A 230686-nucleotide genomic window follows, 5' to 3' on the forward strand; every position below is an offset into this window, starting at 1 on the left:
CCCGAAATCGTGCCGTCTTCGAACATCTCGTCGATCTCGCGCGCCGACAGGTCGGTGACCAGGTTACCCGCCTTGTCCTGCACGCCGGCGATATTGGTCATCATGATGAGCTTTTCGGCCTTCAGGATCTCGGCGATCTTGCCGGCGACGACGTCGGCATTGATGTTGTAGGCCTGGCCGTCCTGGCCGAAGCCGATCGGCGAGATGATCGGGATGAAGGCGTCGTCCTGCAGTGCCTTGACCACGGCCGGGTTGATCGCCTCGATCTCGCCGACGAAGCCGATGTCGAGGAATTCGCCCGGCTTTTCCTTGTCTGGCATGCTCATGCGGCGTGCGCGGATCAGGCCGCCGTCCTTGCCGGTCAGGCCCACGGCCTGGCCGCCGTAGTGGTTGATCAGCATGACGATGTCCTGCTGGACCTCGCCGCCCAGCACCCACTCGACCACTTCCATGGTTTCTTCGTCGGTAATGCGCATGCCCTGCACGAAGGTGCCCTGCTTGCCGATCTTCTTCAGCGCGTTGTCGATCTGCGGACCGCCGCCATGCACCACGACCGGATTCATGCCCACCAGCTTGAGCAGGATGACGTCGCGCGCGAAGCCGTGCTTCAGGCGTTCGTCGGTCATGGCGTTGCCGCCGTATTTGATGACGATGGTCTTGCCGTGGAAATTACGGATGTAGGGAAGCGCCTCGGCCAGGATCTGCGCCTTGATCTGCGGCGATACTTTCGTCAGATCGTTGGGCTGGTCGTCGGTGTTCAGGCTGGTCAGAGTAGCGTTCATGGAGGGTCCAAAATAAATGTCGCAAGATTTTAAGGCAACAGGGTAGTACTTGTGCTGATTATATGGCGTCTTGTTGTATTTTATGGGCTGAATCGCCACCGTACAGAACCATGCAATTCATTCAACACAGGAGCGCGCCGTGAGCACATGCACCCGTTGCGGCGCCGAATTCGGCTGCGCCATGGCAGATGGCAGCCTGGAACCGTGCTGGTGCACGGCCTTGCCGCCGGCCGTGCCGGTGCCGCAGGAAGCGGCCGGCTGCTGGTGCCCGGCCTGCCTGCGCGCCCATATCGACGCCGAACTGGCGCAAGGCCCGGTGTCGTAGCTCAGCGCTGCGTGCGGAAGAAACGCATCATCTCCCGGCTCGCATCCGGCCCCTTGTCGTCGGTATAGCTGCCGCGCGCACTGCCGCCCGACCAGGCGTGGCCGGCGCCGTGGATCAGCCAGTGTTCCGCGTGGACGCTGCCGTCGTCGTGGTGGTGTACCGTGCGCGTATAGGCGTGGCCGTTCGGCACCTGGCCCGGTTCCGCCGTGCGGCGCGCATTGCGGGCGCGGCCCTGGGCCACCAGTTCGTCGCCGTTGGCCGGGTGGACGGTGGTGTCGCGGTCGCCGTGGAACACGATGATCGGCACGGTGCGTCCCGGCGCCTGGCTGCGCCGGAAGTCGCCCTTCATGGCCGCCAGCGCCGACGGCAGGTCCTTGGCCGCGGCGAAGGGCAGGCCCGAATGCACGCCGACGGCGGCGTACAGGTCCGGATACAGCGTGCCCATGATGGTGGCCATGGCGCCGCCGGCCGACAGGCCGGCCACGAACACCTGGTCCGCATCGACCGGGTGGCGCGCCATCACGTCGCGGGTGATGCCGGCAATGATCGAAGGCTCGCCGCGCTCGCGCTGCTGGTCGGTTTCGTTGAACCAGTTCCAGCAGCGCGAAGGATTGGCCGCCTGCGACTGGGCCGGATAGACCACCAGGCAGCCCAGCTCCTCGGCCAGCGCGTTCATCCCCGTGCCGTGCGCGAAATCGTCGGGATTCTGGGTGCAGCCGTGCAGCATCACCACCAGCGCGGCGGGCGCATCGGTCAGGGTGCTCGGCACATACAGCTTGTAGTCGCGGGTGCCGGCCTCGTTGGTGAAGCTGCCGCTGCTGAAGGTGCCGGGCCAGGTGGCTTCCTGGCCGGCCCCTGCGCCCAGGCCGCCCGTGCCCAGGCCGCCGAACTGTTCGCGCACCGACTCCATGGTGCGCTGCAGGTTGGCCAGCATGTCGGGCACGACATTCGCTGCCGTGGTGTGCGGCGCTGCCGGTTCGCGCGCCGATGGCGCCTCGGCCTCGTGGGCGGCGCTGCCGCCCGGCGGCGGGTTGATGTCGCGCATCGGCGGCGGCGCAGCGGGAGCGGCGGGGCGCTGGAAGGCCGTGGCGTGCTTCATCGCTTCCTGAACGATGGCCGTGGTGTCCACCGGTCCCTTCTTGATCAGGGCGCTGGTGGCCTTGCGCATCTGCGCAAGCAAGTGCATGTTCAGTTTCATGGTGTTTCCTCCGCCGGCGCGATCACTGGATGCGCCCGGCAAGTGCCGTCTTGACCGCGCTGCTGGCGTGCAGCGCGCCGAGGACGACGATGGATTCGATGGTGTCCAGCGCCAGTTCGGGCGGGACGTCGTGGGCGATGCTGGCCAGGCCGAGCACCTGGATCTGCAGGCGCTCGCCGGCGTCGCGGGCACGCTCGAGGTCGGCCCGCGTGTAATGGTGCATGCCGAGCACGAGACTGCGCCGCGCCACGGTCTGGCGCACCACGTCGGCGTGCGCCTGCAGCTGGTTGCGGATGGCGGTGCGGATCAGGTCGGAACGGTTCGCATAGAAGCCTTCGCTCACCAAGAGGTCGATCTGCCCGAGGTCGATCGGTCCCAGGTTGATCGTGATCTTTTCCGAGTCCGCCGGCCTGGCGGTGTCCCTTGCCGCTTCCCTGGCTGCTGTTTTCGCTACTTCTCTGCTCATGATGCCTTCCGCTTCCTTACGCCACGCTTGCACCATCCAGCTGGATGGTCTGGGGAGTGTACGCCTGTGGTGTGCTGCGTCAAGGCCGGACGTATGCAAATGTCCTGAGCTGCGTTAATCTGCGCACATGCGTGCAGAAATACAACTCGGCCATTGTTTCGAATGGCAATACACCATCCCCGCGCGGGCCGCCGTGCCCGCGCTCTACCACGACACGCCGTTCTGCCGCGACATGCCGGAGGTACTGGCGACCGGCTACCTGGTCGGGATGATGGAACTGGCCTGCCTGCACGGCCTGATGCCCTTCATGGACTGGCCGCACGAGCAGAGCCTGGGCACCATGGTCAGTTTCCAGCACCTGGCGCCGACCCCGCCGGGCATGCGCTTGCACATCCGCGGCGAGGTGCTGGAAGTCGAGGGCCGGCGCGTGCGTTTCCGCGTGGAAGCTTGGGATGAGCTTGAAAAAGTGTGCGAAGGAATTCACGAGCGCCACCTGATCGATCCGGTGCGCTTTCGCGAGCGGGTTGCGCGCAAGCTGGCGCACTGGCACTCCGGCCGGGCTACGCCCGATGAGGGGGGAACGGCGCCCCGCGATGAGCGATAATGCGCGATGGTGCTTATTGATAGTGAACTGAATGTTAATCAACTCGGCTGACATTTCCATGCTCGATTCCCGACAGGCACAGCGACCGTCCGCATCCATTCCGCTGGTCGTGGACCTGGACGGCACCCTGACGCCGACCGATACCCTGGTCGAGTCGGTGCTCCTGCTGGCGAAGCAATCCCCGTTCGACCTGCTCAGGCTCCCCCTGTGGCTGGCGCGCGGACGCGAAGTCATGAAGGCCGAGGTCGCCGCCCGGGTCAGCCTGGCGCCGGAACAGCTGCCCTACCGCCAGGACCTGCTCGATTACCTGCGCCAGGAGAAGGCCGGCGGGCGCCAGATCGTGCTGGCCACCGCCGCCCACCGCGCGATCGCCGACGGCGTCGCCGGACACCTGGGCCTGTTCGACCGCGTGCTGGCCAGCGACGGCAGCCGCAACCTCAAGGGCAGCAACAAGCTGGCCGCCATCCGCGCCGAGGTCGGGCCGGACTTCGCCTATGCCGGCGACAGCGCCGCCGACCTGGCGGTGTGGGAAGGCGCGCAGGCGGCCGTGCTGGTGGGCGCCTCCCGGGCAGTGAGCAGCGCCGTGCGCCGCAGGCATCCGGTCGAGAAGGAATTCTCCCGGCCCGCCGCCGGACCGGCGACCTGGCGCAAGGCCTTGCGCATGCACCAGTGGGCCAAGAACCTGCTGTTGTTCGTGCCGCTGCTGACCGCGTTCTCGTTCTACCCGGAGGACCTGGCCACCATGCTGCTGGCCTTCCTGTGCTTTTCGGGCGCGGCATCCGCCACTTATATCGCCAACGATTTGTGGGACCTCGGCAACGACCGCCGTCATCCGCGCAAGAAGCTGCGGCCCTTCGCCAGCGGCGCCCTGCCGATCACCTCGGGCGTGGCCGCGGCGACGCTGCTGCTGGCGGGCGCCTTCGGGCTTGCCTTTGCCATCAATACCGGCTTCGCCGCGATGCTGCTGGCCTACGTGGTCCTGACCACGGCCTACAGCTGGTGGCTCAAGGAGCGCGTGCTGATCGACGTGCTGGTGCTGTCGATGCTGTACACGATGCGCATCGTCACCGGCTCGGTGGCGGTGGGCATCCATACCAGCGCGTGGCTGCTGGCCTTTTCCCTGTTCGTGTTCCTCAGCCTGGCGCTGGTGAAGCGCTGCTCGGAACTGCAGCTGATGCAGCAGCGCGGCCAGGCCGGCGCGCACGGGCGCGACTACCGCGTGGTCGACCTGGCCGTGCTGTGGCCGATGGGACTGGCCTCGGCGCTGGCCGCGGTGGTAGTGCTGGGCCTGTTCATCAACGCGCCCGAAACCGAGCAGCGCTATGCCAGCCCGGTGCTGCTGTGGGGCCTGGCGGGCCTCATGATCTACTGGCTGGGCCGCCTGTGGATCAAGACCGCGCGCGGCGAGATGGACGACGATCCGGTGCTGTATGCGCTCAAGGACCGCGGCAGCCGGATGGCCGTCGGCTTGATGGCGGTGATCGCCGTCTGCGCCCGTTCCTTCGATATCACGAATTTGCTGCCATGACCCCGGAACTGCACAGCCCCGTCCCCTCGCCCTGCATCAACGTCTGCCAGATGGACCCGGCCACCGGCCTGTGCCGCGGCTGCCTGCGCACCATCGACGAGATCGTCGCCTGGGGCAGCGCCGGCGACGACTACAAGCGCGCCGTTTGGGTCGAGATCCGCCGCCGCGAAACCGACATCGACTGGGGCTGAGATGGACCTGCGCTTGCCGGGGTCGATGCAGGTCTTCGAGCGCGGCTGGCTCTCGTCCAACAATATCCTGTTCACCGGCGCCCGGACCGCGCTGGTCGACAGCGGCTACCTGAGCCATGCGCCGCAGACGCTGGCGCTGCTGCGCCATGCCTTGCAGGGACGGCCGCTCGAGCGCCTGCTGAATACCCACCTGCACTCGGACCACTGCGGCGGCAATGCGCTGCTGCAGCACGCCTATGGCTGCGCCATCGCGATTCCGGCAGCGGAGGCGGCCAAGGTCGCCGCCTGGGACGAGGAGGCGCTGAGCTACCGCGCCACCGGCCAGCAGTGCGCACGCTTCACTTTTGATGCCACGCTGGCGCCGGGCGAGCGGCTGGTGCTGGGCGACCTGGCATGGACGGTGCTGGCGGCGCCCGGCCACGACCCGCATGCGCTGCTGTTCTTCTGCGAAGCCGAAGGCGTGCTCATTTCCGGCGACGCCTTGTGGGAAAACGGCTTCGGGGTGATCTTTCCGGAGCTGGCGGGCGAACCGGGCTTCGCGGAAGTCGGCGCCACCCTCGACCTGATCGCCAGTCTGGATGCGCGGGTGGTCGTGCCCGGCCATGGCGCCGTGTTCGGCGCGGTGCCGGCGGCCTTGCAGCGGGCGCGGGCGCGCCTGGACTACCTGAGCGCCGACCCGGCGCGCAATGCCCGGAACGCGGTCAAGGTGCTGTTGAAATTCCTGCTGCTGGAGCGGCGCGCGCTGGCGCTGGATGCGCTGCCCGGGCTGCTGGCGTCGATCCCGCTGGTGGAGCGGGTGCGCACCGGGGTGCTGGCGATGGGGGCGGACGACATGGCGCGCTGGGCCGCCGCCGCGCTGGTCAAGGCCGGCGCCGCCCGCATCGAGGGGCGGGTGCTGGCAGACGTTTAGAGGTGAAAATCTAGCACGATCGTTCTTTTTTCAGGGCTATAATGCCCGGAGACTTTTGATCAACCTGAACAGCGAAAGCCTTCCATGACCTTGCCACCCGTGCTGCAAGACCTGTCCCTTCCCGTCATCGCTTCCCCGATGTTCATCGCCAGCGGTCCCGCGCTGGTGGCGGCCCAGTGCAAGGCCGGCATCGTCGGTTCCTTCCCGGCCTTGAACGCGCGCCCGGCCGAGCTGCTCGACACCTGGCTCACCGACCTGCAGCGCGAGCTGGCCGACTACCAGCAGGCCAACCCGGGCGCGAAAGTCGGCCCGATCGCGGTCAACCAGATCGTGCACCAGTCGAACGACCGCCTGGCGCACGACGTCGAGGTCTGCGTGAAGCACCAGGTGCCGATCATCATTTCCTCGTTGCGCGCGCCGCCCAAGGAAATGCTGGACGCCGTGCACGCCTACGGCGGCATCGTGCTGCACGACGTGGTCTCGATCCGCCATGCCGAAAAGGCGCTGGAAGCGGGCGTGGACGGCCTGATCCTGGTCGCGGCCGGCGCCGGCGGCCATGCGGGCGCGCTGTCGCCGTTCGCGCTGGTGGGCGAGGTGCGCAAGTTCTTCAAGGGCCCGGTGGCGCTGTCCGGTTCGATCGCCACCGGCGACGCGATCCTCGCGGCCCAGGCCATGGGCGCCGACTTCGCCTACATCGGCTCGCGCTGGCTGGCGACCAAGGAATCGAACGTCACCGACGCCTACCGCGACGCCATCGTGGAATCGAGCGCCGCCGACGTGGTGTACACCAACCTGTTTACGGGCGTGCACGGCAACTACCTCAAGAAGTCGATCGTGGCGGCCGGGCTGGATCCGGACAACCTGCCGGAATCGGACAAGAGCAAGATGAGCTTCGGCTCGGCCAGCGCCAAGGCCTGGCGCGATATCTGGGGCGCCGGCCAGGGCGTGGGCCTGATGGACGACGTGCCGACGGTGGCCGAGATGGTCGAGCGGCTGAAGGCGGAATACGCGGCGGCGCGGGCGCGCCTGGCGCTGGGCTGATGCCGTGGTGGCCGGCGCTGCCGGCCACCACGAACGATCAATCGAGGCGCTTGGCGTCCGGGGTCGGGAACGGCGGCGGCGGCTCGGCCGCGCTCAGGTCGTCCGGGTTGATCGACCACAGCCCCGGCAGGTTGCGCCAGTAGTTATAGACGTCCATGCCGAAGCCGACCACGAATTCGTTCGGCAGCGTCAGGCCGACCAGGTCGGCCTTGATCGGCTTGGCGCGCTTGATGTCCTTGTCCGCGAACACGGCGACGATGACTTCGGCCGCGCCCATGTCGAGCAGGCGCTGCTTGACGTGGGCCAGCGTTTCGCCTTCGTCGAGGATGTCGTCGACCACCACGATGGTGCGTCCGGCGACGTCCTGGCGCGGGATCACCTTCCAGACGATCTGGCCGCCGCGGTCGGCGTCGCCGTAGCGGCTGACGTGGATGTAGTCGAATTCGAGCGGGAAGTCGAGCTGCGGCAGCAGGTGGCCGGTGAACACGACGGCGCCGCCCATCACGCCCAGCACCAGCGGGAAGGCCTTGTCGTCGGGATTGCCGAAGCGCGCGTTCAACTGGTCGGCGACGCGGGCCACCGCGGCCTGGACTTCCTCGGGCGTGACGATTTGCGTGGCGTTGGCGAGGAGCGCGCGGGCGCGGTCATGGTGGTAATCTTGCATGGTCGTTCTGTCTTCTAATGGAAAGATGGCGGTCCGCTTGTGTGCCCGATTATGCGTCATTCGGGTGCACGGGCGCGTTCCTGTTGGAATCGGCGGGATGTTCGGTATCCATCGCGCAGTGACTCACGCCTTGCCTGCGCCGTCGCCGGCAATCTCGCGCTGCAGCTTGCGGGTCAGCTTGGCGAACACCAGTTCGTAGGAGCGGCGCAGCAGCGCGGCGAACTCGGCGTCGTCGAGCTGCGCCGCAGGCGTCACGAACACCCACTTGGCGCGCGCCAGGTAAGGCGCCGGCACGATGCCGGGGCGGTCGGTCAATTCCAGGAAGCGGTCGTCCTCGGCCTTCAGGCTGAAGCCGGTCGACGGGCCGTCCTTGTTGGTCACCGCGAACATCTTGGCGCCGACCGAAAACACGGTGTCGTTGTCCCACTTGGTGTCCTCGGTGCAGCCGGGGAAGCTGCGGCAGAGGGCCTTGGCCGCGTCGAGATCCATGTTGTCTCCTGTGCCGGCTGCAGCCGGTCGAGTCCTTGATGCGGGCATTGTAGCGGATGATGTCGTAGTGCAATAACCAGAAGCGCCACGGCGCAGCATTGCGGCGTATCATACGTGGCTTGGAAAACAAAGAACGAACAAGCCATGTCCACCCCAGAATTCGAACAAGTCCGCAGCAATCGCCTGGCCCAACTGCGTAGCGCGATGGCGCGCGCCGGCATCGATGCCTACGTCGTGCCGTCGAGCGACCCGCACCTGTCGGAATACCTGCCCGGCCACTGGAAGGGCAGGGAATGGCTGTCCGGCTTCACCGGCTCGGTCGGCACCTTCATCGCCACCGCCGGCTTCGCCGGCGTCTGGACCGACGGCCGCTACTGGACCCAGGCCGAGACCGAACTGGCCGGCAGCGAGATCGCGCTGATGAAGATCCCGGGCGCGGCGAGCCAAATGCACGTCGACTGGCTGGCGGCGAACCTGGCGGCCGGCCAGACGGTGGCCGTGGATGCGCGCGTGCTCGGCCTGGCCGGCGCGCGCCTGCTGTCGGATGCCCTGGCCGCCAAAGGCATCACGCTGCGTACCGACGTCGACCTGCTCGACGAGGTCTGGCAGGAACGTCCGGCGCTGCCGGCCGACCCGGTATTCGAGCACCTGCCGCCGTATGCGACCATCAGCCGCCTCGAGAAGCTGGCCGCGACCCGCGCCGCGATGGAGCAGCACGGCGCCGGTTTCCACTTCATCTCGACGCTCGACGACATCGCCTACCTGTTCAACCTGCGCGGCGCCGACGTCAGCTTCAACCCGGTGTTCCTGGCGCACGCGCTGATCGGCCGCGCCGACGCCACCCTGTTCGTCGGCGAGGGCAAGGTGCCGCCGGAGCTGCGTGCCCGTCTCGAACACGACGGCGTGCACCTGGCTCCCTACGCCAACGCCGCCACCGCCTTGAGCGCGCTGCCGGACGGCGCCACCTTGCTGCTCGATCCGCGCCGCGTGACCGCCGGCATGCGCGCCGCCGTCAACCCGGGCGCCAAGGTGGTCGAAGCGATCAACCCGACCACCTTCGCCAAGTCGCGCAAGCTGGACAGCGAGGCCGTCAACGTGCGCGCCGCGATGGAGCAGGACGGCGCCGCGCTGTGCGAATTCTTCTGCTGGCTGGAAGCCGAGCTGGCCAACCCGGGCCGTGCTCCGCTCGACGAGGTCGCGATCGACACTCACATCACGGCTGCGAGAGCCCGCCGCCCGAACTTCATCAGCCCGAGCTTCTCGACCATCGCCGGCTTCAACGCCAACGGCGCGATCATGCACTACCGCGCCGCGCAAGCCACTTGCGCGACCATCGAGGGCGACGGCCTGCTGCTGGTCGACTCGGGCGGGCAGTACCTGGGCGGCACCACCGACATCACCCGCGTGATCCCGGTCGGCACGCCCTCGGATGCGCAGCGGCGCGACTACACCCTGGTGCTGAAGGGCCTGATCAACCTGTCGGCGACGCGCTTCCCGCGCGGAACCCGCGCGCCGCTGCTGGACGCGATCGCGCGTGCGCCGATCTGGGCCGCCGGCATCGACTACGGCCACGGCACCGGCCATGGCGTCGGCTACTTCCTGAATGTGCACGAAGGCCCGCAGACGATCTCCCCGGCGGTGCCGCCGGACCCGCACACCGCGATGGAGCCGGGCATGATCACCTCGATCGAGCCGGGCATCTACCGGCCCGGCCGCTGGGGCATCCGCATCGAGAACCTGGTGCTGAACGGGGTGGTCGACAGCACCGAGTTCGGCGAATATCTCGGCTTCGAGACGCTCACCCTGTGCCCGATCGACACCCGCCCGCTGGAGCGATCGCTGCTGCGCGAGGACGAGATCGCGTGGCTGAACGCCTACCACGCCACCGTGCGCGCGCGCCTGGAGCCGGTTGTTTCCGGCGCGGCGCGCGACTGGCTGATCGCGCGCACGGAGGCATTCTAGTGGCCGGCGCCCGTTCCACCCGCGCCAGTGCGGCGGTCGAGCGCCTCAAGAAGCGCACCGGGAACACTGCGTACTCGATGGCGCGCACCGGCGACGGACTGTTTTACCTGTCCGAGGCGCCCGGCGCGCCGGCGCTCAACGCGCCGCTCGAGCTGGACGACTTCGTCGCCTACGTGAACGGCCTCGGTCCGCAGGAGGTCAAGCGGATCAGCAAGCATGACGAGGCTTTCGAAAAGCAGCTGGTGCGCAAGAAGCCGGGAGCGTAACGACCCGCCATGCCTTCGCATTCCCTGCTGGCCACTTACTGGTCCGAATCCAGCATCGTCACCAATGGCCTGATCCTGCTGCACCTGGCCGGCGCGCTGGCGCTCGGCCTGCTGGTCGGCTACGAACGCGCCTACCACGGCCGCGCCGCCGGCATGCGCACCTACGGCCTGGTGTGCATGGCCTCGGCGGCGCTGACCATCCTGGCCGGCTATCCGGACTTCTGGTACGGCGGCCATGGCGGCGTGCTGGCCCCGGTCGACCCGACCCGCATCATCCAGGGTGTGGTGACCGGCATCGGCTTCCTCGGCGCCGGCGTGATCATGCGCGAAGGCTTCAACATCAGCGGCCTGACCACGGCGGCCTCGATCTGGGCCTCGTCGGCGATCGGCATCCTGGTCGGCGTCGGCTTCTACCTGGCGGCGATGGGCCTGGCCTTCTTCTCCGGGATGATCATGATCTACCTGAACCGCCTCGAGACCATCCTGCCCTCGCGCCACGCGGTGGCGGTACGCATGCGCTTCAAGCCGCAGGTCTTGCCGCGCGAAGAGGTGCTGCGCCAAGCCGCGCTCGAGCGCGGCTACGAGATCGCGGGCAGCTCGCTCACGATCAGCAGCGACGAGGGACGCCAGGAGTGGCGCTTCGTGGCGCTGGCGCTGTCGAATCGCAGCGGCGCGCCGCTGTCGGAGCTCGCCGCCGAGCTGGCCGCGTTCGAGGGCCTGGAAGCCTTCCAGCTTTCGCACGCCCGCAATTAAGAAAAAATCTACAACAATAAGTGGTGTTATTCATTACTGGGGTTCATCAATGCAAGCACAAGACGTTCTCGATTTCTGGTTCCTGCCGGCCGACGCCGAGGGCCATGGACAGCAGCGCATCGAATGGTTCCGCAAGGACGAAGCCTTCGATACCGCCTTGCGCGAGCGCTTCGCGACCCTGATCAACCAGGCGGTGGCCGGCGGCCTGCGCGAATGGGACGAGATCGGGCCGCGCGGCACCCTGGCGCGCATCCTGGTGCTCGACCAGTTCACCCGCAACGCCTTCCGCGGCAAGCCGGAATCCTTCAGCGGCGACATCCTGGCACTGGCCAGCGCGCGCCAGCTGGTGGAGTCGGGCGCGCACCTGGGCCTGTCGCCGGTCGAGCGCCAGTTCGTCTACATGCCCTTCGAGCATGCCGAGGACGCGCGCATGCAGGAGCAGGCCGTGACCCTGTTTACCGAACTGGCCGCGCAGCACGAAGGCTTCGGCGAGGCGCTCGACTATGCGCACCGCCACCGCGGCGTGATCGCCCGCTTCGGCCGCTTCCCGCACCGTAACCCGATCCTCGGGCGCGCCTCGACCCCGGAAGAGCTGGCCTACCTGGCGCTGCCCGGCTCCGGTTTCTGAGGTGGCGACGCTGAACCTGGTCGGCGCCGGCCATGTCGGCCGTGCGCTGGGGCGCCTGTTTGCGGCGCACGGCGCCTTCGCCGTGCAGGACGTGCTGACCACCAGCGAGGCCAGCGCGCAGGCGGCGGTGGACTTCATCGGCGCCGGCCGCGCCTGCAAGGGCAGCGCCGACGACCCGCGTCCAGCCCAGGTCTGGATGCTGGCGGTGCGCGACGACCAGATCCGGCCCGCCTGCAGCATGCTGGCGGCCGTGCAGCCGCTGGCAGGGGCGGTCGTGTTCCACTGCAGCGGCGCCAAGGCCTCCGATGAACTGCGGGCCGCGCGCGAAGCGGGCGCTTACGTCGCCAGCGTGCATCCGGTGCGCAGCTTTGCCGATCCGGGCGCGGTGGCCGCCGGTTTCATGGGCACCTTCTGCGGTATCGAAGGCGATCCCGAGGCGCTGGCCGTGCTGGAACCGGCGTTCGCGGCGATCGGCGCGCGCCTGGTGCGCATCGACCCGAGCGCCAAGACCGTCTACCATGCCGCCGCCGTGTTCGCGTCGAACTACCTGGTGACCGTGGTCGACGCCGCGCTGCGCGCCTACGAGGCGGCCGGGGTGCCGGCGCAGGTCGCGCGCGAACTGGCGCAGCCGCTGGCGACCGAGGCGCTGGCCAACGTGTTCCGCCTCGGACCCGAAGCCGCGCTCAGCGGCCCGGTGGCGCGCGGCGACTTCGCCACCGTGGCGCGCCAGCAGGACGCCGTCACGCGCTGGGACGCCGCCACCGGCCGCCTGTACGAGGCGCTGGTGCCGCCGACTGCCGCGCTGGCGCGGCGCAAGCGCGGCGAGGCCTGAACTTATCCCGGGTTTATACAGCACTTACCCAGCGTTTATCCAAGGCTTGTTCCTCCCCTTATCCAGCACTTATCCCAACCCTTTTCCACGGCTTTTCAGACACTTTTCCATGCCCTTATCCCAAGCCTTATCCACAGGAGTCCCAATGTTCTTCACCGCCTGGGCCACCCTGGCCGCGCTCGGCGTGTATTTCTGGACCGGCGTGAACGCCGGCCGCGCGCGCATCCGCCATGACGTCCCGGCGCCCTCGATGGATGGTCCGGAAGCGTTCCTGCGCTGCCAGCGGGTGCAGGCCAACACGCTCGAGCAGCTGCCGCTGCTGCTGGTGCCGCTGTGGCTGTGCGCCTTTTATTTGGGCGACCTGTGGGCGGCGGCCGGCGGCCTGCTGTGGTGCCTGGGCCGCATCGCCTATGCGCTCGGCTATTACCGCGACCCGGCGCGCCGCGAATTCGGCTTTATTACCGGCATGGTGGCTTGTGCGTTGTTAATCGGCGGCACAGTCTGGGGCTTATTGCTGCGCTAAAACGAAAAATGTGCAGACAGTGATCGACAAAGTTCCCGGAGAGCAATAAGCTAGAACGCTGAGAATACAAAAATGATCGCCCGCCATGCCTGTCTTGCGGGCCACAGGAGAAGGAGTGACACCATGCTGTTCCTGAAGAGCACTAGCGTTACCAAGGCCCCGGGTATCTACGAAGTGGACGTTGCCGCCAAACCGCCTGGCAAGACCTTTGGCGTCTTCCTCGCCACCGATCCGGACAATCCGCCGCAGACCGTGCTGGCGGGCTTGGCCGAACTCGGCTTCAAGAACACCCACCAGCAGAGCTATGTGCACAAGGACAAGGGCAAGGTGCTGGACCTGCATTTCCAGAAGGACGGCACCGACCTGTTCAACGGCTGGAAGGCCGAGGAATGCAAGGCTAATCTGGCCGCGATCGAAGCCCTGTTCGGCAATGTCGGCATCGACGTGACGCCGCGCGTCATGAGCCTGGCCGAAGCCTACGCCTGAGAGCGTTTAACAATTCCCCCGATGGCTCGGGGTTTCGTTCGACGCGCTACATTTGAACCTCGATGTGGTACAGCGCCCACGGGCATGCCCCAAAGCGCTCGTTGACCGGCCGCGCCGCCATCTCCGGCACGCGGTCGGCGTCGTACACCGCCCACAAGGGTCCCAGGCCGCCGAGCGCCATCGGCCGGCCGTCGAGCTGCGTCGCCACGATGAAGCCCCAGGCGCGCAATTGCGCCATCGGGACCGCGGCGGCATAGCGGTCCACCGCCCGCAACAGCAGCTTGCCCGCAGCGCCGGGCTGCACGCCGGCCAGCGCCAGCACATCGCGCAGCAGCGGTCCGCGCAGCGTATGCGGCTTGCCGTCGTACTCCAGCGTCGGCCGGATGCTGTGCTGGGGCAAGGCCGCGATGGCGGCGAAATCCAGCGCGCATGCCTTCGTAAACGCCAGCTTCTGCTTGAACATCATCTGGTCGCGTACCGGGTCGAGGGCGCCGCGGTTGCTGCGCTGGATGTCCCCGGTGATCGTGAGCAGGATGGGGCCGCCTGTGCCGGCCGGCCTCGCCGCAGCGCTGGCGGGCAGGGCGCCGGTGGCGAGCGCCGCGCCCAGGAAGTGACGTTTGTCCATGCGAAAATGCCGTGGTGACCGAAACCCTCATCATAGCGATGAAACTTGCGCAATGGATTTATTTGCCTCAGCCCCGGCCCTGATGCCGATCCCCATCCGCGACGGCGAACTGGCTTTCCTCGCCCAGCTGCCGCTGCCGTGGCCAAACGCGCTAGTGCTGGCGCGCCTGATTGCCGAGACCGACTGGCGCGAGGAGACCGTGCTCGTGTACGGCAAGCGCCACCTGCAGCCGCGCCTCTCGGCCTGGCACGGCGACAAGGCCTATCGTTATTCCGGCCTGCGCCTGGCCCCGGCGCCGTTTACCCCGCTGCTCGACGTCATTCGCCAGGCGGCCGAGCAAGCCACCGGGCGGCGCTACAACAGCGTGCTGCTGAATTACTACCGCGATGGCCGCGACAGCATGGGCATGCACAGCGACGACGAGCCCGAACTCGGCCCCGAGCCGGCCATCGCCTCGGTCAGCTTCGGCGCCACACGGCCCTTCATCCTGCGCCACAAGGCTAGCAAGGAGACCCTGAAGCTGCCGTTGACGGATGGCAGTCTGCTGTTCATGGCAGGAAAGCTACAGGCCAACTGGATGCACGGAATCAACAAAACCACCAGGCCGCTCGGTGCGCGAATCAATCTAACTTTCCGTAACATCGACTAAACAGCAGGCTTTTTTCAATATCTTCTGTGGTAAATATCTAACTGATCGGTCAGTTATTTACATTTCCTTACAGTTTTTACGGCCTTGGGACTTTAATTAAGCAACTTCGCTGCTATCTTGGCTACATCGCGATTCACTGGGAATCGCGAACCAGACGAGTCAACAAGGATTCACAATGAAAAAGCTCATCGTTGCACTGATCGCATCCGCAGCCGCCATGTCGGCGGCCCAGGCCCAGACCACCACCGCGCCGCGCGCCTATCTCGGCGCCGGTATCGCCAGCGCCGACCATGATTTCAAGATGTCGGGTGCCACCAACGTCGACACCGAAGGCTACAAGGCTTCCGGCAAGATCTTCGGCGGGTACGAGTTCGACCAGACCTGGGGTGTCGAGGCGGGCTACACCGACTTCCGCAAGTCGGACGTCAACTATTCGATCGGCGGCGTGAACAACCGTGGCGAAACCAAGGGCCACGCGTACTACCTGGCCGCCAAGGCAACGCTCCCGGTCAACGAGCAGTTCTCGGTCTACGGCAAGCTGGGCGCGACGCGCGTGAAAAGTGAGCTGGAAACCCTGAATGCCGCGCAAAACATGAGCCGCAGCAAGACCGGAGCCTACGGCGCGCTCGGCGCGGAGTACAAGCTGAACCAAAACGTCTCGCTGATCGGCGAGTACGAGCGCTATGGCAAGAGCAAGGATTTCGGCGCCAAGGCCGACGTCTTCACCATCGGCGCGAAGTACGCTTTCTAAGCCTTCGCTTCACCCACGCAAAAAGGCCCTGCGGGGCCTTTTTGCGTTTCTGTTTGCGTTGCTGGCCAGTCTTCATGCCCGGGTGAGCGGAACCGCGTCGGCGACAGGGACCGCGGGCCCACGCAGGGGCGCGATCGCGCGGCGCAGGACCTGGGCCATCATGTTCGACAGCCGTTGCTCCAGGTAATGATGGACCATGGCCGCCACGCTCACCGCGAGGGCCGTGCTCAGGAGCACATGGCTCCAGCCGTGGACATCGCCGCCAATGGATTGTACGCCGCGCGTGACCAGCAACTGGAGCGTGGTGTGGGTGAGATAGAGCGAGAAAGAAATCGTCCCCAGCCATACGAGGACCGGCGGCGGCGCCAGTTCGATGGTCTTGCCGGCCAAGGCTAGTGCCAGCACCATCAGCGCAGCGGCCGCTCCCCATTGGGTGGGACCGTGGAAAGTGCCCAGCCCGCTCCAGCCATACCAGACCGTGCCGCACAGGGCCAGCAACACCAGGTGCCGCGCCACGCCACGCGAGCGCAGCCTGAACCAGTCCTGCAGGTAGAGCCAGCCGATGGCGACGCCGGCCAGGAACTCGAGAATGATCGGATTGGTCACCAGGTTCAGGTAGGCGAACGAGAAGCGGAAGTTGGTCAGTACGTCCAGTGTCAGGTCGCGCTTGTAGGCAGGCAGCAGCAGCACCGTGATGGCGATCCAGCCGACCAGGGCCAACCAGCGCCAGCGCCGCAGCAGCAGGCACAGGCCGAACAGCAGGTAGAAATACATCTCGAAATTCAGCGTCCAGCCCAGCGGCAGGGACAGGCTGAAGTACAGTGGGTTGTCCGGATCGACCGGCTGGAAACTCAAGCTCAGCAGCAGGGCGCGAAACTGAGGCCAGTGCGTCAGCCAGCCGAATCCCTGATGGTTGACCGTCAGCCAGGCGCATGTGGCCAATGCGTACAGCGGCCAGATGCGGGCGCAGCGGCGCACCAGGAAATCGGCGGCCTCATACGGGCTACCAATGGTGTTGCGGGTCGTATAGACCATGATGAAACCGCTGATGACGAAGAACAGGTCGACGCCCATCGCGCCCGGGCGCAGCAGCTCGTCGGCAAGTTTCCAGCCCGGGGTGTCCAGGAAGGCATAGCGCGCATGGGTCAGGACGACGAGCAGCACGGCAATGCCGCGCAGTGCCTGGATCCAGGCCAGTTTAGGGCGGGAATCGGTCGGTAAGGCCATGGTGGGAGCCCGCTGGTGAAGGAGTCAGCATCATAGGCAGCGGATGGGCGCGAATACACGCGAATTCTCACCAAAGCCATGCAAGCCGCATGAACTGTGCAGCGGACCGCATCGATCCATTCACAGCCGGGCAAAGCCGTTGGGCTGCGGTCGGTGCACCCAGGGCGGCACGATCAGTGCCGGTTGCGGTGTCGGCGCCGGATGGCCGGCAAGCAGGAAGCGGTGCAGCGAGGACCAGGGCCATTCGCGCGGGTGGCTGCAGAAGCCGTGCCGTACCGCTTCGAGGTGGGTATAGTCGACCAGCGCCGCGTACTCATGGTCGTCGCCGACCCGGTAGTGCTGGTAATGGCGTTCCCAGATGGCGCCGTCGCCCACCCCCGGCATCGACTTGCGCAGCGCCTTGGAAAAGGCGATCTTGACCGCGCGCCAGCGGCTCGAACAGTCGTGGTCGCCCGGCGGCAGGGTCCACATCGCGTGTGCATGGTCCGGCAAGACCACCCAGGCGTCGACGTGGAAGGGCTTGCGCACGCGCGCCAGGCGCATCGCTTCGCCAAAGGCGGAAATATGGTCTGTCAGCAGGGTGCTGCCGCGTTCGAGCAGGCGCACCGTGAAAAAAAACGTCCCACCCGGGACGCGGTTGTCGCGGTAATCACTCATAGGCTCCGTCAGTCCGTTCCTTGCAAAGGCAGCGGACAGTCATGGCCAAAGGCCTCATCGACGAAGATTCTACACACCGCCTTGGGTACGCCGCGTTCGTTTCCGGGAATAAAAAGCCCCGCGCAATGCGGGGCTTTCATTACGAAACAAACACTTACCGATGCGCGCAAGTGGACAGCGACTGGTTCTGTGCTCCAGAAAAGGCGTCAGCGCAGCACGCGCAGGTCGCGGTGCGCGCCGAGCGTGCCGAGGTAGCGCCCTGTCCGGCTAGCCACCAGCCAGCCGGCACGCTGCCAGCCCAGGCTCAGGAAGGTGTTTACGGAACGCAAGTTGGTCGCCTGCACGTGCGACAGGCAGACCTGCAGCCCTTCCTGCGCCATGCTGGATGCGGTGGCGACCAGCAGCTTCTTGGCCCAGCCGCCGCGCCGGCTTGCGGGGTGCGTGTACAGGAAGCTCAGGAACGCATTATGCGGCCCCACTTCGAAGGTGAGGGGGCATGGTGTATCGGTGCGAGCGGCGCCGATGTCGATGCGGGTCTGCGAGCGCACGGCGCCATCTTCGACCAACGCGTAGATTCGACCTCCTTGTGCGAGCACGTTGCGTACTCCTGCTCCGGTATGGGGGCCGATTTGCTCGAGTAGGCTGCCGGGACAACGCACCAGGTCGTCCTCGGAGGCCAGCCGCAGCAGTGTACAGCCTGGCGGGCACGACGCGCCCATGTCTCGCAGCGGCAGCGCAAACAGCGTGTATATATCGAGTGCCAAGGTCTTGCGTAGCAGCCAGAAGCCGAGGCTGCGCGGACCGCCGCGTTCCCGCAGCAGCACCATCCGCTCGTGGTTCCACAGTGCGCGCACTACAGGGGCTCCCAACCGGACAAGGCCATTTTCAACATCCGGTACCCAAGCGCGCCGACCAGTCCCGGCCGGAAGAGGATCAGGTCCAGCATCCGCGCGCCAGGCTGCGCACCCCAGCGCTGTTTGTACCCGGAATCGCCCTGGCCCCAGTCGACCAGGCGCACGCCGCGCCCGATCGCATCGCGGAAAATGTCGACCGAGAGCACCGAGCCTGGACTGGACGCCTTCCACGCCTCGTCATAGCCGTTCGCCACGATGCACATCGTCTGCCCATGTTCGAGGTGGAGCGAAAATGCGATGTCGCGGTCGCCGCACGACAGCAGCCACAGCACGACCGCCGGACCGTCGCGTTGCTGCGCGAGCCGCGACCAGTAGTCCTGATTCTGCGCACCCACCAGCTTGACTTCCCCGCCTTGCTGGGCCACCCAGGAGGCCTGCTCGACCAAGGCTGCGCGCTGCAGCAGCGGCAGGGCCTGCTCCGCGGTGAGCTGGTGCCGTTCGGCGCTCACCGCGGCCTGTTTGTCGAGGCGGCGGCGCTGGTACGCGATGTTCTTCCAGAGCGACCCGCTGACCTGGGCCTGCATTGCCTCCATCGAGGCGGGCAGGGACAGTTCGAACACCTGTCCGGTTTCCTGTTTCAGGCCGCGCCAGCCGTGCGTGCGCAGCAGGCTGACGAAGCGCTGGGTATCGGTGTCGCCGTCGATGATCGGTCCCATGCGCAGCAGGGGGCCACACGGCCGGCGCGTCAACTCGGCGGCGAGCCCGGACAGTGCTTGTTCGCCAGCGCCTGGCTCTACGGCGACGCCGCGCCATGGCCAGTAATAGCCGCCGAGCGCCCACACATCGAGCTTGCCCGCGCGTTTGCGGGCGAATGCGATCTCGGCGCCTGCAACGCGGCTTACCGCCAGCGGTCCACGCCAGCCATTGCTAGGCAAGTAGGCCTGTTCCCAGGCAGCAGAGGTATGCGCGCGCACGAAACCGCGCCGCGCCACCGTACCGGGCGATATGTCGCGCACCTCAGCCATGTCCACGGATCAACCTCCTTACTTTTGCCTTGACGCCGTAACGGTCCAGCAATTCGCCTGCCCAGACGGAAAAACTGTCCATCAATGCATGTCCACGGATGAGGGCGGCATTGCGCAGCGTGGGACGCACCAGGAACACGTGGGCGCACTGGCGCTGGTGGGTGGCAAACAAGCGCTTGTGATCGGACTGGCCTTCGGTAAAATCGAAGTAGCGCAGGCCGCCTTCATTGAACATTTCTTCCAGCGCCAGCCACTGCAGCACGGTACCGACCGACAAATGCATGTAGGCCGGGTCGTAACCCAGGTAGGCGTAGATCGCGACCTCGCCCTCAACCGGGCAATACAGGTAGGAGACCGGCCGTTCGCCGTCGAACAAGATATAGGCGCGCAAGTGCCCTTTGGCGGCCAATGCGCGGGCATGTTCCATGAACTCGGGCGTATCGGGCAGCCCCGCGTCCAGCAGCTTTTCCTGGTAGGTCAGCTTCGACACCGAGCGCGCCAGCGCGAAGAAGGCCGGCACCTCGTCCGGGCTGCGGTACGAATGCCACTTGAGGGTGCCGCCGCAGTGCTCGGTGTACTTGCGGATCTTGCGGTTGATGGTCGAGCGCGTCTTGGAAGAGAATTTCTTCTGGTACTCCTCGAACGAGCTGTTCAGATCGATGTAGCAGTGCTGGTACTGCAAGGGAACATAGCGCAGGAACGGGCCGGATCGCGCCAGTCGCGGCAGCGCTTCGTCCACCGGCATGCGCCGCAGGGCGAAGCCTTGGCTGCCCGGGGCCAGCTGATCCTTGCCGGGCATGGCGATGGCCGCCGGATTTCCCGCCTCGGCCAGCCCAATCGAGCGAAGTTGCAGGCGCAGCGACGCCTGCAACAAGGTCCAGTCGCTCAACTGGAACTTGAACGGCACGTCACGTACTTGCCAGAGACTCATCATTGCCCTTTCTTAATGCATCAGCCTGCGCGCCGCCTGGGCAACATAACGTTGCCCGGTGGCCAGTGGTGAGACCTGCGGCAGCTCCCAGGCCGGCGGCACCGCCGGGACCACGGACGGATCGAACGACGCGGTCGGGAACTGTGCCGCGTTGCGGCCAAGCCACTCGCACAGGCCGGCGAAGCGCCGCGTAACGATCCGGTCTTCGCTGCGGCGGTCTGCGCTCAGGAGCTCGAAGTTGTGCGAGACGAGCGTCGCCGCCGGCAAGCCCTGGTCACGCGCTTGCGTCAGGCCCTGCACCAGCTCGGAGAGCGAACAGGCGGTGATCTGCATAGGGCGCACGCGTCCGAATCCGTCGCGGAACAGCGTCACCGGGTACTCGGCGATGCCCTCGATCCGCGAGGGATGCAGCAGGCGCGCGCTGCCCTTGTCAGGATAGGGGAAATCGAAACAGGCATTGAAACTGGAATCGACCTTGACGCCGATGCGTGCCAGCGCACGCAGGGTATCGGCGTTGGCCGAGTAGTTCCCACTGCGAAATGCGGTCGGGCGCAGCGCTCCTGCCTCCACCAGACGGCCGGCGGCGGCGTCCAGCATCGCTACCTGCTCGTCCAGCGAAAACCTGTGCAGCATCGCCGTCTTCTGGCGACGCGGGACGATCTCGTTCGGCAATTCATCCAGCCATTCGGGATGGATGTGCATCTGCACGTCCTGGCCCGCCTCCATGATCAGGCCCACCAGCTCTTGCAAGGCGTCGAGTCCGTAGTAATAGGAAAACAGCGGCTCGACGAAGAACACCGCCCGTAGGCCGTTGTCACGCAGGATCTGCAGGTTGATCGGCAGGGCGCCGCGCTCCTGCGGCGGCGGTCCGTACGTGAGGCGGCGGAACGCCGCCGGCAGGCGTGTCCCCATGTCGGTCCAGCCATCCGCCCAGATCTCGACATCGTACGTTAAGTGAACTTGCATGAATGCCGACAGTCGAATAATTGATAATTGGGAATTATCTTATAATTTTGCAATTACCCTCAACACTTTTCGTCTCCCGTGTGCCCTTATGCCGCGGGTGGCGCTGGCGCCCGACCCGGCTAAAGAAAAACCCACGCTGTGCGAGGGCTTTTCTTGTAAAACAAGCACTTACCGATGCGCTCAGGTCGTCAGTGGCTTGTAACGGATCCGCTTCGGCTTGGCGCCTTCTTCGCCCAGGCGCTTCTTCTTGTCGGCTTCGTATTCCTGATAGTTACCGTCGAAGAAGGTCACCTGCGAATTGCCTTCGAAGGCCAGGATGTGGGTCGCGATACGGTCCAGGAACCAGCGATCGTGCGAGATCACCATCACGCTGCCGGCGAACTCGAGCAGGGCGTCTTCCAGTGCGCGCAGGGTTTCCACGTCGAGGTCGTTCGACGGTTCGTCCAGCAGCAGCACGTTGCCGCCTTGCAGCAGGGTCTTGGCCAGGTGCAGGCGGCCGCGTTCGCCGCCCGACAGGTTGCCCACGACCTTCTGCTGGTCCGAGCCCTTGAAGTTGAAGCGGCCGAGATAGGCGCGCGACGGCATCTCGAAGCGGCCCACGCTCAGCAGGTCGGCGCCGCCGGTGACGTCTTCGAACACGGTCTTGTTGTTGGCCAGTTCGTCGCGGCTCTGGTCCACCAGCGAGACCTTGGCGGTCTTGCCGATCACGACTTCGCCGCTGTCCGGCTGTTCCTTGCCGGCGATCATCTTGAACAGGGTCGACTTACCGGCGCCGTTCGGGCCGATGATGCCGACGATCGCGCCCGGCGGCACGGTGAAGGACAGGTTGTCGATCAGGAGGCGGTCGCCGAAGGCCTTCGAGACGTTCTTGAACTCGATGACTTCGTTGCCCAGGCGCTCGGCCACGGGGATGAAGATCTCCTGGGTCTCGTTGCGCTTCTGGTATTCGAATTCGCTCAGCTCGTTGAAGCGGGCCAGGCGCGCCTTGGACTTGGCCTGGCGTGCCTTCGGGTTCTGGCGCGCCCATTCGAGTTCCTTGGCCAGCGCCTTCTGGCGCGCCGATTCGGTGGCTTCTTCCTGCTTCAGGCGGGCCTGCTTCTGGTCCAGCCAGGACGAATAGTTGCCCTTCCATGGGATGCCCGAACCGCGGTCCAGCTCCAGGATCCACTCGGCAGCGTTGTCGAGGAAGTAGCGGTCGTGGGTGATGCCGACCACGGTGCCCGGGAAGCGCAGCAGGAACTGCTCCAGCCACTCGACCGACTCGGCGTCCAGGTGGTTGGTCGGCTCGTCCAGCAGCAGCATGTCGGGCTTGGAGAGCAGCAGCTTGCACAGCGCCACGCGGCGCTTCTCGCCGCCCGACAGCACGCCGATCTTCTGGTCCCACGGCGGCAGGCGCAGCGCGTCGGCGGCCATTTCCATCTGCAGGTTCAGGTTGCCGCCGTCGGCCGCGGCGATGATCGATTCGAGGCGCTCCTGCTCCTTGGCGAGGGCGTCGAAGTCCGCGTCTTCTTCCGCATAGGCGGCGTACACGGCTTCCAGCTTGGCCTGGGCCTCGAAGGCTTCGCCCAGGCCGCTTTCCACTTCCTGGCGCACGGTCTTTTCCGGATCGAGCTGCGGTTCCTGCGGCAGGTAGCCGATGTTCAGGCCCGGCATCGGGCGCGCTTCGCCCTGGATGTCGGTGTCGATGCCGGCCATGATCTTCAGCAGGGTCGACTTGCCCGAGCCGTTCAGGCCCAGCACGCCGATCTTCGCGCCCGGGAAGAAGGACAGGGAAATATCTTTCAGGATCTGGCGTTTTGGCGGGACGATTTTGCCCACGCGATTCATGGTATAGACGTAATTGGCCATGCTTTAACTCTGGTGTTGATTAAGGTGCAGAGGATACGACAGAACCCGCGCCCGAGATAGGACTTTAGGACTTTTGTTTGCCCGGGCGCGGGACGGATCAGCTTGCCCGGGCCGGGCGGCTTGCCGCGCTCCGGCTGCGCCACAGCCCTTCGCCGGCAAACAGCGCCAGCGCGGCCCAGATCATCAGGAAGCCCACCAGGCGGTCGCTGCTGAAGGCTTCGTGGAACAGCCACACGCCCAGCAGGAACTGGATGGTCGGCGACAGGTACTGCAGCAGGCCCAGGATCGACAGCGGGATCTGGCGCGCGCCGGTGGCGAACAGCAGCAGCGGGATCGCCGTGATCGGCCCGGCCATGATCAGGAGGATGCGGGTCGAATCCAGCGGCGCATTCAGGAAGGCGTTGGCGCCGTTCAGGGTCAGCCAGCCCACGTAGGCGGCCGCGAACGGGAACAGCACCATGGTCTCGAACGACAGGCCTTCCAGCGCGCCCAGCGCCGCGGTCTTGCGCAGCAGGCCGTAGCCGCCGAAGGAGGCGGCCAGGAACAGGGCGATCCAGGGCACCGTGCCCGACTGCCAGGTGAGCCAGCCGACGCCGAGCGCGGCGAGCGCGATCGCCGCCCATTGCGCCGGGCGCATGCGTTCCTTCAGCAGCAGGTAGCCGAACATGATGTTCACCAGCGGGTTGATGAAATAACCCAGGCTGGCCTCGATCACGTGGCCGTTCTTGACGGCCCAGATGTACACCAGCCAGTTGGCCGAGAGCAGCAGCGCGGAAGCGGCGAAGCTCCAGAACACGCGCGGCTGGCGCACGATGGCCAGCCATTTCCATTGGCGCCGGAAGCCCAGCACAAGCAGAAGAAAAGCGAGCGACCACAGCACCCGGTGCGCCAGGATCTGCACCGGCGGCACGTCGCCGAGGGCGTGGAAATAAATAGGGAACAGGCCCCAGCACAGGAAGGCAAGGGCGGCGGACAGGATACCGGAACGCATGGGCGAGGGAGGGCGATTGCTGGGGTGACATTATCCCTGATGCGCAATTTCTCTGCTGGCGCAGCCGGTTTTCCGACAGGTGTAGTATGTCCTTACGAAATGTTCTTGCAATTTTCTTGTCGTTATTTTATGGTGCGCTGCACCAAGAACAGAACAATGGTGCAACCTTGAGTTCACAAAACAAGAAGAGCAGCGTCGCGGCGCTGACCCTGGCCGCCGTCGGCATCGTCTACGGCGACATCGGCACCAGCCCCCTGTATACCTTGCGGGCTATCTTCGACGCGGAGCATGGCCTGCCCCTGACCACCCCCAACATCCTCGGCATCGTGTCGCTGATCTTCTGGAGCCTGACGATCATTGTCTCGCTCAAGTACGTGACCCTGGTGCTGCGCGCCGACAACCGCGGCGAGGGCGGCATCATGGCGCTGATGGCGCTGGCCACCAATTCGGTCACCAAGACCTCGAGCTGGTATTTCCCCCTGATGGTCATCGGTGTGCTGGGCGCCACCATGTTCTATGGCGACAGCGTGATCACCCCGGCGATTTCGGTGCTGGGCGCGATCGAAGGCCTGGAAGTGGCGGCGCCCGGCATGGCGCATTACGTGGTGCCGCTGGCGGTGGTGGTGCTGGTGTTGCTGTACAGCGTGCAGCGCCACGGCACCGCCGGCATCGGCCGCTTCTTCGGTCCGGTCATGCTGGTGTGGTTCCTTACGCTGGCCGTCATGGGCGTGATCAACATCATCGAAGCGCCGGTGATCCTGAACGCGCTCAATCCCTGGCACGCCTTCCACTTCATGCTGGAAAACCGCCTGCTGGCCTTCGTTGCGCTGGGCGCGGTGGTGCTGGCGATGACCGGCGCCGAGGCCCTGTACGCCGACATGGGCCACTTCGGCCGCAAGCCGATCCGCCTGGCCTGGTTCTCGATCTGCTTCCCGGCGCTGGCCCTAAACTACCTCGGCCAGGGCGGCCTGTTGATCATGCAGCCGGACGCGGTCGAGAATCCCTTCTTCCACCAGCTCGGCACCTGGAGCGTGATCCCGCTGGTGATCCTGTCGACCATGGCGGCCGTGATCGCCTCGCAGGCCACCATTTCCGGCACCTATTCGATGACCAAGCAGGCCATCGCGCTCGGCCTGCTGCCGCGCATGCGCATCCTGCACACCTCGGAAAGCGAGATCGGCCAGATCTACATCCCGGCCGTGAACTGGCTGCAGCTGGCGGTGGTGCTCATCGCCGTGATCGGCTTCGGTTCCTCGGACAACCTGGCCGGCGCCTACGGCATCGCGGTGACCGCCACCATGATGGCGACCACCATCCTGACCTTCTTCGTCACGCGCTACCGCTGGCACCTGCCGCTGGCCGTGTGCCTGGGCGCGACCGGCTTCTTCCTGGTGATCGACATCATGCTGTTCTCGTCGACCACCCTGAAGCTGTTCCACGGCGGCTGGTTCCCGCTGCTGCTCGGCACCATCCTGCTGACCCTGATGCTGACCTGGAAGCGCGGCCGCGAGCTGGTGTTCGAGAACCTGGAAAAGCATGCGATCCCGCTGGAAGCCTTCATGGAGTCGCTGTTCGTGGCGCCGCCGGCGCGCGTGCCGGGCACCGCGCTGTTCATGCGCGGCGAAAGCGACGGCGTGCCGCACGCCCTGCTGCACAACCTGTCGCACAACAAGGTGCTGCACGAGCGCGTCGTCTTCCTCACCGTGCACATCCGCGAAGTGCCGTGGGTGCCGGCGGAAGAACAGGTCGAGGTGGTGGAGCTCGGCCACAACTGCTTCCAGCTCAACGTCGAGTACGGCTTCAAGGACGAGCCGGACATTCCCGGCATCCTGCGCCAGTGTTCCGGCCTCGGCCTGCATTTCGAGATGATGGAGACCTCGTTCTTCATCGCACGCCAGACCGTGATCTCGGCCCCGGGCGGCGGCATGGCGCCGTGGCGCGAGCACCTGTACGTGATGATGTCGCGGAATGCGCGCGCCGCCGCCGACTACTACCAGATCCCGCCGAACCGGGTCATCGAGCTCGGCACCCAGGTCGAGATCTGATTACAAAGGAACACAGAAAAATACAAAAGGCGGACAGTCGGGGGACAGACGCTCCTGCAAGGCTCGGGTAAGGTTCAGGGTTTCGCTGCATAAACTTTCCGCACCCCACCCGTACCTTAAGGAACTCCCATGAAGCTGAAGTTTCCCCTGATCGCCGCCTTTGTCGCCATCCTCAGCCTGACCGCCTGCGGCGGCGGCGGGGACGATTCCGGCGCCGCGGTCGTCAACCCGAACAACCCGACCGCCCTGGTCAAGACCGACGACGTGCTCGGCACCGGCGCCGAGGCCGTTTCCGGCAAGACCGCCACCGTCACCTATACCCTGTGGCTGTACAGCGCCTCGGCCGCCAACCACAAGGGCGCCCAGCTGGAGTCGAATTCCTTCCCGTTCAAGCTCGGCACCAATGCCGTGATCGCGGGCTTCGAACAGGGCGTGACCGGCATGAAGGTGGGCGGCAAGCGCACCATCGAGGTGCCGGCCAGCCTGGGCTACGGTGCGCGCGGCTCCAGCGGCATTCCGCCCAACAATGGCCTGGTGTTCGAAATCATCCTGACCAAGGTGGAGTAACACCGCGGTTTGCGAAAGACCGGGGCGCTGCCCCGGTTAATGAGATGGTCACCCTCCACCCTACAAGTTACTAAACTTGTAAGGTGTTGTTCTTTTTTGCGCGCACGCCTGCGCTGGCGCACAGGCCGCGGCCGCCACATGCCGGATGCTGCTGTTCCCGATGACCCTGCCTGTGCGCCCATGTCTTTCCTTCCTGACCTGCTGGCCTTCCTTGCCGTGCCCGCCGTCCCCGCAGCGGCCGCCGCTCCCGTGGCACATGCCGCCGCCTGCCTGCCGCAGCAAGCCGTGCACGCCGAGCCGGACGGTTGGTTATTGCTCGCCGCACTGGTCGTGTGCATGGCCGGCCGGCTGGCGGCGCAGCCGCGCCGATAAATACCGAACGTCCAGATGAGATTTTGGACATTGAGATTTATCAAACCCGCTGGGTCGGCTATCCGAGATGCTGCAAGTTCCCTTCACTCAAGCATCAAGGTAAGTCATGCGCCACTCTCTGCTGCCCCTCCTGCTGTCTTCCTCGCTCCTCGCCCCGCTCGCCGCACATGGCCAGCCCATCTACAAAATGACTTTCCTGCCGTCCAACACCACGCCGCATGCCATCGACGCCAGCGGGCGCATCGTCGGCGTCGGGACCGATGGACGGGGTTTCCTGTGGTCGCGCGGGACCATGACGAGCCTGGGCACGCTCGGCGGCAATTCCAGCGTCGCCGCAGCCATCAGCCCGGCCAGCCAGGTGACCGGCTTCTCGGATACGAAGGGAGGGGTGTCGCATGCGTTCATGTACAGCGGCAGCGCGCTGCGCGACCTCGGCACCCTGAACGGCCGGCCGACCTTCGGCACCGCCATCAACGCGGCCGGCCAGGTGGCCGGATACGCGCTGGACCGCAAGGGCAACGACCTTGCCTTCCTGTATTCGGGCGGCAAGATGACCGCGATCGGCAGCCTCGGCAGCGGAGTAGCGCGCGCGACCGGGATCAACAAGACCGGCGCGGTGGTGGGCGTGTCCTTCCTGCGCAATTTCACGGCCCAGCGCGCCTTCCTGTACACGCAGGGCGTGATGAAGGACCTCGGCACGCTCGGCGGCCCGTCGAGCGCGGCTGCGGCGATCAACGAGCGCGGCGAGGTGGCCGGCATGAGCTTCGTGAACGCCGACATCCAGCACGCCTTCCTGTACCGCGGCGGCGCAATGATCGACATCGGCTCGCTCGGCGGCGCCTCCACCGAAGCGCGCGCCCTGAACAATGCCGGGATGGTGGTCGGCTACTCGACCCGCGCCGGCGACGTTCCGGGCGACAGCTTCGCGCACGCCTTCCTCTACCGCGACGGCGTGATGGCCGACCTGAACGACCTGGTCGCCAAGCGCGGCATCTGGACGGTGCTCGATGCGGTCGGCATCAACGACGCCCAGCAGATCGCCGCCTACGCCTGCACCGAGTACGGCGACTGCCGTGCGGGCCTGCTGGAGCAGTAGCAGCCTGTTCTGGCCGGCAACCGGGGACTGCCATCGGCACTCCCCGGTTTTCCTTGATCAAGCGGTGAACCCTGTGCCCGCCTGAGTTATCGCAGAGCGCCCGTCGAAGCATGCAGCATCCTTGTGATTCCGATAACTCGCAGAGGCGATCATGGCATCAAGAAAAATCACGCTCGCGTCACTGCTGGCGCTGCTGTCCTGCCCGCTCGTGGCACTGGCCGAACCGATCTATACGATGTCCTTCCTGCCTGCCGGCTTCGATGCGACGGCCATGAACGGTGCCGGCCGTATCGTCGGCAATACCAGCACGGGCGTGAGCATCTGGGATGGCGCCGCGCTCATCGATCTGGGGCTCGGCGCGGACAGCTACGGCTACGCGATCAATGGCCGCGGCGACGTCGCCGGCGCGCTGAACGGGAGCTACGGCCAGCCCTTCCTGTACGCATCCGGCACGCTGCGGCACGCCGGCCCGGCGCTCGACGAATTCCAGAGCGGCCGCGCCAACGGCCTGAACGACCTGGGCCACGTGGCCGGCGAGTACGCCACCTTCGGGGGCGACCAGCACGCCTGGATGGACGCCAACGGCGCCGTCCACATGCTCGGCACCCTGCGCGACTGGACCACCTGGTCGGTCGCCACCGCGATCAACAACCGCGGCCAGGTCGTGGGCAACTCGACCTACGAGGGAGCCGATTCGCCCTGGACCGGGCACGCCTTCCTGTACCAGGACGGCAGCATGCACGACCTGGGCAGCCTCGGCGGCTGGAACAGCGCCGCCAACGACATCAACGACCTGGGCCAGGTGGTCGGGTGGTCCGACGACGAAACCGGCGACATGGTGCCCTTCATCTACGCCGGCGCTGCGATGCGCTCCCTGGGGCCGCTCGAGGGCTACGACTATGTGCCGGGCGAGGCCAGGGCCATCAACAATCTCGGGATGGTGGTAGGCTGGTCCCAGTACTGGGAAGACCAGCGTACGGCCTTCCTGTACCTGGACGGGAAGATGCGCGACCTGAACCGGTTCGTCGAGGGCGCCGACGGCTGGCAACTGGTGGAAGCCTACGACATCAACGACGCCCGGCAGATCCTCGGCAGGGCCTGCCGTGGCGACGAATGCCTGTCGGTGCGGCTCGACCTGGTCGCGGCGGTGCCCGAACCGCGCGGTTATGCGCCGCTGGCTGCCGGACTGGTCCTGCTGGTGGGGCGGCGCTGGTCGGGCAAGCAGGACCAGCTGCGCTTTTCCTAGCGCAGCATATCGACGTGCATGATGCCGTCTTCGTCGTAGGGGGCGGAGACGGTCGCGAAGCCGAAGCCCTGGTAAAACTTTTCCAGGTATTGCTGGGCGCCGATGCGGATGCGGTGGCCCGGATACAGCGCCTCCGCGCGTGCGATGCCTTCCTCCAGCAGGGCGCGGCCGGCCCCGCTGCCGCGCGCGGCCTTGGTCGTGATGACGCGGCCGAGCGACATCTCGTCATACTTCACGCCCGGGCCCAGCACCCGCAGGTAGGCCGCCAGTTGGCGTTTGCCGTCGACCTTGCGCCAGCCGAGCAAATGGTGGGCCTGCGGGTCGAGCCCGTCGATGTCGGGATACAGGCAGGTCTGCTCGAGGATGAACACGTCCTGGCGCTGGGCCAGCACTTGGTACAGGTCGGCCGGGGTGAGGTCGTTGAAATGGGTGAACTGCCAGTCGATCATGGGAATAGCCGGGGTGGTATGGGGCCGCGCAAGCATGGTTTCGAGGCGTGCTCACGCAGCGGTTTCGAAGCCTTCGAGGACGTTGATTGTAGTCGTTCCGGGGTCCGGCGTGCCACTGCCCTGGGCGCCCTCGAAGATGAAGGCGGTGGGCAGGCCGAGGTGGGCAATGCGTTCGCCGATGCGCAGGAAGTCGCCGCCCTGCAGCCCGAAGGCCGACGCCAGGCCCGCGCCCAGCGAAACCACCAGGGCCTCGGGCCGGCACATGGCCAGCTTGACGCAGGCCGTCTCCAGCGCGGCGAACCATTGCGCGCCGCCGCAATCCGGCGCCAGCGGCAGGTTCATGTTGTATCCCAGTCCCGCGCCTTGTCCCTGTTCGGCCGCGTGGCCGGCGTAGAACGGATAGGCATGGCGCGGGTCGAGGTGGATCGACACATGGAGCACGTCGCCACGCGCATAAAAGATGTCCTGGGTGCCGTGGCCATGGTGGCGCGCGATGTCGAGGATGGCCACGCGTTGCAGGCCGTCGTCCAGCAGGTGCTGGGCCGCCAGCGCCGCATTGTTCAGGAAGCAGCCGCCGCCGAAGCCCGCGGCGCGCGCATGCTGGCCGGGCGGATGGGTCAGGGCGAAGCTGCCGCGTTCGCCCAGGCGCAGCGCGTGCGCGGCGTTGATGGCGCAGTCGGCGCCGGTCCGGGCCGCGCTCCAGCTGCCCGCCACGATGGGCGTGCGCAGGTCGGCGGCGAACAGGCCGAGGCGCGCCAGCAAATCGTCCGGATCCGCTTCGGTCGGGACGCCGTGCGGCGGCCAGAAAACGGGCAGCAGATCCTTGCCGGCGTTGGCCGGATCGCGCGCAGCCCAGGCGCTCCAGGCCGTGCGCAGGAAGTGCAGGTAGCGCGGCGTGTGCACGCGCTCGAGCGAGACCAGCGGCACGCCCTGCGGGGTGACGATGCGCCCCAGGCCGCGCCGCTCGCACTCGGCCAGGGTCAGGGCCAGCGCGCCGGGCTGCCCCTCCCACGGCGCATCGAGGCAGGCGGCCTGCTGGGCGTGGTGTTCGTTGTAGAACGTGAGCATGCGCAGGCCGGCAGCGGGCTTACTGGTTCTCGCACAGCTTGCTGCAGTTGTAGGCGGCGACGAAGTCGTCGAAGCTGACGGTGTCGGCCTGCTCGATCGCCACCTGTTCGGCCAGCGATTTTTCGGCCATCTCTTCGAACAGCGCCTGCTCGGCCGGCATCAGCGGGCTGTCGCGGAAGCTGGCCGCGTGCAGCGCGCTCTGGCGCAGGCCGAAGGCGGCGGCCGAACCGAGGCCGCGGATTTCTTCCAGCACCCGCGCCGACGGGGTCAGCGCCGGGTTGATGATCTTGGCCTTCTGCAGGTTGAGCGAGGATTCGTGTACGTTCCCTTCGTTGTGCTGGTCGTCCAGCAGCTGCGCCACCGTGCGGATGCGCTCGACCAGTTCCAGCGCCCAGTCCTTCAGCGGCACTTCGAGGCCGTCGCGCGTCAGGGTGAGGGCCGGGTCGCGCCCTTCCTTCACGGTGCGGGCGAAGTTGCGCGCGTGGACCTGGCTTTCGTGGGCGCTGATCAGCGGGCTTTCCTCGAAGGCGCAGAACAGCAGGAAGGCGTCCAGGAAGCGGCCGGTCTCGAGGCTGATGCCGACCGGCTCGAACGGATCGACGTCGAGGCAGCGCACCTCGATGTACTGCACGCCGCGGTTGCACAGGGCCTGCACCGGACGCTCGCCGGTGCGGATCACGCGCTTCGGCCGGATCGTCGAGTAGTACTCGTTCTCGATCTGCAGCACGTTGGTCGACAGCTGGATCCACTCGCCGTCGCGCTTGGTGCCGAGCGCCGCATACGGCTCATACGGCGTGTTCACCGCCGCCATCAGGCTGGTGACGTAGCTTTCCAGGCTGTTCTCGTGCGGGCGCAGGCCGGACTGGGCGTCGTTCTGGTAACCCAGGTCGCTCATGCGCAGGCTGGTGGCGTAGGGCAGGTAGAGGGTGTCGTTCGATAAGGTCTCGAGCTTGTGCGGACGGCCGCGCAGGAAGCTGGTGGTCAGGGCCGGGGTGGCGCCGAACAGGTACATCAGCAGCCAGCTGTAGCGGCGGAAATTGCGGATCATCGCAATGTAGCTCTCGGACTGGAAGTCGCGCAGCGCATGGCGGCGTTCTTCCACGATGCCCTCGCTGGCGGCCACCAGCTGCCACAGCTTTTCGGGCAGCGAGTAGTTGTAGTGGATGCCGGCGATGCACTGCATCGCCTTCCCGTAGCGCAGCGCCAGGCCGCGGCGGTAGACGTGCTTGAGCATGCCGAGGTTGGAGCTGCCGTACCAGGCGATCTCGATGTCTTCCTCGGGCGGCAGTTCGCCCGGCATCGATACGCTCCACAGCATCTCGCCGTCCAGGCGGGCGTGGGCGAAGCGGTGGATCGCGTCGAGGTGGTTCAGGACGGTCGAGATGTCGTGCTCGGCCGGGGTGATGAATTCCAGCAGGGCTTCGGCGTAATCGGTGGTGATCTGCGGATGGGTCAATGCCGAACCGAGCGTGATCGGGTGCGGCGTGCGCGCCAGCTGGCCGTGCCGGTCCACGCGCAGGGTTTCGCGTTCGATGCCGCGCAGGCCCTGGCCGAGCAGGGCGCGATGCTCGTCGTCGTCGAGCAGGGCCAGGCGGCGCTGCAGTTGGTTCGACACTGGTTGCTTGGACACGGATGTTTCCTTTCTTGTACTGCCAAATTCGATTGGAGCAGAGAGTACCCGAAAAATGCCAAGCGCGCCGGGAGGCCCCTCATTCCCAACCGGTGGCAGCGGCAGCTCCCTCGGGAGCAGGGGGCGCGGCGCTGGAAGCAGGGGGTGGGGCAGGCGTTTTGGCTGCCTCTTTTTCGGCCAGCACCCAGCGCTCCACCTGGCGCTGGAGCAGGTCCAGCGGCAGCGCGCCGTTCTTCAGCACCGCATCGTGGAAGCGGGGCAGGTCGAAGCGTGCGCCCAGCGCGCTGCGCGCGCCGTCGCGCAGTGCGGCAATGCGCATCTGGCCGACCTTGTAGGCGAGCGCCTGGGCCGGCCGCGCGATGTAGCGGTCCACTTCCAGCTCGTTGTCCTGCGGCGGATTGGCGGTGTGCGTGTTCAGGTAGTCGAGCGCCTGCTTGCGCGACCACCCCATCGTGTGGATGCCGGTGTCCACCACCAGCCGCGCGGCGCGCAGCATCTCTTCGTTGAGCTGGCCGAAGCGCGAGAACGGGTCGTCGAAGAAGCCCAGCAGGGGGCCGAGGCCCTCGGCATAGGTGGCCCAGCCTTCGCCGAAGGCCTCGTACCAGCCGTGGCGCCGGAACGCGGGCAGGTCGAGCGCCTGGGCGCGCGCCACCTGCAGGTGGTGGCCGGGCATGCCTTCGTGCAGCGCCACGCTGTCCACCTGCCAGATCGGGCGCAGGTCCAGTTGCGCGACGTCGACCACCAGCGCCGCGCTGCGGCCTTCGCTGCCGGCCTCGTAGTAGGCCACCGGCTGGCCGTTTGGTCCCGGAAGATCCTGCATCGGCTTGACCGCAAGGCCGGCGTTCGGCACCGTGGCCACGACCTTCGGCAGCTTGGCCTGGGCCCGCGCCAGCGCCTTGCGGTAGCGCCCCAGCAGGGCCTCGGGCTGCGTGAAGAACAGGCGGCGGTCGGTGCGTGCGAAGACCAGGAAACGCTCGAGGCTGCCACGGAAACCGGTGCGCGGGACCAGCGCCGCCATCTCGGCGCGGATGCGCGCGACTTCCTTCAGGCCGATCGCATGCGCCTCGGCCGGCGTGAGGCTGGTGGTGGTGGCGCTGCGCACCAGGAAGGCGTACCAGGCCGCGCCGCCGGGCAGGCTGGCGGCGCCGATGGTCTCGCGCGCGGCCGGCAGGTATTCGCTGCGCAGGAAGTCTTCCAGCCGATACAGGGCCACGGCGGCATTCGCCAGCGCCGCGATGCCGTCGTCGACCAGGTCCTCGCGCAGCTCGGGCTCGATGGTGGCGGGAATGCGCTGCAGCGGCGCATACAGCGGGCCGGCGGCCATGTCTTCGCGCAGGCGGCGCAGCGCTTCCGGCACCAGCGCGATCGCCACCTTCGGCACGGTCCAGCCGGCGCGCATGCCCGCGCGCATCTGCTCGATCAGGCCGTCGACATGGGCCGGCAGGGCATCCAGGCGGGAGGCATAGTTGCGGTAGTCCTGCTCGGTGAGGAAAGGCATCTGCGCGACCAGGCGCGGCAGGCGCAGGTGCAGGCCGTCCCAGTTGCTGAGCGGCTGCGGGTCGAAGCTGGTGAAAGCGGCCGCCGCCAGACTGCGCTCGCGCGCGGCCACGAACAGGTCCCAGGACAGGCGGTCCTGGCCCGCCAGTCCGCTGCGGTCGATCTGGCGCGCCTCGTCGAGCACCTGGCGCGTGTGCTCGACGGCGGCGGCGCGCGCCTCCAGCGAGGTATCGCTCAGCAGGGCGTCGTAACGGTGCTCGCCGATGCCGGTGGCGTATTCGGGCTGCTGGCGCAGCTGCCATTGCCATTCGCGTTCGAACAGCTGGCGCGCACGCTCGGCGCCGGCGCCCGCTGCCGTATCCGCGGCGGCGCAGACGAATGGAAGGAGCAGGATGATCGAGGCGAACAGTTTGCGCATGCGGTGCCCATCCAGGGCCGGTATCCAGGAACTGGCCATTGTAGCAACGGCGGTGGGGGCGCCGCGCAAGCTAGGGCAGGCGCCCGCCGCTGACGCGCTCGATGCCGGCCAGGTCGCGCCAGCTTTGCACCTCGACGAAGCCGCGTGCCGCCAGCAGGGCGCGCACGGCCTCGGCCTGGTCGTAGCCATGCTCGAGCAGCAGCCAGCCGCCAGGTTCCAGGTGGGCGGGCGCGCCGTCGACGATGATGCGCAGGGCCGACAGGCCATCGGCATGGTCGGTCAGGGCGCCGCTTGGCTCGAAGCGCAGGTCGCCCTGCGTCAGGTGCGGGTCGCCCGCCGCGATGTAGGGCGGGTTCGAGGCGATGATCTCGAAGCGCTGCGCGCCGAGTGCCGCGAACCAGTCGCTGCGCATGAAAGCTACCCGCGCGCCGTTGGCCGCGGCGTTGGCGCGCGCGATCGCCAGGGCATTCTCGCTCACGTCCAGCGCGGTCACGGCGGCGTCCTCGCGGCTGTGGGCGCAGGCCACGGCGATGGCGCCGCTGCCGGTGCCCATGTCGAGCAGGCGGCCGCGCGGCGGCAGGCGCTCCAGGGCCAGTTCGACGATCAGTTCGGTGTCGGGACGGGGGATCAGCACGCCGGGGCCGACCTTGAACGGCAGGCCGAAGAATTCGCGTTCGCCGACGATGTAGGCGATCGGCTCGCCCTGCAGGCGGCGCTGCACCAGGGCGTCGAGGCGCGCGGCTTCGTCCGCGCTGAGCGCGCGCTCGGATTGCGTGATCAGGGCGACCCGCGCCAGGCCCAGTGCGTGGCACAGCAGGATGCGGTTTTCCAGCGGGTCGAGCGGCAGCGCCGCCTGTAGCCGGCCGATCGTCGCGCCGGCTTGTACCGTAGGGGTCATACGCGCTTCTTGCGCAGCAGGACGAAGGCCAGCAGCACGGTGAGCACCGCGAACCAGATCGCCGACCACTGCGGGATCGCCAGGCCCATCAGCGAATCGGTGGCGCCTTCGCACAGGCCGTCGGCGCGGAACACCCAGGGCAGGTATTCGGCGGTAGGGATCTTGTTGAGGAAGGTTTCCATCGGATCGATGCCGCAGCTGAAGCCGGGGTGAGCGATCACGTACAGGTGCTTGCCGACCGCGACCAGGCCGCCCAGGGCCGCCAGCAGGGCCAGCGCCGTGCCTTCGCGGACCTTGCCGCTGATGGCCGACACCAGGCTCGCAATGCCGATCGCCAGGAACATGTAGCGCTGGATCACGCACAAGGGGCAGGGCAGCATCTCCAGGATGTGCTGCAGGTAGAGGGCGACCGCGATCAGCGCGAAGCAGATCGACGAGATGGCGAACAGGATCTGGCGGTTGGAGGGCAGCATCGGTGGTGTTGTATCAGGTGTTGTTCGGACGGGGGCCATTCTCGCATGAAGCCCCTCGCTCTACTTAATCTTTGCTTAACGTAGGGTGGGCGGGTCTCCTGCCCACGCGTTCAAATCCCGGTTGAGCAGACGCGACGACTATTCATCGGCTGGTTGAACGCGTGGGCGGCAAAGCCGCCCACCCTACAAAACCCGTTCGCCAGATCAATCCCCGAGCGCCGCCAGCAGTTCCGCCTGGTGTTCGGCCGCCAGCGCATTGGTCAGCTCCGCCAGGTCGCCGTCCATGATGAAGTCCAGCTTGTACAGTGTCAGGTTGATGCGGTGGTCGGTCAGGCGGCCCTGCGGGAAGTTGTAGGTGCGGATCCGTTCGCTGCGGTCGCCCGAGCCGATCAGGCTCTTGCGGGTAGCCGCTTCCTTCGACTGCTGCTCGCGCAGCTGCACATCCTTGATGCGCGCCGCCAGCACCTTCAGTGCCTGGGCCTTGTTCTTGTGCTGGCTGCGGTCGTCCTGGCATTCCACCACGATGCCGGTCGGCAGGTGGGTAATGCGCACCGCCGAATCGGTCTTGTTGATGTGCTGGCCGCCGGCGCCGGAGGCGCGGTAGGTATCGATGCGCAGGTCGGCCGGGTTGATGTTCACGTCCTCGACCTCGTCGGCTTCCGGCATCACGGCGACGGTACAGGCCGAGGTGTGGATGCGGCCCTGGGTCTCGGTGGCGGGCACCCGCTGCACGCGGTGGCCGCCGGATTCGAACTTGAGTTTCGAATATACGCCGTTGCCGATGATGCGCACGATGATTTCGCGGTAGCCGCCCAGGTCGGACGGCGACTCGGACACCACTTCCACCTGCCAGCGGTTGCGTTCGGCGAAGCGGGTGTACATGCGCAGCAGGTCGCCGGCGAACAGCGCCGATTCGTCGCCGCCGGTGCCGGCGCGGATCTCGAGGAAGATGTTGCGCTCGTCGTTTTCATCCTTCGGCAGCAGCATTTTTTGAAGATCGAGCTCCAGGGCGGCCAGGCGGGCTTTCGCGGCCTCGATTTCTTCCTGCGCAAAATCCTTCATCTCGGGATCCTGCGCCATCTCCTGGGCCGCGGCGATGTCGTCCTGGGCCGCGCCGTACTGGCGGTACAGGGCCACCAGCGGCGACAGCTCGGCGTGCTCGCGGGTCATCTTGCGGTAGCTGTCCATGTTGGCGGTGGCGCCTTCGGACATGAGCAGTTCGTCCAGTTCGACGAGTCGGTTGGCCAGTTGGTCCAGCTTGGCCAGCATGGATGGTTTCATAGGCGTGTTCGGTAAGGTTCGGGAAGCCGCACGGGGACGGCCGGATGCGTCCCTGGAGGACGCGGACAGGCGGGGAAGGGCCGCTAACGGCGGCCGCGGAACAGCTGGGGCAGCAGGCTGGCGAGGCGGGCGCGCTCGTCGCCCTGGGCGTGGTGCAGCGCCTGCTGCGGGCCGTGCAGGAACTTGGCGGCCAGGCCTTTCGACAGCGCTTCGAGCACGGCTTCGGGATCGTCGCCGCGCGCCAGCAGCTTGCGCGCGCGTTCGAGTTCGGCCAGGCGCAGCGCCTCGCTCGACTCGTGCAGGTCGCGGATGACCGGCACCATGGCGCGGTCGCCGACCCAGTGCATGAAGGACTGCACGCGCGTCTCGATGATGGCTTCGGCCTGGGCCACCGCGGCCTGGCGGCTCTCGATGCCGGTTTGTACCACCTGCGCGAGGTCGTCCACGGTGTACAGGAACACGTCGTCGAGGCGCGCCACTTCGGGTTCGATATCGCGCGGCACCGCCAGGTCGACCATGAACACCGGGCGGTGGCGGCGCGCCTTGACCGCGCGCTCGACCATGCCGAGGCCGATCAGGGGCAGCGTCGAGGCGGTGCACGAGATCACGATGTCGAAATGATGCAGGCGCTCGGGCAGGTCGGCCAGGCGCACCGCCTCGCCGTTGTAGCGCGTGGCGAGCAGCTGGCCGCGTTCCATGCTGCGGTTGGCGATGGTGACGGACTTCGGGTTCTGGGCCCCGAAGTGGGCGGCGCACAGTTCGATCATTTCGCCGGCGCCGATGAACAGCACGTGCTGGTCGGCGATGCTGTCGAAGATGCGCTGCGACAGGCGCACCGCGGCTGCGGCCATCGAGACGCTGTGGGCGCCGATCTCGGTGGTGCTGCGCACCTCCTTGGCCACCGCGAAGCTGCGCTGGAACAGCTGGTGCAGGTAGGTGCCCAGGCCGCCGGCTTCCTCGGCGGTGCGCACCGCGTCCTTCATCTGGCCCAGGATCTGCGGCTCGCCCAGTACCATCGAATCGAGCCCGGAGGCGACGCGGAAGGCGTGGCGCACCGCGCTGTCATGCGGCAGCATGTACAGGTGGGGGCGCAGCTCGGCGAAATTCAGCGCGTGGTAGTGGGCCAGGAACTGGGCCGAGGCGTCGAGCGGATTGGCGATGTCGCTGGCCGCATACATCTCGGTGCGGTTGCAGGTCGAGAGGATGGCCGCTTCATTGCCGAGGCCAGTGTTACCCGAGGCCCCGCCATGCGAGCCCTGGCGCGCGAACCAGCTGCGCGCCGCCTGCACCGCCTTGCCGAGCTGGTCGGGCGCGAGCGCCAGCTGCTCGCGCAGCGAGACCGGAGCGGTGGTGTGGTTCAGGCCAACGGCAAGCAGTTGCATGGTGGGACGGGGTCGACGGGTATGCACCCATTATACCCTTGTGCGAGAAGGGTTTCAGCGGTCGGCCGGGGCCGGCCGCCGGCTTGGCGCAATGCCAATGCTCGATCAGGCGCCCAGCTTTTCCAGGCGGTAGCCGTAGCTGTAGACCGGCACCAGGCGGAAGCCGTTCTCCGGGCGCAGGCTGAGCTTGTTGCGCACGCGCGAGACGTGGGTGTCCATGGTGCGCGAAGGCACGTCGGTATCGCGCACCCAGACCGATTCGTGGATGTAGGCGCGCGACAGCGGACGACCGATGTTACGGAAGAACAGCAGCGCCAGCGAGAATTCCTTCTGGGTGACGTCGATGATCGAGCCATCCTTGAGCAGGCGTCCCGGACGCGTTTCGAAGGTGAAGGGGCCGAACTGCAGCTGCTCGGCGCTGTTCTGCGACGGATAGGCGCGGCGCAGCAGGGCCGAGACGCGCGCCACCAGCTCGCCGCGGCGCAGCGGCTTGACCAGGTAGTCGTCGGCGCCCGCGGTGACGCCGGCGATGATGTCGTCCTCGGCGTTGTTACCCACCAGGAAGATCATCGGCGCATTCGACGCCATCTTTTCCTTGGCACGGCGCAGGATTTCCGCGCCTTCCATGTCAGGAACGTTCCAATCCATGACCAGCATGTCGGCATTTTCCTTACGCAATTGCGCAAGGCATTCCTTGGCGCTGTCAAACGGCTGGCACGTGTGCCCCGCCGCGGTCAGCACCTGGCAAATGAGTTCAGCCTGGCTGCGGTCTTGTTCAAGAACGGCGATCTTCATATCACATCTACTGGTAGGGTTAGCCTTGTAGGAAGGCTCCTACAAGGGTTAAACCGAATATATCAGACTTTTACAAAATAGCGCTACAGCAAAATAACGAATTTGCGTTCCGGAATTTAGATCTGTTGTGTTAACGAGAAATGCCAGAGAGCGTTACACTTGTTCCTACACGTGCACGGGAGGCGATATGTTGTTTAGACGCAAAAAAAAGGAGGTGGTCGCAGCCGAGCCGACCCTGGAGCCGGTGAGCGGCGCCGAAATCGACGTCGTGCGCGAGCGCTGCCGCGACATGGTGCGCAAGCGGGCGCTGGTATCGGCCGGGGTGGCGGCGGTGCCGCTGCCGGGCGTGGACATCCTGTCCGACCTGACCACGTTTACGGTGCTGGTCGAGGAGGTCAACAAGGAGTTCGGCCTGAGCCAGCAGCAGATCGAGCGCCTGCATCCGCGCCTGCGGGTGCTGGCCTACCAGGCGGCGGCCTCGGTGGGCGGCATGCTGGTCGGGAAATTGGTGACGCAGCGGCTGGTGCTGCAGCTGTTCAAGCGCGCCGGCCTGAAGATCGCGGCCAAGACGGTGACCAAAGTGGTGCCGGTGGCCGGACAGATCGCCTCGGCGGCGATCGGCTTCGCGCTGTTCCGCAAGATGGGCTACCAGCACGTGGAAGCCTGCGCGCAGGTAGCGCGCGAGCTGCAGAAGGCGCGGGTGATCGATATGGGGACGGCGCCGGTGTAGCGCACGCCACCTAAACAAATGCCCGCATCAAGCGGGCATTTGTTTATAACATCGCCGGAATCAAGTGTCCGGCAGCACCACGTTCACGTCGAGCACTTCCAGGTTGCCCTGGCGGTCGAGCGAGATCTTGATGTCGTCGGCACTGACCTTGGTGTATTTCGAGATGACCTCGATCAGCTCGCGGTGCAGGGCCGGCAGGAAGTCCGGACCGGTGACGCTGCTGCGCTCGCGCGCGATGATGATCTGCAGGCGTTCCTTGGCGGCTGACGCGCTCTTCTTTTTCTCCGGGAACAGGAAGTTGAGAAGTGCCATATCACTTGGCTCCAAAGATGCGCTGGAACAGGCCCGGCTTTTCGTAGGTGGTGAAACGCAGCGGACGGTCTTCGCCCAGGAAGCGGGCGATCACGTCCTCGTAGGCCTCGGCCACGTCGGTGCCCTTGAAATGGATCGCCGGGTTGCCCTGGTTCGAGGCGTGCAGCACCGATTCCGATTCCGGGATGATGCCGATCAGTGGAATGCGCAGGATTTCCTGCACGTCCTGGTAGGACAGCATTTCGTCGGCTTCGACGCGTTTCGGCGAGTAGCGGGTGATCAGGAGGTGTTCCTTGACCGGCTCCGAACCGCTCTGGGCGCGGCGCGACTTGGCCTGCAGGATGCCGAGGATGCGGTCCGAGTCGCGCACCGAGGACACTTCCGGGTTGGTGACGATGATCGCCTCGTCGGCGAAGGTCAGGGCCATCAGCGCGCCGTGCTCGATGCCGGCCGGCGAATCGCAGATGATGAACTCGAAGCCCATCTGGACCAGGTCGTTCAGCACGCGCTCGACGCCTTCTTCGCTCAGCGCTTCCTTGTCGCGCGTCTGCGAGGCCGGCAGGATGAACAGGTTCTCGGTGTGCTTGTCCTTGATCAGCGCCTGGTTCAGGGTCGCTTCGCCGTTGATCACGTTGATCAGGTCATATACCACGCGGCGTTCGCAGCCCATGATCAGGTCGAGGTTGCGCAGGCCGACGTCGAAGTCGATGACCGCGGTCTTGTGGCCGCGCAGGGCCAGGCCGCTGGAGAAGCTTGCGCTCGAAGTGGTTTTGCCCACACCGCCCTTGCCGGACGTCACAACAATAATTCGTGCCACAAAAAGGTCCTTTACAGTTCTAGCAGTATCTGCGGGTCAAATGCTTATGTACGCAGGCTCAGGTGCGAGACGCCGGCGCCAGCGATGAAATATCGAGCCGGTCGCCGACCAGCCGGATCTGGGCCGGCTGACGGCTCAGGTCGTTCGGGAAACCGTCGTCGAAGGTGCGGTACACGCCGGCGATCGACACCAGCTCCGGCTCCATCGACAGGGCGAAAATGCGCGCCTCCGGATTGCCGGAGGCACCCGCCAGGGCCCGGCCGTTCAGCTGCGCATACACGTGGATGCTGCCGTCGGCGATGATTTCCGCGCCATTGTTCACCACGGCGGTAACGATCAGGTCGCTGCCGCGCGCGTACACGCGCTGGCCGGCGCGCACCGGGGTGTCGATGATCATGGCCGCCACCGGCGCCGGCTGTACCGGGGCCGGGGCCGCAACCGGAGCCGCTTCCGGCGCCGGCGTCGGGGCGGGCTCGGCGGCCGCTTCCTTGCTGTCGGGCGCACGCACGCCGCTGCTGCCGTCGTCCAGCGACAGGCCGTGGGCGCGGATCGCATCGCCCATCTCCGGGCCGGCGCCGCGCACGGCCACGGCATTGAGCCGGTATTTCTTCAGCAGCGCCACCAGGGCCGGCCAGTCGATCGCCGGGGACTCGTGGGCGATGGCGGCGATGTCGATCACCGCGAACTCGTCCTCGAAAAAGTCCGAGACCCCGCCGGTCATCTGGTGTAGTGCCGCATCGATCGTGGCCGGGTCGGCCGAGTGCAGGATCGTCGAAATGGCGACGACCGTGGAAATCTTGATTTCGATGGGCAGCGAGCTTGGGGTTTTGGGCATAAAACAGTCTGGTTGGCGTTGCGCTCGTGCATTCTACTGTGAAATTTGACCGAAAGGACAGTTGCGCACGCATGATTCCTAGTAGAAATGACTGTTGTCGCGGACCGTCGATGCCTGTTCAAATAGTGCGCAACATCCTGAGCGGCAGGGCATATCGCGGTTGTAATTGGTGAATAAGCTGATAAGATTGATTTCGCTTAAATATGGGCTTTGTGCTAACCGTAAGATGCATGGTTTTACGGCCCTGCCGTCTTAACAATCCCCGGCCAGACCGGGACTAGGGAGAGCAACATGGAAGATGTCGTCATCGTGGCCGCCGGCCGCACTCCAGTGGGTAAATTCGGCGGCACGCTGGCCAAGATACCTGCCGCCGAGCTCGGCGCGCACGTGATCCGCCAGCTGCTGGCCAAAACCGGCATCGATCCCGCCTCCGTGAGCGAGGTCATCATGGGCCAGGTCCTCACCGCCGGCGCCGGCCAGAACCCGGCCCGCCAGGCCGTCATCAAGGGCGGACTGCCCGACATGGTGCCGGCGCAAACCATCAACATGGTCTGCGGCAGCGGCCTCAAGGCCACCCACCTGGCGGCCCAGGCCATCAAGTGCGGCGACGCCCAGATCGTCATCGCCGGCGGCCAGGAAAACATGAGCGCCTCGCCGCACGTCCTGAACGGCTCGCGCGACGGTTTCCGCATGGGCGACGCCAAGCTGGTCGACACCATGATCGTCGACGGCCTGTGGGACGTCTACAACCAGTACCACATGGGTGTCACCGCCGAGAACGTCGCACGCAAATACGAGGTCTCGCGCGCCGAGCAGGATGAATTCGCGCTGCAGTCGCAGCTCAAGGCCGAGGCTGCCCAAAAAGCAGGCAAGTTCAAGGACGAGATCATCCCGGTCGAGATTCCATCGAAGAAGGGCCCGACCGTCTTCGACACCGACGAATACCCGAAGCACGGCTCGACCCTGGAGGCTTTATCGAGCCTGCGTCCTGCCTTCAACAAGGAAGGCACGGTTACCGCCGGTAACGCCTCCGGCATCAACGACGGCGCCGCCGCCGTCATCATGATGAGCGCCTCGAAAGCGAAAGAGCTGGGCCTGACCCCGCTGGCACGCATCAAGGCCTACGCTTCGGCCGGCCTGGACCCGTCGATCATGGGCATGGGCCCGGTCTCGGCGACCAAGCTGTGCCTGCAGAAGGCCGGCTGGACCCACGAAGACATCGACCTCATGGAAATCAACGAGGCGTTTGCCGCCCAGGCCATTGCAGTCAACAAGGAAATGGGCTGGGACACCTCGAAGATCAACGTGAACGGCGGCGCGATCGCCCTGGGCCACCCGATCGGCGCCTCCGGCTGCCGCGTGCTGGTCTCCCTGCTGCATGAGATGGTGCGCCGCGACGCCAAGCGCGGACTGGCCAGCCTGTGCATCGGCGGCGGCATGGGCGTGGCGCTGGCGGTCGAGCGCGACTGAGCGCATGAACTGACGCAACGCGGGGGCGGCCTGGCGGCTGCCCTTGCCCGTAGAAGTGATTGACACGATAAAACTGGAGAAGACGATGGCTAGAGTAGCATTAGTGACGGGCGGCATGGGCGGTCTGGGCGAAGCGGTGTGCATCAAGCTGGCCGCCTTGGGTTATAAGGTCGTCACTACTTATTCGCCGGGCAACAAGAAAGCGGATGCCTGGCTGGCGCAGATGAAGGAGCAGGGCTACGACTTCCGGGCCTACCCGTGCGACGTGTCCGACTACGACTCGGCCCAGGCCTGCGTGCGCCAGGTCGAGCAGGAAGTCGGTCCGGTTGACGTGCTGGTGAACAACGCCGGCATCACCCGCGACATGACCTTCAAGAAGATGGACAAGCCGAACTGGGACGCGGTCATGAAGACCAACCTGGATTCCGTGTTCAACATGACCAAGCCGGTCTGCGACGGCATGGTCGAACGCGGCTGGGGCCGCATCATCAACATCTCGTCGGTCAACGGCCAGAAGGGCGCCTTCGGCCAGACCAACTATTCGGCCGCCAAGGCCGGCATGCACGGCTTTACCAAAGCCCTGGCCCTGGAAGTGGCGCGCAAGGGCGTGACCGTCAACACCATCTCGCCGGGCTACATCGGCACCAAGATGGTCATGGACATCCCGAGCGAAGTGCTGGAATCGAAAATCATCCCGCAAATCCCGATGGGCCGCCTGGGCAAGCCGGAAGAAGTCGCCGGCCTGGTCGCCTACCTGTCGTCGGAAGAAGCGGCCTTCGTCACCGGCGCCAACATCGCGATCAACGGCGGCCAGCACATGCAGTGATTGTTGGCAGAGGGTGCTAACTAGGCGCTTGAGCTGAAAAGAACAACCCGGACGAGCAATTGTCCGGGCTGTTCTTTAGGAGACTACCGTCGTCACGCGGCCTGCTTGTCTTCAGGAACCGGCTTCATGACATCCTGGGCGACTTGGCCATTATGCAGAACGATTACGCGCTCTGCCATCTGGATGGTTTCCGGACGGTGGGCGACGATGATGCGGGTGAGCGGAATCTGCTGGATGGCCTGGTTGACGGCCTGCTCATTCCACACGTCTAGGTGGCTGGTTGCTTCGTCCAGAACCAGGATTTTCGGGTTCTTGTACAGTGCCCGTGCCAGCAGGATGCGCTGCTTCTGGCCGCCCGACAAGCCAGTGCCGATATCGCCGATCAGCGTATTAAAGGCCATCGGCATGGCGGCGATTTCGGCTGCGATGGCGGCGAGCTCAGCGCATTGATAGACTCGCTGCATGTCGACCATAGGATCGAAGAAACTGATGTTGTCCGAGATCGACCCTGCAAACAGGGTATCGTCCTGCATGACTGTGCCCAACATATGGCGGTAGTTCGACAGGCCGAGCGTGATTAGGGGTATCCCACCAACACGGATTTCGCCTCCGGTCGGCGTTAGCAGACCAAGTAGCAGCTTCATTAGGGTCGTCTTGCCGCAACCCGACGGTCCTGTGATCGCTACGCATTGGCCGGCGGGGATACTCAGGTTGAGCTCACGGATGACTTCGGGTTCGCTGTCCGAATAACGGAAACTCAGGTTTTTGATTTCAATCGAGGGAATGATATCGCTTGCGTCGATCTCGGCTGCATCATCATCCCGTTCCGCTTCCGCCAACACGATGTCGGCCACGCGCTCGCCATGTAAGCGCATCATTCGCAGTTCGAACAGCTTGTCGATCAGACTGGCCATGCGCTGGCTGAACTGGTCCTTATAACTGATGAAGGCGAACACCATCCCGACCGAGAATTCATTGCTGAGCACGGCGAGGGCTGCAAGCCAGATCACGATCACGCGCTCCCCGCTAAATAGTAGAGTATTCGCCGTCTGATATGAGACGCTCAGCCTGGCAATACGCAACTCAGCGTTGAACTCGTCGGCCAGCGAGTTCATCCAACTCGAACGGCGCTCTTCGCTACGTCCAAATATGCGGATGCTCTGCATGCCGCGCACTGTTTCTATGAAATGACTCTGTTGCTTCGCGGCGTGGATGATTTGTTCGGAATTGGCATCGCGCATTGGGCGGAATATTGCCCAGCGTAATAGCGCATAGAGCAGCACGGCAACGCAGGCGACGGCGGCTAGCTTAGTGTTATATAACAGCATCATGGCTAAGGTACCTAGCACCAGCATACCATCGATGATCCCTTCAACGAACTGGGTCGTGAGACTAGTCTGGATCTGCCGGATCGAACCGAAACGCGAGACAACGTCGCCGGTGTGGCGCTTCTCGAAGTAGGGGAGAGGCAGTTTCAGAAGGTGACCGAAGGCGTTGCCCAGCCATTGCAGGTTTAGGCTGGTAGACAGCACGGTAGTGACCCATGAGCGTACGCCGCCGATTGCAGTCTGTAGCAGCACAAGTACCAAGAAGCCGCAACCCAGCACCGTAATTAGGTCGCGATCTGATGCCAGCAGGGCTTCGTCTACGATCCATTGCATGTAAAAGGGCGCGATGAGGGCACAGACTTGCAGCGCCAGACCGAGTGCGAGGACTTGGGTAAGGCTGCGGCGTAGGCCGACCACGCGTCCCATCAGCGAGAACAAGGAAAATTGTTGGCGCTCTTCCTTGGCCGCGAAATTTGCGGTCGGCGTCAGTTCCAGTGAGATGCCTGTGAAGTGCTTGGCGAACTCGTCCATTGGCATGCATCGTTCGCCGACGGCCGGATCATGCACAACGGCATGCTTAGCCGATATTGACTTCAGCACGACAAAGTGGTTCAGGTCCCAATGCAGAATGCAGGGTAACTTCAGTTCAGGCAAATGCTGGAGGTCTAGCTTGAGCGGACGCGTCTGCAAGGACAAGCCGTCCGCCATCGCCATCAGACCCTTTAAATTCACCCCTTTCATAGATACCGAAAAGCGATGACGCATGCTCGGAATATCGATCCGGTGGCCCCAGTAGCTAGTAACCATCGCTACGCATGCAAGTCCACATTCGGATCCTTCCGTCTGCAACAGAACGGGTAGCCGGCGGCTGTTCCAGAAAGCTAATTGGGGAAGAATAGAAAGTTGCATATCAGGTGCAATCACAAGGTAGGAGCGCTCACATGAACGAAAACTGCACGCAGAAAAATGTGGGAAGCCTCACCCGCTCACATGCGGCCCGAAATGCTGAACACCGGTTCCAGGACCCATTCATAGAGCTTGCGTCTATCGAGCATAACGCTGGCTTCCACCAACATTCCCGAGCGTAGCGGCATCGCTGCGCCGTATGTACGAACACTTTGTTGGTCGAGCTCAAGCCGGATGCGGTAAACCGGTTCCGACTGGGCCGCTCCAGGCATTGCTGCTGCGGAGGTGGGCAGTTCCTCGGGGCGCACTGAGGTAGTGGCAACCTCGCGCACGCGGGCAGGGTGTTGGCCAAACTTCTGGTATGGAAATGCCTGGTAGCGCACCAAGGCCATCATGCCGGGCTTAATAAAACCGACCGTTCGGGACGGCACATACATTTCAGCCTCGAGCTTGTTCCCTTCCGGCAGGATCGATGCCAAGGAGGTTCCGGTACTGACGGTCTGGCCAATGTTCGCGGCAATCACTGTAATCGTGCCCCTCTTGCGCGCCCGTACAAGAACTTCGCGTCGCGCCTCGTTCTCGGTTAAGTCCTGTTCGATGGTCGAGGCATTGCGACGCAAGGCGTTTTCGTCGCGCTGGGCTTGCACTGCAATATTCTGTTCCTCCGCTCGGGTGCTGGTTAAGTCCCGGTTGGTCACGGACCGGATACGTTCAATTTCGAGCAGGCGCTGCTGTTGGTCGAGCAGCTCGGCTTCACGTTCCTGCAGTTGCGCCGTCGAGATGTAATTGGTTGCCTCCAACTGCGCGAAACGTGCCACGGTCTGTTCTGACAAGGCAATACGCTGTTTCTGCATGAGCGCTTGATAATTTAGTCGCTCAATTTCCCAAAGCAGACCCTGTGCACGCTGCTGCAGCGCTGCGCGGTGCTGTATGGCCTGCGTCCTAGCTTGGTGCAATTCATTATGAAAGCTGGCGCGCCGCTGTTCCAATAATTCGGAAATCACGGCCTCTGTGGAACGCGGGTCGGAGGTACTTCGCTCACTCGAAACAACAAACAAAATATCTCCTTCGCGTACAAACTGGCCTTCCTTAATACTGACTTCTTTAATCACACCGACTTGATTGGAAAAAACTCGGATCACGCCAGAAGTGGGAACCAACATGCCTTGGATGGTGGCCTTTCGAGTCGTCTCGAAAAAAGCGAAAAACGCAATGAGCAGCAATGCCAACGCTGCGAAAACGCAGGTGAGAACCACATGACTAACAGGACGAGTCAGCATGACGGTGCCATACTGATGAACAGTTGCATACTCGACAGCTTGATGACGAAATAACTTGCTAAGCGGAGGTGCGGGAAAACGTTCAGAAGGCATGTTTTCTGAATCCTTGTCTGAAGTAGTAACGGCGTCGCGCAAGATAGTTTTCCTAAAAATGCATTATAATATCTGGCTTTATTCAATCATCAACGCGAAATTCGGTTATTCGTCGACAACGTATTAATAGGCGTGATTTATATAACAGGAGAATATAGTGTGCACAAGCATTAATGTGGTTTATGATAATTATCAGTAACTTATAGTTGTTTGCTCTCAGTTGTTACATCTGATATGAATACGCTTTCCTATCGATAAAATTATGAAAACGGTTTGTGAAAGATAAATTTATGAAGCCTACTGATTGTTTATTTTAAGGGGCTGATAATTCGAACTGGCGTCAATCATTGTTAATGAGCATGAACTTGAATACGGTATTATTGTGAAAATTAAAGAAATCACTACTTCATATCGCTATGTCGAGCGTGCAATAACATTAAGCGCGAGAGCAAACAATATCCGAATTTTCTCTGAGCCATAAGCAATAGGAGCGATTTGTTTCATATTTTTTGATTGAAATAGCAAGGCAAATGGTGTCCCTTCAGCATTTACGTTTAAAATTAAATTTTTGTTAGGATCGTGTAAAACGAGCGATTTGCCTAAATCTGAAACGTTGGGTTCTTCTTCGAAGACCACAACTGTAGTTAAGCGCTCGCCAAAGCATTGTGAGAATCTCGTGATGTCAGGAAGTAGCTGTTTGCAGTGAGAGCACTGTGTTGATACAACTATCACTAACGCCAAAGGTGAATATTGCTTTAAGTCTGACAAAAGAAATTGCTGATTATTTGAATCTAATCCTATAAGCTGCGCAGGAGGCCATACGCTTCCTACTTTGCTCAAAGAGTCATGTATGTTTTGTGGGGAATCTATACTTTGAGTTTTAGATTTAACGTGTCTGTAAAAAAAGACGATTGCACAAAGGGCTGCGAAGACATTAATCCACCAGTATTGACGAGTATCAGATACTTTTTCATTCGCAATTGCTGCAGTTATTATTAGGGCAGAGGCAATGCTAAACAATTTTAAAATTAGATTGACCGTTTTTCCATTTACAGCGGAGCCGAAGCAATTGCATGCTTGTTGAGGATTTTTATACTCGATATAAAGCCCGGCGATAACTATTGTCCCGGTGAATACGGATATGCTAACAAGCAAAGTATTGTTTGATGAAGCTAGTAATATAACGCCAAAGGTTACATTAACTAACGAAAAAGAAGGGTTTTTCGCTAATTTCACGAGCAAATCACTATTGAAAATTATTTTTCCAGTCGGCAATTCTAAATTTCGTAAGCCGCTTAAAAATAAAATAATTGCTAAATAAGACAGGGAAATTGTGCAGATCAATGTTAACATTTTCAGGATTCCCCGTTTTTGTTGAACTCTGCATCAAACGAGCTGTCTAATTTTTTCCATAATTGTTTCAGATAGTAAATTCCAAAACCAAATAGCCACGTAATGGCCGCAGATATAGCTATCAAGTGTGGCAAGGGGGTAATAGCATCCTCAGCAAAGAAGGTAAATGTCTTTTCTGGGAATATATATAACGCTACAATTGTAAAGTTAGTGGTGGCATGGGCAAGAACGCAATAAGCTAAACGCCCGGTATAAAGGTAGATACTACCAAACACAATGCCTCCCAGGAAGGCCGCAAAAGAATTCCCATGGGGGATAGCAAATATTGCTGAGGTCAAAACAAGTGCGACTAATGCTTTCTGACGCCTCAGAAAATAGTTAAATAGAATCCCACGATAAATTATTTCTTCAACGAGTGGCACAATAGTTATCTGTGCTAGTACTTTACCTTCGACTAGCAGTCGGAACAGCTTAGCGATACCTTCGTCGTTGGAAGACATACGTATATCATCAATTGCTTGCGGATCCAAAACTGACGTAATGCCAATAGTTATTATTTCGATAAAATATCGAGAAATTGCAGAAAACACGAAGATGAGAAAGATTGTTTTCCACATATCGTGCTTTTCGCCATTGCATCTATTGCGAACTAATATAGGACTTAGCCAAACTTGGATAGGCTTGTAAAATTCCGATATTAACCATAAAAAGATGATTAGCTCTATTAATCTCGAAGTAAATGTTGAAATTCCTACATTCAAGGTAGTATTATTTTTTAAATAGAGAAGCGCGAACAATGCAAACATTTTTGCGAGCAGCACCGCGACCAAAATATTCCAAATTGAAATATTCTTTTCAATTATTTCTTTTTTCATAATTTGAAGGTATCTTGGTTTTTTGGTATTTGAAGACGCGGTTGCCCGCGTCTTCATTAACTAGATTAGCACTTGCCAGTAAAGCGGCACATCATATTAGTAGTCGTCTTAATTGCCTTATCATATAGCCGATCAGCACGCTCAACGACATATTCGAGGTCGTCGAAGACTTCTGCGATCTTGCCCGCGCCAGAAATGATTTCCAGTTCCTCATTAGTAAGTTCGTTCATTTTTCTCTCCTAGTTGCGACAACCAACATTAGTTGCCTAAAGACATCTTCTCATGTGGAAATATATTTTATATTGATTGGCATCTAACTTTAACGTATATGGAAAAGAAAATTAGGAACAGAGTTCGAAATATTTTTGCAGAGTATTAACTGAACGAAATGTCGGTAGTTAATCAACGCCAGTTGCACTCGATGTAGAAGCCTTGAGATTTTTTCTTTGAGGAACTAGCCGAATATTTCTGCGAAAGTTCTGACGTAGTTTTGGGTTAGTTTGAATTAGCGCTGATCTAGCTTAATTACGCGCTATCTTTCTTTGTTGGTGAGCCACACACCTTGATATACTAAGCTTAATTTTTTACCGCGTAGATGCAACATCTCATTGCATCACTGTCCTGTCAGACGTTTCCGGCTAAAGTTCTAGACCCTATACTGGCTAGTCTCATGTACTTGATAACGCTCAAAGGTTTATGCACACCTTGCCCCGCGACGGCCTCGCCCTGTCCAGCCTCGACGAACAAACCCTGCTGCCCGGTACCAAGGGCCTGCCCCTGACGGAGCCGCTGCGCCAGGGCGCCATCGGCGTGCAGGGTTGGAACGTGCTGCGCGGCGACACCTCCTTCCCGGTCGCCGTGCTCAAGGCCTCGGCGCTTGCCCACAACCTGGCCTGGATGAAGGCCTTCTGCGCGCGCCACGGCGCCACCCTGGCCCCGCACGGCAAGACCACCATGAGCCCGCAGCTCTTTGCCGCCCAGCTGGCCAACGGCGCCTGGGGCATCACCCTCGCCAGCGCCACGCAAGTGCAGGTGGCGCACCGCTTCAACGTGCGCCGCGTGCTGCTGGCCAACCAGCTGGTGGCGCGCGCCGACATCGAAGCGGTGCTGGCGCTGCTGCATGAGGATCCGGATTTCGAATGTTTTGTCCTGGCCGATTCGCTCGATGGCGTGGCGTGCCTATCGCAGGCGGTCACCGCGCGCAGCCTGGCGCGTCCGCTGCCGGTGCTGGTCGAACTCGGCCTGGCCGGCAAGCGCGCCGGCTGCCGGAGCGGCGAAGAAGCGATGACGGTGGCGCGCGCCATTGCCGCTGCCGACGGCCTGCGCCTTGCAGGTTTCGAAGGCTACGAAGGCCTGTTGGTGACGCACGACCGCGAGGCCGACATCCGCGCCGTCAACGCCTTCCTGGCCCAGCTGGTGGAGCTGGTCAAACAGGCCGACCAGGACGGCCTGTTCGGCGGCGCCGAGATCCTGTTGTCGGCCGGCGGCTCGTCCTATTTCGACCTGGTCGCGCGCGGTTTCCATGGCGTGGCCGGCCTGTCGCGTCCCGTGCGCGCCGTGCTGCGCAGCGGCTGTTATCTCACCAGCGACCACGGTTCCTACAAGCGTCTGCTGGCCCAGCTCGACGCGCGCGAAGCGCACGGCGAAGGCCTGCGGCCGGCGCTGGAAGTCTGGAGCATGGTGCAGTCGCGCCCGGAGCCCGGTCTTGCCATCCTCACGATGGGCAAGCGCGACGCTTCCTATGACGAGGCGCTGCCGACGCCGCTGGTCACGCACCGCCCCGGCAGCGCAGCAGCGGCGCCGGCCGCACTGCCGCCCGGCTGCGAGATCGTCAAGATGAACGACCAGCACGCCTACCTGTCGCTGCCGGAGGGCGAGATCCGCGACAGCCTGCGCGTGGGCGACCTGGTCGGCTGCGGCATTTCGCACCCCTGCACGACCTTCGACAAGTGGCAAGTCTTGCTGACGGTGGACGACGCCTACGACGTGCTCGAAGCGCTGAACACCTTCTTCTGACGCAGACCGGTAGGCTACAATCGGCCATCCCCTGCCGAGAGAGTAGCGCCATGCCTGCCACACCGCCGTCCCTGTTCCCGCCGATCCAGCCGATCCGCCACGGCATGCTCGCCGTCGACGAGCTGCACACGATCTACTGGGAAGAAGTCGGCAACCCCAATGGCATCCCGGTGCTGTTCCTGCATGGCGGGCCGGGCGCCGGGCTGTCGCCGCAGCACCGGCGCTTCTTCGACCCGAACGCCTACCGCGTGATCCTGTTCGACCAGCGTGGGGCCGGCAAGTCGACCCCGCTGGGCGAATGGCGCAACAACACGACCCAGCTCCTGATCGACGACATCGAGCGCCTGCGCGCCATGTTCGGCATTTCGCAATGGCTGGTGTTCGGCGGCTCCTGGGGCTCGACGCTGGCGCTGGCCTACGGCCAGGCGCATCCCGAGCGCTGCCTCGGTTTCGTGCTGCGCGGGATCTTCCTGTGCACGAAGGCAGAGGTCGACTGGTTCATCAACGGCGTCAAGTGGTTCTATCCGGAGCTGTACGAGGAATTCGTGGCGCCCATCCCGGCGGCCGAGCGCGGCGACCTGCTCAAGGCCTATGCCGAGCGCCTGCTGTGCGACGATCCCGCCGTATACTGGCCGGCCGCGCGCGCCTGGAGCCGCTTCGAGGGCCGCCGCGTGTTCCTGCTGCCGCAGCCCGAGGAAGCCTCGTCCGACGCGCTCGACCTCGGCGTGGGCCGCCTCGAGTCGCACTACATGCTGCACGGCGCCTTCCTCGACGAAGACCAGCTGGTGCGCGACATCGGCCGCATCGCCCACCTGCCGGCCACCATCGTGCAGGGCCGCTACGACGTGATCTGCCCGCCGCTGTCGGCCTGGCGCTTGCACCAGGCCTGGCCGGGCGCGAAGCTGCACATGATTCCGGACGGCGGCCACGGCGCCCTCGAGACCGGCATCGCCCGCGCACTGGTGAGTGCAACCGAGCAGTTCAAGCGCCACGGCCGCTTTGATTGAAGCCCCCGGGGTGCCGGGACCGGGTTCCGGCTGCTACACTACAAACAAACCTACAACAACATTTCTGTTTTCATGAACATCCAGATCAGCGACATCGGCCACGTCATCCAGCTGGCGATCGCCCCGGTATTCCTGCTGACTGGCGTGGCGACCAAGCTGAGCGTGCTGACCAACCGGCTGGCGCGCATCATCGACCGTACCCGCGTGCTCGAAGACCGGCTCAAGGACGGCCCGAATGCCGAATACTCGTCCGAACTCGAGACGCTCTACGTCCGCTCGCACCTGATCAACACCGCGATCGCCTCCAGCACCGGCTGCGGCCTGATGGTCTGCCTGGTGATCGGACTGCTGTTCCTGGGCGATACCACCAACCTGCCGCTGGACCAGTACATCGCCGGACTGTTCGTGGTCGCGATGGTCGGACTGATCAGCAGCTTCGTCTACTTCCTGCGCGAGATCTTCATTGCCTCGCGCTTCATGCGCATGCAGCACATGCTGTCGCTCCAGCATCCCCGTCCGCCCGCGCCCAACGAATGATCGAGTAAAGAATGCACGACTACCAACGCCCCCCCACCCTGTACCGCTACGGTCCGCAAGACGAACTCGAAGCCGCGCTGCGCGGCCAGTTCCGCCTCCTGCCCGACGGCGGCTTCCTGGCCCTGTCCTTTTCCACCGCCTGGGACAAGAGCCTGTTCGACGTGTTCAGCCGCGCCGAGCGCTGCCTGGTCATCCACAACACCGAAGAATTCGGCGAGCGCCTGCACCGCGCGGTACAGCGCACCTTGCCCAACTGGGCCGGCATCGACGGCCAGGTCGAATACGGCGTCCGCTCGCCGCTGGGCGCCGCGTTCTCCAAGAGCCTGGGGCTGTCCAGGGAAAAGGAATGGCAGTTTGCCTGGCGCTCGATGTCGCCGAACGCGAGCCTGAATCCGGTTGTCATCAATATCGGCAGCATCGAAGCATTCGCCGAGCTGCGCGAGCGCGAATTCCACGTTTCCTGAAGGCGCGGCAGCAGTGGCGTCGTAAAAACTTTAGTAACAACGCTCCACGAAATCCCGGTGTAATGCCGGGATGACGCATTCCACCTATCCTCATCTCCTCGCGCCGCTCGATCTCGGTTTCACGACCCTGAAGAACCGCGTGATCATGGGCTCGATGCACACCGGGCTCGAAGACCGTTTTTATAACTACGGCAAGCTGGCCGCGTTCTACCGCGAACGCGCGCGCGGCGGCGCCGGCCTGATCGTCACCGGCGGCATCTCGCCGAACCGCCAGGGCTGGCTGCTGCCCTTTGGCGGCACCCTGAATTTCATCGGTGACGTGCCGAATCACCGGCGCGTCACGCGCGCCGTGCACGAGGAGGGCGGCAAGATCGTGCTGCAGATCCTGCACGCGGGCCGCTACGGCTACCAGCCCTTCGTGGTGTCGGCGTCCAGCGTCAAGTCGCCGATCTCGAAGTTCAAGCCGAAGGCGCTCGACGCCGGCGGCATCGAGGCCACTATCGCCGCCTACGCGCGCTGCGCCAGGCTGGCGCAGATGGCCGGCTACGACGGCGTCGAGGTGATGGGCAGCGAGGGTTACCTGCTGAACCAGTTCCTGTGCGCGCGCACCAACAAGCGTACGGACGAATGGGGTGGCAGCATCGAGAACCGCATGCGCCTCGCCGTCGAGGTGGTGCGCCGCATCCGCGCCACGGTCGGTCCCGACTTCATCCTGATGTACCGCCACTCGGTGCTCGACCTGGTCGAAGGCGGCAATACCTGGGACGAAGTAGTGGCGGTGGCGCAGGCCCTGGAAGCGGCCGGCGTCACGATCCTGAACACCGGCTACGGCTGGCACGAGGCGCGCGTTCCCACCATCGTGACCTCGGTGCCGCGCGCCGTTTTCGCCGAGGTGGCGGGACGCTTGCGAAGCGAGGTCAGGATTCCGGTGGTGGCGTCGAACCGCATCAACATGCCGATCGATGCCGAAGCCCTGCTGGCGCAGGGCAGTGCCGACATGGTGTCGATGGCGCGGCCCTTCCTGGCCGACCCGGATTGGGTCGCCAAGGCGGCTAGCGGGCGCAGCGACGAGATCAACACCTGCATCGCCTGTAACCAGGCCTGCCTGGATCACACCTTCTCGAACAAGCGCGCCAGCTGCCTGGTAAATCCGCGCGCCTGCCACGAGACCGAGCTGGTGTTTCGCAAGACTGCGCGCCCGCGCCGCATCGCCGTGGTCGGCGCCGGCCCGGCCGGCCTGTCGGCGGCCACCGTGGCGGCCGAGCGCGGGCACCAGGTCACCCTGTTCGATGCGCTGGACCGCATCGGCGGCCAGTTCAACGTCGCCATGCGCGTGCCGGGCAAGGAGGAATTCGCCGAGACCATCCGCTACTTCGGGCGCAAGCTGGAACTCACGGGCGTGGACGTGCAGCTGAACCGGCGCGTCAGCCGCGACGAGCTGCTGGCGGCAGGCTATGACGACGTGATCGTTGCCACCGGCATCACCACCCGCAAGCCGGCGATTCCCGGCATCGAGCACCCGAAGGTGCTGAGCTACCTCGACGTGCTGCGCGAAGGGAAGCCGGTGGGCCGGCGCGTGGCCATCGTCGGCGCGGGCGGCATCGGTTTCGACATGGGCGAGTTCCTGGTGCACGATCCCGACGTGCCGCTGCCGGTGCCGAAGGCGCACTGGATGGGCGAGTGGGGCGTCGATCCCTTCTCCGCCACGGCGGGCGGCTTGACCCGGCCTGTGAAACCGCAGCCGCCGCGCCAGGTCTGGCTCCTGCAGCGCAAGAGCACCCGTCCCGGCGCAGGCCTGGGCAAGACCTCGGGCTGGGTGCACCGCGCCACCCTGGTGCGTAACGGCGTGCAGATGCTGGCGGGAGTGCAGTACGAACGCATCGACGACGCCGGCCTGCACATCACGGTCGGGGGCGAATCGCGCCTGCTGGACGTGGACAACGTGGTGATCTGCGCCGGGCAGGAGAGCCTGGCGGAGCTGATGCCGGCCGACGGGGACAAGGGCGGGCCGCGCTTTTACAAGATCGGCGGAGCCGCGCTGGCGGCGGAGCTGGATGCGAAGCGGGCGATCCGGGAGGGGGCTGAACTGGCCGCACGGTTGTGAACGGGGCAAGTGTAGGGTGGGCGGGTCTCCCGCCCACGCGTTCAAATCACGCTGGATCAGCCTGCGCGGCAATTTGAACGTTGACTATCACCGCGTGGGCGGCAAAGCCGCCCACGCGGTGATAGGCGATTACTTCTTGCGAACGACCACGCAGCCGATCGAGTAACCGGCGCCGAACGAGCAGATGACGCCGTTCGCGCCGCTCGGCAGGTCGTCCTGGTACTTGTGGAACGCAATGATCGACCCGGCCGACGAGGTGTTGGCATAGGTGTCGAGGATCACCGGCGCTTCGTTCGGCTCCGCATCGCGGCCCAGCAGGGTGCGGGTGATCAGCAGGTTCATGTTCAGGTTGGCCTGGTGCAGCCAGTAGCGCGACACGTCCTCGATCTTCAGGCCCGCATTCCTGACCGTGTCGGCGATCGTTTCGGCGGCCATCGGGCAGACTTCCTTGAACACCTTGCGGCCCTGCTGGCGGAACAGCTTGTCCGGCGCGCCGATGCCGGCTTCGTCGAAGCGGTTCATGAAGCCGAAGTTGTTGCGGATGTTGTTCGAGAACTTGGTCTTCAGCTTGCTGTCCAGGATCTCCCACTGGTGCGTGCTGGTCGCAGTATCCGCCGCTTCCAGGATCACTGCCGTGCAGGCATCGCCGAAGATGAAGTGGCTGTCGCGGTCGCGGAAGTTCAGGTGGCCGCTGGTGATTTCCGGGTTCAGCATCAGGACGGCGCGCGCACGGCCGCTGCGCACCGCGTCGACCGCGGTCTGGATGCCGAAGGTGGCCGAGGAGCAGGCCACGTTCATGTCGAAGCCGAAGCCCTCGATGCCGAGCGCGTCCTGCACCTCGACCGCCATGGCCGGGTAGGGGCGCTGCATGTTCGAGCAGGCCACCAGCACCATGTCGATGTCGGACGCCTGCTTGCCGGCCCGGTCCAGGGCTTCGCGCGCGGCGGCCACGCACATCTCGGCCTGCAGCGACACCTGCTCGTCGGCGCGCTCCGGGATGCGGGCGGTCATGTGGGCCGGGTCGAGGATGCCTTCCTTTTCCATCACGTAGCGCGACTTGATGCCGGAGGCTTTCTCGATGAAGGCGCTGCTCGACGGTTCCAGCGCGGCGGTCTCGCCGGCCGCGATCGCGGCGGCGTGTTCCTGGTTGTACAGCTCGACGTAGGCGTTGTACGCCGTTACCAGCTCGTCGTTGGAGATGGAATACGGCGGCGTAAACAGGCCGGTGCCGCTGATCACGACAGGTTTCATGTTAAGACTTTCAAAGGAAATAACGGGAGTTGCCCGCAAGATGCGCCGATTCTACACCCTCGGACCGGACCTGGGAATTGTCGGAACCGGCACTTTAGAGCGGAAAACCTAGGCTTCAGCGTGCGTGCTGCGCCAGCGTGGTACCGGTCGAACCGGCACGCTTGGACAGCTGCACCTTTTCTCCCTTGAGGTGGCGCAGCGCCTGGGCCAGCTGGAAGTCGTCGGCGCTGCCGTAGTCGACCGGCTTGCGCGCGCGCGCATCGGCCCACAGGCGCATCTGCTCTTCGATGTCCTGCTGGCGGGTGGCGGCTTCTTTCTCGCGGTCGTTCGACAGGTGCCGTTCAAGGTCGGCCTCGCGCATGCGCAGGGCGTTCAGGCCGTCGCCATCGAGCGTTTCGTCGACCGGCACGTCGGGCACGATGCCGCGCGCCTGGATCGAGCGCCCGGCCGGGGTGTAGTAGCGCGCCGTCGTCAGCTTGACGGCGGCGTCGTGGCCGATCGGGCGGATGGTCTGCACCGAGCCCTTGCCGAAGGTCTGGCTGCCCAGGATGGTGGCGCGTTTGTAGTCCTGCAGCGCGCCGGCCACGATCTCGGAGGCCGAGGCCGAGCCGGTGTTCACCAGCACCACCATCGGCAGTTTCTTGATGGCCGGCGGCAGGCTGGCCAGCGGATCGGCGCCGCTGCGCAGCATGTAGAACTCGGGGCGGCCGTAGAAGCGCTGGCGCGAATCGGCCAATTGGCCATTGGTGGAGACGATTTCGGCGTCCTTGGGCAGGAAGGCCGCAGCGACGCCGATCGCGCCCTGCAGCAGACCGCCCGGATCGTTGCGCAGGTCGAGCACCAGGCCCTTCATGTCGGGATTGTCGCGGTACAGGGCCTGCAGCTTTGCCGCCATGTCGTCCACGGTCGGTTCCTGGAACTGCGCGATGCGCAGCCAGGCATAGCCCGGCGCCACCATCTTCGCCTTGACGCTCTTCTGGACGATTTCACCGCGCGCGATGGTGAAGCGCAGCGGGGCGGGACTGTCCTTGCGCGCGATCGTCAGCGTGACCCTGGTGCCCGGCTCGCCGCGCATGCGCTTGATCGCCTCGTCGATCGGCAGGCCCTGCACCGGATGGCCGTCGATCTGGGTGATCAGGTCGCCCTCCTTGATGCCGGCATGCCAGGCGGGCGAATCCTCGATGGGGGCGACGATTTCCACGTAACCGTCCTCGCTCTCGGAAATCTCGATCCCCAGGCCGACGAAGCGCCCTTCGGTGCCTTCACGCAGCTCGCGGTAGGCGCGCGGGTCGAGGTAGGCAGAGTGCGGGTCGAGCGAGGCCACCATGCCGGAAATCGCCTGCGACAGCAGCGCCTTGTCTTCGACCGGCTCGACGTAGGTGGACTTGATGACGCCGTAGACGTCCGCCAGCTGGCGCAGCTCGGCCATCGGCATGCCGGCCTCGACCGGTTTCTGGGCCAGCGCCGAAAACTGCATGGTGACCGCGACCCCGGCAATGGCGCCCAGGCCGACGAGACAGGAATTCTTGAAAGTGGAGCCCATGGTTCACCCAATGTGAGCGCTGACTTCGCTGCTTGCGTCGCTAAGAAGCATGAGTTAGCGCAAGTCCAGTATAAACCCGAACGCCGGGCACTGCTCCGAAGCAGGCCAAACCCAGGCGCGGCCCCGATAAATCGTGGGAACAATGCGCACAGCTGTTACGGATTGTCCAGCTTGGTAAGCAATTGTAAGAGTCGAAGCGAACGCGGGGGCAGGGACCTATATTCAATCTCAGTTTTTCTCTCTCTCCACTTTTGAAGTGGTCTTTGCCCGCGGCCCCCTCCGCGGGCTTTTTTATGCCCGCGCGTGCTCCGGATTCTACATTCCGTGCAGCAACGCACTGGTGCGTATGACCCGTTGTTGTGACGTACCAACACATGCATATGCGAGATGGCCCCGATTGCATGTATCGAAAAGTAAAAAAGCCCGCCGGGCCGTTGCCGCCCCTTGCGCACCCGCTAGAATGGCCGGAGCCCCTGCCGTCGAGGACGGTGGGCGGGATGTCAAAAAATATTATAAGAATGAAGAAAATCGTATCGATCGCCTGCGTGGCGATGCTCGGCTCGGGGCTGGCCCAGGCCGCAGGCCAGTCGACGGAAGCTGGCCAGATCACGCCGGCACAGCAGGGGAAGGTCGCCGGGACCGTCCCGGGGCAGGGCCAGGCGGCACGACAGCCGGCCGCCGAAGAAAAAATGCAGCAGGTAACCGTCAGCGGCAGCCGTGCCAACGACACCGACCAGCGCCGCCTGTCCACGGCCGGCAAGATGGTGTTCGGCCGTGAAGAACTGGACCGCAACGGCGACAGCAACGTCGGCGACATCCTCAAGCGCCTGCCGGGCGTGACCATGGGTGGCGCACCGGGCGGCCGCGGCGGCGGCGGCGTGCGCATGCGCGGCATGGGCAACGGTTATACCCAGATGCTGGTCAACGGCGAGCGTCCGCCGCCGGGCTTCTCGCTCGAGTCGCTGCCGCCCGACCAGGTCGAGCGCATCGAAGTGATGCGCGGCCCGGTCGCGGAGCACAGCACCCAAGCCATCGCCGGCACCATCAACATCATCCTGCGCGAAGGCTACCAGCAGAAGGACCGGCAGGTGCGCCTGAGCGACAGCGTGACGCGCGGCCAGCATTCGCCTAACGTGTCGGTGGCCGTCCCCGGCAAGTCGGGCAAGCTGTCCTGGCTGACCAATGTGATGGTGAGCCAGAACCGCAGCGAGAACGAGAGCGAGACCTACGACCGGATCGAGCGCCGCGACGGCACGCTGGACAGCGAGCAGCAGCTAGCAGGCCGCAGCGACGCCCACTCGACCGGCCTGCATGCGACCCCGCGCTTCACCTACACCTTCGACAACAAGGATACGCTGACGGTCCAGCCTTTCATCGGCGTCAACCGCAGCAACAGCCGCCTGAACAACGAGGTCGACCGCCTGGGCGGCACGCCGGTGTATGCGCGCCTGGCGCAGGAATCCGAGTCGGATGCCGCCTTCGTGCGCGTGATGACGAACTGGCTGCACCGGATGGAAGGCGGCGCCAAGCTGGACTTCAAGCTCAGCGGCGGCGGCATGAACAACGACAGCAGCAGCCTGCGCCGCACCTTCGGTTTCGATGGGAAGCCGCTGCGCGTCTACAACGACCAGGGCGATACGCGCTACCGCGGCCTGCAGAACTCCGGCAAGTACACCAGGCCGGTCGGCAAGGGCCACTTGCTGGCGGTGGGCTGGGACCTGGAAGGCACGCGCCTGGAGCAGACCCAGGTCTCGGAGGACGACGGCGGCCCGCTGTACGAGGAATCCGGCGCCAACCTGACGGCGGAACAGCGCCGCGTGGCCCTGTTCGTGCAGGACGAATGGGACATCACCGAGCGCTGGTCGGCGTATCTCGGCCTGCGCTGGGAAGGCATCCGCACTACCAGTAAGGGCCGTGCGAACGACGTGAACAACACCAGCCGCGTGTGGTCGCCGGTGCTGCACACCGTCTGGCGCCTGCCCGGCACCGAGAAGGACCAGCTGCGCGCCAGCGTCACGCGCAGCTACCGCGGCGCGCCGCTGAACGACATGATCGCCGCGCCGACCGTTTCGGCCGACAATTCCTTCGTGCGCCCGGACCGCAGCGGCAATCCGGCCCTGAAGCCGGAGCTTGCGACCGGCCTCGACATCGCCTACGAACATTACATCGGCAAGACCGGCATCGTCTCGGCCAGCGGTTTCGTCCGCAACGTGGATGACCTGATCCGCCGCGTGGTGCTGGAAGTGCCGACCGCGCAGGGCGCACGCTGGATCTCGCGTCCGGTCAACGTCGGCAAGGCGAAAACCAGCGGCATCGAGCTGGAGGCCAAGCTCACGCTCGCCGACCTGATGCAGGACGCGCCGAACGTCGACCTGCGCGCCAACTACAGCCGCTTCTGGTCGGATGTCGAAGGCATCCGCGGCCCGTACAACCGCCTCGACGGCCAGGCCGGGCAGACCGGCAACCTGGGCGCCGACTGGCGCCTGAAGTCGATGCCGCTGACCCTGGGTGCGAGCCTGAACTGGACCCCGGAGGTGCTGGTGCAGCTGAGCGACGAAGAGCTGTCGCGTGCCGGCTCCAAGCGCCAGCTCGACCTGTATGGCCTCTGGCGTTTTTCCGCGAACACGCAGCTGCGCGTGTTCGGCAACAATCTGCTGGCGCAGAACTACGACACGGCGCGTTTCGTCACCGTGCCTGAGGTCTACACGGCAACCCAGGCGCGTACCTACGCGACTGTCGGCGTGCGCCTGGAGCTCAAGCTCTGATGACGCACATCCTGAAGACCGGCCACAAGCCGGCCGCTTTTTTCCACTCCAAGCAATCAAGCAACTGAGGACCCATCCGTGAAGCGAATCCTTTTGAGCACCCTGACGCTGGCCCTGGCGGCAGCTTTTGCCAACGCGGCGGACAATTCGACCAGCGCAGCAGCCGCAGCCAGCGCCAAGCCGGTTGCCGCACCGATTTCGGGCGTCGACACCCAGTACATCGATACCAGCGTGCGTCCGCAGGACGACTTCTTCACCTACCTGAACGGCAAGTGGCTGAAGGAGACCGAGATCCCGAGCGACAAGGCGAGCTGGGGCACCTTCATGAAACTGCGCGACGACACCACGCCGCAGATCAAGTCCATCATCGAGGCGGCCCAGGCCGACAAGTCGGCCAAGACCGGGTCGGAAACCCAGAAGATCGGCGACCTGTACGCCAGCTACATGGATGAAGCGCGCCGCGAAGCCCTGGGCACCAAGCCGCTCGCCGGCGAACTGCAGAAGATCCGTACCCTGAAGGACAAGAAGGGCCTGCCGAACCTGGTCGCACGCCTGTCGAAGATCGGCGTCTCGACCCCGTACGGCATCTACGTCAGCCAGGACATGCGCAACTCGACCGAGCACGTCGTGTACATCTCGCAGAGCGGCCTGGGTATGCCGGACCGCGACTACTACCTGAAGCAGGACGACGCCAAGCTGGCCGAAGTGCGCACCAAGTACCTGGCGCACGTCGAGAAGACCCTGGCGCTGGCCGGCGAGAAGGATGCCGCGGCCCAGGCCAAGGCCATCGTCGACTTCGAGACCGAACTGGCCAAGGTGCAGTGGACCCGCGTCGAGAACCGCGATCCGGTCAAGCGCTACAACAAGATGAGCGTGGCCGAGCTGGGCAAGCTGGCTCCGGGCTACGACTGGAAGGCGGCGCTGGGCGCTTCCGGCATCGGCAACAAGGTCGACACCATCATCGTCAACCAGCCGAGCTACTTCCAGGGCCTGAACGAGGTGCTGGCCAAGACCGAGCTGTCGACCCTGAAGTCCTACTTCGAATGGCAGCTGCTGCGTGAATTCTCGCCGCTGCTCTCGAAAGCCTTCGTGGAGCAGAGCTTCTCGTTCTACGGCACCGCCCTGAGCGGCGTGGCCGAGCAGGCACCGCTGTGGAAGCGCGGCGTCGGCGCGGTCGAGAGCGCGCTGGGCGAAGCGGTCGGCAAGCTGTACGTGAAGGAGCACTTCCCGGCCGAGCGCAAGGCGCGCATGGAAGAGCTGGTGAAGAACCTGATCGTCGCCTACGGCCAGTCGATCGACAACCTGGAGTGGATGAGCCCGGAGACCAAGAAGGAAGCCCGCGCCAAGCTGGCCAAGTTCACCCCGAAGATCGGCTACCCGGACAAGTGGCGCGACTACTCGAAGCTGAGCATCAAGCGTGACGACCTGATCGGCAACGCGATGCGCACCGCGACCTTCCGCTACAACTACCAGCTGAACAAGCTGGGCAAGCCGGTCGACCGCACCGAATGGGGCATGACCCCGCAGACCGTGAACGCCTACTACCGCAGCACGACCAACGAGATCGTGTTCCCGGCCGCGATCCTGCAGCCGCCGTTCTTCGACATGCGCGCCGACGACGCGGTCAACTACGGCGCGATCGGCGCCGTGATCGGCCACGAGATCGGCCACGGCTTCGACGACAAGGGCAGCCAGTCGGACGGCGACGGCAACCTGCGCAACTGGTGGACCGAGTCGGACAAGGCCGCCTTCAAGGCCCGCACCGACAAGCTGGTCAAGCAGTTCAACGGTTTCAGCCCGCTGCCGGGCTATAACGTGAACGGCGAGCTGACCCTGGGCGAGAACATCGGCGACAACGCCGGCCTGTCGATCGCGTACAAGGCCTATAAACTGTCGCTGAACGGCAAACCGGCGCCGGTGATCGACGGCCTGACCGGCGACCAGCGCTTCTTCATGGGCTTCGGCCAGGTGTGGCGTTCGAAGATGCGCGAAGCGCAGCAGATCAACCAGGTCAAGACCGACCCGCACTCGCCCGGCCAGTTCCGCGCCAACGGCACCGTGATGAACATGCCTGAGTTCTACGAGGCCTTCAACGTCAAGCCGGGCGACAAGATGTACCTGGCGCCGCAGGACCGCGTCATCATCTGGTAAGCAGGTAAGCCCGACGGGCCGGCAGCGCAAGCTTCCGGCCCGTTTCACCATGACGCGCACAAGACATCGATAGAGAGATCCGCATGAAACGACATTTGCTGAGCGCCGCGGCGCTCGTGCTGGTGGCCTCGATGGCCCAGGCAGAATCCGCGAAGACCACCACCGGCGCCAAGGCCGTGCCGAAGCTGTCGGCCGGCATCGCGCTCGAATACGTCGAGCCGAGCGTCCGCCCGCAGGACGACTTCTTCCAGCACCTGAACGGCAAGTGGCTCAAGACCGTCGAGATCCCGGCCGACAAGTCGAGCTGGGGCGCCTTCCACAAGCTGCACGACGACACCCAGCCGCAGCTGCGCGCCATCATCGAGCGCTCGGCCGCCACCAAAAACCCGCGCGCCGGCTCGGAAGAGCAGCTGATCGGCGACTTCTTCGCCAGCTACATGGACGAAGCGCGCCTCGAGAAGCTGGGCATCGCTCCGCTCAAGGGCGAACTGGCGAAAATCGCGGCCATCAAGGACAAGGCCGAACTGCCGGCCACCTTCGCGCGCCTGGGTCGCATCGGCGTCACCACCCCGTTCGGCTTCTATATCCACCAGGATGCCAAGGATTCGACCAAGTACGTGGCCGACCTGTACCAGGGCGGCCTGGGCATGCCGGACCGCGACTACTACCTGAAGCTCGATGACGCCAAGCTGGCCGACACCCGCGCCAAGTACCAGCAGCACGTGGAAAAGATGCTGGCGCTGTCGGGCGACAAGAATGCCGCCGCGAATGCCAAGGCCGTGGTCGACCTGGAAACCGAACTGGCGCGCGTCCAGTGGACCAAGGTCGAGAACCGCGACCCGATCAAGGCCTACAACAAGGTCGAGCTGAGCAAGCTGGCCGAGATGGCGCCGGGCTACGACTGGAACGCCTGGCTGCAGGAAGCGGGCATCCAGGGCAAGGCCGACTACGTGATCGTCAGCCAGCCGAGCTACCTGAAGGGGATGGCCGAGATCCTGAACCGCGTGCCGCTCGAGACCTGGAAGGTCTACCTGCAGCTGCACACCGTGAACGGCTACGCGAACTACCTGTCGAAGGCCTTCGTCGACCAGCGCTTCGCCTTCCACGGCACCACGCTGTCGGGCGCGCCGAAGCTGGAACCGCGCTGGAAGCGCGGCGTGTCGACCATCGAAGGCGCGCTGGGCGACGCGGTGGGCAAGCTGTACGTGAAGGAGCACTTCCCGGCCGAGCGCAAGGCGCGCATGGAAGTGCTGGTGAAGAACCTGCTCGAAGCCTACCGCTCGTCGATCGACACCCTGGACTGGATGAGCCCCGCCACCAAGAAGGAAGCGCAGGCCAAGCTGGCCAAGTTCACCCCGAAGATCGGCTACCCGAACAAGTGGAAGGATTACTCGTCGCTGAACGTCAAGCGTGACGACCTGGTCGGCAACGTGATGCGTTCGCGCGAAGTCGAATACCAGCGCGAGCTGAACAAGCTGGGCAAGCCGATCGACCGCGACGAGTGGGGCATGACGCCGCAGACCGTGAACGCCTACTACAACCCGGAACTGAACGAGATCGTGTTCCCGGCCGCGATCCTGCAGCCGCCGTTCTTCGACGCCAAGGCCGACGACGCGGTGAACTACGGCGGCATCGGCGCCGTGATCGGCCACGAGATCAGTCACGGCTTCGACGACCAGGGTTCGCAGTACGATGGCGACGGCAACATGCGCAACTGGTGGACCGAGGAAGACGGCAAGAAGTTTGCCGAGAAGACCAAGGTCCTGATCCAGCAGTACGCAGGCTACAGTCCGCTGCCGGGCTACAACGTGAACGGCGAACTGACCCTGGGCGAGAACATCGGCGACAACTCGGGCCTGGCGATCGCCTACAAGGCCTATAAGCTGTCGCTGAAAGGCAAGCCGGCCCCGGTGATCAACGGCCTAACCGGCGACCAGCGCTTCTACATGGGCTGGGGCCAGGTGTGGCGCTCGAAGATGCGCGAGCCGGCCCAGATCGCCCAGGTCAAGACCGACCCGCACTCGCCGGGCCAGTTCCGCGCCAACGGCACGCTGAAGAACCAGCCGGGCTTCTACGAAGCCTTCGGCGTGAAGGAAGGCGACAAGATGTACCTGGCGCCGAAGGACCGCGTGATCATCTGGTAAGCAGCAACGCTGCAGATGGAAGTAGGGCCGCGACGAGCGGCCCTTTTTCATTCGCGCCCGGCAGAAGGCGCGGGTTTGCCGTGCCAAGTTGCCTCAAAGCATGCTACGGATGGGGTCACCTCACTGTGGTGTATTTGCACGACATAGTATCGATATATGGTTAACTTGTTGTAAAAATATTTATTAAAAAGTAATCTAGCGAAATTAAAATTTGATAACCTTAGAGGGCCGGCATGGATCTTCAGCGCTCCGGAGTGCAGCAATGGGTCATCCTGTGCATACTGTTATCGCTTGTAGGCTTGCTATTCCTCGAAGGCCCCTCCAGCAATACTTTTTCGTGGAGTGACGCGCCGCGCCATGCGTTAAACGGCGTTTTCGTGAAAGACCTGTTCGCCGCTGCGCCATTTGGAGATCCTGCTGGATTCGCCTATGCGTACTATGCCAAGTATCCGGCACTAACAATTCTGTTCTACCCTCCGCTGCTGTATCTGATCAGTGCTCCGTTCTATGCCTTGTTCGGCGTGTCCGAGCAGACCGCTCTCCTGGTAATAGCGCTCCACTATGTCGCTTTTTCTTGGGGAAGTTGGAAACTGTTCAGTTTTTGGCTGGATAAATGGCAAGCACTTGCCGCAACGGTCATGCTGGTTGCCGCGCCCGAAATCGCATTCTGGGGCCGTCAGGTCATGCTCGAGATTCCGAGTCTGGCGTTCATAGTATGGAGCGCCGTGTTCTTCACCCGCTATCGGCGCGAGCAATCCCCACGTTGGCTCTACCTTTCACTCGCCCTGCTGGTGATGGCCATATACACCAAGCTGACGGCTGGTTTTCTGGCAATTGTTTATCTGCTTACCCTTCTCACAGAGCGCCGCGCCGCGTTGCTGCGGGACCGTCATATCTGGGTAGCCGCCATCCTCGGCGTGATCGCGCTCATTCCACTTGTCGTGCTGACATTAAAGTTCGGGCAGGCGAACATTCAGTCGGCTACCGGCATTGCCGATTCAGTGGTATCGCGGCGCTCGCTGTCGGGTTGGACATGGTATTTTCAGCGTTTGCCAAGCCAACTTGGATGGCCGTTGCTCGCGGTGGCTGTGCTGGGAAGCGCTACTTTGCTGTGGCGTCGACGTACCACCGGCACCTTGCATGGTGATGCGTTGTTTTGGGGCCTCTGGTTCATGGTGGGCTATGTATTCTTTTCGTCGATCGACTTGAAAGAAGCACGCCACTCGTTGTTCATTCTGCCGCCTGTCGTGTTAAGCGCAGCCGTGGCCCTGTCACGATTGTTGCCAACAAGAGTGGCTGCGCTGGCGTGTGCTGCGCTGGCGGCATTGGTACTTGCCCAAACAGTCTGGATGCGCCCGGTCCATCACGTCGGGGGCTATGCCGAAGCGGCGGATTTCGTCTCGCGCAAGGCCGCACGCGACACGGCGGTGCTATTTTCAGGGTACCGGGATGGCGCTTTTGTGTTCAACATGCGGACGCGTGAAGATCGCCGCGATCTTTCCGTCGTGCGTGCTGACAAAATTTTGCTCAGCGTCGCCGTACGGCGCGAACTTGGCATCAAGGAAAAGGACCTGGACGAAGCGGCTATCAGCGCACGTATCGATAATCTCCGCATTGAATATGTGGTGGCGCAACCTGGGTTTTGGAACGATCTGGCGGTGATGCAGCGTTTTGAGCGGGTACTTTCATCGGATCAGTTTGAAGAAGTAGCGCGTATACCTACCCCAGCTAATTATCCCGCGCATGAAAAGGAGTTGGTTGTCTATCGTAATCGTCACCGCCTGTTGCAGGAGCACGGGCCGCGCGAGATCGAATTGCCGATCATCGGGAAAACAATACCGGCGACACGGTGACGAGCTGGGCCTGGCGGTGAGAGTGCCGTTCGACTCTACCGCTGCTGTGCTTTTTTCAGGAAGGCCTGGGACCTGCGCCAATGGCGCTGGTGCGAAAGCTGATCGAGCGTTTCCGCTGACACCGCTGCACAGCAGCGCCTGGGCACTCCGATTCTGCTCACGTAAGTGAATCCGTGTTTGCAAGACCGATGCGGATGGACGCAACGTATTGCGAGACGATCTTCATTCAAAAAAATACACCCTATAAGGATCGTCCTTATAGGGTGAAGGAAAACATCTGGTCAACCTTCGCCAGCTTGCGCTAACGAAGATTGCTGATCATCGACGTTTATTTGCGCGGAACAATCGCAAACTGCGGCGAGGAAGCGTAGTCGGGTTTATTTGCACGGTTCTGGAATATCGTCCATGCCTGGGCGCCGGCGGCGCCGCCAGCGGTGGCGGCATAGGCCAGGGCCGGTTGCATGTTCGACGGATAGCCCTCGGGAGCACTCGAATAGCCTGTCATCTCGCCAACCATCAGACCCAAGCTGCTTGCCATAGCGCTACTGCCGCATGTAAGGGCGTTGAAGGCATCCGTGTGGTTGACCTTGTAAACTTGGGCCATCGTGGTGTAGTTCGCCGAGGTCGCCGAATCACGGATCTGCATTTCATACTTGGCAGCGTCGATCCAGCAAGCGCCAGTTGCAACCATGCGCATCGTCGGGAACATGACTTTATAGGCAAGAATCGATTTTGCTTTTTCGAAGCCGAGTTCGGCAACATGGCCGACTGCCGAGGTAAAGAAGTCGTCCTGCCAAGGAGCGATACCGGTCGCCGCACCATACGCATAGGCATTTCCGTTGGTAATTACACCGAGCGTATTGGCCGAGGGATTCTGCGGATAGGTAGTGTTGTAGTAATCCAGATTATTATCGAGAATACCGACAAATTGCGCCTTTAACGGGTCTGCATCCGGAGTAATGTAAGCCACCTCGCCAAGGGTACGCATGCTCCATGCCTGGCCACGAACCTGATCTGGGCTCAGCAGGCCCTTGCCAAAGCCGCGGTAATACGGATTCGACATGAACGAGTTGTACATGGCCCAGAACTGCAGCTCTTCCAGGTAGTAATAATCGCCGCTGACCAGGTATGGCAGGTAAGTCATGGCTGGCTGGTGTGGCGTGTCATGTACGTTCGGCGAGTTGCATGCGCCGGCCGAGGCGCAGACCGGGAAGGATTCGTACTGGCCGGTAGCCTTGTTCCAGGTGTCGCCCGGGTTGCCGAAGATGGTCATGTAAGGATAGTCGACAACGCTGACGGGACGGTCGGTCTTCCTGTCGCGGTAGTGCATCGAGAAGCTGCCAGCCAGGTCGGCCGTACCCATGGTGACTTCCTTGGCACGCTTGTCCATGCTGAGCAGATACATCGCTGACCAGCCAGGCAGCAGGCCGATATCCGGACGACCGCCGGTGGATGGCATGTAGGGGTTTGCCAGACCAACACCCATGGGCTCGGTCTGCGGTCCGGTCCAGCGCGCCTTCAAGGCCGCAAGTGCGGTTTCAGGAATACTCAGCGTCTGGTCGTAGTTCGGCACCGCACGGCTATTGATCAGGTAGACGGAATTGTGCTTGACGTTGACTTCCGGCGCAGCGCTGCCCCACCATGCCAGTTTGCGCCAGCGCGCGTGGTGGAGATGGGTCATGCCCGCCTTGGCATAAGCGGTTTGCCCGCCGACGGTCAGGCTCGCGTCATACGTAAAATTGCGTGGCGCTGCTTCATACGCCCAGTTGTTCTCGACGGTAAGATCGACACGCGCCTTTTTCACACCCGGGTACCAGCGAATGGCAAACCGCGCGGATAGATGCGGGTGAGCCACACCATTGCTATCGGTCAGCGGCGCCGACACATGCCATTCATTGACATTTGCACCGCTGAGCCAACTGGTGACCTTGCCTGCCTTGATCAGCTGATCGGCGGAGGCGGTGTACCGCACGCCGTCAACCAGTGCCGAGAACGACGCGGTAAATCCAGCGTTGGTCAAGGCAGTGGCGGCAACCGCGGTCGGCGTGCCGGCAGCGCTGCGGTTGAGGCTCATGGTGCGCACTTCGCCTGCATTCAGCGACGGAAGGACGGCGGAAATGATGGCGTGGCGTACCGAACCATCAGGATGCTTGGCTTTGACGTCGACCTGCAGCGGAATTGTCGCGCCGCTATCGAGGACGCCCGTCAGTGACGATGTCGAGCTCAAGTCGCCCGGAGCGAAAACTTGACCAAAAGTCACTGGAACGTTGGATTGGCTCGCCGATGAGGTGCTTTCGAACCGGATATTGGTAACACTGCTGCCGGCAATCGGAGCAGGGCTGGTAGAAGTGGTGGTGGTAGTGCCGCGGCTCTGCGGCACGTAGGCAGCCGTGCTGGCCAGCAGGCTGGTGCCCTGGAGGTCCGTTGAAACGGTTGCGGCTTGGTCGGCTGGGTTAGTGCCGCCACATGCTGCTAAGGCTGCGCCAAACAGAACGGTATAAGCGGCGCGAGTCGTCAAGGAATGCATTGCAAATTTCATTTGGATCTCTTCAGATTGCCGGGGGCACCGGATTACGCCCCTCTCAGAAACCAAAGGTTACTCCAAAGAAAAACACATTCCTAGCGGAATCACAGATTTTGTTCAGAATTTTCTGTAAACTTAGTCCTAAGTCAATACAATATTTCAGAGATTCTAACGAATATTATTTGCCGACAACATCTCGCAGTAAAATCTAATGACGTTTTTACCATTTAATGTAAAAAGATCTATGAATGAGCGACTGTTGGCAGAAGATGACTTATTTTGACGAAAGGACCATATAGTCAACGGCGGCTTTCACGTCGGCATCCGGCGCAGTCGAGCCGCCTTTCGGCGGCATCACGCCGGCCTTGCCCTGGAAACCCTTGATCGCATGGTCGTACAGGACGCCATTGCCCTGGCCGATGCGCGCTGCCCAAGCTGCCTTGTCGCCGACTTTCGGTGCGCCGGCGATACCGGCGCCGTGGCAAGCAACGCAAGCACTGTTATAGAGCGCCTTGCCGGCGTCGGCAGAGGCGACGGCCGGGGCTGCTGCTGGCGCCGGGCTGGCGGCTGGAGCCGTTGCCGAAGCAGCTGCCGGCGCTGGAGCCGCTTCGGCCGTGGCTGCGGCCGTCGTTGCGGCTGCTGGCTCCGCCGCCGCTGGCTCTTTGAACGAAGCCCCGCTCTTATTGGTCATATAGACGACGGCACGGGCCACTTCGAGGTTGTCCAGGTCGGGGTTGCCGCCCTTGGCCGGCATCGCGCGGATACCTTCGATCGCATGCTTGAGCAGGGTGTCGTAGCCTTGCGCCAGGCGCGCGCTCCAGGCGCCGTTGTCTCCCAGCTTCGGTGCGCCGGCGGCGCCGCTGTCGTGGCAGGCTGCGCAGACGGCGGCATACACGGCATTACCGGCCTGCAGCACCTTCGGCGCATTCGCGTCGACCAGGGTGAAGCCTTCTTCGGCCACCGGGCGCACACGCTCCGCGACCGCTTCGGCGCTCTGGCTATTGGTGCCGGCGCCGGTCAGGCGGTCGTTGGTAGCGAAAACCACGAGCAGAATGATGCCGATGACGATGACCAGAAAGAACCCTGTCACGGCCGCAACAAGCTGCTTCGGGGTTCGGATCAGGGATTGGTGTTCGTTGTGTGCGTCGCTCATGATTTCCTTAATTCGATTAAAAAAACCTGCCACTACCAGAAAGACCTGCCGCTACCGGCGCCTGCAGCCACATGCTTTTTTGCAAATGCCGTCAAACGGCCGATTATAGACGTAAAGCTGCTCTAATGTAACGAAATTCATCTACAGCAAGAGCTTGCCCATGGACGCGGTGGACGAAGGCGTGTATCCTTCGCATCACTTTCTTCTCTCTCATGCGGCTGTAGCTCAGTGGATAGAGTATTGGCCTCCGAAGCCAAGGGTCGTGGGTTCGATCCCCGCCAGCCGCGCCACCTGTTTCTCCACCCTGCCATCCCCATCCCGCTGATGCCGCGTGCTGCCGCACAGCCTTCCTCTTAGCAACATTGCTTAAAACATTGCTATCGAAACCCTGCGCACGATTCATGCTTTTGCGGAACTTGTGTTTCAGGAAATGCTAATATCACATCATTGATACGGATGAGCTGACGTGTTCCTGCCGGTCGGGGCGTCATGGCGGAGTAATGTCTTTCCGATATCGTTCAAAGAGCTTGTTGTTACCGTTAGACAAACATAAACGGTAAAGTTGAGTGCACTTATGCATTTATGCTAAACTGAAAGTTAGCATTTTTGCAAAACTAATTCTATACGGAATGCGATATGAAAGCTGATGAGGTCGTCGCGGTAGTAGGGCTGGGTTACGTGGGCTTGCCCCTCGCAGTGGAATTTGGCAAGAAAGGGAAGACCATCGGTTTCGACCTGTCGACCGCCAAGATCGAGCAATACAAGCAGTTCGTCGATCCGACCGGCGAAGTCTCCTCCGATGACTTGCGTGCGGCGCGCCACCTCGAGGTCACCACCGACCCGGCGATGCTGGCTCAGGCCGACTATATCGTCGTCGCAGTGCCGACCCCGGTCGACATCGCGCACAATCCGGATTTCACCCCGCTGATCGGGGCCAGCAAGTCGGTTGGCGCCAACATGAAGCGCGGCGCCATCGTTGTCTATGAATCGACTGTCTATCCGGGCGCTACCGAAGAAGTCTGCATTCCGATCCTGGAACGCGAGTCCGGCTTGAAGTGGAAGCAGGACTTCCACGTCGGCTTCTCACCGGAACGCATCAATCCAGGCGACAAGGAACACACCTTGACCACCATCCTGAAGGTGGTCTCGGGCGACGACGACGAATCGCTCGAGCGTATCGCCCAGTTGTACGAATCGGTCGTCACCGCCGGCGTTTACCGCGCCTCCAGCATCAAGGTCGCCGAAGCCGCCAAGGTCATCGAGAACACCCAGCGCGACCTGAACATCGCCCTGATGAACGAACTGGCGATCATCTTCGACAAGGTCGGCATCGACACGCTCGAAGTGCTGAAGGCGGCCGGCACCAAATGGAATTTCCTGCCGTTCCGCCCGGGCCTGGTCGGCGGCCACTGCATCGGCGTCGATCCGTATTACCTGACCCACAAGGCCGAGATGGTCGGCTACCACCCGCAGGTGATCCTGGCGGGCCGCCGCATCAACGACGGCATGGCCAAGTTCGTGGCCGAGAAGACCGTCAAGTCGATGATCTCGTCGGGCTTCCACGTGAAGGGCTCGAAGGTCAACGTGATCGGCCTGACCTTCAAGGAAAACTGCCCGGATCTGCGCAATTCGAAGGTGGCCGACATCGTCCACGAACTCGAGAGCTACGGCGTCGAGGTGCATGTGTTCGATCCGCAGGCCGACGCCCAGGAAGCCGAGCACGAGTATGGCATCAAGCTGGAAAGCTGGGACAGCCTGCCGAAAGCGGATGCATTGGTGGTAGCCGTGCCACACAAAGAGGTGTTGTCACTTTCTTTAGCTGACTTTGCAGGCAAGCTGAACGAGAATGGCTGCTTCATCGACGTGAAATCGCAGTTCGACCCGAAAGCGTTGCAGGAAGCCGGCTACTGCGTCTGGCGCCTGTAATCCGCATGCCCTGCACCTGCCGCAGCGCATGTGCGCTGCGGCGACGCCGGCCGTGCCGGCGTGACCGAGAGAGTGTTCGAAAGTGAATAAGTTTCAAGACGTCCAGCAACACCTGCTTCAGCACCGCTACCACTGGCTCGTGACCGGTGCGGCCGGGTTCATCGGTTCGAACCTGGTCGAAGCGTTGCTTCGGCTTGGCCAGCAGGTCACCGGCCTCGATAACTTTGCCACCGGGCACCGTCATAACCTCACGCAGGTGGCCGACGCGGTCGGCCAGCAAGCCTGGGAGCGCTTCAGCTTCATCGAAGCCGACATCCGCAACCTGGACGCGTGCGTCAACGCCTGCGCCGGCGTCGATTTCGTCCTGCACCAGGCCGCCCTGGGTTCGGTCTCGCGCTCGATCGACAACCCGATCGGCACCAACGAGACCAATGTCACCGGTTTCCTCAACATGCTGGTTGCGGCGCGCGATGCGAAAGTGAAGCGCTTCGTCTACGCCGCCTCGAGCTCGACCTACGGCGACCATCCGGCCCTGCCCAAGGTCGAGGACGTCATTGGCAATCCATTGTCGCCGTACGCGGTCACCAAGTACGTCAACGAGCTGTATGCGAATGTGTTCGGCCGCACCTACGGCATGGAGTCGATCGGCCTGCGCTACTTCAACGTGTTCGGCCCGCGCCAGGATCCGAACGGCGCTTATGCCGCCGTGATCCCGCAGTGGGTGGCGGCGCTGATCCGCAACGATGAGTTGCGCATCAACGGCGACGGCGAGACCAGCCGCGACTTCTGCTACATCGACAACGTGGTGCAGGCCAACCTGCTGTCCGCGCTGGCGCCAGGGGAAGCCGCCAACCAGGTCTACAACATTGCCGTCAACGAACGCACCAGCCTGAACCAGTTGTACGGCATGATGCGCGCGCTGCTGCGGGAGCGTTTCCCGCACCTGGACGCGCACCAGCCGACGTATGTCGAGTTCCGCCGCGGCGACGTACGTCATTCGCAGGCCGACATCGGCAAAGCGGCCAGCCTGCTGGGCTACCAGCCGACCCACCGGATCGGCGAAGGTCTGGAGCAGGCCATGGCGTGGTATGTAGCGTCGCTCGCGCCATCGGTGAATACACATGCAAACAAGTAATAAGAATCGGGGAGGCTACTGTGTTCAGGATCTCTAACCATTACGTATCGAAGATCGTTTTCCTGCTGCTGTTCGTCGAGGTGCTGGTGCTGCTGGGGGCAGCCTACATCGGTGCGGCGGTGCGCATGCTCGAGTTCGGCGATGCCGCGGCGGCGGCCCACCTCGACCACTTCTTCACCTCGGCGGTGGCGTTTACCGTGGCGATCATCTTCAGCATGAGCGCGATGGGCATGTACCAGCTCGACTTCGACGAAGGCCTGCGCCATCCCTTCTTCATGAAGCTGATGCCGTCCTTCCTGATGGGCTTCGCGATCCTGGCGCTGGTGTTCTACATGGCGCCGGAACTGTCCTTCGGGCGCGGCACCATGGCCCTGGTCTTCATCCTGGCCGGCACCGGCATCTTCCTGGCGCGCATGGCCTTCTTCAAGTCGTCCGAAGCGCGCTTCCTGCAGTCGCGCATCATGTTCCTGGGCAGCGGCCCGCTGGCCAAGGAATGCAGCGAGCTGGCGCAGAAGAATTCGAATTACCACCGTTACAACATTGCCGGCTTCATCCCGAGCGCCGGCGAGGAACTCTGCGTTCCCGCCGACAGCCTGATGAAGGTGCGCGACGGCGACTCGCTGGTCACCCTGGCGCGCCAGAACAACGTCTCGGAAATCGTGGTGTCGGTGCAGAACCGCCGCGGCGGCTTCCCGATCAAGGAGCTGCTCGACTGCAAGCTGCAGGGCATCCGCGTCACCGACGCCGCCACCTTCTTCGAGCGCGAGACCTGCCAGATCCGGGTCGACTCGCTGCAGCCCTCGTGGCTGGTGTTCGGCGGCGGCTTCGACCAGAGTTTCGTGCGCACCTTCATGAAGCGCAGCTTCGACCTGGTGTGCAGCCTCCTGATCCTGGTGGTGGCCCTGCCGCTGATGCTGCTGGCCGCACTGCTCGTGAAGCTGGAAGACGGCGGACCGGTATTCTATTCGCAGGAGCGGGTGGGCAAGGACGGCAAGACCTTCCGCGTCCACAAGTTCCGCAGCATGCGCGCCGATGCCGAGAAGAGCGGCAAGCCGCAGTGGGCCGCCAAGAACGACCCGCGCGTCACCCGTTTCGGCAACTTCATGCGCAAGACCCGCATCGACGAACTGCCACAGATCCTCAACGTGTTCAAGGGCGAGATGTCGTTCGTGGGTCCGCGCCCGGAGCGTCCGTATTTCGTCGAGCAGCTGATCGAGGTGGTCCCGTATTACAACGTGCGCCACAGCGTCAAGCCGGGCATCACCGGCTGGGCCCAGGTGCGCTACGGCTATGGTTCCTCGGCCGAGGACGCGCTGCAGAAGCTGCAGTACGACCTGTACTATGTGAAGAACAACAGCCTGTTCCTCGACGTTCTTATCCTGATCAACACGCTCAAGGTCGTCCTGCTGCGCCGCGGCCAGTGAGCAGCGACGCACAGTTCCGCCCGGCGCCGTGGTTTGCCGGGCCGATCCGGGCTCCATTTCTTTCTTCCGGCGCCGCTGAGCTACATCCATGGACGACGTTTCCCTGACCAGTATCGCGGCCTATAGCTACGCGCTGGTGGCCGTGTGCTTCCTCGTGCTCGGCGCGCCGCTGGCCGTGCGCCAGCGGCGCCGGCACGATGTGGCGCTCGGCCTGGCCTGCCTCTCCAGCGTCTTGTGGGCCACCGTGATAGCGTGGGAAGCCTTCTATGGCGACGTGTGGTCGCCGCTGGTCGACTGCGCCGAGCTGCTGCGCAACGCCGCCTGGTCGGTGTTCTTGCTGGTTCTGCGCGGTCACTTCACCGATCCGGCCAGCCGCATGCCGCTGCGCCTGCAGCCGATGCTGGTGGTGGGCGTCCTTGTTTACCTTGCCTGCCTGGCGGCCGCCGCCGGCGGCTGGCTGAGCCTGGGCCTGGGTGAGCGTCCCGGCGCGCTGCCGATTGCACTGCGGGTCGCGATGTCGGTGACCGGTATGCTGCTGGTCGAACTGGTGTACCGCAACCGCACCGTGCACGAGCGCTGGGCGGTGAAGTTCGCCTGTATCGGCATCGGGGCCATGTTCGCCTACGATTTCTACCTCTACAGCTACACGTTGCTGTTCCGCAGCGTGGATATCGATATCTGGGCTGCGCGCGGCGTCGTCAATGCGCTGACCGTGCCGCTGATCGCGGTCTCGCTCGGACGCAGCAAGCTGTGGTCCTCGCCGCTGGCGGTGTCGCGCCGGGCGATGTTCCATTCGGCCACGCTGTTCGGTTCCGCCCTCTACCTGCTGGCGATGGGCTCGGCCGGCTATTACCTGCGCTACTTCGGCGGCAACTGGGGCACGGTGATGCAGGTGACCTTCCTGTTCGGCGCCCTGATCCTGCTTGCGGGGGTGCTATTCTCGGGCAGCTTCCGGGCGCGCCTGAAGGTCTTCATCAGCAAGCATTTCTATCGCTACAACTACGATTACCGCGAGGAATGGATGCGCTTCACGCGCACTCTCTCCAAGCCGGGACCGGACCTGGGAGAGCGCGTCATCGAGGCGGTGGCGGCATTGGTGGAAAGCCCGGGCGGCGCGCTGTGGCAGCGCCGCGAGTCGGGCCATTATGAGCCGGTGGCATACTGGCAGGCGCCGGCGCTGGTCGCGCATGAACCGGCGGACTCGCCGTTCTGCCAGTTCCTCGAATCCAGCCAGTGGGTGATCGACCTGCATGAATACGCCCATACGCCCGACAAGTACGAGGCCCTGGTGCTGCCCGAATGGCTGGGCGGCTATCCGCGCGCCTGGTTGGTGGTGCCCTTGATCCTGCACGCGCGCCTGTTTGGCTTCGTGCTGCTGCAGAATCCGCGCAGCCCGGTCAAGCTGAACTGGGAAGTCATCGATGTGCTCGAGATCGCGGGCAGCCAGGCCGCCAGCCAGCTGGCGCAGCAGGATGCAGCGCGCGCGCTGATGGTGGCGCGCCAGTTCGAGTCCTTCAACCGCATGTCGACCTTCGTCGTGCACGACCTGAAGAACCTGGTGCTGCAGCTGTCCCTGATGAACGCCAACGCCGCCAAGCACAAGGACAATCCGGAATTCCAGGCCGACATGCTGGAAACGGTAGACTACTCGGTGCAGAAGATGAAGATCATGCTGCAAAAGTTGAGCCGCACCGAGACCCAGGAACAGCCGCTGCCGCTGGCGGTGGACCAGGTGGTCAGCCAGGCGGTGGCGCTCAAGGCCGCCTTCGAGCCGCGCCCGGTGATGGCGGTCGAGGATGGCTGCTTGCGTGTGCTGGCCGATCGCGAACGCCTCGAGCGCGTGGTGGGGCACTTGATCCAGAACGCGATCGAGGCCACGCCGCGTACCGGCAGCGTCAGGATCCGCCTGGCGCGCGAAGCCGGACATGCGCTGGTCGAGATCGCCGACACCGGCGAAGGCATGAGCGAGGAATTCATCCGCGAGCGCCTGTTCAAGCCCTTCGACTCGACCAAGTCGGCTGGCATGGGCATCGGCGTGTTCGAGAGCCGTGAATACATCAATGAACTGGGCGGCAGCCTGGAGGTGAGCAGCGCGCCGGGCGTGGGCACCACCTTCCGGGTCCTGCTGCCGCTTCACCAACAGGAAATGCCGGCGGACCAGCGCGCCCCGCGCGCCGCCTGATACGAGGAAACAACGTGAGCCAGACCAAACCGAAACTCTTGATCATCGAAGACGATCCCGGGGTGCAGAAACAGCTGCGCTGGAGCCTCGATGCCTATGACGTCGTGGTGGCCGGCGACCGCGAAGCGGCGCTGGCCCAGATCCGCCGCCACGAGCCGGCCGTATGCACCATGGACCTCGGCCTGCCGCCCGACCCGGACGGCTCGACCGAAGGCCTGGCGACCTTGCAGCAGATCCTGGCGCTGGCGCCGGACACCCGCGTCATCGTCCTGACGGGCAACCAGGACCACGCCAACGCCGTCAAGGCGATCGGCATGGGCGCCTACGACTTCCACCACAAGCCTTGTGACCCGGAAATGCTGAACCTGGTGATCCAGCGCGCTTTCTTCCTGCACAACCTGCAGCAGGAGAACCGCCGCATGCAGCAGGCCCAGGCCGACTCGCCGCTGGCCGGCGTGATCTCGCGCGACCCGGGCATGTCGAAGGTCTGCCGCAACATCGAGAAGGTGGCGCCGACCTCGGCCTCGGTGATGCTGCTGGGCGAGTCCGGCACCGGCAAGGAAGTGCTGGCGCGCGCCGTGCACGCGCTGTCGCCGCGCGCCAAGGAGCGCTTCATGGCGATCAACTGCGCGGCGATTCCCGAAAACCTGCTCGAGAGCGAACTGTTCGGCTACGAAAAAGGCGCCTTCACCGGCGCCGCCAAGCAGACCAAGGGCAAGGTCGAGCTGGCCCATGGCGGCACCTTCTTCCTCGACGAGGTGGGCGACCTGCCGATGGCGCTGCAGGCCAAGCTGCTGCGCTTCCTGCAGGAGCGCGTGATCGAGCGCATCGGCGGCCACGAGGAAATCCCGGTGGACGTGCGCATCGTCTGCGCGACCCACCAGAAGCTCAAGGAACTGTGCACCCAGGGCCGCTTCCGCGAAGACTTGTATTACCGCCTGTCGGAGATCGTGGTCACCATCCCGCCGCTGCGCCAGCGCGAGGGCGATGCCGCGCTGCTGGCCCACCATTTCAAGAACAAGTTCTGCGCCGCGGAAGGACGTCCGTCGCTGCATTTCGCGCCGGATGCGATCGCCGCGATCGAAGCGTATAACTGGCCGGGCAACGTGCGCGAGATGGAAAACACGATCAAGCGCGCGGTCATCATGGCCGACGGTAACACCATCGTGGCCGATGACCTCGGCCTGCCGGGCGAAGGCGCGGAAGAAGAGCCGATCAACCTGCGCCAGGTGCGCGACGAGGCCGAGTACAAGGCTATCGTCAAGGCGCTGGCGCGGGTCGACGGCAACATCGTCAAGGCGTCGGAAGTGCTGGGCGTGAGCCGCCCGACCTTGTACGACCTGATGGGCAGGCACGGCATCAAGGTCAGTGGATGAAGCCGCGTGTTCTGCTTTATGGCCTGCTGCTTGTCTTGCCTGTCATCGCATTTGCTGCTGCCGGACTGCTTTATCTGCAGGCGCGGGGCATAGCACCCCGCGCTCTGGCGCCATATATCGAGAAGCGCGCCTCGGGCCATAATCCAGTGATCGTCGCCGCCGGCGACTGGAGCGCACGCACCCTGCTTTCTCTGGACCGGGGCCAGGGCCTGCGCCCCGCGCCCGGGTTAGTCGCCGGCTCAGGGACGCACGCGGACGCAGCGGCTGGCGAAGCCGTGCGCGCGGTAAGCGTACTCGATGAGGATGGTTTGCGCCGCGCGCTCTTGCAGGCCGAAGCCGGCGACGTGATCACGATCTTGCCCGGCACCTACCGCATCCATCCGCAACCCTTGGCCGCAAACCGTCCTGGGCTGCCGGGCCGTCCGGTGACGGTGCGTGCTGTCGCGGCGAATACCGTGACGCTCGAATTCCAGGTGGAAGAGGGTATCAAGGTCAGTGCGCCATACTGGCGCTTCGAGAATCTGAGGCTGCAGGGCGTTTGCCGTATCGATACAGACTGCGAGCATGCATTTCACGTGGTCGGCCCGGCCAGCCATTTTGCCGCAGTCAATAACACGATCGTCGACTTCAACGCGCATTTCAAGATCAATGGCGAAGCGGGACGCTTCCCCGACTATGGCAACATTGAAGCGAATACGATCCGCAATACTCGGCCGCGCCAGACATCCAACCCGGTCACGCCGATCGATTTGGTGAGCGCGAGTCACTGGACGATTCGCGCCAACGTGATCAGCGATTTTGTCAAGGCAGGAGGCGACCAGATCAGTTTCGGCGCGTTTGCCAAGGGTGGAGGAAGCGACAACGTATTCGAGCGCAATATCGTATGGTGTGAGCGCTTGTTGCAGGGCCAGCCAGGTCAGCGCGTTGGATTATCGCTGGGCGGTGGCGGAACCCTGGCGTCCCTGTGCCGTGACGGTCGCTGCATTGTCGAACAGGAGGGTGCAACGCTCCGGGATAATCTCGTACTGGGCTGCAGTGACGCCGGGATTTATCTCAACAGCGCCGCCGCCAGCAAGATCCTGCGCAACACCGTACTTGATACGGCGGGAATACAGGTGCGCTACCCGACCAGTAGCGCCAACCTGCAGGGCAACCTGATCGACGGCGCCATTGTCGCGCGTGACGGTGCAACGGTACGTGCGGCCGACAACATCGAGACGCCGATGGTGTACGCCTATCTAGGCTACCATCCAGTCCGGGCCATGTTCCGTGACTTTGCGCAGCTTGACCTGGCATGGAAGAACGGCGCTGCGCCGCTACGCGAGCAAGACGACCAGGACTCCGGCGCAGACCTGTGCGGAAGTCCCGCCAGCAAGCGTTACGGTGCCTTTGCCGACTTTTCCGGCTGTGTCGCACCGCCCTGAGCGGCCTGCGTCACATCGTCGAACAAGCGCGCCAGCTGCATTGCCTGGGAGCGCCTTTCATAACGGCGAGCTACTTGCGGCGCCGCTATCGGCGCCTGGCCTGCAATTATCTGGTCCAGGAAGCGGGGCAGCGCATCCATGATGGAGGCAGTGGAATCGAGGGCAGCGATGCTGTCGATGCCGGCCGCGCGTAGCGTTGCGGCGGTATCGCCGGCAGCATCGGTCAAGGCGAGTATGGGACGTGCTGCGCGCAAGTATTCGTACAGCTTTGCCGGAACCTGGTCATTGCAGTTCGCGGCCTGCAGCACCAGCAATGCGTCGGCGGACAGCATTTCGTGCAGGGCTTCGCGATACGGCAGAGGGGGAGCAATCTCCACCATGTCTGCGATGGTATAGCGGGCGATCAGGTCCCGTACATGCGCTTCCATGACTGGCGCACGCAACACGACACGGAGCATGTGCGGCCCGATTTTTCCGTCGCTACGCAAGGCCGCCAGCGCTTCGAAGAAGCACGCCGGGTCGCGTTCGAGCGGATACACGATACCGCTGTGTAGCAGCACCAGCGGCGCGCCAGGCGCGCGCGAAGACGGCGTGCCCGCGTCGGTAAAATTAACTTCATCGTAGCCATTTTCGATCACGCACAAGCGGCTCTCCGGCACGTCCGGATAGCGGGTGCGGTAGCTGCGCGCGGCGCCTGCCGTCGTGCATACGGCACGGGTACAATGCAGCAGCGTCTGGCGTTCGATCCAGAGTGCCGTCGCGCGCTTCATTCTCCCAACCGGATGGACCGTGTCGACCATCGGATCGCGCAGGTCGGCAATCCAGGGCAAGCCGGTCAACCGGTGCAATACGAGTCCGATCAGATGCGCGGTCGCGATCGGATAGGTAGACCAGAGCACCTCCGGGCGTTTGCTCCGAACCATTGCCATCCCAGCCGGGACAGCGCCAAACAGCCAGGAAATCCAGCGGTCCGGCAGGGCCATCCAACCGAGATAGCGCCCGCCGAACGCGAGGTGGCGAGCGGTGTCCAAAGCGAATGCGCGGCGTACATGCGTGCCTGATGGGATTGCGCCCAGTTGATCGTTCCCGGTGTCTTCGTAGGCCCGCGCAGCGGCGCTCAATACCAGCGGTTCCCAACCCAGCGCAGGCAAGTTGCGTACGAACTGCAAGGTGCGCTGGATGCCGCTGCTGCCGCGCTGGGGCGGAAAGTGGAAGGCCACCATCAGCACCCGTTTCACCACGAGCGCACCCAGTCCGTAGTCCAGGCGGCGACCTGGTCGCGCCAGGCGCGCCGCGAGAAGGTGTGGTCGGCCGGCGCCAGCTCGTGCCGGGTGAAGCGCGGGGCCGCCAGCAGCTGGCGCCACTGCGGCGATGCGGCCGCCAGGTCGGCGAATTCGCGCGCGGTCAGGTCGGCGCCGCTCAGCACCAGCAGCACCGGGCCGCCGAAGCGCGCCAGGCCGTCGTGCATGCGTTCGGGCAGGCTGCCGCCGCAGGCCGCCCCAGCCGTATCCGGGGCAGGCGCGGGCGGGCGCAGGGCGCGCCGCACCTGCTCCAGCAGGGAAGCCAGCGCGGCGCGCAGTTCGAAGCGCCCGCGCAGGATTTTTTTCCACAGGTCCGGGGCCAGCAGACGCTCGCGGTAATAATGCTTCAGCGTGGCCTTGGCCAGGCTTTCTTCGGTGCGCACCCAGGGATTGAGCAGCACCAGGCCAGCCACCCGCGCATCGTCGGCGGCCACCATGGCGGCGCTCGATGCGCCGTCGCACAGGCCCCACAGCACGACTTCGCGCAGGCCCGGTGCGCAGGCCATGAAGGCGTCGATGGCGGCGCGGATGTCGGCTTCCTGGTGCGCGAAGCCGCGTGCTGCGCCGCCGCTGTCGCCCATGCCGCTGACGTCGAAACGCATGGCCGGGATGCCCTGTTCGGCCAGGGCGCGTGCGAGCAGGGTGAACTGACGGTGGCTGCCGGCGCGGTATTGCGGGCCGCCGACCACCACCAGCACCCCGCGCGCGGCAGGGCGCCCGGGCAGCGTGGCGACGCCGACCAGCCACGCGTCGCCGCAGGGGAAGGCGAGCGCTTTTTCTTCGTAGGGCATCGATCCGGAAGGCGGGGCGTCAAGCGGCATCGGCCGGCTCCTTCAGCGCTTCGCAGGTGGCCGCGACCAGGGCCGGGCACTCGCTGGTTTCGGGCGTGGCCCAGAACTGCTGGCCGACGACCTGCCGCACCGTGACCCGCACGCCGAGCGCGCGCCAGGCGCGCACCGTGTTGGCGGCGGCCGGCGTGAGCGGACGGTCGGCGCCGGCCGCGACCTCGAACCAGTGCACCGGCGCCGTGCGCGGGGCCAGGGCAGTGGCGTCGAGGGCGTCGACCGCATGCACCAGGTCGGGATGCACTTCGTAGCCGGCCACTTCCAAGGTTTCGCCGCGCGCCAACGCCGCGCGCAGGGCGGCCGTGCCGGCGCGGGTGTCGCCGCCGGCCAGCATGTCGGCGGCGATGCGCATGCGCAGGAACTGGGTCATGAAGCCCTGGCCGGCCAGCACCGGCTGCCACAGGACGATCGCGTCCAGGGGACGGGCGGCAGTGCGGGCGAAGTCGAGTGCGAGGGCGGCGCCCAGCCGCAGCCCCAGCAGGGTCAGCGGCCGGTCCAGGCGCGCATCGAGCCAGGCGCTAGCGGCTTGCAGGTCGCGCTTCCAGCCGTCCCAGCGCGCCTCGACGAAGTCGCCGCTGCTGTCGCCGCAGCCGTGCAGGTCGACCTGCAGCACGCCGTAACCGCCGGCAGCCAGCGCGCGCGCCTGCAGCGCCGCCATGCGCCGCGAGCGGTTCAGCTCTTCGGCAAACGGATGCACGTACAGCAGCGCCCCGCGACAGTCTCCCACGGGCGGGTGGTACAGGCAGAAGCGTTCCCCGCCGTCGACCCGAAGGAAGAAAGGCTCGGGGGCGGCCGCACGCGCGTCGTTCATGCGCCGCGCTTTTCCTGCACGAAGGCGGCCAGGCTGCCCAGCGTGGCGAAAGTGCTGGCGCTGATCTCGTCGTCGTCGACCATGATGCCGAAATGCTCTTCGAGTGCGCCGATCAGGCTCACCACCGCCATCGAATCGAGTTCCGGCAGGCTGCCCAGCAGGGGCGAGTCCGCGGTGAGGGCTGCGCCCGCCGCACCGAGGTTGAGCACGTCGGTGAGGATGTTCCTGACTTCGTTCAAATACATTGTTGCTCCGTTAGTCTATTGCCCGCAGCACGCGCCTGCAGCCTGCGGTGCCAGCTGCGCAGCGCGGGCCAGCGGTAAGTATTGAGATGGTAGAGCGTGCGCACCTCATCCGTCCAGCGCAGATGCCATTCCATGACCTTGCCATAGAATTCGATGCGGGCAAAGCGGCCTTCCTCGAACAGCTGCCGGGTTTCTTCCTCGCGCATGAGCAAGGTGGGCGACAGCGCGCGGTCCACCGATTCGTCGTAGGCGGTCTTGAGCACCACGATGCAGTCCGGTCCCTCGATGCACAGGTCGCTCGCCACCAGCCGCTGCCCGAACCAGTAGCGGTAGATGCTGCCGGCGCCGCGCGCGCAGAAGGCTTCCAGCATGTCGCGGTAGAAGCGGCCCTGGGCGTTGTCGGCATGGACCGCGGTGCCGCTCCCGGCTTTCCAGCCCGTGCTTTCCATGTTGCCGTAATCGGCCACCGCCGCCGCCACCGCTTCCGGTGCGCGTACTACCTCCAGCCGTGGCACGATGCCTTCGCGCTCCAGCCTGGCGCGCTGCTTCTTGAGGTTGCCGCGCAGGTTCTTGCCCCGGCCTTCCCAGTATTGCGCAAACTCCCCGCGGATGCTGACACGCGCCGTGAGGATGTAGTCGAGCGTCTGCGCGCAGCCTTCGTCCGGTGGGCGCGGGTAGAGTTCCGGATCGCACTGGGTCAGGCCCAGCACCAGGGTGAAGCCGGGCAGGGCGCGCACCAGCGCCGTCCCCAGCGCGGCCGTCTCCAGGCCGGGACGCTGCAGCCAGATCCCGACCGGCGCCTGGGCCGGCTGGAAGGTCTGCCAGCGCGCCCGTCCGGCAGGCGCGAGCACCGCCATCGCCACGGGCTGGCCGCCTGGCCCGCCCGCGCGGCAGATGGCCAGCAGTTCGCCGCCTTCGCCGAAGTGTTGCAGCAGTGGCAGCACGAAATCGGCGGCCAGCAGCGGCGACGCCGGTCCGGCCGCATGCAGCGCCGTCCATTCGTCGACGAAGTCGGCCAACCGCGCCGCCGGGACGAGTTGCCAGTTCATGCGGCTTCCGCCTTCGGTTGCAGGGCCGCGCGCAGCTGGGCGGCCATCCAGGCCAGTTCGTCCTCGCGCAAGGCCTGGTGGCAGGGCAGGGCCAGCACCCGGCGCGCCAGCATCGCGCTGTTGGCGCAGGTCGTGGCGTCGACTCCCGGCCAGCGCAGCTGGGCGAAGCGCACCAGCGGCACCCCGGCCGCGTGCAGCCGCTCGAACACGGTCTCGGGATCGTCGAACACCAGCGGGCACTGCCAGGGAACGACGCCCTCGGGCAGGCTGGCGAACAACGGACGGCAGCCGGGCAGGGCGCGCGCCGCCTGTTCCAGCGCCAGGTAGTGGCGGCGGCGCAGGCCGGCAATGCGCCGGGTCGAGGCCAGCCGCATGACCGCGCGCGAGAACCAGGACGAACGCTTGTCGACCCAGCGCGGTTCGAAGTCGAAGCCACTGTCGGACGAGGCCGGGGCAAGGGCGGAGGCGTCCGGCGCCGGCGCGGCCGCGGCCCCGGAGGTGGCGGTGGTGCGGCGCGACTTGAGGGCGCGCCAGGCCAGGTCCTTCAGGCGCAGGAGCGGGCCCAGCGCGGCGCGCAGCAGCGGCAGGCGGCCGTAGGCGAAGCTGTTTTCCAGCGCCGCCAGCGCGGCCTTGGCTTCGAAACCCGGTCCGGCCGAATGCAGGACCACGCCGTCGAGCCGGCACCGGCTCGAGACCAGGCAACCGCCTTCGTAGGTGGGGAAGAACTTCATGCTGCTGGCGATCGCGTAGTCTCCCCAGGAGCCGAGCGGACGGCCGCCGTGTTCGCCGAAGAAGGCGTGCGCGCAGTCTTCCAGCAGCTGCAGGCCGTGCGCGTCGCACAGGGCGCGGATTGCCGCCATGTCTTGCGGGAAGCCGAAATAATGGGTCACCATGATCGCCCGCGTCGCCGGACCGATCCTGGCCGCGACGTCTGCCAGGTCGACCGAAGCATCGGCAGCGATCCGGTAGAATACCGGCTCGGCCCCGCACCACAGGACCGGCGGCACCATCGAAGGGCTGTGGTAGGCCGGCACCAGCACCTCGTCGCCCGCCCGTGCGCCCATTTCGCGCAGCGCCAGCGCGATCGCCACCCGGCCGCTGGTCACCTTGCGTACCTGTCCGGCATCGAGCACCGAAGCCGGGCGCCGGCCGGCGCTGCCCGCATTGCCGGAAGGCGCGCCGAATGATGCACGCGACAGCACGGGGGCGATCGGGATCTTGGGGCGCGGTTCCGTCATGTCAGAAATTTTCAAGTTAGGCAACACAGTATAAGGGCAGCCGCCCCGCTTGGTGGTTCCGTTTGGAATCGAAAATGTTAAGATGGCGCGCGCCGCTTCGGCCCCCTCCCGCCGCGCTGCGCGCACCGCACAAGAAGGTTTGAATGAGCGACCTGGTTCACGATTTGATTTTCACGACCGCACGCCGGCTGCCCGCGGCCGAGGCGCTGGTGTACGGCGACGAACGGCTCGACTACGCGGCACTCGAACGGCGCGTGCGCGGCGCGGCGGCGATGCTGCTGGACGCCGGTATCCAGGCGCGCGAGCGGGTCGCGGTCTACCTGGAAAAGCGCACCGAGACGGTCGCCGCGATGTTCGGCGCCGCCGCCGCGGGCGCCGTGTTCGTGCCGGTCAATCCGCTGCTCAAGGCGCCCCAAGTGGCCCATATCCTGGCCGACTGCACGGCGCGCGTGCTGGTCACCTCCAGCGAGCGCCTGCGCCAGCTGGGCGAGGCGCTGGCGCACTGCCCGGGGCTGCACACCGTGATCGTGGTCGGCGCCGCCCCCGGCGCGCTGCCCGCGGCGTCGGCGGCGTACCGGGTGCTGGCGTGGGACGCCGCCGCGCAGGCCGGCGGCACGGCGGCGCACGGCGCCATCGACGCCGACATGGCGGCCATCCTGTACACCTCGGGCAGCACCGGCAAGCCCAAGGGCGTGGTGCTGTCGCACCGGAACATCGTGGCCGGCGCGCGCAGCGTCGCGTCTTACCTCGGCAATACCCGGGACGACCGCATCCTGGCGGTGCTGCCACTGAGTTTCGACTACGGACTGAGCCAGCTGACCACCGCTTTTCTCAGCGGCGCGGCCGCGGTCCTGATCAACCACCTGTTCCCGCGCGACGTCCTGAAGGCCGTGCTGGCCGAGCGCATCACCGGCCTGGCCGCGGTGCCGCCGCTGTGGATCCAGCTGGCGCAGCTCGACTGGCCGCTCGACTGCAGCCTGCGCTACCTGACCAATTCGGGCGGCGCCATGCCCGGCGCGACCGTCGATGCGCTGCGCGCGGTGCTGCCGGGCGCCGAACTGTTCCTGATGTACGGCCTCACCGAAGCCTTCCGCTCGACTTACCTGCCGCCTGCGGAGCTGGCGCGCCGTCCCGGTTCGATGGGGCGCGCGATCCCGAACGCCGAGGTGCTGGTGGTGCGCCCGGACGGCAGCCTGTGCGAGGCCGACGAGCCGGGCGAGCTGGTGCACCGCGGCGCCCTGGTCTCGCTCGGCTACTGGAACGACCCGGCCAAGACCGCCGAGCGCTTCCGGCCGGCCCCCGGCCAGGACCCGGCCCTGCCGCTGACCGAGCTGGCGGTGTGGTCGGGCGACACCGTGCGCCGCGACGCCGACGGCTACCTGTACTTCATCGGTCGCAGCGACGACATGATCAAGGTGTCGGGCTACCGCGTCAGCCCGAGCGAGGTCGAGGAAGCGGTGCATGCGAGCGGCCTGGTCGAGGAAACGGTCGCCTTCGGCGTGCCCCACCCGGCCCTCGGGCAGGGCATCGTGCTGCTGGCCGTGGCGCGCGACCCCGCATTGACCGCTTCCGCCCTGCACAAGGAATGCCAGCGCCGCCTGCCGGCCTGGATGGTGCCGGCCCACATCGAACTGCGCCCTGGGCCGCTGCCGCGCAACCCGAACGGCAAGTTCGACCGCCCGGCGCTGCGCGCCCCATTCATCGCGCTGTTCGACAACGATTGACACCATGAGCACCACTACACCACGCACTGCGCCGGTCCATGCGCCGCAAACCGGCTTTCCCGTCGTCGACGGCTGCCTGCAGGTCGGCGGCATCCCGCTGACCCGCCTGGCCCAGCGGGTCGGCAGCACGCCCTTCTATGCCTACGACCGTCGCCTGGTCACGCAGCGGGTGCAGCACCTGCGCGCCCACCTCCCGGCCGCGGTCGAGCTGCATTATTCGGTCAAGGCCAACCCGATGCCGGCGCTGGTGCAGCACCTGGCCGGCCTGGTCGACGGCCTGGATGTCGCCTCCGGCGGCGAACTGGCCGTGGCGCTCGACACCGGCATGGCGCCGCAGCGCATCAGCTTCGCCGGCCCCGGCAAGTCGGAAGCCGAGCTGCGCCAGGCGGTCGCCGCCGGCATCTGCGTCCATGCCGAATCGGAGCGCGAGATCCGCGTGCTCGCGCGCCTGGGCGAAGAACTCGGCATCGCGCCGCAACTGGTGTTGCGGATCAACCCCGACTTCGAGCTGAAGGGCTCGGGCATGCGCATGGGCGGCGGCGCCAAGCAGTTCGGCATCGACGCCGAGGACGCGCCGCGCCTGCTGGCGCTGGCGGCGCAGCTGGAACTGGAGGTGCTGGGCTTCCACATCTTCAGCGGTTCGCAGAGCCTCAAGGCCGACGCGATCGTCGAGGCGCAGGCGCAGACGGTCGAACTTGCGCTGCGCCTGGCCGATGCCGGCAAGGATCCAGTCCGCATGCTCAACATCGGCGGCGGCTTCGGCATCCCGTATTTCCCGGGCGAGGCGCCGCTCGACCTGGCGCCGATCGGCGCCGGCCTGGAAAGCCTGCTGCCGCGCGTGCGGGCGGCGCTGCCGCAGGCCCAGTTGTCGATCGAACTGGGACGCTACCTGGTGGGCGAAGCCGGCGTGTACGTGGCGCGCGTGATCGACCGCAAGGTCTCGCGCGGCCAGGTGTTCCTGGTCACCGACGGTGGCCTGCACCACCACCTGGCGGCCTCGGGCAATTTCGGCCAGGTGATCCGCAAGAACTACCCGGTCGCGATCGGCAACCGCATGGGTGCCGGCGACACCGAGCCGGTTTCGGTGGTCGGCCCGCTGTGCACCCCGCTCGACCTGCTGGCCGACCGCATGGAACTGGCGCGCGCCGAGGTGGGCGACCTGGTGGTGGTGTTCCAGTCGGGCGCCTACGGCCTGACGGCCAGCCCGGGCGGCTTCCTGGGCCACCCGGATGCGCGCGAAGTGCTGGTTTAAGCGGAATCATCGCGTCGCATTGTGGGAGCAGTGCAGGCGAACGAGCCTGTCTTCGATCCACGCATCGGACGGCCAAGCAAGCGCTCGAACGGTGCATGGGAGGCGGGCGAAGACTGCGTTCGCCCGGTACACCATGCGCAAAGCAACACCGCTGATCATGAAGAAAAATCCACCCCAAGATAGCCGTAGGAAGCGACTGCGGCCAACTCAGGTGCTGCCTTGATCGTCTCGATCTTGCCGTTCCGGTTACCGTTAAAATAAGGGAAGGACATTACGTTCAGGGCAGCGACCATCCGCCCATAGTTGAGAAGATCCACCGCTCAGGCTTTGTCGCTATTCGGCGCGCCTGCCGGCGCATGCGCGCTGCTGTCCAGTGCCCGCATCAGTTCGAAGGTCTTGGCAGAATTCGCTGAAACAGCGTTGCGCCGGTCGCGGATCTGTTCGGTATAGGTGTCGAGGTTGTCGATACAGCGGCGCGCGGCAGCGGTCAGGTTGCGGTCGAGATCCTGGTCCATCTCGACCAGATATTCCGGGGCCCCGAAATCGGTAAAGACGTTGGCAACCTTGGGCTCGTAATTGATCGCCACGACTGGCACGTTTGCACCCAGGGAAAAGATCATGGCGTGCAGGCGCACGGTGACGTTCATCAGGGCCTGTGCCGTCACCCATTTCAGTTCCTGGGCCGTGAGCTGGCTTTCATAGATCTTCATCGCTTGCGGATGACGCATGAAACTCTGGACCAGCTGCGCTACGCGTACGTCGTCCAGGCCGTTGCCGAGCACCGACATCGGTACGGCGACGATTTCGACGCCATGGCTTTCTACTAGACCGTCCAGGCCGGCCGCCAGCTGCTTGAGCTGGTTCTCGTCGTGGAAGTCCATCAACAGGGCGAAGGTCGGATAGAAACCAACGCGTTTTTTCGCCGGGCTGAACAGCGCGCGTATTACCGGATCCTGCGGAACGTCGCTCGTCAGCAGGAATGCCGGGTCGGCGACGACATGGATCCGCTCGGCCGGTACGCCAATTTCGCGCAGCAGGGCGGCGCAGCGCTCGCTACGCACCGTAACCAGATCGCACATGCGGACGCTGGCGCCTATCAGCCATTTGCCGAGACGGGTTTTAAATGGACCGACACCAATCGCGTACAACATGGTCTTGCGGCCAAACAGGCGTGCCATCCATATTTCATCCAGAAGGCGCACCAGGTTGCGCCAGTTGGTGTTATCGCGCAGCAGTCCACCGCCTCCCAGCACGAACAGGTCGCAATCCCGGATGACCTTCATGTGGCGCCACATGACGCCCTTGAAAAGAACAGCGAGGGTGCCCTTGCCGAATGCAACCGGATGCATCAACGCACGCCGGCGCTGGGTTGGCGGAAGGTTATGGGGCGCCTCTGACAGAACGGTCACGGTGCAGTCGCTGCGCGCCGTAGCCTGTTGTACGAATACGTCGAGGATCGCATCGTCACCAGCATTGCGCTGGCCGTACCAGCCGCTGATGACGATGTTGTAAGGCTTGTTCATGATTTCGGTGTTCCTTGTATTACGCGCCGCGTGTGCGACGCCAGTTCCATGATGATTGCCCGCGGCAGGTAGAACAGGCTTTTCAAAGGCCGGTGTCCGTGCCGCGCGGCGGAGGCAAACAGGGGCATGCTGGCGCGGTAGCCGCCAGCGAAGAAGATATCGCAGCCGATCTTGAAGGAGCGCGAACCGCGCATATGACGGATTTCGTGGGCGCTCAGCCGCGCATCCTGTTCCAGGATGTGTCTTTCGAGCATCGGAACGACGATGGTAGCGGCTTCCCAGCTGTGACGCTTCATCAGGCTGTTGTTCATATCGTAGTAGCGGATCAGTATTTGAGGCAGGACCGCGATCTTGCCGCGGACCCCAAGCTTGATCCACAGGTCGAGGTCTTCGCCGACCACGAGTTTTTCGTCGAAGCCGCCCAGTTCGCGTACCAGCGCAGTCCGGGTCATGACTGTCGGCGTCGGTACGAAGTTATATATCAACAAGGTCTTCCAGGCATCCGCGCCATTGACGGGTGGGCGGTTGAGATGACCTTCCTTGATCGGGATACCGTCTACGGTGACCATCTCGCTGTTGCAAGAGACCAGGGTGATGCCCGGATCGCTTTCGATCAACGCCAGCTGGCGCGCGAGCTTTTCTGGCAACCAGATATCGTCGGCATCCAGGAACGCCAGGAATTCCCCGCGCGCCAGCGCGATGCCCGCGTTACGCGCGGCCGACGCGCCGCTATTGCGCGGCATCTCGATTACCCTGATCTGTTCACCTGGCCGGACCGCCGCGCGCGCAGTCGCGACGGTAGCATCGCGGCTGCCATCGTCCACGATGATGATCTCGGCGTTAACGCCCTGCTGCGCACGCACCGATTCGATGGCCCGCAGCAGGGTTGCGGCTGCGTTATATGCAGGAATGATAACGCTGACCTTGATCGCGTCCGTATCACAGTTCAGCCCGGTACGATCGGTCATCATGTTTGCTTGCTCCATAATTTCAGTTGTTGAGGCGCCATTTCAGACTATGGTAGGTTCGCGCCGGGAGGTTCAAGGGGAAACTGGTATGCCACGCCCCCCGGAAATACTGATGTTCCTCGTTCGACAGATGACGTTTGCTGGGGCTGTCGCCTTCACCATGGTCGATCATGCCCAATCCGGCTTCCGGACAGGACTGGATCATGCGGTGCATGAGCAGCCGACCAGGCGCATAGCGTGAAAAGTCCGGGTTGTACACCGGCATCCAGTGGTGAAGGACGCCATTTCCGGTAAGACCGAAGTGGGTGGCGAGCCAGGTCCCGCCAGCGTAAAGTGTCGACAGCTGCCCGCTGCAGCTCGGGTGACGAGTGTCGGCCAACAAATGCAACAGGCGCGTGGTCCATGGCGCCGCCATGGCGTCCGCTGCCCCGGTACGCTGGTATTGGGCACGCTTGTGTCGGATCAGGTCGTCCAACAGCGACGTCCGACCCTCGCGCGCATCGAAACAGTATTCCAGCGGCCCCACGTCGCGTATCAGCTGGCGCTCCAGGCGTTCGCTATCGCGCAAGTATCGGTTCTGGTCACGCAGATGGGCTGCGAGCGGGTCCGGCCCTTGTAGACGCAAGCGCAGTCCGATGCGGGGTGCGCTCCCTTCGAGCCCATACGCTAGCTGGGGTTCATCAAGATGCGAAAAACCGAAGCTTCGAATGCCTGCGAGCTGCATCAAGCGCGTCGGTGCGATACGCAGGTTGGGTGCCGCGATGAGGCCGACATAGTCGCTCATCACGCCACCAACCGGTTCCGCGGCGCCTGTCAGGCGCGCGGCAAAATCTGGCAGCTGATAGGGAAGGAAGCCGACGGGCTCGCCATTGCTCATGAGTACGCAGACGCGAACTCGCATGCCTGTCTTCTCAACCGCCCGCGCGAAATGTACGCTGAAGAAAGGCGACGCCAGCTCGGGCGTGGCCGCCTGCAGCCGTTCCCATGCCGCGACAGTGGGCGCATCGAGCTGGCTCGGCGCAAGGATGCGTGAAGTCAGGCGAGTGTTATCCACTGACAGGTCCTCCAATGGCGATCGCTGTGCGCGCTCGCAAGAATAGTGCGCCGGCAAGACGCGCAGGATCGGTTCGTCCGTCGGCCCCGATGATGGCCTGTTCGGCAATATGAATGCGGCCTACCGTTTCCATCGGCTTGTTATCGCCGGCAGCGCCGGGGACGAGTAGATTCAGGTGCGCGGCACTGCCGAACAGATAACGGTAGCCTGCGGCGCGGCAAGCCGCCAATACGGTCGGCGATGAAGTTCCGTGCGGTAGGGACATCGATGCCACCGGCGCCCCCAGCATTGCTGCCAGGTCGGCCTGGGCACCGCCCAGTTCTTCCGCCAGGTCGGCTACTTTCACCAAGGGTTGGTGGGTCTTGCCGTGCCCGCCGACCGCATGCGGCTTGCCGGCCAGTTGCTGCAATTGAGCACGATTGATCATGGCGGATACGCCATCGCTGCGCGGCAGCATGGCGACGAACGCCAGCACCTTCTCGCGCGGCAGCGCGCCGAGTTGACGAATTGCGTGGCGAATTTCTGCTTCGGTCGTGCCGGCACCAACGCCATCCAGTGGCGGCAAACCCTCGCGTGCCAGTATCGCATCAAGTTGCGCCTTGCCGTTCGGCGTGGTTGCCAGAAAGGCAAACACCTGTTCCTCCCAGAATGGGGCCGTACTGTCGACGGCACCACTGACAACGAACACGAGTCCCGCAAGGCCATGACGGTCCAACAAGGGCTGCGCGAATTCAGCCGTATCGGCCCAGCCGTCGTCGAAAGTGACAAGCAGGCTGCGTGGGGGCAGTGTGGCATCGCCCCGCAAGGCAGCGAAAACTTGCTCTGGAGTAACTACGTGGTAATGACGCACAAAAAATGACAGGCAATCATCGAATGTTTCGGGCGTCATTGTCCATTCGGGATCGGCGCCCGCGAAGCGTGCATCGGTACGCGGGAGCACCCGATGGAACATGGCGACTGTCAGGGTATCGCGGTTGCGCAGGCGGTGCCAGATGCTCAGCAGGCCGCAGCGGTAAGCAAGCCCGCGAACACGCTGCTTGAGCGTTGGCGAAGTCAAGGGCAACGGTGCAGGTCTCATATGGATGCCGATTAAAGGAAAAACATGCGTCCCCAAAGGATGACGGCTCAGCCACATCCCAACAAGCCAGCCGGCCGCTGCGCTGATGATGCCTACAAGCAGCGGTGGCCAGGACGATGCCGGTGCATCGCCCCATGTGACTTGCACCATCAATGGCCCGATCAAGCTTGCTGCGGTGATCAGCGCACTGCGCATGCAAGCGCGGATAAGTTTGCCAGGATGTACCCCGACTACGCGATATAGAAAAACCGAATTCATGACTAGAGCAATTGCTTCGGCTACGACAATTGCCCCAGCGACCGCCACCGCCCCGAAACTTGCACTGACAAGGACTGCAAGGATGCGCACCGGCTGCACCATCAGGTTACAGACAGTGGAGCTGCGCACGCCGCCACAGGCGATCATTGCCTGGGGCGCGAACAAGGTCAGGACCGACAGCGCACTTGCGACACACAGCAGGCGTGCCATCGGCACCGAGGCATCCCAGTTATCACCATATAGCGCGCGCACCATCGGGTAGGCCAGCACCATCAAGGCGGCAAAGAACGGCCAGGCAAGTGCAGTCAAGTACTCCACCGCTAACAAGTAGGGCCGTACCAAAGGCTTTCCTTCACGCTGCTCTTGCGAAAAATACGGCAACACCAGCGGAGTCAGCGCGCCTGAGATCAGACGCGTAAACAATTGCACTAGACCAGTAGCACGGCTGAAGTAACCTACCGCAGCCATGTTCAACACCTTGCCCATGATTAAGTCAGGGGCACTCGTGCCGGCCATGTTGGCCAGGTTACCAACGCTGGAAATGCTACCGAAAGACAGGATCGCGCGAATATTGCTGAACTGGGGGATCCAGGCCATACCGGCCGGCCGCACCACGGCACCGGCGATTGCGAATGCGAGAATGCCGGCGAAGTTTGCCCATGCCAAGCTGAGCGCGCCAAAGCCGTGCCATGCCAGGCCGAGGGCTGTAGCAACGTGACATAGCGCGCCGAAGGTTTTCATCCAGAAAATCTTGCCGAGCTGGGCATTTCGCCGCAATACACCAAGTAGCGTTGAACCGAATGAAGAAATGGCGAAACTTGCCGACATCACGACCAGTACATTTTCGATCGCCGGGTTGGCGTAGAACCGTGCTACCGGCCCGCTCAGCACATAGAGCACGGCAGCCATCGCTAGAGCCAGGATGATCGAGACACCGGCGGCTGCGCGCATCTTTTCGCGGGTCAGGTCGCGCTCCGAGATGATGTACTGCGCGACGCCAAAATCGCGGAACACATGTAGCATGCTCATCAGGAACGCAGCAATCGAAAACGTGCCGATTTCGTCGGGGCTAAGCAGGCGCGCGAGGAGCAGAACGGAGACGAACTGAATCCCCAGTTCCACGTACTGCGTCGCGAAGGCGATGCCAACAGAGCGCCTCGACACTGTTGCCACGGCAGGAGCAGACTGCGCCATCATGCCAGCCAGCGCAACAGACGCAGCACAAAGCGATCTGGCGTCCGGTCCCAGGGGCGGGCGCGCGGAAGCGCGAATCTGTCATGGTTTGCGGCGACCGCGCCTGGCGCCGTGGTGAAGGCCGCGCTGAATCCCGCTTCCCTCGCCATCGCCATGTGACGTTCGTTGAAATCGATGCCGCGCTTGCCATTTGGGTAGGCGAAGTAGCGCACCGGTTCACCGATGATCGCCTCGAGCTGGCGCTTGCTCTCGGCAATTTCAAACATGGCCTTGGGGTCGGCGAGGCGCGTCAGGATCGGGTGCGACACCGTATGGGCGCCGATTTCGATGCCCTGCGCCACCATCGAGCGCAACATCGATTCTGTCAGCATCTGGTCCGGATCGCATTGGCCCGACATCTCAGCCAGGCGGTCGATAACCGACTCGCGTTGCTCCGGAGGTAAATACTTGGCAGTCTCCGTAACGACTTCCACGGCGCGCCGGCGCTCGTCGAGCGTGCCTACGGCAATTTTGCCGAGCCCAATATTTTCCAGGTCAAGCGAATCCTGACGCAACTCGCGCACCGCGGTAAGGATTCGGTCGTTCCACATACTGCCTTCGTTGACGTATCCGGTGGTAACGAAAACCGTCGCCGCAAATCCGAATTCGCGCAGGATCGGCAGCGCCAGGTCATGGGTCGAACGGTAACCATCGTCGAAGGTGATGCATACCGCGCGCGGCGGCAATGGACGTGAAGGATCGCGTTCGATTGCCTCGCTCAATGGCAGTACATTGAAATAGTCCGCCAGCGCTTTCATCTGCCAGCGGAAAGTGGCCACATCGGGTTCCGTGCTCAACAGTGGGTCGGCGGCCGGCAGGATGCGGTGATAGTTCAGGATGCAAAGCCGACCCTGCCTGGCATGGCGAGCAGCGAGAAGGTTGCCGGCAAGCCTGGTCAGGCGTGCGCCAACACTGGTCGACGGCATGTACTTTCGAATTGCGGTGCCTTGAACTAGTCGCTCCATCAGTTTTCTACCGATTTTCTTTTAAAAAATTGTACGAAATTGTCCATGGGAGGGAGGAAAGACCAGACCAGGGAAGGGTTTACGGTTTGTCATCATACGCGAAACGTAAGGATTCGAATTTACAATTGGGCGTCGGTCAGTCGTGAATGCTACTTCCACGGAGAGCCCAAAATACGAGCGTACAGTGAAAAAGGTAATGGCGATAAAGCCCATCGGCATGCCTCAGTTTAACTTTCTTGTCGCGTTACAGAAATAGTCGTCATTCTCTTTTCCTTCTCTGGCGTCATAGTGCCCAACATCCGTTTTTCAATGACGATCAGTAGCGCGATCAGTGCAAAACTGAGGTCAAAATAAGCGAAGCTGAGAGCTGCCGACCCGACACAGAAAGCAAACAAACTCAATTGCAGCATCGTATTCAAGTTTTTTATCCAGGAAGGCATGCCTGTGCGCGAAGCGACTTTGTGAATCCTTCGGCTCCGCAAGAAGCTCGTCAACAGAATTGAGATGTAAAGTATCAGCCCCCCAAATCCGTGATCTCCCATTACCTGAAAGTAGGCGCTATGTGCGGCATGCGAGCGGCGGACATCGGGGACAGCGTCACCGGTGTAGAACCAAGGGAAGCTATGGAACTGTTGTGACAATTCTATCCAAACCGGATACGATTCCAGCGCGCGGAAGCCGCCGCCAAACAATGGATGCTCCCATGCCAGAATAAAGCTCAGCTTCCAGGCCACGACCCGGCCCATAAACGAGGCATCCTGGTTCGCCGAATCGATGCTGTCGATCCGCGAAAGCCATTCCGACGAGGCCAGCTGGGCGGCAATTACTACCAACACAACAATCGCGAGCGAAAGCATGATTTTCCTATCGCTCTTGATGAAGAAATAAGCACCCAGCACCAGAAGCGAGATGAAACCGCCGCGCGACTGCGTGCCTATCACTCCCAGGACCAGTAATCCCATCGTACAGACCAGTCCGAACCAGATGATGCGCGACTTGTTGCCATACTCGGTCATCAGGTAATAGCAGATCGGCAGCGTCATTACAAACGCGACGGCAAGCTCGTTGCGGTCGCCAAGGACGTGGCCGGGCAGACCTTCGATCATGTGGCCGCCACCGCTCGCAACGAACTTAAGCGCTTCAAGATTCCCATAGAAGCCAATTGACAACACTATGCACCACAACATGAAATCGATGTGAAGCTTGCGCTCCACGATCAGGAGCACGAAGACGAAGAGGATGACGATCTTGAGGAATCTGTTCCAGTAATCCCAGGTTGCAATTGGATCGCCAATCTGCAGAAATGAAGAAACCGTGGTCCAGGCAAAAAAAACGAGTACTAGCCATCCAGTGGTGGTGAGATACAGACGGGCCTTTTGCTTTGAAAGAAGCCAGCCGCCAATCGTAAAGCCGGCTATTAGCAGGTTGTAGCGAATAGCGCCGGCAGGTCCGTAGACCCAGGCGTTCGGGAAGAACAGCGCAGTCCACACCCACAGTCCGAGGGCAATGAAAGGGCGCATTGCCATGGCATACAGCAGAAAGGGCAGGATTGCCAGCAGGAATACATCGCGCATCGGTCAGTCTTTCCTTTGTTCGGTGCGAGACGTTTTCTTATCGGTGGCAATCGCCCAGCGGCACAGAAACAGAAGAGCGACCAAGTCGCAGGCCCATAGCAGAGAATCCATCTTTAGTCTTGCTCAATTCATGTTAATCAAGGGCGTGCGCATGGCGCCAGCGCGTGCGTCGAGCATGGCGGTAAACAGCTCGATTTGGCCAGTGGTCGTGTCGTCCCAACTGAAGCCTTCCGCGTAACGGCGGGTCGCCGCGCGGTCCGGGTAGTTCGCGCGCAGCGCGGTGACGGCCTCGGCCACGCCTTGCGGACTGCGTTCGCGCATCAGGAGGCCGGCTTCCGGCGCCGCCACCACTTCGGGCGTGCCGTAGACGCGGCTGGCGACGACTGGGGTGCCGCAGGCCATCGATTCGAGCAGCACGTTGGCCCAGCCTTCGCGCGACGAAGCCAGCACCAGCGCGTCGGCGGCGCCATAGTGTTCGCGCAGTTGCGCCTGCGGCACGGCGCCCAGGAACTGCACCCTGCCGTCGACCTTCAGGCTGCGCGCCAGTTCTTCCAGCATGCCGCGGTTGGGGCCGTCGCCGGCCACGACCAGGCGTACGTCGGGCAGCAGCGGCAGGGCGGCGACGATCAGCTCCTGGGCCTTGACCGGCACCAGGTGGCCGACGGTGAGCAGGGTGAACAGCGAATTCGGCTGCCGCTCGGTCGGGCGGAACAGCTGCAGGTCGACCCCGTTGCGCAGCGAAGTCACGCGCTCCGCCGGCACGCCCAGCGCCACGACTTCGTCGCGCAGGGCATTGCAGACCGTGATCACGGCATCGGCGCGGTGCGCCGCCCACTTGATCATCCGACGCGGCAGCGCGTAATTCGGCAGCAGCGTGATGTCGGAACCGCGCGCGGTGATCACCAGCGGCTTGTTGAAATGCCGCGCCAGCATGGCCGCCGCCACGCCGTCCGGGTAAAAATAATGGGCGTCGATCAGGTCGAAGTCGTAGCCTTCGTCGATGATGCGCGCGATCACCGGCTTGGCTGCCTGAGCCAGCAGGAAGGGCGCGACGTTCATGCCGATCTTTGGAATGCTCGGGTAGCGTGGATGCTGCACCTGCAGGCCGTGGCGCACTTCGGCGCGTGCCACTTTCGCCATCTTCGCGTAGTTGCCGAAGCGGGGATTGGTCGAAGGGAACCAGGCCACCGGCGCCACCACGCGCGCCTGTACCTGGCCGCTCGACACCAGGTGACGCAGGCGGGTTTCGACGAAGATGCCGTGGCCCGGCTTCTCCGTGTTGGGGAACAGCGTACTGAAAGTCAGGATCTTCATGCAGCCTGCGATTCCACGGAACCGGTCGAGGGACGGCCAGTGAGACGGCCATAGATGGCCGGGTAGCGTCCCACACTGACCCGCCAGTTGCGCTCGCTCTCGACATAGTGGCGACCGGCCGCGCGCAGCGCCGGCCACAGGTTCTGGGCGCGCAGCAGGGCGCCGACCTTGTCGGCCAGCGAAGCCGGGTCGTCGGCCTTGAACAGCACGCCCGTCTTGCCGTCTTCGATCAGCTCGAGGTGGCCGCCGACGTCCGAGGCCGCCAGGATGCGGCCCTGGGCCATGGCTTCGAGCGGCTTGAGCGGGGTGACCAGGTCGGTCAGGCGCATCGACAGGCGCGGGTAGACCAGCACGTCGAGCAGGTCGTAGTACTTCTGCACCTGGTCGTGCGGCACGCGTCCGGTGAACACCACCTTGTCGCTGATACCCAGGTCCCTGGCCAGCTGGCGCAGCTGGGCGTCCTGGGGGCCGCCGCCGACCAGCAGCACGCGCAGGTCGGGCAGTTCAGTGGTCAGCTGGGGCACCGCGCGCAGCAGGATGTCCAGGCCTTCGTAGGCGTAGAACGAACCGATGAAGCCGATCAGGCGTGCGCCCTGCAGGCCGAGCTTGCTCTTGAGTTCCTGGTCGGCGCTGCCACCCACCGAGAACTTGTCGATGTCCACGGCGTTCGGGATCACCGTGACCTTGTCGGCCGGGATGCCGCGCGCGACGATATCCTTGCGCAGGCCTTCGCAAATCGTGGTGACGGCGTCGGCGCGCTCGAGCGCCCAGGTTTCCAGCGCGCGGGTCGCTCGGTAGCGCAGGCCGTTCTCGCTGCTGGTGCCATGGTCGACCGCGGCGTCTTCCCAGAAGGCGCGCACCTCGTACACCACCGGGATGCCGAACTTTTTGCCGGCCCGCAGGGCGGCAACTGCGTTCAGGCTTGGCGAATGAGCGTGCAGCACGTCGGGTTTCACCAGCGGGATGATGTCGGCCAGGCGCTTTGCCAGGCCGTCGATGACCTCCTTCTGGTTCAGCACAGGCAGCCTGGCCAGCGCGCTCTTCGAGGCCGGGGTGCGGTAGAAATGCAGGCCGTCCACCGTTTCCTCGAGCTCTTCGCCCGAGTTCTGCTTGGAGCCGGTGACGTGGAAGGTTTCCCAGCCGAGCGCGCGCTGTTCGCGCAGGATCGAGCGGGTGCGGAAGGTGTACCCGCTGTGCAGCGGGATCGAGTGGTCGAGGACGTGGAGGACTCGCATGGTCTTGTGGTTCCGGTTGCGCTGTGTTTGCTGTTGCGTTTGCTGGTTCTGCCGGTCTGGTTTCGCGGCGTTCAGGCGCTTGCCAGGACAGGCGCCTTGCCCGCCGTGGCTGCCGCACCGGTGGCGCCGTTTGTGCGCAGGAACGCGTCGAACATCAGCACCGACCACAGAGTCATGCTGTGGTCCTTTGCGCTGGACTGGTGCTCGTCCACCATCTGTTTCAGGAAGGCCGGATTGAAAATGCCGGTGTCGAGCAGGGCAGGGTTGAGCACCGCGGACCGCATGGCGTCCGCAAGCGGTCCGCGCAACCAGGCCGCCAGTGGTATCGAGAAGCCCTGCTTCTTGCGGTAAAGGATATCCTCGGAGAGGAAGGGCTGCAGCGCCTTCTTGAAGATATGCTTGCCTTCGCCATTGCGCAGCTTCGAGTCGGACGGTAGACCTGATACCCATTCCACGAACTGGTGGTCGAGCAGGGGCACGCGTACTTCCAGGGCGTGGGCCATGCTGGCGCGGTCGACCTTGGTGAGGATGTCGCCCGGCAGGTAGGTCTTCATGTCGAGGTACTGGATCAGCGACAGCGGATCGTCGGTCGGGGCCTTGGCCGCATAGCCGCGCATTACCTCGACCGCGCGGTAGCCCTGCAGGCGCGTCTTGAACGAGGCCGAGAACAGCTGGTTGCGCAAACGGTCATTGGTATTCGACACGCCATGGAAGTAGCCTTCGGTCAGGTCGCGCGCCAGCGCTTCCAAAGTGGTCTTCGCACGGAACATGCGCGGCGCCCAGTCGGCTTTAGGATAGGCTGCGCCGAGCAGGCCGAATACCGGCTTGCGTAGCGCCAGCGGCAGCATCGAACGCACGCGCTCTTCTCCCATCGCCATCCGGTGGCGGCGGTAACCGGCGAAATTCTCGTCGCCGCCGTCGCCTGACAGGGCTACGGTGACACGCTTCCTGGCCAGCTGGCAGACGCGGTAGGTCGGGATCGCCGAGCTGTCGGCATACGGCTCGTCGTACAGCGCGGCCAGTGTATCGACCAATCCGTAGTCGTCCTTGTCCACGGTTTCGCACTGGTGGTTTGTCTTGTAGCGCTCGGCGACCTGGCGCGCGTATTCGGATTCGTCGAAAGCCGGATCGTTGAAAGCGATCGAGCAGGTGTTGACGGGTCCCTCGGTGACGCCGGCCATCATTGCCACCACCGCGCTCGAATCGACGCCCCCCGACAGGAAGGCGCCCAGCGGCACGTCCGAGATCAGGTGGCTCTGGACCGCTTCGCGCAGGCGCACCACCAACTCGGCTTCGATGTCGCGCTCGCTCATGGCGGCGTGGGGGGTGAAGGGCACGTCCCAGTACTGTTTCGACGCCGGCACCGGATGGCCCACGCGGATGGTCAGGGTGTGGCCCGGCAGCAGCTTTTTTGCACCTGTAAAAATGGTGCGTGGTTCCGGTACGTAGCCGTATGCAAAATATTCCTCTACCGCCAGCGGGTCGATCTCGCGCTTGAGCATAGGCAGGGTCAGTAGCGACTTCAGCTCGGAACCGAAGGCCAACATCCCGTCACCTAGCAGCGCATAGTGCATCGGCTTGATGCCGAGGCGATCACGCGCCAGGAACAAGGTCTGCTTCGGACGGTCCCAGATTGCGAAGGCAAACATGCCGCGCAGGTGGTTGACGCAGGCTTCACCCCACTGTTCGTACGCGTGGACGATGGTTTCGCTATCAGAAGGCGTGCGGAACACATGGCCAAGAACTTGCAGTTCGGCGCGCAGTTCGCGGAAATTATAGATCTCGCCATTGAACACGAGGGCGATGGTTTCGTCTTCGTTGAACAATGGCTGCAGTCCTGCTTCGAGCGCAATGATCGAGAGCCGGCGGTGGCCGAAGCCCAGGCCTGGTTCCACATGCAGGTCACCTTCCACGGGCCCGCGGTGAAATTGGCTCTCGTTCATTCGGTGCAGCAGGCCGCGATCGATGGAACGACTGCCCTTCGTATCAAAAATTCCAACTATTCCGCACATGGTTCACTTGCTTTATCAGGTGTTGTTTTGGTAAGCACCAGGCGGTCGTAGAGCGCCAGGTAATGAGAGAGCATCGCGGTCATGCTGTAATGCTGCTCGACGCGTACGCGCGCGCGCGCGCCATGCTGGCGCGCCAGTTGCGGCTGCGCCGCATAGCGTCCGAGCGCCGCAGCCAGCGCCTTCGGGTTTCTTGTCGGCACCAGGAAACCGGTCTCGCCTTCCTGCACCAGATCAGGGATGCCGCCGACGGCGGTCGATACCACCGGCAGGCCACTTGCCATGGCCTCGAGCATGGTAACCGGGGTGCCCTCGGCGATGGAGCTGAGGGCGAACACGTCGAAACGGCGCATGATGGCGGCGATGTCGTGGCGCGCACCGGGAAGCAGCACGAACTCGTCGAGTCCGGCGTCAGTGACCTTGCGCTGTAGCGCCGCGCGCAGCGGGCCTTCGCCGACGATTGCCAGGCGCATGCAAGACGCGGCTTCGGGCAGCTGTTCGCGCAGCAGCGCGAAGGCGTCGATCAGCGTCGCATGGTCCTTGACATCCTGTACCCGCCCGACAGTGCCGATTACAAAGCAGTCGTGCCATTCCGGCCAGTCTACCGGTACTGGCGCCGCTCGATCGGGTCGGAAGGTGACGGTGTCGACACCGTTCTCGATCAGCTGGTTCTTGGCGTCGGGTACCCCGACCGTGCGGGCCAGCCAGTTGCGCAGGTCGGCTGAAACGGGGATGAGGCAGTCGATTACCGGCACCAGCAGGCGACGCAGCAGGTTGTGCTTGCGATTGCTGCCGTCCGGATCGCGCGCGTCGCGCCCGTGTTCGGCGTGCACCCGCACTGGCACACCGGCAAGCAGCGCGGTGAGCTGGTATTCCATTGCGGCCAGGTTGTAGGTGTGCAGAATCGCCGGGCGCAAGCGGCGCAGCAGGCGGAACAGCTGGAGATGGATTTCCGGCGCCAGGCCAGGCGCCTTGTTCAGGGCGATGATGTCGACGTCCGGACGCGTGATCCGCTGTGCAAAGTCCGAATAGCGGGTCAGGCATACGATCGCGTGGCGGTAGCGGCCGACAGGCATGCGGTTGATCTGTTCGACCAGCAGCGTCTCCAGCCCGCCGAAGTCGAGCACATAGGTCAGGTGGACGATGAGTGGCGGCTGCTTCATTGCGTCTTGTCCCAGCCGCGCAGGCGCGCCTGCAGCGTGGTCAGGTCGAAGGCCCAGTTCACGCCGATGCGCTTGATGTTGAACAGGTCCAGGTCCGTGCCGTTCAGGCCGCCGTAGGCCGAGAAGCAGGCCGCATAGCCGAGCTTTTTCATCATGTCGATGCGGGACGCCGTGACGTGGTGCTTGCGGCCGTACGGGTAGGCGATGAAGACTTGCTCCTGGCCCAGTTCGCGGCGAATGTCGTTGAGCGATCCCTGCAGCTCTTCGAGTGCGAGGTCGTCGCCGATTTCGGCCAGGTTGACGTGGTTGCGCGTGTGGCTGCCGAAATGCAGCCCCCAGTCGCGCATGCGGCGGATCTGCTCCCAGCTCATGTTGTCGAGACCGAAGCCGAGGGCGCGCATGTCGTGGTCGAAGGGCTTGTTGTCGCGGATCTTCTCGGTGCTGACGAAGAAAGTGCACGGCACCTGGTGCTTGAGCAGGATCGGCGCGGCATTTTCGTAGTTGTCCAGATAGCCATCGTCGAAGGACACGGCGATCACGGGTTTGTTCGTGTTGCGCGGGATCTTGCCCTCGACGATCTCCTTCAGCGACACGGTCACGAAATGCTTGGCCACGTAGGCCATGTGTTCGTCGAAGCGCTCGATGCCGATCGTGACGTGGTCGCGGAACTGGTCGCTCACGCGGTGGTACAACAGGATGATGATGCGTTGGTTGCCGGTGCGGCCATGCAGCCAGTTCAGCATGGGCATCCAGCAATGCGCGTATGCCATGAACATTAACTGTTTGGCGGCAATTTTTAGTGCGCTGCCCCGAGAGGGATCGCGTGCCGCTAGCTTGCGTGCAAGGCGTGCTTCCAGCGCCAGCGGCGGACGGGTATTGGTGCTGCCGCCCTGCGGCTGCGGACGGAAGCTGGCGGTTCCGTCGCGCAGGCGGCCGACCGCCTCGCACACGAGTTCTACGCCGACGCGGTCGAGTTTGGTTTTCAGGCCGCGAAGCGTCGAGTAGCGGTCTACAGGAACGCTGGCCTCCAGCAGGATGTCGCCGGTGTCGAGGCCGGCATCGACGCGGTGGACCGTGACGCCGACGCTGGTTTCGCCGTTGTGCAGCTCCCAAAAACCAGGAGGCATGCCGCGGTAGTGCGGCAGGCGACCCTTGTGCAGGTTGATCGTGCCCAACCGCGGCAGCGTGAACAGCGCCGGCTTGAGGATCGGGGCGCCCAGCGCGATGCCCAGGTCGGATGCGCGCGCAGCAAGCCAGGCGCAGGCATCGGGACCGTTGATGGCGGTGACATGCTTGATCGTAATACGCGGATGCTGCTGCAGCGCCTCGGTGGAGAATGCTTGTCCCGGCCGGTCCACACTCGGTTGCGGACGCGAGACAAGACGGGAAGCCGCCAGTTGCATGATTTCGGCGCCCTGATAGGGAACCCAGCGCCAGCCGTGGCGACGCAGGTTTTTCCACTGGTTGCGCATCAGTGTGCCCACACGCTTGCGCGGTGCGTGAACCAGCACGGAAAACTCGCAGTCGGGGAACTGGTCGGCCAGCGACACGATGTTCCAGCGCACGTTGAAATCGAGATGAGCGGTGAAGATGACAATGTTCATGGCCTGCTTTTCTTATTGTTGTCGTGTGTGCACCAGCGCGGCGTCGACCGCGACAAAGTTCTGAACCAGGAAAGCGCGTAGCGTTGCGCGCGCCGCTGCCTGGTCGTCGCCTGCCGGAGCGGCGATCGTCACCAGCGCGGCGTCGTCGCCGCGGAACAGCAGCTTGCCCTGGGCCTGGCGCAGCTTGCCGGCCACGTTGCTTGCCGTGTAGCCGCCGTCCACCCACATGACCTGCCACACCAGCAGCGGTCCGCCGGGGCCGGACAGCACGGCTTCGCGCAGCGGCAGGCTGCGGCCGGCCACGCTTTCGCTACGGCCCGCGGAGGCGGTCTCGTGGAAGGCGTCCTTGACCTTGGCGATGCGGTTGACGGAGCTGATCAGGCCTTTCTGCTTGGTCTGGTTGCGGTAGTACAGGATGTCCAGCCGCACCGGGCGCCCGTCCGGAGCGGCATAGGTGCGTGCCAGGCGCGCGTCCGGTTCCATGTAGTCGAGCTGCCAGTCCGGGAAGCCGGAAGCCGCCGGCCATGCCAGGTCGGGCGCGGCCAGTACCACTTGTTGCGGGTTGTGGTTGGCGCGGTCGTTGTAGGAGGCGAAGGCCGGCCACACGGCGGCCATCGCGAACACGGCAAGCGCCATCGGCACCAGCGATTTGACAGGACCCCGGGCGGCGGATGCGGTGTCGTCCGCAGTGTCCGGTGCGGCGCCGGCGGCGGGCTGGTCGTCCTCGCGCCAGTAGCTGCCGATCCAGAACATGATGAACATGACGACGCCGAAGAACAGCCAGCCGTAGACCAGGTGGTCGACGCCGGTGGCCAGCTCCATGCCGCTGGAGTGGCCAATCATGACGATGCCGTAGGCACGCAGCCAGTTGGCGACGATCGGCACCACGATCGACAGGCCGATGAAGACCGCGCGCCGCAGGTTGGAGCGGTAGGTCAGGTAGGCGTACAGGCAGCCCAGGGTGATCGAGGAAATCAGGTAGCGGATGCCGCTGCAGGCCTCGACCACCGACCAGCTGCCGGTGGGCAGTTCGAAGCGGGTGCCGTTGCGCAGCACCGGAATGCCGGTGGCCTGCACCGCCCACACCGTGAAGTCGGCGGTGTAGTTGATCAGGGGACCGACGAAGACTTCGCCGAACGGCACCGCAAACAGCAGGAACAGCAGCGGGAAGGTGAATTTCGAGGCCAGGCGCGGGCCGAGCAGGGTGAGCGCAGCCAGCGGCAGCATGGCCACGAAGGCGTATTGCATCACCACCTGCACGTCGCCCATGCGTCCGGCCAGCCAGGCCGCCCCGGCGCCGGCCATCAGCACCAGCCCGGGCCACCAGGGCCGCGCCGGCAGGCGTGCGAACCAGGCGCGCTCGCGCCAGATCAGCGCCAGGCTGATCGGCAGGATCACGTAGCCGTGGGCGAAGGTCTCGGAGCTGTTCCAGGTGTCCACCATCGAGCGGACGGTGGCGAGGTACAGCAGGAAGGGCGCCAGCAGCGCCAGCGCCAGCGGCACCAGGCTGGGACGCGCCGGCGCCGGAACCTCGACGCTGGTCTGCAGCACGCCGGGTGGAGGTGTCAGATGCATTCGAGTCGCTCCCCGATGCAGGCCAGGTTGCTCGGCCAGCTGTACTTGCGTTCGACCCTGGCGCGTGCCGCCAGGCCCATCTCGTTGTCGCTGCGGTCCAGCAGCGCGCCGACCGCGTCGGCGAAGGCGGCGGCGTCCTGCGCCAGCACCAGCTCGCGCCCAGGCTCGGCGTCGATGCCCTCGAGGGCCTGCGGCGACACCACCACCGGGGTGGCCATCGCCATCGCCTCGAGCACCTTGTTCTGGATGCCGCGCGCGATGCGCAGCGGGGCCACCGCGGCGCGCGCATGCGCGATGTACGGGCGCACGTCGGGTACGGTGCCGGTAACGACGATGTTCGGCTGCTTGGCCAGCTCCAGCACCGCCGGGGCGGGGCGCGCACCGACGATGTAGAAGCGCAGGTCGGGGAAGCGCGCGCGCAGCAGCGGCATCACGTCGGCGGCGAACCACTGCACCGCGTCGACGTTCGGCCAGTAGTCCATGGCGCCGGTGAACACGATGGCGCGCTCGCCGTCGGCGTAAGGGCTGCACTGCACGGCCTCGGGCGAGAAGTAGTCGGTATCGACGCCGTTGCTGAAGTAGCCGATCTTGGCGTTGCTTTCCGGCGCCAGCTGGCGGAACAGGTCGGCTTCGGGGCCGGACACGAACAGCGAGGCATCGTACTCGCGCGCCACCTGGCGCTCGTAGGACAGCAGCTGGCGCGCCTCGTGGCGGTACAGCCAGCTCATCGGCCAGGATTTCTTGTCGGCGTACTGGCGCCATTTATCCGAGTCGACGTCGCAGAAGTCGACCACGCGGCGCGCGTTCGGGTATTTGTCGGCGTACTGCGCCATCGCCGACGAGAACACCAGCACGCGTTCGATCTTGTGCGCGGCGACGGTCTGGTCGACCCAGCGCTGCAAGTCGGCGTCGCGGTAGTAGTCGAGCGAGAGCGAACGGTTCTTCACCAGCGCGCCCAGGCTGCGCACGCGCGACAGCAGGGGATTGAGGCTGGCGAAGTGGCTGCTCGCGCACATCTTCTCGACGGTCGGCACGTGCTGCCAGTCGTCGGGATCGTCCACGAAGGTGGCCAGGTGCACCCGGTACTCGCGCGCCAGGTGCTTGAGCAGGTGGTAGGAGCGGATCTTGTCGCCCTTGTTGGGCGGGTAGGGGATCCGGTGGATCAGCAGCAGCAGGTCTTCCACGTCTTATCCCAGGTTGCGCACGATGTAGGGGCCGAGGAAGTTTGCCACCGGCAGCGGCAGCTTCTTCCACATCTTGATGAACAGCTGGTACTTCGGGTTCAGCGGATTGTTGTCCGGCAGCTTGTCCGATGCATACAGCTTGTATTCATACGGCAGCGGGGTGGCGGTGAAGCCCCAGTTCTTCTTGAAGTCGTAGGCGCCGGTGCCCAGCTTGCTGCGGCCGTAGTCGAAGATGCGGCAACCGCGCGCGGCTGCGGCCTGCATCAGGTTCCAGTACATGAAGTCGTTGCCCGCCACTTCGCGCGCCAGGTCCATTCCGCCTCCGTAGTAGGGCACGACCTCGTCGCGCCAGTAGAAGGACAGCACCGAGGCCACCAGGCGGTCGTCTTCGGTGTAGATGCTGCGCACCTCGCACTCGTCGCCGAAGACCTGCTGCAGCAGGGCGAAGTATTTTTTCGGGAACACCGGGGTGCCCAGGCGCAGCACGCTGTTGGCATAGGCCTCGAACATGCGGTCGACGTTGTCCTCGACCACGCCTTTCAGGCCCAGCTTGATACCCTTGCGCACCATGGCGCGCTGCTTGCGCGGGATGGCGTTCAGGTTGGCTTCGTCATCAAGGCTGATCTCCTTGCGGAAGGTGACGTACAGCTCCTTGGTGTGCCAATCGGGATCGTCCGGGTGGGCGCGCTGCATGCCGCGGTATTCCAGGTGGCCGACGCCCAGTTCGCGCGCCAGCTTGTCGGCTGCCTCGTCGAGCAGCACGCGCGCGCCGTCGTCGATGGCGGCCACGCCGCCGTACACGCAGAAGGGCATGGCGCCGAGCGAATGGCCGAACAGGCGGCTCTTGATCTCCGCCAGCGGGAGAATGCCCTGGATCTGGCCCTCCTGCTGGACATAATAGAACCAGGTCTTGATGCCGAACGATTCTTCGATGACTTTCTGCCAGCCCGACAGGTGGAAGAAGGTGGCGTCCGGGCAGGCGCGCACGAAAGCATCCCAGCGGGCGCGTTCGTGCGGCTGCAGGAGGTGGAGCGTTTGCGGTCCGGTGGCGAGCACCGGGGCGGCGCGTTTGGCCTGTGCCGCTTCAATGATCGAGTTCATGCCGTGCTATGCCTTGTCGTTGTGCTGCTCTGCTGCTTGGTTTATGGACGGCCCAGGAAGATGCGGTCCATGCGATCCCACGCGAAGTCGCGCGCCAGTTGCTCGAGGCGACCTTCCATGCGGTCGATGTTGACGTAGTGGCGGAAGCGCGACTTGGCGTCCAGCCCTTGCGGGCGCGGCTGGCCGGGGTCGAGTTCCCAGGGGTGGAAGTAGAACAGGGCCGGCTGGCGGTCTTCGCGGTTCACCTTCTGCATCATCCAGCGCGACAGCGCGTAGGGCAGCAGGCGGAAATAGCCGCCGCCGCCGGCTGGCAGGTTCCGGCCCAGCATGTTGACCGTGGTGACCGGCACTTCCAGCAGTCCGTCCGGGCCGTGTGGGTAGAAGGCAAAGCGCGGCGCGTCCGGCATGCCGTAGTGGTCGTGCGCGATCGGGTAGATGCTCGAGCTGTAGCGGTAGCCGGCTTCCTGCAGCGCCTCCAGCGCCCACAGGTTGGCGTGGCCGATCGAGAAGCTCGGCGCGCGGTAGCCCAGCACTGCCTGGCCGCCGATGTCTTCCAGCAGTGCCTTGCTTGATCTGATGTCGTTGTCGAACTGGGCGCGGGTCTGGTCCGAGGCGCGCAGGTGGCCGTAGCCGTGGCTGGCCAGTTCGTGGCCGGCGGCGACGATGCTGCGCACCATGGCTGGGTAGCGTTCGGCGATCCAGCCGAGGGTGAAGAAGGTGGCCTTCACGCCGTGCCGTTCGTAGATGGCCAGGATGCGTTCCATGTTGGCTTCCACCCGGCACTCGCGGCTCGGCCAGCTGTCGCGGTCGATGTAGGGCGCGAAGGCAGATACCTGGAAGTAGTCCTCGACGTCGCAGGTCATGGCGTTCTTGATGCGTTCTCCCGGAGCCGGCAGGGGACGCGGAGCAGGCGCGTAGAGTTTCATTCCTGGTTGTCCATGTGCTGGGCCGCCGCGCCCTGCGGCGTGGCGACGATCTTCTTCAGGATCGACAGTACCGAGACGATCGATTTCTCGAGGCGCATCATGCGTTCGTCGAGCACTTCCAGGTTGGCGCCGCGGCGTTCTTCCGCGCGGGTATCGGCAGCGCGCAGTTCGCCCCCGTGCAGGCCGGCCGCCGCGCCGGCAGCGGGATCGGGCGTGCCCATGCCGTCGGGCAGCTCGTATTCCTCGGAAATGTCGCGCACCACTGCGTTGATGTCGGCCTCGGTGAAGGCGTGCATCTCTTCCAGGTAGCCCATCAGGAGCACCCGGTCCATCAGCGTGTTGGTCTTGCGCGGGATGCCGCCGCTGTAGGCGTAGATCGCGCCGTGGGCGCCGTCGTCGAACGCGGGGTCGCCCTTCCAGCCGACCGTGGCCAGGCGGTGCTCGACGTAGGCGCGGGTTTCCTGCGCGTCCATCGGGCCCAGGTGGTAGCTGGCGATCACGCGCTGGCGCAGCTGCTGCATGCCGGGGCTGTGCAGGGTGGCGCGGAATTCCGGCTGGCCGAGCAGGAAGGTCTGCAGCAGCGAGCGGTCGTCGGTCTGGAAGTTCGACAGCATGCGCAATTCCTCGACCGTGCGCGCGTTCAGGTTCTGGGCTTCGTCGATCACCAGCAGGGCGCGCTTGCCCTGGCGATCGACCCCGCGCAGGAACTGCTCCAGGCGATTCAGCAGCTCGGCCTTGCTGGCGCCTTCGAAGGGCAGGCCAAAGGCCGAGACCACCATGCGCAGTGTGTCTTCCGGATCGAGGCTGGTGTTGACGATGTGCGCGGCGACAATCTGGTCGAGCGGGATCTTGTTGAGCAGGTTGCGCACCAGCGTGGTCTTGCCGGCGCCGACTTCGCCCGTGATGACGATGAAGCCTTCGCCCTGCGACAGGCCGTACTCGAGGTAGGCCATGGCGCGCTTGTGGCCCTTGCTGCCGAAGAAGAAGTGGGGATCGGGCCGCAGCTGGAAGGGTTTGGCGGACAGTCCGTAGTAGGTTTCGTACATCGCTTGCTGGCTCCTTAAAGCTCGGCGGACAGGCTGGCGGAAATGGAATGCTCCTGGTACGGCGAAGCGGCCGGGCCGAAGACGCCGCGGGTGCCGGCGCTGCGGCGCAGGTCGAGCGTCGCACGCGCATGGCGGCTCAGCTCGCGGCTCAGTCCGATCCGGAAATCGCGCCGCAGGTCGTCGAAGTCGGTCGTGACCGAACGGCTGCGCGACCAGCTGGCCGAGGCCACCGCGCTGGTGCGCGTGTTGAGCCGGTAGTTGACGCTGGCGTTTGCGCCGCGCTGCCGGACGTTGTCGTTCAGCCCACGCTGCTGGCTGCCGAGCAGGGCGCTGTCGCTTTGCTGGTTCGACAGGGCGATGCGCTCGTTGTCGTACAGCGCCAGTAGGCCGCTGGTGCGCGGCAGCCTGAACGCCATCGATCCTTGGAAACCCTTCTGGCGGAAGTAGCGGTTGCTCAGGAAATTAATACTGTCCGCCAGGCTGAGAGGCAGGCCGTTGGCGCGGATATAGGCCGCCACTGCCTGCTGGCGCGCGGCCGGATCGATGATCGTCGTCGAAAACAGCCGGTCCAGCATGGCGCTGGTATCGATCGCGGCCGGCAGCAGGAACTGCTCGCGCGAGGTGGTCACGATATCGTCGTAGCCGAGGTTCCACACGGTGCGCCGGCTACGGTGCATCAGCGAGAACTGGCCGGTCTGGCCGTAGAAATGGCGGCCGAGCGCCGCGTTGACCCGGGTCCGCAGCGAGGGCGCCCAGTCGACGCCGAGCGACCAGTTGCGTCCGGCGGTGTCGCCGCCCAGGCGGTCGAACTCGTAGCGGTCGTAGCCCGCGCTGGCGGTCAGGGCCAGGCGCGCAGTCAGCGCATAGCGCAGGTTGCCGACCGTGGTCTGGGTCGAGGTCTCGCCATTGATCGAATCATCGAGTTGCTGGCGCATGTGGGCCAGGCTCCAGCCCAGCTTGCCGAATGCGGGGCCGCTGACCAGGTTGGCGCTGACGCTGTCGCCGCTGGTGGCGGCATAGCCGGCCACCTCGGATCCCGAGACGCGGTCGCGCGCGTAGCGCACCGTCAACGATGCATCTGGTCCGAAGCGCCGTTCCAGGTAGGGGCTGATGCGCCAGGTCTCGACCCGGGTACGGTTCGCCTCCAGGTAAGGCACGTCCTCGACCCGCGGCCCGAAGGCCGAGATGTTGCTCGGGGCCCGGGTGGCGCTCGCATCGACGTACAGGAATTCATCGGCCAGGGTGGCGCGCCCCGCCAGCGCGTACTCGAAGCTGTGGTCGAGCGTATTGCGCACTTGTTCGTCGCGGTATTTGAAGTTGCGCCACTGCGCGGTGCCGTTGAGGGTCAGGCGCGGGCCGGTCCCGGTCAGCGCGAGCGTGGGAGTCAGTTCGCTGATGACGTTCGAGCGCTTCTGGGCATTGCTTTCAAGCCAAAAATTATCGGTGTAGCGTTCGGTCAGGGTCACGGCCGGCACCACGCGCCACTCGGCATGGGCCTCGGATGCCAGCAGCATGGCCACCGCCGCCGCGAGGGGCGCCAGGCGCGGCCGACGCGCGCTGTGCCCGTCCCGGCATTCAACCATAGTGGTAGTCATACGTCTCTTCGATGCCGGGGATGTCCCTGGTCTTGTTATAGATGAGGTTGACGTTGGGGTGGCCATCGAGCTGGCGCAATGCTTCGCCGAGCGCATGCTGGGTGGTCTTCTGGGCTTCGACCACGACCACGATCTGGCCCATGTGGCTGGCCAGCGCGCGCGCCTCGCTGGTGAGCAGCAGCGGCGGCGAATCGAAGATGACGATCCGGTCCGGATAGCGGTTGGCGATCTCGTGCACCAGGTTTGCCATCGTCGAGCTGGCGAGCAGTTCGGTGGCGCGCGGCGTGCTGGTGCCGGCGGACAGGATGGCCAGGGTGTCGACGTTGGTGCGCAGCAGGACGTCGGAGACGTCGAGCTTGTCGTCCACCAGCAAGTCCATCAGGCCGCGCTGGGCCGGCAGGCCGAGCGTGCGCAGCACCGAAGGGCGCGCTACGTCGGCGTCCACCAGCAGCACGGTGTGGTCGAGTTCCATGGCGATGCTCATCGCCAGGTTGATGGCGCAATAGGTCTTGCCTTCGCCCGGCAGCGAGCTGGTCAGCATGATCAGGTTGCCCGGCTTGTCCTTTGGCTGGCCCTCGGCGAAAGCACGCTTGAGCAGGGGGCGCTTGATGATGCGGAAGTCTTCCAGCAAGCGGGTACGCCCGCCCGCGGCCGTCACCAGCCCCATGTCGCGCATCTTGGCCAGGTCCAGGTCGACTATGCGCGTATTGTGGCGCAGGGCCGGGCTGTCGGCCGGCGCCGGCTGGGCGGCCTCGGGCAACGGCAGGGCCGGTGCAGCCGGCGGCGGCAAGGACGGCGCAGCTGCCACGGGCTCGAGAACGTCGATGCCCGCGTCGGACTTGGCCGGCATGCTGGCCTGTCCGCGTTCCAGGTCGATGCGGCGTGCCGCTTTTTCGATAATGCTCACGTCTGCTCCTTGTGATCGTTACATGCCGTTCGGGCGTGCCAGGATGGCCATGACGCCTGCGCCATAGAGCCCGAGCAGCAGCAGCACGGCGGTGCCCAGCGCGTACAGGCGGCGCTTGTGGCGGATGGTTTGTTCGCCGGTCCAGTTCATGCTGATCGAACCGAGGATCGGCAGGCCGGTGGCCTCGTGCAGCCTGGCCTGGCTCAGGAAGGTCGGACGCAGCTGGCTCAGCAGGAAAGCGGCGCCCAGGCCGGCGCCCAGGGCCGCGGCGAATACCAGCGAGAACAGGCGCAGGCGGTTGGGTCCGGAGGGCATCGCCGGCGCCGTCGGCGGGTCGATCACGCGGAAGGTCAGCATATCGGTCGCCGAGGACAGGTCGCCCGACAGCTTGGCCGACTCGCGGCGCTCGACCAGCTTCTGGTAGTTTTCGCGGTTGACTTCGTAGTCGCGATTGAGCTGGGCCAGCTGGGCTTCGACTTCCGGCGCCTGGGCGCTGCTGGCGCGCAGCTGCGCCACGCGGGCCGAGTACTCGGATACACGGGCCCGCAGCGAGGCCACGCGCGCTTCGGCATCGGCCAGCGACACGTTCAGCTGCTGGAACATCGGGCTGTAGCCGGCGCCCGGATCGGCGCTCGGCTTGCGGTTCTTGGCTTCTTCCTTCTTGCGTGCGATCAGCTGATCGAGCAGGCGGGCGTTGGCGACGATGTCCGGATGGGCTTCGGTGTACTGGGTGCGCAGGCCATCCAGGGTCTTGGTGACGGCAGCGATGCGCTCGTCGAGTTCCGGATTGCTGACGATCGGCGCCACACTGTCGCCTGGCGCGGCTTCGCCCGAGATCTTGCGCCGGAGCGCGTTGCGCGCCTGCTCCGCTTCGGCCAGCTCCAGGCGTGCGGAGTTCAACGCCTCGTTGGCGGCGGCCATGCGCGAGCCGTAGTCGCCGCCTTGCGCGGGCAGCAGGCCGAGGTTGCGGATCTTGAATTCCTTGAGAGAATTCTCGGCCGCAGCCAGCTTTTGCTCGTAATTGCGGATCTGCTCGTCGATGAACTGGACGGCCTTGTCCGAATCCTGCTTCTTGCCGCCGAAGCTGCCTTCGACGAAGATCTGCAGGAAGGCCTGCACCACGTCCTTGCCCAGCTTGGCATCCGGGGCGGTATAGCTGATGGTGTAGATGTCGTCGCGCTCGGTGCCGCTGAGCTTGATGTTCGACATCATTTCGTTGACCATTTTCTCCTGGTCCTTGACGGTGGTCGCCTTGACATCGAGGTCGACCATGCGCATGACGCGCTCGACGTTCGGGCGGCTGATCAGGGTGCCGCGCATGAACATCACCTGCTGCTCGACGTTCGGGAGCGTGGTCATGCCCGACAGCAGCGGTTTGAGGATGCTCTGGGTGTCGACGTAAACGCGGGCCGAGGCCTCGTACTGGTTGGGTAGTTTCAGTACCACGGCCCAGCCGACGAGGGCAACGAGCCAGGTAATGACGACCGCATGCCAGCGGTATTTTCCAATTGCTTTTAGGAACGTAAGGATTGCGGCTGTGATGTCTGCCATGTCATGAATCTCGCCTTAGTGACTTGCGCTGGCGCAAGTCGATCAATCAATAAATAGACTGCATGATCGCTTGTTGACTGTGCAATTGCAATTGCAGTCGGAAAAATGTACGGATGGCGCGAAGAAAATAGCGACCTCTGCAACACAAATTCCCTGCAAAAACACTTCTAGTGCAAAATCAGCGACATTTCCTGGTCAATTGTTGCATAATTGCAACTTATTAATGAAGAAAATGTTTTCCCTAGTCAAGGAGAGCAGATCGCGCTCGTAGCTGGTGTTCAGTCCTGTATAACAACTATTGCCCTGTATCAAATGCATATTTTAATGTCGAGAATGCAAAAGTGCCCACACAATTGATTCCTGTTCGAAATTGTTTCCGAGCTCTGTTCCGGGCCCTGCTCGGCGCCTCGTTCGTTGTCGTACTTGCAAGCCTTTCGCTTGCCCTGGGAACGAGCCCGGCATACGCTGCGGCCGCGACCGATCCGCTGCCCGCGACCGTGGCGCGGGTCAAGCCCTCCGTCGTCGGGGTCGGTACTCTGCTCAAGACGCGCCAGCCCGCCACCGTCTTCGTCGGCACCGGTTTCGTCGTTGGCGACGGGTTGAGCGTCATTACCAATGCCCATGTGATTCCGGAGCGCCTCGATGTCGCGGGGATGGAGGAGCTCGGGATCGTCGTGGGAAGCGGGCCGGAAACGGTCGGCTTCCGCCCGGCCCGCCTTGTCGGGCTGGACCGCGAGCACGACCTGGCCCACCTGCGCCTGTCCGGCGCGCCGCTGCCGGCGCTGGCCCTGGGCGAAAACGATGCGGTGGCCGAAGGCCAGTTGCTGGCCTTTACCGGCTATCCGCTCGGGATGCGGCTCGGTCTGCATGCGGCGACCCACCGCGCCACGCTGGCCGCGATCGCGCCGGCGGTGCGGCCCTCGCTCAATTCGCGCCAGCTCGATGCGCGCGCCATTGCCCAGCTCCAGCGCAGTGCCTTCGGCATCTTCCAGCTGGACGGGACTGCCTATCCCGGCAACAGCGGCAGTCCCTTGTATGAACCGGACAGCGGCGCCGTCGTCGGTGTGATCAACATGGTCTACCTGAAAGGCCTGAAGGAAAGTGCGGTGTCGGATCCGAGCGGCATCACCTATGCGATCCCGGTACGCTACGTGCGGGAGCTGTTGCAAAGAAGCCCATAGTATTTCAGCAGTGCACGAGGTTGCTTAAGTGCTATGGTATAAAATAGGGCTTGACACAAAGCGAGCCCGCCAGCGGCCCCGGAACGGACGGCTGCGGCCCATGCCAAACCAGGGGACTTATTGACGTGAGCACGAAAATGACGCACCAAATCAAGCGCGCAGCCCAGGCTGTCGCCATTAGCTGCCTGTTCGTACTGGGCGGTTGCGCCAGTACGCCGGCACCCATCGCGGCCGCGCCCGCCATCAATCCCGAGTACCTGATCGGTCCGGGCGACAGCATCAACATCATCGTCTGGCGCAATCCGGAAGTATCGATGTCGGTGCCGGTCCGTCCGGACGGCAAGATCACCACGCCGCTGGTCGAAGACCTGCCGGCGGCCGGGAAGACCTCGACCCAACTGGCGCGCGATATCGAAGGCGCGCTGGCCAAGTTCATCCAGCAGCCGGTGGTCACCGTGATCGTGACGAATTTTGTCGGCAACTATAACGAGCAGATTCGCGTGATCGGCCAGGCCGCCAAGCCGCAGGCATTGCCTTATCGTAAAGATATGTCGCTGATGGATGTGCTGATCGCTGTTGGCGGGGTGACCGAGTTCGCCGCCGGCAATCGGGCTCAACTCATCCGTACCGTGGACGGCAAGCAGCAGAAATTGCAGGTCCGCCTCGACGACCTGATCAAGGACGGCGATATCTCGGCGAACCTGGCGATGCGCCCTGGCGACGTCCTGGTGATTCCCGAAAGCTTTTTCTGACTGATTGTCGAAAATTCTTACACGGCGCCTGACTTACTGGCTAGATTGGTAGTGCAAGAAATTGGCAGTGCGCCGTAGTCGATTGTTTTTTAACAGGTTTTAGGAAGACTTAAGCCGAAGGCATATTTCTTGCTTAACTGAAATGCAGCTGTCCCCGCATAACCAATGAAAAGGATCGAGCCAGTGTCGACCGAAGATCAAGCAGCGCGCGAACATGGCGCGCCGTCCCTGACACCGCGCGGTGCAGCGCGGCGACGCCTGACCAAGGCCGGTCTGGGCGCGGCCAGCGTGCTGTGGACGCTCGACAGTCGGGCCCAGATGAAAACCATGGTCTGCGTCTCGCCTTCCGGCGCCCTGTCCGGCGGTCTCAGCAGCAATTACGCCAACAAGCCGGCCGCCTGCGAGGGCAAGTCGCCGGGTTACTGGAAGAACCACACCGGCTGGCCGGTCGCCACCGACAAAGCCTTCGGTGATGTGTTCGCCTGCAACGTGACGAACAGTGCCACCTACGGCACGAAGACCTTGCTCGAGATCGTGAAGGGTTGTGACTTCGACAAGTACAACCTCGGCAAGCACCTGGTTGCCACTTACCTGAACGTGCAGTCGGGCCGCATCGGCTTCCTGTCGGTCGCGACCCTGCAACAGATGTGGCGCCAGCTCCAGGGACAGGGTTACTACCAGCCGGCGAAGGGTGTGTTCTGGAGCCCCGAGCAGACCAAGCGCTACCTCGAGGCCACGCAAGATTAAGGACGGCGCTGGCCGATGTGGCGTGTGATTCCGGGGCAGTCCCTGCGCTACCGGCAATGGGACGACGAAGCCGTCCTGTACAACGATCTGTCGGGCGCGACCCATCTTCTGGGTCCGGCGGCCCTGTGCCTGCTCGAAACCTTGCGCGCCGCTCCGGGCGATGAAGCGGCCCTGGCGGCCGGCCTGCGTGCCGCCTTCGAGGTCGACGACGAGACGCTGGCCGACGAGCTGGCCGAGCTGCTCGACGGCCTGGCGCGCCTCGACCTGATCGAGCGCTGCCCATGCTGACCCTGTCCGCGCTGGCGCGCACCGAGCTGCGCCGGCGTTTCGCCGGCCCCGGCCTGGTCCTGCGCACCGGCCCCTTCCGCAGCCGCATCCGCACCGATATTCCCCAGCTGGCCGATACGATCGCCCTGTTATATGCCGATTATCCGGTCGACGAGGAAGGCTTTGCCGATTTCCAGCTGCACCTGCGTACCGTCGGCGGCTGGCGCCGCTGGCTGAGGCCCCAGGTGCGCTTCGACCAGGACGGCCTGGAGCCGTTCAAGCCGCTGCCCCTGGGCCAGGCCCATCCGATGTTCGAGTGGGTGATGAACTGGTGCGTGACGAACAAGGCGCACAGCTACCTGGTGATCCATGCCGCCGTGCTCGAGCGCAACGGCTGCGCGTTCATCCTGCCGGCGCCGCCGGGTTCCGGCAAGAGCACCCTGTGCGCCGCGCTGGTCTGCCGCGGCTGGCGCCTGCTGTCCGACGAGCTGGCCCTGGTGCGCCCGGCCGACCTGGCCCTGGTGCCGCTGCCGCGTCCGGTCAGCCTGAAGAACGCCTCGATCGACGTCATCCGTACCTGGGAACCGCAGGCCGTGTTCGGCCCGGCGGTGCCGGAAACCAGCAAGGGCACCATCGCCCACTTGCGCGCACCCCGGGCCAGCGTGGCGGCCGCCGGCGACACGGCAGCCGCCACTCACATCGTGTTCCCGCGCTACGAAGCCGGCGCGCAGACCCGGCTGGCGCCGGTGCCGAAGGCGCAGCTGTTCACGCGCGTGGCCGACAATGCCTTCAATTACACCGTGCTGGGCGATACCGGCTTCGACACCCTCGGCCGCCTGGTCGACGGCTGCGCCGGCTTCGATTTCTGCTACAGCCAGCTCGACGAGGCAATCGCGCTGTTCGAGACCCTGGCGGAGGCGCGGTGAGCCATCCTGCAGCCTGGCCCCTGCTGGTCGAGGTGCTGCGTGCGCCGCAGCGGGTGCGCACGCTCGACGCCGCCGGCTGGGATCTGTTGCTGCGCCAGGCCGGCCATGCAGACCTCAGCGCGACCCTCGGCATCCTGCTCGACGAGGCCGGGCTGCTTGACGCCGTGCCGGCGGCGCCGCGCGAACACCTCGCCTGGGCCGCGGTGCTGCTGGCACGCCACCGGCGCGCCCTGCATTTCGAGATTGCGCAGATCCGGCGCGCGCTCGATGGCCTCGGCCTGCCGCTGTTACTGCTCAAGGGGGCCGCCTACGTCATGGCCGGGCTGCCGCCGGCCGCCGGCCGCATGTTTTCCGACGTCGACATCCTGGTACCCAAGGAGCGCCTGCCGGAAGTCGAGGCGGCGCTCCTGATGCACGGCTGGGCCGGTACCCACCAGGATGCCTACGACCAGCGCTACTACCGCGACTGGATGCACGAGCTGCCGCCGATGGAGCACGTCCGGCGCGGTAATACCATCGACGTGCACCATGCGATCCTGCCGGAGACCGCCAGGGTGCGGCCCGACCCGGCGCTGCTGCGCGCGGATGCGGTGCGGATCGGCGGCGCCGGAGCGGGCGCCAGCGTCACCGACGCAGGCCTGTGGACCCTGGCCCCGCACGACATGGTGCTGCACAGCGCGGTGCACCTGTTCTCCGAAGGCGAGTGGCACCACGGGTTGCGCGACCTGCTCGACATCCACCGGCTGCTGCAGCATTTCGGGGCCGCGCCGGGTTTCTGGGAAGGCCTGGTCGCGCGCGCCGTGCGGCTCCAGCTCGCGCGCCCGCTGTTCTACGCGCTGCGTTACGGCGTGCGCCTGCTCGGCACGCCGGTGCCCGCCGCCGTGCTGGCCGAGGCGCACACGGCCGGCAGCCCGGGCAGGCCCTTGCTGGCCTTGATGGATGCGCTGTTCCTGCGCGCGTTGCAGCCGCCCCATCCCAGCTGCGCCGGCCGCCTCGCGCCGGCCGCGCTGAACGCGCTCTACCTGCGCGGAAACTGGCTGCGCATGCCGCCGCCGATGCTGGCGCGCCACCTGTTCCACAAGGCCTTCATATCGCCACGCCAGCCGCAGGAGCCGCCGCAGCTGGTGTAAGAAGCTGTCCCGGCAGAGCGTGCGTGCTTTCGGCGCGCCCGGCAAGCGCAGCGCTTGTTGTAAAGATTGAATTAAATTATCATCAATCGGCGGCGTCCGGCCGGCAGCGTGTTGACCTTGAGAGGCGGCCCATGACCAATGATGCGAAGCAGCTGGTGCGACTGCAGGACGTGCAGGCGTTGCTCGCCAGCGGCTCACTCGACGACAACCTGGCGAGACACGCCGAATTGGCCCGGCGCCTGGTCGGCGCCACCAGCTGTTCAGTCATGTTGCTCAACAGCGAAACGGCGGACGACCTGCGCATGCGCCTGTGTGCCAGCGCCGGCGATATGTCGCCGGAAGCCGCCGACGCCCTGGTCGGCAGCGGCGAGGGCATCTGCGGCCAGGTACTGGCCAGCGGCCGGGCCTTGCTGGTGGACGACATCGGCCGTTCCGAATTCGCCGGCCTGGCACGGCGCCGGCGCGCGGCCGTGCCGGCCCTGATGTCGGCGCCGGTGCGCATCGACGGCCGCATCGTCGGTGTGCTCAATGTCAGCGGCGCCGCTTTCAGTGAGAGCGAGCTGCAATTGCTCGAAGTGACCGCGCTGTTCATCGGCAAATCGGTCCAGGTCATTCAGTTGCAGCGCCTGCTGGCCTCGCGCTTCGCCCAGATGGCCCTGGTGCGCGAGGCGCGCGAGCGCGCGGGGGCGGACGGTGGAGCCGTCGCCGATACCGCCTACCAGAACCCGGAAGAGGTAGCGCGCATCCTGGCGCGCTCGTTCTATAAAGAGATGACGCGGGCCGGCTTCGCGCCGGGCCAGATCGTCAGCGCCGCCACCGAACTGATCGGCCAGTTGGGCGGGGCGATCCAGCAATCCGGGCGCGCCGACTGACACGTCGCCCTGCAATGGAAAAAGGCCGGATCCCCGAGGGATCCGGCCTTTTTTCCGGCCTTGGACCGTTCCCGCCGGGGCGGGAACGATGTGCCAGATTACTTGGCAGCCTTGCGGCGGCGCAGGCCAGCCAGGCCGGCGAAGCCCAGGCCCAGCAGGGCCAGCGAGCCTGGTTCCGGAACGTTGCCCTGCACGTCGCCGGTAGCGTCGACAGTCCAGCCGTATTCTGCCGAGCGGCCGGTCTGGCCGTAGGTGACCTTCAGGAACAGGTCGTGCATGTTGCCGTTCGGGTCGACCTGGGCGTTGGTGTCGAACAGGCCTTTCATCGAGCCGCCGGTCACGTCCAGGAAGCCCTGGCCGCCACCCGAGATCGAGTTGTTGGCGAAGCTCGAGATGTACGAGTACTGCGGCTCGCCGCCCAGCGCGCCGGGGCCGAACACGGCCGACAGGGCCAGGGAGCCGCCGACGTCGGTGATGCCCTTGTAGCCGAACTCGCCCAGACGGCCGTTCGGACCGTAGGAAGCGTTATAGTTGGACCCGGTCAGGTACATGTTCAGCCAGCCGCCGGTGCCCAGCGCCAAGGTGGTTGGCGAGATCTGGCCGTTCACTTCGACGTAGGTATCCTTGATGCCGCCGAACATGCCGGTCATGTATTCACCGTTCTGGCCGATGGCCCAGATCAGGCTGCCGTCCGACACGCGCGAGATGCTCTGCACCGAGAAGATACCCCAGGTATCTTCGCTACCAACGGCGTTCGGGGCTGGCTGCGAAGCCGCAGCGTCGCACGCTGCAATGGTCGTGCATTTCGTGCCTTGGGTGTCACCGTAGCCGACGGTACCTGCGTCGAAGGCGTTGATGGTGATCTTCAGGTCCCCGGCGACCAGGGTAACTGCGCTAGCAGGAGCGGACACGGCAGCAGCCATTGCGACACCAGCGATGATTCCCGAGATTTTCTTGATGTTCATTTGGTTCATTCCTCACAAGTTGTTGTACACGACTCCGACACAAGAACACTAAGCATGAGCCGTGCCAGCCCTTAAGAAGATGTGCTAAACCATTGATTAAATTTCACATTTCCTGCTGGCATTGTTAGTTCCTGGCGTTTCCAGGAAACATTTGTAAGGAAACCCGACAGTGAAGTACTTCACATAAGCGTCGCATTTTGAACAAAATTGCACTACGATATCTACACTTTCACCGAACAAAGAGATGCCATGGCCAATTTCAATTACGATAACTTTGTTACGCGCAACAGCGGCTACATTGCCCAGGACACCCAGGACAAGATCCGCAATGCGCGAGTCCTGTTCGCGGGCTGTGGACTCGGCAGCGGACCGGTGATCTGCGCCGCCCGTACCGGCTTCCAGAATTTCATGCTGATCGACGGCGATACCGTCGACGCGCATAACCTGAACCGCCAGTTCTTCGATTTCGACGACGTGGGCACGCCCAAGGTCGAAGCACTGAAGAAGCACATCCTGCGGATCAATCCGGAAGCGAAGGTCGAGGCGCATGTGGCCATGCTCGACAAGAACAATGCGGCCGACCTGGTCAGCCAGGCCGACCTGATCTTCGACACCATCGATTTCGTCGACCTGGAAGCGGTGCTGGCCCTGCACGGTAATGCGGCGGCGCGCGGCAAGCCGATCTTCACGGCGATGAACATCGGCTTCGGCGCCGGAGTGATGTATTTCCCGCCGGGTTCGGGCAATTCGCTGCCGGCCATCCTGCAGCGCGACGTGGAAGCCGCTGCGGCCGAAGGCAACCTGAGCTATACCGCGGTGTTCCAGCGCGTGATGGGCCGCATCGGCGCGCACCTGGACCGCCAGGTGATGGAAGAGGTGGCCAAGGCATTGACCATCATGGAAGACGGAACCGCCTGCCCGGCGTCACAGATTGCGGTCGGCAGTTTCTCGGTGGCGGCGCTGGCCATGGCGATGATGCACGACATGCTGGCTGGCATGGAAGTGCCGTCGGCGCCGAACATGGTGATCCACAGCTTCCGCAACCACGTCACCAAGCTGGTGAATATCGCTAGTTGATATCGTTGGGCGTATTGCCCAGTTCCTGATTGCGCACCACGTGCACGCGGGATGGGTAACTGTGCTCGACCACGGGCGGCTTCTCGTTGAACCAGGCCGCCAGTGTCGGGTTGCTTTGACGCAGCTTGCGTCCGAGATCGTGCAGGTCGAGCACGTAGGGCGTGACGGCGCCGTAATAATTCGCTTCGGGGCCGATTGCCATGAAGCGAAAGCCCATTTTCTTCAGCGCATGCGCGAGCGAGCGCTCCATTGCCGCATACCAGTAGCGGATGCCGCTGTCCTGGCTATGGCGGAACATTTCACGGTACATTCCCAGCAGTAACATGGGTGAGGTGCGGTCGCGCCGGTCGACGGCCGGGTCGAAATCGTCGGCAGGATCGTGGTGGTGGCTCGGCAGGAAACCGGGGATGCCCAGCACGCTGTCGGCACGCCGGCGCCGGTGGCTCTTCTTGACCACCAAGCGCGAGATCTCGGCCGATTGTTCGCGGTCGGGCATCTCGAAATCGCTGAAGACTTCGCAGTGCAGTTCGAAGGGGTAGGGCTTGGGGGCGTCCGGCTGCACCAGGCGCACGGCCCCGACCAGCTTTTCGTCCAGCGTGTATGCCGCGAAGTGGGTGGAAACGTCGTCGTAGTCGTCGAGCTCCATGCCGTCGACGTATTGCTCGGCCTGGAGGAAGGCGCATTCCAGGCAATACACCTGATGCCGTAGCCTGAAAATATCGCCCGGGATGGCGCCGCTGTGGCCGCCCCGGTAAGCCCGGAAAATCTTGCGATTGACGTGATCGATTGTTTCCTGGTGTGCCCCGAACTCAACACGGGACAGGAAGGCGTCAGGATCGACGCGTGCTTTTCCGTTGTCCATCTGTAGTTTTTGTCCAGTCTTGGACCCTGGTTATTTTTTCCTGAAGCGCCCCTCCAGATAATTGCCGACCATGGTTTTCACCAGGATCCACAGGGGGATTGGTTCATCGTTGAACCAGGCAGCCAGGAACTTGTTTTCTCTCTTTAAACGCCCGAGCAGTTCGTCCAGATCGGCCATGTGAGGAGTGACCGGACCGTAGTAATCGACTTGGGGCCCGATCGGCACAAACCTGAATCCCATCTTTTCCAGCGAGCGCGCCAGTGACCGTTCCATAGCCGCGTACCAGTAACGAATTCCGTTCTGACGGCTATAGCGGTACATCTCTCTATACATGCCGAGCAATAATAGCGGACTATTGCCGCGCTTGTCGCGCCGCACGGTTGAACGCGGTTGAATCGTCTTCGTGCTGCCTTTTTCCACGAAATCCTGCGAAATACCCTCCATCGAGTCGCCTCGGCGCCGGCGGTAGGTCTTCTTGACGACCAGGCGCGAGATCTCGGCCGCGTTGTCCCGCGCCGGATATTCGAATCCCGGAAAGGTTGTGCAATGCGACTCGAAAGGATAGGTTTGGCCCTCGTGCGGCTGTACCAGGCGCACGGTGCCGACGATGTCGTTGGCAAGGGTATAGGCGGCGAAATGGATCGAGCAATCGTCGTAGTCGTCGGTTTCCTGGCCGTCCTCGAATTCGCTCGCTTCGAGATAATGCCGCTCCAGACAATACACGTCGTAGCGCAGCTTGTAGATCTCCTTGAGCACGTAGGATTCCATATTCCCCTTCAATACCCTCTTGAAGGTAAAGTAGGGAATCAGTACGTCACGCTTGCCGCTGAAACGCTCGACAAGCCGGCTCAAGAAACCGCTGCGAACCGGATCGCACTCTCGTTGCTGGGTAATGGAATTCATGGTCATGCCCTGGGGCCTCATTACAAAGGGACGACGGCAGCCGTGGCCGCCGTCGTATCGGCTTACAGCTGGCGCATCAGTGATTTGGCCTCGTCCATCATGGCGAAGGGCTTGCCGGATGCGAGCGCCTTCTCGAGTTCCTTGCGGGCGCCCGCCTTGTCGCCGGACTTGGCGAGGGCCGCCGCCAGGTGGTAGCGCACATCCTCGGCATCCGGCACCGCGGCAACGGCCTTGCGCAGCAGGTCCAGGCCGCGTGCGGTGTCGCCTTTCTCCACCAGGATCCAGCCCAGCGTATCCATGATGGCCGGGTTCTGGCCGGCCAGCTTGTAGGCCTGCTCGGCGGTCGGCAGGGCGCGCGCGTCCTTCTCCTGCTGGTAGGCCCAGGCCAGGTTATTGAGCGCCGCCGCGTTCGACGGATTGACCTTGACGATGCTTTCAAGGCTGGTGATGGCCTGCTTGAACTGGCGCTTGGCCAAGTAGCCGTCGGCAACCAGCAGGCCGACCATCTGGTCCTTCGGATTGGCGGCCTGGTACTTCGCCAGGCGGGCCTGGGCTTCGCCTTCCTTGCCGCTCTGCTTCAGCACTTCGCTGATCTTGATCAGGTGGACCGGAGCATTGCTCAGCGCATAGGCCTTCTCATAGGCCGCCAGCGCCGGCGCCAACTTCTGCTGGCCCTGCATCAGTTCGCCCTCTACCTGGAAACCGAGCGGCGATTTCGGCTCGTCCTTCTGGATCTGGCGTGCGATCGCCAGGGCCTCGTCCGGTTTACCGCCGCGCATCGCCAGTTCGACCTGGGCCAGGCGAGCCTGCATGAACTTCGGATCGAGCGACAGGGCGCGCTTCAGGTTCTCGGCCGCGGCCGTGTCGTTCTTCATCAGCATGTTGACCGCGGCCAGGCGCATCTGCGCCATCGGCGACTTCGGCACCGCTGCCGCCAGCTTGCTGTACGACTCGAGCGCGCCGGTATTGTCCTTGGTCGCGATCTGCGCCTGGCCCATCAGGTCCAGCAACTCCGGGCTGGACGGGTTCACGGACAGCATCTTGCGCGCCAGCGCCAGTGCCTTGTCGGCCTGCTTGTTGCGCAGGTAGTGGGTGCCGAGCTTGATTGCCGGTGCGATCGCGGCCGGGTTTTCCGCCTGGGCTTTCTCCAGCCAGGTGGTGGCGCCTTCCGGACGACCCTGCTGCAGTTCGAGTGCCGCCAGCGCGCTCATCGCGTCGGCGTTCTTCTTGTCCTTGGCCAGCAGCGCCTCGAAGCGCTTTTTGGCGCCGGCCGGATTCTTCTCGGCGATGTCGATGCTTGCCAGGTTCGACACGGCCGGGAAGAAGGTCGGGTTCAGCGCGACCGCTTTCTCGAAGCTGGCGCGCGCGTTCTTGAGGTCTTGCTTGCCGAGGTAGACGCCGCCCTTCATGTTGTGGACCGCCGGGTTGTCCGGCTGCGCCTTCTCGAGCGCCTGCACCGCCGCCAGGGCCTTGTCGTGCTGGCCGCGGCGCATCTCGGCCTGCACCAGGGCGAAGCCGGCGTCGGTGGATTTCGGGTCGAGCGTGGCGGCGCGTTCCAGTTCGCCGATCGCCTGGTCGACGTTGCCCTGGCCCATCTTCGACAGGCCCAGCGAGGTGCGGATGCTGGCCGCACCCGGCGCCAGCGCGCTGGCCTGCTCCAGGTAGGCGGAGGCCTTGGCAAAGTCGCGCGACTGCAGGTAGGACTGGCCGGTCAGCGCCAGCAACTGGGCGTCCTTGCCGCTGTCCTTCAGGGCCGGGGCCAGCACCGCGGTCGCCTCGGCGGGCTGGCCGGACTTCAGGAATACCTGTGCCAGCAGCTTGCGCGCATAGACATTGTTCGGGTTCGCTTCGAGGTATTTGCGCAGGTGCTGCTCGGCCTGCTGGGTAGAGCCCAGGTTCAGCTCCACGGCGCCGGCCAGCAGCACGCTCGGCATGTGATCGGGGGCGACCTTCAGGACTTTTTGCAGGGACTCGCGTGCCTCGGCGTTCTTGTTGCTCGTATAGTCGAGCAGGGCCTGGGCGTAGGTGAGGTTCAGGTCGCCGTTCCACTGCTTCTTGGCAGCGTCGAGATCGGCTTTCGCTGCCGCCAGGTCGCTGGTGCCGATATGGACATACGCCTTTTCGACATGGGCGCTGCGGTGGCCCGGATCGATCTGCAGGACCTTGTCGTAGGCGGCCAGGGCTTCCTTGGCATTGCCCATGCTGCGCAGCAGATTACCTTTCAGCATCCACGCTTCCGTACTGGCCGGCGCGCGAGTGACGGCCTGTTCCACGAAGCGCTTGGCGCTGTCGGGGTCGTTGCCGACGGCCGCATGGCGTGCCAGCCCGACCAGGGCATCGGCCGAATTCGCGTCCAGTGCCAGCGCCGCGTCATAGGCTTCCTTGGCTTTGTCGCCCTGGCCCAGCCACAGGTAGGCGTCGCCGCGGCGTGCCAGCAGTTCCGCCGATCCCTGGGCTTGTTCCGGTTTGACTTCGTCGAGGAGTTCCTGGAATTTGCCCTGCAGGAGCAGGGTGCGTGCGATCTGGGGAAGGGTCTTGTCGCTTGGCGCGCCCAGGCTGGCTGCCTTGCGTAGTTCCTTGTCGGCCGAGGCCGCGTCACCGAGGTCGAGATACAGGTTGCCGAGACGCAGGCGCGCGTCGACGTTGTCCGGGTTTTGCGCGACCGCGTTCTTCAGCTGGATCAGCGCGGCCTTGCGATCACCTTTCTTTTGGTATTGTTGCGCTTCCGCGATCAGCTCTTCCGCAGTTTGCGTTCGGCTGCAGCCGGCCATGCCTGCGCTGAGCAGAATGGCGCCAGAAACTACGGCAACGGCAAGTTGTTTCTTGGTGAGAGTACCCGGCATTGTCTTTCCCTTTGATGAAGGCGCTTGCGTAAAGATTGGGTTGGGTGCAAGCGAAGTTTCCCGACTGATAATAATACCCGAAGGTATTCGCCAGGAACGCCGACAGCTCATCCGTACACGCAAATAGCCCCTCTCTGTTGCTATTGTGTGAGTTTGCGCGGGATAAAGTGTTGGTTTATAGAAAGATAACAGCCGTTGGCTGCGAAGGGCAGTCCCACGCAGGGGGGATCAGGCGCGTGCACGAAGCATCGGCCCTTGGCTGGATGCTCACACCCCCATGCCGGGAGTGTTAATGGATATCTAAGACTTGCGCAGGCGGCTCAGCAGCGCGTCGACGTTCTCGCCCACCGGTAGCCCATGGCGGCGCAACAACTGTACATGCAGGACCAGGTTTTCCAGCACCAGCTTGGCCGACACGGCCAGCAGGGTCATCAGGCGATCTTCGGTGCTGAAGTTCTCCATCGCACCCGCCATCTCGCACAGATGGGTGGCCACCAGCGCGCGCAACTCGTCTTCAGGGAAGGGAAGGTCGGCAAAATCGATCGGGTCTTCCTGTTCGACTTCGCGCATCAGGGCGGCGAGCTGTTCGGGCTGGATCGGCATGCGTGGCTCCGCTGGTGGGAATGAGTCCATTCTAGGCCACCGGCGCGATCGGTGGCCACGGGATTCGACAAGCGGAAACGACAGCGGCAGCGTGGTGGCGCTGGTCCACGACGCTGCCGCTGAATGCCGCGCCGGCTTGGGACCGGCGTGGAAGGCTTACATATTGCGGCGATACTGCCCGCCGACCTCGAACAGCGCGGTCGTGATCTGGCCCAGCGAGCAGACGCGCACGGCGTCCATCAGCTTGGCGAACACGTTCTCGTTGTCGATCGCGGCCTGCTGCAGGGCTGCCAGCGCGGCCGGGGCCTGGTCGGCGTTACGGCGGTGGAAGTCTTCCAGGCGGGTCAGCTGCGACTGCTTTTCGTCGTCGGTCGAACGCGCCAGCTCGATCGTCGCCGGGGCACCGGCGCCGTTCGGATTGCGGAAGGTGTTCACGCCGATGATCGGCAGCGAGCCGTCGTGCTTCTTGTGCTCGTACAGCATCGACTCTTCCTGGATCTTGCCGCGCTGGTAGCCGGTTTCCATCGCGCCCAGCACGCCGCCGCGCTCGGCGATGCGCTCGAACTCCTGCATCACCTGCTCTTCGACCAGGTCGGTCAGCTCGTCGATGATGAAGGCGCCCTGGTTCGGGTTCTCGTTCTTCGCCAGGCCCCATTCGCGGTTGATGATCAGCTGGATGGCCAGTGCGCGGCGCACCGATTCGTCGGTCGGCGTGGTGATCGCTTCGTCGTAGGCGTTGGTGTGCAGCGAGTTGCAGTTGTCGTAGATCGCGATCAGGGCCTGCAGCGTGGTGCGGATGTCGTTGAAGTCGATCTCCTGCGCGTGCAGCGAGCGGCCCGAGGTCTGGATGTGGTACTTCAGCTTCTGGCTGCGCTCGTTGGCGCCGTACTTGTCGCGCATGGCGACGGCCCAGATGCGGCGCGCCACGCGGCCCAGCACCGTGTATTCAGGGTCCATGCCGTTCGAGAAGAAGAAGGACAGGTTCGGGGCGAAGTCGTCGATGTGCATGCCGCGCGCCAGGTAGGCTTCCACAAAAGTGAAGCCGTTCGACAGCGTGAAGGCCAGCTGCGAGATCGGGTTGGCGCCCGCTTCGGCGATGTGGTAGCCCGAGATCGACACCGAATAGAAATTGCGCACCTGGTGGTGGACGAAGTATTCCTGGATGTCGCCCATCACCTTCAGCGAGAACTCGGTCGAGAAGATGCAGGTGTTCTGGCCCTGGTCTTCCTTCAGGATGTCGGCCTGCACGGTGCCGCGCACGTTCATCAGGACCCAGTCCTTGATCTTCTGCGCTTCGTCGTCGGTCGGCTGGCGACCGTTATCAAGCACGAACTTGTCGATCTGCTGGTCGATGGCGGTGTTCATGAACATCGCCAGGATGGTCGGGGCCGGACCGTTGATCGTCATCGACACCGAGGTCGACGGGCTGCACAGGTCGAAACCGTCGTACAGCACCTTCATGTCGTCCAGGGTCGCGATCGAGACGCCCGAGTTGCCGACCTTGCCGTAGATGTCCGGGCGCAGTGCCGGATCGGCGCCGTACAGGGTCACGGAGTCAAAAGCGGTCGACAGGCGCTTGGCGTCCATGCCGGTCGAGACCAGCTTGAAGCGGCGGTTGGTGCGGAAGGCGTCGCCTTCGCCCGCGAACATGCGGGTCGGGTCTTCGCCTTCGCGCTTGAAGGCGAACACGCCGGCCGTGTACGGGAAGGAACCCGGCACGTTTTCCAGCATCAAGAAGCGCAGGATCTCGCCGTGGTCTTCGAACTTCGGCAGCGCCACCTTGCGGATCGGGTTGCCCGACAGGGTTTTCTGCACCAGGCGGGTACGGATTTCCTTGTCGCGGATTTTCACGACGTAGTCGTCGCCCGCATAGGCGGCCTGCATGTCCGGCCACATGGCCAGCAGCTTCCTGGCGCCGCCTTCCATGGCGTTGTCGCGCTCGGTGATCAGGTCGTCGAGGACCACATCACGGTTGGCGGCGGCCAGCATGCGCTTGGTCTCGCTCAGCTGCTGGCGCTCGCGCGCCAGTTGCACCTGCTTCTTGACGTTGCGGTGGTAGCCGCGCACGGTGTCGGCGATTTCGGCGAGGTAGCGCGCGCGTGCCGGCGGAACGATCACGTTCTTGCCGCTCGAGTACTTCTGGGTCGGCGGCGCGAGCTTGCTCGGCTCGACCTGCAAGCCCAGTTCGGCCAGCTTCGGCAGCAGGCCGTGGTACAGGGCGGTGACGCCGTCGTCGTTGAAGCGCGAAGCCTGAGTGCCGTACACCGGCATTTCATCGGGCTGGCGGCTCCACAGTTCGCGGTTGCGCTGGTATTGCTTGGCGACGTCGCGCAGCGCATCCTGCGCGCCCTTGCGGTCGAATTTATTAATGGCGATGAAGTCGGCGAAGTCGAGCATGTCGATCTTCTCGAGCTGCGAGGCGGCGCCGAATTCCGGGGTCATCACGTACATCGAGGTGTCGACATGCGGCACGATGGCGGCGTCGCCCTGGCCGATGCCCGAGGTCTCGACGATCACGAGATCGAAACCGGCCACCTTGCAGGCGGCGATCACGCTAGGGAGGGCCTGCGAGATCTCGGAACCGGCTTCGCGCGTGGCGAGCGAACGCATGAACACGCGTGCCTGGCCGTTCCACGGATTGATCGCATTCATGCGGATGCGGTCGCCCAGCAGGGCGCCGCCCGACTTGCGGCGCGACGGATCGATCGAGATGACGGCGATGTTGATGCGGTCGCCCTGGTCGAGGCGAATGCGGCGGATCAGTTCATCGGTCAGCGAGGACTTGCCGGCGCCGCCGGTGCCGGTGATGCCCAGCACCGGGGCCTTGACGCTGTCGGCCGCTTCCATGATCTGCTTGCGCAGGGCTTCGTCTGCCTTGCCGTTTTCCAGCGCGGTGATCAGCTGGGCCAGCGGGCGGTGGCGCGCGGCGATGTCGCCTTGCTTCAATGCCTCGATCGAGGTGGGGGCGTAGGAAGACAAATCGACGTCGCAGCTTTCCAGCATCGAGCGGATCATGCCGACCAGGCCCATGCGCTGGCCGTCTTCCGGGCTGAAGATGCGGGTGACGCCGTAGGCGTGCAGTTCGTCGATCTCGCTCGGGACGATCACGCCGCCGCCGCCGCCGAACACCTTGATGTGGGCGCCGCCGCGCTGGCGCAGCAGGTCGATCATGTACTTGAAGTATTCGACGTGGCCGCCCTGGTAGCTCGAGATGGCGATGCCTTGCACGTCTTCGGCCAGGGCCGCGGTGACGACTTCGTCGACCGAGCGGTTGTGGCCGAGGTGGATCACTTCGGCGCCGTTCGACTGCAGGATGCGGCGCATGATGTTGATCGAGGCGTCATGGCCGTCGAACAGGGAAGCGGCGGTGACGAAGCGCACCTTGTTGGCCAGCTTCGGCTGCTCCGGCAGGTCGAGTTTCGCGGCGGGGGTGATGTCGTTCATTGGATTGGGTCCTTGGGAGTTCGGGAGGACAGGGGTATCTCGGTACGGTATATGACGTTAACGTTAACGTCAAGCCGGGCACGATGTGGGTTTGTAGGGTGGGCGGGAGACCCGCCCACCCTACGATTACGCAGCGCGCTTTTTGACGTTGCCGGAGAGCAGCTCAGCCTTGCGTGCACGGAATTCGGCCACGGCCTGTTCCTTCACGTGGCCGAAGCCGCGGATCTGTTCCGGCAGCGCGGCCAGTTCGACCGCCTCGGCGTGGTTGGCCGCATCCAGCCTGGCCAGCAGCATGTCAACCATCTCGCGGTATTCGCCGATCAGCGCGCGTTCCATCTTGCGCTCGGCGGTCTTGCCGAAGATGTCGAAGGCGCCGCCGCGCAGGCCCTTCATTTTCGCCAGCAGCTTGAAGGCGCCGAACATCCAGGAACCATACTGCGCCTTGACCATGTGGCCCTTGGCGTCCTTCTTCGCAAACATCGGCGGCGCCAGGTTGAACTTCAGCGAGAAGTCGCCTTCGAACTGGGACTTCAGTTGCTCGACGAAGCGGCCGTCGGTGTACAGGCGCGCGACTTCGTACTCGTCCTTGTAGGCCATCAGCTTGGCGTAGTTCTTCGCCACCGCCATCGACAGCTTGCTGCCCAGCCCCTTCGCGGTCTCGAGCTCGCGCACGCGCTTGACCAGGTCCTCGTAGACCGCCGCATAGGCGGCATCCTGGTAGCCGGTCAGGTGCTCGACGCGCTTCTTGATCACGCTGTCCAGGCTTTGCGGCATCTGCACGACGATGGCTTGCGCCGGGATCGCCTGCTTCTCGACGCGCTTGAAGTCCACGGCGGCGCGGCGGCCCCACAGGAAGCTCATCTTGTTGGAAGCAACCGCCACGCCATTCAGCTCGATGGCGCGCAGCAGGGCGGCTTCCGTCAAGGGGATGCGGCCTTTCTGCCAGGCGTAACCCATCAGGAACAGGTTGGTGGCGATCGAGTCGCCCATCAGCGCAGTCGCGAGTTTGGTGGCATCGACGAAATCGGCGCCCGACTCGCCGCCCACGGCTTCCAGGATCAGGGCGCGCACGTCGTTCGAGGGGAATTCCCAGTCGCGCTGCTGGGCAAACGTGCCGGTCGGCTGCTCGTGCAGGTTGACGATGGCCAGGGTGCGGCCGGGACGCATCTTGGAGACCGCATCGGCCGCGCCGGTGGTGAGGATGTCGCAGCCGAGGATCAGGTCCGCTTCGCCGGTGGCGATGCGCTGGGCGCGCAGGCGGTCCGGGGTGGCGGCGATCTTCACGTGCGAGGTCACAGAGCCGTTCTTCTGGCTCATGCCGGTCATGTCCAGCACCGAGGCGCCCTTGCCTTCGAGGTGGGCGGCCATGCCCATCAGCGCGCCGACGGTGATCACGCCGGTGCCGCCGATGCCGTTGATCAGGATGTTGTACGGATGCTCGACGCTCGGCAGGCCAGGCTCGGGCAGGGCGCCCCAGCCGTCGTCGGGGCCCTGTTTGCTCACGCCGGCCTTGCTCTTCTTGAGGGTGCCGCCTTCGACGGTAACAAAGCTCGGGCAGAAGCCCTTGGCGCACGAGTAATCCTTGTTGCACGAGGACTGGTCGATCTGGCGCTTGCGGCCGAATTCCGTTTCCTTCGGCAGGATCGAGACGCAGTTCGACTGGATGCCGCAGTCGCCGCAGCCTTCGCACACGGCTTCGTTGATCACCATGCGCTGGTTCGGGTCCGGGAATTCCTTCTTCTTGCGGCGGCGGCGCTTCTCGGCGGCGCAGGTCTGGTCGTAGATGATGACCGTGACACCCGGCAGTTCGCGCAGTTCGCGCTGGATGTCGTCCATGTGCTTGCGGTCGTGCAGGGTGACGATCGCCGGCAGGTTCGAGCGGTCGGCATAGCGCGACAGGTCTTCGGTGACCAGCGCGATGCGCTGCACGCCCTCGGCCGCCATCTGCTGGGCAATGTGCGGCACCGAAGTCGTGCCGTCCACCGGCTGGCCGCCGGTCATCGCCACCGCGTCGTTGTACAGGATTTTATAAGTGATGTTGACCTTGGCCGAGACGGCCGCGCGGATCGCCAGGTAGCCCGAGTGGAAGTAGGTGCCGTCGCCCAGGTTCTGGAACACGTGCGGCACCTTGGAGAACGCGGCCTGGCCGATCCAGGGTGCGCCTTCGCCGCCCATGTGGGTGGTCAGCTTGTTCATCTCCGGGTAGATCGAGGTCGCCATCACGTGGCAGCCGATGCCGGCCAGCGCGAAGGAACCATCCGGCACCTTGGTCGAGGTGTTGTGCGGGCAGCCGGAGCAGTAGAAGGCCGGGCGGAACGGCGTGGTGATCGCCTTGGCAAGTACCGCGTCCTTGGCTTCCAGGAAGGCCAGGCGCGCGCGGATCAGGTCGCGGGTGCTGTCGTCGGACACCAGGCGCGCGATGCGGCCGGCGATCACGCGCGCCACCTGCGCCACCGAGAAGTCGGCCTTCGGCGGCAGCAGCCAGTCGCCGCGCGGCGCCACCCACTCGCCCTTGTCGTCGAACTTGCCGACGATATGCGGGCGCACGTCGTCGCGCCAGTTGTACAGCTGTTCCTTCAGTTGGTACTCGACCACCTGGCGCTTCTCTTCGACCACCAGGATCTCTTCCAGGCCCTGTGCGAATTCGCGCACGCCTTCCGGCTCCAGCGGCCAGATCATCGCGACCTTGTACAGGCGCAGGCCGACCTTGGCGGCCATGGCTTCGTCGATGCCCAGTTCTTCCAGCGCTTCCAGCACGTCCAGGTAGGATTTACCCGAGGCGATGATGCCGAGTTTCGCATTCGGGCTGTCGATGGTGGTGCGATTCAGCTTGTTCTCGCGGGCGTAGGCCAGCGCCGCGTAGATCTTGTAGTCCTGCATCAGCGCTTCCTGGGCGCGCGCCTGCTGGCCCAGCGGCACGGAGGAAAGCTTGGTGTTCAGGCCACCTTCCGGCATCACGAAATCCTTCGGATACTTGACCTCGACGCGGAAAGGGTTGGCGTCGACCGAGGCGCTCGATTCGACCGTGTCGGCCAGCGCCTTGAAGGCCACCGCGCAGCCCGAGTAGCGCGACATGGCCCAGCCGTGCACACCCAGGTCCAGGTATTCCTGCACGTTGCAGGGGTAGAGCACCGGGATCATGCAGGCCGAGAAGATGTGGTCGGACTGGTGCGGCAGGGTCGAGGAATAGGCGCCATGGTCGTCGCCGGCCACCAGCAGCACGCCGCCATGCTTGGCGGTGCCGGCGTGGTTCATGTGCTTGAAGACGTCGCCGCAGCGGTCCACGCCCGGGCCCTTGCCGTACCACATGGCGAACACGCCGTCGTACTTGGCCGGGCCGATCAGGTCCACGGTCTGGGTGCCCCAGACGGCGGTGGCGGCCAGGTCTTCGTTCACGCCCGGGACGAACTGCACGTGGTTGGCTTCCAGATGGCCCTTGGCCTTCCACAGGGTCTCGTCAAGGCCGCCAAGCGGCGAGCCGCGGTAGCCGGACACGAAACCGGCGGTGTTCAGGCCGGCGGCGGCGTCGCGCTCGCGCTGCATCATCGGCAGGCGCACCAGGGCCTGGATACCGGACAGGAAGATGTTGCCGGTCTTGGCGGTGTACTTGTCGTCGAGGGTGACGGTGTGAAGGCGGGACGAATGGTCCGGCGTCGCCGCTTGTGGCGTGACGGTGTCTGGCATGGGGGTCTCCAAAATCGTGGTTCGATGCGGGTGTTCGCCGCTGGCTGCCGGGTAGGCGGGGCGGAAGAACGGGTCGCGGTAGCGACGTCGAGCGTCAAAGGCGCTCTTTAACCGCGTGGAGTGTAGGGACTTGGCCGCGCCAGGGCCAATAGGGAATCCGGATGGGGGTATAAGAAAAACTGATGACCGTTATATGCTCAGGCCGCGATCAGCCTTGCACCCGGCCAGTCGCCGCGCGCGCACAGGTCTTCGGTCACTTCGCGCACCAGCTTGCCGATTGCCGCGGCCGCATTCGTCAGCGGGATATTCCGCGAGGCGCACAAGGTCACGCGCCGCGTGATCGCCGGTTGTCCGACCGGCCAGGCAGCCATCGCGCCGCGCTCGATGTCGGCCAGCAGCGGGGCGACCGGCAGCAGGGTGGCGCCCAGGTCGGCCAGCAGGGCCGAGCGCAGGATGGCCAGCGAATTGATCTCGAGGATGGGGCCGAGCGCCAGACCGGCGCCTTGCGCCGCCTGTTCGACCAGCGGACGTACGCCATGCTGGCGCGCCGGCAGGATCAAGGTGCTGGCCACGGCCTCGCGCAAGCCGAGCCTGTCCGTGGCCGGTGCGAAGTGCGATCCGGCACGGCAGATGAACATCAGGTCTTCCTCGACCAGCGGGGTGCTGGTGAAATGGCCGGCCGGGACGTCCTCGAACAGTACCGCCAGGTTCAGGCGTCCCGACTTGAGCTGTTCGGTCAGGCTTCCCGAAATCTCTTCCGTGAGTTGCAGCGTGATTTCGGGGAACCGGGCCCGGGTAGCGGTGAGCAGCGGCAGCGCCAGCGCGCCCGATATGCTGTGCGGCAGGCCGAGCGAGACGCTGCCCGACGGCCGGGTGGTGGACTGCACCACCGCCGAGCGCGCATCCGCCACCTGCTTCAGGATCGCCTGCGCATGCTCGTAGAAGATCTTGCCCGCATCGGTGCTGAGCACGCCATGGGCGGAGCGGTGCAGCAGCTGCGCGCCCAGTTCCTCCTCGAGCTGGCGCAACTGCTGGGTCAATGCCGGCTGCGCCACGTGCAGGACCAGCGCGGCGCGCGACAGCGAGCCGTGGTCGACGATGGCGACAAAATACCGGAGCTGACGAAATTCCATCTTCTGAGTATGTATCTGATGGGCAACAAATGATGATTCTGCGTAACTAAATCGTTATACTGTGCCTAGGCCGATGGGCGCCGACATTATTACAGAGCAGAGTAGCAACATGTTAAAAAAGGTGGATTCGTCGCAGCTGAAGATCGGGATGTTCATCCATGACCTCGATTGCGGCTGGATGGAGCATCCTTTCGTGCGCAACCGTTTCGTGCTCACGTCCGAAGACGAAATCCTCAAAATCCGCAATGCGCGCATCCGCGGTGTCGTGATCGACTGCAGCAAGGGCCTGGACGTGGACGATGCGCCGACCCTGGCGCAGGCCGATGCCGCCACCGAGGCGGAAGTCACGGCGATCGCCGCCAGGCCGCTGGTGGTCACGCGCGTATCGCTGGGCGAGGAGCTCGCCCGCGCCGCCAACATCCGCAAGCAGGCGGTCGGCCTGGTGCGCACCGTGATGGCCGACGCCCGCCTCGGCAAGGCGGTCGAACTGGACAAGGTAGGACCGGTGGTCGAGAGCGTGACCGAATCGATCCTGCGCAATTCCGGCGCGCTGCTGGGTCTCCTGCGCATCAAGAACAAGGACGACTACACTTTCCTGCATTCGGTGAGCGTGTGCGCGCTACTGGTCGCGTTCTGCCGCTCGCGCAACATGGACGAGGACACGATCTACCAGGCCGGCCTGGGCGGCCTGCTGCACGACACCGGCAAGGCGCTGGTGCCGGACGCCATCCTGAACAAGCAGGGCCGCCTCACCGACGAGGAATTCGACATCATCAAGCGCCACCCGCGCGACGGCTACGACATCCTTGTCAAGACGCCGGAGATCGGCTCGATCCCGCTCGACATCACCTTGCACCACCACGAGCGGCGCGACGGCAGCGGCTATCCGGACAAGCAGCTTGAAGGCGGCATCAGCGAACTGGCTCAGATGGCGGCGATCGTCGACGTCTACGACGCCATCACCTCTGACCGCTGCTACCACAAGGGCATGCCGGCGGCCGAAGCGCTGCGCAAGATCTACGAGTGGAGCAAGTTCCACTTCAGCCCGACGCTGGCCCAGGAATTCATGCGCTGCGTCGGCATCTACCCGGTGGGTACCCTGGTGCTGCTCGAGTCCGGCCGCTTGGGCGTGGTGATCGAGCCGCACGAAACCAGCCTGCTCACGCCGAAGGTCAACGTGTTCTTCAGCACCAAGAGCCAAGGCTATATCAAGCCGCAGACCCTCGATTTGTCCAAGCCCTTCGGCTTTGGCGGCGGCGACAAGATCCTGCGCCACGAGCCGCCCGAAAAGTGGAACGTCAATCCGCTGCAGTTCATGAACATCGCCTGAATTTGCGGGTGCATCGCGCCGGAATGCGACAATGGCATGCCGGCAGCCGACTTGTTTTTACCACTTGGTAAGGATTTGCAATGCACCCACCCATCGAATTCTGGTTCGAGTTCGGCAGCAACTACAGCTACCTGTCGCTGATGCGCATCGAGGCGCTGGCGGGCCGTGCCAAGGTGCCGCTGCACTGGAAGCCCTTCCTGCTCGGGCCGATCTTCCGTGAACTCGGCTGGCAGGGCTCCCCCTTCTCGGAGCAGAAGGAAAAAGGGGAGTACGTCTGGCGCGACATGGCGCGCCGTGCCGCCAGGTACGGCATCCCGTTTGTCCGGCCCTCGGTTTTCCCGCGCCGCGCCGTGCTGCCGATGCGGGTCGCGCTGCTCGGCGCCGAGCAGGTTTGGATGGGGGAGTTCTGCCGCCGCATCATGCTGCGCAACTGGTCCGAGGATGCCGAGATCGACGACGCGGGCGCCGTGCTGGCCGCACTCGCGGGCCTGGTGCCCGATCCGGCCGCGGTCCTGCGGCAGGCGCAGGAAGAGGGCTGCAAGGACGCGCTGCGCGCGCAGACTGCGGCCGCGCGGGCACGCGGCATCTTCGGTGCGCCGACCTTCTTCGTGCAGGGCGAGATGTTCTGGGGCGACGACCGGCTCGAGGACGCGCTCGATTTCGCCTGCCGTGCAGGCTGAGCGCCCGGGTCAGAAGAATTCGGCGGTATCGTTGGTGGCGACGGTCTGCAGCAGGCCGTTGGCCACCAGTTCCTCGTAGTGGCAGGCGCGGTTGCGCCCGTTGGCCTTGGCGAAGTACAGGGCCTGGTCGGCGTGGCCGAGCGTGACCACTGGCGAATCGAGGGCGCTGATGCTGGTGAAGCCGACGCTGACGGTGACCTGTCCCACCTGCGGGAACACGTGCGCTTCGACGTTGGTGCGGAAGCGGTCGATGATCTTGCGCGTATTCTCGAGCGTGGTCGAGCGCAGCAGCACCACGAATTCCTCGCCGCCGAAGCGGAACACCCGGTCCTGCGAGCGGAACGATGACTGCAGCAGGTTGGCGATCAGGATCAGCACTTCGTCGCCGTACAGGTGGCCGAAGCGGTCGTTCACCATCTTGAAATGGTCGACGTCGACCACCGCCAGCCACTGCTTTTCCTCGCCCCCGTGCTGGCGCCGTTCGAGCTGGCCCGGCGCCAGGGGCTCGCTGTCCGCGCAGTGCAGCATGCGCGCCAGCTGGTCGTCGAAGGTCTTGCGGTTCAGGAGCCCGGTGAGCGAGTCGCGTTCGCTGTAGTCGAGCAGGTTCTGGAAGTTGCGGTATACGCTGACGATCCCGCTGATCATGTGGATGGCGTCGGCCGTGAACCTGTGCGCGTGCACGATCTCGAGGCAGGTGTCGGCCTTGTCGCCGAACCAGATCGGCAGCCACAGGCGGCGCAGGCCGTCGGCGCCCATGCCTTCGGCGCGCGAGTCGTGCCGCTCGAGGCAATGCGCCAGCGCAGGAAAGGAGACGATCGGCTCGCCCGGGCTGGCGCCGTCGTGCACTTCTTCGGGACAGGCTACGCCGCCGCTCCGGATGCAGGCGCGCGAGCGGACAAACTTGTGGCCGCATACGGTCGCAATCGTCAGCACGCGGGTCTGGACCGCGCCCGCCAGTTCCTGTACCGCGGAAATCACGGAGATGTCGAGCATCGTGTGATCGCGGTGGCCAGTCATGTCCACCATGTGTCGCAGCAGGGAATCCATGTCGTCTACAGGAACAGAGTCAGGCAATGCGCAGCTTGTCGGTACCACGAAGGGCTCGCGGCTTTTTGTAACGGCCAAAGAAATAGAATAAGCCCTTTTTGTATTACAGGCAACTATTCTTAACAAGATTTATCTTTTTTGGCCGCGTTTTCTGCGCAAAGTTTGGCCAAGACAAAGACGCGAAGTTCCGCATCTGCTTTTTTAATTTCCACGCGGAAAACTTGCCGAGAGTCAACTTGCCACTTGGCACTATTCGTTACAGTGAACCCACTGACCGACGCAATCAAGGCAGGAAAAGACGGGGCCCCGTCTGTCAGTGAATGTTCAGTACTTTATCAACCATTACAAGGAGTTGTCATGAGCACGATTTCCTCCGCCATCAAAACCTTCGTTGCCGATGAAGACGGTGTGACGGCCATCGAATACGGCCTGATCGCTGCACTGGTCGGTGTCGCGATTGCGACGGCGGCCACCACGATGAGCGGTGAGCTCAGCAGTATCTTCAACTACATCGGTAACAAGCTGAAGAATAGCCATACCTAAGCGTTACGGCCCCGGCGCCAGCCGGGGCCAGGTCTGGTTTCGAGAAAGTAGTTATCAACCCACCAAAAGGAGTGTGTCATGAACACCATTACCGCTGCTATCAAAGCGTTTGTCGCTGATGAGGGCGGTGTGACGGCCATCGAATACGGCCTGATCGCTGCACTGGTCGGTGTGGCGATCGCGACAGCAGCCACGACGATGAGCGGTGAACTCAGCAGTATGTTCGAGTACATCGGCAACAAGCTCAAAAACAGCCACCCCTGATCATGGTGCCTGCCCCCGGTGCCTTCCGGCCCCGGGGGCTTTTTTTTCGAGGGAGCGCATCATGCTTGTCGCACATTATCTCGATACACTGCTGCTACTGCTGGTGGCGGCCGCCGCGATCAACGACCTGGTCAGCAGGCGCATCCCGAATCTGCTGCTGCTTGCCGGTCTGGCGGGCGCATTGGTGCTGCATGCGATATCGCCGGATCCTGGCGCGGCCTTGCTGGCCTGTCTCGGCGGCGCCATGCTCGGCTTGGTGTTGTTCCTGCCTTTCTACCTGCTCCGTAGCATGGCTGCCGGGGACGTCAAGATGATGGCCACGGTCGGCGCCTTCACCGGTCCGGCCGTGGCATTCCATATTGCGGTCATTGCCTGGTGCGCCGGTGGCGTCATGGCCCTTGCCATCATTCTGTTCCGGGGCAGGCTGCGGCTGGCGCTCGCGAACGTCGGGGGCATCTTTCGAAGGGCCATGTTGCGGCTTCCTTCAGGGAGCGAGACGGTCATGGAAAGCGCCGGCTCCCTGCCTTACGGCGTCGCCATTGCAGCCGGCACGATCTACGTCGTCATGAGCGCCTACGCTTGACATTTTGAAAAGTCTTCTTCCTTGCTGGCCGTCAAACGGGGCAGGGAAGCTGATGGCTAGAATCAATTTAACAAATGTAAGAAATATCCGCATCCCCGCAGGAGGTTTCTCCATGGAAGTGTTATCAGCACCCTTGCCGCCAACTGCCCTCGAAGGGCGGCTGGCGAGCGCGCAGGGTGGCGGGCTGGAGAGCGAGCCCGGGCATACCCTGCCGCGCCAGCCGCGCACCGTGCGTGACACCGGCCTCGATCCCCGCTTCGCTACCGCGCTTGTGATCAAGACCTTGCACGCAGGGGGCAAGACCGCACTGTCCGTGCTGACAGGCCGCCTGCGCCTGTCGATCAGCGTGGTGCGCGAAGTGCTGCAGCAGCTGGTGGCCGAGCAGCAGGTCGAGGTGGCGTGGTGCGGCGACTCCGACATCGACGTGCACTACCAGCTGACCGCCTTCGGCCAGCGCGCCGCGGCCGACTACCTGGCCGAATCGCGCTACGTCGGGCCTGCTCCGGTGACGCTGGCCGCCTACTCCGCAATGGTCGAGCGTCAGTCGCTGTGCCATCCCGATGCGCCGCGCGTCACGCCCGCCGAGCTGCAGGCCGCGCTTGCGGAGGACGGGATCGAGCCGGCGATACGCGAGCTGATCGGCGCCGCGCTGCACTCGAACCGGCCGCTGATGCTGTACGGCCCATCCGGCAGCGGCAAGACGACGCTCGCGCGCAAATTCGTGCAACTGCGCCAGGAGCCGATCGCGGTGCCCTACGCGGTGCTGGTCAATCACGAGATCGTGCAGGTGTACGACCCGGCCCTGCACGCGGCGCCGCTGCAGGCACGCCTGATGGAAGAGCGGCGCAGTTGCGATGCGCGCTGGGCGCTGTGCCAGCGCCCGCTGGTACACGTCGGTGCAGAACTGGCGCACGACATGCTGGACTTGCGTGCCGAGGCTGCCGGCGGCGTGCTGCGCGCACCGCCGCACCTGCTGGCAAACAACGGACTGCTGGTGCTCGACGACCTCGGCCGCCAGCGTGTGCCGGCTGCCGAGGTCCTGCACCGCTGGCTGGGCGCACTCGAACGCGGCGTCGACCATGTCGCGGTGCCCGGCGGGGCAAGCCATGCGCTGCCGTTCGACGCCGTGCTGGTGCTGGCCACCAGCCTTGCGCCCGAATCGGTCCTCGATGAATCCTGCCTGCGCCGCATCGGTTACCGGATCGCGCTCGGTGCGCTGTCCGAGCCCGCTTACCGCGCCCTGGTGCGGCGCCAGTGCCGGCTGCGCGGCATCGAGCCTGACGAAGGCACGATCGACTACCTCATCAACGAACTGCACCGCCGCACCCGGCGTCCATTGCTGGCAGCTTGGCCGCATGAGCTGCTGGGCCGGATCGCCGATTTCGCCGGCTTTGCCGGCCGCGAGCCGCGTTTCGACGCGGACAGCGTGGCACAGGCCTGGAGCAGCCTGTTCGGCGCCAGGGCGGCCCTGGAGCCAAGCAACCTGGGAGAAATGCGATGAAAAACAAACGTGCCGTGATCGTGATGACGCTCGCGATCCTGTTCGGACTGGGCGCCGTGGTGATGGCCTCGCGCTGGCTGCTGACGCAGCCCGCGGCAAGCGCCAGCCGCATCGTGGTGGCGGCTTCCGACATCAACCTCGGGCAGCGCCTGACGCCCGAGATGCTCAAGCTAGTCGAGTGGCCGGCCCACAGCGTGCCGAAAGGCGCATTCAACGACCCGCAGAAGCTGAGCGGCCGGGTGCTCAAGACCAGCATCCTGATGGGCGACCCGCTGAGCGAGGCCAAGCTTGCGCCGGTCGGCACGCTGGGCGGGCTGTCGGCTCTGATTACCGAAGGCAAGCGCGCCATCACGGTGCGCGTCAACGATGTGATCGGCGTGGCCGGTTTCGCACTGCCGGGTAACTACGTGGACATCATCGTCAGTACCGAGACCGAGCCGCAGCCCCAGGGCCAGGGTCAGGCCAGTACTGCACGCGAGCAGAGCATCTCGAAGATCGTGCTCGAACGGATCCTGGTCCTGGCCGTGGCGCAGGAAGTCAACCGCGACGAGACCAAGCCCAAGGTGGTGAATGCCGTCACGCTCGAAGTCACGCCCGAGCAGGCCGAACAGCTCGACCTGGCGCGCAGCGTCGGCACGCTGTCGCTGGCGCTGCGCAACCAGGTCGACCCGGCCGCGGCGCAAACCACCGGCGCGACCAAGCAGAACCTGTTGCCGGCGGTCGCGCCGCTGCGGCCGGTGGCGATGCCGGTGGCGCCTCCAAAACCGCGCGTGCAGGCCCCGCTGCCGGCGCCGGCGCCGCAACGCGAATGCGTCAAGGTCATCAATGGCCTGCACGCCTCCCAGGAATGCTTCTGACCCCCTCTTGAACGGGATGGATGCCATGAACAGACGCCTCAACCTTGCACGGCTTGCAGCTGGCCTGGCGCTGGCCGCCAGCGCGCCCTCGCACGCCGCCCCCGCCACGCCAGCGGCTGCCGCTGCCGCTGCCGCTGCCGCTCCCGCTTCCGCCAAACCGACGGCCACGGCCGCGACCGCTGCGCCGGCCCCCGCCAAGCCGACAGCTGCGCGCTCCCAGCCCGCCGCGGGCTGTAGCGGCGAGGCCGCGCGTCCTGCCACCCTGATGCTCAACATGGGCAAGTCGACCATGCTGCGGCTGCCCGAGAAGGTTGCCCACCGCAGCGTCGGCAATCCCGACATCGTGCAGGCCATGCTGGTGGCGCCGGATACGCTCTACATCGCCGGGGTCGACGTCGGCAGCACCAACATGATCGTGCAGGGTAAAAGCGGCCTGTGCAGCGTGATCGATATCGTGGTCGCAATGGACCCTGCCGGGCTGCAGGCGACCCTGGCCGCCGTCATGCCCGAAGAGAAGGACATCCGCGTGTCCGCCGCCGCCGATTCCCTGGTGCTGAGCGGCACCGTCAGCGATGCCGCGGCAATCGCTCGTGCAGTGGAGCTGGCCGGCGCCTACGTGCAGCGCCCACTGCGCCAGCTGACCGCCGCCGGCGGCAAGGACAATGGCGGCGTGCTCCCGCCCGGCAGCGGCGGCCCCGGATCCTCTTCCGCCACCACCCGCGTGATCAATCTCCTGAACGTGAGCGCGCCGCAGCAGGTGCAGCTCGAAGTGAAGATCGCCGAGGTGTCGAAGACCCTGCTCGAACGGCTCGAAGCCAAGACCCGCTTCAGCTTCGGCGGCGGCAGCTGGACCACCACCCTGGTGTCGAACTTCCTGAGCGGCCGCGCACCTGCCGGCGAGGAGATGTTCCAGACCCGGGGCGGCCGGCTGGTGGGCGACGCCAACAAGCAGGACAGCCTGGTTCGCGTGCTGGCCGAGCCGAACGTGCTGGCCATCAGCGGCCAGGAAGGCACCTTCCTGGCCGGCGGCAAGTTCTATATCCCGGTTGCCCAGGACGACAGGAAGATCACGCTCGAAGAAAAGGAATTCGGGGTCGGGCTGCGCTTCACCCCGACCGTGCTGGCGGGCGGCCGCATCAACCTGAAGGTGGCGCCGGAGGTGTCGGAACTGTCGCGCGAAGGGATCGGGGTGTCGGCCAACGGCATCACCGGCACCGCCATCCTGCCGCTGGTGACCACGCGCCGCGCCAGCACCACCGTGCAGCTCTACGACGGACAGAGCTTCGCCATCGGCGGCCTGGTCAGGAATAACCTGGTGGCCAACCTGGAAGGACTGCCGATGCTGGGCGAAGTGCCGATCCTGGGGGCGCTGTTCCGCAGCACCGATTACCAGCAGGACCGCACCGAACTGGTGTTCGTGATCACGGCGCGCCTGGTCAAGCCCATGCCCGGAGCCGAGTATTCGCTGCCGACCGACAAGGTAGGCGCTCCTTCGCGCGCCGGCGTGCTGCTCGGCGGCCAGCTCGAAGGGGCCGCGCCGTCCACCACCACCGCGGCCGCGTCCACCCCGCAGCCCACACCGCCTGCTGCGCAGACCAGCGCCGGCTTCGAACTCAAATAGGAGGCTATCGTGAAGACGATCCGCTTGATGTCGCTGACGCTGGGGCTCGCGCTCATTGGCGCCGGCCTGCAGGGCTGCGCGCAGACCACGCCGCAGTGGGACCAGCAGTTCGGCATGGCTACGCGCGCCAACCTGGCTGCCCAGGTAATCGACCCCGCTGCCGCGGCCAACAGGAATCCGGCCACCGGCATCGACGGCCGCGCCGCCAAGAATGCGCACGACCGCTACCAGAGCAGCTTCGTGCAACCGGAAAGCGCACCGCCTGCGCTCATCATCAGTAGCGGCAGCGCGCGATAGGCGCGCCGCATTTCCCCCGATTCGACGGAGTCGCCACGAGGCTCGCCCATGAAAGCGCTACTCATCAGCCGTGACAGCCAGCTCTATGCGGAAATCGCCTCGCAGGGCGCCGCACGCGTCCCGCCGCTGAACCTCGGCGCAGTCCGCGCCAGCCTGCGCGAAGCGCTCGATCGGCCGGAGTCCGACAGTCCCCAGTTGGTCATCGTCGACGCGAGCGACATCGAGCCTTCCGAGGCCGCGCTGCTGGAACGCCTCGGCCGCCAGTACCCCGAGACCCACCTGATGCTGCTGACCGACCAGCACCAGCCGGACCTCCTGATCCGCGCGATGCGGGCCGGCGTGCGCGAAGTGTTGCAGCTGCCGCTGGTGCACCGCGCCTTCCACGAGTCGATGGACCGCATCTCGGCCGCCGCCGGAGTCGGGGCGATGCGCGACGGGAAGATCCTTGCCTTCATCGCCTGCAAGGGCGGCAGCGGCGCCACTTTCATCTCGACCAATTTCGGCTATGCGCTTGCCACCCTGGCCGCCAAGAAGGTGCTGCTGATTGACCTGCACGGCCAGTTCGGCGACGCCGCGCTGTATGTGTCCGACCAGAAGCCGAGCATGACCCTGTCTGACGTCTGCGCCCAGATCGCGCGCGTGGACGGTCCATTTCTCGAATCCTGCGTGGTGCATGTGACCGAGGGCTTCGGCGTGCTGGCCGCCGCCGACGACGCCGGGCAGGGCAAGGAAGCCAAGCCGGAACACATCGACACCATCCTGCGCGTCGCGCGCCAGCACTACGACTACGTGCTGCTCGACGTCGGCCGCCAGATCGACGCGGTGTCGCTGCGGGCGCTGGACGTCACCGATGTGATCTACCCGGTGCTGCAGCTGGCGCTGCCCGACATCCGCGATGCGCGGCGCCTGCTCGACATCTTCCGCTCGCTCGGCTATGTGCTCGACCACATTCGCCTGATCGTGAATCGCTACGAGAAGGGCGGCAAGCTGCGCCTGCAGGACCTGCACGCGGCGCTCGGCTGCGAAGTGGTGCATACCTTCCCCAACGATTACATCGCCGTCACCGATTCGGTCAACCAGGGCGTTCCGGTGCTGCAGCTGTCGCGCTCGAGCGCGGCCGCGCGCAGCCTGGCCGACATGGTCGAACTGGTGACCACCCGCCGCGTTCAGGAGAGCAGGGGGCTGTTCGACCGCCTGTTCGGACGCGGGGAAGCCGATAGCTGATCACCGAGCAGACCCACGACCCGCGACCGAACGCACGACCGACTGGATTAATCGGAGCAGCCCATGTCCCTACGCGAACGCCTTGCACTCTCCGGCCAGGAACGCCAACCCGGCGCAGTGCCGGCCGAGGCCGGCAACCAGGCCTACCAGGAGCTGAAGAAGCTCATGCACCAGATGATCCTGGACCGCATCGACCTCGAACGCCTGAAACGTCTCACCGCCGAACAGTTCAAGCACGAACTGGCGCTGCTAATCCAGCGCATCATCGAAGAAGAGCGCATCGTGCTGAACCAGCACGAGCGCCATCACCTGGTGCTCGACATCCAGCACGAGATGCTCGGCTTCGGCCCGCTCGAGCCGCTGCTGAACGACCCGAGCGTGTCGGACATCCTGGTCAACACCGCCAGCAAGGTCTACGTCGAACGGCGCGGCAAGCTCGAACTTACCGACATCGCCTTCCACGACAATGCCCACCTGATGAAGATCATCGAGAAGATCGTCTCGCGCGTGGGCCGGCGCGTGGACGAGTCGAGCCCGATGGTCGATGCGCGCCTGCCGGACGGCTCCCGCGTGAACGCGATCATCCCGCCGCTGGCGGTGGACGGGCCGCTGCTGTCGATCCGGCGCTTCGGCGCCAGCCCGCTCACGGTGCAGAACCTGCTCGATTACAAGAGCCTGACCCCGCCGATGGTCCGGGTGCTGGAAAGCCTGGGCGGGGCCAAGGTGAACATCCTGATTTCCGGCGGCACCGGCAGCGGCAAGACCACGCTGCTCAACCTCATCTCCGGCTTCATCCCGGCCAATGAGCGGGTGGTGACGATCGAGGACGCCGCCGAACTGCAACTGCGCCAGCCGCACGTGGTGCGCCTCGAGACCCGTCCGCCCAACATCGAAGGCAAGGGCGAGGTGACCCAGCGCGCGCTGGTGCGCAATGCGTTGCGCATGCGCCCCGACCGCATCATCCTGGGCGAGGTGCGCGGCGCCGAAGCGCTCGACATGCTGCAGGCGATGAACACCGGCCACGAGGGCTCGCTCGCGACGATCCACTCGAATACTCCGCGTGACGCGCTGGCCCGGCTGGAGAACATGGTCAGCATGGCCGGCGTGAGCCTGACCGCGCGCGCGATCCGCCAGCAGATCGTGTCGGCGGTGACCGTGGTGGTGCAGGCCACCCGCCTGACCGACGGTACCCGCAAGCTCGTCAGCCTGCAGGAGATTACCGGCATGGAAGGCGACATCATCTCGATGCAGGAAATCTTCCGCTTCGAGCAGAGCGGCGTCGACGGCGAGGGCAAGGTGCAGGGCCGGTTCAGCGCAACCGGGGTACGCCCGCGCTTCGCCGACCGCCTGAAGATGTATGGCGTGCCGGTGCCCGAGGATACCTTCGATCCCGACCGGGTCTACTAGGACTGGAGGCAGCATGGACGCGCTGTTCTACGCTTTTGTGGTGTTCCTGTTCGCGGCGGTGATCCTCGCGATCGAGGGCGCCTACCTGTGGTGGATGGGAACGCACGGCCAGGCCGCGCGCCGCGTCGCGCGCCGCCTGCAGATCATGTCAGGTTCGCCCGGACGTAGCGGCGAGCGGATCTCGATCCTGAAGCAGCGCAGCTACAGCCGCAACGGGACCTTCGACCGCCTGCTGCACAGGCTTGCGCTGGCGAACCGGATCGACGCGCTGCTGGTGCAGGCCGGCGTCGGTACCTCGGTGGAGCAGTTCCTGGCCTGGTCGATCGGCTGCATGGCGGCCATCGGGCTGCTGACGCTCGCCTGGCCGCTGCCTGCCGCCGTGCGTCTGCTGCTGGCCCTGTGCGGACTGGGCGTGCCCTGGCTGCTGGTGCGCCGCGCACGCACGCGCAGGCTGATCCACATCGAGCGCCAGCTGCCCGAGGCCGCCGACTTCATCGCCCGCGCCCTGCGCGCAGGACACTCGTTCAGCAATGTGCTGCAAATCGTCGGCAACGAACTGCCGGAGCCGCTCAGCGGCGAATTCCGCATCGCCCGCGAAGAGATCAACTATGGCGTGCCGATCAACGAGGCCCTGCATGCCATGGCCGCGCGCATTCCGCTGACCGACTTGCGCTACCTGATCATCGCCGTGCTGATCCAGCGCGATTCAGGCGGCAACCTGGCGGAAATCCTGGGGAACATCAGCCAGATCATCCGTGCGCGCCTGAAGCTGGTGGCGCACGTGCGCGTGCTGTCGGCCGAAGGCCGCATGTCGGCCTGGATCCTCGGAGCGCTGCCGTTTGTCGTGGCCGGCATGATGCTGCTGACCAATCCCAAGTACATCAGCCAGCTCTGGACCGACCCGGCCGGCGAGCGCCTGTTGTGGTACGCAGCCGTCATGCTGCTCGTCGGCTTCATCTGGCTGCGCAACATCATCCGTATCCGGATCTGAGGCGATCATGAATTCTTCCCACCTGCTGTTCCTGCTCGTCGTCCTGTGCGTCGTCCTGGCCCTCGCCTGGCTTGGCCTCGCGCTGTTCGCGCCGCTGGCGCTGCGGGACCGCCTGCGCCGCTTCCTGGGCAGTGCCGAACCGAGCCAGCTCGATGCGGGCGGCGGCTGGGTCGAGCGCGTCGCCAGCGTGGCCAAGCCGCTGAGCAAACTCTCGATTCCTGAAGAAGGCTGGGAAAAATCGAACCTGCGCACGCGCTTCATGAACGCCGGCTGGCGCAACGCGTCCGCCCCGCCGCTGTACTTCGCGTCGAAGACCGGACTGGCCCTGCTGCTGCCGGCGCTGGCGGCGCCGCTTGCCATCTTCTATCCCGCCGTGTTCAGCGGCGCACGGCTGATGGCCTTGCTCCTGCTTGCGGCATCGCTTGGCTACTACCTGCCGAACATCATCCTCGAACGCATCATCCGCCGGCGCCAGCGCGAGATTTTCGAAAGCATCCCCGATGCGCTCGACCTGCTGACCGTGTGCGTCGAAGCGGGGCTGAGCCTGGAGCGCGCAATGGTGAAGGTCGCCGCCGAGATCCATATCAAGAGCGTGGTGCTGGCGCAGGAACTGCAGATCGTGCTGATGGAAATGCGGGCCGGCTTCAGCAAGGACAAAGCCTTGCGCAACTTTGCGCTGCGTTCCGGCGTCGAGGATGTCGACACCCTGGTCGCGATGCTGATCCAGTCCGAGCGCTTCGGCACCAGCGTGGGCGATTCGCTGCGCGTGCATTCCGAGAACCTGCGCTACAAGCGGCGCATGATGGCCGAGGAATGCGCCGCCAAGATCGGCCTGAAACTCTTGTTCCCCCTGATTTTCTGTATTTTCCCGACGCTGATGATGGTGCTGCTCGGTCCCGCGGCGATCCAGCTGATGCGGACCATGGGGTCCCTGTCCAGCAGCATGCAATGAACACGATGGAGCCTGTCATGCGAACCACACCCTGCCTCACCCGCCTGGCGCTGCTGTGTGCGGGTACGAGCCTGCTTGCCTGTGCCCCGATCGGCGGGCGCGCCACCTTCAATGCCGCGGTGCCGGCGGCCGACGACGCTTATCTCACCGGCCGCAACCACCACCTGGCGCGGCGCTACGACGAAGCGCGCGCCACCTATGAGGTGGCGCTGCAGGCGGCGCCCGGACACGTGAACGCACGCAACGGGCTGGCCACCCTGTACGCGGAGCAGCGCGAGTTCGGCGCCGCGATCGCGCTGTGGAGTGCGCTGACCGAATCGCTGACGCTGGCCTCCGGTCCCGGCAAGGCCTACCTGTTCAGCAACCTCGGGCACGCCTACTTCCTGAGCGGCGACTACGGCAGGGCGCTGGTGTCGCTGGAGAAGGCCTGCCTGCTCGATCCGCTGGCCCACCGCTCCTGGCAACTGCTCGGCGAAACCCTGCGCAAGCTGGGGCAGGAGGAGCGCGCGCAACAGATGCTGCGCCAGGCGGATGCCTTGCTCGCGCATGACGTGCGCGCCGATTACGCCGCCGCCGGCGGACAGACCGCGGTGCCCGCGATCGATCGCGCGCTCAAGGCGCCGGTGCGCGAGGAAGCGGGCTGGAGCCAGGTGCAGCTGCACGTCGGACCGGATGGCATGCTGGAACTGCGGCGCGGTTCGGCGCCGCTGAGCCCCTCTACACCGGCGCCGGCGGCCCCAGGTGCCGGCGGTGCGGCGCTCGCACTGGTCGAAGTACGCAATGGCAATGGTGTGCCGGGCATGGCGCGCATGCTAGCGCGCCAGGTCGGCAGCGGCGGGCTGAAGGTGGCGCGCCTGTCGAACCAGCCGGGCTTCGGCGTGCGCCACACCCGCATCGAATTCGAAGCGGCCTTTCGCGCGGCGGCCGAGCGCCTGGCCGGCCGCTTCGGCGGCGCGCAGTTGCAGGAAGTGGCCAGCTGTGCGCCCGCCAACCTGCGCGTGGTGATCGGGCGCGATGTCGCGCGGCGCGGCTTCGTGCTGCGGCCGGCGCCAGCCGCGCAAGCTACAACGCCGGTATTGGCGATGAACAAACCGGATTGAAAAAAGGTCCGTTTGCACGTTTGTTCCGCATCAAACGCCGATCAGAGAATCCCGAGAGAATGGGTTGGTCCGCCTTCTCTCGGGAGCCTTCCATGAATCTTTCCTACCGCATCCATCTGATCCTGCTCGGCCTGGTGCTGGCCATCCTTACCGCGTGTGCGCCGTCCGGCACGCATCGCGGCACCGGCCAGTACATCGACGATGCCGCCATCACCACCCGCATCAAGACGGCCTTCGCCACCGATCCCCAGGTCAAGGCAACCGAGGTCCAGGTCGAAACCTTCAAGGGAACGGTTCAGCTCAGCGGCTTCGTCGATTCGGCCGAGAGCGCTGCCCGGGCGGCGCAGATCGCCCGTGAGATCCCGGGCGTGAAGGAAGTACGGAACAGCATGGTAGTCAGGGAGCGGCAGCCCTAGCGCGGACGCGCGCTTATTTCCAGCTCACCTTGCCCATGCCGCTGGTGTTGGCATGGCGGGTAGCCGGGTTGCCATAGACCGTTGCCGAGCCCATGCCGCTCAGGTCGACCTCGGCCGCGCGCGTCGCATGCACCGTCGCGCCACCGAGACCGCTCATGTCGAGGTCGACCGACTCCGCGCGCAGGCCCTGTGCTTCCAGGCTGCCGACGCCGGCCAGCTTGGCGCGCAGCAGCTTGCTCTCGCCGTTGACGCTGATGCGGCCCGCGCCGCGCAGGTTCAGGTCGACGCGATCGGCGCGTACGCCGTTCAGCGCCAGTCCACCGACACCGCCCAGCCGCGCGTCGATGTTGCGGTAATTGCTGTTCAGCGTCACCGAGCCGGCGCCATCGAGGGCAAGCTGGATGGAATTGCCCGAGAAGCCGGTGACGGTCGAGGTGCCGACGCCCTGCGAGGTAAATTCGGCCAGGTTGGGGACGGTCAGCTCGGCGCGCAATTTCTCGTGCGTGTCGCCGTTGCGAGTACGGAAGGATTCGGTGCCGATTTCCAGCGTGTCGCCGCGCACCGAGGTGGTGATGCGCTGCACGTAGCGGCGGTCGCCCGCCACCACCAGGGAAGGGGTATTGCCTTGGCGCACAACGAGGTCGACGATGCCGTCCAGTTTCACCTTGGTGACCTTGGCATCGACGCTGCGGTTTTCGCGGACCAGTTCATCGGCGAAGGAGGGGCTGGCAACCAGTGCGAGCGTGGCGGCGACGGCGGCGGCACTCAACAGTTTCTTCATGCTTGTTCTCCGGTAGGTGGCGATGGAAGCACTATACGGCGCTGCCATGCCGGTCTCCGGGTGCGTGCGATGAACTGCGCAATCCGCGGCCTGGAGCGTAAAAAAGCCGGCATCACTGCGCCGGCGTGCGCCGGTAGACGCGCACGTAGTCCACCAGCATTTGCTGGGGCAGGACCGTCGTGCTGTCCGGATCGCCGGGCCACTGGCCGCCGACGGCCAGGTTCAGCAGCACGAAGAAGGGATGCTCGAACACCCAGTCGCCCTTGACCAGTGCGGGGCGGGCCGTGTGGTACAGCATGCCGTCGCGATACCAGCGGATCTCGCCGCGCTCCCATTCGACCGCGAACACGTGGAAATCGTCGGCATAGATGCCGCGCTCGAGCGGCGACGGACTGCCGAACGCCTTATCTCCCGAATAACCCGGTCCGTGCACGGTGCCGTGCACGATCGCCGGTTCCTTGCCGATGTTTTCCATGATGTCGATCTCACCGCTGCGCGGCCAGCCGACTTGCTGGATGTTCGCACCCAGCATCCAGAACGCGGGCCAGACACCCTGGCCTTGCGGGACCTTGATGCGCGCTTCGAAGCGGCCATGCATCTGCTCCATCAGGCCGGCGGTCTTGATGCGCGCCGAGGTGTAGTCGTTGCCGCCATGGCGTTCCCGGCGCGCTTCGATGACGAGCATGCCGCCCGCCACCCGGACATTCTCCGGCCGGTCGGTGTAATGCTGCAGCTCCTTGTTGCCCCAGCCATGGCCGCCGGTTTCGGCCACCCACTTCTTGCGGTCGAGCTGGGCGCCGTCGAATTCGTCGCTCCAGGCCAGGGTCCAACCGGCAGGGTGGGCGCCGTCGGGTGCTGCCGCCGACAAAGCGGCAGGTGGGTGGGCCGGCGCGGTGGCGCAAGCGCTCATGGCGAACGCGCACAGCGCAGCCAGCGGGGCAATCAGGAAGCGAATCGGTTTCATGGTTCTCCTTGTGGCGTCGGGCCGCGCGCCTGCTGCCTGCCACGCCGCCGCATGTCGGCAAATATTGGAAACGTTACCAAAAAGTCAAGCCGACTATAACATCGGCGAATTTTCGGTGTCAATTGCATCCTGCCGAGGCTGCTGGGATGGTCCAAGCGCTGCTCTCCCTGTAAAGCCTCGACGATGTTGCAAATCAGCCGCATTTGCCCCCATCCCCGCACGGAATATTCCGTTGACAATTTTTTTTTCCAACCCTAATATTCAGACAACTTCCATGGAAACGTTTCCATGCACCGAACAGACGGCTTCAACCAAACACCGCATCGCAAGATGCAAGCCGAAGCGAAGACAGATGAAGCGCAACGCGCAAGCCTTTATCCGCTACCTGGAAGCGAGGACACCGGCAGTAGCCGCCTGTCCTCCTTGTGCCGTCCGGCGAGGAGGTGCCCAGGCTGAGGGATGAGTGCAGGACGCGAGCAGGGATGACGGCAGGGACGATCAATGCGCTGCAGTCCGGCGCAGCGAGACAAGGGCAAGCCGGCACAGGTAGTGGAGACACCGTTGGAGTGGGTGACGGTCAATTTTAAAAAAAACAGGAGAGCACCATGTATTACCCCAAGGCTAAACAGACATTGATCAGCCTGGCAGTAGCCAGCGCCTGCGCGGCATTCGTGCCGGCGTATGCCCAGGAAGTCGCTTCGACGCCGGGCGCCGCCGCCACCAGCGACCCCGCCGCGGTCACCCCGCAGGAAGGCAGCACCCCATCCTCGCCGGCCGGCGTCCAGACCGTCGTCGTGACCGGCCTGCGCGCCAGCCTCGAATCCTCGATGGCCCTCAAGCGCAATGCGCAGGGCTTCGTCGATGGCATCGTCGCCGAAGACATCGGCAAGTTCCCGGACACCAACTTGGCCGAATCGCTGCAGCGCATCAGCGGCGTGTCGATCGACCGCACCATCGGCGAAGGCTCGAAGGTCACCGTGCGCGGCGTCGGCCCCGACTTCAACCTGGTGCTGCTGAACGGCCGCCAGATGCCGACCTCGAACCTGGGCGACCGCCCGGGCCGCGCCTACGACTTCGCCAACATTGCCTCGGAAGCGATCTCGCAGCTGCAGGTGTACAAATCGGCCCGTGCCGAGACCCCGACCGGCGGCATCGGCGCCACCATCAACGTGCTGACCGCGCGTCCGCTGTCGCGCCCGGGCCTGCAGGCCAGCATCGGCGTCAAGGGCGTCTACGACAAGTCGGCCGAGAACCTGCCGGCCGACGTCAAGCGCGGCGGCAAGGTCACCCCTGAAGTATCGGGCATCTACAGCAATACCTCCGCCGACGGCCGCTTCGGCATCGGCTTGTCGGCCAGCTATCAGGAGCGCAATCTGGGCTACAACGTGGCCTCCGTGGGCAACGGCTGGAAGGGTCCGTTCCGCGGCGACGAGAACAACTGGGGCACCATCCCCCAGCCGGGTCCGAACGGCCAGACGCCGGGCGTGGTCAACCGTCCCGACCCGACCGACCTGTACCAGGTCCCGCAGAACATGAACTACGCCATGAACGGCATCCAGCGCCAGCGTACCAATGGCCAGCTGGTGTTCCAGTTCGCACCGACCAAGGCCTTGACCACGACCCTGGACTACACCTATTCGGAAAACAAGATCCAGACCCGCCGCCAGGACGTGTCGGCCTGGTTCAACTTCGGTCCGTCCACCAGCACCTGGACCGACGGTCCGGTGGCCGCACCGCTGGTGTACACCGAGCTGATCCCGGGTAACAACAGCGACATCGCGATGGGCGGCGCCGACTTCGCCACCAAGACCCAGAACAAGTCGCTCGGCTTCAATACCGCATGGCGCGTCAACAGCGACGTGCGCCTCGAACTCGACGCCCACAAGTCGACCGCCGAATCGAAGCCGGACAGTCCGTTCGGCTCGTCCAACGTGCTAGGTACCGCCAGCTTCAGCCGCGGCGACACCAGCGTCGACTTCTCGCAAGACCTGCCGGTGCTGAGCATCAAGGGCGCCGACTTCCAGCGCGCACCGCAACAGGTCACGGGCTCGGTATTCGAGAACGGCTACGTGAAGAGCGAGGTCAAGCAGGTCCAGACGCATGGCAGCTGGAAGATGCTGGAAGCATCCGAACTGAAGTTTGGCCTGGGCCACACCGACGTCCAGAACCGCTCGGCCTTCTCGGTGCAGCAGCGCGACACCTGGGGCGGCGCCACCGTGCCGTCGGACTACCCGGCCAGCTACTTCCACGCCGAGAGCCTGCGCCAGTATTTCGACAGCGTCGACGGCCACGACAACCCGAACCTGTTCAACACCTTCTATACCTTTAACTTCGACGCGGTGCGCCAGCTGGCGGCCAAGGCATCGGGCCGTCCGGACCTGTACCTGCCGAAGACCACCTACGACACCGACCAGCGCACCCGCGAGAAGTCGAAGAGCCTGTACCTGCAGTTCAACACCGACTGGGATACGGCGCTGCCGATCCACACATCGATCGGTGTCCGCTACGAGAAGACCGACGTCACCTCGACCGCGCTGGTGCCGACCGCGACCCAGATCAGCTGGGTGTCGCAGAACGAATTCCCGGTGAGCTTCGGCGCGCCGGCCTTCACCACCCTGACCGGCAAGTACAAGCACGTGCTGCCGAGTTTCGACGCCGACATCGACCTGCGTTCGGACATGAAGGGCCGCTTCAGCTACGGCGAAACCATTGGCCGCGCACGCTACGACCAGCTCACCGGCGGCCAGGTGCTCGACACGCTGGCGCGCGTCGAGGGCGGCACCGGCCGCCAGGGCAACCCGGGCCTGCTGCCGGTCAAGTCGAAGAACATCGACCTGGCCTGGGAGTGGTACTACAGCAAGTCGAGCTTCGTCTCGCTCGGCCACTTCCGCAAGCGCCTGGAAAACTATGCCGGCCAGTCGCAGGTCGTGGCACAGCCCTTCAACCTGCACACCCCGGTCGGCGGCGCCTACTGGAATGCGGCGGTGGCGAATGGCTGCGCGAACGCGGATACCACCTGCATCCGCAACTACATCTTCCGCAACTTCGCCGGCCGCCCCGGCGTGACGCGCGGTGCGGATGACCCGTCGGGCAACGCCACCGGCACCATCGTCGGCCAGCCGAACGACCCGGTCGCCAACTTCAAGATCACCAGCTACTCGAACCAGAAGCAAGCGCGCCTGCGCGGCCTCGAGCTGAACGTGCAGCACATGTTCGGCAGCTCCGGCTTCGGCGTCCAGGCGAACTACACCAAGGTCGACTCCGGCCTCCAGTACGACAACTCGAGCATCGGCGAGCAGTTCGCCCTGGTCGGCCTGAGCGATTCGGCCAACCTGGTCGGTATCTTCGAGAACGACAAGTGGAACGTGCGCGCGGCCTACAACTGGCGCGACAAGTTCCTGGCGTCGACCTTCGACGGCTCTGGCCCGAACCCGAACTACGTCGAGGCCTACGGCCAGTTCGACCTGAGCATCGGGTACAACATCAACACCAACCTGAGCGTGCAGTTCGAGGGCATCAACCTGACCGACGAGATCCGCCGCGTGCACGGCCGTAACGAACGCCAGGCGCTGTATGTGGAGCAGTCCGGTCCGCGCTACATGCTGTCGGCCCGCTACAAGTTCTAAGCCGGTTCCGGCCCGATCCGGCGGGCCGTGTATTCCGACACGGTCCGCCGGGGTCATTTTGGGGTAGACTCGCCCAGCCTCATTATTTGGAAACAGACATGGTGAGCACCACCATCAGGCATGTCGTCATCGTGGGCGGAGGCTCGGCCGGCTGGCTGACCGCCGCCGTCCTTGCATCGAGCTTCCAGCAGGCCGAAAGCGGCGGCCTGCGCGTCACCCTGGTCGAATCGCCCGACGTGCCGACCATCGGCGTGGGCGAAGGCACCTGGCCGACCATGCGCGACACACTGCGCGCGTGCGGGCTGTCCGAATCCGCCTTTTTTCGCGAATGCGACGCCGCCTTCAAGCAGGGCTCGCGCTTCAACCGCTGGGCCAGCGGCGCAGCCGACGACTATTATTTTCATCCCTTCGTGCTGCCCCAGGGCTGGGGCGACGCCGACCTTGCCGGCCGCTGGCTGGAACGCCACGCCTCGGTGCCCTTTGCCGACCTGGTGAGCTACCAGCCGCACCTGTGCGTGCACGGCCGCGCGCCGAAGCAGGCCGCCACCCCCGAATTCGCGGCGGTGGCCAACTACGGCTACCATCTCGATGCCGGCAAGTTCGGCCTGTTCCTGAAAAAGCACTGCCTCGAGAAGCTCGGCGTGCACTACGTGCCGGACCACGTCACCGCCATCCTGTCCCATGACAACGGCGACATCGCCGCGCTGCAGACCAGGGCGCATGGCGAACTGGCCGGCGATTTGTTCGTGGACTGCACCGGCATGCAGTCGCTGCTGCTCGGGAAGCACTACGGCGTGCCTTTCCTGGCGCAGCGCGGCGTCCTGTTCAACGACAGCGCGCTGGCGGTGCAGGTCCCGTATGCGAACCAGGACGACCCGATCGCCTCGCAGACCACCTCCACCGCGCAGCAAGCCGGCTGGATCTGGGACATCGGCCTGCCGACCCGGCGCGGCATCGGCCACGTGTATTCGAGCGCGCACACCAGCGACGAGGCAGCCGAGCGCGCGCTGCGCGACTACATCCGCGCCACCGGCGGCCCCGAAGACATTCCCGCGCCGCGCAAGCTGCGTTTCGAACCCGGCTACCGCGCGCGCTTCTGGCACCGCAACTGCGTCGCCATCGGCTTATCGAGCGGCTTCATCGAACCGCTGGAAGCCTCGGCGCTGGCGCTGGTCGAATTGGCAAGCGCCATGCTGGCCGACGAGATGCCGGCCACGCGCGCACAGATGGACATCAGCGCCCGGCGCTTCAACGACAGCTTCACCTACCGCTGGGAACGGGTGATCGATTTCCTCAAGCTGCATTACGTCCTGAGTCGGCGCGGCGGGGAGCACGACGGCAGCGGCTACTGGCGCGACAACCGCCGCGGCGAGACCATCCCGCAGCGCCTGTCCGACCTGCTGGCGCTGTGGCGCCACCGCCCGCCTTCGCGCGGCGACTTCGACCGCATCCTCGAGGTGTTCCCCGCGGCGAGCTACCAGTATGTGTTGTACGGCATGGGCTTTGCACCCGAACCCGGCCTGGCCCGGCGCGAGCGCGTCGGGGAGGGCGACGGCGCCACGGCGGACGCCTTCCTGCGCCAGGCCGCCGACCTCACACGACGTATGCTGCCTGGGCTGCCCGACAACCGCGGGCTCATCGCGCACATCGTGCGCCACGGGCTGCCCACCTGATACCAACGACAACAAAGAGAGACACACGATGGCCAACGCAGTACTCCTGAATAACATCGATCACAAAGACCTGCGCGTGATCACCCGCCATGGCCGCGACATGGACGAGAGCTATGCTTACGTGCAGACCTTCCCCGCCGAATTCCGCATGCTGCAGGCCCACTATCCGATCATCTTCCGCAGGGAGAGCGAGGCCCGGCCGTTCGAGCCGGTGGCCCTGTTCGGTTTCGAGTCCGACGAAAACCTGTTCCTGGACGAGCAAGGCTGGGACGCCTCCACGGTTCCGCTGCTGGTCGAACGCCTGCCTTTCCTGATCGGCCGCGACGGCGACGAGCTGATGATCCACATCGACCTCGACAGCCCGCGCATCGGCACCCAGGAAGGCGAACCGATCTTCCTGCCGCACGGCGGCATGTCGCCCTACCTGGAGAGCGTCAACACGATGCTGCTCACCATCCATGAAGGCATGCAGTCGAATGCGGGCTTCATCGAGGCGCTGATGAAGCACGAGCTGCTCGAAGGCTTCTCGCTCGACGTCACCCTCGACGACGGCTCGCAGAACCGCCTGGCCGGCTTCTACACCGTCAACGAAGAGCGCCTGGCCGTGCTCGACGCAGCCGCGCTCGACAGCCTGCACAAGGCCGGCTGGCTCTCCGCCATCTACTTCCAGATCGCCTCGCTGTCGAATTTCCGCGCGCTGATCGACCGCAAGAATGCACGCCGTGCTGCCGGTCGCTAAACCCATCCGCGAGCTGCACGACCTGAGGCCGAGCGACCTCGGCCCGGGCATTCTCGCGTCCACCGAACCGGTGGTGCTGCGCGGCCTGGTCGCGGCCTGGCCGATGGTGGCGGCGGCGTGCGCATCGGCCGATGCGGCCGACGCCTACCTGCGTCGCTTCTACCGCGACGCCACCGTCAACGCCATGCTCGGCCCGCCCGAGATCGACGGCCGCTTCTTCTACAACGAGAACCTGGACGGCTTCAATTTCGCGCCGGTGCGGGTGCGCCTCGACAAGGTGCTGGACGAACTGGGACGCTACCGTGGTGTCGAACATCAACCGGCGATCTACGTCGGTTCGACCACGATCGACACCTGCCTGCCCGGTTTCCACGACGAGAACCGCATCGACCTGGGCGGGCGCGATGCGCTGGGCTCGATCTGGATCGGCAACCGCACCCGCATCGCCGCCCACTACGACCTGCCGGACAACCTGGCCTGCGTCGTGGCCGGCCGGCGCCGCTTTACGCTGTTCCCGCCGCAGCAGGTGTCCAACCTGTACATCGGCCCGCTCGATCTCACGCCGGCCGGACAGGCCATCAGCCTGGTCGATTTCCTGCAACCCGACCTGGAGCGCTTCCCGCGCTTTGCCCTGGCGATGGAACACGCGCTAGCGGTCGACCTGGCGCCGGGCGACGCCCTGTTCATCCCGAGCATGTGGTGGCACCACATCCAGGCGCTGGAAGACTTCAATGTGCTGGTGAATTACTGGTGGCGCCAGTCGCCGGACTACATGGACACGCCGATGAACGCGCTGATGCATGCGCTGATGAGCGTGCGCGACCTGCCGCCCGAGCAGCGCAAGGCGTGGCAGGCGCTGTTTCGCCACTACGTGTTCGAAGCGGACGAGGACACCTTCGCCCACATTCCGCCGGCGGCCCGGCGTGCGCTGGCGCCGATGGACGGCGACAGCGTGCGCAGCATCCGCGCCCAACTACTGAAAAGAATGAACCGCTGAGGAGGCGACATGGATAAGCTAGCAAACGGCATGGGCAAGCCCGTGCGCCGCGTCGTCATCGCCGGCGGCGGCACCGCCGGCTGGATGGCCGCGGCCTGCATCTCGAAGGTGCTGGGCAAGCGCCTCGACATCAAGCTGGTCGAGTCCGACGAGATCGGCACCGTCGGCGTGGGCGAAGCCACCATTCCGACCCTGCTGAACTTCCACAATCTCCTCGAGATCAACGAGCAGGAATTCATGGCCGAGACCAAGGCCACCTTCAAGCTCGGCATCAGTTTCGAAAACTGGCGCAACGTCAACGAGGACTACATCCACTCGTTCGGCCTGACCGGCACCGACCACTGGACCGCCGGCTTCCAGCACTTCTGGCACAAGGGCCGCGAGCGCGGCCTGGCGGGCGACTACGGCGACTATTGCCTGGAGCTGCGCGCCGCGCAGGAGAACAAGTTCGCCCACCTCCCGCAAAATGGTAGGAACTTCGGCATGAACTACGCCTACCACCTGGACGCCAGCGCCTACGCGCGCTACCTGCGCAAGTTCAGCGAGCGCTTCGGGGTGCAGCGCATCGAGGGCAAGATCGTCGACGTCGGCACCAGTGCGCTCAGCGGCCACGTACGCTCGATCACGCTCGATTCGGGCGAGGACATCGAGGGCGACCTGTTCATCGACTGCACCGGCTTTCGCGCCCTGCTGATCGGGCAGGCGCTGGGCGTGCCCTACGAAGACTGGTCGCAGTGGCTGTTCAACGACAGCGCGGCGGCCCTGCAGACGGCGTCCGTGGGCGACGCGGTGCCGCTCACGCGCTCGATCGCGCATCCCTTCGGCTGGCAGTGGCGCATCCCGCTGCAGCACCGGGTCGGCAACGGCATCGTGTTCTCGAGCCGCTACGTGGCCGAAGACGAAGCGATTGCGGCGCTGCAGGGGAACATCGCCGGCGAAGCGCTGATGAAGCCGCGCGTGATCCGGTTCACGCCGGGCCAGCGGCGCCAGGTGTGGAAGCACAATGTGGTCGCGGTCGGCCTGTCGAGCGGCTTCCTGGAGCCGATCGAATCGACCAGCATCCACCTGATCCAGCGCAGCATCATCCGCCTGATGCAGATGTTCCCGACCAGCGGCATCGTCCAGGCCGACGTCGACGAATTCAACCGCCAGGCCGCGACCGAGATCGAGCACATCCGCGATTTCATCATCCTGCACTACAAGGTCAACAACCGGATCGACGCGCCCTACTGGCGGGATGCGCGCAACATGGAGGTGCCGGCCTCGCTCCAGCACCGCATCGACCTGTTCCGCGAGACCGGACGCGTATTCCGCGTGCCGAACGAGCTGTTCGCCGAGAACTCGTGGGTCCAGGTGATGCTGGGGCAGGGCATCCTGCCCTACCGCCACCATCAAACGGCCGACCTGATGGGCGACGAGGAGTTATCGCACTTCCTCGGCGCGATCAAGGGGCAGATCGACCGCACCGTGGCCGGCCTGCCCGCGCACCAGGCCTATGTGGAGCGTTACTGCTCGGCGCCGAAATAGGGCGGTCGTACCTGCCCGGCCAGGGCCGGTTCACTGCGAGACCATCTTCAGGCCGATGATGCCGGCGCCGATCATCGCGATGCACAGCAGCCGTGCCAGCGAGGCGGATTCGCCCAGCAGCGCGATGCCGACGATCGCGGTGCCGATCGCGCCGATGCCGGTCCAGACGGCATAGGCCGTCCCCACCGGCAGGGTTTTCAGTGCGTACGAGAGCAGGCCGAAGCTGACCGCCATGGCCAGCAGCGTGCCGGCCGTGGGCCACAGGCGCGTAAAGCCTTCCGTGTACTTGAGGCCCACCGCCCACACGATTTCGAACAGGCCCGCAACGACGAGTACGGTCCACGCCATGATGTTTTCCTTCCCGGATAAAAAAGACAGGCGCAGCTTATATCAGTCAACGAGATGGAAAAAGTCAGGAGCTGTCAGTAAAATTGACAGATGGCTTTCGATCTCGACAACCTGCGGGTCTTCCTGGCGGCGGTGGACCACGGTTCCTTCTCCGCCGCCGCGCGCGCCCTGGGGCGCGTGCCCTCCGCCGTCAGCATGGCGATCGCCAACCTGGAAGCGGAACTCGACCTGCAGCTGTTCGACCGCAGCGGCCGCGAACCGCGTCCCACCGCGCATGCGGCCGTGCTGGTTCCGCAGGCGCGCCTGTTGGTCGAACAGCTGCAGCGACTGAACAGCCATGCGCTGTCGCTGACGCAGGAACTGGAATCCTCCTTGCGCATCGCCCTGGTGCCCGAACTGCTGGCGGCGGCGCCGTGGAGCGAAGCGCTGCGCCGGCTGGCGCTCGCGTACCCGCTGCTGAAGGTCGAAGTGCTCACCGCACCGCAGGCCGATGCGCTGGCCATGCTGCAGAGCGGGCGCGCCGACCTGGCCCTGGTCTACGAGCGCTACGGGCGCGAAACCTGGGAGGCCTTCGAGGAAGTGGCCGAGGAAAGGCTGGTCGCCGTGGTCGCTCCCAGCCATCCGCTGTGCGAACGCATGGGCAGGGAGCCGATCCGCGACGAAGACTTGCTGGCCGAGCGCCAGGTGCTGGTCGCGGGGCGCGACAACGAGCACGTCGACCAGCGCATCGCCGTCGCGCGCCTGCAGTGGCGCACCGATAACCCGGCCGCGGCGCTGGCGCTGGTCAAGGCCGGCCTGGGCTGGGCCTGGCTGCCCTCCGGCTTCGTGCGCGCCCTGCTGCAGCAGGGCGAGCTGGTCGCGATCCCGACCGCGAACTTCACCAATGTGCTGCGCTTCTTCATCGACGTCATCTGGAACAACGAGCGCCCGCCCGGCCTGGCGGCGCGGCGCTTCATCGCCCTGATGGACGCGCTGCGCGAGGACGAAAAAAATGCCTGCTCGGGCGGCGGGCATGCGTCCTGAGGCAGGGAAGCGTCAGGCCGCCGTCACCGGCTGCTTGTGCAGGTTCGCGTACTTCAGGCCGAAGTACAGGATGAACAGGTAGCACACGGCCGGCACCAGGAAGGACGGCTGCAGGCCGATGGTATCGGCGAACATGCCCTGCACGAAGGGCACAACGGCGCCGCCGACGATGGCCATGCACAAGATGCCCGAACCCTGGCCGGTGAACTTGCCCAGGCCGTGCAGCGCCAGGCTGAAGATGGTCGGGAACATGATCGAATTGCACAGGCCGACCGCCAGGATCGCCCACATCGCCAGCTTGCCTTCGCCGAAGGTCGCCAGCAGCACCAGCAGGATCGAACCGAGGGCATTGAAGGCCAGCGTCCGGCCCGGGCTGACGTAGCGCATCACGGCGAAGCCGATGAAGCGGCCCACCAGCGCGCCGCCCCAGTACAGGCTGACGTACTGCGCCGCGTCGGCGTGGCCCAGGCCCGCGATATGGCCCTCGCCGAGGAAGTTGATCAGGAAGCTGCCGATGCTGACTTCCGCGCCCACGTACAGGAAGATCGCGACCGCGCCCAGCACCAGGTGGCGGTAGGCCAGCGCGCCGCCCTTGCCGTCCACGGCCGGCTGGCCATCGATCCCGTGGCTGATCTTCGGCAGCCGGGCCAGCGCGAACAGCACCGCCAGGATCGCCAGCGCCGCCGCCAGGCCGAGATACGGGCCCTGCACGGCCGCGGCTTCTTGCGCCTTGTGCGCGGCCTGCTCGGCCGCCGGCAGGGCGGCCAGCTGGTCCGCGCTCAGGGCCACGGTCGACAGGATCAGGATGCCGCCCAGTGCCGGCGCCACCGTGGTGCCGAGCGAGTTGAAGGCCTGGGTCAAGGTCAGGCGGCTCGAGGCGGTGCGCGCCGGGCCGAGCACGGTGACGTAGGGATTGGCCGCCACCTGCAGGATCGTGATGCCGCTGGCCAGCACGAAGAAGGCGAACAGGAACAGGCCGTAGCCGCTCTTGGAAGCCGGGTAGAACAGGGCGCAGCCGGCCGCCGCGATCATCAGGCCGGTAACGGCGCCGTTCTGGTAGCCGATCCGGCGGATCAAGGCGCCGGCCGGCAGCGACACGATGAAATAGGCGCCGAAGAAGCAGAACTGCACCAGCATCGCCTGCAGGTAGGTCAGGGTGTAGATCGATTTCAAATGCGGGATCAGCACGTCGTTGAGCGACGTGAGCAGGCCCCACATGAAGAACAGGATGGTGACGATGACGAGCGCGCCGGTGTGCGGGTTGTGCTCCGCTTCGGTGGCTTGCGCCAGTGGCGGTGCAGGATTGGGGGCTGCGTTTTGCATGAGGTCTCCGTATTGTTATTGCTGTGCCGCGATATGGTCTTGCGCGATCCGGTCCGCCAGCATCGCGGACACGCCGCGCAGCGCCGGATACTGCTCGGTGATGAGGTAGGTCGGGATGCGCGCGAGATAGGGACTGAGGCGCCCCTTGTCCTCGAAGCGCGCGCGGAAGCTCGATTCCGCGAACAGCCGGCCGAGGCGCGGCACGATGCCGCCGCCGATGTACATGCCGCCGGTCGCGCCGAGGGTCAGGGCGACGTTGCCGGCCACGCTGCCGAGGATGCCGCAGAAAGTCTCGACCGTCTTCGCGCAATCGGCGCCATTGCCCTCGATGGCGCCCCCGGTGATGGCCGGCGCATCGAGGCGCTTGCCGGTGAACGCCCAGTGGATCAGCTCCAGGCCCATGCCCGACAGCAGGCGCTCGGCCGAGACGTGGCCGTATTCGCCCCACAGCGCTTCCAGGATCGCCACTTCTTCCCTGGTCGATGGCGCGAAGGTGACGTGGCCGCCTTCGCCGGCCAGCGCGATCCAGCGCTTCCCGGCCGGGATCACGCCCGAGACGCCCAGCCCGGTGCCCGGCCCGATCAGGCCGATCGGGCGATTCTGCAGCTCGATGCCGCCGCCGATGCGCTCGCGTCCCTCGGCCGCCAGGTGCGGCAGCGACATCGCCAGCGCGGCGAAGTCGTTCACCACCAGCAGCGTATCGAGTCCCTGTTCCCGGCGCAGCGCCTCGATCGAAAAGCTCCAGTGGTGATTCGTCATGCTGACCCGGTCTTCCTCGACCGGGTTGGCGATCGCGATGGCGGCGTGGCGCACGCTGTCGGCCGCCAGCCCGCGTCCGGCAGCCTTGCCGAGATAGGCCCGCATCGCCTCGCCCAGCGTCGGGTAGTCGGCGCAGGCCAGCACCTCGATATCGTCGAAGCCTTCGCCCGACTGCAGGGCGAAGCGCGCGTTGGTGCCGCCGACGTCGGCCAGCAGCTTCAGTGCCATGCTCATCGGAGATCCTCGCAACGCACGGCGTCCGGCTCGGCGGCGGCGCCGCCGGCGATCTCGATGTTGGTGAAGGCGGCGGCAAAGGCGGCGTCGCTGCTCACGCTGAAGGGCGTGTCCACCCTGGCGAGATCGGTCCCCTTGGCCTGGAAGCAGGCCAGCGGAATCTTGACGGTCTGCTTGCCCTTGCCGGCCAGGCGCTGGAACAGGGTGGTGGTGTCGAGCGTGCCGGCGCCCATGCGCATCGCCACCTTGCCGGTAGGGGCGCTCGAGACGATGGTGTCGAAGCGCAGCGCCGCGTTGGCGGCAGCGGCAGCCGGCAGCACCATCGCACGGGCGCCGCGCGCCTCGAAGCTGGCCGGGCCGGTCCAGGTCACCAGCTTGGCGTCCTGCTGGGTGTTCACCTGGGCGGTCTGCACGGTGACGCCCGGCAGGGTGAAGGCGGCGTTCAGGTCGGCGCCCAGCACCAGCTGCTGCGATCCGCTGCGCAGGGTGAGCGGGAAGCTGGCGCGGTCGGCCTGGCTGAACACCGGGAAGGTATTGCTGATGCCGCAGCCGCCGGCCGGGTAGGCGGCGTCCAGCTTGCCCAGCTTCGTGCGGGTGCCCGCCTTCAAGCCATAGCCATAGGCGAACAGCGGCGCATAGTGCTTGTCGCCGACGTTCAGGTCGGTCTGGCAGGCCGACTTCGGCCAGGAGAAGGGCAGCTTGCCAGTGAAGTCGTAGCGTTTGCCGCTGGATACCAGCAGGTCGGACACGCCCTTGCCTTCGGTGCCAGGCAGCCAGGCGGCCACGAACACGTCCGACAGGTTGAGCAGGTCGTTCACGTACAGCGGGCGGCCCGAGACGAACACGGTGACCACCGGCTTGCCCTTGCCGGCGACGGCCTGCAGCACCGCCAGGTCTTCCGGATAGCGGCCCGAGTGGCGCAGGGTGCCGTTGGGGCCGATGTCGCCGTCGCCTTCCGCATACGGGCGCTCGCCGATCACGGCCACCACCACGTCGAACCGGGTCACGTCGACATCCTTGGCGTCGGCGCTGAAGCTCACCTTGTCCTGGCCGGCCGCATCGCGGATGCCGGCCAGGATCGTGTCGGCATTCGGGAAGTCGGCATTGGTGTTGGCGCTGCCTTGCCAGGTGATCGACCAGCCGCCGGTCTGGTTGGACAGGTCGTCCGCGGTCTTGCCGACCACCAGGATCTTCTTGCCGCGCGCGATCGGCAGCACGGGCTTGTCGTTCTTGAGCAGCACCAGCGATTCGCGCACGGCGCGGCGCGCGAGTTCGCGCGGCTGCATGGCCTCGTCCTTGCCCGCATGGGCGTTTTGCGCCGGGCTCTTGTCGAACAGGCCGGCGCGCAGCTTGACGCGGATGATCCGGCTCACCGCATCGTCGATGCGCGCCATCGGGATCTCGCCGCTTTCCACCTGCCGGATGGTGTTGGCGATGAAGGCTTTCCAGTCGTCCGGCACCATGATCATGTCGTTGCCGGCATTGATCGCCTGCGCGCAGCTGTCGTTGCGGCAGCCCGGGACCTCGCCGATGCCGTTCCAGTCGGTGACGACGAAACCGTCGAAGCCCATCTTCGTCTTGAGCACGTCGGTCAGCATGGCGCGGCTGCCGTGCATCTTGCCGTAGTTGGTTCCGCCGGCGACGTCGTTCCACGAGTTGAACGAGGACATGACCGTCTGCACGCCCGCCCGCAGCGCCGGGTAGTAGCCGGCGCCGTGGATGTTGATCATCTGCGACCTGCTGGACTTGTTGACGCCGCGGTCCTTGCCGGACTCGGTGCCGCCGTCGCCGATGAAATGCTTGGCGGTGGCGATGGTGTTGGCGTCGTCCTTCAGCATGCCCTGCATGCCGCGCACGTAGGCGCCGGCATAGCTGCTCACCACTTCCGGGTTCTCGGAATAGCTTTCGTAGGTGCGTCCCCAGCGGTCGTCCCGGACCACCGCCAGGGTCGGGCCGAACACCCAGGCGATGCCGCTGGCGCGCGTGGCCCTGGCGGTGGCCGCGCCGATTTCCTCCAGCAGCTTCGGATTGCGCGCCGCGCCCAGGCCAATGTTGTGCGGGAACAGGGTGGCGCCGAACACGTTGTTGTGGCCATGGACCGCGTCCGTGCCCCACACCACCGGCACCTTGACCGCCATGTCGGTGGCCATCGAGGCCTCGTGGTAGCGCTGCGCCAGCGCCAGCCATTCAGCGGCCTTGGCATGCTTGTTCCCGTTCGGCCAGCTGCCGCCGCCATTGAGCACCGAGCCGAGATAGTAGCGCCGCACGTCTTCCGGCGTGGCGCTCTTGATCTCGGGCTGGGTCATCTGGCCGATCTTCTGCGCCAGCGTCATCTTGCCGACGATCTCGCGCACGCGCTGTTCGAGCGCGGCGTCGCCGGCGATGGCGCTGCGCACGGTCGGCCAGTCGGTCATCGGCGTCGCGGTGGCCGGAAGCGCAAGCGCGACGGCAAGCGCCAGCACCGGGTTGCGAAGCATGGGTTTCATGGGTTGTCTCGCTGTTCTTATCGTTGACGTGATGGATTCATTCGCCGCGCAGGAAGGAGCGGTACCACTTGCCGCTGCCCTTCAGGCGGCGCTGCTGGCTTGCATAATCGATGTGGGTCAGCCCGAAGCGCTTGCGGTAGCCTTCGGCCCATTCGAAGTTGTCGAGCAGGCTCCAGGCGAAATATCCCTTGACCGGCACGCCGTCCCGGATGGCCGACTTGAGCGTGGCCAGGTGGCGCATCAGGTAGTGGCGGCGCCCAACGTCGTCGATCTCGCCGTCGGCGCCCACCTCGTCCGCGTAGCACGAGCCGTTCTCGGTGATGTACATCGGTCCCGGGTGGTAGTCGTTCTCGATGCGGGTCAGGAGTTCGGCCAGGCCCTGCGGTGCGACTTCCCAGCCCATGCAGGTGGTCTCGACGCCCGGCGCGGGCGGCAGCACGCGGGCCGACAGCGGCGCATGGCCCGGGTCGTGCTGGATGGTCTCGGGAAAGTAGTAGTTCACGCCCAGGAAATCGGTCGGCACGGCGATGGCCTCCATGTCGCCCGGCAGGACCACCGGCGCCGCGTCGCCGATGGCTTCCAGCGTGGCTTGCGGGTAGCCGCGCCCGTACAGCGGATCGAGGAACCAGCGGTAGCGCAGGCCGTCGTGGCGGGCAGCGGCCGCGATGTCTTCAGGCCGCTCGCTGGCCGCGCGCACCGGGTGCAGGCTCAGCGCGATGCCGACCTTGGCGTCGGCGACGTTGGCGCGGATCAGCGGCACCGCCTGGCCGTGCGAGAGCAGCACATGGTGCGCCACCTGCAGGGCGGTCTTGAAGTCGGTATTGCCGGGCGCGTGCCAGCCTTCGAAATTGCCGATGATGGCAGTGCACCAGGGCTCGTTGTGCGTGATCCAGTGCTGCACGCGGTCGCCCAGGCGGCGCGTCATCGCATCGACGAAGGCCAGGTAGGCGTCGACCGTGGCGCGCTCGTTCCAGCCGCCGCGGTCCTGCAGGTACTGCGGCAGGTCCCAGTGGTAGAGCGTGGCCCAGGGCTGCATGCCGCGCTCCAGCATGCCGTCCACCAGACGCGAGTAGAAATCCAGGCCCTTTTCGTTCGGCTTGCTGCCCACTGAGGAGAAGATGCGCGGCCAGGCGATCGAGAAGCGGTAGGCATTCAATCCCATGTCGCGGCCGATGTCGAAGTCTTCCGGCCAGCGGTGGTAATGGTCGCACGCGACCGCACCGTTGGAGCCATCCTTGATCTTGCCCGGCGTGGCGGCGAAGCGGTCCCAGATCGACTCGACCCGGCCGTCCTCCTGGCCGGCGCCTTCGATCTGGTACGACGAGGTGGCGCAGCCCCACAAGAAGTCGGGGGCAAAATCGCCGCGCGATGGTGCGGTCGGCTCGTGAGGAGTGGCTGTTGTCATGGTCTGGTCTGGTGTCATGCGCGTTTGGTCGCTGTATCTAGGATATTTGGAAAGCTTTCCAATTGCAATCTAAAAAAAAGGCCGGCGCGCGGCCCTTCCTCTCATTTCTTTTTACTGCGTGTCGTTTTGGCGCCCTTGCCGGCCGGGTTGTCGCCGGCCGGGCTGTCGCCCGGCCCCTGGGCCAGCGAGGCGCGCAGGGTGACGCTCACCGGGAAGGTGCGCGTGACGGGGCGGTGCAGGTCGTAGCAGCGGTTGAGCAGGGCGTTCAGGCCATTGAGCGTCATCTCGCGCCATGGCATGTGCACGGAGGTCAGGCGCGGCGCCGAGAACGCTGCGCTCGGGGTATCGTCGTATCCGATCACCGACAGGTCGCGCGGCACGCTGATGCCGGCTTCCTGGAAGTAGGCCAGCGCACCCACCGCCATCTCGTCGTTGGCGCAGAACAGGGCGCTGCACTTGGTGCCGGAATCGACCAGGGCCTTGGCCGCCGACCAGCCGCCCTGGGGCGAGAAGTCGCTTTCGTGGAGCCAGACCTTGCTGGTGTCGATGCCCTCGGCTTCCAGCTCGCGCATGAAACCGTCGACGCGCGCCACGCTGTCGGCCAGCGCCGTGGGTCCGGAGATGACGGCAATGTCGCGATGCTTGTAGTCGAGCAGGGTGCGTGCGGCCAGCCGCCCGCCCAGCACGTGGTCGACCGTGAAGCACTGGTCCGGGATCTGGCTGAATTCGTGGTTCAGCGCCACCAGCTGCTTCTGCTTGGCGCCGAGCGAGGCGAGGTCGTCGTCGGTGAGGGCGCTGGTCATCATGACGATGCCGTCGCAGCCGCGCTCGATGAGGAATTCGATGCCCTCGATGGCCTGGCGGCGCGCATCGCCCAGGCCGACGCCGAAGGCCACCACCATGTGCAGGCCGGCGGCGCGCAGCTCGGTGTCGATGATCTGCAGGATCGGGGTGTAGAAGGTGCCGCTCAGGACCGGGATGTAGACGCCGACCATCCGGCTGGTGCCGGACAGCAGGGCGCGCGCCGCGTGCGAGGGGCGAAAACCCAGCTCGTCGATCGCCTTGCGCACGCGTTCCAGCGTGGCCGGCGACACCGAGCCCTTGCCGCTGACCACGCGCGAGGCGGTGCCGAGTCCGACGCCGGCGAGACGCGCTACGTCCTTGATGGTTGCCACAAACGATCCTTGTTCTTCAAAAAATTATTCGAGAAACACTGAAGCATACTGCATTCATTCGACACTGGCACTTGTCTTCATAGCCGCCTGCCGGACGCCGGGTCGAACATCGACACCCGCGCGGTGTCGATGTCGAAGCGTACCGCCTGCCCGCTCGCCAGCGGCCGCGGGTCGTGCACGATGCTCGCGAGCTGGTGGCCGCCGCAGTCCAGCCAGACCACCTGGTGGTTCCCCATCGGCTCGACCAGCGTGACCGAGGCCTGCAGCGGGCCGGCGTCGGCCAGGTGGATGTCTTCCGGCCGCACCGCCAGCGTCACCGCGCCCGATGGTGCGACGCAGTCCGGCGCCAGGTTCAGGGACAGCGCGCCGGCGCTGAAGCGCCTTTGCACGTCCAGCTCGCCGTCGAGCCGGCCGTCGACGAAATTCATCGAGGGCGAGCCGAGGAAGCCGGCCACGAAGCGGTTGGCCGGGCGTTCGTACACCTCGGTCGGGGTGCCGATCTGCTGGATGCGCCCGCCCTGCATCACCACGATGCGGGTGGCCAGCGTCATCGCCTCGGCCTGGTCGTGGGTCACGTAGATCATGGTCGAGCCGAGCGCCTGGTGCAGCAGCTTGAGTTCGCGCCGCAGTTCGGCGCGCAGCTTGGCGTCGAGGTTGGACAGGGGCTCGTCGAACAGGTAGACGCCCGCTTCGCGCACCAGCGCGCGGCCGATCGCCACCCGCTGGCGCTGGCCGCCCGAGAGCTGGGCCGGCTTGCGGTCCAGCAGCGACTCCAGCTGCAGCATCGCGGCCGCCTTCTGCACGCGCCGCTCGATCTCGGCCTTGGGCGCGCCCGCGATGCGCAGGCCGAAGGACATGTTCTTCTCGACCGTCATGGTCGGGTACAGCGCATACGACTGGAACACCATGCCGATCCCGCGCTCGCTCGGGTCGGCGTGGCTCATGTCGCGCCCGCCGATCTCGATCGCGCCGTCGGCCAGGTCGATCAGGCCGGCAATGCTGTGCAGCAGGGTCGACTTGCCGCAGCCCGAGGGGCCGAGCAGCACCAGGAACTCACCCGGCTCGACCTGCAGGTCGAGGTCGCGGATGACCTGGTTGCTGCCGCGGGTAATGCATAGCTTGCGCAGGTGAACATTCGACATGAGGCAGTCCCTTTAACCTTTCACCGCGCCGGCGGCGATGCCGCGCACGAACCAGCGTCCCGAAATGAAGTAGATCGCCAGCGGCAGCGCCGCCGTCAGGATGGTCGCGGCCATGTTGACGTTGTACAGGCGGGTGCCGGTGGTGGTGTTGATCACGTTATTCAGCTGCACCGTCATCGGCGCATTGTCGCGGCCCGCGAACACCAGGCCGAGGATGTAGTCGTTCCACACGCCGGTGACCTGCATGATGGCGGCCACCACCATGATCGGCAGCGACATCGGCAGCATCACCTGCAGGAAGATGCGCCAGAAGCCGCCGCCGTCGATGCGCGCGGCCTGGAACAGCTCGTGCGGCACCGCTGCATAGTAATTCCGGAACAGCAGGGTCATGAGCGGCATGCCGAAGATGACGTGCACCAGCACGATGGCCGGCAGCGAGCCGAACACGCCGGCGTGCGCCATCATCCACACCAGCGGGTAGATCATCACCTGCACCGGGATGAAGGCGCCGGCCAGCAGCACACCGAACAGCACATTGGCGCCGCGCGGACGCCAGAACGACAGCGCGTAGCCGTTGACCGCGCCCAGCAGGATCGGAACGATCGTGCTCGGCACCGTGATCGCCACCGAATTCCAGAAGCCGCCGCTGACCTGGCTCCAGGCATGACGCCAGGGCTCGACGGTGGCGAACAGGGGCAGGGCGAACACGTTGCCATTGCGGATCTCGTCCATCGGCTTGAAGGACGTGACGATCATGACATACAGCGGCAACAGGAAGTACAGCGCGGCGCTGAACAGGAACGCATACACGCCAATGCGCGCGGGCGTGAATCGCTTGCGGCGTGCCGCCGGTGCGGCAAGGCGCATCACGGGAGCGACTGCCTGCAGGGTGGCCTGGCTCATGCGCGTTTCCTCCGGCTGCGTGCGTAGGCATAGGGCGCCAGCAGCGCCAGCACCGGGATCAGGAGGGTGACGGCGCCGGCCGAGGCCAGCCCGATGTTCGAACGCAGGAACAGGTGGTCCATGATGAACTTGGCCGGCACCTCGCTGGCCGTGCCCGGCCCGCCGCCGGTCATCGCCACCACCGCGTCGTACAGTTTCACGACGGCGGTGCACAGCAGCAGGAACACGGTGGCGACGGTCGGCCCCAGCATCGGCAGCACGATCTGCCCATACACGCGCCAGGCCGGGATGCCGTCCAGGCGCGCGGCCTTGTAGATCTCGGGATCGACGCCGCGCAGGCCGGCCAGCATCAGCGCCATCACCAGGCCCGAGGCCTGCCAGACGGCGGCGATGACGATGGTGTAGATGACCATCTCCTGGTCGACGATCCAGTCGAAGCGAAAGTCCGGGAAGCCGAGCCGGCGCACCGCGCCTTCGATGCCGGCGCCGGGCGCCAGCATCCACTGCCACACCAGGCCGGTGGCAACGAAGGACATCGCGTAGGGATACAGGAAGACCGTGCGCAGGAAGCTTTCGCCGCTCACGTTCTGGTCGATGAAGGCGGCCAGCAGGAAGCCCAGCACCATGCAGGCCACGATGAACAGCGCGCCGTACACGGCCAGGTTGTGCAGCGAGATCAGCCAGCGCTCGTTGTCGAACAGGCGCAGGTACTGGGCGGCGCCGATGAAGCGGTCCGACGGGAAGGTGCGCGAGGCCGTGAACGAGGTGCGGACGGTCCACAGCGCCGCGCCGATGTAGGCGACCAGCACCGTCAGCGCCATCGGCAGCAGGGCGAGGTGGGGAACGAGGCGGGGACTGATCCTTTGGGCGCGCAGGGTCGGCATGTCAGTATTTGAGGGCGTTGGCGATGCTTCGCTGGGCGCGTTCGACCGGCATGCCGGTGTTCCAGTAGGCGGTCAGCACGTCCTGCATGGCGCCGTTCTGGTCCGGCGTCAGGTAGACCTCGGTGACGCCGGCCTGGCGCGCACGGTCCTTCATGATCTCGACGCCCTTCTGGGCGCACAGGTCGAGTTCGGCCGCGTCGGCATCGAGGCGCACCGGGATCGAGCCTTTCAGCTTGCTGAAGCCCACCTGCAGCGCGGGCTGCGACACCACATTGGCGAGCAGCTGCTGGGCGCGCACCGCGCTGCTGTCCTCGGTGCGCGGGAACACGAACACGTCGCCCTGGATCAGGTAGGGCGTCGAGGCAGTAAAGCCGGCCATGCAGCCGTAGTGCCGGCCCGCGACCTGGCGCGCGTTGGTGAACTCGCCCTTGGCCCAGTCGCCCATCACCTGGAAGCCGGCCTTGCCGGCGATGACCAGCGCGGTGGCGTCGTTCCAGTTGCGGCCCGGCGCGCCGGCGTCCACATAGGATTTCAGGCGCTTGAAGGCCAGCAGCACCTTGCGAAATTCCGGCGAGAGCAGGGTCGCCTGGTCGCGGTCGCGCATGGCCTTGAGGTAGAGCTCCTTGCCGCCCATGTTGGCCAGGATGGCCGAGAACAGCACGGTCTCCTGCCACGACTGGCCGCCGTGGGCGAGGGGGATGATGCCGGCCGCCTTGAGCTTGTCGAGCGCGGCGAAGAATTCGGCCATGCTGGCCGGTTCCCTGGTGATGCCGGCCTTCCGGAAGGCGGCCTTCGAATACCAGAACCAGGTCTGCATGTGGATGTTCAGCGGCACCGCGTAGTAGTGGCCCTGCACCTTGATCACGTCGATGATCGGGGCGGGCAGCATCTGGTCCCAGTTCTGGGCGCGCGCCAGCTCGTCGACGTTGTTGAGCATCCCCGCTTCGATCACGTCGAGGAACTGCTTGGAGGTGTTGAACTGGGCCGCGGTCGGCGGGTCGCCGCCGATGATGCGGTTGATGGTCACGGCGCGCGACTGGTCGCCGCCGGCGATCGCGGTATCGATCCACACGCCGCCGGCGTCGCGATAGGCCTGCGCGACCTGTTTCACGGCGGCGGATTCGCCGCCGGAGGTCCACCAGTGGATGACTTCCGCCCTGGGGGCGGAGGTCGAAGTGGCAGATGCCGTCGTGGCATGCGGCGACGCAGCCTGCGCCGGCGCCACGGCTGACATGGCGCCAGCGAGCCATGCGCAAGCCACCACCAGGGTGCGTACTGTGAACATCGTGTCTCCGATTGCGCCGTATTTTCGTCACGTTGGAAACGTTACCATCGGCTTTTCCCGACTATAGCATCGGGTGAAATCATGGTCAAACGAATATTGCAATGCTGGATTGTGGCACAGCTTACGCCCTGCAAAGCAAGCATTTCCTGAAAGGCCATTTTGCCCTGCCGTAAGTGATGGTGGCGGCGTGCGTGAGCTTGCGCAAGCCTCGCGACCGGGTATGTGCGGGCGCAAGGGTTCACCCATCGGGCTTTCTAAGATGAAGGTGAGAGGGGCGTGTCAGCAGGAGGATCCATGTCGAACAAACTTCAGGCCAACCCGATGCGCGCGCGACGGGAGCGTCTTGCACAGAACGCGCGCGACCTGCAGCACCCGAATGTCGCGGCCTTCCTGAAAGCGATCGCCACGGCGGAAGGCGGCGGCTACGATTTCCGTTACGGCGCCCTCAAAGGCCGGGCCAACGACCGCTGGCGCTTCACCGACACCTCGACCCACCCCGGGCCGGGCATCGATGGCAAGACCACCGCCGCCGGCATGTACCAGATCACGCGGCCGACCTGGCGCCACCACGCCGGCAAGCTGGGCCTGGCCGATTTCTCACCCCGCACCCAGGATCTGATCGCGGTCGACATCCTGCGCAGCCTTGGTGTCATTGAGGGAATCAAGGCCGGCGAAATCGCCGCGGTCATGCCCAAAGCCTCCCGCACCTGGGCCTCCCTGCCGAAGGGACCGGGCCAGGCAAACCACTATCCTCCGCAACCTTACATCGAGTTCGACAGCTTCTTGACGACCTACTTGGCGGCGGGCGGACGGCTGGGACAAGGCAGTCCGACATAAGACGAGGCGGGTTTGTTGGTTTTTGGCAACCTAACATTCTAAAAAGAACAATCATTTCCTACAGCTTGCAAAACCTTGGTCGACCTTCGTCGACCGTAAAGTTATATTAGTTTCGTAAGACGAATCCTACACGGCGGGGTAGGAATAAAAATATATCGGAGATGCTGAACCCATGAATTACTTTTTCCATCACATGCGCATCGGCACTCGACTGGCGCTGGCTTTCGCACTGATCCTGGTGCTGGCAACCGTCGCGACCGGTTCCGCGCTGCTGGCGGCCCAGGCCAGCGCCCGCGCCACCGAACAGATGATGGCCGAGCCCTTGGCGAAGGAGCGCCTGGTCTCGAGCTGGTACGTGATGACTTATTCCGCGATCGCCCGGACTTCGCTGATCGCGCGCAGCAGCGACCATTCCCTGAGCGAGGTATTCGCCAAGACGATTGCCGACAGCGTTACCCGTTCCACCGAGCTGATCAAGAAAATCGAGCCGCTGCTTGCTTCGCCGGAAGAAAAGGCCAAGCTGGACAGCATCAAGGCGCTGCGTGCCAAGTACCAGGCGGCCAAGGTTGCGGTGATGGACGCCAAGAAAGCCGGCGATGCCGCCACTGCCGAGCGCCTCTACACCAACGAGTTCGAGCCGGCGGCCGAGGTCTATTCCAACGAAGTGCAGGGCTTGCTGACCATGCAGCGTGCCGCGATCGATGCCGGAAACAAGGCGATCCAGGCTGCTTTCGAAGAGCGCGCACGCCTGGTACTGCTGCTCAACGGCCTGATGCTGGTGCTGGGCGCTTTGGCTGCGCTGGCGATCACGCGCAGCATCGCTCGTCCCCTGAAGCAAGCCGTACAGGTTGCCCAATCGGTGGCCGGCGGCGACCTGACTGGCAGCTTCGACCGGCACCGCGGCGACGAGGTGGGCGACCTGATGCGCGCCATGCAGACGATGAACGACGGCCTGGCTACGGTGGTGTCCGAAGTCCAGCAGGGCACCCGCGCGATCGCCGGTGCCTCTACCGAGATCGCCAGCGGCAACTTCGACCTGTCGGCCCGTACCGAACAGCAGGCCAGCGCACTCGAGGAAACGGCCGCCTCGGTGGAAGAACTGACCTCGACCGTGCGCCAGAACGCCGACAGCGCCGTTCACGCCAACCAGCTGGTGCAGGATGCCGCGCAGGTCGCGGCGCGGGGCGGCCAGATCGTCGGGCAGGTAGTGGACACGATGGGCGCCATCGAGGTTGCTTCGCGCAAGATCGTCGACATCATTGGCGTCATTGATGGCATTGCCTTTCAGACCAATATCCTGGCGCTGAACGCGGCAGTGGAAGCGGCCCGGGCCGGCGAGCAGGGTCGTGGCTTCGCGGTCGTTGCCACCGAAGTGCGCAATCTGGCGCAGCGCTCGGCGACCGCCGCCAGGGAAATCAAGGCGCTGATCGGCGACTCGGTTTCCGAGGTCAACAACGGCACCAACCTGGTGCAGCAGGCTGGCGCAACCATCGGCGAGGTCGTCGCCAGCGTCGAGCGTGTGACCGCCATCATGGCCGAGATCGCGGCCGCCAGCCGCGAGCAGAGCATCGGCATCGATCAGGTAAATGCGGCGATCCTGCAGATGGACGAGTCAACCCAGCAGAACGCGGCGCTGGTCGAGGAAGCGGCCGCCGCCGCCGGAAGCATGCAGGAACAATCCGCGCGGCTGGAACAGCTGGTCTCGCACTTCCGCCTGACCGGTTCGTCTGCGGCGCAAGGGCGCGGGCTCCATCCGGCCAGGGGCGACAAGCCGGCGGTACAGCTGCGCCACGCGCTGCCTGTCTGAAACAAGGACTGGAAAGCAAAACGCCCAGCTGGAAGGCTGGGCGTTTTTGCATGGAATACTGGTGCCGACTGCAGGACTCGAACCCGCCACCTGATGATTACAAATTAGCTAAGAAAACAGTATGTCTTTGATTATTAAGGGAATTATACCGTAATCTAGCTAAAGTAAAAGTACTTTAGTATCAGTAACTTAGCGTAATTTCGCGAAGTCAGCAGGAACTGCCTGATGTACTGAATTCGTACCTGCTAGGGACATACGGAACACCACGCACGCGCTAGCGCGGGGCACCCGGCCCGCTAGTTTGAGGTCGGCATTGAGCCAGCGCGATCAGCTAGCATCCTATTGCCTGATTGGCGGCAGTAGATGTTAACGCCAAATTAACCCAGGTCGCTGGAAATAGTTTCCCCATCCTTGTACACGGCAAACGACCTACAAGTCGACGCGAACGTGTTACTTCCCAGCACCGAGATTGTATGCCAATGAAAAGATTCGCGCGCCGACGCCGTCTGTGGTGGCCAAGCTAGGACTAGAGAAAGAGAAATCAGAACGCACGAAGCAAGGGCTCGCTTGTCGTAGGATTCTGTCTTCCGGTCAGGCTATACCAGCGACGCCGATGAAAATAAATTGGTACGAGGAGCAGTTCCGGAGAGGGCTGTGCCCCCTTAAGAATCCCAGGAGCACGGTGAGCACATGGAGCACATGGAGCACTACGAGTACGGGAGCACACAAAAAATCGGTAAATTATTGAAAATAAAGGATTTTTTTCGAAACTCTGCGCCAACTGGCGTAATTCAAGAACTTAAACGGCTCCAAATCATGTTGTTTCATGCTGTTGAACAGCGCGTTCAGTTGGCTGAACCCCGCCAGACAACCGCGCCCAATGATCCGTTGCCGAAATGTCTTAAGTAACAGAAGATGTTGTCATTAACTCTTGGAAAGCAAAAAATGGCAAACGGTAATCAGGCAGCGGCGAAACGATTGAAAATGGCAGAGCGGGCGCAGAACCAGCTAGATATTCACTTCCCCAACATCCATCAACTGTGGGTGTGGAATCGGAAGCGGAACGATGGCTGGATCACGATACCGCGCACCTTGCCGATAGCCATGCAGGCCATCGACGCCCAATCGAAGGGTGCACCGGCCGGGCATACCCTGTTTTGCCTTTGGGCTCGATGCCCGGATCATGTATTCATGACTATCGAGCACCCGGCTACCTTTGCTGCCGAGGCCGGTTTCACAGGCGTCCGGGCAGTTGACACCTGGCGCAAGCGAATGAAAATCCTGCGCGACCTCGGCTTCCTGCTGTCGAAGCCGGGCCCATCAGGTGAATTCCACTACATCTTGCTTATGAATCCTATCGCATCAATTGAACGATTGCACGATATGAAACTGATCCAAGATGGCCTGTACTCGCGCTTCATTGACCGTATCGCAGAAAACGGCTCTCACGGTGACCTGAAGGCATTCCGTGAAGCATGGGAAGCTGACCGTCTCGCCAAGGCCGCAGCAGCGGCGATGGCTGCCGCAGCAGGGGCGGGAGCGGCACCAGTGCCGCCCCCGCCCCCGCCCGCACCGACGCAACCAGCATCGCCACCACCGTCTACTATTGCGTCGGAGCCAGCGCCGCCGGCACTAGTTCCAACTGGCATAGCTGCAAAGGCGGACTGAAAAATAACGCCGTAAACGGGAATGGCCCACCGAAGTGGGCCATTCTAACTCTCTTGTCCCCAGGGGAAGGCCGAGGCCAACAAGTCCTAGAAATCACAACGTCATTGTACACCAGTCCCGAAACCGATGCATCAAATTTGATCAATATGGCCCTGTCACCTGCTCAAACCGCCACTATTGCCAGCACTATCTCGCCGGTGCGCCTTGGCACATACCTCGCCGCAACCGGTTTTTCGCCAGGGGCGACGGCCTTGGATATTTACATTTGGAACGCGCTGGTGTCTGGCGCGTTCTTCTCGTCGCTTCACATCTGTGAAGTGGTCATGCGCAATGGCATCGCCCATGCACTTGAACTCAAGTATGGAACTGACTGGCCTTGGAACGCCGGTTTTGAGCGTACTCTGACGGCAGCGCGCAAAGCCGATCTGCAGCAGGCTCGCCAGGGCATCTCTGTTGGATCAACCGGCAAAGTCATCGCCGAGCTGAAATTTGTTTTCTGGTGCAAAATGTTCACCGTTCGCCACGACGCTCATGTCTGGAATGCCCATTTGCGGTCAGCATTTACCTTCTTGCCTTTCCCACTCACAGTGGCAGCTGCCAGAACTATGCTGTACGACGAGATGGAAGCGCTGCGGGGATTCCGCAACAGGATCGCACACCACGAACCCATCTTTGCCTATCCGTTGGATGAACATCATGCCCGGATAGCCAGGCTAATCAAAACCCGCTGCGGCGACACGGCAGAGTGGTTGACGCAATGGGAAGTGGTTACAGCAGCACTCGCGGCTAAGCCATGAAAGAGAAGCTGAGCAACTACCGATCTTGTACTAGAGCAGAATTTATACGCGCGGTACTTTACGTGGCGGCGCCTGTTTGGCTTATGTAAGGTTCAGGACAAGATCGGTTGCAACCATAGAAGGATTACATAGGGTTTTTATCTCACTAATGTACGATGCAAGTCCCGTGTTCAAATTCTCAAGTGATGCATCGCACCTACTACCGACGATCATAGAGATCGCTTTGTCAATCCCGCGATGTTCTTGAATATTTGCCAACAACCATTCACGCCCCTTCTGTTCCAAACAAAGTTTCAATACCTGTTCTACGAGTGCCACTTTCCCAGCGAGGCGTGCAGCTAGTGGATGTTTTGCCACTGCACGTAATGCACGCTTGTCGCCCGTGATGAAGAGGCTGGTTGGATTGTTCAGACAAACAGCGATCAGAATCGCCTCACCGGGATCTACTTGTGCTATGCCATTGAGGCTCCCAAGAACAGTGACGTCTGGTACTGGCATAGCACTCATGTGTGTCATGCACTCCACAACTGTAACCGCAGCAGTGGATGAGTGAAACAGTTTCCCGTCTGGGCTCTCGATTGCCCGCTGGGCACGATAGCGTAGAGACGAAACTGTTGCAATTTCGGTCCATTTGCACCTTAGTAAATCTGGCAGATGAGGCAGGATAGACCAGTGTGCCAATTTGCAAATAGCATCAACATCAATCAAGTACATAGGCAGAGACGTTACGTTGATGTCGATTCGTGCATGCCAGTTACTTGGAGGACTAAGTCCTTGAGATCATCGGCAATTAGGTCAAGGTCTAGATGCTCTGCGATTGCTGATAGCATGAGAGCTTCAGCATTTGTATCTTCACTGAGGAAGTTCATCGCAGTAGTACATTCTGACCATCGTTTGGATTGGAAGGCATATCGAAGAATCAGATGTCCCGTTTCAACATGTATTTCACGATGAGCTTCTCGCGCTCTGACCGCAATCTCAACAGGTGAAATCCATGAAGGCCAACCGGCTACAACGTTGTCAGCTGCCTCTCCACCTAATAAATCAAGTGCGTAACGATCAGCTTCACGTTCTTGTTTATCAGTAGATGATTCTGCTTCAAATGTCGTTTGCTCTTGAAGGGATACATCGATAATCGAACCACTTTTAAGCAAATGACCACAGCCAATGTGCCCAAGCTCATGGGCAAGGATGAACGCGAGCCATGCACGGGAGGACCGCTTTTTGGAGATGATAATGACTGGTCGCTGTTCGGTGCTAATAACGGCGCCATCCATTTTCCGAACACCAACTGGAAGATTAGGCATGGGCACTACGGGTATACCACTTCCCCAACAAATCCGGATCAACCCTTCCAAACTAACGATATCGTTATTCGCTTCCCGAATTCGACGTGCAAGCTGTCTTGCGCTGCCAGGCATTTCAGCCGGACGATCGCCCATAGCCGCGTTGACCGCCTCCGCCAACGAAATAGCAATGGATGTTGCCCCTTGCAAAGACTGCGGCGTTGCCGCTGCGCTGTGCTTATATGCTAGTCCGAGAGCACTGCTTTTGAGAACGACGTTTCCCTTTAGCAAGCTCTCAAAGTCTAGGCTGAGTCTACGGCTGATCAAGCCGCATAATTCGGCGTAGCCGTCCGGACTCGCCTCGGCTTCAGGGGACCACCATTGCGGCAGCAACTTCCTTACCTGCGCACGCGTAAGGCCAAATGCTTTGAGATTGGTGTAAAGAGTTTTTGTGTGAGAGATGGTCATATTAGTTCCTATTTTGACCACCTTCGCTAGGCCGGGCGGCAATTTCTATTGCTGGCTTAAGGGCAACAACCAGTGAGGCGATTAGCTCTGCGCTCTGCCGGCGACCATCCCACAAAGACCTAATTGCGCTATTGATGAGGCGGCAGCCTTCTTCATCCAGTTGAGGATTAGGAACCAGTATATCATTATGCCGATTATGCTGGTTATGCCGAATACCGAGGTACGCTATCACCTTCTTGGCTGTAGTAGTCACGGTTTTTCGTTCGCCAGACAGGAAGCGTGTTAGCGCTGATTGCTGTACTCCTGCTTGTTTTGACAACGAAAGTACCGATGTGTTCGTGCGCGCGCAATGGTCCTGAATTTCTTGGACAATTGTCGCGGCTTCCGGTGACGGCTGGCTTGCTTTTCTTGGCATAGTTGGCATAATACTGCTATGGCAAAGATTCATGCAAGTAGTCGAACCCTCCCTCCCATCAAGCCCGTTTCCGAACAGGAGATTCGGGAGGCATTGCTTTTTGACTTAAAGGATTGTGCTTTAGATACTGAATGTGTTCAGGAGGAGCTTCGGCTAGAGCGCGGCAGCTCAAGGATCGATGTTGCCGTAATTGGAAAGTTGCTTGTGGGCTACGAGATCAAAAGCGATGTCGATACCTTCGCACGATTCTCAAACCAAATTCACTCCTATAACCGTGTGTTTGACCAGATCTTTTTGGTTTGTGGACCGCGTCATGTAGCGGCGGCGACTAAAGTACTGCCTTCCTGGTGGGGGATTTGTGTAGCAGAACGTGATGTTGACTCCACGGTGCGCATCAAGTGCATACGTGCGCCCAAAGCTAATGCTAAACAAGATTCCTTTAGCTTGGCATCGATGCTATGGAGGGAAGAAGCGCTGGCAATGATAGAAGGTCAGTCGACAACGTTGCCAGCCAAAGCTTCTGCTCATATGCTTTGGGAGCATATAGCCAACTCCTTCCCCCTAGAGTCGATTAAAGCAAAAGTCTCAGATATGTTGTTGAAACGTCATTTCACAGTTGCTTAGTCGTGTGGACAATGTGACGATTCGTGGCATCTCTTCGCCAAGTCCATGGGATACCGTTCTTTGGGCCGCCATTAGCATAGTCTGTATACTTTGTGTCACCGAAGCTGTATCCAACCCCACCATAAATTGGGTCCGTAATCAGAAGCTTGCATAACGACTTCAGTACTCCGGCCGGAGCGCCTTTAAATCCGGCACCTTTGTACAGTCGCCAGAAATCGTCAGAAGTGTAGCGAAGCGAAATGGATGGATTAACTTTCTTCGGATCAACATCTTCATCCATCGGATTTGGATTGCTAACGGTGTAATCGCCGTACCGGAATTCCTCGTAGTCGGCCTCACTCTGAATTTTTAACCAGACACCCCATTCAACTCGGGGGAGGTCAGTGATACCCTGTTTGCGGCCCATTAGATTTACAGGGAACGATCCACCTGCGACAGTCACGCTTGCACACGTCGTCGCCGCAGCTGCAGCTAAGTAAGGCCTCAATGCGTTAAAACAATCTGTGGACTTTTTATCAACAATCGCAAACTGATCAAGTAGCAGATGAATTTGCTTGCGTTTGAAGACTTTAGCCAGCCCAACTAGCAGCGGATCAATCTGAGCGGATTCAAACTCATCCGTTGCCATGCGCAAGATGACCTCATCGAAGGTGCGAAGAGTACCTGAGCGGGTGGAGTTAAGGCCAGGGATTAAGCTAATGTGGCCGGCTTGAATGACTGGAAGAACTGGATTTGGGATTGCTTTTTTTATGCGGTTTATAACTACGATCATCACGTCCAGTTGCTTGGCGTATCCACAGGCGACGTAGCGTGTATCGATTGCTACTGGCTGATTTTCCGGTATGGATTTGGTAATCTGAGCAGCGACCGTTGCTATATATGTCGGCAGTGCCGCATTAAGTGATGCGTTATCTGGGGCTGCATCTATCGGACTTAGCTCGATCAGAGGGACAACACTATCCCACTCCGAGGTCACCATTTTACTAAGTGCGGCTTGCTCCCCACGTTTCCACTTCAAAATTGGCAAGTATTTCCATTTTGTTGCCATGTCAGTCCTTTCAGGTAGTCTGGCTAGAAACTTAATGTGCGTTTACTTTTAATTCCAAACGAACAACAAGCATAGCAGAATGTCAGGACTTGAATTTCATTGCAAGACGGCATCTCCATTGAAATTTCCTATTGGAAACTCTCTTTTAATAGCGAAATGTTAATATGTGACGTTTGTCGGCGTTTGCCTATCCTCGACTAACCTCAACTGCTGACGATTTCCTAGAATCACCAAGATTTTTGACGTTCAATGGAGGTATTACCAGGGCTCAGTGGGTGATAGATTGCAGTAGCGTCTTGGTTGATATCAAGAAATTTTCACAGTCATCCACAGGCCGGCCTGCATCATGGTCGCACCTCGCAACTGAAGCAGTCGCTAGTGGAGAGAACGGTTGGCCGTGCGCGTTTATTCAGGCTGCTATCTGCATGGCGAGATCAGGTAAGGCAGAGGAAACCGCATGAGGATTATGCAACGACGAGCAGCACAGCATCCGGTGACCTGGCATGCCAGCAGCGACCCCGATCCAGTGGGATAGGGTTCTAGTGCCTTGCGGTGAGGATAGGCCGGTTGGCAAGCTCGCCAACCGGACTAACATCATATATCTTTAGTTTGTCTTGCTGTTCTCTCAAGGGGCGTATGTGGCAGGTAGGGCGGGCGCCGCAATCGCCTGTCCCACCATCTGGCGATACGCTTTGTTTAACTCTACATTACCGATTTCCCGAAATTGGATGGCTTCAGCTAGGTCGGTTGGTACACGCACGACCGTCCATGCCTCCGCAGCACCTAGTTCATCAAGTTCGTCCAATCTAAAACGTGTGATTGTGTTCACGACCATAGCGCCAGTGTTGTTGTTCTCCCACGCGATAAAAAAGAGATTCCCTAATTCGACCAAATAGTGAATCGGGCCTTCGCCAACTATCTCGCCCGCTTGGTCGTATTGACACGGTATGCGTCCGATACAGGACAGCCGCAACATCACTTCACGAATCGCTTGCATCTTTAACATTTTTTCCTCGTGGCATTTAGTCAATCGAACTTCCGGATATTGCAGGCAATCCAAGGTCATCGGCAAACGTAGCACTACATTGATGTGTCGCATTCCAATTGCTGCAGTACCAGAACATCCGCCCCTGCTTGCTTTCTTTCGATCGTAGCCGCCCTGTGCCACATACCGGGCAATGAATCGGCTTCGCATTTTTATCTTCCATGTATTTGGTTAGCTGGGCTCGACTCTGTGAGATGAATTTCTCAGGCAATTCTTGATAAAAGCCTTCACGCCGCTTTTGACGGAGTTGCTCGGCGTCCGCCTTATCGGCCGGTGAAGGAAGAACAAAGGCAAGCCAATCACATAGATGATCTAGAACGCCAATAACGAGCTGCTGCTCGGCGCGATCTTTTTCAACTTGGCGCGCTAACTTGGTAAATGACGTGCTAATCTCTGCTTGTACCTCAGCTAGATAGTCCTTCTCTTCCTGTTGTCTCAGGAAGTCATCAATCGCCACACGGATAAGTTTCCCCGTAGGTAAACCAATTTCTGATGCTCGAGTTTCAAGCTGATGACGTTGTTCGTCATCCAGTCGGACGGAATAGGTCCGCTTCGTTGCCATTAAATCCTCCGAATCTGCATTGCAGAGCTGTGTTGCATTTGCAATGCGTTTTAAGAAAATGTATTACGCTAAGATGCTCGCATTGCCTAGCTCAACTAACAAAAACACCTACGGAGCGTATTGCCCCCTTTATGTTCCACTAAGGTATTTGTGGGGTGGAAGTGCCCTGCATTTCGTTGTCCAGAACGCTGCCGGCAGACTCTCGGGGGCAATCAGCCGCCTTTGTGCAGAGGACCGCTGATCATCTGCTTGTAAGCGAATGCACTTAGGATGCATCTAACCCACAAAAAACTTACAGCGGCCCAACAAAAAACTTACATCCGCTCCACAAAAAACTTACATCGTTCAACAAAATCTCAACAAAAAACTTACATTAGTTTGCCTGCGCCTGCGTGGTGGACACAGTCCAACAATCAAAGCGTGTACACGCCATGATTCAAAGGACTTCGGGCGAAAGCGGCTGGCGTGACGCCAGCCAGCGAATTGTCTTTAGGCCTGCAGGACCGAATTCAAGCCATCGAGCTGGGTCTGCACCAGATTCTGAAACTGCGCGCCGAAATGGGTATTGCCGGCCGAGCTGGAAAAGCCTTTGAAGCGCTGGCGGAACAGTTGGTCGATATTCCGGCCGGCATAGGACAGTGCAGTCGTCTTGTTCCCTAGGTCGGCCAGCGCGGACAGTTCCTGCTGCGCCTGGCCCCAGGTTTGAGTCGGTAGAGCGAGCAGGTTTTTTAGCTGCTGCTGAGAGTGTTGAACGGCCGTGATCGTGTTCTGAACCTGCTGATACATCTGTGCTGAATGTTGAATCAGCTCAACATTGTTAAGAATCTGCGTCACTTCAGTGGAGCCGCCGAAGCCAGCGACACTACCGGCGTTTGCAGTGGTGACGACTGCTCCAACGATAAATGCGGCCAGCAACACACGAGAGGGTAATGTTCGGATCATCGGGATCTCCTTGGCGTCATTACAAAGAATTCTTTGGCATGCTGATGACGACGCATAGTCCAAATTGGTTTGATTGCAGTTTTCCACATCCTTATCCTGTAGAAAAAAGGTAGAAGAAAGGTAGAGGGCAAGAACATGGCTAAAAACTCAATCGGCTCAAAGTCTTAGGAGCATGGGTTGCGACGTAGCCCCGATGGTTTAGCGGCGTAACCCCGACAAGTCGCGACGTAGCCCCGATGTACCCGCGACGTAACCCCGATGTGTTCATAACTTTGTCCACACGGCTTGCATTTTCCCTTTCGTACTGAGCTCAACGCGGCTGCCTGCGATAATTTCCAGCCTCTCTAACTCACGCATTGCACGCTCGACGGCATCTAAAAAGTCACGCATGCGACCGGTGTATTCCAGTTTGTCCTTGAGCCAGTCAATGGCATAGCGTTGAATCTGCTCGTTCGACGTAGCGACTAAACGTTGTAAGGCTTTTGCCATATCTTGACGAATTCCAAACCGTAGGCGTTTTTTCCAGTCAATCAACGCGAACTCGCGATTTGCAAACATCGCGTGCCAGCGTGGGTCAATGCGTAAAGTGTAGACTTCTTCTTCGTCATCGAAGTCGAAGCCATCGATCATGTGTAAGGCTCGGGTTCGACCTACAGCCAATTTAGGCTCGCCATCCTTAGTGACCTCAATTACCAGCATTGCGAAAGATAGCGCTTGCATTGTTCGATTCAACCATTTGTATTCGTAGTTTCCAGTTTGCCGACCTATAGACTTTAAGAACGCTGCTCGTTTAATTACTACAGCTTCGCCTAAAGGCTGGCGACTCGCCTCGTGCATCGCTTGCATCCAGACGTCAGCTTGAGACTCATCCAACTGCTCGCCCCAAAATTTGATAACAGCATCTGCTCGGCTGACGAGTACCGTGTCCTTATGAATCCGCTTACGGCCACGTGCAACTGGGGCGAAAAGGCTGGAGCGTGCGATATGGTTTGGCATCGCTCGCATGAAGTTTTGTAAGCCTGGAAGCAATAACTGCTGCTTCGCCGTTTCGCTACGTAATTCAATGCGTGATTTAGCCGTCGTTATCCGATCAGCCAAAAACGGAAATCGAGCGAATACATCGTTTGCTCGCTCTGTTTTCCGATCTGGAAGCTCATTTTGGGGATGCTTCATCCAGAATTTGACCAATAACGCTTGCTTTAAAGAGGACGCGGCGTCCGATCTTGACCTTTGCGGGACGAAGACGGTTTGCAAACTCGTTGTTGCCTGCGAGAGTGACACGCAGCCCTTCTGCACTACGGCAAAAAAGATCTGCGCAATCTTGAAGAGAAAGTAATACGCCGTATCGTTGAATTAGAGTTTCTTCAGTAGTCATATTTAGCTCCAGTTATCAATGGAGCTAAGATAAAGTTACAGAAGCTATCCGTCAACGAAGCGAAATTTTACAATTTAAGCGTAACTATCAACAATTACGAAAGATAGTCATTGTTCGAAGTGATGGTTTTGATGCCCCGAAAATGCATTCTTGGGAAACAAGAATCCATTAAAATCAATAAATTACATTAAATTATAATTATTTTTCAATTATAGCGCTAATTATTGTTAATTAGCGAAAATTGATGATATCGAGTGGTGGAAAAATATTTTAATTTGTCGCAAAAATGCCGAAGGGATGCAGTTTGGACGCATAATCGTGGTTGTTTTTTCAGAGCAAATCTAATAGGCCGGTGAGCGTATAGACTTTATCCTTTGAGTTAGTAGTCGCTTTCCTGTCGAGTAGTAACGACTGCATCCCAACTTCGCGTGGGCCGCTTACGTCTGCGCTGGGGGTATCGCCGATCATCAGGACTTGGTTGGGAGAGCACATCAGCTCTTCACACACCTGTTTGTAGAAGCTGCGATCTGGCTTGATTGCTTGATGTTCGAAGCTCCAGGCATATACCTCCAATGGCATCGGTAGAAGGCGAGTAATTGGCGCTGCGTATGGCTTGGCTAAGTTTGAACAGAGAGCGACTTTGATGCCTCGGCGTTGTAATGCCCGAATAGTGGGGACCACGTCGGCGTACAACGTGATTGAATCCAGTTCTGCCTCTAGATCCTGCTCCAGCTCGTCAAACTCTGTAGCTGTCAATTCGACGCCGAGGAACTGCGCTGCCTCGTGTAGACCCCACAGGTTAGTCATAAGTGTCCTGGAATCTTCTTTCGTCCTCGCGCGACCTCGTAACGCACCTATCTGCAGCAACCGAGCGAAGGGACTGCGTCTATCGTTAATTGCGGCGATGGTGCCATACACGTCAAAGACCACGGCGCGGACTTTCGCCAATCCGTCCAGTTTCGTAACTAGATCCTCTGCGCGTAAGTGCGTGTACCTGCGTAGCATTTGCATCGACTTGTGGCCGCTGATGGCGGCGACCTCTTGATCGCTTAGACCGCCCTCAACCAGCCGGCTTACGGCCTCATGACGTAGATCGTGGAAGTGCAAGTCGTTGGCCCCGATGGCCTCCTTGATGCCGCCCCAAATTTTGGCGAACTGATACGGCCGGCGGATTCCATCCCGTCCCGGCTCTCCAAAGAACACCAGGTCGGTTTCCTTTGGACGGAGCGGGTTGTTGATTGCGGTTTTCAAGGCGGCGGTCGCAGCAGCAGTCAAAGGAACGGTACGTGCGGAGTTGTTTTTCGTGTCGGACAGCCTAACGACCCGGCTTTGCAGATCGACATGCTGCAACCGCAGATTCACGATCTCGGACTGCCTCATGCCAGTTTCGATGGCCAGGGTCACGACCCACGCCAGCATCGGATTGCTATGGGCTTCTACCGCTTCCAGTAGGCGCTGTTCCTCGTCACCGGTCAGCCTGCGATCTCGGCTCTTGCCTGGACTCGGCTTGCGGATAGTAGCGACGGGATTGTGAGTAAGGCCGAGTCCCCATTCCTGCATGGCTACCGTGAACAGGTTGCTCAGCATCGCCAGTTCGATGCGAACAGTGTTGTTCGCTTTGCCGGCAGCCAGTCGGTGATCTCGATAGGATGCGACCAGCTCGCTACTCAAGGCCGCCATCGAATATTCGCCCAAGAACCCGATCAGGTGCTGGGCGGTGATTGATTCGCTACGCTGGGTGGTCGGCTTCTTGGTTGGCGTTACTTCGGCCAAGTATCTTTGCAGCGCTTCCTGCAACGTCATGCGTTCGGAACCGGTCCGCGAGATATAGACGCCACGAACCATCTCATCTTCGGTTCTGCGCGCCCAATCGACGGCGTCGCGTTTGAGTCGGAAAGTCTTGGAAGTTGTCGGCCAGCCTCGCATACGGACGAGTGCTTTGTAGGTGCCAGAAGGGGTAAGAACGATGGTTGCCATGAGCCTTTGTGACTGCTGAGTGTACTGAAAGTGTACTTTTCACGTCCAACAAAGACAAATGCCTTAGGTCGACTAAACCTAAGGCATTGTTTTCAAAGCTAAATTTTGGTGCCGACTGCAGGACTCGAACCCGCCACCTGATGATTACAAATCAACTGCTCTACCTGATGAGCTAAGTCGGCTTAATCTTAAAACAACGATTATACGCTATTTGATGCGGGTCAAGGTCGGACGTCCGCCCTTCTTCGGCGGCTCGTCATCACCATCCGAAGCAGTCGCGCTCTCGACGGACGTCTCGGCCTGCTTGCCAGGCACCGCCGACAGGGCCGGCGCTGCCGCTTCGTCGGTCGAGGATGGCGGCGCCATCTCCGCCGCCGTCGCGTTCACTTCGAAGGCCATGCCCTGGCCGTTCTCGTTGGCATAGATCGCCAACACGTTCTGCACCGGAATGTACAGCTCGCGCGACACGCCGTTGAAGCGCGCGCGGAAGTGGATCGCGTCGTTGTCCATCTTCAGGCCCGAGGTGGCGCCGTAGCTGATGTTCAGGATGATCTCGCCTTTGCGGACGTATTCCATCGGCACCGTGGTGGCGGAGTCGACTCTGACCGCGAGGTAGGGCGTGTAGCCGCTATCCGTGCACCACTCGTAGATGGCGCGCAGGAGGTAGGGCTTGGTGGAGATCTCGGACATTGGACGTGGTAAAAGAAGCAAACCTGTGCGCGCTAGTGTAGCGGATTCGCCGGGATGGCGTCCGAAAAACCGGCGCGTACTGAATCAAACGATGCTGCATGCGGGCGCGCCAGCACGCCCGCAGCGGGCATCAGCGGCGCATCACCTTCTCGGACGGGGTCAGCGCTTCGATGTAGGCCGGACGCGAGAAGATGCGCTCGGCGTACTTCATCAGCGGGGCGGCGGTCTTCGACAGCTCGATGCCGTAGTGGTCGAGGCGCCAGAGCAGCGGAGCGATCGCGACGTCGAGCATCGAGAACTCGTCGCCCAGCATGTACTTGTTCTTCAGGAACAGCGGCGCCAGCGTGGTCAGGCGGTCGCGGATTTCGGCACGGGCCTTGTCGTGGCTCTTGTCGTTCGCCTTGTTGCGCTCGCTTTCCAGCACGTGCACGTGGACGAACAGTTCCTTCTCGAAGTTGAACAGCATCAGGCGGGCGCGGGCGCGCATCAGCGGGTCGGCCGGCATCAGCTGCGGGTGGGGGAAGCGCTCGTCGATGTATTCGTTGATGATGTTCGACTCATACAGGATCAGTTCGCGCTCGACCAGGATCGGCACCTGGCCGTAGGGGTTCATGGTCGAGATGTCTTCCGGCTTGTTGAACAGGTCGACGTCGCGCACCTCGAAGTCCATGCCCTTTTCGAACAGGACCAGGCGGCAGCGTTGGGAGAACGGGCACGTGGTGCCGGAGTAGAGAACCATCATGGTTTATAGTTCCTTAAGAAACAATGGGGTGAAGCGCTGTGCGATTCACCCCGAAAAATGATTGCCCGTATTATAGCCAACCGGGCAATGAAAGCGAATTTACTTCACTTCTTTCCAGTACGATTCGTTCAGGCGCCATGCCAGGAAGGCGAAAATCGACAGGAAGATCAACACAATAACGCCCAACTTCTTGCGGGTGCCTTGCGCTGGCTCAGCCATCCAGCTCAAGTAGGCAACCAGGTCGGCGGTCGCGGTGTCGAACTCCTGCGGGCTCATCGTGCCCGGCTGGATTTGTTCGAAGCCGACGAACTTGTGGATCGTCTTGCCATGCTCGTGCGGGTCCGGTACATCCTGGAACTTCGCCTGGCGCACGCCCTGCTGCTGCCACATCACGTGCGGCATGGCCACGTTCGGCAGCACCATGTTGTTCCAGCCGGTCGGACGGGCGTCGTCCTTGTAGAAGGTACGCAGGTAAGTGTACAGGTAGTCCGCACCGCTGCCCGCAGGTGAGGATTTCGCACGCGCGATCACCGACAGATCCGGCGGCACCGCGCCGAACCAGGCCTTGGCGTCGTCCGGGCGCAGGGCGGTCGTCATCATGCCGCCAACCTTGTCTTGAGAAAACAACAGATTGTTCTTGATCTGCTCTTCGGTCAGGCCGAGGTCGCGCAGGCGGTTGTAGCGCATGCTGGACGCCGAGTGGCAGTTCAGGCAATGGTTGATGAACAGCTTGGCGCCGTTCTGCAGCGACGACAGGTCGTGACGGTCCGGCGCCCGTTCGAGCGGGAAGCCGCCCTCGGCGGCGAATGCCAGTCCCGGCACCAGTGCCAGGACCGCGATCAGTTTCTTCGCAAATTTCATGTTCTTGTCCTTGTGCTCTGGTCCGCGATTAGTGGGGCGTGAAGGTCAGGCGCGTCGGGACCGGCTTGAACCGGCCCGCGGTGCTCCACCACGGCATCAGGAGGAAGAACGCGAAGTACAGCAGGGTCGCCACTTGCGAGATGATCGTGTAGGCCGGGGTCGGCAGCTGGGTGCCCAGGTAGCCCAGGGCCACGAAGCACAGCGCGAACACGATGTACACGTATTTGTGCCAGTCCGGACGGTAGCGGATCGAGCGCGCCGGCGAGTGGTCGAGCCACGGCAGCAGGGCGATGATCACCACTGAAGAACCGAACAGCACCACGCCCCAGAACTTCGCATCCAGCACCTGCGGCAGCATGCCGATGATCAGCACCAGGCCGATCACCGCCACCGCGACCTTGGTCTTGTAGGCCAGGCGCGACTTGAGCCAGATGAACACGACGTAGGCGGCAATCGCGGCCATCAGCACGTACATGAAGTCGGCCGTGGTGGCGCGCAGCACCGAGTAGAACGGGGTGAAGTACCAGGTCGGCGCGATGTGCGGCGGGGTCTTCATCGAGTCGGCCGGCAGGAAGTTGTTGTATTCCAGGAAGTAGCCGCCCATCTCAGGCGCGAAGAACACGATCGCCGAGAAGATCAGCAGGAACACCGACACGCCGAAGAAGTCCTTGGTCGAGTAGTACGGGTGCGACATGATGCCGTCCACCGGGTGGCCGTCCGCGTCCAGGTTATCCTTGATTTCGATGCCGTCCGGGTTGTTCGAGCCGACTTCGTGCAGCGCGATCAGGTGGGCGGCGACCAGGCCCAGGATCACCAGCGGCAGGGCGATGACGTGGAAGGCGAAGAAGCGGTTCAGGGTGGCGTCGGAGACCACGTAGTCGCCGCGGATCCACAGCGACAGGTCCGGGCCGATCACGGGGATCGCGCCGAACAGGTTGACGATCACCTGGGCGCCCCAGTACGACATCTGGCCCCATGGCAGCAGGTAGCCGAAGAAGGCTTCGGCCATCAGGCACAGGAAGATCGCGAAGCCGAACAGCCAGATGAGTTCGCGTGGCTTGCGGTAGGAACCGTACATCAGGCCGCGCGCCATGTGCAGGTAGACCACGATGAAGAACATCGAGGCGCCGGTCGAGTGCATGTAGCGCACCAGCCAGCCCCAGGGCACTTCGCGCATGATGTATTCGACCGAGCCGAAGGCCAGGCTGGCGTCCGGCTTGTAGTGCATGGTCAGGAAGATGCCGGTGACGATCTGCAGCACCAGCACCAGCATGGCCAGCGAACCGAACAGGTACCAGACGTTGAAGTTCTTCGGGGCGTAGTACTTGCCCCACTGGTCGTTCCACAGCTTCGACAGCGGGAAGCGGTCGTCGACCCAGGCCAGGGCCTTGGCGCCGGCCGGTGCGTTCGCGGGAACCTGCGTCTCTTTGAATGGACCGCCCATGTTATGCCTCGCCTTTCTCGTCTTTGCCGATCACCAGCTTGTTGTCGGACAGGTACATGTAAGGGGGAATATCCATGTTGGTCGGCGCCGGCTTGTTCTTGAACACGCGCGCCGACAGGTCGAAGGTCGACCCATGGCAAGGGCACAGGAAGCCGCCCGGCCAGTTGTCCGGCAGGTTCGGCTGCGGTCCGGACGCGAAGCGCGAGGACGGCGAGCAGCCCAGGTGCGAACAGATGCCGACCGTGACCAGCACTTCCTTGTGGTCTTCGCGCGCACGCCACGGGTTCTTGGCGTATTCCGGCACCGGCAACTGGTACTCTTTCTCGGAGTTCGGATCGGCCAGTTCGGCGGTGTCCTTCTCGAGGGTGGCCAGCATCTCGGGCGTGCGGCGCAGGATCCAGACCGGCTTGCCGCGCCATTCGACCACCTTCATCTCGCCTGGCTTGACGTCGGAGATGTCGACCTCGACCGGGGCGCCGGCGGCTTTCGCTCGCTCCGACGGCTGGAAGGTGCTGACGAGAACTCCCGCCGTGGATACCCCGACAACGCCACCTGCTGCGCATGTCGCGACGAGCAGTCCGCGTCGGCCTGAATCGACCTGCTTTTCATTACTCATACCAACCCCACTCCGTGAAAATACGAATCTCAAGAATCAATAAAGAGCTTTCAGCAACACAAAATTATATGTGAACGGCAATACTGATTGGAAAAAAATTATCAGGCGGATACGTTCGAGCGAAATAGCCGTCCCTTGTTAGACCATATTCAGGCCTGTACATCCGCAACAATCCAGCTTGCGGTATCATGAAATCGCTTGATTCAATTACAACCAAAACCATGAAAGGGGAGTCCATGTCCATGCTGGGAGAGTTCAAAACCTTCGCAATGCGCGGCAACGTCGTCGATCTTGCGGTCGGCGTCATCATCGGCGCTGCGTTCGGCCGCATCGTCGATTCGCTGGTCAAGGACGTGATCATGCCGCCGATCAGTATGTTGTTTGGCGGCCTCGATTTCGCCAATTACTACCTGCCGCTGAACGGCCAGGGCACGGCGCTGCCGCTGGCCGAGGCGCAAAAAGCCGGCGCCGTGCTCGCCTACGGTAATTTCTTGACCATCCTGATCAATTTCATCCTGCTGGCCTTCATCATCTTCCTGATGGTGCGCATGGTGAACCGCCTGCGCGGCCCGGTTGAAGTGGCGACCCCGGCCGAGAAGGAAGAGATCCTGCTGCTGCGCGACATCCGCGACGCCTTGAAAGCCGACCCTCTGAAAAAATAAACCATGAACGACAGCGTCCATGAACTCAAGCCGCAGCCCACGCGCCCGCGGCGCCCGCCTGGCGCCCTGCGGCGTTTCTGGCTGCTGTTCGCGCAGGCCGTCACGGTCGCGCTGGCGCTGTATTTCGTGATCTCCACCATGCGGCCCGAATGGCTGGAGCGCGCGCCCACCCGGGTCGCGCTCGGCCCTGCGGGATCGAAGGTGCCGCTGCTGCAGGCGCCCGGCACGCCGCCCAGCGGCAGTTACCGCGAAGCGGCCGGACGCGCCATGCCGGCCGTCGTCAACATCCTCACCAGCAAGGCCTCGCGCGAGACCAATCCGCTGCTCAAGGATCCGTTCTTCCGCCGCTTCTTCGGCGACCGCATGCCGCCCGACCAGCAGATGGCCAGCCTCGGCTCGGGCGTGATCGTCAGCGGCGACGGCTACATCCTGACCAACAACCACGTGGTCGAAGGCGCCGACATCATCGAGGTCGGCCTGGCGGACGGGCGCAAGACGGCGGCGCGCATCGTCGGTACCGATCCGGAAACCGACCTGGCCGTGATCCGCATCTCGGCGCGCAACCTGCCGGTGATGGTGCTGGGCGACCCGGAGCACGCGCGCGTGGGCGACGTGGTGCTGGCCATCGGCAACCCCTTCGGCGTGGGCCAGACCGTCACCCTCGGCATCATCTCGGCGCTGGGGCGCAACAACCTGCACATCAACCACTTCGAGAACTTCATCCAGACCGACGCCGCGATCAACTTCGGCAACTCGGGCGGGGCCCTGGTCGACACCAACGGCCACCTGCTCGGCATCAACTCGGCCATTTATTCGCAGACCGGCGGCTCGGTGGGCATCGGCTTCGCCATTCCGGTCAGCACCGCCAAGACGGTGCTCGATTCGATCGTCAAGCACGGGCAAGTAGTGCGCGGCTGGATCGGCATCGAATCGCAGGACATCACGCCCGAACTGGCCGAAAGCTTCGGCCTGGGCCGCTCCAGCGGCGCGATCATCGCCGGCGTGGTGCGCGGCGGCCCGGCCGACCGCGCCGGCATGCGCCCGGGCGACATCCTGGTGGCGGTCGGCGGCAAGACGGTGGCCAATACCAGCGAGATGCTCAACCTGATCGCCCAGCTCGAGCCGGGCGAGAAGGCGCCGCTGCGCATCCTGCGCAAGAACCGCGAGTCCACGCTCGACGTCACCGTCGGCAAGCGCCCGCGCCAGATTCAGTAAGCCCTTATCCGGACCCCTGCATGCACCTGCGTGACCTGACACAATTTTTAAGCGAACTCAGCGAGAACAACAACCGCCCCTGGTTCCTCTGGAACAAACCACGCTACGACATCCTGCGCGCGGAATTCCTGCAAGTCGTCACCGAACTGATCGCGGAGCTGGGCACCTTCGATAAACAAGTGGCCGGCTGCGATCCCAGGAAGGCCCTGTTCCGCATCCACCGCGACGTGCGCTTCGCCAAGGACAAGCGGCCCTACAAGACCCATTTCTCGGCCGGCATCGCCCCGCTCGACAAGCGCCGTCCGAGCGCGGCCGGCGGGCCGACCTATTACTTTCATATCGAGGCCGACGGCAAGCTGCTGTTCGGCGCGGGCGAGTACCTGCCGCCGGCGCACCGGCTCAAGGCGATCCGCGCACACGTGGTCAACGATGCGACAGGCTTCAGTAAAATGTTGAAGAATAAGCATCTCCGCGCGACCTACGGCGACCTGCAGTTCGAAGACACCCTGCAGCGTCCTCCGAAGGGCGTCGACCCGAACCACCCGCTGGTGGATTACCTGAAGCTGAAAAGCTATTTCGTGTGGGTCGAGGTGCCGCTGCTGCTGAATGCACCGGAACTGCTGGTGCCGCAACTGGCGAGCGGCATGAAGGATGCGTTTGCGCTGGTCAGCTGGCTGCGCACCGTGCCGGAGCTGCCGCAGCTGCCGGAACGCGAACAACAGGATTAACCGTCAAAGGAGGGCGACATGGCCTTGCAACACGCAGTTTCGGGCGAGCGCATCGAACTACAGCGCGGCGACGACGACATCGCCCATTTCACCTCGGTTGCGCTGATCAAGACCGAGCACATGGAACTGATCCGGCTGGTGGTGCCGAAGGAAAAACCCATGCCCGAGCATCGGGTCGAGGGCGAGATGACCCTGGTTTGCCTGGAAGGAGAAATCGCCTTCGACGCGCACGGGCGCACCACGATCCTGCGGCCCAACGAGATGGTCTACCTGGCGGGAGGGGAGCCGCATGCGGTGCGCGCCAACAAGGATGCGGTGGCCTTGCTCACCATTTTGCTGGGGCCGGTACGGACCGGCGGGCCGACGCGTGATCCGCGCGGCTCGGGGAATTAACACTGCGTGAATGAGCTGGCGGTTTGCCGAGGCAAGCGCTAGCTCGACGCATCAAGCCACCTCATCGCGCGGATCGCGCGCCAGCAACTGCTGCGCCATCTCGGTCGCCGCCACCCCATCGAACAGCACTGCCGCCACCGCCTCGGTGATCGGCATGTCCACGCCCAGCCGGTGCGCCAGCGCGCGCACCGATTTCGCGCAGGGCACGCCTTCGGCCACGTGGCCCAGTTCGGCCACGATGGTGTCCAGCTGCTTGCCCTGCGCCAGCGCGAGGCCCACGCGGCGGTTGCGCGACAGGTCGCCGGTGCAGGTGAGGATCAGGTCGCCCATGCCGGCCAGGCCCATGAAGGTGCCGGGCTGCGCGCCCAGGTGCACGCCCAGGCGGGTGATCTCGGCCAGGCCGCGGGTGATCAGGGCGGCGCGCGCATTCAGGCCCAGTCCCAGGCCGTCGGCGGCGCCGGTGGCGATCGCCATCACGTTCTTGACCGCGCCGCCCACTTCCACGCCGATCAGGTCGTCGCAGGAGTAGACGCGCATGTTGTCGGCGTGCGCCGCCGCCACCACGCGCTCGCGCAGGCTTTCCGAGGCCGAGGCCACGGTCAGGGCGCAGGGCAGGCCGCGCGCCACTTCCTGGGCGAACGAGGGGCCGGACAGGGCCGCGCCGGGCACCTCGTCGCCCAGCACCTCGGTCTTGACCTGGTGCGGCAGCAGGCCGGTGCCGGCCTCGAAACCCTTGCACAGCCAGACCACGTTCGGAATTGCGCGGCCTTTCAGTTGCCCGAGCAGCGGCCGCAGGCCAGCCACCGGGCAGGCCAGGATCAGCAGCGGCGCCTCGTTTTCGCCGGCGCCGACGACATGCGCCAGCGCGGCCTCGAAGTCGGCGCTCACGCGCAGCGCTTCGGGCAGCGGGTAGCCGGGCAGGTAGTGCAGGTTCTCGCGTGCGCCCTGCATCTCGGCGATCTGCCCGGGATTGCGGCCCCACAGCAGGACGTCGTGGCGGGCGGCCAGGGCGATGGCCACGGCCGTGCCCCAGGCGCCGGCGCCCAGTACGGTGATCTTGGATGGTGTCTTGTTTTCTTGCATGCGCTTGTTCACTATTCGAGCGGGCCCGGCATCAGAGGCCCCAGACGTCGTTCGGCCGGACATAGCCGGCGATGCCGTCGCGGTGGCGCACCCGGATCCAGGCGATCGCGGTCGGGTCGACCAGTTCCAGCACGACGCCCCGGTCGGCCGTCATCAGGACCTGCGAACCCTCGTCGGGCGCGGCGAAGACCTTGGCGCCGGGCGTGCGCACCACCAGGTTGCGGCGTGCGCTCAGGCCCTTGGCCTCGGTCCAGGCCAGGTCGCCGTTGGCGTCGCGTACCTTGACCCAGTCGCCGTAGCTGGACACCACCTCCAGGGGCATGCCCTGCGGGGCGACGTACATCCGGGTGCCCTTGAGCGACGGCGTGTCGTACAGGATCACGCGGGCCGCGCCGACGCTCTTGAAATCGAAGGCGAACGCAGCCGGTGCTGCCAGGAGGAGCACGCTTGCAAGGAGACGGGATAGGATCATGGCGGGCCGAAGACGGGTTGACCACCGCGGGTGAGCGGGCGCCGGAGACACGGGCACTGCGCTGGCAGTACCCGTGAAGGGTACAGCTTACTGTGCCGGAGCGGCGGCAGCCTGGGCCATTGCCTGCTGGCGCTGCTGGTAGAAGGCTTCGAAGTTGATCTCGGCCAGGTGCACCGGCGGGAAGCCTGCACGGCTGATCACGTCAGCGATGTTGGCGCGCAGGTACGGGTAAACGATGTTCGGGCAGCCGATGCCCAGCAGCGGATCCATCTGCTCGGCCGGGATGTTGCGGGCTTCGAAGATGCCAGCCTGCTTGCCTTCGACCAGGAAAGCGACCTTGTCCTTCAGCTTGGCGGTGACGGTGATGGTCACGGTCGACTCGTAGATGCCTTCGGCGATCGACTCGGCGCCGACGTCCAGCGACACTTCGATGGTCGGTGCTTCCTGCTCGAGGAAGATGGCCGGGGAATTCGGTTGTTCCAGCGACATGTCTTTCAGGTAGACGCGTTGGATTTGGAATACTGGTTGCAGGTTTTCGTCGGACATGGAACGCTTTCGTTTTAAATGATGGTGGACGGACGCGCCGTCCCGGTACTTTGGTCAAACGCGAGGGCAATTGTATCAAAATCAATTTGGATGCAATACCCCCGCGGCCGCGGACCCCAAAGCCCGTCAAATCAGGCCGATCAGGACGCTCAGGCGCCCTTCAGCAGCGGATCCAGGCGGCCGGCCTGGTCGAGCGCGTACAGGTCGTCGAAGCCGCCGACGTGGGTCTCGCCGACGTAGATCTGCGGCACGGTGCGGCGCCCGGTGCGCTGCATCATGATCTGGCGCTGCTCCGGATCGAGGTCGATGCGGATGCGTTCGATCTCGGTCACGCCCTTGGCTTCGAGCAGGCGCTCGGCGCGGACGCAATAGGGGCAGCTGGCGGTGTGGTAAAGAACGACGTGTGCGGTCATGAGTACTTCCTCCTGATTATTTACTTGGTCACCGGCAGGCCGGCTGCGATCCAGGCTGCCTGGCCGCCTTCGAGCGCGTGGGCGTCCTCGAAGCCGGCCGCCTGGAGCTGGCGCGCCGCCTTGTCGGCGCGGGCGCCGTTCTGGCAGACGACGATCACCGTGCGGTTCTTCGACTTCTCCAGCTCGCCGATCCGGTTGCCCAAGTCTGCCAGCGGGATGTTTTTGGCGTCGCGCAGGTGATTTGCGGCAAATTCCTCGGCAGTCCTGACGTCCAGCACGAGGCTCTTGCCGCGGTTGATCATCTGCGTGGCCTGCAGCGGGGTGACGCGCTTGCCGCGCGGGGCCAGGGCCGGCCAGAGCAGGGCGCCGCCGGAAATGACGGCGATCGCTACAACGAAGATATTATCGAGAATGAAATTCACAAGGGTTCCGTTGGTTGTACTGAATCGGAGCATTATAAAATAGATGCTGGACCGGATTTTAATTGCACCTTTAAGCGAAGAAGACCTATGTACAAAATCGTATTCATGCGCCACGGCGAATCCACCTGGAACCTGGAAAACCGCTTCACCGGCTGGACCGACGTCGACCTGACCGAGAAAGGCATCAACGAAGCCAGGAGCGCCGGCCGCGTGCTCAAGGAAGCCGGCTTCACCTTCGATGTGGCTTACACCTCGGTGCTCAAGCGTGCGATCCGCACCCTGTGGCTGGCGATGGACGAAATGGACATGATGTACCTGCCGGTCAAGAACGACTGGCGCCTGAACGAGCGCCACTACGGCGCCCTGCAGGGCCTGGACAAGGGCGAAACCGCCGCCAAGTTCGGCGACGAGCAGGTGCTGGTCTGGCGCCGCAGCTACGACACCCCGCCGCCGGCCCTGGAAGAGAACGACCCACGCACCTCGTTCAACGACCCGCGCTACGCCGGCCTGTCGAAAGCGCAGATCCCCTTGACCGAATGCCTGAAGGACACCGTGGCCCGCGTGATGCCGGCCTGGGACGAGGAAATCGCCCCGGCCATCCGCGCCGGCAAGAAGATCCTGATCTCGGCCCACGGCAACAGCCTGCGCGCCATCATCAAGATGCTGGACAACATCAGCGACACCGACATCGTCGGCCTGAACATTCCGAACGGCCAGCCGCTGGTGTATGAGCTGGATGAGAGCCTGAAGCCGATCCGCCACTACTACCTGGGCGACCAGGAAGCGATCGCCGCCGCCATGGCGGCCGTGGCCAACCAAGGGAAGGCGAAGTAAGGTCTTGCGTTTGCCATTCACGAAGTTCGCCGGCAGCGCGCTCCTGGGCGCGCTGCTGGCCCTCGCACTGCTCGAACCCGCCTTTGCCCAGCGCCAGACCGACCGCAGCCGCCAGAAGGCGACCGCGGAGAAGCAGCGCGCCGGCATCCAGCAGAAGCTGGAGGCGATCAAGCGCGACATCGCCCGTACCGAGGATGCTCGCGACGACGCCGCCGACGAGCTGGCGGAATCCGAGGCCGCCATTTCCGACGCCAACCGCGCGCTGCGCGACCTGGCCGAGGAGCAGGACGTCACCAGCACGCGCCTGCACGAGCTGTCGACCCAGGGCGAGCGATTGCAGCAGACAATTGTTAATCAAAAGAAACAATTGTCGCAGCTGCTGCGCGAGCACTACGTGGCCGGCAACGAAAACCGCATGAAGCTCCTGCTGTCCGGCGACAACCCGAATCGCATCAACCGCGACCTGCAGATGATGGCTTACGTGTCGCAGGCGCAGGCCAAGCTGCTGGCCGCGCTGCGCACCAACCTGGCCGAGGTCGAGGCCAACCGCGACAAGGTCGAGAACGCCCAGCTGGAGTTGCAGGAAATCGCGGACGAGCAGCGCGAGCAGAAAGCCACGCTGGAAAAGGAAAAAGCCAAGCGCAGCGCCCTGTTGCAGAACCTGTCGACCCGCCTGGCCGACCAGCGCAAGCAGGCCGATCGCCTGCAGCGCGACGAACAGCGCATGTCGGGCCTGGTCGACCGCCTGTCGCGCCTGATCCGCGAGCAGGCCGAGGCCGAGCGCCGCCGCCAGGCCGCACTGGCCGCCGCCAAGGCCAAGGCCGAGGCCGAAGAAAAGGCGCGCGCCCTGGCCCGCGCCAAGGCCGCCGCCGAGAAGGCCGAACGCGAGCGCATCGCGCGCCAGAGCGGCAAGCCGGTCAAGCCGGAGCCGGAAGCGCCGCCGCCGAAGCTGGCCGAGCAGCCGAAGCCGGTCGAAACGAAGCCGAGCGCGCCGCCGCCGCAGGAAGTCGCGCTGGCCCCGCCGGCTCCGCCCGGGGCGTTTGCCAGCATGAAGGGCCGCCTGAGCGTGCCGGTCAATGGCAGCGTGGCCGCCCGCTTCGGCAGCCGCCGCGGCGAGGGCCCCACCTGGAAAGGCATGTTCATCAAGGCCGCCGAAGGGGCCGAGGTGCGCGCCGCCGGCCCAGGACGGGTGGTGCACGCCGACTGGCTGCGCGGCTGGGGCAACGTGATCATCATCGACCACGGCGGCGAGTACCTGACGACCTACGGAAACAATTCGGCCCTGCTCAAGCGCGCGGGCGACATGGTCAAGGCCGGGGAAGTGATTGCGAGCGCGGGCAATACCGGCGGTAACGAGGAATCGGGGCTATACTTTGAGCTCAGGTATCGCGGCCAGCCCCTGGATCCGGCAGGCTGGATCAAATTCTAAAGGCGACTATGGGTAAGGCAAAGAACATCGGGCTGATCGGACTGGGCATGGTGGCCGGCGTGGCCGCTTCCTTCCAGTTTTCGGCCCACGCGCAGAAAGAAGTCGGCTCGCCGCTGCCGCTCGACGAGCTGCGCCAGCTGGCCGACGTGTATGGCCTGATCAAGACCGACTACGTCGAACCGGTCGAGGACAAGAAGCTGCTGTCCGAAGCGATCGGCGGCATGGTCGCCTCGCTCGACCCGCACTCCGTCTACCTGGACCAGAAGGCCTTCAAGGAGATGAAAGAGGCGGTGCAGGGCAAGTTCGTCGGCGTCGGCATCGAGGTGGCCAGCGAAGACGGCTACGTCAAGATCGTCGCCCCGATCGAAGACAGCCCGGCGCACAAGGCCGGCATCAAGTCCGGCGACCTGATCACCCGCATCGACAACGTCCCGGTGCGCAACATGTCGATCGACGAAGCGATCAAGCGCATGCGCGGCAAGGCCGGCACCAAGGTCACGCTCACCATCGCGCGCCGCGGCGAGGACCGCCCCTGGGTGGTGCCGGTGCTGCGCCAGGAAATCACGGTCGCCAGCGTCAAGGGCAAGATGGTCGAGCCGGGCTATGCCTGGCTGCGCGTCAGCCAGTTCCAGGAAAACACCGTCGAAGAACTGGCCAAGAAGGCCAAGGCCCTGTATGCCGAGAACCCGGACATCAAGGGCCTGGTGCTCGACCTGCGCAACGACCCGGGCGGACTGCTGCCGAGCGCGGTCGGCGTGTCGGCCGCCTTCCTGCCGCAGCCGGAGCAGCTGATCGTCTCGACCAAGGGCCAGCTGCCCGATTCGAACCACCAGTTCTACGGCCGCCGCGAGTTCTATTCCCAGCGCGGCGCCGACCCGCTGGCCGGCCTGCCGGCCGGCCTGAAGACCGTGCCGATGGTGGTGCTGGTCAACGGCGGCTCTGCCTCGGCCTCCGAGATCGTGGCGGGCGCCCTGCAGGACTACAAGCGCGCCATCATCATGGGCAGCCAGACCTTCGGCAAGGGCTCGGTGCAGACCCTGCGCCAGCTGTCGGCCGACACCGCGGTCAAGCTGACCACGGCGCGCTACTACACCCCGAAGGGCCGCCCGATCCAGGCCACCGGCATCGCGCCCGACATGCGGGTGGACGAAACCGCCGACGGCGACGCCCTGGCCGTGCTGCGCGTGCGCGAGGCCGACCTGCAGCGCCACCTGGCCGGCGAGAACGAAAAGCCGCCCGCGGCCAAGGACCAGAAAGAAGTGCTCGAAGCCCAGCAGCGCGCGCTGGCCCAGCTGAAAGACCGCAAGCCGCTCGACTACGGCAGCAAGGACGACTTCCAGCTGGCGCAGGCGATCAATCACTTCAAGGGGCAGCCCGTGCAACTGGCCAGGTCGGAACCGGAAGCCCTGAAACCGGCGGCGCCGAAGGCCTTGCCGGGGGCGGAGCAGAAGCCGGCGGAGATCAAGGCGCCGGCGAAGAAATAAAACTGGTGGATGTGGCCGTCGTGACGCAGTTGTAGGGTGGGCGGGTCTCCCGCCCACGCGGTGAGCGCAAAAGGCTCCGATGTCGTGCCGGATGATCTCGCTGGTAACTATCACCGCGTGGGCGGCATAGCCGCCCACCCTACGCAAGCACAGTCTGCGGTATGAACGACACTCAACTCCTCCGTTACTCCCGCCACATCCTGCTCGACGACATCGGCATCGAAGGCCAGCAGCGCCTGCTCGACGCCCATGCCCTGGTCATCGGCGCCGGCGGCCTGGGCTCGCCCGCCGCGCTCTACCTGGCGTCGGGCGGCGTCGGCCGCATCACCCTGGTCGACGACGACGAGGTCGATCTCACCAACCTGCAGCGCCAGGTCATGCACACCACCGCGCGGGTCGGCCAGCCCAAGGTCGAGTCCGGCCGCGCAGCCCTGCTGGCCATCAATCCCGAGATCACGGTGACGGCCTTGCGCGAACGCGTGGACGGCGAGCGCCTGCGGCAACTCGTCCGTGACGCGACGGTCGTACTCGATTGCAGCGACAACTTCGCCACCCGCCACGCCGTCAACCGTGCCTGCGTGCTGGAGGGCAAACCGTTGGTGTCGGGCGCCGTGATCCGCTTCGACGGCCAGCTGTCGGTGTTCGACACGCGCGATGCGGCGGGGCCGTGCTACGCCTGCCTGTTTCCTGCGGACAGCAACTTCGAAGATGTTGCCTGCAGCACCATGGGCGTGTTCGCGCCGCTGGTCGGCGTGGTCGGCGCCATGCAGGCGGCCGAGGCCATGAAGCTGGTGGCGGGCATCGGCGAGCCGCTGGCCGGACGCCTGCTGCTGCTCGATGGCCGGGCCATGGACTGGACCGCAGTCAAGGTCGCGCGCAATCCGGGCTGCCCGGTGTGCGCCGACCGCGATCTGCGCAAGAAGTAAGTACTTCGACAAGTACACTTTAAGACAGGGTTAACCGGGCACTCCAGATTACAATTGCTCCCGTGCACGTGTAGCCCATGCCCCCGTGTGGCCTTATACTGTCAGCCTTCCATCGACGTCCTTACAAAGATTAATCCATGCAAATTGATTCGCAACGTAAGCAGCGCCGCTCCGGCGGTTTCACCCTGGTCGAGATCATGGTTGTCGTGGTCATCATCGGTATCCTCGGCGCTCTGGTCGTGCCGAAACTGCTGGGCCGTACCGGTGAAGCACGCGTGACCGCCGCCAAGACGGACATCGCCACCATGATGCAGGCGCTCAAGCTCTACAAGCTCGACAACCAGCGCTATCCGAGCACCGAACAAGGCCTGCAGGCCCTGATCACCAAGCCGAGCTCGGGCCCGTCGGCCAACGGCTGGAAGGCCGGCGGCTACATGGAGAAGCTGCCGAAGGATCCGTGGGGCAATCCCTACCAGTACCTGTCGCCGGGCATCCACGGCGAAGTCGACGTGTTCTCGCTGGGCGCCGATGGCCAGCCCGGCGGCACCGGTGAGGATGCCGACGTCGGATCCTGGGAATAAGGTTTCCCATGCGGGCCCGGAGCGCCCTGCCTGGTCGCGGCTTCACCCTGGTGGAGCTGCTGGTCGTGATGGTCATCATCGGCATCACGCTGGGCCTCGCTTCGCTCAACGCCATCCCCTCGCCGCGCCAGGACCTGCAGCAGGAAGCCCAGCGCATCGCGCTGCTGCTGCAACTGGCGCGCGACGAAGCCATCGTGCGCAACCGCCAGGTGGCCTTCGAGGCCAATCCCGAACGCTACCGTTTCGTGGTGCGCAACGACACCGGCTGGGAGCCGGTCACGCGCGACGACCTGCTGCGCGAACGCACTTTCCGCGGCGCTCCGTTGCAGCTGCTGCTGCAGCCGACCACGGGCAGCGATCCGAGCACCGTGCGCATCACCTTTGGACGCGAGCCGGTCGACAAGCCCTTCGTGCTGACCCTCGCCACCGGGGGCAACGCGGTCGCGATCCACGCCGACGGCGTCGGTCACTTCACTGTCGAATAAGGGGAAAGCAGCGATGCGCACACGCGGCCAGTCCGGATTCACCCTGCTCGAAGTGCTGGTCGCGCTGGTCATCGTCGGCACCGCGCTCGGCGCCGGGCTGCGCGCCGTCGGCAGCCTGACCTCCAACAGCGCCGGCCTGCGCGCGTCCATGATGGCGACCTGGTCGGCCGAGAACCGGCTGGTGCAGATTCGCCTCGGCAAAGAATTCCCCGAAGTCGGCAAGCGCAATTTTCCTTGCGGGCAGGGCGACCTCAACCTGATCTGCGAGGAACAGGTCCTGACCAGTCCGAACCCGCAATTGCGCCGGATCGAAGTGTCGGTGTATGACGGCGAACGTCCCGAGCGCCGCATCGTCAAACTGGTTCAGCTCGTGTTGAGGCCCTCGCGCACATGACGCCCAGCATCCATCACCGTCCGCACCGGCGCCGCCGCGGCTTCACCCTGGTCGAGCTGCTGGTGGCGATCAGCATCCTCGCCATCCTGGCCGTGCTCGGCTGGCGCGGGCTGGACGGCATCGTGCGCGCCCGCATCGCCCTCACCGAACAGATGGAAACCACGCGCGGCATGCAGCTGGCCTTTGCCCAGATGCAGAGCGACTGCGAGCACCTGGCCGGACGCGAGATCATCGGCCGCCGTCCCAACCTGCTGTGGGAAGAAAACCGCCTGACCCTGGTGCGCAAGGTGTACAACGAAAACGAACCCTCGCAGCTGGTGGTGGTGTCCTACCGCCTGGTGAACGGCGCCCTGGTGCGGCGCGAATCGCTGGGCACGCGCGACCTGGCCCAGCTGGAGGCCCTGTGGCAGTCGATCGCCGGCGACGCGCCGTCCGAGACCGCGCCGCCGGTGGTGCTGCAGACCGGCGTGGCCGCCATGCAGGTCCAGGCCTGGCAGAACAATGCCTGGCACACCGAGCCGGTCGCCGCCACCGAAGGCGCGCAGGCGCCCGATCCCGAAGGCATCCAGGTCGGCCTGACGGCCACCGGACTGGCCGCGCCGATGGTGAAATCCTTCCTGATCGGGGGCACCTGATGCGGCGCCGCCAGGTCGCATTCAAGCGCAGGGCCCGCCAGCGCGGCGTCGCGGTGGTCACCGCGCTGCTGCTCACCACGCTCGCCATCTCGATCGTCGCCAGCCTGTTCTGGCAGCAGCAGGTACAGGTGCGCTCGATGGAGAACCAGCGCCTGCACCTGCAGACCAAGTGGATCCTGCGCGGCGCCCTCGACTGGGCCAGCCTGGTGCTGCGCCAGGACGCCTACACCTCGATGTACACCTCGCTCGACCAGGTCTGGGCCACGCCCCTGGCCGAGACCCGCCTCGACCAGTACATCGAACGCGAACGGGTCGAAGGAGAAACTTTCGATGCGACCCTGTCCGGCAACATCATCGACGCCACGTCGCGTTACAATCTGACCAATCTCGCACGAGACCGCCAGAAGACCCCGGAGCAACTGGAAATCTTCCGCCGGCTGCTCGACAACCTGCGCCTGGATGCGCGCCTGGCCGACCGGGTGGCGAATTTCGTGGCGCAGGGTCAGCCGGTGGATCCGGCCAATCCGAATCCGAATCCGAATCCGAATCCGAATCCGAATCCGCAGCCGTCGAACCTGGCGCCGGTGCCGCCCGTAAACGGCGTGCCGATCCCGGTGCTGCGGGTGGACGACTTGCTGGCGGTGCAGGGAATCACGCCGCAGATCCTGGCGCAGCTGCGGCCGTTCCTGATCGTGCTGCCGTATGGCGCCGACGACACGAAGCTGAACGTGAATACCGTGCCGGCCGAGTTGCTGGCGGCGATCGTGCCGGGAATGTCGCTATCCCAGGCCAACAGCCTGGTGGCGCGCCGCAAGACGGGGGCATGGCGCGACAAGGCGAATTTCGAAACGCAGGCTGGCGGGAGCGGCGGCGCCATTCCCGACACCTGGGACGTCAAGAGCAACTGGTTTGTTGTGCAGAGCCGTATCCGGCTCGACCGTGCAGCGCTGAATGCGGAGTCCTTGATCAGGCGTAATCCTGCTCCCATGGTCGGAGGCGGCACCCAAGTAATCTGGACCCGCCAGAATTAGAAGAAAGCGAGACAGTTTGACTACTCTTTATATCCGGCACCCGGCCAGAGCCGAAGGCGAGGGCGCGCTGTGCCGCTTCGCGGTGATGCTCGATTCCGGCGCCATCGCGCAGCAGGGCGAAGGCCCGCTGCGCAAGCTCGGCGACGTGGTTGCCGCCAGCCGCCGCGTGGTGCTGCTGCTGGCCGGCGCCGACGTCACCCTGCTGGCGGTCCAGGCCCCGCCCGTGACCGGCGCGCGCCTGCGCGCGGCCCTGCCGGCCCTGGTCGAAGAACATATCCTGGGCGACCCGCTCGACTGCGTGCTGGTGGCCGGCCCCGCCTTGCCCGACGGCCGCCGCCCGGTCGGCGTGGTCCAGCGCGACTGGCTCGAACCGATGGTGAAGGCCCTGCTCGGCATGGGCGCGAAAGCGGTCGCCGCCATGCCCTCGCAACTATGCCTGCCCCTGCAGCCGGGCAGCGTCAGCGCCGCCATCGGCCACAACGAATTGCTGCTGCGCCAGAGCCAATACGAAGGTCTCGGCCTGGCGCTGGACGGCAACCCCACGCTCGCGCTGCAGACGGCGCGCGCGCTGGCGGGCGACGCGCCCCTGGTGCTCTACGTGCCGCACGCGCAGCTGGGCGAATACCAGGCCTTGCTGCTTGAGGCCGGCCCCGGCATCACGCTGGAAAGCGATGCTTGGGAGCACTGGATCGTGGGCGCGAAAAGCAGCACGCTCGACCTGGTGCCTGGCCTCGGCACCGCCGGCGTGGCCCAGCGCGACTGGAGCCGCTGGCGCTGGCCGATCCGCCTGGCGCTGGCCGCGATCGTGGTCAATATCATCGGCGTCAACATCGAATGGCTGCGCCTGAAGCGCGAAGCCGACGCCGTGCGCCAGGAAATGACGCAGATCTTCCGCAGCGCCTACCCGAACCAGCCGGTGATCGACCCGGTGGCGCAGATGCAACAGAACATCGGGCGCGCCAAGGCCGCCAGCGGCCAGGTCAGCCAGGACGAGTTCGGCTGGATCGCAGGCGCCTTCGGCGAGGCGGTACGCGGCCTCGGGCGTCCGCCGGGCATTGCGTCAATGGAGTTCAGGGAACGCACCCTCACCGTGCGCGTCAAACCTGAAACCGTCGACCCCGCTTCTACCAGCCAGCTGCGCGCCGCGCTCGGCGCACGCAAGCTGACGCTCGAAGAAACGCCGCCCGCCACCTGGCTCATCCGCAGCACCGGACCCGCCCCGGCCGCCACGGCAGTACCCAATTCGGGAGCCGCACAATGAACGCCGCCACAAACATCCGCGCCAGGCTCGGCGCCTATCGCGAGCGCGCGCTCGCCTGGTGGCTGTCGCGCACCGACCAGGAACGCAAGTTCCTGGCCGTGGGCGGGGCCGTCGTGCTGGTCGCGCTGGTCTATGCGCTGCTGCTGGCGCCGGCCATCGAGGGCCGCGACAAGCTGCGCCAATCGCTGCCCGCGCTGCGCCAGCAGGCGGCCCAGCTGCAGACCCTGGCCGCCGAAGCCCAGACCCTGGCCGCCAACCCGGCGCCCCAGGTGCCGCCGATGACCGCCGAGGCGCTCAATGCCAGCATGGCCCAGCGCGGCCTCAAGGCCGGTTCGGTCACCATGACCGGCGAATACGCCAAGCTCCAGTTCAACGGCGTCTCCTTTGCCAACCTGGTGTCCTGGCTCGACGCCCAGCGCCGCGAGAACCGCGTGCAGGTGCAGGACGCCACCTTCACCGCCCTGGCGGCGGTAGGACAGGTCGACGCGACGCTCACGCTGCGCCAGGCCAGCGCATCGGCCCAATGAAGCGCCTGCTGCTCTGGCTGGCGCCTAGCGTGCTGACCGTGCTCGTCACGGTGCTGGCCTTCCTGCCCGCTTCCTGGCTCGGGCCGATGGTGGAACAGCAGACCGGCGGCCGTTTGACTCTGGGGGATGCGCAGGGTACGCTCTGGAACGGCTCAGCCTTTGTGGGCGGGGCGCCGGGCGAGGGCGGGGCGGTGACGCCGCTGCTGCCGGGACGCTTCGCATGGCGCCTGTCGCCGCTGGTGCTGCTGGGCCAAGTCCACATGCAACTGGAAAACCCGCAAGCGCTGGTGCGCCCGGTCCGCATCGACGGCAGCTGGTCGCAATGGCAGGTGAGCAGCGGCGAATTGCTGCTGCCGGCCGAGGGCCTGGCCGGGCTGGGAGCGCCGCTCAACACGCTGGCGCCCAGCGGCACCATCCGCCTGGTCTGGAATACGCTCGACCTGCTGCGCCAGCCCAATACGGTGGCGGTGCAGGGCAGGACAGTATTAAGCATGAGCGACATGGGTTCGCGCATGTCGCCCATCCGGCCGCTGGGCAGCTATGAAATGGCATTCGACTGGCGCGGCAACCAGGCCGACCTCAACTTGCGTACCGTGCGCGGTGCGCTCTTGCTGTCGGGCTCAGGTATGCTGCAGAACGGCCGCCTGCGCTTTTCCGGCCAGGCTTCGGCTGCCGAAGGATACGAACAGACGCTGGGCAATATGCTCAACCTGCTGGGCCAGCGTCGCATGGTGAACGGCAAAAACATAATCGCACTCGAGTTCAGATAATGAATAACATACCCCGTACCATCTTCGGCTCTCACGTCGTCGCCTCCACCAGCTTGCGCCTGCCGGCACTGCGCCGCCTTGCGGCCGGCGCCATGCTGTGCTGCTTCGCCGCGACCACCGCGGGCACGTTCCTGCCGGCGCCGGTCCAGGCCCAGGAGAGCGCGAACGCGGCGGCGCTGAGCTTCGTCAACGCCGATATCGAATCGGTGATCAAGGCGATCGGCCACTACACCGGCATGACCTTCATCATCGACCCGCGCGTCAAGGGTACGCTCACCCTGGTGTCCGAAAAGCCCCTGAGCAAGACCCAGGCCTTCGCCTTGCTGACCTCGACCCTGCGCCTGCAGGGCTATGCGGTGGTCACCGGGGGCGACGGCTATGCCAAGGTGGTGCCGGAAGCCGAAGCCAAGGCGCAGTCTTCGCCGACCCAGGTCGGCGGCGTGCGCGCCAGCAAGGCCACCGGCGACCAGATCGCCACCCAGGTGTTTTATCTGTCCTACGAATCGGCGGCCAACCTCACCGCCGTGCTGCGTCCCCTGATTTCGCCGAACAATTCCATCATGGCGAATCCGGGCAACAACACCCTGGTCATCACCGACTACGCCGACAACCTGCGCCGCCTGGCGAAGATCATCGCCGCGCTCGACACCCCGGTGGCGGCCGACCTCGATGTGGTTCCGATCCGCAACGCGATCGCCAGCGACATCGCCGCCCTGGTCACCCGCCTGATGGAGCCGGCGGCCGGCGGCGACTCGGGCCGCGTCACCGTGCTGGCCGACCCGCGCACCAATTCGGTCGTGATCCGCGCGCCATCGCAGGCCCGCGCCAACCTGGCCAAGTCGCTGATCGCCCGCCTCGACCAGCAGACCTCGTCGCAAGGCAATATTCACGTGGTCTACCTGAAGAATGCCGACGCCAGCCGCGTGGCCCAGACCCTGCGCGCCGTGGTGTCGCAGGACGCCTCGGCGGTGCCGGTGCAGCAGCAGGGCACCTCGGGCGGCTCGATCCAGGCAGGCAGCACCACCGGCGGCACCGGCCAGGGCGGACTCGGCGGCCAGCAGGGCCAGCAGAGCAGCACCGGCATGGGCGGCACCGGCAACACCTACGGCCAGCAGAGCCAGCTCACCGCGGGCGGCGCCGGCGGCGCCCAGGGCTCGGGCTTCATCCAGGCCGACGCCTCCACCAACAGCCTGATCATCACCGCGCCGGACGCGGTGTACCGCAACCTGCGCAGCGTCATCGACCAGCTCGACGTGCGCCGCGCCCAGGTCTACATCGAAGCGCTGGTGGTCGAAGTCACCTCCAACAAGGCCTCGGAATTCGGCGTGCAGTGGATCGGCGCCTCGGGCGACAGCGACAGCAAGTACCGCGTGGGAGGCATCCAGTCCTTCACCGGCGGCGCCCAGGGCAGCAACATCGTCAACCTGGCCGCGGCCGCGCGCACCGGCCTGTCGGGCACCTCGGTGCCGACCGTGCCGGGCGGCCTGACCTTCGGCCTGTTCCGCCAGGTGGGCGGCGAGCTGGGCCTGGGTGCGGTGGCGCGCGCCCTTGAAAACGATGGCAATGCCAACATCTTGTCGACACCGAACATGATCACCCTGGACAACGAGCTGGCGACGATCAAGGTCGGCCAGAACGTCCCGATCATCACCGGCTCGTACACGACCACGGCTGCCACGGGCGGCGGCAACCCATTCCAGACCGTCGACCGCAGGGACGTCGGCCTGCTGCTCAAGGTGCGCCCGCAAATCTCGGAAGGCGGTACGATCAAGATGGCGATCTACCACGAAAACTCGAGCGTCGATCCGTCCACCCGCAATGCGGCGTCGGGCCTGACCACGAATGTGCGTGCGATCGAAAGCAATGTGCTGGCCGACGACGGCCAGATCATCGTGCTCGGTGGCCTGATCGAGGACACCGAGGGCGATGGCGAAGAGAAAGTACGCGGCCTGGGCGACATTCCGGTGCTGGGCAACCTGTTCAAGTACCGTAACCGCACCCGGGTCAAGACCAACCTGATGGTGTTCCTGCGCCCCGTCGTGGTGCGCAGCAAGGAAGCATCGAACTCGCTGGCCATGGACCGCTACGACTACATGCGCGCGGTCGGCGCCTCGGGCCAGGCAAGCCAGCAGGAAACGATCCTGATGCGCAACCTCGGCACCCCGCAGCTGCCGCCGCTGACCAACGGCCAGCCGCCCGTCGGCGGCACCATGGCGACCGCCCCGGTGCAGACCGCGCCGGCCGCCGGCAGCGCCCCGGGCGCGGCCAGCGGCCAGGCTGTGCCTTCAGGGCAACAGCGGCAGCAGGGCCAGCAGGCGCAACCTGCCTCGCAGTTTCGTCCGGTGACGCCATCGAACCAGAAATAAGCTGACCATGAACAATTTGTTGCCTTTCGCCTTCGCCCGTGACCACGGCGTGCTGGCGCGCGGCGCGGACGAACCGGGCCAGGCCGTCGAAGTGCTGGTGTCCGGCGCCACGACACCCAGCGCGATCGCGGAAGTCTCGCGCCGTTTCGGCCGCATCACCCTGCGCCGCCTCGAGCGAGGCGAGCTCGACGACGCCATCGCCAAGGCCTATGCCGGCGCCGGCGGCGACGCCTCGCAGGTGGTGGACGAGTTCGACGCCGACCTCGACCTGACCCGCCTGCTGCAGGACGTGCCGGCCATCGAAGACCTGCTCGAATCCTCGGACGACGCGCCCGTCATCCGCATGATCAACGCGCTGCTCACCCAATCGCTGCGCGAAGGCGCATCCGACATCCACATCGAACCCTTCGAGCAGACCTCGGTGGTGCGCTTCCGCGTCGACGGCGCGCTGCGCGACATCGTGCGCCCAAAGAAAGCGATCCACGCCTCGCTGATCTCGCGTATCAAGATCATGTCGCAGCTCGACATCGCCGAGAAGCGCCTGCCGCAGGACGGCCGCATCACCCTGCGCATCGGCGGCAAGCCGGTCGACGTGCGCGTCTCGACCCTGCCGACCGGGCACGGCGAGCGCGCGGTGCTGCGTCTGCTCGACAAGGAAGCCGGCCGCCTCGACCTGAGCCACCTGGGCATGAGCCCGCAACTGCTGCCGCAGTTCGACCGCCTGATCAACCAGCCGCACGGCATCGTGCTGGTCACCGGCCCCACCGGCTCGGGTAAAACGACCACGCTGTACGCCGCGCTGTCGCGCCTGAACGCGGCCACCACCAACATCATGACGGTGGAAGACCCGATCGAATACGACCTCAATGGCGTCGGCCAGACCCAGGTCAACGCCCGCATCGACATGACCTTCGCCAAGGCCCTGCGCGCGATCCTGCGCCAGGACCCGGACGTGATCATGATCGGCGAGATTCGCGACCTGGAAACGGCGCAGATCGCGGTGCAGGCCTCGCTCACCGGCCACCTGGTGCTGGCCACCCTGCACACCAATGATGCGGCCTCGGCCGTGACGCGTTTGCTGGACATGGGCATCGAGCCGTTCCTGCTGTCGTCTTCTTTGCTGGGCGTGATGGCGCAGCGCCTGGTGCGCAAGCTGTGCGTGCACTGCAAGGTCAGCGACGCAAGGGATGGCAGCGGCGGCTGGCATGCGGTGGGCTGCGAGCGCTGCGGCCACACCGGCTACCACGGCCGGGTCGGCGTCTACGAGCTGCTCGAGACCACCGAAGAAATCCGCGCCCAGATCCACAACCAGGCATCCGAAGCCGAGATCCGCGACACCGCCCAGCGGTCCGGCATGAAGACCATGCGCGAAGACGGCGAGCGCTGGCTGCAGGATGGCACCACCACACGCGCCGAGCTGGTGCGCGTGACCAAGGACTGAGGGGCTGACGGATGCCGGCATTCCGCTATGAGGCCGTGGACGCGGGCGGCGCGACCAAGAAGGGCGTGGTCAACGCCGACAACCCGCGCTCGGCGCGCGCCGACCTGCGCACCCAGGGCCTGACACCCCTGAACGTCGAGCTGATCGCGGCCCAGGTCGACGAAGCCGGCGTGGCGCGCTCGCGCGGCTTCGGCGAACGCCTGTCGCAGGTCGAACTGGCGCTGTTCACGCGCCAGCTGGCCAGCCTGCTGGAAGCCGGCTTGCCGCTGGAGCAGGCCTTCACGGCGCTGCTGGAACAGGCCGAACGTCCCTACGTGCGCGACCTGATCGCCTCGATCCGCTCCGAAGTCATCGGCGGCTCGGCCTTTTCAAGCGCGCTGTCGCGCCACCCGCGCGACTTCGCCGAGATCTACCGCGCGCTGGTGTCGTCGGGCGAGCAGATCGGCCAGCTCTCGCGCGTGCTGTCGCGCCTGGCGGACTACATCGAGCGCCGCAATGCGCTGGTGCAGAAGGTGCGCCTGGCGTTCACCTATCCGGCCATCGTCACCGTGGTGGCCTTTGCCATCGTCATCTTCCTGCTCACCTACGTGGTGCCGCAGATCGTCTCGGTGTTCGCCAACACCAAGCAGAAGCTGCCTTTCCTCACCGTCATGATGCTGGCGATTTCCGACTTCGTACGGGCCTACGGCATCTATGTCGGCATCCTGCTGGTCGGCGCGTTCTGGCTGTGGCGGCGCGCGCTGCGCAACCCCGACCTGAAACGGCGCTGGCATACCTGGCTGCTCAATGCCCCCGTGTACGGCAAGTTCGAACGCAGCCTGAACACGGCGCGCTTCGCCAGCACGCTGGCGATCACCACCGGGTCGGGCGTGCCGATCCTGCGCGCGCTCGAGACCAGCCGCGACACCCTGTCGAACGTGGCGATGCGCGAACTGGTCGAACAGGCTACCGCCAGCGTGCGCGAGGGTGTCAGCCTGGCGCGCGCCCTGTCGGCGCAGAAGCACTTCCCGCCGATGCTGGTGCACATGATCCGGGCCGGCGAGATCACCGGCGAGCTGCCCGCGATGCTCGAGCGCGCGGCCAACTCGCAGCAGGCCGACCTCGAGCGTCGCACGCTGACCATTGCCGGCCTGCTCGAGCCGGTGCTGATCCTGGCCATGGGCCTGGTGGTGCTCTTGATCGTGCTGGCGGTCCTGATGCCGATTATCGAAATCAACCAGCTGGTAAGGTAAGCTGAACAGCGAGAACAATAACAAGGGAACCATGAACAAGCGTTTGCCTCTCCTTTTCACCCTGGTTGCGCTGGTGCTGCTGGTGGCCTCCATCGCCTACTGGGCCCTGCAGCTGTACAAGCCCCAGCAGCGTCCGCTGGCGCCGGCGCCCGCGGTGGCGCAGGGCGAGCCCAGCCCGGAAGCGGCCGCCTACCTGTTCGGCGGCCAGCCGACCGCGGTGGCGGTGTCCAACTACCAGCTGACCGGCATCGTCTCGGCCGGTCCCAACAGCGCGGTAATCCTGGTGGCCGAAGGCGAGCCGCCGAAGGCGGTGCGGATCGGCCGCGAGATCGTGCCGGGGGTGACGGTGGCCGAAGTGCATCCGCGCTACGTGATGCTGTCCGAAGGCGGCGTCATGAAGCGGGTCGACCTGGCGCCCGATACCGGCTCGTCCGGCCAGATGAGCGGCATGGCTGCCCCGCCGGTCGCGCAGCCGGTGGCGGCGCCGCCGGCCCCGGGTGTCGAGCCGCAAACCGCGCCGGGCGTCGTGGCCGCGCCGCCGAACATGCCGTCGGTGCCGCCGCCGGGCGGCCCGCCGGGCGGCACCCCGACCACCCCGGAAAACGCGGTGCCGGTGCAGGAACCGCCCATGGACCCGAATGTCCCGGGGCAGGGCGCGCAGCCGCAGGGCCAGAACCCGCCGCCGCCGAACCAGGTGCAGATGCCGCCGCCGGTCAGGGGCGTGAACAGCCCGGTGGGGCAGCCCAACCAGGTACAGTGAAAACGCCGCAAACATGCGGCGTTTTTCATTGCAGCGCCCGACACCGCGCACGCCCGTCTGGACGCGCCAGGCAGATCCCGGTATAAAGTTGCAACCTGTCAAATCCATAACACGCCGGAGGAAGCCCTTGAATCGTACCGCCACCACGCGCACGTCACCGATCGCCCATTCACGGGCTGCCCGTTCACGGGCCGTCCTTTCCCGGGCCGCCCTGGCCTGCCTGGCCGCCCTGAGCTGGTCCGCGGCCCAGGCCGCCGACGTCACCATTACCGCCGACCGCCTGCTGGACGTGCGCACCGGGCGCATGGTGCAGAACCCCGAGATCCTGGTGCGCGACGGCCGCATCGTCAGCGTCAAGCCGGGCGCTGCAGCGTCGGCGGCGCCGGCAGCGGCGGCGCCCGGCGACGGCACGCGCATTGCCCTGCCGGGCATGACCCTGGTGCCGGGCCTGATCGACATGCACGTTCACCTCGATTCCGACCCCACCTACGGCGGCTACAGCTACCTCGAATACAACGACCGCTTCTGGTCGGCGCTTGCCGTCGCCCATGCGGGCAAGACCCTGGACGCCGGCTTCACCACCGTGCGCAACGTCGGCGCCTCGGACTGGAACGACGTCGGCCTGAGCCAGGCCATCGCCGCCGGCAAGGTGCGCGGCCCGCGCATCGTTCCCGCGGCCTGGTCCTTCGGCGCCACCGGCGGCCACTGCGACAGCACCTATTTCCCGCCTTCCATGGAACAGAAGAACCCGTATGTCGCCGACGGCCCGGAAGAGGTCCGCAAGTCGGTGCGCGCGCTGCGCAAGTACGGCGCCCAGGTGATCAAGGTCTGCGCCACCGGCGGCGTGTTCTCGCGCAACACCGAACCCGGCCAGCAGCAGATGAACTACGCCGAACTGCGCGCCGCGGTGGAAGAGGCGGCCCAGTGGGGCCTGAAGGTGGCGGCCCATGCGCATGGCGCGGCCGGCATCAAGGACGCGATCCGCGCCGGCGTCACCACCATCGAGCACGCCAGCCTGATCGACGACGAAGGCATTGCGCTGGCAAAGAAACACGGCGCCTTCCTGTCGATGGACATCTATAACGGCGATTACACGGCCGCCGAGGGCAAGAAGAACGGCGTTCTGGAAGATAACCTGCGCAAGGACCGCGAAGTGACCGAAATCCAGCGCCAGAATTTTAAAAAGGCGCACGCGGCCGGCGTGAAGATGGTGTTCGGCACCGATGCCGGCGTCCATCCGCACGGGAACAACGGCAAGCAGTTCGCGGTCATGGTCAAGTACGGCATGAGCCCGCTGCAGGCGATCCAGGCCGCCACCATCAATGCGGCCGAGGCGCTGGGCCGGAACGATGTCGGCATCGTCGAGGCCGGCCGCTATGGCGACATGGTCGCGGTGCAGGGCGACCCGACGGCCAACGTGCAGTTGCTGGAAGCGCCGGCCGTGGTGATCCAGGGCGGCACGGTGGTCAAGCGCAACGCGCCCTGAACCACGCCGACATTGCTTCATTCCGCGGGCGCCCCTGGCGCCCGTTTCTTTTGGCGCGGTCAAGCGCGCCCTTGCCTGATCGATTGCGCTTTCCTTCTTGCCAGGCGCAGGCCGCTGTTGCAGCATGTGCCAGATCCCCGGCGCAGGCCATCCGCCATCCGCCTTCGAAGACGACACCATCCCGCTCGTAGCCGCACAGGTATGTTCGAAAATTTCGATCATGCAGCTGCAAATTATCCGTTTTTCATTTCCTTTTTAGCCACGCATAATCACTCCATCGCATCGAACACGAAGCAGATTAGGGCGGTAGATGACTGTTCCTGAGAATCGATTAGTTCGACGATAAGAGTCCGCGCCAGTCTGTGGCGCACAGCAGAACAAGGAGCACAGCATGTACCTGGTTTCCCTCGGCGCCGGCATCCTGGCAGGCGTGGTGTACGGCTTGATCAACGTCCGTTCGCCGGCCCCGCCGGCCATCGCCCTGGTCGGCCTGCTCGGCATGCTGCTCGGCGAGCAGGTGGTACCGGTAGCCAAACGCCTCATCGACGGCGCACCGATTACCAGGGCCTGGTTCGCCGGCGAATGCCAGCCCCGCATTACCGGCGTTCCCAGCGCCAAACCCGAGGCCGCCGACGAGTCCCGTCCAGGCTGATCCGATTTCAAACGACGCACCGACATCCAACTACTTATTGAAGGAATACATCATGAACAAGGCCAAACTCGAAGTCCTGACCCCGGAAAACTCGCAACTGATCATCATCGACCACCAGCCGCAGATGGCCTTCGGCGTGCAGTCGATCGACCGCCAGACCCTGAAGAACAACGTGGTCGGCCTGGCCAAGGCTGCCAGGGTGTTCGACATCCCGACCATCATCACCACCGTCGAGACCGATTCCTTCTCCGGCAAGACCTACCCGGAAATCCTGGACGTGTTCCCGGACCACCCCATCCTCGAGCGCACCTCGATGAACTCCTGGGACGACCAGAAGGTGCGCGACGCCCTGGCCAGGAACGGCAAGAAGAAGGTCATCGTGGCCGGCCTGTGGACCGAAGTCTGCAACACCACCTTCGCCCTGTGCGCCATGCTGGAAGGCGACTACGAGATCTACATGGTGGCCGACGCGTCGGGCGGCACCTCGAAGGACGCCCACGATTTCGCCATGCAGCGCATGATCCAGGCCGGCGTGGTGCCGGTCACCTGGCAGCAGGTCCTGCTCGAGTGGCAGCGCGACTGGGCCCACCGCGACACCTACGATGCCGTGATCCGGATCGTCACCGAACACTCGGGCGCCTACGGCATGGGCGTCGACTACGCCTACACGATGGTGCACAAGGCCCCGGCGCGCAACCAGGGCACGAACGAAGTGCTCGCGCCGGTCCCGGCCCGCTAAGCCAAGCCGCCCACTGGTCCGCCCATCGAGGCGGACCATCACGCCACCCTTCAGGAGTCGAAACATGCAAGCACAGTCCACCCAGGCCACGGCGCCGCTCATCCTCGTCAACGGCAAGTTCGCCACCCTCGACCGCGAACAGCCGGCCGCCAGTGCGGTCGCCATCCAGGACGGCCGCTTCCTCGCCGTCGGCGACCGCGAACACGTGATGCGGCACCGCCAGGCCGGCAGCCAGGTCATCGACCTGAACGGCCGCACCGTAATCCCGGGCCTGAACGACTCGCACCTGCACCTGATCCGCGGCGGCCTGAACTACAACCTGGAGCTGCGCTGGGAAGGCGTGCCTTCGCTCGCCGACGCATTGCGCATGCTGAAGGAACAGGCCCTGCGCACGCCGAATCCGCAGTGGGTGCGCGTGGTGGGCGGCTGGAACGAATTCCAGTTCGCCGAGAAGCGCATGCCGACGCTGGAAGAAATCAATACCGCCGCGCCGGATACGCCGGTGTTCATCCTGCACCTGTACGACCGCGCACTGCTGAACCGCGCGGCGCTGCGCGCCGTCGGCTATACGAAAGACACCCCGAACCCGCCGGGCGGCGAGATCCAGCGCGACGCCAGCGGCAACCCGACCGGCATGCTGATCGCGCGGCCCAATGCGATGATCCTGTACGCCACCCTGGCCAAGGGCCCGAAGCTGCCCTACGACCTGCAGGTGAATTCGACGCGCCAGTTCATGCGCGAGCTAAACCGGCTCGGCATCACCAGCGCGATCGACGCCGGCGGCGGCTTCCAGAACTACCCCGAAGACTACAATGTCATCGAAGAGCTCGACCGCAACGAGCAGCTCACCATCCGCATCGCCTACAACCTGTTCACCCAGAACAAGGGCCAGGAGCTGGAAGACTTCCAGCGCTGGACCGGCATGGTGACGCCGGGGCAGGGCAGCGACTATTACCGCCACAACGGCGCCGGCGAGATGCTGGTGTTCTCGGCGGCCGACTTCGAGGACTTCCTGGAGCCGCGCCCGGAACTGGCCGAAGGCATGGAAGACGAGCTGGAAAAAGTGGTGCGCCACCTGGTCACCGAGCGCTGGCCCTTCCGCCTGCACGCCACCTACGACGAATCGATCACGCGCATGCTCGATGTGTTCGCGAAGATCGACCGCGAGATTCCTTTCAATGGCCTGCACTGGATGTTCGACCACTGCGAGACCATCAGCCAGGCCAACATCGAGCGCGTAAAAGCGCTGGGCGGCGGCATCGCGATCCAGCACCGCATGGCCTTCCAGGGAGAATACTTCGTCGACCGCTACGGCGCCGACGCGGCGCAAGCCACGCCGCCGGTCAGGCAGATGCTGGAAATGGGCGTGCCGGTCGGCGCCGGCACCGACGCCACCCGCGTGGCCAGCTACAACCCGTGGACCGCGCTGTACTGGCTGGTGACCGGCCGCACCGTCGGCGGCCTGCCGCTGTACGGCGAGAATGGATTGCTGGAGCGCGCGGTCGCATTGGAGCTGTGGACCTCGGGCAGCGCCTGGTTCTCCAACGAGCAGGGCCGCAAGGGCCGGATCCGGGAAGGCATGCTGGCCGACCTGGTGGCGCTGTCCGACGATTTTTTCACGGTGGATCCGGAAGACATCAAGGCGATCGAATCGGTGCTGACCGTGGTCGGCGGCAAGGTGGTCTACGGCGCCGCCGAATTCAGCGACCTGGGTCCGGCCCCGATCCCGGTGCTGCCCGAATGGTCACCGGTGCAGAAGGTGCCGGGCCTCTGGCGCAAGGCGGCTCCACAGCCGCAATCGCAGATGGCCATGCCGCACCAGTGCTCCGGTCCCTGCGGCGTGCATGCCCACAGCCACGACCGCGCGCGCAAGTCGAACGTTCCGGTCTCGGATTTCGGCAGCTTCTGGGGTACCTTCGGCTGCAGCTGCTTCGCGTTCTGATCATGACGAGCGCACGCTTCCAGCGCCTGCAGGGTGCCAGCATGGGCTTCCTGGCCGGCTATGTCGACACCCTCGGCTTCGTCGCCCTGTTCGGCCTGTTCACCGCCCACGTCACCGGCAACTTCGTCCTGATCGCGGCCTCGCTGGCCGACCCGGCGCAGACGCCCTCGCTGTTGAAACTGCTGGCCTTCCCGGCCTTCATCCTGGGCATCGCTGCGGCGCGGCTGCTGGTGGTGGGGTGCGAGCGGCGCGGCAAGGCCGCCCTTAAGCCGTCCTACTTGCTGCAGCTGGGGCTGCTGCTGGGCTTCATGGCCTGCGGCATGCTGGCCGAACCGGTGGGCAAGAGCGCCGGCGCGCTGGCGATGGCGGCCGGCCTGTTCGGCACCGCCGCGATGGGCGCGCACAGCGCAGCCAGCAAGCTGCTGCTGACCCAGCTGGCGCCGACCTCGATGATGACCGGAAACGTCACCCAGCTCGTGATCGACGCCGTCGACTGGCTGCGCGGCGCCGCCGACACGGGAACCCGGGCGCGCTGCGCCAAGTTCTTCTGGCCGGTGCTGTCCTTCGCCCTCGGCTGCGCCGCCGCGGCCTTCGCCTACCGCGCCTTCGGTTTCGTGGCACTGGTCGTGCCGGTAGCGATCCTGTGCCTGCACCTGGTGCCGGCGGCGCCGGAGGCAGCGTGACCATGAACAAGAACCGCCTGGAAGCCTTTAGCGACGGCGTGATCGCCATCATCATCACCATCATGGTGCTGGAGCTCAAGCCCCCGCATGGCACCGCCGCGGCCGACCTGGCCGGCGTGCTGCCGGGCTGGCTGCGCTATGCGCTCAGCTTCGTGTACGTGGGCATCTACTGGGTCAACCACCATGCGCTGCTCGAGCGTGTGGCGAAGGTCGACGGCGCCGCCCTGTGGGCCAACCTGCACCTGCTGTTCTGGATGTCCCTGATTCCCTACGTGACGGCCTGGGCCGGCGAACATCCGATGGCGCCGGTGCCGGTCGCGCTGTACGGCGCGGTACTGCTGCTGTGTTCGATTTCCTTCATGCTGCTGTCGTGGCGGCTGGACGTGGAAGGGGGCAGCGGCCGCGTGCATGCATGGGGCAGCCGCAAGAACCGGCTGTCGATCGGGCTCTACACGCTGGCGATCGTCCTGTCGCTCTGGTACGCGCCGTTCGGCGCGGCGGTCCACGTGTTGCTGGCGCTGCTGTGGCTGATGCCGGAAGCCAGCCGGGTCCGCCGCTAGGGCCTGCCTGGCCGCAGCGCGCACGGCAAGCGCGCTACGGATCGGGAGGCACATGCTAAGATCGCAGGCAAGCCGGCCAACTTGCATTGCAGCGCGCCATGACTCCCAGAACTGCCGCGGATATCCAGCCCCAGCTCGACGATCTGCTCGATCATCTGCCGGCCGGCGTCGTCGTGCATGGCGTCGACGGCCGCATCCTGGGCGCCAACCGGCTCGCCTGCGAACTCATAGGAAAAAGTGCCGAGCAACTGCGCGGCACCGAATCCAGCGACACGGCCTGGCACTTGCTGTGCGCCGACGGCACGCCGATGCCGGCCGAGCAGTTTCCCGTCAACCTGGTCCTGCGCACCGGCAGCAAGGTATCCCAGCAAGTCCTTGGCGTTCCCGGCCCGGAAGCGGAACGGGTCCGTTGGGTCATCTGCAATGCCTACCCCGAGTTCGATGCCGGCGGCACCCTGTGCCGGGTGGTGGTGTGCTTTACCGACTGTACGGCGATCAAGCGGGCTGAACAGGAAGTGCAGAAATCGGAGGAGCGGCTGCGCCTGGCGCTGCAGGGTTCGACCGATGCGCCCTGGGATTACGACCTCGTCAAAGACGAAATCTATTATTCCGAACGCTGGTGGAACATGCTCGGCTACCAGCCGGGGGAGCTGCGGGTCGACAGCCAACTGTGGCTCGAACTGATGCATCCGGACGACCGGCCAGCCCTGGTGGACTACTGGAAGACGCTGCTGGGCGGCGACAACGAGACCTACAGCGTCGAGTGGCGCCTGCGCCATCGCGACGGGCATTACGTACCGGTGCTGTCGCGTGGCCTGGTCACGCGCGATGCCCAGGGCAAGGCCCTGCGGGTGTCCGGCACCAACACCGACCTGACCGAGCGCAAGCTGGCCGAGCAGCGCATCTACGAACTGGCCAATTTCGACCACCTCACCGGCCTGCCGAACCGCCGCCTGCTGCTCGAGGAACTGGACAAGGCGCTGGCGCGCAGCGAGCGCTCGGGCTTGCTGGGGGCCGTGATCTTCCTCGACCTGGACAATTTCAAATTGTTGAACGACACGATGGGGCACGACGTCGGCGACATGCTGCTGCGCCAGGTCGGCGAGCGCCTGCGCCATACGCTGCGCCATTGCGACCAGCTGGCGCGCCTGGGCGGAGACGAATTCGTGCTGGTTCTGGAAAACCTGGGCGACAGCATGCGCGAGGCGGTCGCCGAGGCCCAGCATGTGCTGGAAAAACTGCAGGCGGCCCTGGGCCAGCCTTACTACCTGAACGGCCGCCTGTTCCTGAGCACGCCGAGCATGGGCGTGGCCCTGTTCGACGGCGCCGCCGCCGCCGTCGAGACCCTCCTCAAGCAGGCCGACCTGGCCATGTACCGCGCCAAGTCGGACGGGCGCAATACCGCCCGCTTCTTCGATCCGCGCATGCAGGCCTCCGCCGAGCACCAGGCGGCCCTCGAGCAGGCGCTGCGCGAAGGCCTGTCGGCGCGCCAGTTCGTGCTGTTCTGCCAGCCGCAGTTCTGCAGCCGCGGGCGCCTGGTCGGCGCCGAGGTACTGGTGCGCTGGCGCCGCGCCGACGGCGAGCTGCTCGCGCCCGGCGAGTTCATCGGCCTGGCGGAGTCCTCGGGCCTGATCGTGCCGCTGGGCCAGTACGTGCTCGAGGAAAGTTGCCGCGCGCTGGTGCGCTGGCGCGACGACCGCATGCTCGGCACGCTCGAACTCGCGGTCAACGTCAGCGCGCACCAGCTGCACAATCCGGACTTCACCGGCAAAGTGACCGACATCCTCTTGCGCACCGGGGCGCCGGCCGACAAGCTGTGCCTGGAACTGACCGAGAGCGTGCTGGCCGAAAATGTCGCGGAGACGATCGAGCGCATGCACACGCTGTGCCGCCACGGCGTGCGGTTTGCGCTGGACGACTTCGGTACCGGCTATTCCTCGCTTGCCTACCTGAGGCACTTTCCGCTGGCGGCACTCAAGATCGACCGCTCCTTCGTGCACGACGTCCATCGCAACCCGGATGCGGCACCGATCATCGAAGCGATCATCGCGCTGGCGCGCAAGCTCAAGCTCGACATCGTTGCCGAAGGGGTGGAACACGAAGCCCAGCGCAACTTTTTGGTGGAGGGTGGCTGCGGCACCCTGCAGGGTTACCTGCTGGGCCGGCCGATGCCGATCTGGGAATTCGAACGCATGTACAGCAGCGCCGGGATCGGCCATGCCTGAATCCTCCGGGACGGAGGACTCGCGGGATCAGGTCCGGCGCAGCGCCGTGAAGGCGGCGAACTCCCATGACCTGAAACCCACCAGCAAGGTATAGCCGTCGCGCTCCTGCGACGGCAAGCGGCGGTCGTTGCGGTGCAGGCGCGCCAGTTCGCCGGCCAGTTGTTCGATCTTCTGCGCCAGTTCTTGCGCGCTGCCGCTCGACAGGCGCGCCGGCAGGCACATCAGCACTTCGCCGGGCCGGTCGAAGCCGCCCGCGAAATAATCGGCCACCACATGCTCGCGGAAATAGCGCTGCACCGGGCCGCCCGGCAGCCAGCGGAAGGCGTTCGAGACCCGCAGGCTGTAGCGGTTCAGGGGCTTGAGCTCGATCAGCCCGAGACGGTCGAGCTCGGCCAGCAGGGTGATGCATTCGGGCTCGGTCAGGCGATAGGTCTCGAGCACTTGTTCCAGCGACCAGTGTCCGAGGCAGCAGATCGCCATCAGGAGCAGGCGCGGGTTGGCCACCAGCGAGGTTTCCTGCGGCAGGGTGAGGGCGTCGGCCTGCGGGCGGGCATCGGCCGCGCGGCGCAGCACGTCTTCCAGCGCGATGCCGGTCACCTGGCAGATCTGCGCCAGGCGCGACAGGGCCATGTCCTTCTGCCCGAACATGCGCTTGACGCTCGATTCGCTCACGCCGATGCGTGCAGCCAAGTCCTTGTAGGTGATGCTGGCGGTCCGCATTTCCGCGCGCAGCACGTCGAGTACCAGTTCGGGGGAGCTCATGCTATTCCTGTCGTCAACATGTCATGTCGATTGAATGTACCTGTGAACGGTCTTGCAGGCAAGATCGCGGGCGAACGTAAAAAAAGGCGGGCACGCTTGCGCGGCCCGCCAAGGGGAAAGTCAGTCGAAAGAGGAGGCGCTCAGTCGTCGTCGGCGACCAGCTTGGCCTTCTTGAGCATGCGCTTGGCCTCCTGCCGCTCGCTCGAGAGCGGCTTGGCGTGCGGTCCGGCCGCCCGCGCCTTGGCCAGCGCCGCGATCGGGTTGCGCGGCTTGCCGAACTGCTGGGACGGTTCCACCCGCAGCCGCATCTTCTGGCGCGTCGCCAGTGCCTTGTTCGCCATCGCCAGTCCTCCTCTTTCCTTGATTACAGTACGTACCTCGACAGGTCTTCGTTCACCGCCAGTTTGTCGAGCCGGTCGTTGACATAGGCCGCGTCGACCGTGACCGTCTGCTCGCCGGCGGCGCCGGCCGTGAACGAGATCTCCTCGAGCAGCTTTTCCATCACCGTGTACAGGCGGCGCGCGCCGATGTTCTCGGTGCGCTCGTTGACCGAGAACGCGATCTCGGCCAGGCGGTGGATGCCCTCGGCGGTGAAGTCGACCTTCACGCCTTCGGTCGCCAGCAGGGCCTCGTACTGCTTGGTCAGGCTGGCATCGGTCGAGGTCAGGATGCTCTTGAAATCCTCGATCGACAGCGATTCCAGTTCGACCCGGATCGGGAAGCGGCCCTGCAGCTCCGGGATCAGGTCCGAGGGTTTCGACAGGTGGAACGCGCCCGAGGCGATGAACAGGATGTGGTCGGTCTTGATCATGCCGTACTTGGTGTTCACCGTGGTGCCCTCGACCAGCGGCAGCAGGTCGCGCTGCACGCCGGCGCGCGAAACGTCGGCGCCGCCGTGTTCCGAGCGGGTGGCGATCTTGTCGATCTCGTCCAGGAACACGATGCCGTTCTGCTCGACGTTGGCGATTGCCTTCTGCTTGAGCTCGTCCTCGTTGACGAGCTTGGCGGCTTCCTCGTCGACCAGCAGCTTCATGGCTTCCTTGATCTTCATCTTGCGCGGTTTCTTGCGCGCATTGCCGACGCCGGCGAACATCGACTTGATCTGTTCGGTCATTTCTTCCATGCCCGGCGGCGCCATGATTTCCATCTGCGGGGCCGCGTCGGCCACGTCGATCTCGATCTCGCGGTCGTCGAGCGCGCCTTCGCGCAGGCGCTTGCGGAAGGTCTGGCGGGTGGCGTCGCCGTCCTTGCTTTCGGGAGTATTGCTGACGTTGAAGCCGAAGTCGCGCGCCGGCGGCACCAGGATGTCGATGACGCGGTCTTCGGCGGCGTCCTCGGCGCGCTGGCGCACCTTCTTCTGTTCGCTGGCGCGGGTCTGCTTGACGCCGATGTCGATCAGGTCGCGGATGATGGTGTCGACGTCGCGGCCGACATAGCCGACCTCGGTGAACTTGGTCGCTTCGATCTTGATGAAGGGCGCATCGGCCAGCTTGGCCAGGCGGCGTGCGATCTCGGTCTTGCCGACGCCGGTCGGGCCGATCATGAGGATGTTCTTCGGGGTGATCTCGTGGCGCAGCGGCTCGGCGACCTGCTGGCGGCGCCAGCGGTTGCGCAGCGCGATCGCGACCGCGCGCTTGGCCTTGCCCTGGCCGACCACGTGCTTGTCCAGTTCCGAGACGATCTCGGGCGGGGTCATGTTCATGATGGGGGACTGGTTCATTCCAGGGTCTCGATGATGTGGTTCAGGTTGGTGTAGATGCACAGCTCGCCCGCGATGGTGAGCGATTTTTTCACGATCTCCGCAGGCGGCATCTCGGTGTTTTCGAACAGGGCTTTGGCGGCTGATTGGGCGTACACGCCGCCCGAGCCGATTGCGCCCAGGCCGTCGGTCGGCTCGAGCACGTCGCCGTTGCCGGTGATGATCAGGGTCGATTCGCGGTCGGCAACCAGCAGCATGGCTTCCAGCTTGCTCAGCATGCGGTCGGTGCGCCAGTCCTTGGCCAACTCGACCGAGGCGCGCAGCAGGTTGCCCTGGTGCTTCTCGAGCTTGGCTTCGAAGCGGTCGAGCAGGGTAAAAGCGTCGGCGGTAGCGCCGGCGAATCCGCACAGGACCTTGCCCTGGTACAGGGTACGAACCTTGCGCGCCGAGCCCTTCATGACGACGTTGCCCAGCGTGACCTGGCCATCGCCACCCAGCGCGACCTGGCTGCCGCGCCTCACACTGACGATGGTGGTGCCGTGAAATTGTTCCATATTAAGCCTCGTGGTTGTCTAGCCACCCGCAGATGGGGTGGGTGCTTGGAATTGCAAGATGAGCTCAGCCTTAATTCCTGGTGCGGATTCTTACGAGTCCAGCATTGCCGTGCCCAGCTGACGTAAGCATGACTTTTCGGGACGGCTCGGCGGCAGCGCGTCAGTAGCGGTGCGGGTAAAGACGGATGCTGCTGTCGTCGTGCGCGTAGCCGAGCAGGCGCAGCAGGGCGGCGACCAGGTGGTTCAGCTCGCGCAGTTCGACGCGCCGCTGCTGTTCCGTATGCGCGCGCAGCCGGCCCTGCAGCGCGCTGGCGCAGGCATAGTCCATGCGCGCCAGGCGCGAGCAGTCCAGCACCAGGAGCGTGCGGCCCTCGGCGTAGGCGTCGATGGCGTCCAGCAGCGCCTTGCACTCGCCCAGCGCGAGCGCGGGCAGCAGGAAGCGGTCGCCCGCGCCCGGGGCCGGGGCGGCGGTCGAGACGTGCTTCGGGGTGTCGAAGGAGGGCGGCGAGACTTCGAAAGTGACGCAATAGTCCATCGCCGATTCCTCGAAATCTTTTTCGCGGTTGGACAGGAGCAGTAGTTCGAGCAGCAGCAGCCAGGGCGCTTCGCCGGACGTCCGGTCGCCGATGACGAGCATGGGGCGCAGGGTCGCCATCAGGGTGTCGGCGCCGGCCAGCACCAGTTCGCGCCCCTCCTTGCGCAAGGACTGCAAGGCCTGGAGCAGCAGGGCGCAGCCTTCGGCATCGGCGCTGCGCACCGCGCCCAGGTCGATGCGCACCAGCGGGGCGTTCGGGGCGAGCAGGCGCTGCAGGCGCGGGCCGATGGCGCGGTCGAGGACGGGACCGAAGCGCTCGGTGGCGGCCACCCCGGTCAGCTGCGGCGCATCCTCGGCAGGCTGGAGCGGCTGCCAGGCCGGCGGCGAGGTTTCGAAGTGGCTGGCGTAGTCGATGGCGATGCTCTCGAAGCGTGCTTCCTGGCCGGTGGCCTGGTACAGGTCGAACAGCATCCACCACGGCAGGCGCTCGAGCTGGCCGAATTGGGCCAGGCTGTCGCGCAGCAGGTCTTCGGCGGCGGCGGCCTGGCCGTTGGCGAACAGGATGGCGCTTTCCTCGACCGCCGGGGCGGTGGCCGGCACGGCCGCGGCATCGGGCACTTCGTCGGCAGTGTCGGGCACGGGCAGGGCGGCGGCGGGACGGCGCGCCGCGCTGCCCCAGGCCGGCTCGTCGTCGAAGATGGCCGAGGTCATCTCGAGTTCGATTTCGTCGATCTTGGCGGCAGTGGCGCGCGCGATGGCGCGCTGGCGCTCGCGCTCGGCCTCGCTGACGAGGCGCGACGGTTCCCCCGCGCGCAGGCGCGTGTCCGGTACGGGCAGCTCTGCCTGCGCATCCCTGCCTGGCGTGGCGCTTTTTTTCTTCAGGAAGGAGAACAGCCCCATGGTCCCCGTGTTCGAACGGACAAGTTGGTCATCACGGTAGCACAGCCGAAGCAGGGCGTGCTTGCGTGCACGCCCGCGGCAGGGCAACCGTCTGAATTTGGCGTCTAGTGTATCCGATAGGAAATGATCTGATATGCATAATCAGCGCATCTTCAATGCTGGGGGCATCAAATTTGCACGCAGGCCGCGCTGGCCGACGTGATCGGCAACGGCTTCGCTGACACGGCCTGCGGCTGATCCGCCATGTCCGGTTGCGGGCCGGCCGCAAAGCAAAAAGGCATGCACCTTGCGGTGCATGCCTTTTTTACTGATGGGAGAGGGAAGAATCAGTCGCCGTACAGCTTCTGCTTCAGTTCGCGGCGCTGCTGGGCTTCCAACGACAAGGTTGCGGTAGGACGGGCGATCAGGCGCGGGATGCCGATCGGCTCGCCGGTTTCTTCGCACCAGCCGTACTCGCCGTTGTCGATGGCCTGCAGCGATTGCTGGACCTTCTTGAGCAGCTTGCGTTCGCGGTCGCGGGTGCGCAGTTCCAGCGCATGTTCTTCTTCGATGGTCGCGCGGTCGGCCGGATCCGGCACCAGCACGGTTTCGCGCAGGTGTTCCGTGGTCTCGCCGGCATTCTTGAGCAGCTCTTTTTCGAGCTCCTGCAGGCGGTTGCGGAAGAACGCCAGCTGTGCCGGATTCATGTAGTCGTCGTCGCTCATCGCCCGAATTTCTTCTTCCGTCAGAAGGCGTTCTTCGAGCTGCGCGGCGGTATTCGGTTTGGTTGTTTTAGTCATGATGCCTTCGATACGACAGAGGTTTTCATTTTAGCAGCAAAATCAGCATTGACACCTTTACAACAGATGCATGCCGCTTGCTGCCCCGGACGGCGATCGCCGTCCTTCACTGCCTGTCCCGGCCCGGCATGCAGCTGGCTTGGGACGATGCCCGGATGCGCCGGCGCGCTAGCACCGGTGCCCGGCCTGCCAACTACCACGGCAGGTCGTCAGCGGGTCCGGACCGGCCCGCAAAACTGATGTAGTTTATACCAAACACTGTTCGAGGCCTTGCATAAATACGTCTTTTGGTAAATTTTTACCAATAAAGACCATTTTACTGCCACGTGGTTCGCCTTCGCCCCACTTTGCGCCCAGGTCGCTGCCCATGATTTGATGCACGCCCTGGAACACGACCTTGCGGTCGGCTCCTTGCATCGACAGCACGCCCTTGTAGCGCAGCATTTGCGGGCCGAAGACCTGCACCATGCTGCCCAGGAACTGGTCGAGGCGCTCCGGATCGAAGGCGCGCTCGCTCTTGAACACGAAGGCGGCGATGTCGTCGGTGTGGTGGCTGTGGTGGTGATCGTGGTGCGTGCAGGCCTCGCCATGGGCATGGTCGTGGCCGCAGTGTTCGCCATGCTCGTGATCGTGGCCGTGATCGTGGTCATGGCCTTCCTCGGCGCGCAGGAAGTCCGGGTCCAGCTCCAGCTTGTCGTTCAGGTTGAAGCCGCGCAGGTCCAGCACTTCCGAGATCGGCGCGCGGCCGAAGTCGCTCGTCGAGATCGGCGCACGCGGGTTGATGCGGTGCAGGCGCGCCTTGAGGACGTCCACGGCGGCGGCGTCGACCAGGTCGGTCTTCGAGAGCAGGATCTTGTCCGCGAAGCCGACCTGGCGCTG

The 230686-nt window shown here is 64.3% G+C and carries 208 protein-coding genes, 2 tRNA genes and 1 pseudogene (2 of these 211 only partly in view); 102 read left to right on the forward strand and 109 right to left on the reverse strand.

The window, feature by feature from the left end:
- Positions 1–782, reverse strand: the 5' portion of a protein-coding gene (argB, locus tag AB3347_RS08095) for an acetylglutamate kinase (protein WP_051306276.1). Its footprint begins 148 nt before the window's first position; 782 of the gene's 930 nt are visible here — the first part of the coding sequence; it begins with the start codon at positions 780–782; its stop codon lies off the left edge, out of view.
- Positions 783–921: 139 nt separating this feature from the next.
- Here argB and AB3347_RS08100 point away from each other — a divergent pair, with 139 nt between their 5' ends.
- The gene (locus AB3347_RS08100) at positions 922–1107 is read left to right on the forward strand and encodes a cysteine-rich CWC family protein (protein ID WP_369091272.1); all 186 of its coding nucleotides are present in this window, start codon (positions 922–924) and stop codon (positions 1105–1107) included.
- Position 1108: 1 nt separating this feature from the next.
- Here AB3347_RS08100 and AB3347_RS08105 read toward each other — a convergent pair whose 3' ends face one another.
- Positions 1109–2305 (reverse strand): PHB depolymerase family esterase, encoded by a 1197-nt coding sequence (locus tag AB3347_RS08105; protein WP_369091273.1) that lies wholly within the window; start codon positions 2303–2305, stop codon positions 1109–1111.
- 22 nt (positions 2306–2327) lie between these two features.
- Positions 2328–2771, reverse strand: coding sequence for a CopG family transcriptional regulator (locus tag AB3347_RS08110; RefSeq protein WP_369091274.1), 444 nt, complete (start codon positions 2769–2771; stop codon positions 2328–2330).
- Between the two features lie 127 nt (positions 2772–2898).
- Between AB3347_RS08110 and AB3347_RS08115 the strand changes: the two genes are divergently transcribed.
- From AB3347_RS08115 to AB3347_RS08135, 5 genes are all read left to right on the forward strand, one after another.
- Positions 2899–3375 (forward strand): thioesterase family protein, encoded by a 477-nt coding sequence (locus AB3347_RS08115; protein WP_369091275.1) that lies wholly within the window; start codon positions 2899–2901, stop codon positions 3373–3375.
- A gap of 58 nt (positions 3376–3433) precedes the next feature.
- Positions 3434–4903 carry a UbiA family prenyltransferase gene (locus AB3347_RS08120; protein WP_369091276.1) on the forward strand — a complete coding sequence of 490 codons (1470 nt, stop codon included), beginning with the start codon at positions 3434–3436 and terminating at the stop codon, positions 4901–4903.
- Entirely contained in the window at positions 4900–5094 is a 195-nt protein-coding gene (locus AB3347_RS08125) for a DUF1289 domain-containing protein (RefSeq protein WP_369091277.1), read from the forward strand. The genes AB3347_RS08120 and AB3347_RS08125 overlap by 4 nt, the downstream gene beginning before the upstream one ends.
- Position 5095: 1 nt before the next feature.
- Positions 5096–6004, forward strand: coding sequence for an MBL fold metallo-hydrolase (locus AB3347_RS08130; protein ID WP_369091278.1), 909 nt, complete (start codon positions 5096–5098; stop codon positions 6002–6004).
- Positions 6005–6088: 84 nt separating this feature from the next.
- A complete protein-coding gene (locus AB3347_RS08135; protein WP_369091279.1) occupies positions 6089–7045 on the forward strand; it encodes an NAD(P)H-dependent flavin oxidoreductase in 957 nt (318 codons plus the stop codon).
- A 37-nt stretch (positions 7046–7082) separates the two neighbouring features.
- Here AB3347_RS08135 and AB3347_RS08140 read toward each other — a convergent pair whose 3' ends face one another.
- Together AB3347_RS08140 and AB3347_RS08145 are read right to left on the reverse strand one after the other, a co-directional pair.
- A complete protein-coding gene (locus tag AB3347_RS08140; protein WP_369091280.1) occupies positions 7083–7709 on the reverse strand; it encodes a hypoxanthine-guanine phosphoribosyltransferase in 627 nt (208 codons plus the stop codon).
- Positions 7710–7832: 123 nt separating this feature from the next.
- Positions 7833–8198: an MmcQ/YjbR family DNA-binding protein gene (locus tag AB3347_RS08145; RefSeq protein ID WP_369091281.1), complete on the reverse strand. Its 366-nt coding sequence runs from the start codon at positions 8196–8198 to the stop codon at positions 7833–7835.
- A gap of 144 nt (positions 8199–8342) precedes the next feature.
- Between AB3347_RS08145 and AB3347_RS08150 the strand changes: the two genes are divergently transcribed.
- From AB3347_RS08150 to AB3347_RS08180, 7 genes are all read left to right on the forward strand, one after another.
- The gene (locus tag AB3347_RS08150; RefSeq protein ID WP_369091282.1) at positions 8343–10160 is read left to right on the forward strand and encodes an aminopeptidase P family protein; all 1818 of its coding nucleotides are present in this window, start codon (positions 8343–8345) and stop codon (positions 10158–10160) included.
- Positions 10160–10426, forward strand: a complete 267-nt coding sequence (locus tag AB3347_RS08155) for a hypothetical protein (RefSeq protein WP_369091283.1) — start codon at positions 10160–10162, stop codon at positions 10424–10426. Before AB3347_RS08150 ends, AB3347_RS08155 begins: the two co-directional genes overlap by 1 nt.
- Positions 10427–10435: 9 nt before the next feature.
- Positions 10436–11179, forward strand: coding sequence for an MgtC/SapB family protein (locus tag AB3347_RS08160; protein WP_369091284.1), 744 nt, complete (start codon positions 10436–10438; stop codon positions 11177–11179).
- Positions 11180–11228: 49 nt separating this feature from the next.
- The gene (locus AB3347_RS08165) at positions 11229–11807 is read left to right on the forward strand and encodes a DUF924 family protein (RefSeq protein WP_369091285.1); all 579 of its coding nucleotides are present in this window, start codon (positions 11229–11231) and stop codon (positions 11805–11807) included.
- Between the two features lies 1 nt (position 11808).
- A complete protein-coding gene (locus tag AB3347_RS08170; RefSeq protein ID WP_369091286.1) occupies positions 11809–12639 on the forward strand; it encodes a Rossmann-like and DUF2520 domain-containing protein in 831 nt (276 codons plus the stop codon).
- A 145-nt stretch (positions 12640–12784) separates the two neighbouring features.
- The gene (locus AB3347_RS08175) at positions 12785–13162 is read left to right on the forward strand and encodes an MAPEG family protein (RefSeq protein WP_369091287.1); all 378 of its coding nucleotides are present in this window, start codon (positions 12785–12787) and stop codon (positions 13160–13162) included.
- A gap of 123 nt (positions 13163–13285) precedes the next feature.
- On the forward strand, positions 13286–13648 hold the full coding sequence (locus AB3347_RS08180; protein ID WP_369091288.1) for a hypothetical protein: 363 nt from the start codon (positions 13286–13288) through the stop codon (positions 13646–13648).
- A gap of 46 nt (positions 13649–13694) precedes the next feature.
- Here AB3347_RS08180 and AB3347_RS08185 read toward each other — a convergent pair whose 3' ends face one another.
- Entirely contained in the window at positions 13695–14273 is a 579-nt protein-coding gene (locus AB3347_RS08185) for a molybdopterin-dependent oxidoreductase (RefSeq protein ID WP_369091289.1), read from the reverse strand.
- A gap of 52 nt (positions 14274–14325) precedes the next feature.
- On the opposite strand from AB3347_RS08185, the gene AB3347_RS08190 reads away from it, so the two are divergent.
- Both AB3347_RS08190 and AB3347_RS08195 read left to right on the forward strand, forming a co-directional pair.
- Positions 14326–14922: an alpha-ketoglutarate-dependent dioxygenase AlkB gene (locus AB3347_RS08190; RefSeq protein WP_369091290.1), complete on the forward strand. Its 597-nt coding sequence runs from the start codon at positions 14326–14328 to the stop codon at positions 14920–14922.
- A gap of 175 nt (positions 14923–15097) precedes the next feature.
- Positions 15098–15673 carry a porin family protein gene (locus AB3347_RS08195; protein ID WP_369091291.1) on the forward strand — a complete coding sequence of 192 codons (576 nt, stop codon included), beginning with the start codon at positions 15098–15100 and terminating at the stop codon, positions 15671–15673.
- A gap of 72 nt (positions 15674–15745) precedes the next feature.
- On the opposite strand, the gene AB3347_RS08200 is transcribed toward AB3347_RS08195, so the two are convergent.
- From AB3347_RS08200 to rarD, 8 genes are all read right to left on the reverse strand, one after another.
- Positions 15746–16900 (reverse strand): acyltransferase family protein, encoded by a 1155-nt coding sequence (locus AB3347_RS08200; protein ID WP_369091292.1) that lies wholly within the window; start codon positions 16898–16900, stop codon positions 15746–15748.
- Between the two features lie 120 nt (positions 16901–17020).
- A complete protein-coding gene (locus AB3347_RS08205; protein WP_369091293.1) occupies positions 17021–17557 on the reverse strand; it encodes a transposase in 537 nt (178 codons plus the stop codon).
- 206 nt (positions 17558–17763) lie between these two features.
- Positions 17764–18411: a GNAT family N-acetyltransferase gene (locus tag AB3347_RS08210; protein ID WP_369091294.1), complete on the reverse strand. Its 648-nt coding sequence runs from the start codon at positions 18409–18411 to the stop codon at positions 17764–17766.
- Positions 18411–19436, reverse strand: a complete 1026-nt coding sequence (locus AB3347_RS08215; RefSeq protein ID WP_369091506.1) for a GNAT family N-acetyltransferase — start codon at positions 19434–19436, stop codon at positions 18411–18413. The genes AB3347_RS08210 and AB3347_RS08215 overlap by 1 nt, the downstream gene beginning before the upstream one ends.
- A complete protein-coding gene (locus AB3347_RS08220) occupies positions 19429–20370 on the reverse strand; it encodes a GNAT family N-acetyltransferase (RefSeq protein ID WP_369091295.1) in 942 nt (313 codons plus the stop codon). The genes AB3347_RS08215 and AB3347_RS08220 overlap by 8 nt, the downstream gene beginning before the upstream one ends.
- A gap of 9 nt (positions 20371–20379) precedes the next feature.
- Positions 20380–21333 (reverse strand): hypothetical protein, encoded by a 954-nt coding sequence (locus tag AB3347_RS08225; protein WP_369091296.1) that lies wholly within the window; start codon positions 21331–21333, stop codon positions 20380–20382.
- Positions 21334–21513: 180 nt separating this feature from the next.
- Positions 21514–23181 (reverse strand): energy-dependent translational throttle protein EttA, encoded by a 1668-nt coding sequence (ettA, locus tag AB3347_RS08230; protein ID WP_369091297.1) that lies wholly within the window; start codon positions 23179–23181, stop codon positions 21514–21516.
- 97 nt (positions 23182–23278) lie between these two features.
- On the reverse strand, positions 23279–24172 hold the full coding sequence (rarD, locus tag AB3347_RS08235; RefSeq protein ID WP_369091298.1) for an EamA family transporter RarD: 894 nt from the start codon (positions 24170–24172) through the stop codon (positions 23279–23281).
- 167 nt (positions 24173–24339) lie between these two features.
- Between rarD and AB3347_RS08240 the strand changes: the two genes are divergently transcribed.
- The 5 genes from AB3347_RS08240 to AB3347_RS08260 all read left to right on the forward strand — a co-directional run bounded on the left by AB3347_RS08240 (position 24340) and on the right by AB3347_RS08260 (position 29498).
- Positions 24340–26217 carry a potassium transporter Kup gene (locus AB3347_RS08240; RefSeq protein ID WP_369091299.1) on the forward strand — a complete coding sequence of 626 codons (1878 nt, stop codon included), beginning with the start codon at positions 24340–24342 and terminating at the stop codon, positions 26215–26217.
- 129 nt (positions 26218–26346) lie between these two features.
- Complete coding sequence (locus AB3347_RS08245) at positions 26347–26784, forward strand: FKBP-type peptidyl-prolyl cis-trans isomerase (protein WP_369091300.1); 438 nt, start codon at positions 26347–26349, stop codon at positions 26782–26784.
- Between the two features lie 180 nt (positions 26785–26964).
- Complete coding sequence (locus AB3347_RS08250) at positions 26965–27156, forward strand: hypothetical protein (protein ID WP_369091301.1); 192 nt, start codon at positions 26965–26967, stop codon at positions 27154–27156.
- A gap of 106 nt (positions 27157–27262) precedes the next feature.
- Positions 27263–28252, forward strand: coding sequence for a hypothetical protein (locus AB3347_RS08255; RefSeq protein WP_369091302.1), 990 nt, complete (start codon positions 27263–27265; stop codon positions 28250–28252).
- 151 nt (positions 28253–28403) lie between these two features.
- The gene (locus tag AB3347_RS08260; protein ID WP_369091303.1) at positions 28404–29498 is read left to right on the forward strand and encodes a hypothetical protein; all 1095 of its coding nucleotides are present in this window, start codon (positions 28404–28406) and stop codon (positions 29496–29498) included.
- Here AB3347_RS08260 and AB3347_RS08265 read toward each other — a convergent pair.
- The 9 genes from AB3347_RS08265 to AB3347_RS08305 all read right to left on the reverse strand — a co-directional run bounded on the left by AB3347_RS08265 (position 29495) and on the right by AB3347_RS08305 (position 39389).
- Entirely contained in the window at positions 29495–29947 is a 453-nt protein-coding gene (locus tag AB3347_RS08265; RefSeq protein WP_369091304.1) for a GNAT family N-acetyltransferase, read from the reverse strand. The two genes, AB3347_RS08260 and AB3347_RS08265, sit on opposite strands and share 4 nt — an antisense overlap.
- A gap of 51 nt (positions 29948–29998) precedes the next feature.
- A complete protein-coding gene (locus tag AB3347_RS08270; protein ID WP_369091305.1) occupies positions 29999–31015 on the reverse strand; it encodes a histone deacetylase family protein in 1017 nt (338 codons plus the stop codon).
- Between the two features lie 19 nt (positions 31016–31034).
- On the reverse strand, positions 31035–32630 hold the full coding sequence (gene gshA, locus AB3347_RS08275) for a glutamate--cysteine ligase (protein ID WP_369091507.1): 1596 nt from the start codon (positions 32628–32630) through the stop codon (positions 31035–31037).
- Positions 32631–32724: 94 nt separating this feature from the next.
- On the reverse strand, positions 32725–34560 hold the full coding sequence (locus tag AB3347_RS08280) for a DUF885 family protein (RefSeq protein ID WP_369091306.1): 1836 nt from the start codon (positions 34558–34560) through the stop codon (positions 32725–32727).
- Between the two features lie 70 nt (positions 34561–34630).
- A complete protein-coding gene (gene prmC, locus AB3347_RS08285) occupies positions 34631–35458 on the reverse strand; it encodes a peptide chain release factor N(5)-glutamine methyltransferase (protein WP_369091307.1) in 828 nt (275 codons plus the stop codon).
- The gene (locus AB3347_RS08290) at positions 35455–35928 is read right to left on the reverse strand and encodes a disulfide bond formation protein B (RefSeq protein WP_369091508.1); all 474 of its coding nucleotides are present in this window, start codon (positions 35926–35928) and stop codon (positions 35455–35457) included. Before AB3347_RS08290 ends, prmC begins: the two co-directional genes overlap by 4 nt.
- Before the next feature lie 207 nt (positions 35929–36135).
- Positions 36136–37212, reverse strand: coding sequence for a peptide chain release factor 1 (prfA, locus tag AB3347_RS08295; RefSeq protein WP_369091308.1), 1077 nt, complete (start codon positions 37210–37212; stop codon positions 36136–36138).
- An 83-nt stretch (positions 37213–37295) separates the two neighbouring features.
- Complete coding sequence (gene hemA, locus AB3347_RS08300; protein WP_369091309.1) at positions 37296–38594, reverse strand: glutamyl-tRNA reductase; 1299 nt, start codon at positions 38592–38594, stop codon at positions 37296–37298.
- 105 nt (positions 38595–38699) lie between these two features.
- A complete protein-coding gene (locus AB3347_RS08305) occupies positions 38700–39389 on the reverse strand; it encodes a response regulator transcription factor (RefSeq protein WP_369091310.1) in 690 nt (229 codons plus the stop codon).
- A 187-nt stretch (positions 39390–39576) separates the two neighbouring features.
- On the opposite strand from AB3347_RS08305, the gene AB3347_RS08310 reads away from it, so the two are divergent.
- Positions 39577–40119: a hypothetical protein gene (locus tag AB3347_RS08310; protein ID WP_369091311.1), complete on the forward strand. Its 543-nt coding sequence runs from the start codon at positions 39577–39579 to the stop codon at positions 40117–40119.
- Positions 40120–40179: 60 nt separating this feature from the next.
- On the opposite strand, the gene minE is transcribed toward AB3347_RS08310, so the two are convergent.
- Genes minE through minC form a run of 3 tightly spaced genes read right to left on the reverse strand, consistent with a single transcriptional unit; the run spans position 40180 to position 42083 of the window.
- Entirely contained in the window at positions 40180–40431 is a 252-nt protein-coding gene (gene minE / locus AB3347_RS08315; protein ID WP_369091312.1) for a cell division topological specificity factor MinE, read from the reverse strand.
- Position 40432: 1 nt separating this feature from the next.
- Positions 40433–41248 carry a septum site-determining protein MinD gene (gene minD / locus AB3347_RS08320; RefSeq protein WP_369091313.1) on the reverse strand — a complete coding sequence of 272 codons (816 nt, stop codon included), beginning with the start codon at positions 41246–41248 and terminating at the stop codon, positions 40433–40435.
- Positions 41249–41306: 58 nt separating this feature from the next.
- Positions 41307–42083, reverse strand: coding sequence for a septum site-determining protein MinC (minC, locus tag AB3347_RS08325; RefSeq protein WP_369091314.1), 777 nt, complete (start codon positions 42081–42083; stop codon positions 41307–41309).
- Between the two features lie 291 nt (positions 42084–42374).
- Between minC and AB3347_RS08330 the strand changes: the two genes are divergently transcribed.
- A complete protein-coding gene (locus tag AB3347_RS08330; protein WP_369091315.1) occupies positions 42375–43553 on the forward strand; it encodes an acetyl-CoA C-acetyltransferase in 1179 nt (392 codons plus the stop codon).
- Positions 43554–43638: 85 nt separating this feature from the next.
- Complete coding sequence (locus AB3347_RS08335; protein WP_369091316.1) at positions 43639–44379, forward strand: beta-ketoacyl-ACP reductase; 741 nt, start codon at positions 43639–43641, stop codon at positions 44377–44379.
- 92 nt (positions 44380–44471) lie between these two features.
- Here the strand turns inward: AB3347_RS08335 and AB3347_RS08340 are convergent, their stop codons facing one another.
- The 5 genes from AB3347_RS08340 to AB3347_RS08360 all read right to left on the reverse strand — a co-directional run bounded on the left by AB3347_RS08340 (position 44472) and on the right by AB3347_RS08360 (position 50444).
- Positions 44472–46616 (reverse strand): peptidase domain-containing ABC transporter, encoded by a 2145-nt coding sequence (locus AB3347_RS08340; protein WP_369091317.1) that lies wholly within the window; start codon positions 46614–46616, stop codon positions 44472–44474.
- A gap of 77 nt (positions 46617–46693) precedes the next feature.
- Positions 46694–48028, reverse strand: a complete 1335-nt coding sequence (locus tag AB3347_RS08345) for an HlyD family secretion protein (protein ID WP_369091318.1) — start codon at positions 48026–48028, stop codon at positions 46694–46696.
- 372 nt (positions 48029–48400) lie between these two features.
- Positions 48401–49339, reverse strand: a complete 939-nt coding sequence (locus tag AB3347_RS08350) for a hypothetical protein (protein WP_369091319.1) — start codon at positions 49337–49339, stop codon at positions 48401–48403.
- A 2-nt stretch (positions 49340–49341) separates the two neighbouring features.
- Positions 49342–50214: a lysostaphin resistance A-like protein gene (locus AB3347_RS08355; protein WP_369091320.1), complete on the reverse strand. Its 873-nt coding sequence runs from the start codon at positions 50212–50214 to the stop codon at positions 49342–49344.
- Positions 50215–50279: 65 nt separating this feature from the next.
- On the reverse strand, positions 50280–50444 hold the full coding sequence (locus AB3347_RS08360; protein WP_369091321.1) for a hypothetical protein: 165 nt from the start codon (positions 50442–50444) through the stop codon (positions 50280–50282).
- A 466-nt stretch (positions 50445–50910) separates the two neighbouring features.
- Here AB3347_RS08360 and AB3347_RS08365 point away from each other — a divergent pair, with 466 nt between their 5' ends.
- From AB3347_RS08365 to AB3347_RS08385, 5 genes are all read left to right on the forward strand, one after another.
- The gene (locus tag AB3347_RS08365) at positions 50911–52230 is read left to right on the forward strand and encodes an amino acid deaminase (RefSeq protein WP_369091322.1); all 1320 of its coding nucleotides are present in this window, start codon (positions 50911–50913) and stop codon (positions 52228–52230) included.
- Positions 52231–52280: 50 nt separating this feature from the next.
- Positions 52281–53237 (forward strand): prolyl aminopeptidase, encoded by a 957-nt coding sequence (pip, locus tag AB3347_RS08370; RefSeq protein ID WP_369091323.1) that lies wholly within the window; start codon positions 52281–52283, stop codon positions 53235–53237.
- A gap of 72 nt (positions 53238–53309) precedes the next feature.
- Positions 53310–53774, forward strand: a complete 465-nt coding sequence (locus tag AB3347_RS08375; protein ID WP_369091324.1) for a DUF2721 domain-containing protein — start codon at positions 53310–53312, stop codon at positions 53772–53774.
- Positions 53775–53785: 11 nt separating this feature from the next.
- Positions 53786–54238: a hypothetical protein gene (locus AB3347_RS08380; RefSeq protein WP_369091325.1), complete on the forward strand. Its 453-nt coding sequence runs from the start codon at positions 53786–53788 to the stop codon at positions 54236–54238.
- A gap of 70 nt (positions 54239–54308) precedes the next feature.
- Positions 54309–56342 carry an FAD-dependent oxidoreductase gene (locus tag AB3347_RS08385; RefSeq protein WP_369091326.1) on the forward strand — a complete coding sequence of 678 codons (2034 nt, stop codon included), beginning with the start codon at positions 54309–54311 and terminating at the stop codon, positions 56340–56342.
- Positions 56343–56471: 129 nt separating this feature from the next.
- Here the strand turns inward: AB3347_RS08385 and AB3347_RS08390 are convergent, their stop codons facing one another.
- Together AB3347_RS08390 and AB3347_RS08395 are read right to left on the reverse strand one after the other, a co-directional pair.
- Positions 56472–57593: a beta-ketoacyl-ACP synthase III gene (locus tag AB3347_RS08390; protein ID WP_369091327.1), complete on the reverse strand. Its 1122-nt coding sequence runs from the start codon at positions 57591–57593 to the stop codon at positions 56472–56474.
- 115 nt (positions 57594–57708) lie between these two features.
- Positions 57709–59136 (reverse strand): S41 family peptidase, encoded by a 1428-nt coding sequence (locus AB3347_RS08395; RefSeq protein WP_369091328.1) that lies wholly within the window; start codon positions 59134–59136, stop codon positions 57709–57711.
- 518 nt (positions 59137–59654) lie between these two features.
- Between AB3347_RS08395 and AB3347_RS08400 the strand changes: the two genes are divergently transcribed.
- From AB3347_RS08400 to AB3347_RS08415, 4 genes are all read left to right on the forward strand, one after another.
- The gene (locus AB3347_RS08400) at positions 59655–61901 is read left to right on the forward strand and encodes a TonB-dependent receptor plug domain-containing protein (protein ID WP_369091329.1); all 2247 of its coding nucleotides are present in this window, start codon (positions 59655–59657) and stop codon (positions 61899–61901) included.
- Positions 61902–61979: 78 nt separating this feature from the next.
- Complete coding sequence (locus tag AB3347_RS08405; RefSeq protein WP_369091330.1) at positions 61980–64052, forward strand: M13 family metallopeptidase; 2073 nt, start codon at positions 61980–61982, stop codon at positions 64050–64052.
- Positions 64053–64135: 83 nt separating this feature from the next.
- Positions 64136–66196: a M13 family metallopeptidase gene (locus AB3347_RS08410; protein ID WP_369091331.1), complete on the forward strand. Its 2061-nt coding sequence runs from the start codon at positions 64136–64138 to the stop codon at positions 66194–66196.
- Positions 66197–66429: 233 nt separating this feature from the next.
- Positions 66430–68049 (forward strand): glycosyltransferase family 39 protein, encoded by a 1620-nt coding sequence (locus tag AB3347_RS08415; RefSeq protein ID WP_369091332.1) that lies wholly within the window; start codon positions 66430–66432, stop codon positions 68047–68049.
- A 328-nt stretch (positions 68050–68377) separates the two neighbouring features.
- On the opposite strand, the gene AB3347_RS08420 is transcribed toward AB3347_RS08415, so the two are convergent.
- On the reverse strand, positions 68378–70588 hold the full coding sequence (locus AB3347_RS08420) for a hypothetical protein (protein ID WP_369091333.1): 2211 nt from the start codon (positions 70586–70588) through the stop codon (positions 68378–68380).
- A 259-nt stretch (positions 70589–70847) separates the two neighbouring features.
- A complete protein-coding gene (locus AB3347_RS08425; protein ID WP_369091334.1) occupies positions 70848–71726 on the reverse strand; it encodes a cytochrome c5 family protein in 879 nt (292 codons plus the stop codon).
- A gap of 214 nt (positions 71727–71940) precedes the next feature.
- On the opposite strand from AB3347_RS08425, the gene AB3347_RS08430 reads away from it, so the two are divergent.
- The 7 genes from AB3347_RS08430 (at position 71941) to AB3347_RS08460 (ending at position 81193) form a co-directional block, all read left to right on the forward strand.
- Positions 71941–72016 (forward strand) — tRNA-Arg (locus tag AB3347_RS08430).
- 346 nt (positions 72017–72362) lie between these two features.
- The gene (locus AB3347_RS08435; protein WP_369091335.1) at positions 72363–73652 is read left to right on the forward strand and encodes a nucleotide sugar dehydrogenase; all 1290 of its coding nucleotides are present in this window, start codon (positions 72363–72365) and stop codon (positions 73650–73652) included.
- An 82-nt stretch (positions 73653–73734) separates the two neighbouring features.
- Positions 73735–74787 carry an SDR family oxidoreductase gene (locus AB3347_RS08440; RefSeq protein WP_369091336.1) on the forward strand — a complete coding sequence of 351 codons (1053 nt, stop codon included), beginning with the start codon at positions 73735–73737 and terminating at the stop codon, positions 74785–74787.
- A gap of 20 nt (positions 74788–74807) precedes the next feature.
- On the forward strand, positions 74808–76211 hold the full coding sequence (locus tag AB3347_RS08445) for a TIGR03013 family XrtA/PEP-CTERM system glycosyltransferase (RefSeq protein ID WP_369091337.1): 1404 nt from the start codon (positions 74808–74810) through the stop codon (positions 76209–76211).
- A gap of 88 nt (positions 76212–76299) precedes the next feature.
- On the forward strand, positions 76300–78393 hold the full coding sequence (gene prsK / locus AB3347_RS08450) for an XrtA/PEP-CTERM system histidine kinase PrsK (protein WP_369091338.1): 2094 nt from the start codon (positions 76300–76302) through the stop codon (positions 78391–78393).
- A 14-nt stretch (positions 78394–78407) separates the two neighbouring features.
- Complete coding sequence (gene prsR, locus AB3347_RS08455; protein WP_369091339.1) at positions 78408–79769, forward strand: PEP-CTERM-box response regulator transcription factor; 1362 nt, start codon at positions 78408–78410, stop codon at positions 79767–79769.
- The gene (locus AB3347_RS08460; RefSeq protein ID WP_369091340.1) at positions 79766–81193 is read left to right on the forward strand and encodes a NosD domain-containing protein; all 1428 of its coding nucleotides are present in this window, start codon (positions 79766–79768) and stop codon (positions 81191–81193) included. Before prsR ends, AB3347_RS08460 begins: the two co-directional genes overlap by 4 nt.
- On the opposite strand, the gene AB3347_RS08465 is transcribed toward AB3347_RS08460, so the two are convergent.
- The 6 genes from AB3347_RS08465 to AB3347_RS08490 are packed head-to-tail and all read right to left on the reverse strand — an operon-like array spanning position 81148 to position 86682.
- Positions 81148–82431: a glycosyltransferase gene (locus AB3347_RS08465; protein WP_369091341.1), complete on the reverse strand. Its 1284-nt coding sequence runs from the start codon at positions 82429–82431 to the stop codon at positions 81148–81150. The two genes, AB3347_RS08460 and AB3347_RS08465, sit on opposite strands and share 46 nt — an antisense overlap.
- The gene (locus tag AB3347_RS08470) at positions 82428–83315 is read right to left on the reverse strand and encodes a hydrolase 1, exosortase A system-associated (protein WP_369091342.1); all 888 of its coding nucleotides are present in this window, start codon (positions 83313–83315) and stop codon (positions 82428–82430) included. Before AB3347_RS08470 ends, AB3347_RS08465 begins: the two co-directional genes overlap by 4 nt.
- Positions 83305–84150, reverse strand: coding sequence for a hydrolase 2, exosortase A system-associated (locus AB3347_RS08475; protein WP_369091343.1), 846 nt, complete (start codon positions 84148–84150; stop codon positions 83305–83307). Before AB3347_RS08475 ends, AB3347_RS08470 begins: the two co-directional genes overlap by 11 nt.
- A complete protein-coding gene (locus tag AB3347_RS08480) occupies positions 84147–84395 on the reverse strand; it encodes an acyl carrier protein (RefSeq protein ID WP_369091344.1) in 249 nt (82 codons plus the stop codon). Before AB3347_RS08480 ends, AB3347_RS08475 begins: the two co-directional genes overlap by 4 nt.
- Entirely contained in the window at positions 84386–85444 is a 1059-nt protein-coding gene (locus tag AB3347_RS08485; protein ID WP_369091345.1) for a GNAT family N-acetyltransferase, read from the reverse strand. Before AB3347_RS08485 ends, AB3347_RS08480 begins: the two co-directional genes overlap by 10 nt.
- Positions 85441–86682 (reverse strand): DegT/DnrJ/EryC1/StrS family aminotransferase, encoded by a 1242-nt coding sequence (locus tag AB3347_RS08490; protein ID WP_369091346.1) that lies wholly within the window; start codon positions 86680–86682, stop codon positions 85441–85443. The genes AB3347_RS08485 and AB3347_RS08490 overlap by 4 nt, the downstream gene beginning before the upstream one ends.
- A gap of 143 nt (positions 86683–86825) precedes the next feature.
- On the opposite strand from AB3347_RS08490, the gene AB3347_RS08495 reads away from it, so the two are divergent.
- Positions 86826–88406 (forward strand): acyl-CoA ligase (AMP-forming), exosortase A system-associated, encoded by a 1581-nt coding sequence (locus AB3347_RS08495; RefSeq protein ID WP_369091347.1) that lies wholly within the window; start codon positions 86826–86828, stop codon positions 88404–88406.
- 4 nt (positions 88407–88410) lie between these two features.
- Positions 88411–89658 (forward strand): pyridoxal-dependent decarboxylase, exosortase A system-associated, encoded by a 1248-nt coding sequence (locus AB3347_RS08500; protein WP_369091348.1) that lies wholly within the window; start codon positions 88411–88413, stop codon positions 89656–89658.
- A gap of 320 nt (positions 89659–89978) precedes the next feature.
- Here the strand turns inward: AB3347_RS08500 and AB3347_RS08505 are convergent, their stop codons facing one another.
- The 19 genes from AB3347_RS08505 to AB3347_RS08595 form a co-directional block, all read right to left on the reverse strand.
- Complete coding sequence (locus tag AB3347_RS08505; RefSeq protein WP_369091349.1) at positions 89979–91181, reverse strand: polysaccharide pyruvyl transferase family protein; 1203 nt, start codon at positions 91179–91181, stop codon at positions 89979–89981.
- Positions 91178–92152, reverse strand: a complete 975-nt coding sequence (locus AB3347_RS08510; protein ID WP_369091350.1) for a glycosyltransferase family 2 protein — start codon at positions 92150–92152, stop codon at positions 91178–91180. The genes AB3347_RS08505 and AB3347_RS08510 overlap by 4 nt, the downstream gene beginning before the upstream one ends.
- 19 nt (positions 92153–92171) lie before the next feature.
- The gene (locus AB3347_RS08515; RefSeq protein ID WP_369091351.1) at positions 92172–93203 is read right to left on the reverse strand and encodes a GNAT family N-acetyltransferase; all 1032 of its coding nucleotides are present in this window, start codon (positions 93201–93203) and stop codon (positions 92172–92174) included.
- Positions 93196–95736 carry an oligosaccharide flippase family protein gene (locus AB3347_RS08520; RefSeq protein ID WP_369091352.1) on the reverse strand — a complete coding sequence of 847 codons (2541 nt, stop codon included), beginning with the start codon at positions 95734–95736 and terminating at the stop codon, positions 93196–93198. Before AB3347_RS08520 ends, AB3347_RS08515 begins: the two co-directional genes overlap by 8 nt.
- Positions 95733–96737, reverse strand: a complete 1005-nt coding sequence (locus tag AB3347_RS08525; protein WP_369091353.1) for a polysaccharide deacetylase family protein — start codon at positions 96735–96737, stop codon at positions 95733–95735. Before AB3347_RS08525 ends, AB3347_RS08520 begins: the two co-directional genes overlap by 4 nt.
- A 227-nt stretch (positions 96738–96964) precedes the next feature.
- The gene (locus tag AB3347_RS08530; RefSeq protein ID WP_369091354.1) at positions 96965–98311 is read right to left on the reverse strand and encodes a putative O-glycosylation ligase, exosortase A system-associated; all 1347 of its coding nucleotides are present in this window, start codon (positions 98309–98311) and stop codon (positions 96965–96967) included.
- Positions 98312–98434: 123 nt separating this feature from the next.
- The gene (locus AB3347_RS08535) at positions 98435–99625 is read right to left on the reverse strand and encodes a glycosyltransferase family 4 protein (protein ID WP_369091355.1); all 1191 of its coding nucleotides are present in this window, start codon (positions 99623–99625) and stop codon (positions 98435–98437) included.
- Positions 99622–100860 (reverse strand): TIGR04063 family PEP-CTERM/XrtA system glycosyltransferase, encoded by a 1239-nt coding sequence (locus AB3347_RS08540; RefSeq protein ID WP_369091356.1) that lies wholly within the window; start codon positions 100858–100860, stop codon positions 99622–99624. Before AB3347_RS08540 ends, AB3347_RS08535 begins: the two co-directional genes overlap by 4 nt.
- A 71-nt stretch (positions 100861–100931) precedes the next feature.
- On the reverse strand, positions 100932–102872 hold the full coding sequence (locus tag AB3347_RS08545; RefSeq protein ID WP_369091357.1) for an XrtA/PEP-CTERM system amidotransferase: 1941 nt from the start codon (positions 102870–102872) through the stop codon (positions 100932–100934).
- The gene (locus tag AB3347_RS08550; protein ID WP_369091358.1) at positions 102860–104032 is read right to left on the reverse strand and encodes a TIGR03088 family PEP-CTERM/XrtA system glycosyltransferase; all 1173 of its coding nucleotides are present in this window, start codon (positions 104030–104032) and stop codon (positions 102860–102862) included. The genes AB3347_RS08545 and AB3347_RS08550 overlap by 13 nt, the downstream gene beginning before the upstream one ends.
- Complete coding sequence (locus AB3347_RS08555; RefSeq protein ID WP_369091359.1) at positions 104029–105636, reverse strand: polysaccharide deacetylase family protein; 1608 nt, start codon at positions 105634–105636, stop codon at positions 104029–104031. Before AB3347_RS08555 ends, AB3347_RS08550 begins: the two co-directional genes overlap by 4 nt.
- Positions 105637–105648: 12 nt before the next feature.
- Positions 105649–107211 carry an exosortase A gene (xrtA, locus tag AB3347_RS08560; RefSeq protein ID WP_369091360.1) on the reverse strand — a complete coding sequence of 521 codons (1563 nt, stop codon included), beginning with the start codon at positions 107209–107211 and terminating at the stop codon, positions 105649–105651.
- On the reverse strand, positions 107202–108395 hold the full coding sequence (locus AB3347_RS08565; protein WP_369091361.1) for a TIGR03087 family PEP-CTERM/XrtA system glycosyltransferase: 1194 nt from the start codon (positions 108393–108395) through the stop codon (positions 107202–107204). Before AB3347_RS08565 ends, xrtA begins: the two co-directional genes overlap by 10 nt.
- 3 nt (positions 108396–108398) lie before the next feature.
- Entirely contained in the window at positions 108399–109496 is a 1098-nt protein-coding gene (locus tag AB3347_RS08570) for a FemAB family XrtA/PEP-CTERM system-associated protein (RefSeq protein WP_369091362.1), read from the reverse strand.
- A 41-nt stretch (positions 109497–109537) separates the two neighbouring features.
- Positions 109538–110422 carry an XrtA system polysaccharide deacetylase gene (locus AB3347_RS08575; protein WP_369091363.1) on the reverse strand — a complete coding sequence of 295 codons (885 nt, stop codon included), beginning with the start codon at positions 110420–110422 and terminating at the stop codon, positions 109538–109540.
- Complete coding sequence (locus AB3347_RS08580; RefSeq protein WP_369091364.1) at positions 110419–111468, reverse strand: XrtA/PEP-CTERM system-associated ATPase; 1050 nt, start codon at positions 111466–111468, stop codon at positions 110419–110421. Before AB3347_RS08580 ends, AB3347_RS08575 begins: the two co-directional genes overlap by 4 nt.
- Before the next feature lie 14 nt (positions 111469–111482).
- The gene (locus AB3347_RS08585) at positions 111483–113063 is read right to left on the reverse strand and encodes a TIGR03016 family PEP-CTERM system-associated outer membrane protein (RefSeq protein WP_369091365.1); all 1581 of its coding nucleotides are present in this window, start codon (positions 113061–113063) and stop codon (positions 111483–111485) included.
- Complete coding sequence (locus AB3347_RS08590; RefSeq protein WP_369091366.1) at positions 113044–113970, reverse strand: XrtA-associated tyrosine autokinase; 927 nt, start codon at positions 113968–113970, stop codon at positions 113044–113046. The genes AB3347_RS08585 and AB3347_RS08590 overlap by 20 nt, the downstream gene beginning before the upstream one ends.
- Before the next feature lie 18 nt (positions 113971–113988).
- Positions 113989–115521 carry an XrtA system polysaccharide chain length determinant gene (locus AB3347_RS08595; RefSeq protein ID WP_369091367.1) on the reverse strand — a complete coding sequence of 511 codons (1533 nt, stop codon included), beginning with the start codon at positions 115519–115521 and terminating at the stop codon, positions 113989–113991.
- A gap of 341 nt (positions 115522–115862) precedes the next feature.
- On the opposite strand from AB3347_RS08595, the gene AB3347_RS08600 reads away from it, so the two are divergent.
- From AB3347_RS08600 to AB3347_RS08630, 7 genes are all read left to right on the forward strand, one after another.
- Positions 115863–116702 carry a serine protease gene (locus AB3347_RS08600; RefSeq protein WP_369091368.1) on the forward strand — a complete coding sequence of 280 codons (840 nt, stop codon included), beginning with the start codon at positions 115863–115865 and terminating at the stop codon, positions 116700–116702.
- Positions 116703–116839: 137 nt separating this feature from the next.
- A complete protein-coding gene (locus AB3347_RS08605; RefSeq protein WP_369091369.1) occupies positions 116840–117454 on the forward strand; it encodes an XrtA/PEP-CTERM system exopolysaccharide export protein in 615 nt (204 codons plus the stop codon).
- Positions 117455–117637: 183 nt separating this feature from the next.
- On the forward strand, positions 117638–118201 hold the full coding sequence (locus AB3347_RS08610; protein WP_369091370.1) for a hypothetical protein: 564 nt from the start codon (positions 117638–117640) through the stop codon (positions 118199–118201).
- Between the two features lie 15 nt (positions 118202–118216).
- Positions 118217–118489 (forward strand): HPr-rel-A system PqqD family peptide chaperone, encoded by a 273-nt coding sequence (locus AB3347_RS08615; RefSeq protein ID WP_369091371.1) that lies wholly within the window; start codon positions 118217–118219, stop codon positions 118487–118489.
- Entirely contained in the window at positions 118483–119394 is a 912-nt protein-coding gene (locus tag AB3347_RS08620; RefSeq protein ID WP_369091372.1) for an HprK-related kinase A, read from the forward strand. The genes AB3347_RS08615 and AB3347_RS08620 overlap by 7 nt, the downstream gene beginning before the upstream one ends.
- Positions 119391–120524 carry a nucleotidyltransferase family protein gene (locus AB3347_RS08625; RefSeq protein ID WP_369091373.1) on the forward strand — a complete coding sequence of 378 codons (1134 nt, stop codon included), beginning with the start codon at positions 119391–119393 and terminating at the stop codon, positions 120522–120524. Before AB3347_RS08620 ends, AB3347_RS08625 begins: the two co-directional genes overlap by 4 nt.
- A gap of 131 nt (positions 120525–120655) precedes the next feature.
- Entirely contained in the window at positions 120656–121396 is a 741-nt protein-coding gene (locus AB3347_RS08630) for a GAF domain-containing protein (RefSeq protein ID WP_369091374.1), read from the forward strand.
- A gap of 98 nt (positions 121397–121494) precedes the next feature.
- Here AB3347_RS08630 and AB3347_RS08635 read toward each other — a convergent pair whose 3' ends face one another.
- Entirely contained in the window at positions 121495–122361 is an 867-nt protein-coding gene (locus tag AB3347_RS08635; protein ID WP_369091375.1) for a PEP-CTERM sorting domain-containing protein, read from the reverse strand.
- A 249-nt stretch (positions 122362–122610) separates the two neighbouring features.
- Between AB3347_RS08635 and AB3347_RS08640 the strand changes: the two genes are divergently transcribed.
- Positions 122611–123438: a ThiF family adenylyltransferase gene (locus AB3347_RS08640; protein WP_369091376.1), complete on the forward strand. Its 828-nt coding sequence runs from the start codon at positions 122611–122613 to the stop codon at positions 123436–123438.
- Here the strand turns inward: AB3347_RS08640 and AB3347_RS08645 are convergent.
- From AB3347_RS08645 to AB3347_RS08675, 7 genes are all read right to left on the reverse strand, one after another.
- Positions 123431–124300 carry a PEP-CTERM/exosortase system-associated acyltransferase gene (locus AB3347_RS08645; protein ID WP_369091377.1) on the reverse strand — a complete coding sequence of 290 codons (870 nt, stop codon included), beginning with the start codon at positions 124298–124300 and terminating at the stop codon, positions 123431–123433. The genes AB3347_RS08640 and AB3347_RS08645 overlap by 8 nt on opposite strands.
- 30 nt (positions 124301–124330) lie before the next feature.
- Positions 124331–125203, reverse strand: a complete 873-nt coding sequence (locus AB3347_RS08650; protein ID WP_369091378.1) for a PEP-CTERM/exosortase system-associated acyltransferase — start codon at positions 125201–125203, stop codon at positions 124331–124333.
- Positions 125204–125265: 62 nt separating this feature from the next.
- Positions 125266–128046: an XrtA/PEP-CTERM system TPR-repeat protein PrsT gene (gene prsT / locus AB3347_RS08655; protein ID WP_369091379.1), complete on the reverse strand. Its 2781-nt coding sequence runs from the start codon at positions 128044–128046 to the stop codon at positions 125266–125268.
- A gap of 300 nt (positions 128047–128346) precedes the next feature.
- Positions 128347–128649: a hypothetical protein gene (locus tag AB3347_RS08660; RefSeq protein ID WP_369091380.1), complete on the reverse strand. Its 303-nt coding sequence runs from the start codon at positions 128647–128649 to the stop codon at positions 128347–128349.
- A 156-nt stretch (positions 128650–128805) separates the two neighbouring features.
- On the reverse strand, positions 128806–132093 hold the full coding sequence (icmF, locus tag AB3347_RS08665; RefSeq protein WP_369091381.1) for a fused isobutyryl-CoA mutase/GTPase IcmF: 3288 nt from the start codon (positions 132091–132093) through the stop codon (positions 128806–128808).
- A gap of 126 nt (positions 132094–132219) precedes the next feature.
- On the reverse strand, positions 132220–135777 hold the full coding sequence (locus tag AB3347_RS08670) for an indolepyruvate ferredoxin oxidoreductase family protein (protein ID WP_369091382.1): 3558 nt from the start codon (positions 135775–135777) through the stop codon (positions 132220–132222).
- Positions 135778–135974: 197 nt separating this feature from the next.
- The gene (locus AB3347_RS08675; RefSeq protein ID WP_369091383.1) at positions 135975–136910 is read right to left on the reverse strand and encodes a LysR substrate-binding domain-containing protein; all 936 of its coding nucleotides are present in this window, start codon (positions 136908–136910) and stop codon (positions 135975–135977) included.
- 109 nt (positions 136911–137019) lie between these two features.
- On the opposite strand from AB3347_RS08675, the gene AB3347_RS08680 reads away from it, so the two are divergent.
- Positions 137020–138240: an HD-GYP domain-containing protein gene (locus AB3347_RS08680; protein ID WP_369091384.1), complete on the forward strand. Its 1221-nt coding sequence runs from the start codon at positions 137020–137022 to the stop codon at positions 138238–138240.
- Between the two features lie 80 nt (positions 138241–138320).
- Positions 138321–138920: a 2-hydroxychromene-2-carboxylate isomerase gene (locus AB3347_RS08685; protein WP_369091385.1), complete on the forward strand. Its 600-nt coding sequence runs from the start codon at positions 138321–138323 to the stop codon at positions 138918–138920.
- Positions 138921–138929: 9 nt separating this feature from the next.
- Here the strand turns inward: AB3347_RS08685 and AB3347_RS08690 are convergent, their stop codons facing one another.
- Positions 138930–139967, reverse strand: coding sequence for a GGDEF domain-containing protein (locus AB3347_RS08690; RefSeq protein WP_369091386.1), 1038 nt, complete (start codon positions 139965–139967; stop codon positions 138930–138932).
- Positions 139968–140324: 357 nt separating this feature from the next.
- On the opposite strand from AB3347_RS08690, the gene AB3347_RS08695 reads away from it, so the two are divergent.
- The 13 genes from AB3347_RS08695 to AB3347_RS08755 all read left to right on the forward strand — a co-directional run bounded on the left by AB3347_RS08695 (position 140325) and on the right by AB3347_RS08755 (position 151723).
- Entirely contained in the window at positions 140325–140510 is a 186-nt protein-coding gene (locus AB3347_RS08695) for a Flp family type IVb pilin (protein ID WP_369091387.1), read from the forward strand.
- Positions 140511–140588: 78 nt separating this feature from the next.
- Complete coding sequence (locus AB3347_RS08700) at positions 140589–140774, forward strand: Flp family type IVb pilin (protein ID WP_369091388.1); 186 nt, start codon at positions 140589–140591, stop codon at positions 140772–140774.
- 61 nt (positions 140775–140835) lie between these two features.
- A complete protein-coding gene (locus AB3347_RS08705) occupies positions 140836–141357 on the forward strand; it encodes a prepilin peptidase (RefSeq protein ID WP_369091389.1) in 522 nt (173 codons plus the stop codon).
- Between the two features lie 112 nt (positions 141358–141469).
- Entirely contained in the window at positions 141470–142858 is a 1389-nt protein-coding gene (locus AB3347_RS08710) for an ATP-binding protein (RefSeq protein ID WP_369091390.1), read from the forward strand.
- Positions 142855–143715, forward strand: coding sequence for a Flp pilus assembly protein CpaB (gene cpaB / locus AB3347_RS08715; RefSeq protein WP_369091391.1), 861 nt, complete (start codon positions 142855–142857; stop codon positions 143713–143715). The genes AB3347_RS08710 and cpaB overlap by 4 nt, the downstream gene beginning before the upstream one ends.
- Before the next feature lie 25 nt (positions 143716–143740).
- Positions 143741–145336 (forward strand): type II and III secretion system protein family protein, encoded by a 1596-nt coding sequence (locus tag AB3347_RS08720; RefSeq protein WP_369091392.1) that lies wholly within the window; start codon positions 143741–143743, stop codon positions 145334–145336.
- A 9-nt stretch (positions 145337–145345) separates the two neighbouring features.
- Entirely contained in the window at positions 145346–145633 is a 288-nt protein-coding gene (locus tag AB3347_RS08725) for a hypothetical protein (RefSeq protein ID WP_369091393.1), read from the forward strand.
- Positions 145634–145681: 48 nt separating this feature from the next.
- Positions 145682–146857 (forward strand): CpaE family protein, encoded by a 1176-nt coding sequence (locus AB3347_RS08730; protein WP_369091394.1) that lies wholly within the window; start codon positions 145682–145684, stop codon positions 146855–146857.
- 63 nt (positions 146858–146920) lie between these two features.
- Entirely contained in the window at positions 146921–148264 is a 1344-nt protein-coding gene (locus AB3347_RS08735) for a CpaF family protein (protein ID WP_369091395.1), read from the forward strand.
- A 13-nt stretch (positions 148265–148277) separates the two neighbouring features.
- A complete protein-coding gene (locus tag AB3347_RS08740) occupies positions 148278–149255 on the forward strand; it encodes a type II secretion system F family protein (RefSeq protein WP_369091396.1) in 978 nt (325 codons plus the stop codon).
- Positions 149256–149262: 7 nt separating this feature from the next.
- Positions 149263–150207, forward strand: a complete 945-nt coding sequence (locus tag AB3347_RS08745) for a type II secretion system F family protein (RefSeq protein ID WP_369091397.1) — start codon at positions 149263–149265, stop codon at positions 150205–150207.
- A gap of 17 nt (positions 150208–150224) precedes the next feature.
- Positions 150225–151307 (forward strand): tetratricopeptide repeat protein, encoded by a 1083-nt coding sequence (locus AB3347_RS08750; protein ID WP_369091398.1) that lies wholly within the window; start codon positions 150225–150227, stop codon positions 151305–151307.
- Between the two features lie 92 nt (positions 151308–151399).
- Entirely contained in the window at positions 151400–151723 is a 324-nt protein-coding gene (locus AB3347_RS08755) for a BON domain-containing protein (protein ID WP_369091399.1), read from the forward strand.
- Between the two features lie 13 nt (positions 151724–151736).
- Here the strand turns inward: AB3347_RS08755 and AB3347_RS08760 are convergent, their stop codons facing one another.
- Positions 151737–152504, reverse strand: coding sequence for a DUF2807 domain-containing protein (locus AB3347_RS08760; protein ID WP_369091400.1), 768 nt, complete (start codon positions 152502–152504; stop codon positions 151737–151739).
- 112 nt (positions 152505–152616) lie between these two features.
- Entirely contained in the window at positions 152617–153468 is an 852-nt protein-coding gene (locus tag AB3347_RS08765; RefSeq protein WP_369091401.1) for a family 16 glycosylhydrolase, read from the reverse strand.
- Between the two features lie 605 nt (positions 153469–154073).
- On the opposite strand from AB3347_RS08765, the gene AB3347_RS08770 reads away from it, so the two are divergent.
- The 5 genes from AB3347_RS08770 to AB3347_RS08790 all read left to right on the forward strand — a co-directional run bounded on the left by AB3347_RS08770 (position 154074) and on the right by AB3347_RS08790 (position 162030).
- Positions 154074–157094, forward strand: a complete 3021-nt coding sequence (locus AB3347_RS08770) for a TonB-dependent receptor (protein WP_369091402.1) — start codon at positions 154074–154076, stop codon at positions 157092–157094.
- Positions 157095–157192: 98 nt separating this feature from the next.
- Positions 157193–158767 (forward strand): tryptophan halogenase family protein, encoded by a 1575-nt coding sequence (locus tag AB3347_RS08775; RefSeq protein WP_369091403.1) that lies wholly within the window; start codon positions 157193–157195, stop codon positions 158765–158767.
- A 28-nt stretch (positions 158768–158795) separates the two neighbouring features.
- Positions 158796–159506, forward strand: coding sequence for a SapC family protein (locus AB3347_RS08780; RefSeq protein ID WP_369091404.1), 711 nt, complete (start codon positions 158796–158798; stop codon positions 159504–159506).
- Positions 159481–160503: a cupin-like domain-containing protein gene (locus AB3347_RS08785; protein WP_369091405.1), complete on the forward strand. Its 1023-nt coding sequence runs from the start codon at positions 159481–159483 to the stop codon at positions 160501–160503. The genes AB3347_RS08780 and AB3347_RS08785 overlap by 26 nt, the downstream gene beginning before the upstream one ends.
- Positions 160504–160512: 9 nt before the next feature.
- A complete protein-coding gene (locus AB3347_RS08790) occupies positions 160513–162030 on the forward strand; it encodes a tryptophan halogenase family protein (protein WP_369091406.1) in 1518 nt (505 codons plus the stop codon).
- A 30-nt stretch (positions 162031–162060) separates the two neighbouring features.
- Here AB3347_RS08790 and sugE read toward each other — a convergent pair whose 3' ends face one another.
- Positions 162061–162378, reverse strand: coding sequence for a quaternary ammonium compound efflux SMR transporter SugE (gene sugE / locus AB3347_RS08795; protein WP_369091407.1), 318 nt, complete (start codon positions 162376–162378; stop codon positions 162061–162063).
- A gap of 90 nt (positions 162379–162468) precedes the next feature.
- Here sugE and AB3347_RS08800 point away from each other — a divergent pair, with 90 nt between their 5' ends.
- Positions 162469–163401, forward strand: a complete 933-nt coding sequence (locus AB3347_RS08800; protein ID WP_369091408.1) for a LysR family transcriptional regulator — start codon at positions 162469–162471, stop codon at positions 163399–163401.
- Between the two features lie 12 nt (positions 163402–163413).
- On the opposite strand, the gene AB3347_RS08805 is transcribed toward AB3347_RS08800, so the two are convergent.
- The 9 genes from AB3347_RS08805 to AB3347_RS08845 form a co-directional block, all read right to left on the reverse strand.
- Complete coding sequence (locus AB3347_RS08805) at positions 163414–164724, reverse strand: sugar MFS transporter (RefSeq protein ID WP_369091409.1); 1311 nt, start codon at positions 164722–164724, stop codon at positions 163414–163416.
- A 15-nt stretch (positions 164725–164739) separates the two neighbouring features.
- Positions 164740–165717, reverse strand: coding sequence for a glucokinase (locus tag AB3347_RS08810; protein ID WP_369091410.1), 978 nt, complete (start codon positions 165715–165717; stop codon positions 164740–164742).
- The gene (locus AB3347_RS08815; protein WP_369091411.1) at positions 165714–168203 is read right to left on the reverse strand and encodes a glycoside hydrolase family 3 N-terminal domain-containing protein; all 2490 of its coding nucleotides are present in this window, start codon (positions 168201–168203) and stop codon (positions 165714–165716) included. The genes AB3347_RS08810 and AB3347_RS08815 overlap by 4 nt, the downstream gene beginning before the upstream one ends.
- A gap of 37 nt (positions 168204–168240) precedes the next feature.
- Positions 168241–169608 carry a GH1 family beta-glucosidase gene (locus AB3347_RS08820; protein WP_369091412.1) on the reverse strand — a complete coding sequence of 456 codons (1368 nt, stop codon included), beginning with the start codon at positions 169606–169608 and terminating at the stop codon, positions 168241–168243.
- A gap of 101 nt (positions 169609–169709) precedes the next feature.
- Positions 169710–170783, reverse strand: a complete 1074-nt coding sequence (locus AB3347_RS08825) for a LacI family DNA-binding transcriptional regulator (RefSeq protein ID WP_369091413.1) — start codon at positions 170781–170783, stop codon at positions 169710–169712.
- Between the two features lie 77 nt (positions 170784–170860).
- Positions 170861–171925, reverse strand: a complete 1065-nt coding sequence (locus AB3347_RS08830; RefSeq protein ID WP_369091414.1) for an ABC transporter ATP-binding protein — start codon at positions 171923–171925, stop codon at positions 170861–170863.
- 12 nt (positions 171926–171937) lie between these two features.
- Positions 171938–172792 (reverse strand): carbohydrate ABC transporter permease, encoded by an 855-nt coding sequence (locus AB3347_RS08835; RefSeq protein ID WP_369091509.1) that lies wholly within the window; start codon positions 172790–172792, stop codon positions 171938–171940.
- A gap of 32 nt (positions 172793–172824) precedes the next feature.
- Positions 172825–173712 (reverse strand): carbohydrate ABC transporter permease, encoded by an 888-nt coding sequence (locus AB3347_RS08840; protein WP_369091415.1) that lies wholly within the window; start codon positions 173710–173712, stop codon positions 172825–172827.
- A gap of 1 nt (position 173713) precedes the next feature.
- Positions 173714–174997, reverse strand: a complete 1284-nt coding sequence (locus AB3347_RS08845) for an ABC transporter substrate-binding protein (RefSeq protein ID WP_369091416.1) — start codon at positions 174995–174997, stop codon at positions 173714–173716.
- A gap of 294 nt (positions 174998–175291) precedes the next feature.
- Between AB3347_RS08845 and AB3347_RS08850 the strand changes: the two genes are divergently transcribed.
- The 4 genes from AB3347_RS08850 (at position 175292) to AB3347_RS08865 (ending at position 180106) form a co-directional block, all read left to right on the forward strand.
- The gene (locus tag AB3347_RS08850) at positions 175292–175834 is read left to right on the forward strand and encodes a paar repeat-containing protein (RefSeq protein WP_369091417.1); all 543 of its coding nucleotides are present in this window, start codon (positions 175292–175294) and stop codon (positions 175832–175834) included.
- A 172-nt stretch (positions 175835–176006) separates the two neighbouring features.
- Positions 176007–177641 carry a methyl-accepting chemotaxis protein gene (locus tag AB3347_RS08855; protein WP_369091418.1) on the forward strand — a complete coding sequence of 545 codons (1635 nt, stop codon included), beginning with the start codon at positions 176007–176009 and terminating at the stop codon, positions 177639–177641.
- Between the two features lie 945 nt (positions 177642–178586).
- Positions 178587–179309: a hypothetical protein gene (locus tag AB3347_RS08860; RefSeq protein ID WP_369091419.1), complete on the forward strand. Its 723-nt coding sequence runs from the start codon at positions 178587–178589 to the stop codon at positions 179307–179309.
- A gap of 104 nt (positions 179310–179413) precedes the next feature.
- Complete coding sequence (locus AB3347_RS08865) at positions 179414–180106, forward strand: hypothetical protein (protein WP_369091420.1); 693 nt, start codon at positions 179414–179416, stop codon at positions 180104–180106.
- Between the two features lie 81 nt (positions 180107–180187).
- Here AB3347_RS08865 and AB3347_RS08870 read toward each other — a convergent pair whose 3' ends face one another.
- The gene (locus AB3347_RS08870) at positions 180188–180613 is read right to left on the reverse strand and encodes a hypothetical protein (protein WP_369091421.1); all 426 of its coding nucleotides are present in this window, start codon (positions 180611–180613) and stop codon (positions 180188–180190) included.
- Positions 180614–180831: 218 nt separating this feature from the next.
- Positions 180832–181860 (reverse strand): ImmA/IrrE family metallo-endopeptidase, encoded by a 1029-nt coding sequence (locus tag AB3347_RS08875; protein ID WP_369091422.1) that lies wholly within the window; start codon positions 181858–181860, stop codon positions 180832–180834.
- 433 nt (positions 181861–182293) lie between these two features.
- On the opposite strand from AB3347_RS08875, the gene AB3347_RS08880 reads away from it, so the two are divergent.
- On the forward strand, positions 182294–182899 hold the full coding sequence (locus AB3347_RS08880; protein WP_369091423.1) for a sce7726 family protein: 606 nt from the start codon (positions 182294–182296) through the stop codon (positions 182897–182899).
- Here AB3347_RS08880 and AB3347_RS08885 read toward each other — a convergent pair.
- From AB3347_RS08885 to petA, 14 genes and pseudogenes are all read right to left on the reverse strand, one after another.
- Positions 182886–183947 carry a hypothetical protein gene (locus AB3347_RS08885; RefSeq protein WP_369091424.1) on the reverse strand — a complete coding sequence of 354 codons (1062 nt, stop codon included), beginning with the start codon at positions 183945–183947 and terminating at the stop codon, positions 182886–182888. The genes AB3347_RS08880 and AB3347_RS08885 overlap by 14 nt on opposite strands.
- 625 nt (positions 183948–184572) lie before the next feature.
- A complete protein-coding gene (locus AB3347_RS08890) occupies positions 184573–184953 on the reverse strand; it encodes a hypothetical protein (protein ID WP_369091425.1) in 381 nt (126 codons plus the stop codon).
- A gap of 16 nt (positions 184954–184969) precedes the next feature.
- Positions 184970–185554: a hypothetical protein gene (locus tag AB3347_RS08895; protein WP_369091426.1), complete on the reverse strand. Its 585-nt coding sequence runs from the start codon at positions 185552–185554 to the stop codon at positions 184970–184972.
- A gap of 489 nt (positions 185555–186043) precedes the next feature.
- Positions 186044–186496 carry a hypothetical protein gene (locus AB3347_RS08900; RefSeq protein ID WP_369091427.1) on the reverse strand — a complete coding sequence of 151 codons (453 nt, stop codon included), beginning with the start codon at positions 186494–186496 and terminating at the stop codon, positions 186044–186046.
- Between the two features lie 264 nt (positions 186497–186760).
- Positions 186761–187669, reverse strand: coding sequence for a plasmid-related transcriptional repressor protein (locus tag AB3347_RS08905; RefSeq protein ID WP_369091428.1), 909 nt, complete (start codon positions 187667–187669; stop codon positions 186761–186763).
- Positions 187650–187871: a DNA-binding protein gene (locus tag AB3347_RS08910; RefSeq protein ID WP_369091429.1), complete on the reverse strand. Its 222-nt coding sequence runs from the start codon at positions 187869–187871 to the stop codon at positions 187650–187652. The genes AB3347_RS08905 and AB3347_RS08910 overlap by 20 nt, the downstream gene beginning before the upstream one ends.
- A gap of 330 nt (positions 187872–188201) precedes the next feature.
- Positions 188202–188801: an HAD family hydrolase gene (locus tag AB3347_RS08915; RefSeq protein ID WP_369091510.1), complete on the reverse strand. Its 600-nt coding sequence runs from the start codon at positions 188799–188801 to the stop codon at positions 188202–188204.
- A gap of 21 nt (positions 188802–188822) precedes the next feature.
- A pseudogene (locus AB3347_RS08920) lies at positions 188823–189848 on the reverse strand (tyrosine-type recombinase/integrase); the annotation flags it as partial.
- Between the two features lie 106 nt (positions 189849–189954).
- Positions 189955–190030: transfer RNA gene (locus tag AB3347_RS08925), tRNA-Thr, on the reverse strand.
- Positions 190031–190055: 25 nt separating this feature from the next.
- Positions 190056–190538, reverse strand: a complete 483-nt coding sequence (locus AB3347_RS08930) for a ClpXP protease specificity-enhancing factor (protein WP_369091430.1) — start codon at positions 190536–190538, stop codon at positions 190056–190058.
- Positions 190539–190668: 130 nt separating this feature from the next.
- Positions 190669–191280: a glutathione S-transferase N-terminal domain-containing protein gene (locus AB3347_RS08935; protein WP_369091431.1), complete on the reverse strand. Its 612-nt coding sequence runs from the start codon at positions 191278–191280 to the stop codon at positions 190669–190671.
- 99 nt (positions 191281–191379) lie between these two features.
- Complete coding sequence (locus tag AB3347_RS08940) at positions 191380–192141, reverse strand: cytochrome c1 (protein WP_369091432.1); 762 nt, start codon at positions 192139–192141, stop codon at positions 191380–191382.
- A 28-nt stretch (positions 192142–192169) separates the two neighbouring features.
- On the reverse strand, positions 192170–193585 hold the full coding sequence (locus AB3347_RS08945) for a cytochrome bc complex cytochrome b subunit (protein ID WP_369091433.1): 1416 nt from the start codon (positions 193583–193585) through the stop codon (positions 192170–192172).
- A 1-nt stretch (position 193586) separates the two neighbouring features.
- Positions 193587–194201: a ubiquinol-cytochrome c reductase iron-sulfur subunit gene (petA, locus tag AB3347_RS08950; protein WP_369091434.1), complete on the reverse strand. Its 615-nt coding sequence runs from the start codon at positions 194199–194201 to the stop codon at positions 193587–193589.
- A 236-nt stretch (positions 194202–194437) separates the two neighbouring features.
- Between petA and mscL the strand changes: the two genes are divergently transcribed.
- The 4 genes from mscL (at position 194438) to AB3347_RS08970 (ending at position 197199) form a co-directional block, all read left to right on the forward strand.
- Entirely contained in the window at positions 194438–194863 is a 426-nt protein-coding gene (mscL, locus tag AB3347_RS08955) for a large conductance mechanosensitive channel protein MscL (RefSeq protein ID WP_369091511.1), read from the forward strand.
- 66 nt (positions 194864–194929) lie between these two features.
- Positions 194930–196078: a Do family serine endopeptidase gene (locus AB3347_RS08960; protein ID WP_369091512.1), complete on the forward strand. Its 1149-nt coding sequence runs from the start codon at positions 194930–194932 to the stop codon at positions 196076–196078.
- Positions 196079–196098: 20 nt separating this feature from the next.
- Positions 196099–196806 (forward strand): DUF2461 domain-containing protein, encoded by a 708-nt coding sequence (locus AB3347_RS08965; protein ID WP_369091435.1) that lies wholly within the window; start codon positions 196099–196101, stop codon positions 196804–196806.
- 18 nt (positions 196807–196824) lie between these two features.
- Positions 196825–197199, forward strand: coding sequence for a cupin domain-containing protein (locus tag AB3347_RS08970; protein WP_369091436.1), 375 nt, complete (start codon positions 196825–196827; stop codon positions 197197–197199).
- A gap of 51 nt (positions 197200–197250) precedes the next feature.
- On the opposite strand, the gene AB3347_RS08975 is transcribed toward AB3347_RS08970, so the two are convergent.
- From AB3347_RS08975 to AB3347_RS08995, 5 genes are all read right to left on the reverse strand, one after another.
- Positions 197251–198282 (reverse strand): NAD(P)H-dependent glycerol-3-phosphate dehydrogenase, encoded by a 1032-nt coding sequence (locus AB3347_RS08975; protein WP_369091437.1) that lies wholly within the window; start codon positions 198280–198282, stop codon positions 197251–197253.
- 31 nt (positions 198283–198313) lie between these two features.
- Entirely contained in the window at positions 198314–198754 is a 441-nt protein-coding gene (locus tag AB3347_RS08980; RefSeq protein ID WP_369091438.1) for an SH3 domain-containing protein, read from the reverse strand.
- Between the two features lie 87 nt (positions 198755–198841).
- The gene (gene secB / locus AB3347_RS08985) at positions 198842–199300 is read right to left on the reverse strand and encodes a protein-export chaperone SecB (RefSeq protein ID WP_369091439.1); all 459 of its coding nucleotides are present in this window, start codon (positions 199298–199300) and stop codon (positions 198842–198844) included.
- A gap of 149 nt (positions 199301–199449) precedes the next feature.
- Positions 199450–199713 carry a glutaredoxin 3 gene (grxC, locus tag AB3347_RS08990; RefSeq protein WP_369091440.1) on the reverse strand — a complete coding sequence of 88 codons (264 nt, stop codon included), beginning with the start codon at positions 199711–199713 and terminating at the stop codon, positions 199450–199452.
- A 20-nt stretch (positions 199714–199733) separates the two neighbouring features.
- Complete coding sequence (locus AB3347_RS08995; RefSeq protein ID WP_369091441.1) at positions 199734–200135, reverse strand: rhodanese-like domain-containing protein; 402 nt, start codon at positions 200133–200135, stop codon at positions 199734–199736.
- A gap of 87 nt (positions 200136–200222) precedes the next feature.
- Between AB3347_RS08995 and gpmA the strand changes: the two genes are divergently transcribed.
- From gpmA to AB3347_RS09110, 23 genes are all read left to right on the forward strand, one after another.
- Positions 200223–200969: a 2,3-diphosphoglycerate-dependent phosphoglycerate mutase gene (gpmA, locus tag AB3347_RS09000; RefSeq protein WP_369091442.1), complete on the forward strand. Its 747-nt coding sequence runs from the start codon at positions 200223–200225 to the stop codon at positions 200967–200969.
- Positions 200970–200979: 10 nt separating this feature from the next.
- Positions 200980–202398: a murein hydrolase activator EnvC gene (locus AB3347_RS09005; protein WP_369091513.1), complete on the forward strand. Its 1419-nt coding sequence runs from the start codon at positions 200980–200982 to the stop codon at positions 202396–202398.
- 8 nt (positions 202399–202406) lie between these two features.
- On the forward strand, positions 202407–203882 hold the full coding sequence (locus AB3347_RS09010; protein WP_369091443.1) for a S41 family peptidase: 1476 nt from the start codon (positions 202407–202409) through the stop codon (positions 203880–203882).
- Positions 203883–204043: 161 nt separating this feature from the next.
- Positions 204044–204808 (forward strand): ThiF family adenylyltransferase, encoded by a 765-nt coding sequence (locus tag AB3347_RS09015; RefSeq protein ID WP_369091444.1) that lies wholly within the window; start codon positions 204044–204046, stop codon positions 204806–204808.
- A gap of 137 nt (positions 204809–204945) precedes the next feature.
- Positions 204946–205389 carry a type II secretion system major pseudopilin GspG gene (gene gspG / locus AB3347_RS09020; RefSeq protein WP_369091445.1) on the forward strand — a complete coding sequence of 148 codons (444 nt, stop codon included), beginning with the start codon at positions 204946–204948 and terminating at the stop codon, positions 205387–205389.
- An 8-nt stretch (positions 205390–205397) separates the two neighbouring features.
- Positions 205398–205874, forward strand: a complete 477-nt coding sequence (locus AB3347_RS09025) for a GspH/FimT family pseudopilin (protein ID WP_369091446.1) — start codon at positions 205398–205400, stop codon at positions 205872–205874.
- A 13-nt stretch (positions 205875–205887) separates the two neighbouring features.
- A complete protein-coding gene (gspI, locus tag AB3347_RS09030) occupies positions 205888–206268 on the forward strand; it encodes a type II secretion system minor pseudopilin GspI (RefSeq protein WP_369091447.1) in 381 nt (126 codons plus the stop codon).
- Complete coding sequence (locus AB3347_RS09035; protein WP_369091448.1) at positions 206265–206903, forward strand: prepilin-type N-terminal cleavage/methylation domain-containing protein; 639 nt, start codon at positions 206265–206267, stop codon at positions 206901–206903. Before gspI ends, AB3347_RS09035 begins: the two co-directional genes overlap by 4 nt.
- Entirely contained in the window at positions 206903–207934 is a 1032-nt protein-coding gene (gene gspK / locus AB3347_RS09040) for a type II secretion system minor pseudopilin GspK (protein WP_369091449.1), read from the forward strand. The genes AB3347_RS09035 and gspK overlap by 1 nt, the downstream gene beginning before the upstream one ends.
- A 16-nt stretch (positions 207935–207950) precedes the next feature.
- Positions 207951–209195, forward strand: a complete 1245-nt coding sequence (gene gspL, locus AB3347_RS09045) for a type II secretion system protein GspL (protein ID WP_369091450.1) — start codon at positions 207951–207953, stop codon at positions 209193–209195.
- Positions 209192–209722 carry a type II secretion system protein GspM gene (gspM, locus tag AB3347_RS09050; RefSeq protein ID WP_369091451.1) on the forward strand — a complete coding sequence of 177 codons (531 nt, stop codon included), beginning with the start codon at positions 209192–209194 and terminating at the stop codon, positions 209720–209722. Before gspL ends, gspM begins: the two co-directional genes overlap by 4 nt.
- Positions 209719–210492, forward strand: a complete 774-nt coding sequence (gene gspN / locus AB3347_RS09055) for a type II secretion system protein N (protein WP_369091452.1) — start codon at positions 209719–209721, stop codon at positions 210490–210492. The genes gspM and gspN overlap by 4 nt, the downstream gene beginning before the upstream one ends.
- Positions 210492–212858 carry a type II secretion system secretin GspD gene (gspD, locus tag AB3347_RS09060; RefSeq protein ID WP_369091453.1) on the forward strand — a complete coding sequence of 789 codons (2367 nt, stop codon included), beginning with the start codon at positions 210492–210494 and terminating at the stop codon, positions 212856–212858. Before gspN ends, gspD begins: the two co-directional genes overlap by 1 nt.
- 7 nt (positions 212859–212865) lie before the next feature.
- On the forward strand, positions 212866–214299 hold the full coding sequence (gspE, locus tag AB3347_RS09065; protein WP_369091454.1) for a type II secretion system ATPase GspE: 1434 nt from the start codon (positions 212866–212868) through the stop codon (positions 214297–214299).
- 11 nt (positions 214300–214310) lie between these two features.
- Complete coding sequence (gene gspF, locus AB3347_RS09070; protein ID WP_369091455.1) at positions 214311–215531, forward strand: type II secretion system inner membrane protein GspF; 1221 nt, start codon at positions 214311–214313, stop codon at positions 215529–215531.
- Between the two features lie 31 nt (positions 215532–215562).
- A complete protein-coding gene (locus AB3347_RS09075; protein ID WP_369091456.1) occupies positions 215563–216291 on the forward strand; it encodes a hypothetical protein in 729 nt (242 codons plus the stop codon).
- 127 nt (positions 216292–216418) lie between these two features.
- Positions 216419–217777 carry an amidohydrolase family protein gene (locus AB3347_RS09080; RefSeq protein ID WP_369091457.1) on the forward strand — a complete coding sequence of 453 codons (1359 nt, stop codon included), beginning with the start codon at positions 216419–216421 and terminating at the stop codon, positions 217775–217777.
- Between the two features lie 391 nt (positions 217778–218168).
- A complete protein-coding gene (locus tag AB3347_RS09085) occupies positions 218169–218429 on the forward strand; it encodes a DUF1427 family protein (RefSeq protein WP_369091458.1) in 261 nt (86 codons plus the stop codon).
- A gap of 52 nt (positions 218430–218481) precedes the next feature.
- Complete coding sequence (locus tag AB3347_RS09090) at positions 218482–219168, forward strand: hydrolase (RefSeq protein WP_369091459.1); 687 nt, start codon at positions 218482–218484, stop codon at positions 219166–219168.
- A gap of 64 nt (positions 219169–219232) precedes the next feature.
- Complete coding sequence (locus AB3347_RS09095; protein WP_369091460.1) at positions 219233–221110, forward strand: amidohydrolase; 1878 nt, start codon at positions 219233–219235, stop codon at positions 221108–221110.
- Between the two features lie 2 nt (positions 221111–221112).
- Positions 221113–221793, forward strand: a complete 681-nt coding sequence (locus AB3347_RS09100) for a YoaK family protein (RefSeq protein WP_369091461.1) — start codon at positions 221113–221115, stop codon at positions 221791–221793.
- A gap of 2 nt (positions 221794–221795) precedes the next feature.
- The gene (locus AB3347_RS09105) at positions 221796–222353 is read left to right on the forward strand and encodes a TMEM175 family protein (RefSeq protein WP_369091462.1); all 558 of its coding nucleotides are present in this window, start codon (positions 221796–221798) and stop codon (positions 222351–222353) included.
- A 98-nt stretch (positions 222354–222451) separates the two neighbouring features.
- Complete coding sequence (locus tag AB3347_RS09110) at positions 222452–224578, forward strand: EAL domain-containing protein (protein WP_369091463.1); 2127 nt, start codon at positions 222452–222454, stop codon at positions 224576–224578.
- 27 nt (positions 224579–224605) lie between these two features.
- Here AB3347_RS09110 and AB3347_RS09115 read toward each other — a convergent pair whose 3' ends face one another.
- From AB3347_RS09115 to AB3347_RS09145, 7 genes are all read right to left on the reverse strand, one after another.
- Positions 224606–225340, reverse strand: coding sequence for a helix-turn-helix domain-containing protein (locus AB3347_RS09115; RefSeq protein ID WP_369091464.1), 735 nt, complete (start codon positions 225338–225340; stop codon positions 224606–224608).
- 140 nt (positions 225341–225480) lie between these two features.
- Positions 225481–225681: a hypothetical protein gene (locus AB3347_RS09120; protein ID WP_369091465.1), complete on the reverse strand. Its 201-nt coding sequence runs from the start codon at positions 225679–225681 to the stop codon at positions 225481–225483.
- Between the two features lie 23 nt (positions 225682–225704).
- Positions 225705–227042 carry an ATP-dependent protease ATPase subunit HslU gene (hslU, locus tag AB3347_RS09125; RefSeq protein WP_369091514.1) on the reverse strand — a complete coding sequence of 446 codons (1338 nt, stop codon included), beginning with the start codon at positions 227040–227042 and terminating at the stop codon, positions 225705–225707.
- 14 nt (positions 227043–227056) lie between these two features.
- Entirely contained in the window at positions 227057–227593 is a 537-nt protein-coding gene (gene hslV / locus AB3347_RS09130; RefSeq protein WP_369091466.1) for an ATP-dependent protease subunit HslV, read from the reverse strand.
- 160 nt (positions 227594–227753) lie between these two features.
- Positions 227754–229028, reverse strand: coding sequence for an STAS domain-containing protein (locus AB3347_RS09135; protein ID WP_369091467.1), 1275 nt, complete (start codon positions 229026–229028; stop codon positions 227754–227756).
- A 326-nt stretch (positions 229029–229354) separates the two neighbouring features.
- Positions 229355–229807, reverse strand: a complete 453-nt coding sequence (gene dksA, locus AB3347_RS09140; protein WP_369091468.1) for an RNA polymerase-binding protein DksA — start codon at positions 229805–229807, stop codon at positions 229355–229357.
- A gap of 246 nt (positions 229808–230053) precedes the next feature.
- On the reverse strand, positions 230054–230686 hold the 3' portion of the coding sequence (locus tag AB3347_RS09145) for a GTP-binding protein (RefSeq protein WP_369091469.1). Its footprint extends 438 nt past the window's final position; 633 of the gene's 1071 nt are visible here — the last part of the coding sequence; its start codon lies beyond the right edge, outside the window; the stop codon is at positions 230054–230056.

Source organism: Massilia sp. X63, assembly GCF_041023745.1.
In the GTDB taxonomy this organism is placed as follows: Bacteria; Pseudomonadota; Gammaproteobacteria; order Burkholderiales; family Burkholderiaceae_D; genus Telluria.

Coding starts and splice junctions, on each gene's coding strand:
- AB3347_RS08765 (WP_369091401.1), bottom strand. CDS start 153,468: ATGAAACCGATTCGCTTCCTGATTGCCCCGCTGGCTGCGCTGTGCGCG.
- AB3347_RS08110 (WP_369091274.1), bottom strand. CDS start 2,771: ATGAGCAGAGAAGTAGCGAAAACAGCAGCCAGGGAAGCGGCAAGGGAC.
- AB3347_RS08490 (WP_369091346.1), bottom strand. CDS start 86,682: ATGACGGAACCGCGCCCCAAGATCCCGATCGCCCCCGTGCTGTCGCGT.
- pip (WP_369091323.1), top strand. CDS start 52,281: ATGCCTGCCACACCGCCGTCCCTGTTCCCGCCGATCCAGCCGATCCGC.
- AB3347_RS08355 (WP_369091320.1), bottom strand. CDS start 50,214: ATGAAAAAAGAAATAATTGAAAAGAATATTTCAATTTGGAATATTTTG.
- AB3347_RS08900 (WP_369091427.1), bottom strand. CDS start 186,496: ATGATCCGAACATTACCCTCTCGTGTGTTGCTGGCCGCATTTATCGTT.
- AB3347_RS08145 (WP_369091281.1), bottom strand. CDS start 8,198: ATGGATCTCGACGCGGCCAAGGCCCTCTGCCGCAGCTTCCCCGGCTGC.
- AB3347_RS08860 (WP_369091419.1), top strand. CDS start 178,587: ATGGCAAACGGTAATCAGGCAGCGGCGAAACGATTGAAAATGGCAGAG.
- AB3347_RS09025 (WP_369091446.1), top strand. CDS start 205,398: ATGCGGGCCCGGAGCGCCCTGCCTGGTCGCGGCTTCACCCTGGTGGAG.
- AB3347_RS08245 (WP_369091300.1), top strand. CDS start 26,347: ATGAAGCTGAAGTTTCCCCTGATCGCCGCCTTTGTCGCCATCCTCAGC.
- AB3347_RS08160 (WP_369091284.1), top strand. CDS start 10,436: ATGCCTTCGCATTCCCTGCTGGCCACTTACTGGTCCGAATCCAGCATC.
- AB3347_RS08970 (WP_369091436.1), top strand. CDS start 196,825: ATGGCCTTGCAACACGCAGTTTCGGGCGAGCGCATCGAACTACAGCGC.
- gspE (WP_369091454.1), top strand. CDS start 212,866: ATGAACAATTTGTTGCCTTTCGCCTTCGCCCGTGACCACGGCGTGCTG.
- AB3347_RS08255 (WP_369091302.1), top strand. CDS start 27,263: ATGCGCCACTCTCTGCTGCCCCTCCTGCTGTCTTCCTCGCTCCTCGCC.
- AB3347_RS08580 (WP_369091364.1), bottom strand. CDS start 111,468: ATGTACGAAACCTACTACGGACTGTCCGCCAAACCCTTCCAGCTGCGG.
- AB3347_RS08410 (WP_369091331.1), top strand. CDS start 64,136: ATGAAACGACATTTGCTGAGCGCCGCGGCGCTCGTGCTGGTGGCCTCG.
- AB3347_RS08680 (WP_369091384.1), top strand. CDS start 137,020: ATGTTAAAAAAGGTGGATTCGTCGCAGCTGAAGATCGGGATGTTCATC.
- AB3347_RS08425 (WP_369091334.1), bottom strand. CDS start 71,726: ATGAGCGACGCACACAACGAACACCAATCCCTGATCCGAACCCCGAAG.
- AB3347_RS08935 (WP_369091431.1), bottom strand. CDS start 191,280: ATGATGGTTCTCTACTCCGGCACCACGTGCCCGTTCTCCCAACGCTGC.
- gspF (WP_369091455.1), top strand. CDS start 214,311: ATGCCGGCATTCCGCTATGAGGCCGTGGACGCGGGCGGCGCGACCAAG.
- AB3347_RS08750 (WP_369091398.1), top strand. CDS start 150,225: ATGCGAACCACACCCTGCCTCACCCGCCTGGCGCTGCTGTGTGCGGGT.
- AB3347_RS09120 (WP_369091465.1), bottom strand. CDS start 225,681: ATGGCGAACAAGGCACTGGCGACGCGCCAGAAGATGCGGCTGCGGGTG.
- gspK (WP_369091449.1), top strand. CDS start 206,903: ATGCGGCGCCGCCAGGTCGCATTCAAGCGCAGGGCCCGCCAGCGCGGC.
- prsK (WP_369091338.1), top strand. CDS start 76,300: ATGGACGACGTTTCCCTGACCAGTATCGCGGCCTATAGCTACGCGCTG.
- AB3347_RS08555 (WP_369091359.1), bottom strand. CDS start 105,636: ATGAACATTGTCATCTTCACCGCTCATCTCGATTTCAACGTGCGCTGG.
- AB3347_RS08830 (WP_369091414.1), bottom strand. CDS start 171,925: ATGTCGAATGTTCACCTGCGCAAGCTATGCATTACCCGCGGCAGCAAC.
- AB3347_RS08190 (WP_369091290.1), top strand. CDS start 14,326: ATGGATTTATTTGCCTCAGCCCCGGCCCTGATGCCGATCCCCATCCGC.
- hslU (WP_369091514.1), bottom strand. CDS start 227,042: ATGAACATGACCCCGCCCGAGATCGTCTCGGAACTGGACAAGCACGTG.
- AB3347_RS08140 (WP_369091280.1), bottom strand. CDS start 7,709: ATGCAAGATTACCACCATGACCGCGCCCGCGCGCTCCTCGCCAACGCC.
- AB3347_RS08385 (WP_369091326.1), top strand. CDS start 54,309: ATGACGCATTCCACCTATCCTCATCTCCTCGCGCCGCTCGATCTCGGT.
- prsT (WP_369091379.1), bottom strand. CDS start 128,046: ATGCCGGGTACTCTCACCAAGAAACAACTTGCCGTTGCCGTAGTTTCT.
- AB3347_RS08205 (WP_369091293.1), bottom strand. CDS start 17,557: ATGAGTGATTACCGCGACAACCGCGTCCCGGGTGGGACGTTTTTTTTC.
- gpmA (WP_369091442.1), top strand. CDS start 200,223: ATGTACAAAATCGTATTCATGCGCCACGGCGAATCCACCTGGAACCTG.
- AB3347_RS08530 (WP_369091354.1), bottom strand. CDS start 98,311: ATGCGCGATGTATTCCTGCTGGCAATCCTGCCCTTTCTGCTGTATGCC.
- AB3347_RS08500 (WP_369091348.1), top strand. CDS start 88,411: ATGAGCACCACTACACCACGCACTGCGCCGGTCCATGCGCCGCAAACC.
- rarD (WP_369091298.1), bottom strand. CDS start 24,172: ATGCGTTCCGGTATCCTGTCCGCCGCCCTTGCCTTCCTGTGCTGGGGC.
- AB3347_RS08660 (WP_369091380.1), bottom strand. CDS start 128,649: ATGCCGATCCAGCCCGAACAGCTCGCCGCCCTGATGCGCGAAGTCGAA.
- AB3347_RS08360 (WP_369091321.1), bottom strand. CDS start 50,444: ATGAACGAACTTACTAATGAGGAACTGGAAATCATTTCTGGCGCGGGC.
- AB3347_RS08570 (WP_369091362.1), bottom strand. CDS start 109,496: ATGAACTCGATCATTGAAGCGGCACAGGCCAAACGCGCCGCCCCGGTG.
- AB3347_RS09075 (WP_369091456.1), top strand. CDS start 215,563: ATGAACAAGCGTTTGCCTCTCCTTTTCACCCTGGTTGCGCTGGTGCTG.
- AB3347_RS08980 (WP_369091438.1), bottom strand. CDS start 198,754: ATGATCCTATCCCGTCTCCTTGCAAGCGTGCTCCTCCTGGCAGCACCG.
- AB3347_RS08670 (WP_369091382.1), bottom strand. CDS start 135,777: ATGCCAGACACCGTCACGCCACAAGCGGCGACGCCGGACCATTCGTCC.
- gspN (WP_369091452.1), top strand. CDS start 209,719: ATGAAGCGCCTGCTGCTCTGGCTGGCGCCTAGCGTGCTGACCGTGCTC.
- AB3347_RS08805 (WP_369091409.1), bottom strand. CDS start 164,724: ATGCAAAACGCAGCCCCCAATCCTGCACCGCCACTGGCGCAAGCCACC.
- AB3347_RS08225 (WP_369091296.1), bottom strand. CDS start 21,333: ATGCAAGTTCACTTAACGTACGATGTCGAGATCTGGGCGGATGGCTGG.
- AB3347_RS09010 (WP_369091443.1), top strand. CDS start 202,407: ATGGGTAAGGCAAAGAACATCGGGCTGATCGGACTGGGCATGGTGGCC.
- gspD (WP_369091453.1), top strand. CDS start 210,492: ATGAATAACATACCCCGTACCATCTTCGGCTCTCACGTCGTCGCCTCC.
- hemA (WP_369091309.1), bottom strand. CDS start 38,594: ATGCAACTGCTTGCCGTTGGCCTGAACCACACCACCGCTCCGGTCTCG.
- AB3347_RS08130 (WP_369091278.1), top strand. CDS start 5,096: ATGGACCTGCGCTTGCCGGGGTCGATGCAGGTCTTCGAGCGCGGCTGG.
- AB3347_RS08870 (WP_369091421.1), bottom strand. CDS start 180,613: ATGAGTGCTATGCCAGTACCAGACGTCACTGTTCTTGGGAGCCTCAAT.
- AB3347_RS08595 (WP_369091367.1), bottom strand. CDS start 115,521: ATGGCAGACATCACAGCCGCAATCCTTACGTTCCTAAAAGCAATTGGA.
- AB3347_RS08910 (WP_369091429.1), bottom strand. CDS start 187,871: ATGACTACTGAAGAAACTCTAATTCAACGATACGGCGTATTACTTTCT.
- AB3347_RS08435 (WP_369091335.1), top strand. CDS start 72,363: ATGAAAGCTGATGAGGTCGTCGCGGTAGTAGGGCTGGGTTACGTGGGC.
- petA (WP_369091434.1), bottom strand. CDS start 194,201: ATGAGTAATGAAAAGCAGGTCGATTCAGGCCGACGCGGACTGCTCGTC.
- AB3347_RS08520 (WP_369091352.1), bottom strand. CDS start 95,736: ATGATGGCGCAGTCTGCTCCTGCCGTGGCAACAGTGTCGAGGCGCTCT.
- gspG (WP_369091445.1), top strand. CDS start 204,946: ATGCAAATTGATTCGCAACGTAAGCAGCGCCGCTCCGGCGGTTTCACC.
- AB3347_RS09115 (WP_369091464.1), bottom strand. CDS start 225,340: ATGAGCTCCCCCGAACTGGTACTCGACGTGCTGCGCGCGGAAATGCGG.
- AB3347_RS08690 (WP_369091386.1), bottom strand. CDS start 139,967: ATGGATTCCCTGCTGCGACACATGGTGGACATGACTGGCCACCGCGAT.
- AB3347_RS08820 (WP_369091412.1), bottom strand. CDS start 169,608: ATGACAACAGCCACTCCTCACGAGCCGACCGCACCATCGCGCGGCGAT.
- AB3347_RS08340 (WP_369091317.1), bottom strand. CDS start 46,616: ATGCAACTTTCTATTCTTCCCCAATTAGCTTTCTGGAACAGCCGCCGG.
- AB3347_RS08585 (WP_369091365.1), bottom strand. CDS start 113,063: ATGACTACCACTATGGTTGAATGCCGGGACGGGCACAGCGCGCGTCGG.
- AB3347_RS08535 (WP_369091355.1), bottom strand. CDS start 99,625: ATGAAGATCCTGACTTTCAGTACGCTGTTCCCCAACACGGAGAAGCCG.
- AB3347_RS08930 (WP_369091430.1), bottom strand. CDS start 190,538: ATGTCCGAGATCTCCACCAAGCCCTACCTCCTGCGCGCCATCTACGAG.
- AB3347_RS09035 (WP_369091448.1), top strand. CDS start 206,265: ATGACGCCCAGCATCCATCACCGTCCGCACCGGCGCCGCCGCGGCTTC.
- icmF (WP_369091381.1), bottom strand. CDS start 132,093: ATGAACGACATCACCCCCGCCGCGAAACTCGACCTGCCGGAGCAGCCG.
- AB3347_RS08785 (WP_369091405.1), top strand. CDS start 159,481: ATGCACGCCGTGCTGCCGGTCGCTAAACCCATCCGCGAGCTGCACGAC.
- AB3347_RS08180 (WP_369091288.1), top strand. CDS start 13,286: ATGCTGTTCCTGAAGAGCACTAGCGTTACCAAGGCCCCGGGTATCTAC.
- AB3347_RS08495 (WP_369091347.1), top strand. CDS start 86,826: ATGAGCGACCTGGTTCACGATTTGATTTTCACGACCGCACGCCGGCTG.
- AB3347_RS08810 (WP_369091410.1), bottom strand. CDS start 165,717: ATGAGCATGGCACTGAAGCTGCTGGCCGACGTCGGCGGCACCAACGCG.
- AB3347_RS08620 (WP_369091372.1), top strand. CDS start 118,483: ATGCTGACCCTGTCCGCGCTGGCGCGCACCGAGCTGCGCCGGCGTTTC.
- AB3347_RS08215 (WP_369091506.1), bottom strand. CDS start 19,436: ATGGCTGAGGTGCGCGACATATCGCCCGGTACGGTGGCGCGGCGCGGT.
- secB (WP_369091439.1), bottom strand. CDS start 199,300: ATGTCCGACGAAAACCTGCAACCAGTATTCCAAATCCAACGCGTCTAC.
- AB3347_RS08195 (WP_369091291.1), top strand. CDS start 15,098: ATGAAAAAGCTCATCGTTGCACTGATCGCATCCGCAGCCGCCATGTCG.
- AB3347_RS08185 (WP_369091289.1), bottom strand. CDS start 14,273: ATGGACAAACGTCACTTCCTGGGCGCGGCGCTCGCCACCGGCGCCCTG.
- AB3347_RS08965 (WP_369091435.1), top strand. CDS start 196,099: ATGCACCTGCGTGACCTGACACAATTTTTAAGCGAACTCAGCGAGAAC.
- AB3347_RS08630 (WP_369091374.1), top strand. CDS start 120,656: ATGACCAATGATGCGAAGCAGCTGGTGCGACTGCAGGACGTGCAGGCG.
- AB3347_RS09090 (WP_369091459.1), top strand. CDS start 218,482: ATGAACAAGGCCAAACTCGAAGTCCTGACCCCGGAAAACTCGCAACTG.
- AB3347_RS08310 (WP_369091311.1), top strand. CDS start 39,577: ATGTTGTTTAGACGCAAAAAAAAGGAGGTGGTCGCAGCCGAGCCGACC.
- AB3347_RS08390 (WP_369091327.1), bottom strand. CDS start 57,593: ATGAAACCTGTCGTGATCAGCGGCACCGGCCTGTTTACGCCGCCGTAT.
- AB3347_RS09105 (WP_369091462.1), top strand. CDS start 221,796: ATGAACAAGAACCGCCTGGAAGCCTTTAGCGACGGCGTGATCGCCATC.
- xrtA (WP_369091360.1), bottom strand. CDS start 107,211: ATGCATCTGACACCTCCACCCGGCGTGCTGCAGACCAGCGTCGAGGTT.
- AB3347_RS08885 (WP_369091424.1), bottom strand. CDS start 183,947: ATGGCAACAAAATGGAAATACTTGCCAATTTTGAAGTGGAAACGTGGG.
- mscL (WP_369091511.1), top strand. CDS start 194,438: ATGTCCATGCTGGGAGAGTTCAAAACCTTCGCAATGCGCGGCAACGTC.
- AB3347_RS08400 (WP_369091329.1), top strand. CDS start 59,655: ATGAAGAAAATCGTATCGATCGCCTGCGTGGCGATGCTCGGCTCGGGG.
- AB3347_RS08855 (WP_369091418.1), top strand. CDS start 176,007: ATGAATTACTTTTTCCATCACATGCGCATCGGCACTCGACTGGCGCTG.
- AB3347_RS08280 (WP_369091306.1), bottom strand. CDS start 34,560: ATGCGCAAACTGTTCGCCTCGATCATCCTGCTCCTTCCATTCGTCTGC.
- AB3347_RS08350 (WP_369091319.1), bottom strand. CDS start 49,339: ATGTTAACATTGATCTGCACAATTTCCCTGTCTTATTTAGCAATTATT.
- AB3347_RS08720 (WP_369091392.1), top strand. CDS start 143,741: ATGAACAGACGCCTCAACCTTGCACGGCTTGCAGCTGGCCTGGCGCTG.
- AB3347_RS08575 (WP_369091363.1), bottom strand. CDS start 110,422: ATGAAACTCTACGCGCCTGCTCCGCGTCCCCTGCCGGCTCCGGGAGAA.
- AB3347_RS09015 (WP_369091444.1), top strand. CDS start 204,044: ATGAACGACACTCAACTCCTCCGTTACTCCCGCCACATCCTGCTCGAC.
- cpaB (WP_369091391.1), top strand. CDS start 142,855: ATGAAAAACAAACGTGCCGTGATCGTGATGACGCTCGCGATCCTGTTC.
- gspI (WP_369091447.1), top strand. CDS start 205,888: ATGCGCACACGCGGCCAGTCCGGATTCACCCTGCTCGAAGTGCTGGTC.
- grxC (WP_369091440.1), bottom strand. CDS start 199,713: ATGACCGCACACGTCGTTCTTTACCACACCGCCAGCTGCCCCTATTGC.
- AB3347_RS08105 (WP_369091273.1), bottom strand. CDS start 2,305: ATGAAACTGAACATGCACTTGCTTGCGCAGATGCGCAAGGCCACCAGC.
- AB3347_RS08775 (WP_369091403.1), top strand. CDS start 157,193: ATGGTGAGCACCACCATCAGGCATGTCGTCATCGTGGGCGGAGGCTCG.
- AB3347_RS08730 (WP_369091394.1), top strand. CDS start 145,682: ATGAAAGCGCTACTCATCAGCCGTGACAGCCAGCTCTATGCGGAAATC.
- AB3347_RS08505 (WP_369091349.1), bottom strand. CDS start 91,181: ATGAACAAGCCTTACAACATCGTCATCAGCGGCTGGTACGGCCAGCGC.
- AB3347_RS08485 (WP_369091345.1), bottom strand. CDS start 85,444: ATGAACTGGCAACTCGTCCCGGCGGCGCGGTTGGCCGACTTCGTCGAC.
- AB3347_RS08175 (WP_369091287.1), top strand. CDS start 12,785: ATGTTCTTCACCGCCTGGGCCACCCTGGCCGCGCTCGGCGTGTATTTC.
- AB3347_RS08330 (WP_369091315.1), top strand. CDS start 42,375: ATGGAAGATGTCGTCATCGTGGCCGCCGGCCGCACTCCAGTGGGTAAA.
- AB3347_RS08615 (WP_369091371.1), top strand. CDS start 118,217: ATGTGGCGTGTGATTCCGGGGCAGTCCCTGCGCTACCGGCAATGGGAC.
- AB3347_RS08635 (WP_369091375.1), bottom strand. CDS start 122,361: ATGAACATCAAGAAAATCTCGGGAATCATCGCTGGTGTCGCAATGGCT.
- AB3347_RS08770 (WP_369091402.1), top strand. CDS start 154,074: ATGTATTACCCCAAGGCTAAACAGACATTGATCAGCCTGGCAGTAGCC.
- AB3347_RS08850 (WP_369091417.1), top strand. CDS start 175,292: ATGTCGAACAAACTTCAGGCCAACCCGATGCGCGCGCGACGGGAGCGT.
- AB3347_RS08780 (WP_369091404.1), top strand. CDS start 158,796: ATGGCCAACGCAGTACTCCTGAATAACATCGATCACAAAGACCTGCGC.
- AB3347_RS08745 (WP_369091397.1), top strand. CDS start 149,263: ATGAATTCTTCCCACCTGCTGTTCCTGCTCGTCGTCCTGTGCGTCGTC.
- AB3347_RS08940 (WP_369091432.1), bottom strand. CDS start 192,141: ATGAAATTTGCGAAGAAACTGATCGCGGTCCTGGCACTGGTGCCGGGA.
- AB3347_RS08845 (WP_369091416.1), bottom strand. CDS start 174,997: ATGTTCACAGTACGCACCCTGGTGGTGGCTTGCGCATGGCTCGCTGGC.
- AB3347_RS08760 (WP_369091400.1), bottom strand. CDS start 152,504: ATGAAGAAACTGTTGAGTGCCGCCGCCGTCGCCGCCACGCTCGCACTG.
- AB3347_RS08835 (WP_369091509.1), bottom strand. CDS start 172,792: ATGCGCCTTGCCGCACCGGCGGCACGCCGCAAGCGATTCACGCCCGCG.
- AB3347_RS09135 (WP_369091467.1), bottom strand. CDS start 229,028: ATGGGGCTGTTCTCCTTCCTGAAGAAAAAAAGCGCCACGCCAGGCAGG.
- AB3347_RS08270 (WP_369091305.1), bottom strand. CDS start 31,015: ATGCTCACGTTCTACAACGAACACCACGCCCAGCAGGCCGCCTGCCTC.
- dksA (WP_369091468.1), bottom strand. CDS start 229,807: ATGACTAAAACAACCAAACCGAATACCGCCGCGCAGCTCGAAGAACGC.
- AB3347_RS08380 (WP_369091325.1), top strand. CDS start 53,786: ATGCACGACTACCAACGCCCCCCCACCCTGTACCGCTACGGTCCGCAA.
- AB3347_RS08880 (WP_369091423.1), top strand. CDS start 182,294: ATGGCAAAGATTCATGCAAGTAGTCGAACCCTCCCTCCCATCAAGCCC.
- AB3347_RS08675 (WP_369091383.1), bottom strand. CDS start 136,910: ATGGAATTTCGTCAGCTCCGGTATTTTGTCGCCATCGTCGACCACGGC.
- AB3347_RS08875 (WP_369091422.1), bottom strand. CDS start 181,860: ATGACCATCTCTCACACAAAAACTCTTTACACCAATCTCAAAGCATTT.
- AB3347_RS08135 (WP_369091279.1), top strand. CDS start 6,089: ATGACCTTGCCACCCGTGCTGCAAGACCTGTCCCTTCCCGTCATCGCT.
- AB3347_RS08740 (WP_369091396.1), top strand. CDS start 148,278: ATGGACGCGCTGTTCTACGCTTTTGTGGTGTTCCTGTTCGCGGCGGTG.
- AB3347_RS08305 (WP_369091310.1), bottom strand. CDS start 39,389: ATGAAGATCGCCGTTCTTGAACAAGACCGCAGCCAGGCTGAACTCATT.
- AB3347_RS08150 (WP_369091282.1), top strand. CDS start 8,343: ATGTCCACCCCAGAATTCGAACAAGTCCGCAGCAATCGCCTGGCCCAA.
- AB3347_RS08200 (WP_369091292.1), bottom strand. CDS start 16,900: ATGGCCTTACCGACCGATTCCCGCCCTAAACTGGCCTGGATCCAGGCA.
- AB3347_RS08685 (WP_369091385.1), top strand. CDS start 138,321: ATGCACCCACCCATCGAATTCTGGTTCGAGTTCGGCAGCAACTACAGC.
- AB3347_RS08525 (WP_369091353.1), bottom strand. CDS start 96,737: ATGGAGCGACTAGTTCAAGGCACCGCAATTCGAAAGTACATGCCGTCG.
- AB3347_RS09110 (WP_369091463.1), top strand. CDS start 222,452: ATGACTCCCAGAACTGCCGCGGATATCCAGCCCCAGCTCGACGATCTG.
- minE (WP_369091312.1), bottom strand. CDS start 40,431: ATGGCACTTCTCAACTTCCTGTTCCCGGAGAAAAAGAAGAGCGCGTCA.
- AB3347_RS08510 (WP_369091350.1), bottom strand. CDS start 92,152: ATGATGACCGATCGTACCGGGCTGAACTGTGATACGGACGCGATCAAG.
- AB3347_RS08945 (WP_369091433.1), bottom strand. CDS start 193,585: ATGGGCGGTCCATTCAAAGAGACGCAGGTTCCCGCGAACGCACCGGCC.
- minC (WP_369091314.1), bottom strand. CDS start 42,083: ATGCCCAAAACCCCAAGCTCGCTGCCCATCGAAATCAAGATTTCCACG.
- AB3347_RS09095 (WP_369091460.1), top strand. CDS start 219,233: ATGCAAGCACAGTCCACCCAGGCCACGGCGCCGCTCATCCTCGTCAAC.
- AB3347_RS08420 (WP_369091333.1), bottom strand. CDS start 70,588: ATGAAATTTGCAATGCATTCCTTGACGACTCGCGCCGCTTATACCGTT.
- AB3347_RS08815 (WP_369091411.1), bottom strand. CDS start 168,203: ATGAAACCCATGCTTCGCAACCCGGTGCTGGCGCTTGCCGTCGCGCTT.
- AB3347_RS08695 (WP_369091387.1), top strand. CDS start 140,325: ATGAGCACGATTTCCTCCGCCATCAAAACCTTCGTTGCCGATGAAGAC.
- AB3347_RS08475 (WP_369091343.1), bottom strand. CDS start 84,150: ATGAACGACGCGCGTGCGGCCGCCCCCGAGCCTTTCTTCCTTCGGGTC.
- AB3347_RS08605 (WP_369091369.1), top strand. CDS start 116,840: ATGACGCACCAAATCAAGCGCGCAGCCCAGGCTGTCGCCATTAGCTGC.
- ettA (WP_369091297.1), bottom strand. CDS start 23,181: ATGGCCAATTACGTCTATACCATGAATCGCGTGGGCAAAATCGTCCCG.
- AB3347_RS08415 (WP_369091332.1), top strand. CDS start 66,430: ATGGATCTTCAGCGCTCCGGAGTGCAGCAATGGGTCATCCTGTGCATA.
- AB3347_RS08890 (WP_369091425.1), bottom strand. CDS start 184,953: ATGTTAAAGATGCAAGCGATTCGTGAAGTGATGTTGCGGCTGTCCTGT.
- AB3347_RS08335 (WP_369091316.1), top strand. CDS start 43,639: ATGGCTAGAGTAGCATTAGTGACGGGCGGCATGGGCGGTCTGGGCGAA.
- AB3347_RS09085 (WP_369091458.1), top strand. CDS start 218,169: ATGTACCTGGTTTCCCTCGGCGCCGGCATCCTGGCAGGCGTGGTGTAC.
- AB3347_RS08470 (WP_369091342.1), bottom strand. CDS start 83,315: ATGCCGCTTGACGCCCCGCCTTCCGGATCGATGCCCTACGAAGAAAAA.
- AB3347_RS08460 (WP_369091340.1), top strand. CDS start 79,766: ATGAAGCCGCGTGTTCTGCTTTATGGCCTGCTGCTTGTCTTGCCTGTC.
- gspM (WP_369091451.1), top strand. CDS start 209,192: ATGAACGCCGCCACAAACATCCGCGCCAGGCTCGGCGCCTATCGCGAG.
- AB3347_RS08550 (WP_369091358.1), bottom strand. CDS start 104,032: ATGAAGCAGCCGCCACTCATCGTCCACCTGACCTATGTGCTCGACTTC.
- AB3347_RS08650 (WP_369091378.1), bottom strand. CDS start 125,203: ATGAATTCCATTACCCAGCAACGAGAGTGCGATCCGGTTCGCAGCGGT.
- AB3347_RS08700 (WP_369091388.1), top strand. CDS start 140,589: ATGAACACCATTACCGCTGCTATCAAAGCGTTTGTCGCTGATGAGGGC.
- AB3347_RS09100 (WP_369091461.1), top strand. CDS start 221,113: ATGACGAGCGCACGCTTCCAGCGCCTGCAGGGTGCCAGCATGGGCTTC.
- AB3347_RS08165 (WP_369091285.1), top strand. CDS start 11,229: ATGCAAGCACAAGACGTTCTCGATTTCTGGTTCCTGCCGGCCGACGCC.
- AB3347_RS08395 (WP_369091328.1), bottom strand. CDS start 59,136: ATGGGCTCCACTTTCAAGAATTCCTGTCTCGTCGGCCTGGGCGCCATT.
- AB3347_RS08365 (WP_369091322.1), top strand. CDS start 50,911: ATGCACACCTTGCCCCGCGACGGCCTCGCCCTGTCCAGCCTCGACGAA.
- AB3347_RS08545 (WP_369091357.1), bottom strand. CDS start 102,872: ATGTGCGGAATAGTTGGAATTTTTGATACGAAGGGCAGTCGTTCCATC.
- AB3347_RS08480 (WP_369091344.1), bottom strand. CDS start 84,395: ATGTATTTGAACGAAGTCAGGAACATCCTCACCGACGTGCTCAACCTC.
- AB3347_RS08115 (WP_369091275.1), top strand. CDS start 2,899: ATGCGTGCAGAAATACAACTCGGCCATTGTTTCGAATGGCAATACACC.
- AB3347_RS08755 (WP_369091399.1), top strand. CDS start 151,400: ATGAATCTTTCCTACCGCATCCATCTGATCCTGCTCGGCCTGGTGCTG.
- AB3347_RS08975 (WP_369091437.1), bottom strand. CDS start 198,282: ATGCAAGAAAACAAGACACCATCCAAGATCACCGTACTGGGCGCCGGC.
- AB3347_RS08375 (WP_369091324.1), top strand. CDS start 53,310: ATGAACATCCAGATCAGCGACATCGGCCACGTCATCCAGCTGGCGATC.
- AB3347_RS08540 (WP_369091356.1), bottom strand. CDS start 100,860: ATGCGAGTCCTCCACGTCCTCGACCACTCGATCCCGCTGCACAGCGGG.
- AB3347_RS08895 (WP_369091426.1), bottom strand. CDS start 185,554: ATGGCAACGAAGCGGACCTATTCCGTCCGACTGGATGACGAACAACGT.
- AB3347_RS08705 (WP_369091389.1), top strand. CDS start 140,836: ATGCTTGTCGCACATTATCTCGATACACTGCTGCTACTGCTGGTGGCG.
- AB3347_RS08735 (WP_369091395.1), top strand. CDS start 146,921: ATGTCCCTACGCGAACGCCTTGCACTCTCCGGCCAGGAACGCCAACCC.
- prmC (WP_369091307.1), bottom strand. CDS start 35,458: ATGACCCCTACGGTACAAGCCGGCGCGACGATCGGCCGGCTACAGGCG.
- AB3347_RS08800 (WP_369091408.1), top strand. CDS start 162,469: ATGGCTTTCGATCTCGACAACCTGCGGGTCTTCCTGGCGGCGGTGGAC.
- AB3347_RS08645 (WP_369091377.1), bottom strand. CDS start 124,300: ATGGACAACGGAAAAGCACGCGTCGATCCTGACGCCTTCCTGTCCCGT.
- AB3347_RS08120 (WP_369091276.1), top strand. CDS start 3,434: ATGCTCGATTCCCGACAGGCACAGCGACCGTCCGCATCCATTCCGCTG.
- hslV (WP_369091466.1), bottom strand. CDS start 227,593: ATGGAACAATTTCACGGCACCACCATCGTCAGTGTGAGGCGCGGCAGC.
- AB3347_RS08640 (WP_369091376.1), top strand. CDS start 122,611: ATGGCCAATTTCAATTACGATAACTTTGTTACGCGCAACAGCGGCTAC.
- AB3347_RS08710 (WP_369091390.1), top strand. CDS start 141,470: ATGGAAGTGTTATCAGCACCCTTGCCGCCAACTGCCCTCGAAGGGCGG.
- sugE (WP_369091407.1), bottom strand. CDS start 162,378: ATGGCGTGGACCGTACTCGTCGTTGCGGGCCTGTTCGAAATCGTGTGG.
- AB3347_RS08840 (WP_369091415.1), bottom strand. CDS start 173,712: ATGCCGACCCTGCGCGCCCAAAGGATCAGTCCCCGCCTCGTTCCCCAC.
- prfA (WP_369091308.1), bottom strand. CDS start 37,212: ATGAAACCATCCATGCTGGCCAAGCTGGACCAACTGGCCAACCGACTC.
- AB3347_RS08905 (WP_369091428.1), bottom strand. CDS start 187,669: ATGAAGCATCCCCAAAATGAGCTTCCAGATCGGAAAACAGAGCGAGCA.
- AB3347_RS08220 (WP_369091295.1), bottom strand. CDS start 20,370: ATGATGAGTCTCTGGCAAGTACGTGACGTGCCGTTCAAGTTCCAGTTG.
- AB3347_RS08265 (WP_369091304.1), bottom strand. CDS start 29,947: ATGATCGACTGGCAGTTCACCCATTTCAACGACCTCACCCCGGCCGAC.
- AB3347_RS08790 (WP_369091406.1), top strand. CDS start 160,513: ATGGATAAGCTAGCAAACGGCATGGGCAAGCCCGTGCGCCGCGTCGTC.
- AB3347_RS08260 (WP_369091303.1), top strand. CDS start 28,404: ATGGCATCAAGAAAAATCACGCTCGCGTCACTGCTGGCGCTGCTGTCC.
- AB3347_RS08250 (WP_369091301.1), top strand. CDS start 26,965: ATGTCTTTCCTTCCTGACCTGCTGGCCTTCCTTGCCGTGCCCGCCGTC.
- AB3347_RS08125 (WP_369091277.1), top strand. CDS start 4,900: ATGACCCCGGAACTGCACAGCCCCGTCCCCTCGCCCTGCATCAACGTC.